This window comes from Pseudomonas sp. S3_C06 (assembly GCF_054667675.1).
On record NZ_CP162747.1, the window covers coordinates 3,689,616 to 3,920,301 of the forward strand.

At 59.1% G+C, this 230,686-nt stretch carries 205 protein-coding genes and 2 pseudogenes (2 of these 207 only partly in view); 84 read left to right on the top strand and 123 right to left on the bottom strand.

Annotation, left to right across the window (positions count from 1 at the left end):
* On the top strand, window positions 1-104 hold the 3' portion of the coding sequence (locus AB4N44_RS16480) for a cupin domain-containing protein (protein WP_064589815.1). It extends 259 nt beyond the left edge of the window; 104 of the gene's 363 nt are visible here — the last part of the coding sequence; its start codon lies beyond the left edge, outside the window; the stop codon is at window positions 102-104.
* Between the two features lie 180 nt (window positions 105-284).
* Here AB4N44_RS16480 and rpmG read toward each other — a convergent pair whose 3' ends face one another.
* The gene (rpmG, locus tag AB4N44_RS16485; RefSeq protein WP_003177274.1) at window positions 285-440 is read right to left on the bottom strand and encodes a 50S ribosomal protein L33; all 156 of its coding nucleotides are present in this window, start codon (window positions 438-440) and stop codon (window positions 285-287) included.
* A gap of 11 nt (window positions 441-451) precedes the next feature.
* A complete protein-coding gene (rpmB, locus tag AB4N44_RS16490; RefSeq protein WP_007920377.1) occupies window positions 452-685 on the bottom strand; it encodes a 50S ribosomal protein L28 in 234 nt (77 codons plus the stop codon).
* A gap of 448 nt (window positions 686-1,133) precedes the next feature.
* Between rpmB and AB4N44_RS16495 the strand changes: the two genes are divergently transcribed.
* Window positions 1,134-2,720 carry an ABC transporter substrate-binding protein gene (locus AB4N44_RS16495; RefSeq protein WP_460108412.1) on the top strand — a complete coding sequence of 529 codons (1,587 nt, stop codon included), beginning with the start codon at window positions 1,134-1,136 and terminating at the stop codon, window positions 2,718-2,720.
* Between the two features lie 133 nt (window positions 2,721-2,853).
* Here AB4N44_RS16495 and radC read toward each other — a convergent pair whose 3' ends face one another.
* Complete coding sequence (gene radC, locus AB4N44_RS16500) at window positions 2,854-3,528, bottom strand: RadC family protein (protein WP_102901456.1); 675 nt, start codon at window positions 3,526-3,528, stop codon at window positions 2,854-2,856.
* A gap of 134 nt (window positions 3,529-3,662) precedes the next feature.
* On the opposite strand from radC, the gene coaBC reads away from it, so the two are divergent.
* From coaBC to argB, 4 genes and pseudogenes are all read left to right on the top strand, one after another.
* Entirely contained in the window at window positions 3,663-4,871 is a 1,209-nt protein-coding gene (coaBC, locus tag AB4N44_RS16505; RefSeq protein WP_455806012.1) for a bifunctional phosphopantothenoylcysteine decarboxylase/phosphopantothenate--cysteine ligase CoaBC, read from the top strand.
* 5 nt (window positions 4,872-4,876) lie between these two features.
* Window positions 4,877-5,332, top strand: coding sequence for a dUTP diphosphatase (gene dut, locus AB4N44_RS16510; RefSeq protein ID WP_038359240.1), 456 nt, complete (start codon window positions 4,877-4,879; stop codon window positions 5,330-5,332).
* 319 nt (window positions 5,333-5,651) lie between these two features.
* Window positions 5,652-7,028, top strand: a pseudogene (locus AB4N44_RS16515) (phosphomannomutase/phosphoglucomutase); the annotation flags it as partial.
* Window positions 7,029-7,045: 17 nt separating this feature from the next.
* Window positions 7,046-7,951, top strand: a complete 906-nt coding sequence (gene argB, locus AB4N44_RS16520) for an acetylglutamate kinase (RefSeq protein ID WP_007954443.1) — start codon at window positions 7,046-7,048, stop codon at window positions 7,949-7,951.
* Window positions 7,952-8,118: 167 nt separating this feature from the next.
* On the opposite strand, the gene pyrE is transcribed toward argB, so the two are convergent.
* Entirely contained in the window at window positions 8,119-8,763 is a 645-nt protein-coding gene (gene pyrE, locus AB4N44_RS16525; protein WP_008078597.1) for an orotate phosphoribosyltransferase, read from the bottom strand.
* Between the two features lie 82 nt (window positions 8,764-8,845).
* On the opposite strand from pyrE, the gene AB4N44_RS16530 reads away from it, so the two are divergent.
* Window positions 8,846-9,625 carry an exodeoxyribonuclease III gene (locus tag AB4N44_RS16530; RefSeq protein WP_007920349.1) on the top strand — a complete coding sequence of 260 codons (780 nt, stop codon included), beginning with the start codon at window positions 8,846-8,848 and terminating at the stop codon, window positions 9,623-9,625.
* A 79-nt stretch (window positions 9,626-9,704) separates the two neighbouring features.
* Here AB4N44_RS16530 and gltS read toward each other — a convergent pair whose 3' ends face one another.
* From gltS to rph, 3 genes are all read right to left on the bottom strand, one after another.
* A complete protein-coding gene (gltS, locus tag AB4N44_RS16535; protein WP_127930231.1) occupies window positions 9,705-10,916 on the bottom strand; it encodes a sodium/glutamate symporter in 1,212 nt (403 codons plus the stop codon).
* A gap of 357 nt (window positions 10,917-11,273) precedes the next feature.
* On the bottom strand, window positions 11,274-11,642 hold the full coding sequence (locus AB4N44_RS16540) for a DUF4870 domain-containing protein (protein ID WP_007920344.1): 369 nt from the start codon (window positions 11,640-11,642) through the stop codon (window positions 11,274-11,276).
* A gap of 28 nt (window positions 11,643-11,670) precedes the next feature.
* Window positions 11,671-12,393, bottom strand: coding sequence for a ribonuclease PH (gene rph, locus AB4N44_RS16545; protein ID WP_016985814.1), 723 nt, complete (start codon window positions 12,391-12,393; stop codon window positions 11,671-11,673).
* Between the two features lie 268 nt (window positions 12,394-12,661).
* On the opposite strand from rph, the gene AB4N44_RS16550 reads away from it, so the two are divergent.
* The 6 genes from AB4N44_RS16550 (at window position 12,662) to AB4N44_RS16575 (ending at window position 17,965) form a co-directional block, all read left to right on the top strand.
* Window positions 12,662-13,525, top strand: coding sequence for a YicC/YloC family endoribonuclease (locus AB4N44_RS16550; RefSeq protein WP_460108408.1), 864 nt, complete (start codon window positions 12,662-12,664; stop codon window positions 13,523-13,525).
* A 12-nt stretch (window positions 13,526-13,537) separates the two neighbouring features.
* Window positions 13,538-14,158: a guanylate kinase gene (gene gmk / locus AB4N44_RS16555; RefSeq protein ID WP_007920339.1), complete on the top strand. Its 621-nt coding sequence runs from the start codon at window positions 13,538-13,540 to the stop codon at window positions 14,156-14,158.
* Between the two features lie 167 nt (window positions 14,159-14,325).
* Window positions 14,326-14,589: a DNA-directed RNA polymerase subunit omega gene (gene rpoZ, locus AB4N44_RS16560; RefSeq protein ID WP_127930233.1), complete on the top strand. Its 264-nt coding sequence runs from the start codon at window positions 14,326-14,328 to the stop codon at window positions 14,587-14,589.
* Between the two features lie 57 nt (window positions 14,590-14,646).
* Window positions 14,647-16,752 carry a bifunctional GTP diphosphokinase/guanosine-3',5'-bis pyrophosphate 3'-pyrophosphohydrolase gene (gene spoT, locus AB4N44_RS16565; protein ID WP_007920338.1) on the top strand — a complete coding sequence of 702 codons (2,106 nt, stop codon included), beginning with the start codon at window positions 14,647-14,649 and terminating at the stop codon, window positions 16,750-16,752.
* Between the two features lie 24 nt (window positions 16,753-16,776).
* Entirely contained in the window at window positions 16,777-17,157 is a 381-nt protein-coding gene (locus tag AB4N44_RS16570; RefSeq protein WP_003229509.1) for a RidA family protein, read from the top strand.
* 67 nt (window positions 17,158-17,224) lie between these two features.
* Entirely contained in the window at window positions 17,225-17,965 is a 741-nt protein-coding gene (locus AB4N44_RS16575) for a hypothetical protein (RefSeq protein WP_150749847.1), read from the top strand.
* A 139-nt stretch (window positions 17,966-18,104) separates the two neighbouring features.
* On the opposite strand, the gene AB4N44_RS16580 is transcribed toward AB4N44_RS16575, so the two are convergent.
* Complete coding sequence (locus AB4N44_RS16580) at window positions 18,105-18,962, bottom strand: SDR family oxidoreductase (protein WP_150749848.1); 858 nt, start codon at window positions 18,960-18,962, stop codon at window positions 18,105-18,107.
* A gap of 187 nt (window positions 18,963-19,149) precedes the next feature.
* Between AB4N44_RS16580 and exbB the strand changes: the two genes are divergently transcribed.
* From exbB to AB4N44_RS16610, 6 genes are all read left to right on the top strand, one after another.
* Window positions 19,150-20,103 (top strand): tonB-system energizer ExbB, encoded by a 954-nt coding sequence (exbB, locus tag AB4N44_RS16585; protein WP_460108404.1) that lies wholly within the window; start codon window positions 19,150-19,152, stop codon window positions 20,101-20,103.
* 6 nt (window positions 20,104-20,109) lie between these two features.
* The gene (gene exbD / locus AB4N44_RS16590; RefSeq protein WP_007920333.1) at window positions 20,110-20,538 is read left to right on the top strand and encodes a TonB system transport protein ExbD; all 429 of its coding nucleotides are present in this window, start codon (window positions 20,110-20,112) and stop codon (window positions 20,536-20,538) included.
* Entirely contained in the window at window positions 20,535-21,281 is a 747-nt protein-coding gene (locus tag AB4N44_RS16595) for a TonB family protein (protein WP_127930238.1), read from the top strand. The genes exbD and AB4N44_RS16595 overlap by 4 nt, the downstream gene beginning before the upstream one ends.
* 277 nt (window positions 21,282-21,558) lie before the next feature.
* The gene (locus AB4N44_RS16600) at window positions 21,559-22,488 is read left to right on the top strand and encodes a hydrogen peroxide-inducible genes activator (protein ID WP_007920331.1); all 930 of its coding nucleotides are present in this window, start codon (window positions 21,559-21,561) and stop codon (window positions 22,486-22,488) included.
* Window positions 22,489-22,497: 9 nt separating this feature from the next.
* On the top strand, window positions 22,498-24,573 hold the full coding sequence (recG, locus tag AB4N44_RS16605) for an ATP-dependent DNA helicase RecG (protein WP_150749849.1): 2,076 nt from the start codon (window positions 22,498-22,500) through the stop codon (window positions 24,571-24,573).
* Window positions 24,574-24,652: 79 nt separating this feature from the next.
* Window positions 24,653-26,053 (top strand): aminoacyl-tRNA deacylase and HDOD domain-containing protein, encoded by a 1,401-nt coding sequence (locus tag AB4N44_RS16610; RefSeq protein WP_016985804.1) that lies wholly within the window; start codon window positions 24,653-24,655, stop codon window positions 26,051-26,053.
* 150 nt (window positions 26,054-26,203) lie between these two features.
* Here AB4N44_RS16610 and AB4N44_RS16615 read toward each other — a convergent pair whose 3' ends face one another.
* Window positions 26,204-26,587: a helicase gene (locus AB4N44_RS16615; protein WP_016985803.1), complete on the bottom strand. Its 384-nt coding sequence runs from the start codon at window positions 26,585-26,587 to the stop codon at window positions 26,204-26,206.
* Between the two features lie 584 nt (window positions 26,588-27,171).
* Between AB4N44_RS16615 and AB4N44_RS16620 the strand changes: the two genes are divergently transcribed.
* Window positions 27,172-27,543: a DUF6124 family protein gene (locus AB4N44_RS16620; protein WP_038359293.1), complete on the top strand. Its 372-nt coding sequence runs from the start codon at window positions 27,172-27,174 to the stop codon at window positions 27,541-27,543.
* Window positions 27,544-27,600: 57 nt separating this feature from the next.
* Here AB4N44_RS16620 and AB4N44_RS16625 read toward each other — a convergent pair whose 3' ends face one another.
* The 36 genes and pseudogenes from AB4N44_RS16625 to AB4N44_RS16800 form a co-directional block, all read right to left on the bottom strand.
* On the bottom strand, window positions 27,601-28,032 hold the full coding sequence (locus tag AB4N44_RS16625) for a hypothetical protein (RefSeq protein ID WP_150749850.1): 432 nt from the start codon (window positions 28,030-28,032) through the stop codon (window positions 27,601-27,603).
* A 66-nt stretch (window positions 28,033-28,098) separates the two neighbouring features.
* Window positions 28,099-29,172 carry a tetratricopeptide repeat protein gene (locus AB4N44_RS16630; RefSeq protein ID WP_150775932.1) on the bottom strand — a complete coding sequence of 358 codons (1,074 nt, stop codon included), beginning with the start codon at window positions 29,170-29,172 and terminating at the stop codon, window positions 28,099-28,101.
* Between the two features lie 2 nt (window positions 29,173-29,174).
* Window positions 29,175-30,023, bottom strand: coding sequence for a tetratricopeptide repeat protein (locus AB4N44_RS16635; protein ID WP_150749851.1), 849 nt, complete (start codon window positions 30,021-30,023; stop codon window positions 29,175-29,177).
* A complete protein-coding gene (locus AB4N44_RS16640) occupies window positions 30,010-30,555 on the bottom strand; it encodes a hypothetical protein (protein ID WP_150749852.1) in 546 nt (181 codons plus the stop codon). Before AB4N44_RS16640 ends, AB4N44_RS16635 begins: the two co-directional genes overlap by 14 nt.
* Before the next feature lie 4 nt (window positions 30,556-30,559).
* On the bottom strand, window positions 30,560-31,015 hold the full coding sequence (locus AB4N44_RS16645; protein ID WP_150749967.1) for a hypothetical protein: 456 nt from the start codon (window positions 31,013-31,015) through the stop codon (window positions 30,560-30,562).
* 88 nt (window positions 31,016-31,103) lie between these two features.
* Window positions 31,104-31,832 (bottom strand): hypothetical protein, encoded by a 729-nt coding sequence (locus AB4N44_RS16650; protein ID WP_460158116.1) that lies wholly within the window; start codon window positions 31,830-31,832, stop codon window positions 31,104-31,106.
* A complete protein-coding gene (locus tag AB4N44_RS16655) occupies window positions 31,829-34,279 on the bottom strand; it encodes an alpha/beta hydrolase (protein ID WP_150749854.1) in 2,451 nt (816 codons plus the stop codon). Before AB4N44_RS16655 ends, AB4N44_RS16650 begins: the two co-directional genes overlap by 4 nt.
* A 9-nt stretch (window positions 34,280-34,288) precedes the next feature.
* Window positions 34,289-35,680 carry a TIGR01777 family oxidoreductase gene (locus AB4N44_RS16660; RefSeq protein WP_150749855.1) on the bottom strand — a complete coding sequence of 464 codons (1,392 nt, stop codon included), beginning with the start codon at window positions 35,678-35,680 and terminating at the stop codon, window positions 34,289-34,291.
* Window positions 35,681-35,747: 67 nt separating this feature from the next.
* On the bottom strand, window positions 35,748-37,115 hold the full coding sequence (locus AB4N44_RS16665; protein ID WP_150749856.1) for a lysozyme inhibitor LprI family protein: 1,368 nt from the start codon (window positions 37,113-37,115) through the stop codon (window positions 35,748-35,750).
* 20 nt (window positions 37,116-37,135) lie between these two features.
* Window positions 37,136-37,597 carry an XAC2610-related protein gene (locus tag AB4N44_RS16670; protein WP_150749857.1) on the bottom strand — a complete coding sequence of 154 codons (462 nt, stop codon included), beginning with the start codon at window positions 37,595-37,597 and terminating at the stop codon, window positions 37,136-37,138.
* Between the two features lie 129 nt (window positions 37,598-37,726).
* Window positions 37,727-38,287, bottom strand: coding sequence for a hypothetical protein (locus AB4N44_RS16675; protein WP_224790076.1), 561 nt, complete (start codon window positions 38,285-38,287; stop codon window positions 37,727-37,729).
* 4 nt (window positions 38,288-38,291) lie between these two features.
* Window positions 38,292-40,997, bottom strand: a complete 2,706-nt coding sequence (locus tag AB4N44_RS16680) for a glycoside hydrolase family 24 protein (RefSeq protein WP_122596742.1) — start codon at window positions 40,995-40,997, stop codon at window positions 38,292-38,294.
* Between the two features lie 16 nt (window positions 40,998-41,013).
* On the bottom strand, window positions 41,014-42,033 hold the full coding sequence (locus tag AB4N44_RS16685) for a tetratricopeptide repeat protein (protein ID WP_460108395.1): 1,020 nt from the start codon (window positions 42,031-42,033) through the stop codon (window positions 41,014-41,016).
* 5 nt (window positions 42,034-42,038) lie between these two features.
* A complete protein-coding gene (locus AB4N44_RS16690) occupies window positions 42,039-44,075 on the bottom strand; it encodes a type VI secretion system Vgr family protein (RefSeq protein WP_460108393.1) in 2,037 nt (678 codons plus the stop codon).
* Window positions 44,076-44,103: 28 nt separating this feature from the next.
* Window positions 44,104-45,105: a serine/threonine-protein kinase gene (locus tag AB4N44_RS16695; protein ID WP_460108391.1), complete on the bottom strand. Its 1,002-nt coding sequence runs from the start codon at window positions 45,103-45,105 to the stop codon at window positions 44,104-44,106.
* Entirely contained in the window at window positions 45,102-45,830 is a 729-nt protein-coding gene (locus tag AB4N44_RS16700) for a PP2C family protein-serine/threonine phosphatase (RefSeq protein WP_038359322.1), read from the bottom strand. The genes AB4N44_RS16695 and AB4N44_RS16700 overlap by 4 nt, the downstream gene beginning before the upstream one ends.
* On the bottom strand, window positions 45,830-49,369 hold the full coding sequence (tssM, locus tag AB4N44_RS16705; protein ID WP_460108389.1) for a type VI secretion system membrane subunit TssM: 3,540 nt from the start codon (window positions 49,367-49,369) through the stop codon (window positions 45,830-45,832). The genes AB4N44_RS16700 and tssM overlap by 1 nt, the downstream gene beginning before the upstream one ends.
* Window positions 49,370-49,382: 13 nt before the next feature.
* Window positions 49,383-50,258, bottom strand: a complete 876-nt coding sequence (gene icmH / locus AB4N44_RS16710; protein WP_016985783.1) for a type IVB secretion system protein IcmH/DotU — start codon at window positions 50,256-50,258, stop codon at window positions 49,383-49,385.
* Window positions 50,259-50,263: 5 nt separating this feature from the next.
* On the bottom strand, window positions 50,264-51,595 hold the full coding sequence (gene tssK, locus AB4N44_RS16715) for a type VI secretion system baseplate subunit TssK (RefSeq protein WP_007920300.1): 1,332 nt from the start codon (window positions 51,593-51,595) through the stop codon (window positions 50,264-50,266).
* A gap of 2 nt (window positions 51,596-51,597) precedes the next feature.
* A pseudogene (gene tssJ, locus AB4N44_RS16720) lies at window positions 51,598-52,097 on the bottom strand (type VI secretion system lipoprotein TssJ).
* A 5-nt stretch (window positions 52,098-52,102) separates the two neighbouring features.
* Window positions 52,103-53,299 (bottom strand): type VI secretion system-associated FHA domain protein TagH, encoded by a 1,197-nt coding sequence (gene tagH, locus AB4N44_RS16725; RefSeq protein ID WP_034152083.1) that lies wholly within the window; start codon window positions 53,297-53,299, stop codon window positions 52,103-52,105.
* Between the two features lie 18 nt (window positions 53,300-53,317).
* Window positions 53,318-53,458: a hypothetical protein gene (locus AB4N44_RS16730; RefSeq protein WP_007920296.1), complete on the bottom strand. Its 141-nt coding sequence runs from the start codon at window positions 53,456-53,458 to the stop codon at window positions 53,318-53,320.
* 93 nt (window positions 53,459-53,551) lie between these two features.
* Window positions 53,552-55,072 carry a sigma-54 interaction domain-containing protein gene (locus tag AB4N44_RS16735; RefSeq protein ID WP_460108387.1) on the bottom strand — a complete coding sequence of 507 codons (1,521 nt, stop codon included), beginning with the start codon at window positions 55,070-55,072 and terminating at the stop codon, window positions 53,552-53,554.
* A 10-nt stretch (window positions 55,073-55,082) separates the two neighbouring features.
* Window positions 55,083-57,740 carry a type VI secretion system ATPase TssH gene (gene tssH, locus AB4N44_RS16740; RefSeq protein WP_460108384.1) on the bottom strand — a complete coding sequence of 886 codons (2,658 nt, stop codon included), beginning with the start codon at window positions 57,738-57,740 and terminating at the stop codon, window positions 55,083-55,085.
* An 11-nt stretch (window positions 57,741-57,751) separates the two neighbouring features.
* Entirely contained in the window at window positions 57,752-58,759 is a 1,008-nt protein-coding gene (tssG, locus tag AB4N44_RS16745) for a type VI secretion system baseplate subunit TssG (RefSeq protein WP_007920288.1), read from the bottom strand.
* A complete protein-coding gene (gene tssF / locus AB4N44_RS16750) occupies window positions 58,723-60,510 on the bottom strand; it encodes a type VI secretion system baseplate subunit TssF (protein ID WP_007920286.1) in 1,788 nt (595 codons plus the stop codon). The genes tssG and tssF overlap by 37 nt, the downstream gene beginning before the upstream one ends.
* Window positions 60,511-60,568: 58 nt before the next feature.
* Window positions 60,569-60,994: a hypothetical protein gene (locus AB4N44_RS16755; RefSeq protein WP_460158117.1), complete on the bottom strand. Its 426-nt coding sequence runs from the start codon at window positions 60,992-60,994 to the stop codon at window positions 60,569-60,571.
* Window positions 60,991-61,842 carry a hypothetical protein gene (locus tag AB4N44_RS16760; RefSeq protein WP_460108381.1) on the bottom strand — a complete coding sequence of 284 codons (852 nt, stop codon included), beginning with the start codon at window positions 61,840-61,842 and terminating at the stop codon, window positions 60,991-60,993. Before AB4N44_RS16760 ends, AB4N44_RS16755 begins: the two co-directional genes overlap by 4 nt.
* A 5-nt stretch (window positions 61,843-61,847) precedes the next feature.
* Window positions 61,848-62,351, bottom strand: a complete 504-nt coding sequence (locus AB4N44_RS16765) for a PAAR domain-containing protein (protein ID WP_122604598.1) — start codon at window positions 62,349-62,351, stop codon at window positions 61,848-61,850.
* A gap of 11 nt (window positions 62,352-62,362) precedes the next feature.
* Window positions 62,363-62,770, bottom strand: a complete 408-nt coding sequence (tssE, locus tag AB4N44_RS16770) for a type VI secretion system baseplate subunit TssE (RefSeq protein ID WP_007920274.1) — start codon at window positions 62,768-62,770, stop codon at window positions 62,363-62,365.
* 9 nt (window positions 62,771-62,779) lie between these two features.
* Window positions 62,780-64,255 (bottom strand): type VI secretion system contractile sheath large subunit, encoded by a 1,476-nt coding sequence (gene tssC, locus AB4N44_RS16775; protein WP_007920272.1) that lies wholly within the window; start codon window positions 64,253-64,255, stop codon window positions 62,780-62,782.
* Window positions 64,256-64,280: 25 nt separating this feature from the next.
* Window positions 64,281-64,784 carry a type VI secretion system contractile sheath small subunit gene (tssB, locus tag AB4N44_RS16780; protein ID WP_003229587.1) on the bottom strand — a complete coding sequence of 168 codons (504 nt, stop codon included), beginning with the start codon at window positions 64,782-64,784 and terminating at the stop codon, window positions 64,281-64,283.
* A 32-nt stretch (window positions 64,785-64,816) separates the two neighbouring features.
* Window positions 64,817-66,379, bottom strand: coding sequence for a type VI secretion system protein TssA (gene tssA, locus AB4N44_RS16785; RefSeq protein WP_095049653.1), 1,563 nt, complete (start codon window positions 66,377-66,379; stop codon window positions 64,817-64,819).
* A 641-nt stretch (window positions 66,380-67,020) separates the two neighbouring features.
* Window positions 67,021-67,296: an HU family DNA-binding protein gene (locus tag AB4N44_RS16790; protein WP_003213368.1), complete on the bottom strand. Its 276-nt coding sequence runs from the start codon at window positions 67,294-67,296 to the stop codon at window positions 67,021-67,023.
* A gap of 190 nt (window positions 67,297-67,486) precedes the next feature.
* The gene (locus tag AB4N44_RS16795; protein WP_460108378.1) at window positions 67,487-68,635 is read right to left on the bottom strand and encodes an NAD(P)/FAD-dependent oxidoreductase; all 1,149 of its coding nucleotides are present in this window, start codon (window positions 68,633-68,635) and stop codon (window positions 67,487-67,489) included.
* Window positions 68,636-68,655: 20 nt separating this feature from the next.
* Window positions 68,656-68,823, bottom strand: coding sequence for a rubredoxin (locus AB4N44_RS16800; protein WP_003437744.1), 168 nt, complete (start codon window positions 68,821-68,823; stop codon window positions 68,656-68,658).
* Between the two features lie 200 nt (window positions 68,824-69,023).
* On the opposite strand from AB4N44_RS16800, the gene AB4N44_RS16805 reads away from it, so the two are divergent.
* Window positions 69,024-69,584: a chorismate--pyruvate lyase family protein gene (locus AB4N44_RS16805; protein WP_460108376.1), complete on the top strand. Its 561-nt coding sequence runs from the start codon at window positions 69,024-69,026 to the stop codon at window positions 69,582-69,584.
* A complete protein-coding gene (gene ubiA / locus AB4N44_RS16810; RefSeq protein ID WP_127930263.1) occupies window positions 69,584-70,474 on the top strand; it encodes a 4-hydroxybenzoate octaprenyltransferase in 891 nt (296 codons plus the stop codon). The genes AB4N44_RS16805 and ubiA overlap by 1 nt, the downstream gene beginning before the upstream one ends.
* A gap of 111 nt (window positions 70,475-70,585) precedes the next feature.
* On the opposite strand, the gene AB4N44_RS16815 is transcribed toward ubiA, so the two are convergent.
* Complete coding sequence (locus AB4N44_RS16815; RefSeq protein ID WP_460108373.1) at window positions 70,586-70,969, bottom strand: COG4315 family predicted lipoprotein; 384 nt, start codon at window positions 70,967-70,969, stop codon at window positions 70,586-70,588.
* Between the two features lie 151 nt (window positions 70,970-71,120).
* Between AB4N44_RS16815 and phoB the strand changes: the two genes are divergently transcribed.
* The 3 genes from phoB (at window position 71,121) to AB4N44_RS16830 (ending at window position 74,686) form a co-directional block, all read left to right on the top strand.
* A complete protein-coding gene (gene phoB / locus AB4N44_RS16820) occupies window positions 71,121-71,810 on the top strand; it encodes a phosphate regulon transcriptional regulator PhoB (protein ID WP_007896474.1) in 690 nt (229 codons plus the stop codon).
* Between the two features lie 138 nt (window positions 71,811-71,948).
* Window positions 71,949-73,235, top strand: a complete 1,287-nt coding sequence (phoR, locus tag AB4N44_RS16825) for a phosphate regulon sensor histidine kinase PhoR (protein ID WP_238786360.1) — start codon at window positions 71,949-71,951, stop codon at window positions 73,233-73,235.
* Between the two features lie 110 nt (window positions 73,236-73,345).
* Window positions 73,346-74,686, top strand: a complete 1,341-nt coding sequence (locus AB4N44_RS16830; RefSeq protein ID WP_095119766.1) for a hemolysin family protein — start codon at window positions 73,346-73,348, stop codon at window positions 74,684-74,686.
* Window positions 74,687-74,800: 114 nt separating this feature from the next.
* Here the strand turns inward: AB4N44_RS16830 and AB4N44_RS16835 are convergent, their stop codons facing one another.
* From AB4N44_RS16835 to AB4N44_RS16870, 8 genes are all read right to left on the bottom strand, one after another.
* The gene (locus AB4N44_RS16835) at window positions 74,801-75,697 is read right to left on the bottom strand and encodes a M23 family metallopeptidase (RefSeq protein ID WP_322845297.1); all 897 of its coding nucleotides are present in this window, start codon (window positions 75,695-75,697) and stop codon (window positions 74,801-74,803) included.
* A gap of 209 nt (window positions 75,698-75,906) precedes the next feature.
* Window positions 75,907-76,863 carry a response regulator gene (locus AB4N44_RS16840; protein WP_095119764.1) on the bottom strand — a complete coding sequence of 319 codons (957 nt, stop codon included), beginning with the start codon at window positions 76,861-76,863 and terminating at the stop codon, window positions 75,907-75,909.
* Between the two features lie 177 nt (window positions 76,864-77,040).
* Window positions 77,041-77,802, bottom strand: coding sequence for a phosphate signaling complex protein PhoU (gene phoU / locus AB4N44_RS16845; protein WP_016985766.1), 762 nt, complete (start codon window positions 77,800-77,802; stop codon window positions 77,041-77,043).
* A gap of 125 nt (window positions 77,803-77,927) precedes the next feature.
* Complete coding sequence (gene pstB, locus AB4N44_RS16850; protein WP_016985765.1) at window positions 77,928-78,761, bottom strand: phosphate ABC transporter ATP-binding protein PstB; 834 nt, start codon at window positions 78,759-78,761, stop codon at window positions 77,928-77,930.
* A gap of 144 nt (window positions 78,762-78,905) precedes the next feature.
* Entirely contained in the window at window positions 78,906-80,576 is a 1,671-nt protein-coding gene (pstA, locus tag AB4N44_RS16855; protein WP_007920248.1) for a phosphate ABC transporter permease PstA, read from the bottom strand.
* Window positions 80,577-80,592: 16 nt separating this feature from the next.
* On the bottom strand, window positions 80,593-82,626 hold the full coding sequence (locus tag AB4N44_RS16860) for an ABC transporter permease subunit (protein ID WP_174245149.1): 2,034 nt from the start codon (window positions 82,624-82,626) through the stop codon (window positions 80,593-80,595).
* A gap of 422 nt (window positions 82,627-83,048) precedes the next feature.
* On the bottom strand, window positions 83,049-84,047 hold the full coding sequence (locus AB4N44_RS16865; RefSeq protein WP_122660264.1) for a phosphate ABC transporter substrate-binding protein PstS: 999 nt from the start codon (window positions 84,045-84,047) through the stop codon (window positions 83,049-83,051).
* Window positions 84,048-84,287: 240 nt separating this feature from the next.
* Window positions 84,288-85,586, bottom strand: a complete 1,299-nt coding sequence (locus AB4N44_RS16870) for an MFS transporter (RefSeq protein ID WP_460108368.1) — start codon at window positions 85,584-85,586, stop codon at window positions 84,288-84,290.
* Window positions 85,587-85,963: 377 nt separating this feature from the next.
* On the opposite strand from AB4N44_RS16870, the gene AB4N44_RS16875 reads away from it, so the two are divergent.
* Together AB4N44_RS16875 and AB4N44_RS16880 are read left to right on the top strand one after the other, a co-directional pair.
* Complete coding sequence (locus tag AB4N44_RS16875) at window positions 85,964-86,368, top strand: acyl-CoA thioesterase (protein ID WP_003229628.1); 405 nt, start codon at window positions 85,964-85,966, stop codon at window positions 86,366-86,368.
* Window positions 86,369-86,426: 58 nt separating this feature from the next.
* A complete protein-coding gene (locus AB4N44_RS16880) occupies window positions 86,427-87,326 on the top strand; it encodes a D-hexose-6-phosphate mutarotase (RefSeq protein WP_127930269.1) in 900 nt (299 codons plus the stop codon).
* A gap of 126 nt (window positions 87,327-87,452) precedes the next feature.
* Here the strand turns inward: AB4N44_RS16880 and AB4N44_RS16885 are convergent, their stop codons facing one another.
* From AB4N44_RS16885 to AB4N44_RS16905, 5 genes are all read right to left on the bottom strand, one after another.
* The gene (locus AB4N44_RS16885) at window positions 87,453-87,989 is read right to left on the bottom strand and encodes a DUF3299 domain-containing protein (protein ID WP_007920225.1); all 537 of its coding nucleotides are present in this window, start codon (window positions 87,987-87,989) and stop codon (window positions 87,453-87,455) included.
* Window positions 87,990-88,082: 93 nt separating this feature from the next.
* Window positions 88,083-88,328 carry a GlsB/YeaQ/YmgE family stress response membrane protein gene (locus tag AB4N44_RS16890; RefSeq protein ID WP_095187854.1) on the bottom strand — a complete coding sequence of 82 codons (246 nt, stop codon included), beginning with the start codon at window positions 88,326-88,328 and terminating at the stop codon, window positions 88,083-88,085.
* Window positions 88,329-88,437: 109 nt separating this feature from the next.
* A complete protein-coding gene (locus tag AB4N44_RS16895) occupies window positions 88,438-89,520 on the bottom strand; it encodes a 5-(carboxyamino)imidazole ribonucleotide synthase (RefSeq protein ID WP_007920221.1) in 1,083 nt (360 codons plus the stop codon).
* Between the two features lie 10 nt (window positions 89,521-89,530).
* Window positions 89,531-90,022 carry a 5-(carboxyamino)imidazole ribonucleotide mutase gene (gene purE / locus AB4N44_RS16900; RefSeq protein WP_127930272.1) on the bottom strand — a complete coding sequence of 164 codons (492 nt, stop codon included), beginning with the start codon at window positions 90,020-90,022 and terminating at the stop codon, window positions 89,531-89,533.
* Between the two features lie 331 nt (window positions 90,023-90,353).
* Complete coding sequence (locus AB4N44_RS16905; protein WP_064116481.1) at window positions 90,354-91,262, bottom strand: LysR substrate-binding domain-containing protein; 909 nt, start codon at window positions 91,260-91,262, stop codon at window positions 90,354-90,356.
* A 180-nt stretch (window positions 91,263-91,442) separates the two neighbouring features.
* Between AB4N44_RS16905 and aspA the strand changes: the two genes are divergently transcribed.
* From aspA to AB4N44_RS16935, 6 genes are all read left to right on the top strand, one after another.
* On the top strand, window positions 91,443-92,867 hold the full coding sequence (gene aspA / locus AB4N44_RS16910) for an aspartate ammonia-lyase (RefSeq protein WP_064116482.1): 1,425 nt from the start codon (window positions 91,443-91,445) through the stop codon (window positions 92,865-92,867).
* A gap of 497 nt (window positions 92,868-93,364) precedes the next feature.
* Window positions 93,365-94,813 carry an alanine/glycine:cation symporter family protein gene (locus AB4N44_RS16915; protein ID WP_460108363.1) on the top strand — a complete coding sequence of 483 codons (1,449 nt, stop codon included), beginning with the start codon at window positions 93,365-93,367 and terminating at the stop codon, window positions 94,811-94,813.
* Between the two features lie 172 nt (window positions 94,814-94,985).
* Window positions 94,986-95,990, top strand: coding sequence for an asparaginase (locus AB4N44_RS16920; RefSeq protein ID WP_150749872.1), 1,005 nt, complete (start codon window positions 94,986-94,988; stop codon window positions 95,988-95,990).
* Between the two features lie 248 nt (window positions 95,991-96,238).
* Window positions 96,239-97,231 carry an AraC family transcriptional regulator gene (locus AB4N44_RS16925; protein WP_460108360.1) on the top strand — a complete coding sequence of 331 codons (993 nt, stop codon included), beginning with the start codon at window positions 96,239-96,241 and terminating at the stop codon, window positions 97,229-97,231.
* A gap of 204 nt (window positions 97,232-97,435) precedes the next feature.
* Window positions 97,436-98,461, top strand: coding sequence for a histone deacetylase family protein (locus AB4N44_RS16930; RefSeq protein WP_127930278.1), 1,026 nt, complete (start codon window positions 97,436-97,438; stop codon window positions 98,459-98,461).
* 153 nt (window positions 98,462-98,614) lie between these two features.
* Window positions 98,615-103,222 carry a dermonecrotic toxin domain-containing protein gene (locus tag AB4N44_RS16935; RefSeq protein WP_460108358.1) on the top strand — a complete coding sequence of 1,536 codons (4,608 nt, stop codon included), beginning with the start codon at window positions 98,615-98,617 and terminating at the stop codon, window positions 103,220-103,222.
* Here AB4N44_RS16935 and pdxR read toward each other — a convergent pair.
* Window positions 103,179-104,732: a MocR-like pyridoxine biosynthesis transcription factor PdxR gene (pdxR, locus tag AB4N44_RS16940; protein ID WP_460108355.1), complete on the bottom strand. Its 1,554-nt coding sequence runs from the start codon at window positions 104,730-104,732 to the stop codon at window positions 103,179-103,181. The genes AB4N44_RS16935 and pdxR overlap by 44 nt on opposite strands.
* 92 nt (window positions 104,733-104,824) lie before the next feature.
* Between pdxR and AB4N44_RS16945 the strand changes: the two genes are divergently transcribed.
* Genes AB4N44_RS16945 through AB4N44_RS16955 form a run of 3 tightly spaced genes read left to right on the top strand, consistent with a single transcriptional unit; the run spans window position 104,825 to window position 106,589 of the window.
* Window positions 104,825-105,448 (top strand): FMN-binding negative transcriptional regulator, encoded by a 624-nt coding sequence (locus AB4N44_RS16945; RefSeq protein WP_460108353.1) that lies wholly within the window; start codon window positions 104,825-104,827, stop codon window positions 105,446-105,448.
* A gap of 10 nt (window positions 105,449-105,458) precedes the next feature.
* Window positions 105,459-105,905 (top strand): GNAT family N-acetyltransferase, encoded by a 447-nt coding sequence (locus AB4N44_RS16950; RefSeq protein WP_455805953.1) that lies wholly within the window; start codon window positions 105,459-105,461, stop codon window positions 105,903-105,905.
* Between the two features lie 12 nt (window positions 105,906-105,917).
* Window positions 105,918-106,589 carry a GNAT family N-acetyltransferase gene (locus AB4N44_RS16955; RefSeq protein WP_150749878.1) on the top strand — a complete coding sequence of 224 codons (672 nt, stop codon included), beginning with the start codon at window positions 105,918-105,920 and terminating at the stop codon, window positions 106,587-106,589.
* 100 nt (window positions 106,590-106,689) lie between these two features.
* On the opposite strand, the gene AB4N44_RS16960 is transcribed toward AB4N44_RS16955, so the two are convergent.
* Window positions 106,690-107,589: a homocysteine S-methyltransferase family protein gene (locus tag AB4N44_RS16960; protein ID WP_460108350.1), complete on the bottom strand. Its 900-nt coding sequence runs from the start codon at window positions 107,587-107,589 to the stop codon at window positions 106,690-106,692.
* A gap of 113 nt (window positions 107,590-107,702) precedes the next feature.
* Here AB4N44_RS16960 and AB4N44_RS16965 point away from each other — a divergent pair, with 113 nt between their 5' ends.
* Both AB4N44_RS16965 and AB4N44_RS16970 read left to right on the top strand, forming a co-directional pair.
* Window positions 107,703-108,524, top strand: a complete 822-nt coding sequence (locus AB4N44_RS16965; RefSeq protein WP_150776031.1) for an ABC transporter substrate-binding protein — start codon at window positions 107,703-107,705, stop codon at window positions 108,522-108,524.
* Window positions 108,521-109,357 carry an amino acid ABC transporter permease gene (locus tag AB4N44_RS16970; RefSeq protein WP_007912085.1) on the top strand — a complete coding sequence of 279 codons (837 nt, stop codon included), beginning with the start codon at window positions 108,521-108,523 and terminating at the stop codon, window positions 109,355-109,357. The genes AB4N44_RS16965 and AB4N44_RS16970 overlap by 4 nt, the downstream gene beginning before the upstream one ends.
* Window positions 109,358-109,389: 32 nt before the next feature.
* Here AB4N44_RS16970 and AB4N44_RS16975 read toward each other — a convergent pair whose 3' ends face one another.
* A complete protein-coding gene (locus AB4N44_RS16975; RefSeq protein WP_127930287.1) occupies window positions 109,390-109,668 on the bottom strand; it encodes a helix-turn-helix domain-containing protein in 279 nt (92 codons plus the stop codon).
* Between the two features lie 262 nt (window positions 109,669-109,930).
* On the opposite strand from AB4N44_RS16975, the gene AB4N44_RS16980 reads away from it, so the two are divergent.
* Window positions 109,931-112,888, top strand: coding sequence for an autotransporter outer membrane beta-barrel domain-containing protein (locus tag AB4N44_RS16980; protein ID WP_460108346.1), 2,958 nt, complete (start codon window positions 109,931-109,933; stop codon window positions 112,886-112,888).
* Between the two features lie 199 nt (window positions 112,889-113,087).
* The gene (locus tag AB4N44_RS16985; RefSeq protein WP_460108343.1) at window positions 113,088-115,319 is read left to right on the top strand and encodes an autotransporter outer membrane beta-barrel domain-containing protein; all 2,232 of its coding nucleotides are present in this window, start codon (window positions 113,088-113,090) and stop codon (window positions 115,317-115,319) included.
* 179 nt (window positions 115,320-115,498) lie between these two features.
* Here the strand turns inward: AB4N44_RS16985 and oadA are convergent, their stop codons facing one another.
* The gene (oadA, locus tag AB4N44_RS16990; RefSeq protein WP_077575109.1) at window positions 115,499-117,307 is read right to left on the bottom strand and encodes a sodium-extruding oxaloacetate decarboxylase subunit alpha; all 1,809 of its coding nucleotides are present in this window, start codon (window positions 117,305-117,307) and stop codon (window positions 115,499-115,501) included.
* A gap of 101 nt (window positions 117,308-117,408) precedes the next feature.
* On the bottom strand, window positions 117,409-118,824 hold the full coding sequence (locus tag AB4N44_RS16995) for an acetyl-CoA carboxylase biotin carboxylase subunit (protein ID WP_025112637.1): 1,416 nt from the start codon (window positions 118,822-118,824) through the stop codon (window positions 117,409-117,411).
* Between the two features lie 190 nt (window positions 118,825-119,014).
* Between AB4N44_RS16995 and AB4N44_RS17000 the strand changes: the two genes are divergently transcribed.
* The gene (locus AB4N44_RS17000) at window positions 119,015-119,977 is read left to right on the top strand and encodes a LysR family transcriptional regulator (protein WP_016984010.1); all 963 of its coding nucleotides are present in this window, start codon (window positions 119,015-119,017) and stop codon (window positions 119,975-119,977) included.
* On the opposite strand, the gene AB4N44_RS17005 is transcribed toward AB4N44_RS17000, so the two are convergent.
* The 3 genes from AB4N44_RS17005 to AB4N44_RS17015 form a co-directional block, all read right to left on the bottom strand.
* Window positions 119,919-120,122 (bottom strand): PA3496 family putative envelope integrity protein, encoded by a 204-nt coding sequence (locus AB4N44_RS17005; protein ID WP_008078845.1) that lies wholly within the window; start codon window positions 120,120-120,122, stop codon window positions 119,919-119,921. The two genes, AB4N44_RS17000 and AB4N44_RS17005, sit on opposite strands and share 59 nt — an antisense overlap.
* Before the next feature lie 239 nt (window positions 120,123-120,361).
* A complete protein-coding gene (gene hexR / locus AB4N44_RS17010; RefSeq protein ID WP_008078846.1) occupies window positions 120,362-121,228 on the bottom strand; it encodes a transcriptional regulator HexR in 867 nt (288 codons plus the stop codon).
* 127 nt (window positions 121,229-121,355) lie between these two features.
* Window positions 121,356-124,226 (bottom strand): putative bifunctional diguanylate cyclase/phosphodiesterase, encoded by a 2,871-nt coding sequence (locus AB4N44_RS17015; RefSeq protein WP_455805959.1) that lies wholly within the window; start codon window positions 124,224-124,226, stop codon window positions 121,356-121,358.
* Window positions 124,227-124,483: 257 nt separating this feature from the next.
* On the opposite strand from AB4N44_RS17015, the gene uvrD reads away from it, so the two are divergent.
* The 3 genes from uvrD to AB4N44_RS17030 all read left to right on the top strand — a co-directional run bounded on the left by uvrD (window position 124,484) and on the right by AB4N44_RS17030 (window position 128,385).
* A complete protein-coding gene (gene uvrD / locus AB4N44_RS17020; protein ID WP_003229685.1) occupies window positions 124,484-126,667 on the top strand; it encodes a DNA helicase II in 2,184 nt (727 codons plus the stop codon).
* A 296-nt stretch (window positions 126,668-126,963) separates the two neighbouring features.
* Window positions 126,964-127,839: a Tim44 domain-containing protein gene (locus tag AB4N44_RS17025; protein WP_127930292.1), complete on the top strand. Its 876-nt coding sequence runs from the start codon at window positions 126,964-126,966 to the stop codon at window positions 127,837-127,839.
* A gap of 138 nt (window positions 127,840-127,977) precedes the next feature.
* Window positions 127,978-128,385 carry an SMI1/KNR4 family protein gene (locus AB4N44_RS17030; protein ID WP_008078852.1) on the top strand — a complete coding sequence of 136 codons (408 nt, stop codon included), beginning with the start codon at window positions 127,978-127,980 and terminating at the stop codon, window positions 128,383-128,385.
* Between the two features lie 21 nt (window positions 128,386-128,406).
* Here the strand turns inward: AB4N44_RS17030 and AB4N44_RS17035 are convergent, their stop codons facing one another.
* Window positions 128,407-130,170 (bottom strand): cation:proton antiporter, encoded by a 1,764-nt coding sequence (locus AB4N44_RS17035; RefSeq protein ID WP_460108337.1) that lies wholly within the window; start codon window positions 130,168-130,170, stop codon window positions 128,407-128,409.
* A gap of 279 nt (window positions 130,171-130,449) precedes the next feature.
* Between AB4N44_RS17035 and AB4N44_RS17040 the strand changes: the two genes are divergently transcribed.
* A complete protein-coding gene (locus AB4N44_RS17040) occupies window positions 130,450-130,932 on the top strand; it encodes an acyl-CoA thioesterase (protein ID WP_003229693.1) in 483 nt (160 codons plus the stop codon).
* Window positions 130,933-131,050: 118 nt separating this feature from the next.
* Here AB4N44_RS17040 and pdxY read toward each other — a convergent pair whose 3' ends face one another.
* A complete protein-coding gene (gene pdxY, locus AB4N44_RS17045; RefSeq protein WP_127930294.1) occupies window positions 131,051-131,923 on the bottom strand; it encodes a pyridoxal kinase PdxY in 873 nt (290 codons plus the stop codon).
* A gap of 117 nt (window positions 131,924-132,040) precedes the next feature.
* Between pdxY and AB4N44_RS17050 the strand changes: the two genes are divergently transcribed.
* Entirely contained in the window at window positions 132,041-132,454 is a 414-nt protein-coding gene (locus AB4N44_RS17050; RefSeq protein ID WP_122593228.1) for a DUF3301 domain-containing protein, read from the top strand.
* A gap of 6 nt (window positions 132,455-132,460) precedes the next feature.
* Here the strand turns inward: AB4N44_RS17050 and AB4N44_RS17055 are convergent, their stop codons facing one another.
* A complete protein-coding gene (locus AB4N44_RS17055; protein WP_150774652.1) occupies window positions 132,461-133,426 on the bottom strand; it encodes a CobW family GTP-binding protein in 966 nt (321 codons plus the stop codon).
* 29 nt (window positions 133,427-133,455) lie between these two features.
* Between AB4N44_RS17055 and AB4N44_RS17060 the strand changes: the two genes are divergently transcribed.
* Entirely contained in the window at window positions 133,456-133,812 is a 357-nt protein-coding gene (locus tag AB4N44_RS17060; protein ID WP_150749887.1) for an NADH:ubiquinone oxidoreductase, read from the top strand.
* 4 nt (window positions 133,813-133,816) lie between these two features.
* Here the strand turns inward: AB4N44_RS17060 and AB4N44_RS17065 are convergent, their stop codons facing one another.
* Window positions 133,817-134,461, bottom strand: coding sequence for a DUF1826 domain-containing protein (locus tag AB4N44_RS17065; protein WP_150774651.1), 645 nt, complete (start codon window positions 134,459-134,461; stop codon window positions 133,817-133,819).
* Entirely contained in the window at window positions 134,461-135,666 is a 1,206-nt protein-coding gene (gene zigA, locus AB4N44_RS17070) for a zinc metallochaperone GTPase ZigA (RefSeq protein WP_460108333.1), read from the bottom strand. Before zigA ends, AB4N44_RS17065 begins: the two co-directional genes overlap by 1 nt.
* A gap of 222 nt (window positions 135,667-135,888) precedes the next feature.
* Between zigA and AB4N44_RS17075 the strand changes: the two genes are divergently transcribed.
* Complete coding sequence (locus tag AB4N44_RS17075) at window positions 135,889-136,266, top strand: glutamine synthetase (protein WP_460108331.1); 378 nt, start codon at window positions 135,889-135,891, stop codon at window positions 136,264-136,266.
* Here the strand turns inward: AB4N44_RS17075 and AB4N44_RS17080 are convergent.
* Window positions 136,263-137,465, bottom strand: coding sequence for an N-acetylmuramoyl-L-alanine amidase (locus tag AB4N44_RS17080; RefSeq protein WP_460108329.1), 1,203 nt, complete (start codon window positions 137,463-137,465; stop codon window positions 136,263-136,265). The two genes, AB4N44_RS17075 and AB4N44_RS17080, sit on opposite strands and share 4 nt — an antisense overlap.
* Window positions 137,466-137,549: 84 nt before the next feature.
* Between AB4N44_RS17080 and folE2 the strand changes: the two genes are divergently transcribed.
* From folE2 to AB4N44_RS17110, 6 genes are read left to right on the top strand one after another with little or no spacing between them, the layout of a single operon-like run.
* Window positions 137,550-138,446 (top strand): GTP cyclohydrolase FolE2, encoded by an 897-nt coding sequence (gene folE2 / locus AB4N44_RS17085; protein WP_150774647.1) that lies wholly within the window; start codon window positions 137,550-137,552, stop codon window positions 138,444-138,446.
* A complete protein-coding gene (locus AB4N44_RS17090) occupies window positions 138,443-139,111 on the top strand; it encodes a metal ABC transporter ATP-binding protein (RefSeq protein ID WP_150749892.1) in 669 nt (222 codons plus the stop codon). The genes folE2 and AB4N44_RS17090 overlap by 4 nt, the downstream gene beginning before the upstream one ends.
* Window positions 139,111-139,977 (top strand): metal ABC transporter permease, encoded by an 867-nt coding sequence (locus AB4N44_RS17095; protein WP_150774645.1) that lies wholly within the window; start codon window positions 139,111-139,113, stop codon window positions 139,975-139,977. The genes AB4N44_RS17090 and AB4N44_RS17095 overlap by 1 nt, the downstream gene beginning before the upstream one ends.
* An 11-nt stretch (window positions 139,978-139,988) precedes the next feature.
* Window positions 139,989-140,864 (top strand): metal ABC transporter substrate-binding protein, encoded by an 876-nt coding sequence (locus tag AB4N44_RS17100; protein ID WP_460108326.1) that lies wholly within the window; start codon window positions 139,989-139,991, stop codon window positions 140,862-140,864.
* Window positions 140,861-141,421, top strand: coding sequence for a gamma carbonic anhydrase family protein (locus AB4N44_RS17105; protein WP_122842141.1), 561 nt, complete (start codon window positions 140,861-140,863; stop codon window positions 141,419-141,421). Before AB4N44_RS17100 ends, AB4N44_RS17105 begins: the two co-directional genes overlap by 4 nt.
* Before the next feature lie 3 nt (window positions 141,422-141,424).
* Window positions 141,425-142,756, top strand: a complete 1,332-nt coding sequence (locus tag AB4N44_RS17110) for a dihydroorotase (protein ID WP_460108324.1) — start codon at window positions 141,425-141,427, stop codon at window positions 142,754-142,756.
* 115 nt (window positions 142,757-142,871) lie between these two features.
* Here AB4N44_RS17110 and AB4N44_RS17115 read toward each other — a convergent pair whose 3' ends face one another.
* Window positions 142,872-143,390 carry a DUF3617 domain-containing protein gene (locus tag AB4N44_RS17115; protein WP_034152149.1) on the bottom strand — a complete coding sequence of 173 codons (519 nt, stop codon included), beginning with the start codon at window positions 143,388-143,390 and terminating at the stop codon, window positions 142,872-142,874.
* 131 nt (window positions 143,391-143,521) lie between these two features.
* Between AB4N44_RS17115 and cls the strand changes: the two genes are divergently transcribed.
* Window positions 143,522-144,961: a cardiolipin synthase gene (gene cls / locus AB4N44_RS17120; protein WP_127930306.1), complete on the top strand. Its 1,440-nt coding sequence runs from the start codon at window positions 143,522-143,524 to the stop codon at window positions 144,959-144,961.
* Between the two features lie 28 nt (window positions 144,962-144,989).
* Here the strand turns inward: cls and cfaB are convergent, their stop codons facing one another.
* The 8 genes from cfaB to hflK (AB4N44_RS17160) form a co-directional block, all read right to left on the bottom strand.
* Window positions 144,990-146,177: a C17 cyclopropane fatty acid synthase CfaB gene (gene cfaB / locus AB4N44_RS17125; RefSeq protein WP_316917350.1), complete on the bottom strand. Its 1,188-nt coding sequence runs from the start codon at window positions 146,175-146,177 to the stop codon at window positions 144,990-144,992.
* A gap of 85 nt (window positions 146,178-146,262) precedes the next feature.
* Complete coding sequence (locus AB4N44_RS17130) at window positions 146,263-147,051, bottom strand: HvfC/BufC family peptide modification chaperone (RefSeq protein ID WP_460108320.1); 789 nt, start codon at window positions 147,049-147,051, stop codon at window positions 146,263-146,265.
* Window positions 147,042-147,887, bottom strand: coding sequence for an MNIO family bufferin maturase (bufB, locus tag AB4N44_RS17135; protein WP_127930309.1), 846 nt, complete (start codon window positions 147,885-147,887; stop codon window positions 147,042-147,044). Before bufB ends, AB4N44_RS17130 begins: the two co-directional genes overlap by 10 nt.
* A gap of 64 nt (window positions 147,888-147,951) precedes the next feature.
* Window positions 147,952-148,203: a BufA2 family periplasmic bufferin-type metallophore gene (bufA2, locus tag AB4N44_RS17140; protein WP_150774640.1), complete on the bottom strand. Its 252-nt coding sequence runs from the start codon at window positions 148,201-148,203 to the stop codon at window positions 147,952-147,954.
* 111 nt (window positions 148,204-148,314) lie between these two features.
* Window positions 148,315-150,222, bottom strand: a complete 1,908-nt coding sequence (locus AB4N44_RS17145) for a heavy metal translocating P-type ATPase (protein ID WP_160042415.1) — start codon at window positions 150,220-150,222, stop codon at window positions 148,315-148,317.
* Window positions 150,219-151,268, bottom strand: coding sequence for a protease modulator HflK (gene hflK, locus AB4N44_RS17150; protein ID WP_460108317.1), 1,050 nt, complete (start codon window positions 151,266-151,268; stop codon window positions 150,219-150,221). Before hflK (AB4N44_RS17150) ends, AB4N44_RS17145 begins: the two co-directional genes overlap by 4 nt.
* Entirely contained in the window at window positions 151,265-152,305 is a 1,041-nt protein-coding gene (gene hflC, locus AB4N44_RS17155) for a protease modulator HflC (RefSeq protein WP_460108315.1), read from the bottom strand. Before hflC ends, hflK (AB4N44_RS17150) begins: the two co-directional genes overlap by 4 nt.
* A complete protein-coding gene (gene hflK / locus AB4N44_RS17160) occupies window positions 152,302-154,263 on the bottom strand; it encodes a protease modulator HflK (RefSeq protein WP_460108312.1) in 1,962 nt (653 codons plus the stop codon). The genes hflC and hflK (AB4N44_RS17160) overlap by 4 nt, the downstream gene beginning before the upstream one ends.
* Before the next feature lie 211 nt (window positions 154,264-154,474).
* Here hflK (AB4N44_RS17160) and lpdA point away from each other — a divergent pair, with 211 nt between their 5' ends.
* A complete protein-coding gene (lpdA, locus tag AB4N44_RS17165; protein WP_150749902.1) occupies window positions 154,475-155,875 on the top strand; it encodes a dihydrolipoyl dehydrogenase in 1,401 nt (466 codons plus the stop codon).
* A 129-nt stretch (window positions 155,876-156,004) separates the two neighbouring features.
* Here lpdA and AB4N44_RS17170 read toward each other — a convergent pair whose 3' ends face one another.
* Window positions 156,005-156,478, bottom strand: a complete 474-nt coding sequence (locus AB4N44_RS17170; protein ID WP_064116528.1) for an Lrp/AsnC family transcriptional regulator — start codon at window positions 156,476-156,478, stop codon at window positions 156,005-156,007.
* A 144-nt stretch (window positions 156,479-156,622) separates the two neighbouring features.
* Here AB4N44_RS17170 and AB4N44_RS17175 point away from each other — a divergent pair, with 144 nt between their 5' ends.
* Complete coding sequence (locus AB4N44_RS17175; protein ID WP_316917357.1) at window positions 156,623-157,252, top strand: LysE family translocator; 630 nt, start codon at window positions 156,623-156,625, stop codon at window positions 157,250-157,252.
* On the opposite strand, the gene AB4N44_RS17180 is transcribed toward AB4N44_RS17175, so the two are convergent.
* The 5 genes from AB4N44_RS17180 to AB4N44_RS17200 all read right to left on the bottom strand — a co-directional run bounded on the left by AB4N44_RS17180 (window position 157,249) and on the right by AB4N44_RS17200 (window position 164,459).
* Complete coding sequence (locus AB4N44_RS17180) at window positions 157,249-159,387, bottom strand: hypothetical protein (RefSeq protein ID WP_460108308.1); 2,139 nt, start codon at window positions 159,385-159,387, stop codon at window positions 157,249-157,251. The genes AB4N44_RS17175 and AB4N44_RS17180 overlap by 4 nt on opposite strands.
* Window positions 159,374-160,558, bottom strand: a complete 1,185-nt coding sequence (locus AB4N44_RS17185) for a DUF3142 domain-containing protein (protein ID WP_460108305.1) — start codon at window positions 160,556-160,558, stop codon at window positions 159,374-159,376. The genes AB4N44_RS17180 and AB4N44_RS17185 overlap by 14 nt, the downstream gene beginning before the upstream one ends.
* A 148-nt stretch (window positions 160,559-160,706) precedes the next feature.
* Window positions 160,707-161,531, bottom strand: coding sequence for a class I SAM-dependent methyltransferase (locus AB4N44_RS17190; protein WP_127930319.1), 825 nt, complete (start codon window positions 161,529-161,531; stop codon window positions 160,707-160,709).
* A gap of 55 nt (window positions 161,532-161,586) precedes the next feature.
* Window positions 161,587-162,888, bottom strand: a complete 1,302-nt coding sequence (locus tag AB4N44_RS17195) for a glycosyltransferase (protein ID WP_460108303.1) — start codon at window positions 162,886-162,888, stop codon at window positions 161,587-161,589.
* The gene (locus AB4N44_RS17200) at window positions 162,882-164,459 is read right to left on the bottom strand and encodes a glycosyltransferase (protein WP_238704366.1); all 1,578 of its coding nucleotides are present in this window, start codon (window positions 164,457-164,459) and stop codon (window positions 162,882-162,884) included. The genes AB4N44_RS17195 and AB4N44_RS17200 overlap by 7 nt, the downstream gene beginning before the upstream one ends.
* Before the next feature lie 429 nt (window positions 164,460-164,888).
* Between AB4N44_RS17200 and AB4N44_RS17205 the strand changes: the two genes are divergently transcribed.
* Genes AB4N44_RS17205 through AB4N44_RS17240 form a run of 8 tightly spaced genes read left to right on the top strand, consistent with a single transcriptional unit; the run spans window position 164,889 to window position 173,877 of the window.
* Window positions 164,889-165,803: a GDP-mannose 4,6-dehydratase gene (locus tag AB4N44_RS17205; RefSeq protein ID WP_150774632.1), complete on the top strand. Its 915-nt coding sequence runs from the start codon at window positions 164,889-164,891 to the stop codon at window positions 165,801-165,803.
* Window positions 165,800-166,771, top strand: coding sequence for a GDP-mannose 4,6-dehydratase (gene gmd, locus AB4N44_RS17210; protein WP_007954189.1), 972 nt, complete (start codon window positions 165,800-165,802; stop codon window positions 166,769-166,771). Before AB4N44_RS17205 ends, gmd begins: the two co-directional genes overlap by 4 nt.
* A gap of 3 nt (window positions 166,772-166,774) precedes the next feature.
* Window positions 166,775-168,217, top strand: coding sequence for a mannose-1-phosphate guanylyltransferase/mannose-6-phosphate isomerase (locus AB4N44_RS17215; protein WP_460108301.1), 1,443 nt, complete (start codon window positions 166,775-166,777; stop codon window positions 168,215-168,217).
* Window positions 168,218-169,015, top strand: a complete 798-nt coding sequence (locus AB4N44_RS17220; RefSeq protein ID WP_093429564.1) for an ABC transporter permease — start codon at window positions 168,218-168,220, stop codon at window positions 169,013-169,015.
* The gene (locus AB4N44_RS17225) at window positions 169,015-170,268 is read left to right on the top strand and encodes an ABC transporter ATP-binding protein (RefSeq protein ID WP_150749909.1); all 1,254 of its coding nucleotides are present in this window, start codon (window positions 169,015-169,017) and stop codon (window positions 170,266-170,268) included. The genes AB4N44_RS17220 and AB4N44_RS17225 overlap by 1 nt, the downstream gene beginning before the upstream one ends.
* Complete coding sequence (locus tag AB4N44_RS17230; RefSeq protein WP_127930326.1) at window positions 170,265-171,632, top strand: glycosyltransferase family 4 protein; 1,368 nt, start codon at window positions 170,265-170,267, stop codon at window positions 171,630-171,632. The genes AB4N44_RS17225 and AB4N44_RS17230 overlap by 4 nt, the downstream gene beginning before the upstream one ends.
* The gene (locus AB4N44_RS17235; RefSeq protein WP_127930327.1) at window positions 171,616-172,746 is read left to right on the top strand and encodes a glycosyltransferase family 4 protein; all 1,131 of its coding nucleotides are present in this window, start codon (window positions 171,616-171,618) and stop codon (window positions 172,744-172,746) included. The genes AB4N44_RS17230 and AB4N44_RS17235 overlap by 17 nt, the downstream gene beginning before the upstream one ends.
* Window positions 172,747-173,877: a glycosyltransferase family 4 protein gene (locus AB4N44_RS17240; protein ID WP_127930328.1), complete on the top strand. Its 1,131-nt coding sequence runs from the start codon at window positions 172,747-172,749 to the stop codon at window positions 173,875-173,877.
* A gap of 134 nt (window positions 173,878-174,011) precedes the next feature.
* Here AB4N44_RS17240 and AB4N44_RS17245 read toward each other — a convergent pair whose 3' ends face one another.
* From AB4N44_RS17245 to AB4N44_RS17255, 3 genes are all read right to left on the bottom strand, one after another.
* Window positions 174,012-176,042: a pyridoxamine 5'-phosphate oxidase family protein gene (locus AB4N44_RS17245; RefSeq protein ID WP_460111701.1), complete on the bottom strand. Its 2,031-nt coding sequence runs from the start codon at window positions 176,040-176,042 to the stop codon at window positions 174,012-174,014.
* A gap of 45 nt (window positions 176,043-176,087) precedes the next feature.
* Window positions 176,088-176,714 (bottom strand): glutathione S-transferase family protein, encoded by a 627-nt coding sequence (locus tag AB4N44_RS17250; RefSeq protein WP_150749912.1) that lies wholly within the window; start codon window positions 176,712-176,714, stop codon window positions 176,088-176,090.
* Window positions 176,715-176,828: 114 nt separating this feature from the next.
* Window positions 176,829-177,746: a LysR family transcriptional regulator gene (locus AB4N44_RS17255; protein ID WP_460108296.1), complete on the bottom strand. Its 918-nt coding sequence runs from the start codon at window positions 177,744-177,746 to the stop codon at window positions 176,829-176,831.
* Between the two features lie 350 nt (window positions 177,747-178,096).
* On the opposite strand from AB4N44_RS17255, the gene AB4N44_RS17260 reads away from it, so the two are divergent.
* Window positions 178,097-179,233 carry a DUF6161 domain-containing protein gene (locus AB4N44_RS17260; protein ID WP_460108293.1) on the top strand — a complete coding sequence of 379 codons (1,137 nt, stop codon included), beginning with the start codon at window positions 178,097-178,099 and terminating at the stop codon, window positions 179,231-179,233.
* Between the two features lie 190 nt (window positions 179,234-179,423).
* Here AB4N44_RS17260 and glmS read toward each other — a convergent pair whose 3' ends face one another.
* From glmS to rpmH, 21 genes are all read right to left on the bottom strand, one after another.
* Entirely contained in the window at window positions 179,424-181,256 is a 1,833-nt protein-coding gene (gene glmS / locus AB4N44_RS17265) for a glutamine--fructose-6-phosphate transaminase (isomerizing) (protein WP_150749914.1), read from the bottom strand.
* 2 nt (window positions 181,257-181,258) lie between these two features.
* Window positions 181,259-182,035: a DeoR/GlpR family DNA-binding transcription regulator gene (locus tag AB4N44_RS17270; protein WP_127930332.1), complete on the bottom strand. Its 777-nt coding sequence runs from the start codon at window positions 182,033-182,035 to the stop codon at window positions 181,259-181,261.
* A gap of 161 nt (window positions 182,036-182,196) precedes the next feature.
* Window positions 182,197-183,564 (bottom strand): bifunctional UDP-N-acetylglucosamine diphosphorylase/glucosamine-1-phosphate N-acetyltransferase GlmU, encoded by a 1,368-nt coding sequence (gene glmU, locus AB4N44_RS17275; RefSeq protein ID WP_460108290.1) that lies wholly within the window; start codon window positions 183,562-183,564, stop codon window positions 182,197-182,199.
* 118 nt (window positions 183,565-183,682) lie between these two features.
* Window positions 183,683-184,108, bottom strand: coding sequence for a F0F1 ATP synthase subunit epsilon (locus AB4N44_RS17280; RefSeq protein ID WP_053125284.1), 426 nt, complete (start codon window positions 184,106-184,108; stop codon window positions 183,683-183,685).
* 45 nt (window positions 184,109-184,153) lie between these two features.
* Window positions 184,154-185,533 (bottom strand): F0F1 ATP synthase subunit beta, encoded by a 1,380-nt coding sequence (gene atpD, locus AB4N44_RS17285; RefSeq protein ID WP_007911961.1) that lies wholly within the window; start codon window positions 185,531-185,533, stop codon window positions 184,154-184,156.
* A 27-nt stretch (window positions 185,534-185,560) separates the two neighbouring features.
* Window positions 185,561-186,421 carry a F0F1 ATP synthase subunit gamma gene (atpG, locus tag AB4N44_RS17290; protein WP_007911960.1) on the bottom strand — a complete coding sequence of 287 codons (861 nt, stop codon included), beginning with the start codon at window positions 186,419-186,421 and terminating at the stop codon, window positions 185,561-185,563.
* A 50-nt stretch (window positions 186,422-186,471) separates the two neighbouring features.
* Window positions 186,472-188,016, bottom strand: coding sequence for a F0F1 ATP synthase subunit alpha (gene atpA, locus AB4N44_RS17295; protein WP_016984064.1), 1,545 nt, complete (start codon window positions 188,014-188,016; stop codon window positions 186,472-186,474).
* 21 nt (window positions 188,017-188,037) lie between these two features.
* The gene (locus AB4N44_RS17300; protein ID WP_007911956.1) at window positions 188,038-188,574 is read right to left on the bottom strand and encodes a F0F1 ATP synthase subunit delta; all 537 of its coding nucleotides are present in this window, start codon (window positions 188,572-188,574) and stop codon (window positions 188,038-188,040) included.
* A gap of 12 nt (window positions 188,575-188,586) precedes the next feature.
* Window positions 188,587-189,057: a F0F1 ATP synthase subunit B gene (locus AB4N44_RS17305; RefSeq protein ID WP_003229781.1), complete on the bottom strand. Its 471-nt coding sequence runs from the start codon at window positions 189,055-189,057 to the stop codon at window positions 188,587-188,589.
* 59 nt (window positions 189,058-189,116) lie between these two features.
* Complete coding sequence (gene atpE, locus AB4N44_RS17310) at window positions 189,117-189,374, bottom strand: F0F1 ATP synthase subunit C (RefSeq protein WP_003097235.1); 258 nt, start codon at window positions 189,372-189,374, stop codon at window positions 189,117-189,119.
* Between the two features lie 133 nt (window positions 189,375-189,507).
* Complete coding sequence (atpB, locus tag AB4N44_RS17315) at window positions 189,508-190,377, bottom strand: F0F1 ATP synthase subunit A (RefSeq protein ID WP_007911917.1); 870 nt, start codon at window positions 190,375-190,377, stop codon at window positions 189,508-189,510.
* A gap of 16 nt (window positions 190,378-190,393) precedes the next feature.
* Entirely contained in the window at window positions 190,394-190,801 is a 408-nt protein-coding gene (locus AB4N44_RS17320; protein ID WP_003229783.1) for a F0F1 ATP synthase subunit I, read from the bottom strand.
* Window positions 190,802-190,949: 148 nt separating this feature from the next.
* Complete coding sequence (locus tag AB4N44_RS17325; protein ID WP_034152184.1) at window positions 190,950-191,822, bottom strand: ParB/RepB/Spo0J family partition protein; 873 nt, start codon at window positions 191,820-191,822, stop codon at window positions 190,950-190,952.
* Window positions 191,823-191,831: 9 nt separating this feature from the next.
* Window positions 191,832-192,629 carry a ParA family protein gene (locus AB4N44_RS17330; RefSeq protein WP_008084406.1) on the bottom strand — a complete coding sequence of 266 codons (798 nt, stop codon included), beginning with the start codon at window positions 192,627-192,629 and terminating at the stop codon, window positions 191,832-191,834.
* Window positions 192,630-192,647: 18 nt separating this feature from the next.
* Window positions 192,648-193,292, bottom strand: coding sequence for a 16S rRNA (guanine(527)-N(7))-methyltransferase RsmG (gene rsmG / locus AB4N44_RS17335; RefSeq protein WP_150774626.1), 645 nt, complete (start codon window positions 193,290-193,292; stop codon window positions 192,648-192,650).
* Complete coding sequence (mnmG, locus tag AB4N44_RS17340; RefSeq protein ID WP_016984066.1) at window positions 193,289-195,187, bottom strand: tRNA uridine-5-carboxymethylaminomethyl(34) synthesis enzyme MnmG; 1,899 nt, start codon at window positions 195,185-195,187, stop codon at window positions 193,289-193,291. Before mnmG ends, rsmG begins: the two co-directional genes overlap by 4 nt.
* 551 nt (window positions 195,188-195,738) lie before the next feature.
* Window positions 195,739-197,109, bottom strand: a complete 1,371-nt coding sequence (gene mnmE, locus AB4N44_RS17345; protein WP_460108287.1) for a tRNA uridine-5-carboxymethylaminomethyl(34) synthesis GTPase MnmE — start codon at window positions 197,107-197,109, stop codon at window positions 195,739-195,741.
* A gap of 81 nt (window positions 197,110-197,190) precedes the next feature.
* Entirely contained in the window at window positions 197,191-198,873 is a 1,683-nt protein-coding gene (yidC, locus tag AB4N44_RS17350) for a membrane protein insertase YidC (protein ID WP_095119693.1), read from the bottom strand.
* 2 nt (window positions 198,874-198,875) lie between these two features.
* Window positions 198,876-199,121 (bottom strand): membrane protein insertion efficiency factor YidD, encoded by a 246-nt coding sequence (gene yidD, locus AB4N44_RS17355; protein WP_010465488.1) that lies wholly within the window; start codon window positions 199,119-199,121, stop codon window positions 198,876-198,878.
* Window positions 199,114-199,515: a ribonuclease P protein component gene (gene rnpA / locus AB4N44_RS17360; RefSeq protein WP_016984072.1), complete on the bottom strand. Its 402-nt coding sequence runs from the start codon at window positions 199,513-199,515 to the stop codon at window positions 199,114-199,116. Before rnpA ends, yidD begins: the two co-directional genes overlap by 8 nt.
* 16 nt (window positions 199,516-199,531) lie before the next feature.
* Window positions 199,532-199,666 carry a 50S ribosomal protein L34 gene (gene rpmH / locus AB4N44_RS17365; RefSeq protein WP_003213577.1) on the bottom strand — a complete coding sequence of 45 codons (135 nt, stop codon included), beginning with the start codon at window positions 199,664-199,666 and terminating at the stop codon, window positions 199,532-199,534.
* 567 nt (window positions 199,667-200,233) lie between these two features.
* On the opposite strand from rpmH, the gene dnaA reads away from it, so the two are divergent.
* The 5 genes from dnaA (at window position 200,234) to dinD (ending at window position 207,484) form a co-directional block, all read left to right on the top strand.
* Complete coding sequence (dnaA, locus tag AB4N44_RS17370; protein WP_127925272.1) at window positions 200,234-201,760, top strand: chromosomal replication initiator protein DnaA; 1,527 nt, start codon at window positions 200,234-200,236, stop codon at window positions 201,758-201,760.
* A 39-nt stretch (window positions 201,761-201,799) separates the two neighbouring features.
* A complete protein-coding gene (gene dnaN, locus AB4N44_RS17375) occupies window positions 201,800-202,903 on the top strand; it encodes a DNA polymerase III subunit beta (RefSeq protein ID WP_007911887.1) in 1,104 nt (367 codons plus the stop codon).
* 14 nt (window positions 202,904-202,917) lie between these two features.
* Entirely contained in the window at window positions 202,918-204,021 is a 1,104-nt protein-coding gene (recF, locus tag AB4N44_RS17380; protein ID WP_003220208.1) for a DNA replication/repair protein RecF, read from the top strand.
* 5 nt (window positions 204,022-204,026) lie between these two features.
* Entirely contained in the window at window positions 204,027-206,444 is a 2,418-nt protein-coding gene (gene gyrB / locus AB4N44_RS17385) for a DNA topoisomerase (ATP-hydrolyzing) subunit B (RefSeq protein ID WP_007911885.1), read from the top strand.
* Window positions 206,445-206,647: 203 nt separating this feature from the next.
* On the top strand, window positions 206,648-207,484 hold the full coding sequence (gene dinD, locus AB4N44_RS17390; RefSeq protein WP_150647479.1) for a DNA damage-inducible protein D: 837 nt from the start codon (window positions 206,648-206,650) through the stop codon (window positions 207,482-207,484).
* Window positions 207,485-207,498: 14 nt separating this feature from the next.
* Here the strand turns inward: dinD and AB4N44_RS17395 are convergent, their stop codons facing one another.
* Window positions 207,499-208,218 carry a response regulator transcription factor gene (locus AB4N44_RS17395; RefSeq protein ID WP_127925274.1) on the bottom strand — a complete coding sequence of 240 codons (720 nt, stop codon included), beginning with the start codon at window positions 208,216-208,218 and terminating at the stop codon, window positions 207,499-207,501.
* 169 nt (window positions 208,219-208,387) lie between these two features.
* Here AB4N44_RS17395 and AB4N44_RS17400 point away from each other — a divergent pair, with 169 nt between their 5' ends.
* The gene (locus AB4N44_RS17400; RefSeq protein ID WP_127925275.1) at window positions 208,388-209,920 is read left to right on the top strand and encodes a sensor histidine kinase; all 1,533 of its coding nucleotides are present in this window, start codon (window positions 208,388-208,390) and stop codon (window positions 209,918-209,920) included.
* A 168-nt stretch (window positions 209,921-210,088) separates the two neighbouring features.
* Here the strand turns inward: AB4N44_RS17400 and AB4N44_RS17405 are convergent, their stop codons facing one another.
* The 4 genes from AB4N44_RS17405 to glyQ form a co-directional block, all read right to left on the bottom strand.
* A complete protein-coding gene (locus tag AB4N44_RS17405; RefSeq protein ID WP_150749920.1) occupies window positions 210,089-210,868 on the bottom strand; it encodes a lysophospholipid acyltransferase family protein in 780 nt (259 codons plus the stop codon).
* An 83-nt stretch (window positions 210,869-210,951) separates the two neighbouring features.
* Window positions 210,952-211,491: a D-glycero-beta-D-manno-heptose 1,7-bisphosphate 7-phosphatase gene (gene gmhB, locus AB4N44_RS17410; RefSeq protein ID WP_460108281.1), complete on the bottom strand. Its 540-nt coding sequence runs from the start codon at window positions 211,489-211,491 to the stop codon at window positions 210,952-210,954.
* 4 nt (window positions 211,492-211,495) lie between these two features.
* Window positions 211,496-213,550, bottom strand: coding sequence for a glycine--tRNA ligase subunit beta (gene glyS, locus AB4N44_RS17415; RefSeq protein ID WP_122596850.1), 2,055 nt, complete (start codon window positions 213,548-213,550; stop codon window positions 211,496-211,498).
* Window positions 213,547-214,500 (bottom strand): glycine--tRNA ligase subunit alpha, encoded by a 954-nt coding sequence (glyQ, locus tag AB4N44_RS17420; protein ID WP_025112261.1) that lies wholly within the window; start codon window positions 214,498-214,500, stop codon window positions 213,547-213,549. Before glyQ ends, glyS begins: the two co-directional genes overlap by 4 nt.
* Before the next feature lie 81 nt (window positions 214,501-214,581).
* On the opposite strand from glyQ, the gene AB4N44_RS17425 reads away from it, so the two are divergent.
* The 3 genes from AB4N44_RS17425 (at window position 214,582) to AB4N44_RS17435 (ending at window position 216,413) form a co-directional block, all read left to right on the top strand.
* Entirely contained in the window at window positions 214,582-215,139 is a 558-nt protein-coding gene (locus tag AB4N44_RS17425; RefSeq protein ID WP_064389686.1) for a DNA-3-methyladenine glycosylase I, read from the top strand.
* 40 nt (window positions 215,140-215,179) lie between these two features.
* Entirely contained in the window at window positions 215,180-216,067 is an 888-nt protein-coding gene (locus tag AB4N44_RS17430) for a lysophospholipid acyltransferase (RefSeq protein WP_008084359.1), read from the top strand.
* 106 nt (window positions 216,068-216,173) lie between these two features.
* Complete coding sequence (locus AB4N44_RS17435; protein ID WP_127925277.1) at window positions 216,174-216,413, top strand: PilZ domain-containing protein; 240 nt, start codon at window positions 216,174-216,176, stop codon at window positions 216,411-216,413.
* 1 nt (window position 216,414) lies between these two features.
* Here the strand turns inward: AB4N44_RS17435 and AB4N44_RS17440 are convergent, their stop codons facing one another.
* The 5 genes from AB4N44_RS17440 to def all read right to left on the bottom strand — a co-directional run bounded on the left by AB4N44_RS17440 (window position 216,415) and on the right by def (window position 221,097).
* The gene (locus tag AB4N44_RS17440) at window positions 216,415-216,729 is read right to left on the bottom strand and encodes a tetratricopeptide repeat protein (protein ID WP_127925278.1); all 315 of its coding nucleotides are present in this window, start codon (window positions 216,727-216,729) and stop codon (window positions 216,415-216,417) included.
* Between the two features lie 139 nt (window positions 216,730-216,868).
* Complete coding sequence (gene trkA / locus AB4N44_RS17445; RefSeq protein WP_034152201.1) at window positions 216,869-218,245, bottom strand: Trk system potassium transporter TrkA; 1,377 nt, start codon at window positions 218,243-218,245, stop codon at window positions 216,869-216,871.
* 22 nt (window positions 218,246-218,267) lie between these two features.
* Window positions 218,268-219,578: a 16S rRNA (cytosine(967)-C(5))-methyltransferase RsmB gene (gene rsmB / locus AB4N44_RS17450; RefSeq protein WP_127925279.1), complete on the bottom strand. Its 1,311-nt coding sequence runs from the start codon at window positions 219,576-219,578 to the stop codon at window positions 218,268-218,270.
* Window positions 219,575-220,534, bottom strand: coding sequence for a methionyl-tRNA formyltransferase (gene fmt / locus AB4N44_RS17455; RefSeq protein ID WP_150749924.1), 960 nt, complete (start codon window positions 220,532-220,534; stop codon window positions 219,575-219,577). Before fmt ends, rsmB begins: the two co-directional genes overlap by 4 nt.
* A gap of 56 nt (window positions 220,535-220,590) precedes the next feature.
* Entirely contained in the window at window positions 220,591-221,097 is a 507-nt protein-coding gene (def, locus tag AB4N44_RS17460; RefSeq protein WP_007911858.1) for a peptide deformylase, read from the bottom strand.
* 160 nt (window positions 221,098-221,257) lie between these two features.
* On the opposite strand from def, the gene AB4N44_RS17465 reads away from it, so the two are divergent.
* The 8 genes from AB4N44_RS17465 (at window position 221,258) to AB4N44_RS17500 (ending at window position 229,420) form a co-directional block, all read left to right on the top strand.
* Window positions 221,258-222,283, top strand: a complete 1,026-nt coding sequence (locus AB4N44_RS17465) for a LysM peptidoglycan-binding domain-containing protein (protein ID WP_160037636.1) — start codon at window positions 221,258-221,260, stop codon at window positions 222,281-222,283.
* An 80-nt stretch (window positions 222,284-222,363) separates the two neighbouring features.
* The gene (dprA, locus tag AB4N44_RS17470) at window positions 222,364-223,464 is read left to right on the top strand and encodes a DNA-processing protein DprA (RefSeq protein WP_150749926.1); all 1,101 of its coding nucleotides are present in this window, start codon (window positions 222,364-222,366) and stop codon (window positions 223,462-223,464) included.
* 55 nt (window positions 223,465-223,519) lie between these two features.
* Window positions 223,520-224,077, top strand: a complete 558-nt coding sequence (locus AB4N44_RS17475; protein WP_127925283.1) for an L-threonylcarbamoyladenylate synthase type 1 TsaC — start codon at window positions 223,520-223,522, stop codon at window positions 224,075-224,077.
* A gap of 269 nt (window positions 224,078-224,346) precedes the next feature.
* Window positions 224,347-225,015, top strand: coding sequence for a GNAT family N-acetyltransferase (locus tag AB4N44_RS17480; RefSeq protein WP_127925284.1), 669 nt, complete (start codon window positions 224,347-224,349; stop codon window positions 225,013-225,015).
* A complete protein-coding gene (locus AB4N44_RS17485) occupies window positions 224,993-225,727 on the top strand; it encodes an iron-containing redox enzyme family protein (protein ID WP_460108274.1) in 735 nt (244 codons plus the stop codon). The genes AB4N44_RS17480 and AB4N44_RS17485 overlap by 23 nt, the downstream gene beginning before the upstream one ends.
* Before the next feature lie 42 nt (window positions 225,728-225,769).
* Complete coding sequence (locus AB4N44_RS17490) at window positions 225,770-226,864, top strand: DUF3419 family protein (protein WP_127925286.1); 1,095 nt, start codon at window positions 225,770-225,772, stop codon at window positions 226,862-226,864.
* Window positions 226,861-228,129 carry an aminotransferase class I/II-fold pyridoxal phosphate-dependent enzyme gene (locus AB4N44_RS17495; RefSeq protein WP_460108271.1) on the top strand — a complete coding sequence of 423 codons (1,269 nt, stop codon included), beginning with the start codon at window positions 226,861-226,863 and terminating at the stop codon, window positions 228,127-228,129. Before AB4N44_RS17490 ends, AB4N44_RS17495 begins: the two co-directional genes overlap by 4 nt.
* Window positions 228,119-229,420, top strand: coding sequence for a phenylacetate--CoA ligase family protein (locus AB4N44_RS17500; protein WP_224790078.1), 1,302 nt, complete (start codon window positions 228,119-228,121; stop codon window positions 229,418-229,420). The genes AB4N44_RS17495 and AB4N44_RS17500 overlap by 11 nt, the downstream gene beginning before the upstream one ends.
* Window positions 229,421-229,475: 55 nt before the next feature.
* On the opposite strand, the gene AB4N44_RS17505 is transcribed toward AB4N44_RS17500, so the two are convergent.
* Complete coding sequence (locus AB4N44_RS17505) at window positions 229,476-230,453, bottom strand: NADPH:quinone reductase (RefSeq protein ID WP_127925288.1); 978 nt, start codon at window positions 230,451-230,453, stop codon at window positions 229,476-229,478.
* 149 nt (window positions 230,454-230,602) lie between these two features.
* On the opposite strand from AB4N44_RS17505, the gene hemF reads away from it, so the two are divergent.
* Window positions 230,603-230,686, top strand: the start of a protein-coding gene (hemF, locus tag AB4N44_RS17510; protein WP_127925289.1) for an oxygen-dependent coproporphyrinogen oxidase. 831 nt of this gene lie beyond the right edge of the window; 84 of the gene's 915 nt are visible here — the first part of the coding sequence; its start codon is at window positions 230,603-230,605; its stop codon lies off the right edge, out of view.

A 230,686-nucleotide genomic window follows, 5' to 3' on the forward strand; every position in this document is an offset into this window, starting at 1 on the left:
TGCGTGTGGGCGACCGGTTTGTGATTCCGGCGGGGTTTCGTGGCACCTGGGAAGTGCTGGAGGCTTGCCGCAAGATTTATGTGATTTTCGAACAGAAGGCTTGAGGATTTTCGCTGGCTGATCCGGACCTATCGCGAGCAGGCTCACTCCTACAGGTGACCGCATTCAAATGTAGGAGTGAGCCTGCTCGCGAAGGGGCCAGAACAGGAAACACAAAATCCGAGGCAACAAAAAAGGCCCGTATCGTGAGATACGGGCCTTTTTCGTAAGTCGGGAAAAATCAATTACTTGATTTTGCCTTCCTTGTAGATCACGTGCTTGCGAACAACCGGATCATATTTCTTGATCTCGATTTTGTCCGGGGTAGTACGCTTGTTCTTGTCGGTAGTGTAGAAGTGACCAGTACCGGCGCTCGAGATCAAACGAATCAATTCACGCATGATTAGCTCCCTTAAATCTTGCCATCGCGGCGAAGTTCGGCGAGCACGACAGTGATGCCACGCTTGTCGATGATACGCATGCCTTTGGCAGATACGCGCAGACGCACAAAACGTTTCTCTTCTTCAACCCAGAAGCGGTGATGCTGCAGGTTCGGCAGGAAACGACGACGGGTTTTGTTGTTTGCGTGGGAAATGTTATTCCCAGTCACCGGACCCTTACCGGTAACTTGACATACTCTCGACATGCCTCAGCCCTCTAAAACCACATGCCCAACCCGGCATGGGTTGGCCGCTTAATCTCTCAGTCATTTGGCGCCAGGCGCCGCGTTTCTTTAGAGGTCTTACCGGCTACACCTACAGTGAAGGAACCGGGCCCCTAGAAAAGAGCGCTGCTTTATACCAGAAAGACTTCGGAGCAACAACATTCGGTGTGCAAACAATCCACAAAAAGGCGCTTTTTCAGCCTGCGAACGCCTTGGATAAAGGCTGGCATCGATTTTTACCACTCGTCGCAGAAAACCACCCTTGCGGGTGTTTCAGACTTTTGGCCGCGCCCTGCAGCCTGAAAAACGGCCATCACTGTGCCCCGAAAATGCAAAAAGGGGATAGTCATTTGTAATCCAGACCTCTAGGGTAGGCCTTTTCCAGACTGCACTTGCAGATGGGCCTTCGATCTGTAAAAGGAAACCGACCATGCGCCTCGCTGCCCTACCCCTGTTGCTTGCCCCGCTCCTGCTGAGCCCCCTGGCCCAGGCCGCCGCGCTGAGCGTCTGCACCGAGGCCAGCCCGGAAGGGTTCGACGTGGTGCAATACAACTCGCTGACCACCACCAACGCCTCGGCGGACGTACTGATGAACCGTCTGGTGGACTTCGATACCGCCAGCGGCAAAGTCGTGCCGAGCCTGGCCGACAGCTGGGAAGTCAGCACCGATGGCCTGACTTACGTGTTCAAGCTGCACCCGCAGGTGAAGTTTCACACGACCGAATACTTCAAGCCGAGCCGCGAGCTGACCGCCGAAGACGTCAAGTTCAGCTTCGACCGCATGCTCGACCCGGCCAACCCGTGGCACAAGGTTGCTCAAAGCGGCTTCCCGCACGCACAGTCGATGCAACTGCCTGCGCTGATCAAGAAAATCGACGCACTCGATCCGCTGACCGTACGCTTCACTCTTGATCATCCGGATTCAACATTCCTGGCGACCCTGAGCATGGGCTTCGCCTCGATCTACTCCGCCGAATACGCCGACAAACTGATGAAAGCCGGCGCGACCGACAAGCTCAACAACCAGCCGATCGGCACTGGCCCGTTCGTGTTCAACCGTTTCCAGAAAGACGCAGCGATTCGTTACAAGGCCAACCCGGATTACTTCGGCGGTAAGCCTTCGGTGGACCCGTTGATTTTCGCCATTACCCCGGACGCTAACGTGCGCCTGCAAAAACTGCGGCGCAATGAATGCCAGATCGCCCTGTCACCGAAGCCACTCGACGTACAAGCCGCGCTGAAAGAACCGACGCTGAAAGTCGAAAAGACTGACGCGTTCATGACCGCTTTCGTCGGCATTAACAGCCAGCATCCGCCGCTGGACAAGCCGGAAGTGCGTCAGGCAATCAACCTCGCCTTCGACAAGGCCAACTACATCAAGGCTGTGTTTGAAGACACCGCCGAAGCCGCCAACGGCCCTTACCCGCCGAACACCTGGAGTTACGCGAAGAACCTGCCGGGTTACCCGCACGATGTCGCCAAAGCCAAGGCATTGCTGGCCAAGGCCGGGTTGAAGGACGGTTTCCAGACCACCATCTGGACGCGTCCTTCCGGCAGCCTGCTGAATCCGAACCCAAGCCTGGGCGCACAGATGTTGCAGTCAGATCTGGCGGAAATCGGCATTCAGGCGGAAATCCGCGTGATCGAGTGGGGAGAGTTGATTCGTCGCGCCAAGGCCGGCGAGCATGATCTGCTGTTCATGGGCTGGGCCGGCGATAACGGCGACCCGGACAACTTCCTCACGCCGCAGTTTTCCTGCGCGGCGGTCAAGTCGGGCACCAACTTCGCACGCTACTGCAATGCCGATCTGGACAAGCTGATCAGCGCCGGTAAGACCACCAGCGAGCAAGGCGTGCGCACCAAGCTGTATGAGCAGGCGCAGACGCAGATTCAGCAGCAGGCGCTGTGGTTGCCGCTGGCGCACCCGACGGCCTACGCACTGACGCGTAAAGACGTTCAGGGTTACTCGGTAAGCCCGTTTGGCCGTCAGGACTACTCCAAGGTCAACCTGAAATAACCTGCCCTGCACATAACCTGTAGGAGTGAGCCTGCTCGCGATGGCGTCATTTCAGTCAACCCATTCGGTGACTGGAAAATTGCTATCGCGAGCAGGCTCACTCCCACAGTGGTTTAGCGTTTGTTCCTAGGCGTTACATCCAGCCACACTCCGCCATCGACAGCGGCTCACCATCGCCGACGATAAAGTGATCGAGCACCCGCACATCAATCAGCTCCAGCGCCTTTTGCAGGCGCTTGGTCAGCAGCCGATCGGCCTGACTGGGGTCCGTATTCCCCGATGGATGGTTGTGGCACAGGATCAACGCCGCCGCGTTATTGGCCAGACATCGCTTCACAACCTCGCGCGGATGCACGCTGGTGTTGTCGATCGAGCCGCGAAACAGTATCTCGAAATTCAGGACTTGATGTTTGGAGTCAAGGAACAGGCAACCAAACACCTCATGCGGTTCGTGACGCAGCATCGCTTTCAGATAATCGCGAACGACCTGAGGGTTTTCCAGGGCTGGTTTCTGCCGTGACTTCTCAGCCAGATGTCGCCTGTTCATTTCCTGAGCCGCCTGCAGTTGCGCAAACTTCGCCGGCCCGAGTCCCAATTGTTTGCTGAATGCGTGCTGATCGGCCTCAAGCAGCAAACGCAGGCTGCCGAATTGAGTCAACAGATTACGCGCCAGGTCTACAGCGCTTATCCCGGGCAATCCGGTGCGCAGAAAAATCGCCAACAACTCAGCGTCCGAGAGGCTCGCTGCCCCATGCTCCAATAACCTTTCCCGCGGCCGTTCCGCCGCAGGCCAATCGCGAATACTCATACACATTCCCTGTCTGTGGGCGCCGCTGTTCCGTAGCGGTCGCTGTGATATCGTAGCCCATCTTTTTTGTGGTCGATTCAACCCTGGGGAGGGGGCATCGCACCGCAGTCATCAACGAAATGAAAGGCAGACCTATGCAGCGGCTGTATCGGAAACGCATCGTTCTGGGCGTCGGCGGCGGCATCGCGGCCTACAAGAGCGCTGATCTGGTTCGTCGCCTGATCGACCAGGGCGCCGAAGTGCGTGTGGTCATGACCCACGGTGGCGCCGAGTTCATCACCCCGCTGACCATGCAGGCCTTGTCTGGCCACCCTGTGCACCTCGACTTGCTCGACCCGGCCGCAGAAGCTGCGATGGGCCACATCGAGCTGGCCAAGTGGGCCGATCTGGTGCTGATCGCCCCGGCTACCGCGGACCTGATCGCCCGTCTGGCCCAAGGCATCGCCAACGATTTGCTGACCACGCTGGTACTCGCCACCGACGCCGTCGTGGCCGTCGCCCCCGCGATGAATCAGGCGATGTGGCGCGATCCGGCGACCCAGGCCAACCTGCAACTCCTTGAAAGCCGTGGCCTGAAGACCTTCGGCCCGGCCTCGGGCAGCCAGGCCTGCGGCGACGTCGGCATGGGCCGGATGATGGAAGCCACCGATCTGGCGCAATGCGCAGCGGATTGCTTCCAGCGTCAGGCACTGACCGGCAAGCATGTGGTGATCACCGCCGGCCCGACCCAGGAAAACATCGACCCGGTGCGCTACATCACCAACCACAGCTCCGGGAAAATGGGCTTTGCCCTCGCCGAAGCGGCGGTTGAAGCCGGCGCTCGCGTCACCTTGATCAGCGGCCCGGTGCACCTGCCGACACCGGATCGCGTCACCCGTATCGACGTGGTCAGTGCCCGCGACATGCTCGCGGCTTGCGAAGCCGCGATTCCGTGCGACGTGTTCATTTCCTCGGCAGCGGTGGCGGACTACCGTCCGGAAGTCGTTGCCCCGCAAAAACTCAAGAAAGATCCTACGAGCGGTGACGGCTTCGTCCTGCAAATGGTGCGTAACCCGGACATCCTGGCCACCATCGCGACCCGTCCCGACCGTCCGTTCAGTGTCGGCTTTGCCGCCGAGACCGAACACCTGCTCGACTACGCTGCACGCAAGTTGAAAGACAAGAATCTCGATTTGATCGTCGCCAATGACGTCGCCAACCCGAGCATCGGTTTCAACAGCGAAGAAAACGCCTGCAGCGTGATTGACCGTGAGCTGCACGCCACGGTTTTCGCCCAGACCAGCAAGAGCAAGATCGCTCGCCAACTGGTCACTTTTATCGCCGAACGTCTGAACCAGGTTTAATTTACATGCACGCTTTGCAAGCCAAGATCCTTGACCCACGCATCGGCACCGATTTCCCGCTGCCGCAATACGCCACCCCGGGCTCCGCCGGCCTCGACCTGCGCGCCATGCTGGATCAGGACATCGTGATCAAGCCGGGTGAAACCGTGCTGATCCCGACCGGTCTGTCGGTTTATATCGGCGACCCGAACCTCGCCGCGCTGATCCTGCCGCGCTCGGGCATGGGCCATAAGCACGGCATCGTGCTGGGCAACCTCGTGGGTTTGATCGACTCCGATTACCAAGGCCCGCTGATGGTGTCCTGCTGGAACCGTGGCCAGACCGATTTCACCATGACCGTCGGCGAACGTCTGGCGCAACTGGTGCTGGTACCGGTGGTACAGGCGCATTTCGAAATGGTTGAAGAGTTCGTTGAAACCGAACGCGGCACCGGCGGGTTTGGCCATACCGGCACCAAGTAACCGGAGTCATCTTCTGTAGGAGCTGCCGCAGGCTGCGATCTTTTGATTTTTAAGATCAAGATCAATAGATCGCAGCCTGCGGCAGCTCCTACAGGGGGAAATTTCAGGCAGATCAGCTGAAAGGTTTAACACCGAAAATCAAGGTTTTGCCGGCCGAAAGCCACGCCCGCCGAGGCATCATGGCCCTTTCATACCACGAACTCTCTGTGGAAAACGCCGTCATACCCTTCAGTTTGAGCCTGCCGTCGAACGATTCGTCGGTCTGTCCCGCCACTTTCGAGATGGAGCATTTCCGTAGATGAGCACCCCAGCCAAGATCGCCCCGAAGCTGCCTGACAGCATTTTCCGCGCCTATGACATTCGCGGCACCGTGCCGGAATTCCTCAATGCCGAAACCGCTTACTGGATCGGCCGCGCCATCGGTTCGCAGAGCCTGGCTCAAGGTGAGCCGAATGTATCCGTCGGTCGCGACGGTCGCCTGTCCGGCCCGGAGCTGGTTGCCGAGCTGATTCGCGGTATCGCCGAAAGCGGCTGCCACGTCAGCGATGTCGGTCTGGTGCCGACGCCGGCGCTGTACTACGCCGCCAACGTCCTGGCCGGCAAGTCCGGGGTGATGCTCACCGGCAGCCACAACCCGTCGAACTACAACGGTTTCAAGATCGTCATCGCCGGCGACACCCTCGCCAACGAACAGATCCAGGCCCTGCACGAGCGCCTCAAGACCAACAACCTGAGCAGCGGCGCGGGCAGCGTCACCCAGGTCGAGATCCTCGACCGCTACAACACCGAAATCGTCCAGGACATCAAACTGGCCCGCCGCCTGAAGGTCGTGGTCGACTGCGGCAACGGCGCGGCCGGCGTGATCGCCCCGCAATTGATCGAAGCGCTGAACTGCGAAGTCATCCCGCTGTTCTGCGAAGTCGACGGCAACTTCCCGAACCACCACCCGGATCCGGGCAAGCCGGAAAACCTCGTCGATCTGATCGCCAAAGTCAAAGAAACCAACGCCGACATCGGCCTGGCGTTCGACGGCGACGGCGACCGTGTCGGCGTGGTGACCAACACCGGCAGCATCGTCTACCCCGATCGCCTGCTGATGCTGTTCGCTCGCGACGTCGTGGCGCGCAACCCGGACGCGGAAATCATCTTCGACGTCAAATGCACCCGTCGTCTGGTGCCGCTGATCAAGGAATACGGTGGTCGGCCGCTAATGTGGAAGACTGGTCATTCGTTGATCAAAAAGAAAATGAAACAATCCGGCGCGCTGTTGGCCGGTGAAATGAGCGGGCACATCTTCTTCAAGGAGCGCTGGTTCGGTTTCGACGACGGTATCTACAGCGCCGCACGGCTGCTGGAGATCCTCAGCAAGGAAAAATCCACCGCGGAAGAGCTGTTTGCGACCTTTCCGAATGATATTTCTACGCCGGAAATCAATATCCATGTGACCGAAGAGAGCAAATTCAGCATCATTGATGCACTGCACGACGCACAGTGGGGCGCAGGCGCTGACCTGACCACCATCGACGGCGTGCGAGTTGACTACGCCAAAGGCTGGGGCCTGGTGCGCGCATCCAACACCACACCGGTGCTGGTGCTGCGCTTCGAGGCCGATGACGAGGCTGAACTACAGCGCATCAAAGACGTGTTCCACGCCCAATTGAAACGTGTTGCACCTGATCTCCAACTACCGTTCTGATCCACCCGGAGCCCTGAATGACCCTCGAACGCGATGCCGCCGCCAACACTGCCAAGGTCCTGTCCGAAGCGCTGCCTTACATCCGACGTTATGTCGGCAAGACCCTGGTGATCAAATACGGCGGCAACGCGATGGAAAGCGAGGAGCTGAAAACCGGCTTCGCCCGCGACATCGTCTTGATGAAAGCTGTGGGCATCAACCCGGTGGTCGTGCACGGCGGCGGCCCGCAGATCGGTGATCTGCTCAAGCGCCTGTCGATCGAAAGCCACTTCGTCGATGGCATGCGCGTCACCGACGCGGCGACCATGGACGTCGTGGAAATGGTCTTGGGCGGTCAGGTCAACAAAAGCATCGTCAACCTGATCAACCGCCACGGCGGCAGCGCCATCGGCCTGACCGGTAAAGACGCCGGGCTGATTCGTGCGAAGAAGCTCACCGTGACCCGCCAGACCCCGGAGATGACCCAGCCGGAAATCATCGACATCGGTCACGTCGGCGAAGTCGTCGGGATCAACACCGAGCTGCTTAACCTGCTGGTCAAAGGCAACTTCATCCCGGTCATCGCGCCGATTGGTGTGGGTGAGAACGGCGAGTCGTACAACATCAACGCCGATCTGGTGGCCGGTAAAGTCGCCGAGGCGCTGAAAGCCGAGAAGCTGATGCTGCTGACCAACATCGCCGGCCTGATGGACAAGTCGGGCACGGTGTTGACCGGTCTCAGCACGCAGCAGGTCGATGATCTGATCGCCGACGGCACCATCTACGGCGGCATGCTGCCGAAGATCCGTTGCGCGCTGGAAGCGGTTCAGGGCGGCGTGGGCAGCTCGCTGATCATCGACGGTCGCGTGCCGAACGCGATCCTGCTGGAAATCTTCACCGACACCGGTGTGGGCACGCTGATCAGCAATCGCAAGCGTCCTTAAGCTTTAGCGCAAACAAAAAGACCCCGCTCAGCCTGGCTGAGCGGGGTCTTTTTTTCACCGCATTCGCTGTGGGAGCGAGCCTGCTCGCGAAAGCGGTCTCTGCATCACATCAATGTTGAATGTGAAGGCCTCTTCGCGAGCAGGCTCGCTCCCACAGTGCTCTGCGGTTAAACGCCGAACTGGGCGCGATAGGCTTCCACCGCTGGCAAGTGCTGCTTGAGCTGCGGATCGTCAGCCAAGAACTCCAGCACCTGATTCAACGAAACAATGCTGATCACCGGAATGCCAAAATCACGCTCGACTTCCTGGATCGCCGACAACTCACCGTTGCCACGCTCCTGACGGTTCAGCGCGATCAGCACGCCAGCGGCCTTGGCGCCGTCCTGGGAAGCGATGATCTGCATCACTTCGCGGATTGCCGTACCCGCAGTGATTACGTCATCAATGATCAGCACGTCCCCAGTCAGCGGGGCGCCAACGAGGCTGCCGCCTTCACCGTGGGCCTTGGCTTCCTTGCGGTTGAAGCACCACGGCAGGTCACGGTCGTGATGCTCGGCCAGCGCGACGGCAGTGGTCGCCGCCAACGGAATGCCTTTGTAGGCCGGGCCAAACAGAACGTCGAAGGGAATGCCGCTTTCGGCAATGGCTGCAGCGTAGAAACGCCCCAGCTGCGCCAAGGCCGAACCCGAGTTGAACAGGCCGGCGTTGAAGAAGTAAGGACTGGTGCGCCCGGACTTCAGGGTGAACTCACCGAAGCGCAAAACGCCGCGATCGATGGCAAAACGAATGAAATCGCGCTGATACGCTTGCATGAAAAAAACCCCAAATACCACGGATTTAGCTAATTAGCTTGACGCCGTGTATCATACACGCACGCGATTTTTGGGGCCATTTATGCGGATCATCAGTGTGAACGTCAATGGTATTCAGGCTGCAGTCGAGCGTGGTTTGCTCAGTTGGCTGCAAGCACAGAATGCCGACGTCATCTGCCTGCAGGACACCCGTGCCTCCGCCTTTGAACTGGATGACCCAGCCTTCCAACTGGATGGCTACTTCCTTTATGCCTGCGATGCTGAAGTCCCTGCCCAAGGCGGCGTGGCTTTGTATTCGCGGTTGCAACCGAAGGCTGTCATCAGCGGTCTCGGTTTCGAGACGGCCGACCGCTACGGGCGCTACCTGCAAGCAGATTTCGACAAAGTCAGTATTGCCACCTTGCTGCTTCCTTCGGGGATGAACGGCGATGAGGACTTGAACCAGAAGTTCAAGCTCATGGACGACTTCGGCAAGTACCTGGACAAACAGCGGCGTAAACGTCGCGAGTACATTTATTGTGGCTCGCTGTACGTGGCGCAGCAGAAGCTCGACATCAAGAACTGGCGCGACAGCCAGCAATCCCCGGGCTTCCTGGCGCCAGAACGCGCCTGGATGGACGAGATTGTCGGCAACATGGGTTATGTCGATGCCCTGCGCGAAGTCAGCCGTGAAGGCGACCAGTACAGCTGGTGGCCGGATAACGAACAGGCCGAGATGCTCAATCTGGGCTGGCGTTTCGATTACCAGATCCTGACCCCGGGCCTGCGACGCTTCGTGCGCAGCGCACGCCTGCCACGTCAGCCACGGTTCTCGCAGCACGCGCCACTGATCGTCGACTACGACTGGACGCTGACCATCTAAGCGTCGTTTCGCAGTTAAAAAATGCCCGTATCGCAAGATACGGGCATTTTTTATGCGTCACGTCCAGGCAGGCTCGAATTCAGACAGCTGCGAAGAACGGCAAAGCCAGATACAGCTTGATGACGATGACATTAATGATGTCGATGAAGAACGCCCCGACCATCGGCACCACCAGAAACGCGATCTGCGAGGGACCGTAGCGCTGTGTCACGGCCTGCATGTTGGCAATGGCAGTCGGCGTGGCGCCCAGGCCAAAACCGCAATGCCCCGCAGCCAGCACGGCCGCGTCGTAGTTGCGCCCCATCATCCGGAACGTCACGAAAATCGCGAACAACGCCATGACCAGCGCCTGTACAGCCAGAATGATGAAAATCGGCAACGCCAGTGCGGCCAGATCCCACAACTTGAGCGACATCAGGGCAATCGCCAGAAACAGCGACAAGCTGACATTACCCAGCACCGACACTTCACGCTCGAACACCTGATACAGGCCCAGCGCCGAGAGCCCGTTGCGCAACACCACGCCTACAAACAGGACACAAACAAACGTTGGCAACTCGAATGCGGTCCCCTGCAGCAGACCGTTCAACAGATTGCCCGCCAGCAAACTGACCGCGATCAGGGCGAGTGTTTCTATAAACGAAAACGGCGTAATCGAGCGTTCTTTGTTTGGTTGCTCGAAGCCTTTTGGCAACCGCGGCGGCGCATCCTGACTCTGACAACCGGGCAGTTGCACTCGCTTGATGAGCAAGCGCGCGACTGGTCCGCCGATCAGACCACCCAGCACCAGGCCAAACGTCGCGGATGCCATCGCCAGTTCCGACGCAGACGCCAGACCGTACTTCTCGCTGAATACCGTACCCCACGCAGCACCGGTGCCATGACCGCCCGCCAGAGTGATCGAACCGGTCAGCAGCCCCATCAATGGATCAAGCCCGAGCATTTTTGCCAAGCCGATACCCATGGCATTCTGCACCACCAACAGCCCGGTGACCGCCAGGAGAAATACCCCAACTATGCGGCCGCCTTTCTTCAGGCTGGCAAAGTCTGCGCTCAGACCAATGGTGGCAAAAAAGGCAAGCATCAAAGGTGTCTGCAGGGAAGTATCGAAACGAATTTCAATATCGAACATTCGCAGCAGCAATAAAAGCAAGGCAACTACCAAGCCACCCGCGACAGGCTCGGGGATATTGTAACTGCGCATGAAACCAACACGCATAACGAGCCCGCGCCCTAGCAGAAGCACTAACGAGGCGGCCACAAGTGTTCCGTAAAAATCGAGCTGAATCATTGGGATTATTCTTGGCTATATATTCAGAGGCGAGCTGTTTACCTGCACGCGCCTCATGAACCGGCTGATTGTCTCAACACTGATTACTCGGAAATTCAAAAGCCTTCGATGGCTTGAATATATCTTAATATTTCAGGAGAAATATTATTCGGCCAACTTTAACAATCGTCGCCTTTGATTCCAAGGCCATGAATCCAAACTAAGCCAATACAGTTGTGACCAAAAGTGTATATACGGAAAGAGTATCGACCAGTCATCGCAGTCAGATTATTCCTACATATAGTAGAGACTAATTTAGTTGCATAAATAAAAATACCCTGACAGGTCAGGGCATTGATTTTAAACTTTTCGAGCTTGTTATTTGATCAGTCGCCAGGTAAACGGATATCGGTAAGGAAAACCTTCATTGGCTTTCACACCGGCGATGATCGTCAAAACCAGCGCGCCGATCGCCAGTATCCCCAGCAGGAAGAACCCGATGATCAGCACCATCAGCAGGAAGCAAATCAACGAGGCGATGGCGACGGTGATCTGAAAATTCAACGCCTCCTTGCCCTGCGCATCGATGAACGGATCTGTCTCGCGCTTCATCTGCCAAAGGATCAATGGTCCGATCAGATTGCCGAACGGAATCCAGATCCCCAGCAAGGCGGACAAGTGACAAAACATCGCCCACTGGCGAACCTCCTGGCTCGGTTTGGGCAGCAACTCTTGCTCGTCACTCATCGTGTCCTCCTTGCGGTTATGCACCTGCTCAGTCGGCCAGTGCAGCCTTTTGCAGTTCGAAGATTTCGTTCATGCCCTGCTTGGCCAGCTCCAGCATGGCGTTCAAGTCTTCCGGCTGGAACGGCGCGCCTTCGGCAGTGCCCTGTACTTCGATGAAACCACCGGTGCTGGTCATCACCACGTTGAGGTCAGTCTCGGCGGCGGAATCTTCAAGATAGTCCAGATCCAGCACGGCTTCGCCCTGATACATGCCAACCGACACGGCACCGATCATTTGCTTGAGCGGATCGCCGCCTTTGAGGCCGCCGCGCTTCTTGATCACTTTCAACGCGTCAACCAGTGCAACCATGGCACCGGTAATGGAAGCGGTACGAGTACCGCCGTCAGCCTGGATCACATCGCAGTCGACATACAGGGTGACATCACCCAGCTTGGACATGTCCAGCGCAGCGCGCAGGGAACGGCCAATCAGGCGCTGGATTTCCAGAGTGCGACCGCCCTGCTTGCCACGGCTCGCTTCACGCTGGTTACGCTCGCCAGTGGCGCGCGGCAGCATGCCGTACTCGGCGGTCAGCCAACCCTGGCCCTGGCCTTTGAGGAAGCGCGGCACGCCGTTTTCGACGCTGACGGTGCAGATGACTTTGGTATCACCGAATTCGACCAGCACCGAACCTTCGGCGTGCTTGGTGTAGTTGCGGGTAATGCGGATCGAGCGGAGCTGATCGGCAGCGCGACCACTTGGACGTTTCATAGGAGATACCTGTACTGAGGACGGAAAACTGCCGAGCATTATAGAGCGCTGCACCGCCCCTGGGCACTCGCTAAAAAATCGGGACGACGACTGAAGCCCTTGAAACACCCATTACCGACGGGCTGCAGCCCTTTGTCACACCGTGTGTTTGGGCGCATTCGCCGCACTGCGCTACAATCCTGCGCCTTTGCTGCCAGTCGGCTTAAATTCATTGATATCGAGCCTGCGGAACATCTGCTGCGCCGATCTGCATTGCGAGGTCACCGCCATGGTGCACAGCATGACCGCCTTCGCCCGCGTCGAAAAAGCCGGCGCCCAGGGCACCCTGAGCTGGGAACTGCGCTCGGTCAACAGCCGCTACCTTGAACCGCACCTGCGTTTGCCGGAGTCGTTTCGCGACCTCGAAGGCGCGGTGCGTGAAGCGCTGCGTCAAGGTCTGTCGCGAGGCAAACTGGAATGCACCCTGCGTTACACCGAAGAAAGCACCGGCAAAGCGCTGCAAGTCGATCGCGAGCGCGCCGCGCAGTTGGTCGCTGCGGCCGAGACCGTTGCCGGCCTGATCAAGAATCCTGCCGCACTGAATCCGCTTGAGGTGCTGGCCTGGCCCGGCGTACTGGTCGGCGATGCGAGCGACCCGCAGGCACTGAACGCCGACGCACTCGCCCTGTTCAATCAAGGCTTGAAAGAGTTGAAGGCCGGCCGCGAGCGCGAAGGCGCGGAGCTGGCACGCTTGATCAACGAGCGCCTGACCTCTATCGAAGAAGACGTCGTGACCCTGCGTGAACTGGTGCCGCAAATGCTCGCCACTCAGCGCCAGAAGGTCCTCGATCGCTTCACCGACATGAAGGCCGAACTGGATCCACAGCGCCTCGAACAGGAAATGGTCATGCTCGCGCAAAAGAGCGACGTGGCCGAAGAACTGGATCGCCTGAGCACCCACATCATCGAAGTGCGCCGGGTACTGAAGTCCGGTGGTGCGGCCGGACGCCGCCTCGACTTCCTGATGCAGGAACTCAACCGCGAAGCCAACACACTGGGCTCCAAGGCCTTCGATCCGCGCAGCACCCAGGCGGCCGTCAACCTCAAAGTGTTGATCGAGCAGATGCGCGAACAAGTGCAGAATATTGAGTAAGGCAACCCCGACATGACCCACAGCACCGGCACCCTGTACATCATTTCCGCGCCATCGGGCGCGGGCAAGAGCAGTCTGGTCAAGGCTTTGACCGATGCCATACCGGAAATTCGCGTTTCGGTTTCCCACACCACCCGCGCCATGCGCCCGGGTGAAGTGGACGGCGTGAACTATCACTTCGTGACCCGCGAAGAGTTCGTGAAAATGGGCGAGCACGGCGACTTCCTCGAACGCGCCGAAGTCTTCGGCAACTTCTACGGCACCTCGCAAAGCCGCCTGCAGCAGACGCTGGACGAAGGTCACGACCTGATTCTTGAAATCGACTGGCAAGGCGCCGAGCAAGTGCGCAAGCTGATGCCGCAGGCACGCTCGATCTTTATCCTGCCGCCGTCGCTTCAGGCCCTGCACCAACGCCTGACCAACCGCGGTCAGGACAGCGACGAGATCATCGACGGCCGGATGCGCGAAGCGGTCAACGAGATGAGTCACTATGTCGAGTACGACTACCTGATCATCAACGACGATTTTGCTCACGCACTGGACGATCTGAAGGCGATTTTCCGCGCCAATCAGCTGCAACAGAAACGCCAGCAAGTACGTTTCGGCAAATTGCTGGCCGAATTGCTCGGATAATCAGCACTTCCCAAAACCGCTGCAAGCGCTTTACATTGGTGCTTGCAGCGCGTTGAAGGGCTTGGTCAAAAAATCAGCGCTTCCCTAATCGCTGGTGATTTTTTAAACTGTTGAGTCCGCTCGCCCAACCGGGCAGCGCGCATATTGCATTCGCTCCGAGGAATACCATGGCCCGCGTAACCGTTGAAGACTGCCTAGAACACGTGGAAAACCGCTTTGAGCTGGTCATGCTCTCTACCAAGCGTGCCCGTCAACTGGCCACCGGCGGCAAAGAGCCACTGGTCCAGTGGGAAAACGACAAGCCGACTGTTGTCGCCCTGCGTGAAATCGCTGAAGGCCTGATGAGCTACGAGTTCATCGCCGAGCAGGAAATCGTCCAGGAAGAGCCGCTGTTCGCAGCGTTCGAGGACGAGTCCAACGAGGCCGTCTAAGCCTATGCCTGGTCGACGTAGCACGGCGCGGGATCACAGCTTACGGCAGGAATCATCATGCCGAGCATAGACGCCCTCGCCGATCGCTTATCGACCTACCTCGGCAACGACCAGGTCAACCTGGTCCGCCGAGCGTATTTCTACGCCGAACAAGCCCATGACGGTCAACGCCGTCGCAGTGGCGAGGCGTATGTCACGCATCCTCTTGCCGTGGCCAATATTCTTGCCGACATGCACATGGACCATCAGAGCCTGATGGCTGCGATGCTGCATGACGTGATCGAAGACACCGGTATCGCCAAGGAAGCGCTGCAAGCGCAGTTCGGTGAAACCGTGGCCGAACTGGTCGACGGGGTCAGCAAACTGACCCAGATGAATTTCGAGACCAAGGCCGAAGCCCAGGCCGAAAACTTCCAGAAAATGGCCATGGCCATGGCGCGCGACATTCGCGTGATCCTGGTCAAACTCGCTGACCGCCTGCACAACATGCGCACACTGGAAGTGCTGTCTGGCGAAAAACGCCGCCGGATCGCCAAGGAAACCCTCGAAATCTACGCGCCCATCGCCAACCGGCTGGGCATGCATGCGATCCGCATCGAATTCGAAGACCTCGGCTTCAAGGCGATGCACCCGATGCGCTCCGCGCGGATCTACCAGGCCGTCAAGCGCGCCCGGGGCAACCGCAAGGAAATCGTCAACAAGATTGAAGAATCCCTTGGCCATTGCCTCGCGATCGACGGCATCCAGGGTGAAGTCAGCGGGCGCCAGAAACACCTCTACGGCATCTACAAGAAAATGCGCGGCAAGCGTCGGGCCTTCAACGAGATCATGGACGTCTACGCGTTCCGGATCATCGTCGACAAGGTCGATACCTGCTACCGCGTGCTAGGCGCTGTACATAATTTGTACAAACCGCTGCCAGGGCGCTTCAAGGATTACATCGCGATCCCCAAGGCCAACGGCTATCAGTCGCTGCACACCACGCTGTTCGGCATGCACGGCGTACCGATCGAGATCCAGATCCGTACCCGCGAAATGGAAGAGATGGCCAACAACGGCATCGCTGCCCATTGGCTGTACAAGTCCAGTGGTGACGAGCAGCCGAAAGGCACTCACGCCCGCGCCCGTCAGTGGGTCAAAGGCGTGCTGGAAATGCAGCAACGCGCCGGCAACTCGCTGGAATTCATCGAGAGCGTGAAGATCGACCTGTTCCCGGACGAAGTCTACGTGTTCACGCCGAAAGGCCGGATCATGGAGCTGCCGAAAGGCTCCACGGCGGTCGACTTTGCCTACGCGGTCCACACCGATGTCGGCAACAGCTGCATTGCCTGCCGGATCAACCGTCGACTCGCACCGCTGTCCGAGCCGCTGCAAAGCGGTTCCACGGTCGAGATCGTCAGTGCTCCCGGCGCACGGCCAAACCCGGCGTGGCTCAATTTCGTGGTCACCGGCAAGGCGCGCACGCACATCCGTCATGCGCTGAAACTGCAACGCCGTTCTGAATCCATCAGCCTCGGCGAACGCCTGCTGAACAAGGTTCTCAATGGTTTCGACAGTTCGCTGGAGAAGATCCCGGCCGAACGCGTCAAAGCCATGCTCACCGAGTACCGCCTCGAACTGATCGAAGACTTGCTCGAAGACATTGGCCTGGGTAATCGCATGGCCTATGTGGTCGCCCGCCGCCTGCTTGGCGAAGGCGAACAACTGCCAAGCCCTGAAGGTCCGCTGGCGATTCGCGGCACCGAAGGTCTGGTGCTCAGCTACGCCAAGTGCTGCACGCCGATCCCGGGCGACCCGATCGTCGGGCACCTGTCGGCGGGCAAAGGCATGGTCGTGCACCTGGACAACTGCCGCAACATCAGCGAAATCAGGCACAACCCGGAAAAATGCATCCAGCTCTCGTGGGCCAAGGATGTCACCGGCGAATTCAACGTCGAACTGCGCGTCGAGCTGGAACACCAGCGCGGCCTGATCGCCCTGCTCGCCAGCAGCGTCAACGCTGCCGACGGCAATATCGAGAAAATCAGCATGGACGAACGCGATGGTCGCATCAGCGTGGTCCAGTTGGTGGTCAGCGTCCACGACCGTGTGCACCTGGCCCGCGTGATCAAGAAGCTGCGCGCTTTGACCGGGGTGATCCGCATCACCCGCATGCGTGCATAACTCAACCATTACAAGGAGTCATACATGACCAAGACCGTTATCACCAGCGACAAGGCCCCGGCCGCCATCGGCACTTACTCCCAGGCGATCAAGGCAGGTAACACTGTTTACATGTCGGGTCAGATTCCTCTGGACCCAAAAACCATGGAACTGGTTGAAGGCTTCGAAGCCCAGACCGTCCAGGTGTTCGAGAACCTCAAAGCCGTGGCCGAAGCCGCTGGCGGTTCGTTCAAGGACATCGTCAAACTGAACATCTTCCTCACCGACCTGAGCCACTTCGCCAAGGTCAACGAGATCATGGGCAAGTACTTCGACCAGCCATACCCGGCCCGCGCCGCCATCGGCGTGGCTGCCCTGCCAAAGGGTTCGCAGGTTGAAATGGATGCCATTCTGGTCATCGAGTGATGCGCACGGCGCGGCCTTCAACCGCCGCGCCGACTGCTGCAAGAAAAGGTTTTGAAAGGATTCCACCATGCGCAAAGCGCTAGCTCTCCCGCTGTTCGCCATTTTCCTCGGCGGCTGCGCCAGCAACCCTGCCGACCGTGACATCAGCGGCACCTGGATCAACCAGGTGGCGATCGATGCCGCAGCCAAGGGCGGCCCCCTGCGCGAAGCGCTTCAGGCCTATGGCCCGAACCTTGAGTGGGACGTCAACACCAAGGCCGGTCAGGCCCGCTACACCAACGGTTTTGAGAACGTCGAAGGACGGCTGCTGGGTGAAAAATCCGGCGCCTGGAAAGTCGACTTCTATGGCAGCTCCGCCAGTGAGCTGAAACGCGACGGCGGGCAACTGCAGCAAGCCGCCAGCGAGAACGAACCCGAGCAGGTGTTCGACCGTGCACAGATTCCGGTGCCGGAAGGTGCGCCGATCGGCGCCAGTTTCGAACGTGCACTGTATTCGGCCTACATGGGCGGCAGCTGGAAAATCGCCAGTGGTCAGGGCGAAGGCAGCACCGTGCAGTTCCAGGCTGATGGCCAGGTGTCCGGTTTGCCGGGCGCCGACCGTTATGCCCTGTGCTTGGCAGGTGATTGCGCGTCGATGAGCAGCACCAACGACAATATGTGGCTGCAACTCAACGGTCAGGGCAATGCCTACATCTTTGCGCGCAAGGGCAAGGAACTGGAGATTTTCCAGGCCGTGAACACCGCGCTGGCAGATGAAATGCCGCAGTACACGCCGGGTGAGCGCAAGTGGTTGCTGGAGAAGCAGTAACCCGCTCCTGAATTCGCAGATATCCCCTGTAGGAGTGAGCCTGCTCGCGATAGCGGTCTAACAGTCAGCATACGTGTTGAATGTTAGACCGCTATCGCGAGCAGGCTCACTCCTACAGTTGTTTTGGGGTGTCAGGAAGTCAGCATTTACCTTCGAGGATCGCGGCGTAGCCCTCACGGTAGCTTGGGTACGTTGGCGTCCAGCCCAACGCTTTCGCCCGGCCATTGCTGCAGCGTTTGCTACCAGTGCGCCGAACGCTGGCGTCTTCCGACCATTCGGTAACACCCAGATACTCACGCAACCAGCCCACCACCTCGGCCAATGGCGCCGGTGCATCGTCGACACCGATGTAGAAATCCTCCAGCTTCACGCCCTGCCGAGCCTTCTCCAACAGGAATGCCAGCAACCCGGCCGCGTCGTCAGCATGAATCCGGTTGCCGTACAACGGAGGTTCGACCGCCACGCGATAACCGCGACGCACTTGAGTCAGCAGCCATTCGCGGCCCGGCCCGTAGATCCCGGTCAAACGCAGAATGCTCGCAGGAATGCCACTCTTAAGCGCGACCTGCTCAGCCTCCAGCATCAATCGCCCGGAATAACCGGCAGCGATGGTCTCTGAGTTCTCATCGACCCACTCACCCTCCTGCTGCCCATACACACTGCTGCTGGAAACGAAAATCAGCCGCTCAGGCACCTGCCCATAGTCATCCAGCCAGCTCAGCACATTCTGCAAACCCTGCACATAAGCCGCGCGATAACCGGCTTCATCGTGATCGGTGGCCGCAGCGCAATACACCAGATAGTCCACCGCCCCCACCGGCCAGGTGGCCGGGCAGTCTTCGTTGAACAGGTCGCCGGCAACGCCGATCACCCCAGCAGGCAGCTTCGAAACATCCCGGCGCAGGCCATGAACTTCCCAGCCAGCCGCCAGCAATTGCTTGGCCAGACGACTGCCGACATCACCACAACCGGCAATCAAAACAGAAGGCGCGGACATCAAAAAACTCCTATCGCAAAGGCACAGACTAGCGCTGGCAAAGGACGAACGGCTAGCAATGCAAGAAAAAAAGATACTCTATTACTTTTGTTAACAAGAATTACTTGCAATAATGCACGCCACTTTTGTTCTCGGCCTTACGAGGCCTGGTAGAGCATCACCGTTTTCTATCTCAGGTCCGGCCAGCATGACACGTAATCAAACCTCCGCTTCGCCAACCAATCGACCTCGCGCCTGGAGCGCAGTGGCGGCTCTGCTGCTCAGCCTGATGCTGGCGCCGACTGCCGCTTTCGCCGACGCCCAGGCACCTGCAACGCCAGCCGCCACCGAGCAAAGCGCACCAGCCGCCGCTCCGGCTGCCCCGGCCGCTACCGATCCGGTGCAAGCGGTTGACGCTGCCGACGCTCCTGAAGTTCTCGAAGCCGACAACAGCCTGGGCATGGCCCACGACCTGTCGCCGTGGGGCATGTACCAGAACGCCGACATCATCGTGAAAATCGTGATGATCGGTCTGGCCATCGCTTCCATCATCACCTGGACCATCTGGATCGCCAAAGGCTTCGAGCTGATGGGCGCCAAGCGTCGTCTGCGTGGCGAAATCGCCGCCCTGAAGAAAGCCACCACCCTGAAAGAAGCCAGCGCCACTGCCGGCAAGGAAGGCACCCTCGCCAACCTGCTGGTGCACGACGCGCTCGAAGAGATGCGCCTATCGGTCAACAGCCGCGAGAAAGAAGGCATCAAGGAACGCGTGAGCTTCCGCCTCGAGCGTCTGGTTGCCGCCTGCGGTCGCAACATGAGCAGCGGCACCGGCGTCCTCGCCACCATCGGTTCCACCGCGCCGTTCGTGGGTCTGTTCGGCACCGTGTGGGGCATCATGAATTCCTTCATCGGCATCGCCAAAACCCAGACCACCAACCTTGCTGTCGTCGCGCCCGGCATTGCTGAAGCGCTGCTGGCCACTGCATTGGGTCTGGTTGCGGCGATTCCTGCGGTAGTGATCTACAACGTCTTCGCCCGCTCCATCGCCGGTTACAAGGCGCAGGTTTCCGACGCCTCGGCAGAAGTGCTGCTGCTGGTCAGCCGCGACCTCGACCACCAGCCTGAGCGCAGCTCGCAACCGCACATGGTGAAAGTGGGGTAATCGGCCATGGGCCTGCATTTGAAAGAAGGCGCAGACGACGATCTGGCCGAGAACCACGAAATCAACGTCACGCCGTTCATCGACGTGATGCTGGTGCTGTTGATCATCTTCATGGTGGCCGCGCCATTGGCCACCGTAGACATCAAAGTCGACCTGCCTGCCTCGACCGCCAAACCGGCGCCGCGGCCAGAGAAACCGGTGTTCCTCAGCGTCAAGGCTGACCAGCGCCTGTACATCGGCGACGATGAAGTGAAAGCCGAAACCCTTGGCGCCGTGCTCGACGCCAAGACTCAGGGCAAGAAAGACACCACCATCTTCTTCCAGGCCGACAAAGGCGTGGATTACGGCGACCTCATGAGCGTGATGGACAAGCTGCGCTCCGCCGGTTACCTGAAGGTCGGTCTGGTCGGACTTGAGACGGCAGCCAAGAAATGATCACGACGCGCCATAAGCTGACGCGTTACAGCGGTAGCCTGGCCGTGGTGCTGGGCGTTCACGCGCTGGCCATCGCGCTGGCGCTGAACTGGACCGCCCGCCCGCCCATCGAATTGCCCCCACAGGCAATGATGGTCGAGCTGGCCCCGGTTCCGGCCCCGCCACCGCCTGCTCCGCCGAAAGTCGTCACACCGCCGCAGCCACCGGCTCCGGTTGAAGAGTTGCCGATTCCGAAGCTGGCCGAAGCACCGAAAGCTGAAATCGCGGTGCAGAAACCCAAGCCGAAGCCAAAGCCGAAACCGCCGAAGCCGGTCGAGAAGAAGCTGCCGGATCCACCGAAGGAAAAACCTTCCGAGGAGAAACCGGCCGACACTCAACCGACTCAGGCACCGACGGAGAAATCCGCCCAGCCTGCGCCGGGTCCGTCGCCGGCACAGTTGGCCGCCAAGGCCAGTTGGCAGGGCACCCTGCTCGCGCATTTGGCCAAGTACAAGAAGTACCCGCAAAGTGCTCAGGCGCGGGGCAAGGAAGGCTTGAACCGTCTGCGTTTCGTGGTGGATGCCGAAGGTAATGTGTTGTCGTTTGAACTGGTGGGCCGCTCGGGCAACGCTGATCTGGACCGGGCAACCCTGGAAATGATCCGCCGCGCACAACCGCTGCCCAAGCCACCGGCCGACATGCTGAACAATGGCTCGATTGAAATTGTTGCGCCGTTTGTTTACTCGCTCGAACGCCGCCGCTAAGCAACACCGCAATACCCTGTGGGAGCGAGCCTGCTCGCGAAGAGGTCGTGTCAGTCAGCACATGCTTGTCTGACCCACCGCTTTCGCGAGCAGGCTCGCTCCCACAGTGGTTACGCGTTGAACGTTAGATCGAAATAAAGGCACCGAAAGGTGCCTTTTGCGTATCTGCCCGCGGCAAACCGACATTGCCCGGTGTCGCATTCCACACTCAGTCTGATAACGTGCGTCTATCGATTGCAGCCGGTATGCTTGGCCCGCATCTTCATGGACGCTTGCTATGACCCTCACAGAATTACGCTACATCGTTACCCTCGCCCAAGAGCAGCATTTCGGCCACGCCGCCGAACGTTGCCACGTCAGCCAGCCGACCCTGTCGGTGGGCGTGAAAAAGCTTGAAGACGAACTCGGTGTGCTGATTTTCGAGCGCAGCAAAAGTGCCGTGCGCCTGACCCCGGTCGGCGAAGGCATCGTCGCCCAGGCGCAGAAAGTCCTCGAACAAGCGCAAGGCATCCGTGAACTGGCCCAGGCCGGCAAGAACCAGCTGACCGCGCCGCTGAAAGTCGGCGCGATCTACACCGTCGGTCCTTACCTGTTCCCGCATCTGATTCCGCAACTGCACCGGGTCGCCCCGCAGATGCCGTTGTACATCGAAGAAAACTTCACCCACGTGCTGCGCGACAAACTGCGCAACGGCGAGCTCGACGCGATCATCATCGCCCTGCCGTTCAACGAAGCCGACGTGCTGACCCTGCCGCTGTACGATGAGCCGTTCTACGTGTTGATGCCGGCCCAGCACCCGTGGACGCAAAAAGAAACCATCGACGCTGGCCTGCTCAACGACAAGAGCCTGCTGCTGCTCGGCGAAGGCCACTGCTTCCGCGATCAAGTGCTGGAAGCCTGCCCTACCCTGACCAAGGGCAACGACGGCGCCAAGCACACCACCGTCGAATCCAGCTCGCTGGAAACCATCCGGCACATGGTTGCGTCCGGTCTGGGCATCTCGATCCTGCCGTTGTCGGCGGTCGACAGCCATCACTACGCCCCGGGCGTGATCGAAGTGCGGCCACTGTCGCCGCCAGTGCCGTTCCGCACCGTGGCCATTGCCTGGCGCGCGAGTTTCCCACGGCCGAAAGCCATCGAGATTCTCGCCGACTCCATTCGCCTGTGTTCGGTGGCCAAGCCAGCGGCACCGGTTACGGCCGGTTAAGCGAGCGTCATGACGGAGTTGTCGCAAGTGTCGGTGACGGCACTCAAGGGTGTCGGCGAAGCCATGGCCGAGAAATTGGCCAAGGTCGGCCTGGAGAATCTGCAGGACGTGCTGTTTCACCTGCCGCTGCGCTATCAGGATCGCACCCGCGTGGTGCCGATCGGTGCACTGCGACCGGGGCAGGACGCCGTGGTCGAAGGCACCGTCAGCGGCGCTGACGTGGTCATGGGCCGCCGGCGTAGCCTCGTCGTGCGCTTGCAGGATGGCACCGGCGGCCTAAGTCTGCGCTTCTACCATTTCAGCAACGCGCAGAAAGAAGGCCTCAAGCGCGGCACGCGGGTGCGCTGCTACGGCGAAGCCCGGCCCGGCGCGTCTGGACTGGAAATCTACCACCCGGAATACCGCGCGATCACCGGTGACGAACCGCCGCCAGTCGATGAAACCCTGACCCCGGTCTACCCGCTCACCGAAGGCCTGACCCAGGCGCGTCTGCGCCAGTTGTGTCTGCAGACGCTGACGATGCTCAAGCCAGACACCCTGCCCGACTGGCTGCCCACCGAACTTGCCCGCGACTACCAACTGGCGCCGCTGGCCGATGCGATCCGCTACCTGCACAACCCGCCCGCCGATGCCGACGTCGACGAACTCGCCCTCGGCCATCACTGGGCGCAGCATCGCCTCGCCTTCGAAGAACTGCTGACGCACCAACTTTCACAGCAACGTCTGCGCGAAAGCATGCGTTCGTTGCGCGCGCCAGCGATGCCGAAAGCGAAAAAACTGCCGCCGAAATATCTGGCCAACCTCGGCTTCAATCCGACCGGCGCGCAACAGCGGGTTGGCAATGAAATCGCCTACGACCTCAGCCAGCACGAACCGATGCTGCGGTTGATTCAGGGCGACGTCGGCGCGGGCAAAACCGTGGTCGCGGCTCTCGCTGCATTACAGGCGCTGGAGGCCGGTTACCAAGTCGCACTGATGGCGCCGACCGAGATTCTCGCCGAACAGCATTTCATCACCTTCAAGCGCTGGCTCGAACCGCTGGGCATCGACGTCGCGTGGCTGGCCGGCAAGCTCAAGGGCAAGAACCGCGTCGCCGCGCTGGAGCAGATTGCCAGCGGCACGCCAATGGTGGTCGGCACTCACGCGCTGTTTCAGGACGAAGTGCAGTTCAAGAATCTGGCCCTGGTGATCATCGACGAACAGCACCGCTTTGGCGTGCAGCAGCGTCTGGCGCTGCGGCAGAAAGGCGTCGGCGGGCGCATGTGCCCGCATCAACTGATCATGACCGCCACGCCGATTCCACGCACTCTGGCGATGAGCGCCTACGCCGACCTCGACACCTCGATCCTCGACGAACTGCCGCCCGGTCGAACCCCGGTCAACACCGTGCTGGTCACCGATACCCGCCGCGTCGAAGTCATCGAACGGGTGCGCGGCGCCTGCGCCGAAGGCCGTCAGGCCTATTGGGTCTGCACTTTGATCGAAGAGTCGGAAGAGCTGACCTGTCAGGCCGCCGAAACCACCTTCGAAGACCTCACTCTAGCCCTCGGCGAACTGAAAGTCGGGCTGATTCACGGGCGCATGAAACCCGTCGAGAAGGCCGCCGTCATGGCCGAATTCAAGGCCGGCAACCTGCAACTGCTAGTCGCCACCACGGTGATCGAAGTCGGCGTCGACGTGCCCAACGCCAGCCTGATGATCATCGAAAACCCCGAGCGCCTCGGTCTCGCGCAACTGCACCAATTGCGCGGCCGCGTTGGCCGGGGCAGCGCCGCCAGCCATTGCGTGCTGCTCTACCATCCGCCGCTGTCGCAGATCGGTCGTCAGCGCCTGGGCATCATGCGCGAGACCAACGACGGTTTCGTCATCGCCGAAAAAGACCTCGAGCTGCGCGGCCCCGGCGAAATGCTCGGCACCCGTCAGACTGGCCTGCTGCAATTCAAAGTCGCCGACCTGATGCGCGACGCCGACTTATTGCCCGCCGTCCGCGACGCCGCGCAAGCCTTGCTGGAACGCTGGCCAACCCACGTCAGCCCATTACTCGATCGCTGGTTGCGTCACGGGCAGCAATACGGCCAAGTGTGAGCACCGTCGCAGTTTCTGACAGATCGTTCCGACCAAGCTGGTTATACTCCTGCCATTGTTTCAAAAACGGATACAGACCATGACCGAAGCCGCTCTCGCCCCCGAATCCCCGCACGCGCCGTCTGTCATTCGGCTGCTGCTAGGCAAGTTGGGCATCGCCTACGAAGAAGTGCTCGACCACCACGGCCTCAATGCCTCGCGCAAGGTACAAGCCGTGTTGCTGGACGACGCCGTCGGCGCGCTGATGGTGCTGTTTCCGCAGAGCCAATTGCTGGATCTCAATCGCCTCGCCGAACTGACTGGCCGGCGTCTGACTGCCGTGTCCACCGAGCGTCTGGAAAAGATGCTCGGCAAGCACAGCCTGAGCCTGCTGCCGGGCCTGCCAGCGCTGACCAGTTCGCCGTGCCTCTACGAAGAAAGCCTGCTGCGTGAGCCGAAGTTGCTGATCAACTCCGGCGAGCCAGGCCTGCTGCTGGAAATCGCCAGCGAAGACTTCAAGACCATGCTGACCAAGGCCAGCGCCGCCAACTTCGGCGAAGCCCTGAGCAGCATCCGCCCGAACCTCGACCGCCCGGACGATGACCGCGAGGAAATCACCCAGGCCGTGCAAGCGTTCACCGCGCGGCGCATCCAGCAGCGTCTGGAAGCGACCATCGAGATTCCGCCGCTGGCCGAGACTGCGCAAAAAATCATCAAGCTGCGCGTTGACCCCAACGCCACCATCGACGACATCACTGGCGTCGTTGAAACCGACCCGGCGCTGGCCGCGCAAGTGGTGAGCTGGGCGGCGTCGCCGTACTACGCCTCGCCGGGCAAGATTCGTTCGGTGGAAGACGCGATCGTCCGCGTACTCGGCTTCGATCTGGTGATCAACCTTGCGCTGGGCCTGGCCCTCGGCAAGACCCTGAGCCTGCCCAAAGACCACCCGCAACACACCACGCCGTACTGGCAGCAATCGATCTACACCGCCGCCGTCATCGAAGGCCTGACCCGCGCCATGCCGCGCGCCCAGCGCCCGGAAGCCGGCCTGACGTATCTGGCCGGTCTGCTGCACAACTTCGGTTACCTGCTGCTGGCCCACGTGTTCCCGCCGCACTTCTCACTGATCTGCCGCCACCTAGAGGTCAACCCGCACCTGTGCCACAGCTACATCGAGCAACACCTGCTCGGTATCAGCCGCGAACAGATCGGCTCATGGCTGATGCGCTACTGGGACATGCCCGACGAACTGGCCACCGCCCTGCGCTTCCAGCACGACCCAAGCTACGACGGCGCCTACGCCGAATACCCGAACCTCGTCTGCCTGGCCGTGCGCCTGTTGCGCAGCCGCGGGATTGGCTCTGGGCCGGATGAAGACATCCCCGACGCGCTGCTTGAACGTGTGGGCCTGACCCGCGACAAAGCCAACGACGTTGTCAGCAAAGTGCTTGAGGCTGAAGTGCTGCTGCGCGAACTGGCCTCGCAGTTCAGCCAGGCCTAAACAAAACAGGCCCGCTCCCCAAGGATCACCAAAATCCCTGTGGGAGCGAGCCTGCTCGCGAAGAATCCAACTCGGTCTACCAGACCGCCCCTGATCATTCCCACGCTCCGCGTGGGAATGCATCCCGTGACGCTCCGCGTCACCAAAGGCTCAAGCCTTAGGCTTAGCCTTCCTCGGCACCAAATACTTCATCAACCCTTGAAACCACATCACCAGCGCCGGGTTGCCCTTGAGCTGGATCGACTTGTCCTGAATCCCCTGCATAAACGCCAACTGCTTGTTCTTCGCCTGCATTGTCGCAAAGCCATAACCGGCATCTTTAAACGCAATCGCAAACGCCGGCTCTGCCACCACGCCAGACTTGCTGGTGATGCGCTGATCCTTGACCACGAAATGCCGCGCCACTTTCCCGTCCAGCGTCTGCAACTGAAACACCAGATCCTTGTCACCCAACTGCTGCTGGAACGCAGGATTTGTCCGGCTGGCCTTACCCATCAACAAACCCATCATCCAAAGAAGAAAACGAAATTTCATGCGCACAGCCTCAAAAGGAAAATGAACGGCCGGGGCAGTGTAAGGGATTCGGACGATAACGCCAGTATCTGCCGCTGTTGGAAGAGGATGCTGACTATTCCCCGCACGATGACCGCCAAGTCACGATTCAGCGCTCGCCCACTGATCGTTCCCCCGCTCCGCGTGGGAATGCATCCCGAGACGCTCCGCGTCTCACCACTCACCTTTCCTACACCTGTTGAAACACATCCCTGTAGGAGCTGGCGAAGCCAGCGATCTTTTGATCTTCCGGCCCGCGAATCTATGGGAAATTTCCTGCAAAGTGCGGTGCTGTCCATGAACTAGGCGAGTTGGCTGGCTATCGATAGGCTCTGTGTGTCGCCGCAGATTGGCGATACGGACGTGCAAGTCCGGTCGGAGTACACATTGGTTATGGCAATTCGCCGAGCGTTTTCCTATGCTCGCGGATCGTTATGGCGGCTGTGTATGGGAGGCCTTCGGGTCTGCCGGGTTACTCCACCGGTCTTGCACACCTATGCACAGCTGCCACCACTTTCGAAGTGCGAGCGAAACGGTGTCGGCTCCTTAAACTGGAGTAAGACCGAATGATCAAACCAACACCCAATCCCCCAGAAAACCCAGACGTTTCGCCCTACGAAACCCTGGAATCAAAGAAATTCCACGAAGCCGCCGAACGCGCCCTCGACCACCATTTCAAACCAGCCGTCGATCCACACCCCAAGCGCGAGAACGGCCTCTTCAAACTCTCCCCCGGCACCGACGCCGAAGCCCTCATGGCCAACGCCTCCGAAGACCTCCTGTCTATCAGCGTCATCGCCTGCGACCTCGCCGACGACCTCCACGGCTCCCGACGCTCGGTTGCACTGGCCCTGAGCAGAATGGCGGACGGCGTGAGATTGATGGTGGAAGGGACGCTCGACCAGATTGAAGTGCGAAGCGTGGCGGCCAAGTCGTAGCGAAGTCTGTGGATGAAAAAAGGGGACGTTAAGTCCCCTTTCTGAATATTCCCTGCTTCACCATTGGCAACCTGTTTCAGGTTTCGAATCCACGTTGTAATCGTTTTCAAACGAATACTTCTTTGCGGATTTGTAATTCGTATACGACATCGCATCAACCCGGCCACCCTGAGTGACCATCTGATACTCACCTGTCAGCGCACCATCAACCACTTCAACCCAAGTTGTCGTGTACTGGTAGGGCCGGCCATAGACCAATTCCTCTTGTTCAGTATTGCGATGAACCAGAGTGATGGCCTTCTTCGACTTGCTGTACTTGACGCCAGCACCGCTCCACTTGGCGACAGAGTCGTAATAGGTTCTGAATTCAAAATTTATGGGTTTGCCTTCGTAGGAGCGGAAGCAAAAAACCTCGGTCGTGACCTCGCTATGCGCCGCCAGAGGAACGAAAACGAGCAACGCGGAAAACAATGCAGACGAAAATTTCAAACCGAATATTCCTTTAGCGGTTCATGGGTACAGAACACACAGTTACAGCAACTCAACGAGCTCTTGTCACGCCTCGGGCGCCACAGCGCTGCGCTCCCCCACCCTCGCCGGGATTTTCGAAGCTTTTCCCGCTTCAGACATTCGCGATGCGTATTGCTTGTACGCCGCCACCGCCCGCTCTTTATCGTTCACGGCCCAATAACTGTCAGCGAGATTCAGGTAAGCAACCGTCCTGTTTGGGTGGTTGGCAATCACTGCATTGAGCAACTCAATCGACTCAGCGTAGTAACCCGCCTCGCCGAGCAGAAAACCGAGGTCGTTGGACCAGCCGGGACGCTGCGGGTAGTAGTACTTTGCGGCGATATAGCTATCCGGGGGACAAGTGTCATGCGAGCCGCCGCCCATCAACGCGTAGCTCATCGTATCCTTGAAGGAAGAGTCATCACCCTTTCGGTAGGCTGCCAGCGCCATATCCAGCAAATCAGCCGAATCGACGGTCATCAATTTCTTTCTCACGCCCTTAATACTGCCAGTACGAGCAACCTGCAGCTTCTGCAGCGCCTCACGCCCATCGAAAGAGGCCAGGGTGATTGGGCCCAACGTCTGCACCGGCAACTCCACTACGCTGACAAGCGACCGGTCACAGGAGTCGTTGTTCGCCACTTCCAGCAGAGCTTTCAGCTCAAACTGCTTTGAACCTCTGTTGAAGGCGAACAACAGGTTGAAGTTGTAAACCGCGTTATCTTCCTCGCTGGTTACCAGCGCGATGTAATCCCCAGCCTCAACGAACGGCTGCTTTACCACAGCTTCCTCAGCCTGCGGATCAATGACAGTCATGACGCCAGGGCGACCTTTGAGTACATGGACGCTGAAGACACCCTGAAGCGCAGACGAGTACTGACTCTTGATCAGAGGCAGCGCCTTCGACGTATCGAGCAATATGTCCTCGTTACGTGCTTGTTCCGGCGCAATCAACAATCGGTTAGAAACTTCGTCCGCATCACCCGCCAGCACAAACACCTTTTGCCGTGATACATCACCCAGCAAGCTAGCCGGAATTTCTTTCAGGACTTGTGGGGCAGCGAGTGCGTATGAAGTGGTTAGCAGCCCAAGGCTCAACACGATAAAGCGGAAGAACATATTCACTGTCTCAGTCCCTGAATTTCAGATCGCTCAACGACTCGTTGCGGAATTTTCTGCGCTTTACCAGCAGCAGTCATCGCTTCGCCGTACTCGCGGTAATAACGCTGCGCTTCTTCTTGCCGATCAAGTCGCCACAGCGAATCAGCCATGTTCAGCATCAGCACCGTGCGTTTGCCGACTGCTTCAACGCCTCGATAAAACTTCAACGCCAACTCATCGTTGCCGCCCTCGGCCAAGTAGAAACCGAGGTCGTTGTAAGTCTGAACATTTTGCGCCGGGGGATGACACGCCATGTAGGATTCCGGGCTTAAAAAGCTCAGGCTCCATTCGATGGACTCTGCTCGGGACTGCGCAGGCTGGATACTCGAAGCATTTTTCAGCAGGTCCTTGGGTGACTTAGTCTCCAAGACAGGATTGAGCACCCCGCCCTCTTCGGAAACCCATTGCTTGCCTACCCATTTTCCCTCACAAAACCGCTCGTAACTCTCAGCAAGCACGCAACCGGTTTCCATCGAGATCACATCGCAATGCCCTTGTGATGTCGCTATTTCCTCACCGCCCTCACCTATGACTACGCCGTACTCCACCGCAGTCGCCAGTAGAAATTTTTTGTCAGGGCTGAGCCATTCAGGATAAGCCTGGGCACCAATGCCGGCATGAAACAACGGGAACGTTTTTCCATTCGCGGTGAACCAGGCAGTGGTAGATTCCACGACGGGTGATGTCCATTTTTTTGCCTGGAACGTCACTGTGTTTCCGGCGGCTCCCACTATTGGCGGGTCAACGGCAAAGACATTGGTAGCGCTGAACAAACCGCCGATCATCAACACCCACTTAAGGCTGGCCATAGACGATCCTTTTCACCGCTGGGCTTTCTGACATTAGCTGTCTCTTCGTAACGCCATAGGCCTTGATCAGCTCTTCCCGAGATCCCTTCGAGCCAAAAGAGCGCTGGTTATTATCGAAGCTGTATTGCTCCAATCGCCCTGCTGTCGAGTAATACCCGTGCCACTCCGCGCAGGCACCACAACCGCCATATCCGCCTATCGAAACAAGGCTGCCCTTGGCGCCATCCACGCAATCCATCGCCACAACAACATTGCTCAACATCTTCGTCTTCGCACCGTCGGAAGTGAGTTGTGAAACTTTGCTGATATCGCGTCGAAGCACCTTGCTACCGATGTTGATGGTCTGGTCGGAGCAGACCGGGATGACGTGGGTTTCCGTGTCCTGCACTGTCACGGATCGGCAGGACGAAACCAACACCACTTCAACACCGCCACACTGCATGATATCGCGCTGGGTAAAGGCGTCCGAAGGCGCGGCGAAGGCTGGCAGAGAGAGCAGCAGCGAAAGGCTGCCCGCGAGAAGACGGATCATCCACTCACTCCTCATCCATCGGCGACGATTCCACGTCGGTCATGCTCAGCAGCCGGAATTCGTTGTTCACAAACTCGTAGTAACGATCCCGGTTACCGCTTTCCAACGCATTCCCTTGGGCGTCCTCTTCACCGTCGAGCGTGACGCCGGAGACGATGATCAAGCGGCTGTCGGGCTGGTAGACCATGCCGAAGGTGCTGCCGTCGTAAGCATTCGGCAGACCGCCAACGACTTCCCCAGTCTGAGCGTCCAGCACTTCGCCGCAAATGGCGCTGCCGCCACAACCGAGCCTGTGAAGGATGTAATGGCCGGCGAAGTTGACCTTGCCTTTCAGGGCTTGCACCCGTGCTTGGTCCATCATTGGGCTGCTGTTTTCTTGCGGCACCAGCTTATGGTTGGGGCCGGTGAAAACTGGCGTGACGGTGTAATCCTTGAAGGTTGGATCGGCAGCGAATGCCATGGACGCGGCAGCCAATAACAGGCTGCCGAGAAGAACCGAAAATCCTTTCACGCTGTAACTCCATCGACGCAAGTCATTGTGGGTGTGTTCATTCGAAGGCAATGCCGCGCACCGCTTTCTTGATTTGCTCGAACCCTTCGTTGCTGATCGCCAACGGGGTGGATGAACCCGATTCCGCCGAGCCGATCAGTACGTCTTTGCCCCTCAGCAGGCAAAAAGCGATGCGGGTAATGCGCCGTCGTGATTTATCGTGGAAACCGAAGATGAAACCCGAAGAGTTCTCCCCACCCCATTGTTCGAAGGTGTAGGTGTTCGCACGACCCGCCAGAGAGTTGGGCACCCAGCCCTTATCGGTAAGGGTCGCCGGGCACCTGCGGTCGTTGTCGTCACGCAGGACTTGCACCGCAAATGCATCGTCTACCGGGGGTTTCCAATCGGTGAGAAGCGAAAAGTACTCCAAGTTTTCACACATCAAACCAAACCACGGCTGGCTCAGGTCACCGTGTTTCTCGAAGTGCCAGTCGGCACCACTCGACGTCTGCGCTTGCCACAAGCTGGGGGCGCTTGACGGTTTGGGCAGTTGTTTGGCTGCGATAAATACCGAATAGAAATCGTCGAACTTCAGCCATTGGTTCTGCAGCAGCGGCATGGAGAACCGACACGAACCCATGTCTACAACTGTCTCGGTCGGGCCTTGCGCAACCGGCGACTGGCCGGGCTCGTTACCGACCAATACAGGACCTGCGCCAGTCACATAATCCACCTGTAAAAACGCGACCAGACCAAAGATCAATTCGCGGAGGTATCGTAGTTTCACTTCGCATCCTTCGAATTGATCAATTCCAACTCACCATCCCGATACAACACCTCACACCCCACCCACGCCGGATCAACCTGCGGCATCACCGCCGACGGCTTGCGCAATTCGCGCAACAACGTCGAGCCATGCGACAGCCGCCCACCCATCCGCGCAATCACTGCCCGCGCTGTTTGGTAATGCGCGTGCCGCCCCGGATCGAGGGTGTCTTCGAGCAGGATGTCGGCGCCGAGGATGCCTTGCACCTGCCCCGGATAAATCATGAACCCGGTGGCCTGCTCGGCACCTTCGCGACCGTCCTGCCAGAAGCTGCCGTCTCGGGTGCGCACATCCGGATGCGGCGCAAACCAGTGTTCGCGGTCGGCCAGTGGCATGGCGTGGTGCAGACGGAAGAAGATGCGCATCAGGTTGTCGCGATACCACTCGCGCACTTGCAGGTAGTAACCGCGCAGGCCCGGCAGGCCGGTCGAATGCGCGAGGCGGATCAGCCCTGACCATTGCGGGAATGGTTGTAACGGCAGTTCGCTCGACACAGGTCGAGGGGTGGCCGGATCGGTTTCCCAAGGCAAGCGGTGAGGACTGTTTTCAAGGTTGTCGTACGCGGTCGGCGGGCGCCCAAGCCAGTCGCCGCCACTACTGGCCAGCGCCGTGGCGATGCACAGATTGCCTTGCACCACGAACACGTAAAACCGAGTGAACCAGTCTGCCAATTGCTGACCATCGGCAGCTTGGGCGACGAGTTCGGCCAGTTCCCGATCGAAGCGCTGCAAACCGTTTTCAAGGTTCAGCAAATGGCTGCGAGCCTTCCGTTGCATACGCAAAAACAGCGGCAACGAACGCAGCATCTTCAGCGGTTGCCACGGCAGATGCGGCGTCGCGCCGCCGACTTCACCGGCGTAGTTAGCGGCGCTGATGCCCCAGTTGGCGAGTCGGGCGAGAAACAGATCATTGTTGATGTAGGAAGCGCCGCCGAACACGGCGGTGAACGGTTCGTTGTCCTGCAACACCCGCGCATCCCAACGCGCCATGATCGCCGGAATACTCGCGGCGGCTCGGCGTTGGGCGCATTCCACCAACACGCTCGGTTGCGGCGGCAGGATCTCGGCGATATTGGCGGCGGTCAGGTGGCGGCGCCAGCCGTAATCGCTGATTGGCCGGTATTGCAGCAACCACAGTTGCGCGCCGTCCCAAGCCCATTCGACGTCGCCGGGCACGTAGTGGAACACGCGCAGAACTTCTTGCAGAAAGTGCCAGAGCAGGTCTTCGGTCAAGCCGTGGGATGGCGTGAATGTACCGCTGCGCCACGCATCGCCGAGCCGTGAAAGCGTTGCCCGAGAGGGGCTGACGTGACCGTCGGCCAGCGATTCGAGATGGCCTTCCACCCACTCAAGTTCTACCGAGAGATGGCGCACGAACGCGATGCCGGAAACGACCGGAGTGATGAAGCGTTGCACCACCACTTCCTCGACGCCTTCGGCCGTCAGTTCGGCGATGCGTTTCGGCACATTGGCGGACGGCTCGCGCAGATAGGTCGTGCTCAAACCGGCATTCGCCGAATCGGCCTGATCCTCGCCATAACTGGAGGAGCGCACCGCCCAGGTCACATCAGGTTGAGCAGCGAGAAATGCTGGCAGACGCGGATCGCTGCAATCGTTGAGCGTCAACGCCGCCGGCACCGCTTGCCGCGCCAGTTCGGCCAAGCGCAAACGCCCACCCTTGGTGTGCGCGACAAACCCGCGCTCGCCCGACTCCAGCCACTGCGCGAACTGCGCGGGCGAGTCGATCCACGGGTAATGACCCCAACCAGATTTGAGGCTGATGGTCAGATCTGCGCGGGCGAGAATCGCCGACCACGCCGCCGCTTGCTCGATGCCGAGCACGGCGTCCTGATCGCCCCAGACCAGCTCGACCGGATCGGTGATCCACTCCAGCAGTGGCAACGCGGTATCGGCGCGAATCAGATCCCAGTGCGGCACGAACGCACGGCAGCGCGCATAACCGGCGCCCATGCGCTGGTACTGCGGGGGCGTCCAGGTCTGGGTGGAAAACTTGCGCGCGAACACCGTGGGTTTGTTCGACAACAGCCAGTGAATGGTCTTACGAATCGGCAGCGGTGACATCAGCGCCGGCAATCGACGCTGCCACAAAAATGCCCCAACCGGCGCCAACAGAACACTGCGCGAAAAGTGCCCGGGCCGACGCTGCAACGCGTGCAGCACCAGCAACGCATTGACCCCGACTGCCATGATCGCGCTGCCCTTCTGCGTCATCGCCAACAAGGTCTGCGCGTAGTCCGCCAGATCCTCGCAGGGTGGCAGCGGATTGGCGCCGAAGCCCGGCAACTCCAGCGGCACCACGTCGTAGCGCTGAAAGTGCGGCAGTGCGTCGTCCCACCAATCGGCAGCGCTACCGTTGCCGGCCAGCAGGTACATCAACGGCTTGCTCATGAGCGATCCTCAGGTCAGATCGCGCAGAGCGGCGTCGAGGGTTGGATAACGGAATGTGTAGCCAGCCTCGGTCAAACGCTGCGGCACCACGCGCTGACCGTCGAAGAACAGCTGCGCCATCTCCCCCGCCATTGCACGCACTGGCGCGGCGGGAATGTGCAACCACACCGGACGCTTGAGGACCTTGCCGGCATTGGCGGCGAACGCTGCCTGAGTAACCGTTTCGGGGGCGACCATGTTGTAGGTGCCGACCAGACTTTCATCGTCGAAGGCCCGGGCGATAACCTGAAGCACATCGTCGCGATGCACCCAGCTCATGATCTGCCGACCGTCGCCCATGCGCCCGCCGAAACCCAGACGGAATGGCAGCAGCAACGGCGTCAACGCACCGCCGGGGCCGAACACCACACCGAGACGCAACACCACCTGACGCACGCCAAACTCAGTGGCCGGTTGCGCGGCGGCCTCCCAACGCGCACAGAGTTCGGCCATGAAACCGTCGCCCTTGCTGGAGTGTTCGTCGAGGCTTTCGCTGGCATCGCGCACGCCGTAGAAACCGATGGCCGAGGCTTGAATCCATAGCGCGGGTTTGTGCTTGGTGTTCTTCAGCCAGGTCATCAGCGCTTCGGTGGTGCCGACTCGGCTGGCGAGCAATTGCGCCTGACGCTTGGGAGTCCAGCGTGGGCCGGCGACGGGCGCGCCGGCGAGATTGATCACTACGTCGAAGGCTTCGTCATGACTGAGTTCGCTGAGCGAATGCACACAGCGGACGCGGCCGTTGAACAGATTGGCCGCGCTCAACGGATCGCGCGTCAGTACGCTGACCGAGTGGCCCGCGTCGAGTAATTGATTGACCAAGGCTTGACCGATGAACCCGGTACCGCCAGTGATCAGCACACGCTTGAAAGCGCCGCCGGCAAACGGGCTGGATTGGCTCGGTGCCTTTACTGAAGAAGCCTTCCGGTCATGCCGATACAGCCAGAACAACGGAGGCAACAACACCAGCAACGCAAAACCGTCGAGCCACAGGTGCGACCAGACCTGTTGTTGCGCCGAGAGCCACATGTCCTGCGGCGCCCATAACAGGATGCCGGCGCTCAACCAGCCCCACACTGCCGGGGTTTTCAAGCGATTGCCCAAGTGCACCAGCGCGAGCATGTACAGCGAATAACTCTGCAGCGTCGCGCCGAACAGCGCGAGCCACCAGACCTGTTGTTCGTGGCCGGCAATAGGTACCGCATCAGCGCCCCAGAATGCGAGTTCGAGGGTGTGCAGATAGCCGTCGAGTAAACCGGAATGCCCGGCCCAGGTCAGGGTGAGTCCGGCGAGTATGTGCACGATTGCGGCGGCGTATAGCCAGAGCACTAACGCGGGGCGAAGGGAGTTCGAGGGGGCTGGCATTCCGTGTCCTGAGCGCATTCCTTGGGGGTGGGGAGTTTAAAGGAAAAGCTTGGGGTTTCGGGGGTTGTCAGTAGCAGTAGCTGGGTTTGATTGGCGTGGTGGAATTCTTCTTTAACTCACCCAAGCGATGGATCGATCCTTTGTTTCCCTTTGCAGCGCCCATTTCATAGCAGGCCACAGCACGGGACAAATCCTTGGTCACCAGTTCCCCTCGCTCGAAAGCGGAACCTAAAGCACCCAGAGCGTGGACGCTGCCCATCGTCGCAGCCCGGATCATTGCTTCTTCAGCCAACGCTGGATGTTGGCACGAATCTGTTCCAGCCAATGTGTTGCCATCGCAGTAATAGAGCGAAAGCATCAGTGCGCCTTCGGGCGACGTAGTCGCTGCAGCTTTGATCAAAGCCTCCAATTGGTCCGTTGGCAACTGCGGCGCCATGCCCGAAAGGCTCAAACTTGCCGCACTCAAACTGGATTCCGGATCTCCGGAACGCGCTGCGCAAAGGTCATTTTCCAATGACGCCTCGAATAGCTCTCCGGTGAGACGGTACTGTTCCAGTCCTCCCAAATTACCGAAGGCGTTGGCACGTTGGCGGCAGAAATTCTCCTCAACACTCAACTTGGGCTTGCTCGCCACTACCAGATCTTTCTCACTGATCGACCAATCCTCAATCCCCTCAAGCACCCAACATGCCTGACGAGAGAAGTTGAAGATCTTGATATTGCTATTGCCCGCTCGCTTATCCACCACGTTGACGTGACTGTCGTCGACCTCTTCGATCTCGACTCCTGGTGTCTTGCCGGGTGTGATTGCGGCAATCAGCGGATAGGTGAAAGTGGCTCCACTGACACCCGAGGTCGAAGGCTCAAAGGTACTTCGATCCTTTCCCGCTACCGGTTTCAACACGAGCGACTTGACCGTCATCGCAGTGAGACGGCGTTGTGATTCGCCGTTGGCGGAAAACGCTACCAGGAAAGGCGCGAACTCCTCCGAGGGGCAAGCGTCGCTGGTAGGAGCCGTCGAAGCGTTCTTGTCGGATGCAAGAGCAGGGACGATCTTGTCCAGATACGCCGAGCGCTCGCGGCTCATTCTGGCGATACACAAGTTGCTGACCGCTACGTAAGCAGGCTTACCCGCCTCGATCTCGAACGCCTCCAACGGACAATTCGCATCACGCAATTTCAGCCACGCACGCTGCGACTCCTTGACCTTCGCCGCGTACTCCTCGCCCAACGCCGAATCTGTTCGATAGTCAGACTCAAGCCGCGTCATCAACTGCTTGTAGCTGACGTTCAATTGCGTATCGGCAGCCTTCTTCGCCGCCTCCGAGCAGGGCACCATTTCCAGACTTAAGGTGACCTGGCTGCAATCATCCTGCGCATAGACCGCTGAAACCGGCAGCAGCACGGCCAGCAGGGTAAAAACAAAACGGTTCACAGTATTCTTCCTTGAGTCATTCAGGCTTTGCGTTTGGTGAATCGGGTGATGCATTGCTTGGGGATGTTCATTTCCCAGTAAGTGCTGAGCAACGCTTTACGTTTTTTGTCGACGCGCAGGTTAACGAAGCCATCGCCGCAGTCCGGCTGCAACTCTTCGAACGTGCCGGTTTTCGCTTGATAAACGAACACTCGGTAGTAATCGTAAGTACCCATACCGTCATCAAGCTGCCAGACCGCGAAGTCCCGGGCGCCGTCGAAATTGAAATCGTCGAACTGCATGTGGAGTTCATTTTCGGCTTCAAAATCGATTGTTCGCGACTCGCTGTGCGTTTCGCTTTTAACCGCGATGTTCAGCTTGGATCCTTCGAGAACCAGCGTCGCGTCGACGCCTTTGGTTGGACTGAACGTGGTGGTTTGGGCTAACGCCGGGATCGTCCACATCAGGAAAATCAGTAATAGCGTGATATTTTTCAATTGCATAAACTCGCAATAATTCCACTTGCACCCACCGATGCTAAATTCAATTCATAGTTTTCATCTGCACACCTAATATACGTCACCACAGGGAGAGACACCTTTCAGTAGTCCTCCCCTGACACCCCCAAAGCTTCAAAGGCCGGGGTATGTTATTTTTTTTGCAAAAGAACTTTCATCCACTAAATCTTTCTTACTAACACCATACTTATTAATTAAATCGTCACGCGACCCTAACGACCCAAAAGAGCGAAACGAATTACTATAAACGTAATTCACCAACTTTCCATCTAACGAATAATAACCATGCCACTCAGGGCACGCACCACAGCCGCCGTAACCGCCGATGGAAATTAAGCTTCCCTTGCTCCCTTTAACACAAGCCATCGAAACGACCACATTAGAAAGTATCTTCACATTCGATCCGCTGCTGGTCACCTGTGATATTTTATCAACCTTCCGACGGTTCTCTTGTCCATTTATCTTGATTATCTGATCTGTACATACTGGGAGGCCACTGTGATCCTCCGACTTTGCGACGGTGTCATTTTGACAAATAGATACAAGCTCCACCTTCGATCCATCACATTCCAAGATATCTATTTTTTCAGGCAAGCTGGAATTTTGAGCAGAAGCAGCCATTGCCGAAGCACAAAGAAATGCTGCGACACCAACACGATATTTATTGAAATTCACCACATCACTCCATCAAGTCTGCAACAAAACCGACTTTCATCGGCAGATCACTTTCACCAGCCAACTCTTGACTTACCATATTATTATACTCTGCAACGACATCCTCCAGCTTCACGGTAGGCTGACCATAAGGAGACCCTGGAAGACTCGCCCACTCTTTATTACATTTTTTAATAGCTGCCTTTATATCCCCTCTCATGATCTCTGGAAGTGCATCTCGACGATATTTCAGAATAACAACGCAGTATCTATCTTGCATTGCAGGTGTAAAATCTGTAATACCGTGCTCTTCCCGCAGCTTGATGATACCTGGGTCATCCCAAACATATCTCATGACCTGATAGGCGCCGGCAGCAGTAGAAGAGATAACTTGACCGGTTTTCTTAACCGTCTTCTCCATAAGAAGACGAGGATGATCTGCAAACGTTTTTCCATAATCCTTAATAAAGGATTCTCCGCCAAACAGATGCTCATAACCTTCGAGGCCGATCGTTCCCTCACCAATCTTGAGCATTCTCAGGAAAGCCCGAATCCGCGCCTCCTCAATGGTCATAACATGAATTTTCTTCAAGTTATCGATAAATGCTATTGGGTGAAAGTGATAAATGGATTTCGGCAAAGCAATTTGCATTGCCCCTGCCATTTCGTCCCAAAAAACGAGCTTATCTATTCTTTCTTGTTCGAGTTTTAGTACAGTTGGGGATTCTAAAAGGATTTTTTTTAAGCGTGCCCACTTCGGTTCAGATGATTTTGCCTGCCATTCCGTAGGATGATAGGCAATAAGTTTGGTCCAGCGACTCCGGAGTTCTGCGTCTCGGAGCGCCGACTGCAACTCTTCAACAGTAACATTACCGTCCGCCACACCCTTGCTGTCGATTTCCGAGTAAATTTTCTTAAAGAAATCCGGCATCGCATCAACATCGAGAAAACCATCAGCACTTTCGTTATTTTCTTTGACAATGCTGAATCCTAGCCTTTCCCAATCATGCTGACTGATTACCGTAGCACTCTCTTTTTGCAAGAAACCTTCAAGCGAAGTAGTCTCCCCCTTTACTGAAAGCCCAAACCATTCTTTTCCGCTTGAATCTTTTGTAACTTTCGCCTTACTCAAAGCTACAATTATTTTTTCCCCAAGAGGTGGCTGCTTTGGAGAAAAAGAGATTTTTCCATCCGCGTCAGTTTTTTCATATAGTACTGTGCCACTTTCAAGAACGAGATGCTGATTACCGCCTGTTAACCCTTTCGGATTTTTTATAAGGCTAGCGATATCATCACTACTGAAGACTTCAAGATGGACCTGACGCTTACTTATTTTCCCGCCACCTGGCCCTGCCAACACCTCATTCAAACCCAGGTAACCAATCGGGTCGCCAGCTTTGATTGCAATATTAGTAAGAACCACGCGATCATAATTAACAGGTATAACTGGCGCCCAATCAACAAGATGATTTGACTTATCATTCTCCACACAAGCCCAAAATGTAGATGGAACCGATCCACCCTTTTTCAATCCAGTAGGAGCGCCTGAACTACTAGGTACAAAAGTGCACTCAGCCATTTTCAGCAGCTTACCTCTCACATCTAAATTCAGAACTTTTTCACTGTCAAACTCGATAACACTAGAAGTACACAAAACCATTTCTGAACTTATTGGACTACCTGCTTTTGCACCGTTAACTTGTGACTCTGGCGGATTACGCAATTGCAGGCCTTTCGCGGTGACTGTAGCTCGAACCTTACCCTGCCAATATACAGGTCTCAACCTCTCAGTTTTAGCCTCTGATGGGTATTGCGCAAAAGGCAGCAGATGCATATAAAGACTGAAAAAAGTCATTACATCTTCTGAAACCACACTACCTTTTTCAACAGGCCTACCAGGAAACTTATAATCATGCCTCACCAAGCAAAACGAACTTGAATAACGCAATTCGGTACTTGCGCCATCTTGCTCAAATACTGACTTTACGTAGTCTTCATTCAAACGATAGGCAACTACAACGCCGTCAGCAATACACCGAACAGGTTGGACGTCGGTGCATTGTGGCGCACTCAGCTCACTTACATGGATGCCACCATGCCAAAAACTATGTCCGCCCAGCAAATAGTTTCCTGATACTTCTTTTTCAAGCACCGAATAGATTTCGTCCGAGCTCTCATATTGACTCCCATCCGCCTTTCGAATTGGAAACTGAAAAGTCATTATTGGTGCAGGGCTATTCTGTTTTGGTGCAGGAACTGGTGCGGGGGACGAAGCTTCGCCTGTTCGAAACTCTTCTTTAGCCCTGAGAAACTTTGTAGGAATCGGCCAATAGAAGGCCGGATCTTTAGTGCCAAAATAAGTAAATGATGGCCCTTTCCTCGTCTGCGCGCCGAAGAACTTGCCTGCAGTACCGGTGGGATTAACGTCAACAACAATACCGGTATGAAATAACTTATCCCCACCACCCAGCGGATCTTCATTAATCCAAAGAGCGATATCACCTTTCTTGACGTCTGGCGGCACAACGGTCGTGTAGTACTTGGAATCCTCCATTACCCGCGTATCTTCATACGGGATTTTGTAGCCAGCCCCTGTTAGCAGCAAATTAACCATGTGCGAGCAGTCGATTAACTTATTACCGGCCGCATTTGTTTTTATGCCATCGCCACCCATCTTGTACACGTAGCCACGGTTTTCGTAATTACCCGTTAAATCTAATGGTTCTGTCATTTCTGCATCCTGCAAATCAATAGCAATGGCTGGTTTCTGTGGCGTCAGCGGTTTGCGATTTCAATCTGGTTAAATTACTCAGGGCGATGGCATTTCCTTTACTGGCGGCCAAGCGATAGCAATCCAGTGCTCTGGAGGCATCCTTGGTTACCAATCTTCCGGTCTCGAATGTATCACCCAGTTTATTTTGAGCATCGGAAGAGCCCATTGATGCGGCGCGAATCAATTCCCTTTCTGCTTCTTCAGGATGCTGACAAGGACCCTCGGGGTCTGTGTCGTTGCCATAACAATAGAAAGTGGACAATGCAGAAGCTCCGCTTGCCAGAGTAGCGGCGGCGGCCTTGAACAGGGCTTCGACCTTCTCTGTTTCCAATTGAGATGCCATTCCGGAAAGACTCAGACTGGCAGCACTGAGACTTGCCTGAGGATCGCCTGAAGCTGCTGCACACAGGTAGTTTTCCAATGCTGCTTCAAAGAGTTCTCCCGTCAGGGAGTATTTGTCCAGGCCACCAAGGCGTCCGTAAGTTCGCGCACGCTGATAGCAAAAGTTCTCGGCGGTACTCAGGGTCGGCGTGCTCGCTTCAACAAGGTCTTTATCATTGATCGACCAGTTCTCGACGCCTTCGAGTACCCAGCATGCCTGACGAGAAAAATTGAAAATCTTGATGTTGCTGTTACCCGCTCGCTTGTCCACAACGTTGACGTGACTGTCGTCGATTATTTCGACTTCAACCCCGTCTGTCTTGTCTGTGGCTAAAGGTGCCATCAGCGGAAACGCCAATGTGGAGCTGTTGATCTCCGCCGTTTGCGGCTCAAGAGTCCGCCCCTCTCCTTCGGGTTTCAACACCAGCGACTTCACCGTCATCGCAGTCATCCGCTGCTGAGTTTCAGCATTCGCAGAAAACGCCGGCAGAAACTGGGAAAAGTCCTCGGACGGACATTCATCCGCATAAGCGCTGCCATGAAACAGGCTCAACAGCGACGCGGTGAAAACCGTTATCGCGATGCCATTGCTCTTCTTCAAAACACGATTCATGTCGATCACTCGGAAAACACAAAAAAAGCCTTCGGTTTAACTTTCTCAGGCGGCGCATTCAACAATGCCTGATCCATCAAACTCCCCGCCTTATCCTTATCCGCCGCCCCCGGCAGCACCGGCGGTTTAATCCCGATGCCAGTCCCCGACCCAGCCGAGCCACCGGCATTGATTTTGATCACCGGCCCAACCACCGTGACCCCACCGCCATCCAGCTTGATAAAGCTCCCACCCCCAAGAATGGTCAGCTCCGTCCCGGCCTCAATAACAATCTTGTCCCCAGCCTTGAGGTGAATCTCTTTCCCCACGCTGGTCAGCTGCGCAGTCCCCAACTTCACATGCTGGTTCTGCCCAATCGTCAGGTGATCATCCAGCTTCGCTTCAACCTTGCGATCGGAAATCGTGGTGCGGTGTTCTTCAGCCTTCAGCTCGGTGTAGGTGTTCTTCACCACGGTGTCGTGACGCTCATTACCGACCCGAATCTTCTGGTCATGCTCAACGTTCTCATCCCAATCCCGCTGCGCATGAATGTAGATCTGCTCCGCACCTTTCTTGTCTTCAATGCGCAGTTCGTTGTACCCACCACCACCCGGCGAGCTGAGCGTTTTGAACACACTGCGAGTCTTGTTCGCCGGCAGTGCATACGGCACTGGGTTTTCCTTGTGGTACAGGCAGCCGGTCACCAGCGGTTGGTCGGGGTCGCCTTCGAGGAAGGTGACGAGGACTTCCATGCCGATGCGCGGGATGCTGATGGCGCCGTAGCGGTCGCCGGCCCAGGAGCTGGAGACGCGGAGCCAGCAGCTGGTTTTGTCGTCGGCGAGGCCTTCGCGGTCCCAGTGGAATTGCACTTTGATGCGGCCGTACTGGTCGCAGTGGATTTCTTCGCCTTTGGGGCCGGTGACCATGGCGGTCTGGCTGCCGAGGACGCGCGGTTTCGGGTGTTCGAGCGCCGGGCGGTAGAACACGTCCCACGGGGTGGCGAGGAAGGTGTTGCGGTAGCCTTGGTGAAAGTCGTCCTTGTTGTCGGTGGTGTCGCTGGTCACGCCTTCTTCGAGGACTTGCGGCTGTTTGCCTTCGTGGAAGATTTCGGTGAGCAGCCACAGGTCGTTCCACTCGCTGCGCGGGTGGTCGGACATCGCCATGAAGTGGCCGCTGACCAGTTTGGTCTGGTCGCCGCGACCTTCGGCCTGGCGGTAGTCGGCGCGATGGCGTTCGAGGGCGCGCTGGCTGAGGAACTTGCCACGGGCGCGGTCGATGAAACGGCCCGGGTAGTCGTAGTCTTCGAGGTCCGGTTCGGTGCTCTCGCCATCGGGCTTGTAAGCCGCTTCCATTTGCAGGCGCGGTTTTTCGAAGTCGTAGTCGCGGCGTGTGATGCGGCTGGTGCGGGTTTCCAGGCGTAGCTTGAAGCCTTTGATCACCGGTTCTTCGGCGACCATGCCGCTGCCTTGCACGTAAGCGGTCGGCTGGCCGAGATCGGGGAACACGGTCTGGTCGTCGCCGAACACCAGCAGGTGGCCTTTATCGCTGTGCTGGAAGTGGTAGTGAATGCCTTCCTCTTCGCACAGGCGCTGGACGAAGTGCAGGTCGGTTTCGTCGTATTGCACGCAATAGTCGCGATCCGGGCACGGCTGGCTCAACTGGAAGCTGTAGGCGTTGCCCTTGATGCCGTGTTCTTCGAGGATCAGCGCGATGATTCTCGGCGCTGACATCTGCTGGTAGATGCGCTGGTTGGTGCGGTGATGCAGGTATTGCAGTTGCGGCACCATCGACACTTTGTAGCGGGTCAGGCGCTTGCCGGCATCGCCTTGGGCAACGCGGTAGATCTGGCCGTGGATGCCCGAGCCTTGTGGATCGAACGCGAGAAACGCCTGTTTGTGCAGCAGTTGTTCGAGGTCCAGATCAGGGTTTTCGCTGACCAGTTCGAGGTCGAAACGAAACGGCTGGCTGATGCCTTCGGTGCCGGTGAACGACAGCACTTGCAGGTCGCCGACGTAGTCTTCGACCTTGAGGCTGAAGTGGGTTTCGTTAGCTGGGTTGAACATAAAGTGCTCCCTGTTCGAATGTCATCCGTTACGCCCGAAGTCGCAGACGTTGCAGCCAGGACGAAGTGGCGCCCAAGGCGTCACGCAATTGTTGGGCAGTGATGCTGCGTTCTGCCGGGTCGAAGCTCAGCGCGGTGCGCAGCGCTGGCCAGCCGTGTTTCGGTAAATTTGCCGGTGCTTGCAGTTCGCGTTCCAGGTGCTCGTCGCGGGCCTGGGTCGAGGGCAAGCGGCGGAACGGGTGTTTACCGCCCGCCAGTTCATAGATCACACAAGCCACGCCGTACACGTCCGCGCTGGCCGACAACGGTTGGCCCTCAAGCAGTTCGGGGGCGGCGTAGCCCGGGGTCCAGGCGTTGAAGCGTTCGCGGCTCAGGTGCGGCAGGCCGGGCATCACGCCCTCCTCTGCCTGACCGAGGCCGAAGTCGAACAGGCGCAAGCCGTCTTCGCTGAGCATGACGTTGCTCGGTTTCATGTCACCGTGCAGCACGCCGCGACCGTGGGCGTAGGCCAGCGTGTCGAGCATCGGCAGGACGATGTCGCGCAGTTCTTGCCACGGCAGGCCGAGGGGCCGCTCGCAGAGCAATTTGTCCAGGGTCAGGCCACGCATGTATTCCATGGTGATGAAGGCCCGCTGGCAGTCGGTGTCGACTTCAAAAGTGTGTGCACGCACGACGTTGTCGTGGCGCAGACGCCGGGTCAGGGCGAACTCGCTGTAGAGCAAGGCACTGGCGTCCGGCGATTCGGCAAATTCTTCGCTGAGGATTTTCAGCGCAATGTAAGGGTCGGGATCACCGAACTGTTCGTGCAGCAGATCCCGTGCCCGGTAAACGGCGCCCATGCCACCGGCCCCGAGCAGACGCTCGAGGTGGTAGCGACCGGCGAGTACATCCGGCAGTGCACCGATGCTGGCCTTGGTCGGCGCCAGCAAAGGTTCTGCTTTGTTCTCCTTGGCGAAGGCGAAGTAGGTCAGGTTGTTGGCCTGTTCTTCGCTCATCAGCAAGTCGTCGACTGAGGATTCGATTTCAGTCATTGGCGGATCACCACGGCTGTCAGGTTGTCGCGCGCGGCGCCACGCAGGGCGCCGTCGAACAAACGTTCCAGCGCCACGTGCGGCGCGCTGAGGCTGAGGGCGTTGCCGAGGGCATCGCTGCTCAGGCCCTGATACAAACCATCGCTGCAGAGCAAAAACGCATCGCCCGGATAGACCTCGAGTTCGAGGACATCCAGGGTCAGTTGTTCGGCGGCACCGACGGCTCGGGTCAAGGCCTGAGCCGCTGGGTGCGCTGCCGCTTGTTCGACGCTCATCTGTTGCTCGTCGATCAATTGTTGTTGCAGCGAATGGTCCTTGGACAGCTGATACAGCCGCTGCCCGCGCCACATGTAGCAACGGCTGTCGCCGGCCCAGATGCAGGCCGCGCGATTGCCTTCCACCAGCAGCGCGACGACGGTGCTGCCCATGATGCTGTCGTGGCGTCCGGCGGTGACCGTCAACTCCTGCCCCAAGCGCCGGTTCAGCCAGTGCAGGCACTGGCGGATGGCTTTGAGGCGTTCGTCGAAGTCCTCGTGTTGCGGCAGTTCAGCCAGGCTGGCGACGATCAACTGGCTGGCGATGTCGCCACCCTGATGACCGCCCATGCCGTCCGCGACCACCCACAGCCCCTGCTGTGGCGAGTCGAGGAAGGCATCTTCGTTGCGCGCCCGCACCTTGCCCGGGTCGGTACGCGCCGCGCTGCGCCAGGCACTGGCCACCAGCATCAGAGCTGCACCGGCATACGGAAGGTACGCAGTACGCCCATGTCGAACGGGTTCGGCGTGCGCTGGCTGGTCAGCAGGTAGTTGGCGCGCAGGCCACCTACATCGGCTTTCAGCACCAGCACGTCGCGACCGCTCAGGTACTCGGTCTGCATCAGGTCGAACAGACGGAACAGCGACCATGGGCCGGAGTTCTTCTCGATGCCGATCGGGCGCCCGGCCATTTTGTCCATGACCAGACTGGTGCGACCGTCTTCAGCATCGGTCGGCCACTTGAACGACATTGGCAGGATCGGACCGTGGCGATATTCCATGGTCTTGTCGCCGAACTTGAACTCGGAACGGCTGACCGCCGGGTCGAGGGTGTACGGCTCCAGTTTGAACTGCACGGTCGGTTCGGCCGGGTTGATCGAGAAGAAGCTCTGACGAATCGTCAGCGCCGCTGCCATCTGGTCCAGGTACATCTTCGATACCGGCAGGCTGTGACCGTCGACGCTGCGCATGCGGTAGTTGCCCGGATCGCCGCTGACGAACGGACGCATGTAGCTGTCGAAGAAACGGTCGACGGTGCCTTGAGCGCGGAAGAACTCGCGGAAGTCGCTGATCGCTACGTCGCTGGTGCTGCTGGCGCTGAACGGATAACGCTTGCTGATGGTTTTGCCATACACGCTGTACAGCTCGTTCTGATAACGGCCGTTAAGGTATTGGTAAGCATCGTTAAGCACCAGACGCCACGAGTCTTCGGCCAGCACGTTGAACCACACGCTGAGCGGACGCGGCAGACGGCTGGACGCATTGCGCAGGTTGGTCAGCGCATCACGCTGGCCGCTCATGCGGGTTTTCGCCATTTCGAACGCGGCTTGTTCCGGCGTGCTGGAACGGGCCAGACCGGCCAGTTGCAGTTGCAGGTCGTTGAGCGCGCTCAGTGCAGGCGTCAGGTCGGCCGCCGGGCCGTTGTTGTCATCGAGCAAACGATGCAGCGGTTCGAAGCGGCGTTGCAGCGACTTCTTCGCGGTGTCCGGCAGGGTCTTCGCCACGTTCAGGGCCGAAGCCTTGTCCGCTGCGGCGGCGGCAAGTTTGCCAACCTTACCCAGTTTGCCTTTCTGCCCAGCCAGCGCATCAGCAGCGTCGCCAGCTTCTTCGACAGGATCTGCAGCCGCCTGGAAGCGGGTGTTCTCACGCACTTCGGTGAGCAATGCCAGCACCGGCGAGTTGGCCGAGGTCAGGCCCGCCAGTTGCTCGGCGCCTTCGCCGGCGTCGCTGATTGGCGGCAGGGCAACTTGGCCAACGGCTTCGCTCCAGTAGTTGGCGTAGTCGCGGAAGTACAGCTGCTCCAGCTCGACCATCAAGCGACGCAAGTCCATATCGCTGATGCCCGCGCCTTCGCCCAGCACCCAGTTGTCACGCAGGATGTCGGTGACCAGCGCCGAACCCTGTACCGAGAAATACTGCTGATAACCGGTTTGCGTGTAGAAACCCGGGATCACGTATTCGGTGCCGATAAACAGCGAGCCTTGTGGACCGAGGTGTTGGCTGAAACGGTAGTCCGGCAGGTTGCGCGCCTGCTCGCGGAGCATGCGGTAAACCACGGTAGCCAGCGATTCGCTGCGCAAAACCTGACGCGCCTGAGTGACCAACTGATCGTTCAGCGGGTAGATAAACGGCTGCTTCAGCAGACGCTCCAGATGCGCGCTCAAACCGTTTTGCACAGCGGTGTTGCCGGTGTAGCGCGTCGACCAGTCAGTGGCGACCCAGTCCTTGAGCCACGCGGCATCGCGACGATCCTTCATGTTCAGCATCAGGTACGCGCGCAGGCTGTTGAGCAGGCGATCGCGGTCCTTCATGTTGGCGCGGATCTGCCCTTCGAGCATGGTCGCAACCCGTGGCAGCAGTTGCTTTTCAAGCTCGCGCTCGTAAGCCTCTTTGACCACTGGATTGACGTCTTCACCCTGATACAGACCGCCACGCTCGTGGTACGAAACGTCGCCCTTCTTCGGGAACACCTGCGTCGCGGCGTAGCTGCTGTCGAGGGTTTTCAGTACGCCCATGGCGTCATCACGCGGCGACAATGCCGTGCGTTGCTGCGTCCAGTTCTGCGCCAGATTGCGCAGGTTTTCCAGGCGCTCGTAGTTGGCCGAGAAACCGCCCGCCCAAAGCATACCGAACAGTGCCAGTGCCGCCAGTGCGCCGACGTACAGCGCACGTTGGCCCCAATGAATGCGGCTGCGTTCGCGCTTGTCCAGACCGGCCAAATCGGATTCAGGGAAAATCACCTGGCTGAACAAGTGGTGGATGAACCGTGAACGACCGCTGCGCAGGGTCGGCAGCACACCGGCGCTCATGCCGAGGCTGGCGCCGATGCCGGCGGTGGTCGCATCCATCTCTTGGGTCAGGTGCGGCGCGCTGGTCAGGTAGAAACCGCGCAGTTGCGTGGCACGCTGATAACGGTTGCCAGTGAACGCCATGTCGACGAACAGGCACAGACGCTCGCCGATCTGCCCGAGTTGATGCGGGAAGTCGAGGATGCGGCCACGGCGCTGAGTGTCGCGCTCGGAGTGCATGCGCATGATCACTTGGCTGTTGAGGCGACGCAGCAGCTCTTCGAACTCATTGCGCAGCACAGCGACGTCGGTGCCGATCTGATCCTTGCGGAAACTGGTGCCGAGCACTTGATCGCTTTCTTCGCGAGTCAGTTGATCGAAGAACTCGTCGAAGCCGAGCAGCTTGTCAGCCTTGCTCAGGACCAGATACACCGGCACGTCGACGTGCAGTTTCTGATGCACGTCTTGCAGACGGCCGCGAACTTGGCGCGCCAAAGTATCGATGTCCTGTTCACTGCCGCCGAGCAGGGTTTCCACCGGAATGGTCACCAGCACGCCGTTCAACGGACGCCCGCGACGGCGCTTGCGCAACAGCTCCAGCAACGTCGTCCAGGCACCGCCGTCGACTTCCACATCCGGTTGCGTGGTGTAACGCCCGGCGGTGTCGATCAACACACCGTGGTCGGCGAAGTACCAGTCGCAATGACGGGTGCCGAGGGTGTCGCGGGTCAGCTTGCGGTCGATCTTGTTGATCGGAAATTCCAGACCGGAAAAATCCAGCAGGCTGGTCTTGCCCGAGGCCTGCGGACCGATCAGCAGGTACCACGGCAAGTCACTGCGCCAGCGCTCGCTGCGGCCGCGATACAGGCTCGAGGTCTTCAGGGTTTTCAGCGCGTCTTTGAAGCGCGCCTTCAACTCTTTCTGCTCTTCGTCGATCAGCTCTTCGCGGCGAATGCGGTCCTGGCCGTCTTCGCTTTCTTCCTCGGCTTTCTTGCGGATACCCGAGCGCCAGCTGACGAAGACCATGGTCAGGCCCCAGATCAGGAACAGCACAGCGATGGTCAGCAAGCGAGAGGTCGAGCTCTCCCAGAACTTGTAGTCATCAACCGCCAACAACGGGCCGACGAACCACACCAGCAGCGCCACGAACAGTACCAGCAGCAAGGTCCAGACCCAGGTCTGGCGCAGGAAGGCGCCGACTTTCTTGAAAAACTTTTTCATCACACGTCCCTGTTTACGGCTGCGACTGCGGTTGCACCGCGGCCGGATCAAGCGGCTGATAAGGTTGCAGAACGGTGTCGCGCTGCTCGCCCAAGACCCAGGCGAAGCCCGAATACATCACCACCAGACAGACGAAAGTGAACAACACCACCATCCACGCCGGCACGATGCGCACCAGGTTGCGACGCTGATCGTTCAAGCCTTCCCAGTGTGGCGACAACTCGCGCGGCACGTCGCCACGCAACTGACGGATCTGCCGGTACAAGGCGTCACGGATGCCTTCAAGCTCGAGCATGCCGCGTGCCTGGACGCGGTACTTGCCCTCGAAACCGAGGGACAGACACAGGTACATCAGCTCGAGCATCGGCAAGTGCTTGACCGGGTTTTTCGACAGTCGATCGAGCAACTGGAAGAACTTCTCGCCACCGAAGGTTTCGTTGTGGAAGCTGCTCAGCAGACTCATCTGCGACCATTCGCTTTCGTTGCCCCACGGCGTGGTCACGACAGCTTCGTCGACCACGGTGCAGAGCACGTAACGCGCGGCCATCACCTGGCTGCTTTCGGCGCCGTTGTGCAGGGCGCGTACTTCAAACAGTTTCAGCCCCGCAGTCAGTCGCTCATTCAGCGCGTACAAGTCTTCGCGGGTTTCGCTGTGCTTGAGGCGCACCACTTCCGAAAGCAGCTCGGATGAGGCCGCGACCAGCGAATTGAGGCTGATGTTGAACGCTTCGGCCGGGCGCAGGCGCGCGGCGTAGATCATGCGTTCTTCCAGTTGCTCGAAACGCGGCGGCGCGGCGAAGTCGGTCAGCGGACTCGATGCCGGTCCGTGGCCTTGACGATCGAGCAGGACGGTTTTGTCGTCCTGGTTGTAATCCGTTTCCTTGATCATGTCGGTCAGTTCCTGATGGCCCAGAATTTCAGTTCAAGCTCGGCAAATTCGCCGGACACGTGGAACGCGAAACCGCCGGAGCGCTCGAGTTGTGCCAGGTCTTCGGAACTGAGTTCGAGGATGAAATAGGTTTTGTTCGAGTGGAACGCGATCTGCCGCGGGGCCACCGGCAACGGTTTGACCTTGATCCCCGGCAAGTGCAGGTTGACCAGTTGGCGGATACGCTCCACCGGGCCAACCTTGAGGTGCGCCGGCAAGCGGTGGCGCAGTTCTTCGGAGTCGCAGTTGGCACTGGCTGCCAGCACGAACGACGCCGAGCCAAGCAGTTTGTGGTCGTGCAACGGCGAGACGATGATGCCGTACTGACGCGCTTGCAGGATCAGTTCGATGGCGTGCTGTTCGAGCACCATCGACAGCACCTGACGAATCGCTTCCATCAGTTTGCGGAAGCTCCCACCCTGGTCAGCGTGGGAGTAGCGACTGTCCAGACGTGGGCGTTTGCTTTCGCCGGAGAAGGTCGCCAGATCGCCGAGCATGGTCAGCAGCGTGCGGTACAACTCTTCCGGGTGCACTTGCTCCAGGCCGAGGTAGTGGCGCAGCAGCAGCTCGGTGCGGTTGATCAGTTGCAGCATCATGAAGTCGCCGACCTCCGCACCGCCGACCTTGCCGTTGGAGCGAATCCGCTCGGCAATCGTGTCGCCACGGTGGTTGAGCATGCTGATGACTTCTTTCAGGCACGACAGCAGATAACTGGAGGCGTGGGCCTGAATGTAGGTCGGCACGAAATCCGGGTCGAGGCTGATCACGCCGTCCGGCGTGGTGTCGAGCACGTCGCAGATCTTCAGCTTCACGTAAGCCTGATCGCTCTGCTGCTCGCCGAGCAACAGTTTGAAGTCCGGGCGACCGCAGCTGACCTGGCTGGCGGAATCGTCGCCGGCGTTGGAGTCGGCCACTTCGGCGTCATACGCGGTGTAACGCGCGAGCACGTCGGATTGTTCTGGACGGCGCGACTCGATGTGGTTACCGGTGACCAGCGGCAGCGCCAGATAGATCGGCGTGTTACCAGTGTTCGGCGGCACGTCCAGCGCCAGCGGCTCGGTGTTGCCACCGAGTTCGAACAGGCTGCCGTCCGGCAGAATCCCCGAGGCTTCACTGATCACCAGTTTGCCCATGTTGAGGAACTGCAAGTCGATCTCCAGATTGAGGAAACCCCAGGTGTAGCCACCGAGCAATTGGGTGCGGGTTTTCATCTGGTGATCGTAATAACGATCGTTGTGCTGGAAGTGCTGCGGACGCAGCAGCATGCCTTCCTGCCAAATGACTTTATGGGTATTCATGATCAGTCATCCGCCTTGGCGAGCACTTGATTGGTGTTGCGGATGCCGGTCTGGTCCAGAGTCAGATCGACTTCGGTGACTTCCAGCGGAGTGATCTGAATGGTGTGGCGCCATTGGGTGTCCGGCAAGTCGCGGTAAGCGGCGAGAACGCCCACATAAAGGCTGCCCTCTTCCACCTTGAGCTTCATTTCCACGGTTTCACCCGGGCGCAGTTCGAGTTCTTCGCTGGCCACCAGATCCGGGTTGAGGGATTCCTTGGCGCGTTCGTACAGGCTGAAGAAGTCAGCGTTCTCGAAGGTCACCGGGTGCTTGAGTTCGAACAGGCGCACGACGATCGGCGACGGCCGACCATTGAGGTCCGGATTGAGCTGATCGCTGCCGGTCAGCTTCAGGTTGATCTTGGTCACTTTCGAGTACGGCGACAGCGACGAGCAACCGGCGAGCAGCACCAGCACGGTGAGCGCAGTCAGCGTCTTGAAAAAGCGGTCGAGCGGCGAGACATGCGCATCATCCTTGGTGGTCGGTGTGGAGGGTGGAGATCAGGCGGATCTGTTCTTCGTAAGCCTGGGCAAAGTCGCGGGCCAGCAGACGCTCGCTCCAGTCATCGTCCTGACGCAGCGCCTGGTGATAACGGCCGAACGCTCTCCAGCGCCCGCCCGAAGTGGCGATCAACGGCTTGTTGTCGCGCTCGAAACGCAGGGTCAGTTGCTCCGGCGAGAAGTGCTCCAGGGTGCCGCGTACGGCGGCGCGGCTGGCGGTCAGCAGGGCCACTTGATGCGCCTGCAGGTCGCGGAACGCGCGGGAGATGGCTTGCTCAGCCGGCAGATGGCCGGGCTTGCTTGGCTGCAACAGAATCTGCAGGGCTTCGCTCGGATCGACGGCGAATTTCAGCGGATTCTTGTTGGTGCCTTGCACGGTGGTCTGGGCCAGACGCAGCTCGTTTTTCAGCTCCGAACGGGTGCGCAGGCTTTGCTGCAGACCGCCGATGCTTTGGCGCAACAAGCGCGCAGCGTTCAGCGCCAGGGCTTCGCGTTCGTCGTGGCTGAGGCCTTTGACATCGACGCCCAGCGCCGCACCGAAATGATCCCAGAAACCTTCGCTTTGACGCTCAACGGCTTTCGGCGCCGGAGCGGGCTCAGGTTCGACGGGGGCTGCAATCAGCTCCGGCACCATCAGGCTTTCCATGTCGATGCGCGCGTAGTCGGCACGCTGACGGGAGTCTTCAGGCTTGGTGTTCGGCGCCAGCAATTCGTCGATTTCCGAGTACACACGCTCTTGCTGTTCGAGGGCATTGAGCGGGTCGAGATCGAGGAACGCATCATCCGGGATGATGCTGCCGGCGGCGCGTGGACGGCCGACTTCACCGTCGAAGGTCGCCGGGTCGCGCACCAGCCGCGCGCGAATTTCGAAATCACCCAGCACGTAGGTGCTGCCGTGTTCGATGCGCACCGGTTCGCCCTTGTGCAGGCGTGCGCCGCTCTCGCCGTCCTGGACACCGTTGCTGCTGGTGTCGGTGAGGAAGAACGTGCCCTCGCGGTAGCTGACAATCGCGTGGTGATTGGACAGGTGACGCTTGCGGTCAGGGATGATCCAGTCGCAGTCCTCGCCCCGCCCGATCACGCCGCCGGCCTGTTTAAAGGTCTTCTGGCACAACTCGGTGGGCACGAACTGCTTGGTGTTCAGCATTTCGAAAACCAATTCCATGTTTGATGCTCCTTGCGGTCACTTGCCGCGATTGACCGCTTGCGGATCACCCAACGGGCGATAGTCGTTGTCGTTGAATTTGTAATTACCGCTACAGCCGCCAAGGCCGCATAGAACGACGAGGGTCAGCAGGACAGCTTGCCAGTGACGAACAGACATCAGAGGGTCTCCAGGTGTAGACAAAGCACAAAGCGCCGACCCTTGCGGGCGGCGCTGAAATTGGTTTTTGCGAGGATTTCGATGACGTTTTGCCTACCCATCGAAATCTCCCAGATTGATGTTCAGACGGCCGAGCCGATATAGCAGCGTGCGTCGCGGCAGGCCCAGTTCACGGGCGGCGAGGGTCTGGTTGCCGTCGTTTTTGCGCAGGCAATCGAGCAATAAAGTGCGTTCGACCTGCTCCAGACGTTCGCGCAAATTCAGGTGGCTGTTGTCTTCCGGCATCGGCTCCATGCGCAGAGAGAAATGCTCGGCGAGCAACTCGCCGCCTTCGCACAACAGCACCGCGCGCTCGACCAAGGCCTTGAGTTCACGCACGTTGCCGGGGAAGTTGTAGCCGGACAGGTGTTCCAGCGCAGCACTCGACCAACGCACCGGATCGCGCTGCAAATACGTGCAGGTCTTCTCGGCGAAGTGCTGGGCCAGTTCAAGGATGTCGCCGTCGCGCTGACGCAGCGCCGGCAACTCGATCGGGAATTGCGCGAGGCGGTAGTACAAGTCCTCGCGGAATTTGCCTTCGCTGACCAGCATCGACAGATCGCGGTGGGTCGCGGCGATGATGCGTACGTCGATCTTGTGCGTGTCGTTGGAACCCAGCGGACGAATCTCGCCTTCCTGCAACACGCGCAGAATCTTAGCTTGCAACGACAGCGGCATGTCGCCGATCTCGTCGAGCAACAGCGTGCCGCCATTGGCCGCATCAAACAGGCCGGCGCGGTCGCGGTCGGCACCGGTGAAGGCGCCTTTGCGATAGCCGAACAACTCGCTTTCCAGCAGATTTTCCGGAACCGCCGCGCAGTTCTGCACGATGAACGCCTGGGAACGGCGTGGGCCGCAATCGTGAATCGCCCGCGCTACGACCTCCTTGCCGGTGCCGGTTTCGCCACGCAACAACACGGTGTACGGGCTGTGCAGGACTTTGCTGATCAGCGAATGGGTCTGGCGCATCGCCGCGCTTTTACCAATCAAGCCATAGCCACTGATGCTCGGCACGCTGCGCGCCACTGTTGCCGATTCCGCCAGCGGCTGACGCAGGCGTTGCAACAAATGCAATTGGCCAAGCACAAACGAGCCGAGCTGGCCGAGGGAATCAGCGAAGCCTTGCAGGTGGGTGCGACGACGGCTGGCGCACAGCAGTAAACCTTCAACAGCTTTGTGCTGATTGACCAGTGGCACGCACAACAGCGACTGCCACGGCGAGGTTGCCGCCGGCAGAAAACTGGTTTCGTGCAGGCTGCCGCTCAAGTCGTCGAGGCACACCACGCGGTTCTGGCACAGGGCAAATTGCAGCAGTTGCTCACCGTTGTAATCCGCCGGCAGGCTCGCCGCTTCACGCGGTTGCAGGGCGCCGTCGAGGCATTCGGCGTTCATCCCCAGGCACGTGTGGGTAGCGTCGAGCAGATACAGCTGCGTCAATTCGCAACCGCTCAGCTCGGCCAACCCACGCACGAAGTCACCCAGCAACGCAGCACCGTCCGCCGCCCGCGACAGACTGGCGAACTGCGCCAGCAACGCTTCGGCATAGACCAGTGGCTGCGGCACCTGAGTGAACATCACACCCACCTCAGGCGAACTCGCACGTCACGCTGGACTCGCCGTCGAGCGTGGCATGCACACGCTTGAGGCTTTCGCCGGTGGCCATGGCGTCGAGCAAACGGTCCGCCACCAGCGGCAACACGTGTTGATCGAGCAGATGGTCGATCAGGCGCGCGCCGCTGTCGCTTTGCGTGCAACGCTCGGACAGGTGATCGACGAGATTCTGGCACCAGCTGAAATCCAGCTGACGACGATTCAGGCGCTCGCCGAGACGACCGAGTTTGATCTCGATCAGCTCGCGCAATACCGGGCCGCCGACCGGGTAGTAAGGCACCACTTTCATCCGCGCCAGCAGCGCCGGTTTGAAGTGTTTGCTGAGTACCGGGCGGATGGTTTCTTCGAGGACTTCGGCGGTCGGGCGTGCGCCGTTTTCGCAGAGGTCGCTGATCTTGTCGCTACCGAGGTTCGAGGTCATCAGGATCAACGTGTTGCGGAAGTCGATCTCGCGACCTTCGCCGTCGTTGGCCACGCCTTTGTCGAAGATTTGGTAGAACAGGTTGAGCACGTCCGGGTCAGCCTTTTCGACTTCATCGAGCAGCACCACCGAGTACGGTTTCTGGCGTACGGCTTCGGTGAGCATGCCGCCCTCGCCGTAACCGACGTAGCCTGGTGGCGCGCCGATCAGGCGGGAGACGGTGTGTTTCTCCTGGAATTCGGACATGTTGATGGTGGTGATGAAACGATCACCGCCGTACAGCAAGTCAGCCAGGGCCAGCGCGGTTTCGGTTTTACCAACACCGCTCGGACCGACCAGCAGGAACACCCCGACCGGCGCGTCAGGCTTGTTCAGACCAGCAGCGGTGGCGCGCATCGAGCGATCCAGTGCGTGCACGGCTTGTTCCTGACCACGGATGCGCGTGCGCAGGTCGGTGGCGAAACTGGCGACTTTGGCGTTGTGTTCGCGGGCCAGTTGCGCCAGCGGCACGCCGGTCCAGGCGCTGATCACTTCGGCGACCAGACGCGGGCACACTTCGAAGCTGACCAGACGCTCTTTGACTTGAGCGGCGGTCAGGGCGCTGTGGGTTTCGTTGAGCTGGGCTTCCAGCGCTTCGACGCTTTGGCCTTCTTCGACTTCGGCGGCAACGGTTTCGATCACGGTGCCTTCGGCGTCTTCTTCAACGGTGACCACGGGTTCGACCGCTGCAGCTTCGCGGGCCTTGGCCAGTTGCTGACGCAGTTCCAACAGGCGCTCGGCCAGTTGCTTCTGTTCAGTCCACAGGGTTTCCAGCGCGACCATTTCAGTTTCGGCTTCGTCGAGACGCGCTTCCAGAGCATCCAGCGCTACGTGGTCGATCAGCAGACCGGCTTCGGCATCGCGGCGCAGCGCCTGACGCTGACGGCCACCCTCAGCCAGTTCGCCACGCAGGCGCTCAAGGCTTTCCGGGGCAGCGGCGAGGCTGATGCGTACGCGAGCGCAAGCGGTGTCGAGCACATCGACGGCTTTGTCCGGCAGTTGCCGACCGGCCAGATAGCGTGCGGACAGCTCAGCGGCCGAGACCACCGCGTCATCACGCAGGTAGATGCCGTGGCTCTTCTCGTAAACCTGGGCCAGACCACGGAGGATGGTCACCGCTTCGCTGACGGTCGGTTCGTGCAGTTGCACCGGCTGGAAACGACGGGCCAGCGCCGGGTCTTTCTCGAAGTATTTCTTGTACTCGGCCCAGGTGGTGGCGGCGATGGTGCGCAGTTCGCCACGGGCCAGTGCCGGCTTCAGCAGGTTGGCCGCATCGGAACCGCCGGCATTGCCGCCCGCGCCGATCAGGGTGTGAGCTTCGTCAATAAACAGAATGATCGGCTTTGGCGAGGCTTTGACTTCGTCGATCACGCCTTTGAGGCGACGCTCAAACTCACCTTTGACGCTGGCGCCAGCCTGCAGCAAGCCCATGTCCAGCGACAGCAGTTCAACGCCTTTGAGCACTTGCGGCACTTCACCGGCAGCAATGCGCGACGCCAGACCTTCGACGATGGCGGTCTTGCCGACACCTGCCTCACCAACCACGATCGGGTTGTTTTTGCGGCGACGCGCGAGGATGTCGACCATCTGGCGGATCGCGCCGTCACGGCACAGCACCGGGTCGAGTTTGCCGTCGCGGGCCTGCTGGGTCAGGTTGTGGGTGAAGCGCTGTAGCAGCGATTCGCCTTGGGCGGCCGGTTTGCCATTGGCCGCCGGTTGCTCTTTCTGCGACAGGGCAAATTCCTTCAGGCGATCGATGTTCAGCTTGGCGAGCAGCGGCTGATAACGGCTGCCGGCGTAGCGCATCGGATTGCGCAGCAGGGCAAGGATCAACGCGGCGTCTTCAACCTGGGTCTGACCCAGTTCGAGGTTGGCCACCAGCAGCGCATCTTGCAGCCACTGCACCAGTTCCGGGGCGAACACCGGGTTGCGCGAAGCGCTGTGTTCGACGCGCGATTGCAGCGCGGCGCTGAGTTCACCGGCGTCGACGTCGGCATCCTGCAGTGCGCGCGACAGCAAGCCGTTCGGACGCTCGAGCAGGCCGAGCATCAAATCTTCGACGAGGATCTTGCTGCCGCCACGGGCCACGCAACGCTCGGCGGAACGTTCCAGATCACGACGGGTTTCGGCGTCCAGCGCCTGGATGAGTTGTTGCAGGTCTACGTTGATCATGGCTCACGTCCTTAATGAATTTTGCTGCCCAGGGTCACCACGCCGTCCGCTTTTTCGCGGCCCAGCCAACTGGTCCAACCGAGGCGACAGGCGTTCTGCTCACCGATGCGCAGTTCGCGGATTTCTTCCTGGCGCAGAACCAGGCGGATGTCGTAATCGAGCGGGTCACGCAAGGTGAACCGCACCAGCGCGCAGAGCGGCTGGTAACCGAAACCGATCGGCAGGAATTCATGGAATCGCTGCCAGTCGAGTTCAGTGATGTGAATGCGGAATTTGCCGCTGCGGTCGCGCACGTGCTCGCCGAGCACAAGGTCTTCACCGAGCAGGCTGTTGGCGCGGCCCAAACGATTGCGCTGCTCTTCGAGAATTTCTACGCGGCGCTCGATGCACTGCTCGATGACCAGGTCTTCGTGCTTGAAGTAGTAACGCAGCACGGCTTCGATCAGCGCCGCCGAGTGCGCGCGCAAGCTGAGCAGACCGAGGTACGGCAGCAGGCGTTTCCAGTTGAGTTCCTTGGCCTTGCGGATCTCATCACCGCCCAGACCGATCAGGGCGAACAGCTGCGAGGAGAACGGGTCAATCGCGCCGCTCTGGAAGCTCGCGCGGTAGCGGTACTTGCGCCAGATCGGCAGCATCAGCCGTTGCAGGCGATGGTGGAACAGGTCTAGGAAATTGCGCGTCGGGTTGCCGTCTTCGCTGTCGCCCAGAGCTTGTTCGCCGTAGAACGCCGGCAACGGCGAACCGGAGCCGACCAGGCCGATCAGGTTGAAACGCATGCGCGCGCGCATCTGCCCGTGTTCTTCGAAAAACTCCACGCGATCGACGTCGCTGCGCGGAAAGCCCAGGCTCGGGTTGGCCTGAAACTCCACGTGGTCGTACAGATCGTCTTCGCTCAGGTGCGGGTGTGCCTCGCGCAGCCGGTCGATCACCAGCAGCACGGCCTGAAACAGCGAGTACTCGCGTATTACCTTGGTCAGCCCGCTTAAAGCAGGGGCTGCAGGCCCATACGTGGTGTCCATTGGTACACCTCTCCCTGTGTGCTTTTTACGCGCAGCTCATGGAATGAATTGAGACTGGCGTAAAGCGCGAAAAACTCGTTAAGAACCGAAGCGAAAACGAACAGGTCGCCTTCGCCGATATACCCTTCCGGGTCGATGGTCAGTTCGGTGCGCAAACCGCGCACCGGCAACCCACGGTGCAAGCGGTCGACGTGGTGATGCTTGATGTGCTTGAGGCCGCCGAGCAGGCGTTTGCTGACCTTCTCCGCGTGCTGGTCGTAGTAACGCGGCAAGTCGTAGGTTTCGAGAATCACCTTCAACGCATTGACGTCGGCCAGCGACAGATAGTTAAGCGACATGTTGCTGATCAGCTTCCACAGGAAGTCACGGTTCAGCGGCGGCGCGAAGCTCGACGTGGCCGGGGTGATGTTGCGGAAACTCAAGAACTCGGGCGTCTCTTCGCAGGCCATGCAGATGTCGCCAAGCTTGAGCTTGCGCGGCAGGTTCTGGTTGGTGCAGATCAACTCGATCGACAGGGTTTCATGGGCTTCGGTGTGGCGGATGCCGAAGCTCAGGTAGGTGTCGAGGCCGTCGTGCAACAGCGAAGAGCGCTGGCGAATGCTGTAGTGCGGACGGCTGTTGGGCACGTCGAAACTCGGGTCGTGCTCGAAGGATTCGAACGGCACGTACTCCTGATAACCGAGGCCGCCGGGCTTCCAGCCGGTCACGGTTTCCACCGAGAACACGCCGCAGTTTTCCAGATCGTATTCCGCTGGCAGCAACAGGTACTCGTCCTGCTTGCCATCGAGGCGAATCGGCAGTGCATCGTGGGCGAACAGGTTGGCAATCGGCGTGCAGAACAGCTTCACGTTATCCAGGGTCGGACGCATACGCATGATGCCGCTCTTGCGGATATCGAAGCGCAATTCCAGCCCGCGCATCTGCTTGAGGGTGTCTTCCGGCAGCGCGTTGATGATGTCCAGACCGTTGACGTCGACGAACAGGAATTTGTCCTGGAAGGCGAAGTATTCCTGCAGGTAGCGATAGCCGCGGAAGGTGTTCAGCGGATACGGGATCAACGCTTCTTCTTCGGCAAAGCCCACCGGTTTGACCCGATCACCGGGAATCTTGAACGCCATCGGCTTGCCGCTGACGCCATCAATCGGTTTGCCGGCACCGTCGAGCGGGATCAGTTCGATGCCCTCGAGGTTGCGCAGCAGGCTCAGGTAGAGCATCTGGCTGATATAGCGCTCACCGGCAAAGTGCAGACGCAGTTTGCTCAGTTCCAGCTCACCGAGGTGGCCGTCGGCGCTCATTTCCAGACGCAGGCTGAGCAGCGAGCCGTCGCCCTTCACCGAGTAATTCAGCGCGGCCAGATCCAGCGGCAGCACGTCAGTCGGGTAGCAAGTACGGAAGCGGCAACGCACGTCTTCGATCGGCTTGCTTTCAATCGGCGTATCACGCTCGACGCGCAACGCCGGCCCGGAACGCTTGAGCGGATCGAACTGCAAAATGCTGAACGCCGGCAGCGGACGCATGTAGTTCGGCCACAGCAATTGCATCAGCGAATGGCTGAGTTCCGGCAACTCGTCATCAAGCTTCTGGCGCAGCCGCCCAGTCAGAAACGCAAAGCCTTCGAGCAACCGCTCCACGTCCGGATCCCGCCCGGCCTGGCCCAGATACGGCGCCAACGCCGGACTACGCTCGGCGAAACGGCGACCGAGTTGGCGCAGTGCGGTGAGTTCGCTTTGGTAGTAGTGGTTAAACGACACGGGTTACCTGCCTGGTAGTGGAACTCATTTGAAAAAACAGCAGAACGGTTCATGCGGGCTAGGAACTCCCCGCGGGCAATGTCGGCAATGACGCCCGACAGTCATGCTTCAATTTCTCTTTTTGAAAAAAAAGGCGATCGATTAACCGACCAGCGAATATCGCCGCAAAAGTCAGGACACCACCCATCAATGTGTAAGCCATCGCGCGGACGGGGTAGTGAGGCAAAAAATAGTACAAGATAAGCGCAAGCATAAATGAGACACAGAGGACTTTTAATTTCAGCTTGGGGATAAAAAAAGTTATAGCGTTCATCACCACAAAATACTGAACCATTAGATCCGGCGTCATACCGATGCCGATACCTCTCGATGTCAATCCACCATACACTCCGATATATAAGTCGACACCGTAGTTATGCAGCGGAACGTACAGAGCACACACTATTAGATGCGGAATACAGCCAATTAAGCGACGAGCTTTCATTTATTCCAAGTCCCGTACTGATCCATATCGCCTTGCGAAATTGGATTTATCAATTTCGCATTTGATACTGGCACATAGGGTGCATCAGTAAGTTCAATTGTGTGCGGGATACCTTTATCGTATACCGTGTCTTTTTTCACAACCAACTTGCAGTTTTCTTTTGCCCACAATATCCCTCGTAATATGATGAAGTTATCGTAGACGTCTTTCGGTCCTCGCTCTGCTCCGGTATAGGCTTTGCCGTCGCCCCAAGTCACACCGGTTTCACCAGCCATCTTTATTGCGAGCTCTACCTGCTTTGTTTCTCGCAGATACTTTCTATAGGTGTTAACCGCAAACGGCACCTGGCCAATGCCATCAGTCCAATAGGGTTTATCCTCCATGAACACCATCAAAAACTCAGCACCGCCCACGGCACGGAATTTCCAGTCACCCGGCATTCCGGAGTGAAACGTGAAGGAAAAGCGGTCAACAATTGCAAAATCGATCAGCTCCTGCCAGGTAACATGTTTATAAGCCGTATTCGACTCTGTTCCGGCCTGCGTTGTTTCTGGATTGATCCAGATAAGTTCTCTGTAATATCTGGCTAACGGTTCGAACCACTGACCCTTTTCTGCGTACAGTTTCTCCGCGGTGATGATTCTGAATGGAGAGTCATCCTTACCCGGTTTCAAAGCGAAGAGAGGCACTCCACTTTTTCGCGTAATAATCCAGGCCAACGGAAGATCAACTGTCTTAGGCTTCGCATCCTTGCTCTCAGTTGTTTCGGCAAGAACTTTAAGTGTAGTCACCTGATCCTGAGTCACAAAGGTGTAAGCGACACCATCGATGTTGATTATGGTCTCCATACCTACTAGTCCGCCGAAATGTATATAGTTACAGGCTCTGCCGTCTTTCCAGTTGAAAAACCACCTGACATGCCTGTTGACGTTGAACCTATTTTCTCAATCCCGCTATCAGAGCGCATGGTGTAGTTTAAATTTTCAACCGTTCTTCCATCTGCGGTTTTGAATTCAAAGACACGATTGAATATTCCAGGGATGATGACCGGTAACGGCGGCACAAACGGCGCCGGCGAATGCGAATTCCCGATAATCACCGTCCCGGATCCAGCCGTAACCTTGTTGCCATGGGTACCCACCGAATCAACCGTCGCGGCAGGTTTGCCGTTGATCAACACAGTGGTCGCCAAACCACCCGACATCGCACCACCACACGCCGAGGCATCGCCTTGGCGGGCGGCCGCGAGGCCGTCGAAGAACACGTCGCCGGAACCGGCGGCGATCGGGTTGGTACCGTGGCCGGGGAGTGGGCAAGCGGTGGGGTCGGATACGCGTGCTGCGGGTTTGCCAGACATCGGGGATCTCCTTAGGTGACCTTCACTTGACCGCTGCCATCCAGGCGCGCGGAAAAACTGACCTGACGCTTGAACCCTTCAACTTCCAGCAGGCCTTCGATGCTGAAGGCGAGGCGAAGTTGATCGTGGTCACGCGGCAGGGAAATGACACGCACGTTGCTCAGGCGCGGCTCGTAGGCTTCGATGAAGTTTTCGATGGCCAGACGGGCCTGACTCAGGGAGTCGTGCAGGCTCAGGCGCATGTCATTGAGATCGGGCAACCCGTAGTCGGCCAGCGTTTGCACGCTGCCGGCCCGGGTGCTGAGCATTTTGGCCAGATGGGCAGCCACTGACGCCATGGCACAAGCCTCAAGGCTGTTGCCCTTGCGTAGTTGCGCGTCGCCGTTGAGGCGTTCGAACAGGCTGCCGTATCCGTCCATGAGTCGCTCTTACTCTTTGTCCAGCTTGCCAACCAGCGACAGGGTGAAATCGGCACCCATGTACTTGAAGTGCGGACGCACGTTCAAGCTCACGCGGTACCAGCCCGGCTCGCCTTCAACGTCGCTGACGATCACTTGCGCAGCGCGCAGCGGACGACGGCCACGGACTTCGGCGCTCGGGTTTTCCTGGTCGGCGACGTACTGACGGATCCACTTGTTCAGTTCCAGCTCGAGGTCGGTACGTTCTTTCCACGAACCGAGTTGCTCGCGCTGCAGCACTTTCAAGTAGTGAGCCAGGCGGTTGACGATCATCATGTACGGCAGTTGGGTGCCGAGCTTGTAGTTCAGCTCTGCCGCCTTGCCTTCTGCGCTGATGCCGAAGAACTTCGGCTTCTGCACCGAGCTGGCGGAGAAGAACGCCGCGTTGTCGGAGCCTTTACGCATGGTCAGGGAGATGAAGCCTTCCTCGGCCAGTTCGTATTCACGACGGTCGGAAACCAGAACTTCAGTAGGAATCTTGGTTTCGATTTCGCCCATGCTTTCGAAATGGTGCAACGGCAGGTCTTCAACCGCGCCACCGCTCTGCGGGCCGATGATGTTCGGGCACCAGCGGAATTTGGCGAAGCTGTCGGTCAGCTTGGTGCCGAACGCGTAAGCAGTGTTGCCCCACAGGTAGTGCTCGTGGCTGTTGGCAACGGTTTCCTTGTACACGAACGATTTGACCGGGTTTTCTTCCGGATCGTACGGGTTACGCAGCAGGAAACGCGGCACGGTCAGGCCAACATAACGGGAGTCTTCCGAAGTACGGAAGCTCTGCCATTTGGCGAATTGCGGGCCTTCGAAGTGGTCTTTCAGATCTTTCAGATCTGGCAAGCCGGTGAAGCTTTCCAGACCGAAGAATTTCGGGCCGGCCGCAGCGATGAACGGCGCGTGCGACATGCACGAAACGCTGGCCACGTACTGCATCAGCTTCACGTCTGGCGAGCTTGGCGACATGTAGTAGTTAGCGATGATCGCGCCCACAGGCTGACCACCGAACTGGCCGTATTCAGCAGTGTAGATGTGCTTGTACAGGCCCGACTGCATGACTTCCGGCGAATCTTCGAAATCGTCCAGCAGGTCTTCTTTGGAGACGTTGAGGATTTCGATCTTGATGTTTTCGCGGAAGTTGGTGCGGTCGACCAGCAACTGCAGACCACGCCACGACGATTCCAGTGCCTGGAAATCCGGGTGGTGCAGGATTTCGTCCATCTGACGGCTGAGCTTGGCATCGATCTCGGCGATCATGCGGTCAACCATGGCCTTCTTGACCGGCTCACCGTTGTTCTGCGGCTTGAGCAGTTCTTCGATGAACGCCGACACACCGCGCTTGGCGATGTCATAGGCTTCGTCGTCCGGAGTCAGACGGGTTTCGGCGATGATGCTGTCGAGAATGCTGTACTCGCCGTTGCCGGCGCTCTTCTCTTGTGCTGCGCTAGTGCTCATTGTGTTGGCTTCCTTGGCTGGAGTCTCAGGCGTCCGGGGCTGCGGCGTTCAGGCCCAGCTCACCGAGTACGCGACCGCGGGATTCGTCGTCGGCGAGCACGCCTTCGATCGCTTTACGGAACGCAGGTGCGTTACCCAGCGGGCCTTTGAGGGCCACCAGCGCATCGCGCAGTTCCATCAGTTTTTTCAGCTCAGGCACTTGCTCGACCAGGCTGGCCGGGTTGAAGTCCTTCATCGAATTGACGCGCAGTTGCACAGCCAGCTCGTCGGCCTCGCCATCTTCCTGCAGACGGTTCGGCACGCTCAGCGTCAGACCCAGTTCTTGCTTGGCCAACACTTCGTCGAAGGTCATCTTGTCGATGCTGATCGGCTTGCGATCTTCGATTTTGCGATCGTCCTTGCGGTGGGTGTAGTCACCGATTGCCAGCAGCTTCAGCGGCAGTTCAATCTCTTCCTGAGCACCGCCGGTGGCGGGTTTGAAGGTGACGTTGATGCGTTCCTTGGGGGCTACCGAGCCTTCTTTGGCCATGGCTTTTCTCCTTGCGGTTGTGGCCCTGGGGCCTATTCGAGTACCACTTCGAGGTCGAGGTGGCACAGCCTGCGATAAATCTCTTCCTTGCGTTCACGTACGGCATGGTTCTGCGGCAACAATTCGCAGCAGCTATGCAGTAAATGCAGCACTTCCAATGCAAGATCGGGCTCCCAGGCGTGCAGGCCTGAGTCCTGTAATGTCTGATCGAGGGTTTCCAGCTGGTTCTTGGCCAGTTCGTATTTCTTGGCCATGAAGCACAGTCGCGCGAGGGCGAACTGCCAGAAGAAGCGTTCGCGACCGCCGTGGGCCGACTGCAAGCCTTGCTTGAGCGTCTGCACGGCAGGCTTCAGGCCTTCCTTGCGCAGCAGCGGCAGGACTTCTTCGAGGGCCTTTTCCCAGGCCGGCTGGGTTTCGACGTTTTCGCTTTCGACCTTGCGCGGCGCGCTGGCGCTTTGCAGATGCGGCATGACGTTGGCGGCGATCCACGCGCGGGTGGACGGATCGGCAAACGGCGCGCCGTCATGAAAACGCAACTCGACAATGCCGGGCAGCCGTTGAATCAAAAGCGCGAAGTGGATTTCCACTTCGCGCATTGCCAACTCGGCGTTAAGGTTCTGGAGACATTCCCAGACCATCCTCTGGCCATCGAACCAGAACGGCGCCTTCGCCAGGCTCGCCTCCAGTTCCACCAGCAAGTCGGCGTATTTGCCCTGATCGAAACGGTCCTGATAGAGCTTGAGCTTTTCCAGCGGCAAGCCGCGCAGCACGGTGATCTGCTCGGCGTTGCGCTCGGGCACCGCGTCGATGGTCATCCACAGCAGCGTGCGATTCAGGCGCAGGGCGCGCAGATCGGTGGCCTTCTGCTTGAGCCACCAGGCGCACAACGGCCGAGCGCTTTCCTGCTGGGCGCGCAGAGCTTTATGGGCGTCTCGTTCGTTGTCGATCGGAGCGCCGGGGGTGAGCAACTGGCTCGCCGCCTGCTTGACCTGCGCCACCGCCGCGCCCACAACGCCGGGGGCCGGCTGGTTGTCGGCCGCGCGCTGGATCATGGTTTTCAGGCGACGGGAGATCGGCAGCAGCAGCGGCGAATCATCGCCCAGGTGCTCAGCACACGCCGCTTCGAGCCCGGACAGGTGCTCGGAGAGCTGCCGGAACATCGGCAACTGCTCTTTGATCGCAATGTTTTCGGTGATGACCTGCTCGAGACGCGGCACCAGCCAGCCGATGGCGGCGGCACGGGTGCGGGGTTTGAGCGGGTGAACGTCGGCCCAGTTGTTTTCCGATAGATGGTGCAGCAACCCGAGACCGGCCAGCAGCCCGGGGAAGGATTCGCGCTGGTACAGCGACCAGGTCAGCCAGGCGCCGACACGCAGATCCTTGGATTGGGTACGCAGCAGATTTTCGCTGTTTTCGCGAATTTTCAGCCAGTCGATCTGCCCGCTTTCGTGCATCGACGAGGCTTTGGCCAGCTCGCTTTCCAGCGCCTCGAATTCGCTCGAAAAACGAACGTCTTCGCCCGCGAAATTCTCTTTGGAAACAGAGACTTTAGCGAGTTCGAGGTAATGGGCGGAAAGTTTGCTTGAGTAGGACATCCATGGCCTTTATTAAGGATTACAGTCAGGCGCCTATTGGAGTAACCGTGGCGCGGGACAGTATCGAAGAGCAGTGATGCGACTCATCCAATTGAGATGTGCTCTTTCAAGTGGGCGCATCGTAATCACTATGATGGCCACTAGCAAGCATCTGATTAAACAACAAGACGAAGTGTTCTTTGTTTGTTGTAGGAGGTTTCCCTATATTCAGTCAGGGAATCCCCGATGCTCTGTTTATATTCGCATACCCTTACAAACCGCCGGGAAAGCTTGATTTAGAGCGATCGTTCCAGCTGCCGTCGATCACCGCAAACCGGGGCAGGCGAGAATGGCGCGGAGCATGACGGGTTTTGAAAAAATCGGATGTAGGATGATTCCGAAAGACTTCGGTGTTGTTTCAACAAATCACCGCGAGACAACCAACAACTCAGAAAGTGCCATCAATATGATGGCTTTTATATATAGAGGATTGATTTAACTGTGAGGCTGATCGATAGCCAACAAATGCAATCAATTACTCGGCCTTTATTAAGGCTGTACGCCCCAATAAATAGGCAGGCATAAAAAATGGGCACCCGACCGCAATCGGTGTGCCCATTTTTTTCTGCGGTTCTCCCCGTTATTCGAGGAGTTCGCCGCAATTAAGGATTAACGCTGTCTTTCAACGACTTGCCTGGCTTGAACGCAACGGTGTTGCTGGCCTTGATTTTGACCGGCTCGCCGGTCTGCGGGTTCTTGCCGGTGCGGGCGCCGCGGTGGCGTTGCAGGAAGGTGCCGAAGCCGACCAGCGTCACGCTGTCCTTGCGGTGCAGAGCGCCGGTGATTTCTTCGAGAACGGCGTTGAGTACGCGGTTGGCCTGTTCTTTGGTCAGATCTGCTTTTTCAGCGATTGCAGCGGCGAGTTCTGGTTTACGCATTAGTGAAGCCCCTTTGACGGTTTTTTGTTGTTATGTCCGTGCTGTTCTCGTTGGAACAGCGCCCAAGGCGCCGCAGGCTCTACTCTGCGGCAGACGGGAGTGAGAATGGCACGCGGATACCGGCGGCGCCAGTCTCCCCGCGACCTTTGTAGGGGCAAAAGCGGGGTGATTCCGACAGAACGACCGGTATTTACGCCAGCAGGGCCGGAAGCTGTTTGTTCAGGGCGAGTTTTTCCATCACCGCGGCGCCGGTCAGCGCGTAGCCGAGCAATTGGCCGTCGGCGCTGTGGCACAGGGCTTTGATGTCGGCGCCCTGCCCTTCGACGGTCCACACCCCTTCGCTGCCCCGCGGCGGTGGCGATACGACCAGCGGGCAGACCGGGGTTTTCACAGTGATCGGCATCGGCCCGTAGCTCACGGCGGTCGGGTTACCGGCGAGGGTTTGTGCCAGTGCTCGCGCACAACTCATGAGGGGCATCACATACAGCAGATTCAGCCCGTCGACCTCGGCGCAGTCGCCCAAGGCGTAGATATTGGCGTGGGAGGTTTTCAGGTGCCGGTCGACCACCACGCCGCGGTTGACCTGTACGCCGGCAGCCGCCGCCAGATCGATACGTGGGCGCAGGCCGATGGCCGAGACCACCACGTCGCAAGGAATGACCTGGCCGTCGGACAGATGCGCTTCGAGGCCGTCGGCGACTTTCTGCAATCGGGTCAGTACCGGGCCGAGATGAAATTTCGCACCGAGGCTTTCCAGCCCGGCCTGCACCGCCGCCGCAGCGGCCGGGTGCAGCAACATCGGCATGACCTGTTCGCAGGGTGCAACCAGTTGCACTTCGTAGCCACCAAGGATCAGGTCGTTGGCGAATTCGCAGCCGATCAGGCCGGCGCCCAGCAGCAAGACGCGGCTCTTACCGGCCGCTGCCGCACGGAAACGTGCGTAGTCTTCGAGATCATTGATCGGGAATACCAGATCCGCGCCATCGCCTTCGATGGGCACGCGCACGGTTTCTGCGCCCCAAGCGAGAATCAGGTCACGGTAGGCCACCGCTTCTTCACCGATCCACAGACGCTTGTGGCCAGCATCGATGCCGCTGATGCGCGTATGAGTGCGCACTTCGGCTTTCAACTGCTCGGCCATCGCGCCCGGTTCAGCCATGCTCAGGCCATCGGCGTCCTTGTTCTTGCCGAAACCGGTGGAGAGCATCGGCTTGGAGTAAGAGCGCCCGTCATCGGCGGTGATCAGCAGCAGCGGGGTTTCGCTGTCGAGTTTGCGAAACTCGCGGGCCAGGTTGTAGCCCGCAAGGCCAGTGCCAATGATGACGACAGGTGCGCTCATGCCTTACTCCTTGCTTGTGCTTAGTTGATTTCGATCATTTCGAAGTCCATCTTGCCGACGCCGCAGTCCGGGCACAGCCAGTCTTCCGGTACGTCTTGCCACAGGGTGCCCGGCGCAATGCCGTCATCCGGCCAGCCGTCGGCTTCGTTGTAGATCAAGCCACAGACGATGCATTGCCACTTTTTCATTCAGGTACTTCCTCAGGGTTCAGGCTTGGTGCCGGCGCGGACGGTCGATGGAGTTGCGCTGCCATCCGGCTCAGGGCGTTTTGTACTGATGGAGCCGGGCAGATGCAAGCCTGTTCGGCGCAATGGCGCCCCGGATCAATCAATAGCGCAGCTCGCCATGGTAAGCTCGCCGCCTCATTTGCGGCCAATAATGACTCATTGTGCAACATTCAAATGCCTGCCCGACCCCGCTCTGGCTGACCCAAAGCCGACTGACGCCCCTCCCCGATTCGTTGACCCTCGACTGGTTGTTCGACGAAGGCTCCCTCACCCGCCGACTGACCCGGTTGTCCAGCGATGGCTTCAGCGTCACGCCGTTGTTCGAAGGCTGGGACACCCTGCGCGCTGACGAATGTGCCGCGCTGGATCTGGCCGAAGGCAGTGAAGGCTGGGTGCGCGAGGTGTATTTGCGTGGCCACGGCGAGGCTTGGGTGTTTGCCCGCAGCGTCGCTTCGCGCGCCGCTTTGCAGGGCGACGGTTTGCACATGGACGAGTTGGGCAGTCGCTCGCTGGGCGAACTGCTGTTTTGCGATCAGGCGTTCCAGCGCCGCGCCCTCGAAGTTTGCCACTACCCTGAACAATGGCTGCCGCCAGCCGCGAAAGCGCCCGAGCTGTGGGGCCGTCGTTCGCGCTTTGATCGTGGCGCGCTGAGCGTCCTGGTTGCGGAAATCTTCCTGCCGAGCCTGTGGAATGCCGCCCGTGCCCATCCGGAGAACTGCTGATGTATCAGAGCCTGCTCAAGTCGCTGAATCGCTTGAACCCGCGTGCCTGGGATTTCATTCAGTTGACGCGGATGGACAAGCCGATCGGCATTTACCTGCTGCTATGGCCGACCCTATGGGCGTTGTGGATTGCCGGCAAGGGCTCGCCGTCGCTGGCCAATGTGGTGATTTTCGTCCTCGGCGTGGTGCTGACCCGCGCCGGCGGCTGCGTGATCAACGACTGGGCTGATCGCAAGGTCGACGGCCACGTCAAGCGCACCGCGCAACGGCCATTGGCTGCGGGCAGAATCAGCTCGAAAGAAGCGCTGGTGTTCTTCGCCCTGTTGATGGGCGTGAGTTTTCTGCTGGTGCTGTGCACCAACGCACCGACCATTTGGCTGTCGCTGGGCGGTTTGGCGCTGGCATTCACGTATCCGTTCATGAAGCGCTACACCTATTACCCGCAAGTGGTGCTGGGCGCGGCGTTCTCGTGGGGCATGCCGATGGCGTTCACGGCCGAGACCGGTGAGTTGCCGGCGGCAGCGTGGCTGCTGTGGATCGCCAACCTGCTGTGGACGGTGGGTTACGACACCTATTACGCGATGACCGATCGCGATGACGATTTGAAGATTGGTGTGAAGTCGACGGCGATTCTCTTCGGCGAGGCGGATCGGGTGATCATCCTGAGCTTGCAGGCGTTGTCGCTGGGGTGCCTGCTGCTGGCGGGGTCGAAATTTGAGTTGGGAATCTGGTTCCATCTTGGCTTGCTGGTGGCTGCTGGCTGTTATGCCTGGGAATTCTGGTACACCCGCGATCGTGACCGCATGCGTTGTTTCAAGGCGTTTTTGCACAACCACTGGGCCGGGTTGGCGATTTTCGTCGGGATCGTGCTGGACTACGCATTGCGCTAAACGCAAATCAATGTAGGAGTGAGCCTGCTCGCGATAGCGGTGTGTCAGAAACGAAAATGCTGACTGATACACCGCTATCGCGAGCAGGCTCACTCCTACAGGGGGCCGCGTTTACTTGGCCTTGGCGATTTTCCACGCGCCGTCCATTTTGCCGTCACCGGTCATGTCACCGGCCTTCTTGTCCATCACGAAGGTGTACAGCGGCATGCCTTGATAGGCCCATTGCATTGAGCCGTCGTCGCGTTTGATGACAGTCCAGTCACCCATCGACTTGTCACCCGCGGTCGCCGTCAACGGTGGCCAGTTCGTTGCGCATTTGTCGTTGCACATCGACTTGCCGGCGGAGTCCTTGGCAAAGGTATACAGGGTCATGCCCTTGTGGTCGGTGTACATGCCGTCCTTCTCCATCGCAGGATCCGCAGCCAACGCAAATCCAGGCAGAGTCAGGGCCGCAGCCATCAGCAGGGCTTTGAAAGAAACAGTCATTTGAGTCATGGAAACCTTCTTTTGTGGTTGTCAGGATTCGGACTTAGAGCTTAGTTGAGGATTTGCACAATCGCCGCCGGGCGAAAATACTGTCACACGACTGCAATAATTCCGTTATCTAATGCGGCGCAAGACAGTTAAATGACAAGAGGATTAAGGCATGGTTGGCAGGAGCATTCTGATCGTCGACGACGAAGCGCCCATTCGCGAAATGATCGCCGTTGCGTTGGAAATGGCCGGCTATGACTGCCTCGAGGCAGAGAACTCGCAGCAGGCCCACGCCATCATCGTCGACCGCAAGCCGGACCTGATCCTGCTCGACTGGATGCTGCCCGGCACCTCCGGTATCGAACTGGCCCGTCGCCTGAAGCGCGATGAACTGACCGGGGACATCCCGATCATCATGCTCACCGCCAAGGGCGAAGAGGACAACAAGATCCAGGGTCTGGAAGTCGGCGCCGACGACTACATCACCAAACCGTTTTCCCCGCGTGAACTGGTCGCCCGTCTCAAAGCCGTGCTGCGCCGCGCCGGTCCGACCGACGGCGAAGCGCCGATCGAAGTTGGCGGCCTGCTGCTCGACCCGATCAGCCACCGCGTGACCATCGACGGCAAACCCGCCGAGATGGGCCCGACCGAATACCGTCTGCTGCAATTCTTCATGACCCACCAGGAACGTGCCTACACCCGTGGCCAGTTGCTGGATCAGGTCTGGGGCGGCAACGTCTACGTTGAAGAACGCACCGTCGACGTGCACATCCGCCGCCTGCGCAAGGCCCTCGGCGACGCCTACGAAAATCTGGTACAAACCGTGCGCGGCACCGGCTACCGGTTTTCCACCAAAGCATAAAAAAACAGCTGCAAGCTTCTAGCTACAAGCGGCAAGTAAAAGCCGATCCGCTTTAACTTGAAGCTTGTGGCTTGAAACTCGAAGCTGCGTTAAGGACGCTCCGTGAATCAAAACTGGCATGGCACTCTGATTCGCCACATGCTGCTGCTGGTCACCGCCTGCCTGGTGATCGGCCTGATCACCGGCTATTACGGCTGGAGCCTCGCGGCGGGTCTGGGGATTTATCTGGGCTGGACGCTCAAGCAATTGCTGCGGCTGCACGAGTGGCTGCGCCAGCACCAACCCGATGAAGCACCGCCCGACGGCTATGGGCTGTGGGGCGAGGTGTTCGACAGCATCTACCACCTGCAACGCCGTGATCAACGCGTACGCGGGCGCCTGCAAGCGGTGATCGACCGGGTGCAGGAATCCACCGCCGCGCTGAAAGACGCGGTGATCATGCTCGACAGTGACGGCAACCTGGAATGGTGGAACCGCGCCGCCGAAACCCTGCTCGGCCTCAAGACCCCGCAGGACAGTGGCCAACCGGTGACCAACCTCGTGCGCCATCCGCGCTTCAAGGAATACTTCGAGCAGGACAGCTACGCCGAGCCGCTGGAAATCCCCTCGCCAACCAACGATCGCGTGCGCATTCAGCTGTACCTGACCCGCTACGGCAACAATGAACACCTGATGCTGGTGCGCGACGTCACGCGTATCCATCAGCTGGAACAGATGCGCAAAGACTTCATCGCCAACGTCTCCCACGAATTGCGCACGCCGCTGACGGTGATCTGCGGCTATCTGGAAACCCTGCTCGACAACGTCGAAGAAGTGAACCCGCGCTGGAGTCGCGCTCTGCAGCAGATGCAACAACAGGGCGGACGCATGCAGACGCTGCTCAACGATTTGTTGTTGCTGGCGAAACTCGAAGCCACCGATTACCCGTCGGATAACCAGCCGGTGCAAGTGGATACGCTACTGCAATCGATCAAAAGCGATGCGCAGCAATTGTCCGGCGCGAAGAACCAGCGCATCAGCCTCGAAGCCGATGCCAGCCTGTTGCTCAAGGGCAGCGAAGCGGAGTTGCGCAGCGCGTTTTCCAATCTGGTGTTCAACGCGGTGAAGTACACCCCCGCCGAGGGCAACATCCGCATTCGCTGGTGGGGTGACGATCAGGGCGCGCACCTGAGCGTGCAGGATTCCGGGATCGGCATCGACAGCAAACACTTGCCGCGCCTGACCGAACGCTTCTACCGCGTCGACTCCAGCCGCAACTCCAACACTGGCGGCACTGGCCTGGGTCTGGCCATCGTCAAGCACGTGTTGCTGCGCCACCGCGCACGCATGGAGATCAGCAGCGTGCCCGGTCACGGCAGCACGTTCACCTGCCATTTCGCCCCGGCTCAGGTGGCCCAGGCGCGGGCGATCAGCGCCGCTGAGTAATGTCGCACTAGGCAATCGCCAGGTCAGCCGCTACATTGGCTGACTTGTGCCTGCCTTTCAGGCGCGACTTTTCTCTCTTTTGAATCACACGGAACCCGCAAAACTCCATCATGGACCCTTCCCCTGGCTTGTCCCTCGCTACAATTTTCGCCGACTTCGGCATGATCCTTTTCGCTCTGATCCTGGTTTTGCTCAACGGCTTTTTCGTTGCGGCGGAATTCGCCATGGTCAAACTGCGCTCGACCCGGGTCGAGGCCATCGCTGAACAGAACGGCTGGCGCGGGCATATCCTGCGCACCGTGCACAGTCAGCTCGATGCGTACCTCTCGGCGTGTCAGCTCGGTATCACTCTCGCCTCGCTTGGCCTCGGCTGGGTCGGTGAGCCGGCGTTCGCACACATCCTCGAACCGCTGCTGAGCGCGGTCGGCGTGCAGTCGCCGGAGATCGTCAAAGGTGTGTCGTTCTTCACCGCGTTCTTCATCATTTCGTACCTGCACATCGTGGTCGGCGAACTGGCCCCGAAATCCTGGGCGATCCGTAAACCCGAGCTGCTGTCGCTGTGGACGGCGGTGCCGCTATACCTGTTCTACTGGGCGATGTACCCGGCGATCTACCTGCTCAACGCCAGCGCCAACGCGATTCTGCGTATCGCCGGTCAGGGCGAACCCGGCCCGCACCACGAACACCATTACAGCCGCGAAGAACTGAAACTGATCCTGCACTCCAGCCGCGGCCAGGATCCGAGCGATCAGGGTATGCGCGTATTGGCGTCGGCGGTGGAAATGGGCGAGCTGGAAGTGGTCGACTGGGCCAACTCCCGCGAAGACCTGATCACGCTGGAATTCAACGCACCGCTGAAAGAAATCCTGGCGATGTTCCGTCGCCACAAGTTCAGCCGTTATCCGGTCTACGACAGCGAGCGTCAGGAGTTCGTCGGCCTGCTGCACATCAAGGATCTGCTGCTGGAACTGGCGGCGCTGGACCACATTCCCGAGTCGTTCAACCTGGCTGAACTGACCCGCCCGCTGGAGCGCGTGTCACGGCACATGCCGCTGTCGCAGTTGCTGGAGCAGTTCCGCAAGGGCGGCTCGCACTTCGCCGTGGTCGAGGAGGCTGACGGCAATATCATCGGCTACCTGACCATGGAAGACGTGCTGGAAGTGCTGGTCGGCGACATTCAGGACGAACACCGCAAGGCTGAGCGCGGGATCCTCGCCTATCAGCCGGGCAAGCTCTTGGTGCGTGGTGACACGCCGCTGTTCAAGGTGGAACGCCTGCTGGGCATCGACCTTGATCACATCGAAGCGGAAACCCTCGCCGGGCTGGTCTACGAAACCCTGAAACGGGTGCCGGAAGAGGAAGAAGTGCTGGAAGTCGAAGGCCTGCGAATCATCATCAAGAAGATGAAAGGGCCGAAGATTGTGCTGGCGAAGGTGTTGATGCTGGATTGATGGGCTGATCCGGCACCGCGCCGATTCCTTCGCGAGCAGGCTCGCTCCCACAGTTGAAATGCATTCCAGGGTGGGAGCGAGCCTGCTCGCGAAGGCGTCAGATCAGATACCTCATCACTGTTTGCCCAACGCAAAGTTGGGCAACGCCCCCAGCGGCTGGTTGAACTGATACGGAATCGACACCAACCCTTCCCCGGTATTGCGCTGCACCACAAAGTGCAAATGCGGGCCGCTGCTGTTGCCAGTGTTGCCTGACAGCGCCAACGGACTGCCCACCGTCACCCTTTGCCCCTCGCGCACGCTCACCGAACCTTGTTTGAGGTGCAGGTACACGCCCATGGTGCCGTCGTCGTGTAGCACCCGCACGAAATTGCCGGAAGCATCATTACCGCGCCCGCTCTGGGAGTTCTCGGTCTTCACCACCACCCCGGCCCGCGCGGCAATGATCGGCGTGCCGACCGGCATGGCGATGTCCATCGCGTACTTGTTCTTCGGCCCGTAGTGGCTGTATTGGCCGTTGGCGCCCTGACTCAGGCGAAACGGCCCACCGCGCCATGGCAGCGGATAACGATAGCCCTGTGCGGTTCCAGCGGGGTCACCGAGGGAATAGTGAAATTGCGGCGTGTACACCAGCGGCTGCTTGCCGGACACCGCCGTCAGCAATGCCAACCGCGTATTGCTGCGCGCCGGCAGCACCCGGCGGATGGTTTGTGCCGGCGCGCCGCGCACATTGCTCATCCCGGTGAACGCCAGCGCCACCTCGACCGGCGCATACAGATCGTTGCGCACGAAGACCACGTCGGCACCCTTCTGCTTTTTGATGTCGAGGTACACCTGCCGCTCCAGACGCTCGACCATGCGGTCCTGAAAAACGAACACCTGCGCGCCTTTGCTCGGCCGGTCACTGTACGAGACCACGCCGTTGGCATCGGTGGATTTGTAAATGGTCATGGCCACAGCCGAGGTGGAGGCCATGAAGAGACCACAGAAAAACAGCAGGCGCGCGAGCATGGGCAAGAGTCTGTCGAAAGGAAGGCCTGGAAATGAGCCTAGCAGGTGAAGCAGACCAGGCTAGTCGACAGATGTTTCAAATTGGCCAGTCTGGAAAATGTAAGTCGTAAGTGATGGCCCCTTCGCGAGCAGGCTCGCTCCCACATTTGGAATGCATTCCAGGGTGGGAGCGAGCCTGCTCGCGATAGCGGACTGTCAGGCGACGAAGATCACGCGCCCGGAACGAAGTGCTTCTGCGCCGTGCCGCGTGCGATCAGGCGGGAGATGTAGTCGAGCTTCTGCGCGTCCTGATCGACGAAACGGAAGGTCAGTTGCAGCCAGTCGCTGTCCGGTTTCGGCTCAAACGCGACAACCGCGTGCAGGTAGCCGTTGAGGCGGGCAATCTCAGCGTTGTCGCCCTGCTCCAGATCGAGCACGGCGCTGTCGAGGATCTGCGGCAGGGTGTCGGTGCGTTTCACCACCAACAACGCTTCCTTGATGCTCAGGGCCTTGATCACGCATTGCTGAGTACCGCTTGGCAGACGCAATTGGCCTTGGCCGCGACCGCTGGCCGGTGCCGACGCGGCGGCGGGTGCCTTGACCGGAGGGCTGTTGAGCAATCCACGGGATGGCGCAGCAGCGGGCGCTGGCGCGGCAGCAACCGGTTTGGCAAACGGGTTGACCGCCGCCGCTGCCGGAGCGCCGCCGACCACGGCAGGCTTGCCGCCGGTCAAGGCGCTCAGGGAATCGTTGCCGAACGCCGAGTTCATCTTGGTCGGCGCGCTGTTCATCAGGGTGTCGAGTTTGCCGACCTTGTTCAGCGCCTGCTTGACCTTGGTCAGCAGTTGCTCGTTGGTGAACGGCTTGCTGACGTAGCCGGAAACACCGGCCTGAATCGCCTGCACGACGTTTTCCTTGTCGCCACGGCTGGTGACCATGACGAACGGCATGGTCTTGAGGTTGTCTTGCTCGCGGCACCAGGTCAGCAGCTCGAGACCGGACATTTCCGGCATTTCCCAGTCGCACAGGACCAGGTCGAAGGCTTCTCTGGCCAGCATGGCCTGAGCCTTTTTACCGTTGACGGCGTCCTCGGTGCGGATCCCCGGGAAGTAATTACGCAGGCACTTTTTCACCAGGTCACGAATGAACGAAGCATCGTCCACGACCAACACACTGATCTTGCTCATCCAACACCCCTATTAAAATCCCGGCAAGCATAACGCTGGCTGATGGCACATTGCCAAAACTCTTCAGTCACGCCGGGACTTTTCGTTCGCGGGTGCTGCTTTTTAATTCGATCTGCCTTGTGAAAAGCACAAACAAAAACGCCCGGCCAAAGGGCCGGGCGCTTTTCTCAGGCAATCTTACTTATCGTCAGCATTGCCCGGAACATTAGCGGTTTCGCCGCTTGTGCCTTCAACTTCTTCCTTCATGCGCTTGAGGCCCATGTGGCGCACGTCGGTGCCGCGCACCAGGTAAATGACCAATTCGGAGATATTGCGCGCGTGGTCGCCGATGCGTTCCAGCGAACGCAGCACCCAGATGATGCTCAAGACCCGCGAGATAGAGCGCGGGTCTTCCATCATGTAGGTCGCCAGCTCGCGCAGCGCGGTCTTGTATTCGCGGTCGATGATCTTGTCGTACTGCGCCACCGACAACGCCAGATCGGCGTCGAAACGGGCAAACGCGTCCAGCGCATCACGGACCATGTTGCGTACCTGGTCGCCGATGTGGCGAACCTCGACGTAACCGCGCGGCGCTTCGCCTTCTTCGCACAGCTGAATCGCACGACGAGCGATCTTGGTCGCCTCGTCACCGATGCGCTCAAGGTCGATCACCGACTTGGAAATGCTGATGATCAAACGCAGGTCGGACGCCGCCGGTTGACGACGGGCAAGAATGCGCAGGCATTCTTCGTCGATGTTGCGTTCCATCTGGTTGATCTGGTCGTCGATCTCGCGCACCTGCTGAGCCAGGCCGGAGTCGGCCTCGATCAGCGCGGTCACCGCGTCGTTGACCTGCTTCTCGACCAGCCCGCCCATGGCCAGGAGGTGGCTGCGCACTTCCTCAAGCTCAGCGTTGAACTGCGCGGAGATGTGGTGGGTAAGACCTTCTTTGGAAATCATGCATTCGCTCCGAAAAAGCGTTTAACCAAGAGCTGCTAGCTACAAGCTGCAAGCTGTTATGTGGTGATCCATGCCGCTTCGCTTCTAACTTGCCGCTTGAAGCTTGCCGCTCGCAGCCGCTTCAATCAGCCATAACGACCGGTGATGTAGTCTTCGGTCTGCTTCTTCGCCGGGTTGGTGAACAGGGTATCGGTGTCGCCGAATTCCACCAGTTTGCCCATGTACATGAACGCCGTGTAGTCGGACACCCGCGCGGCCTGTTGCATGTTGTGGGTCACGATGACGATGGTGAACTTGGACTTCAGCTCGTAGATCAGCTCTTCGACTTTCAGCGTCGAGATCGGGTCGAGGGCCGAGCACGGCTCGTCGAGCAGCAGCACTTCCGGCTCAACCGCGATGGTACGGGCGATGACCAGACGCTGTTGCTGACCACCGGACAGGCCGAGTGCCGATTCATGCAGACGGTCTTTGACTTCGTCCCACAGCGCCGCGCCTTTCAACGCCCACTCGACCGCTTCGTCGAGGATGCGCTTCTTGTTGATGCCCTGAATGCGCAGGCCGTAAACCACGTTTTCGTAGATGGTTTTCGGGAACGGGTTGGGCTTCTGGAACACCATGCCGACACGACGACGCAGCTCCGCAACGTCTTCGCCCTTGCGATAGATGTTGTTGCCGTAGAGGTTGATCGCGCCTTCTACGCGGCAGCCGTCAACCAGATCGTTCATGCGGTTGAAGGTGCGCAGCAGCGTGGATTTACCGCAGCCGGACGGGCCGATGAACGCGGTCACGCGCTGCTTCGGGATGTTCATGCTGACGTCGAACAGCGCTTGTTTCTCGCCGTAGTACAGGCTCAGGCCCGGCACTTCGATGGCCACGGTTTCCTGCTCGAGACTGAGGCTCTGCTTGTCGCGGCCCAGGGCAGACATGTTGATGCCGTGGGTGTGTGTTTCGTGCTGCATGGGAGGCTCCCTGTGCTAACAAATTCGGTTCGGTTTTTGTGGGAGCCAGCCTGCTGGCGATTCAGGCGCTGCGGTTTGTCTATGAAACCGCGGTGATGCCTTCGCGAGCAGGCTCGCTCCCACATAAAAATCAGTGCTGCAAAATCAGCTATCCAGTGCTTTGTATTTTTCGCGCAGGTGGTTACGGATATACACCGCCGACAGGTTCAACGTGGCGATCACCAGCACCAGCAACAGCGCCGTGGCGTACACCAGCGGACGCGCCGCCTCGACGTTCGGGCTCTGGAAGCCGACGTCATAGATGTGGAAGCCCAGGTGCATGATCTTCTGATCCAGGTGCAGGTACGGGTAGTTGCCGTCCACCGGCAGCGACGGCGCCAGTTTCACCACACCCACCAGCATCAGCGGCGCCACTTCACCCGCGGCACGGGCCACGGCGAGGATCATGCCGGTCATCATTGCCGGGCTGGCCATCGGAATGACAATCTTCCAAAGGGTTTCAGCCTTGGTCGCGCCGAGGGCCAACGAGCCTTCACGCACGGTACGCGGAATACGCGCCAGACCTTCTTCGGTCGCCACGATCACCACCGGCACCGCCAGCAGCGCCAAAGTCAGCGAGGCCCAGAGCAGACCCGGGGTACCGAAGGTCGGTGCCGGCAGTGCTTCGGGGAAGAACAAACGGTCGACCGAACCACCGAGTACATAAACGAAGAAGCCCAGACCGAACACGCCGTAAACGATCGCCGGAACGCCAGCGAGGTTGTTCACCGCGATACGGATGATCCGCGTCAGGGTGTTCTGCTTGGCGTATTCCCGCAGGTACACCGCCGCCAGCACGCCGAACGGGGTGACGATCATCGCCATGATCAACGTCATCATCACGGTGCCGAAGATCGCCGGGAAAATCCCGCCTTCGGTGTTCGCTTCACGCGGGTCGTCCGACAGGAATTCCCAGATCTTGCTGAAGTAGAAGCCGACCTTGGTGAAGGTGCTCATCGCGTTCGGCTGGTAGGCGTGAACCACTTTGCCCAGACCGATTTCGATCTCTTTGCCGTTGGCATCACGAGCGGTCAAGGCATCGCGATTGAACTGCGCATGCAGATCGGCCAGGCGCGCTTCGATGTCCTGATAACGCGCATTCAGCTCGGCACGCTCGGACTCCATGTCCGCTTGCGCGGTAGCGTCGAGCTTGCCTTCCAGTTCCAGTTTGCGACCGTGCAGACGGATGCGCTCCAGACCTGCGTTGATTGCACCGATGTCAGTCTTTTCCAGCGACTTCAGTTGTGCCGCCAGACCGTTCACACGGTTGATTCGCGCCTGCAGCTCAGGCCACGCGGCCTCGCCCTCGGCGATGACTTTGCCATCCTGTTTGACGTTGACCAGGTAGCCGTAGAAATTGCCCCACTCGCGACGCTCGATCGCCATCAGTTCTGGCGGCGTGGTCTGGTTGGTCAGCCACTCGCCGACGATCCAGGTGAAGTCGTTGCCGTTCAGATCACGGTTGCCGACCTTGATCAGCTCGCGGGTCATGAATTCCGGGCCTTCATCGGGCACCGGCAAACCGGCGCTCTTCAGACGGGCGCGAGGCACTTCTTCTTTCTGTACCACTTCACCGATGACCAGGTGATTGGCCTGGCCCGGTACGTCGTAATGGGCGTGGACCAGGTCCGCCGGCCAGAAGTGACCCAGACCGCGCACGGCAATCACGGCCAGCAGGCCAATGGTCATGATGACCGCGATGGACACCGCGCCACCGCTGATCCAGACGCCTGGGGCGCCGCTCTTGAACCATCCTTTCAGGGAGTTCTGTTTCACAGACTTCTACCTTTGCTTAAAGCGACGAGTATTTCTTGCGCAGACGCTGACGAATCAGTTCTGCCAGGGTGTTCATGACGAAGGTGAACAACAGCAGCACCAATGCCGAGAGGAACAGCACGCGGTAGTGGCTGCCGCCGACTTCCGACTCGGGCATTTCCACCGCGACGTTGGCAGCCAGGGTGCGCAGGCCTTCGAACAGGTTCATTTCCATGACCGGGGTGTTACCGGTGGCCATCAGCACGATCATGGTTTCACCGACTGCACGGCCCATGCCGATCATCAGCGCCGAGAAGATCCCCGGGCTGGCGGTCAGGATCACCACGCGAGTCATGGTCTGCCACGGCGTGGCACCGAGGGCCAGCGAGCCGAGGGTCAGGCCGCGCGGCACACTGAACACGGCGTCTTCAGCGATCGAATAGATGTTCGGGATCACCGCAAAACCCATGGCCAGACCGACCACCAGAGCGTTGCGCTGGTCGTAGGTGATGCCGAGGTCGTGGGAGATCCACATGCGCATGTCACCGCCGAAGAACCAGTTCTCCATGAACGGGCTCATGTACAGCGACAGCCAGCCCACGAACAGAATCACCGGAATCAGCAGCGCACTTTCCCAGCCATCCGGGACTTTCAGGCGGATCGATTCAGGCAGACGACTGAAGGTGAAACCGGCGACCAGGATGCCGATCGGCAACAACATCAGCAGGCTGAAGATGCCCGGCAGATGCCCTTCGACATACGGCGCGAGGAACAGGCCGGCGAAGAAACCGAGGATCACCGTCGGCATCGCTTCCATCAGCTCGATCACCGGTTTGACCTTGCGGCGCATGCCCGGGGCCATGAAGTACGCAGTGTAGATCGCAGCGGCAACGGCCAGTGGCGCCGCCAGCAGCATCGCGTAGAACGCGGCTTTCAGGGTGCCGAAGGTCAGTGGCGACAGGCTCAGTTTCGGTTCGAAATCGGTGTTGGCGGCGGTCGATTGCCAGACGTATTTAGGCTCGTCGTAGTTCTCGTACCAGACCTTGCTCCACAGCGCGCTCCACGAGACTTCCGGGTGTGGGTTGTCGAGCAGCAACGGTTGCAGCTTGCCGCCGGCTTCGACGATCACGCGGTTGGCGCGTGGCGACAGACCGAACAGGCCTTGGCCTTCGACCACCTGATCGACCAGCAAGGTGCGGTGCGCGGTGCTGTGGAACACGCCGAGCTTGCCGCTGGCATCCAGCGCGAGAAAGCCTTTGCGACGCTCTTCAGCACTGATTTCAACGATTGGCGTGGTGCCCATCTGGAAGGTGCGGATCTGCTTAAGACGCAGCTCACCATCGGTGTCACGGGCCATGAACCACTGGGCCAGACCACCTTTTGAGTCACCGACGATCAGCGAGATACCGCCGACCAGTTGCGTGGTTGCGGTGACTTCAGCGTCGGCGTTTTCCAGCAGTTTGTAGCGACCGTTGAGGCTCTTGTCGCGCAGGCTGAAGACATCGGCCTGGGCACGACCGTTGACCACGTACAGCCATTGCTGGCGCGGGTCGACGAAGATGTTTTTCACCGGCTCAGTCATCTGCGGCAGATCGATACGCTTCTGCTCGTTGGTGACTTCACCAGTCATCATGTTTTCTTCGCTGGTCAGCGACAGAACGTTGAGTTGCGAACCGGTCGAACCGACCAGCATCAGGGTCGTGTCGGAGGCGTTGAGGCTGACGTGCTCCAGCGCACCACCGGCTTCGTTAAGCGCGATCGGTGCCTCGCCGTACGGATACTCGATGGCCGGGCTGATGGTTTTCTTGCCATCGGGGTAGCTGACTTTATAGGTGTGACGGAACACCAGCGCCTGACCGTTGGACAGGCCCACGGCCACCAGCGGATGGCCTGGCTGGTCTTCACCAATCGAGGTCACGGTGGCGCCGGCAGGCACCGGCAGATCGACGCGCTTCAGCTCAGCGCCACTGTCGATATCAAAGAACAATGCCTGGCCCTTGTCGGAAACACGCATGGCCACCTGATTCTGCTCTTCGAGCGAAATCATCAGCGGCTTGCCGGCGTCCTGCATCCAGGCCGGGGTGATCGAGTCTTTCGCGGTCAGGTCGGCACCCTGGAACAGCGGCGCAACCACGTAGGCGAGGAAGAAGAAGATCAGGGTGATGGCTGCCAGCACCGCGAGACCGCCAACGAGGACGTACCAGCGGGTGAAGCGATCCTTGAGCGCGCGAATTCGGCGCTTGCGTTGCAGCTCAGGCGTATTGAAATCAATGCGCTTGGGAGGATTAGTAGTCATTTGGGAATTGGCCAGATCATTCATGCGCTCACCCTAGCGATCCTGTATGACAGAAAGATGACAATGCAGTGACGCAGCAAATCCACCGCCAGCGGGACTGGCAGAGGATCAAAAATTTGAGGTGTGTAAAAGGCCGGTCTGCGCGCAGATCCGGCCTTTCACCTGAGTCCGGTGGGGTTCACTCCGGACTCAATTTGTTACTTCTTTGCGACAGCGCCGCCTTCCTGCAGACCCAGGTCAGCCAGTGCTTTTGCAGCAACCTTGGCTGGCAGAGGGATGTAGCCGTCTTTCACTACCACTTCCTGGCCCTGTTTCGACAGCACCAGTTTCACGAACTCGGCTTCCAGCGGAGCCAGAGGCTTGTTCGGGGCTTTGTTGACGTAAACGTAGAGGAAACGCGACAGCGGGTATTTGCCGTTCAGGGCGTTTTCTTCGGTGTCTTCGATGAAGTCAGTGCTGCCTTTCTTGGCCAGCGGTACGGTTTTAACGCTGGCGGTTTTGTAACCGATGCCCGAGTAACCGATGCCGTTCAGCGAGGAGCTGATCGACTGCACAACCGACGCCGAACCTGGTTGTTCGTTGACGTTTGGTTTGTAGTCGCCTTTGCACAGGGCTTCTTCTTTGAAGTAGCCGTAGGTGCCGGATACCGAGTTACGACCGAACAGCTGAACTGGCTTGTTGGCCAGGTCGCCGGTCACGCCCAGGTCGCCCCAGGTTTTCACGTCGGCTTTGGCGCCACACAGACGGGTCGACGAGAAGATCGCGTCAACCTGCTCCATGGTCAGGTGCTGGATCGGGTTGTCTTTGTGTACGAAGACAGCCAAGGCATCCACGGCCACCGGGATAGCGGTTGGCTTGTAGCCGTACTTCTGCTCGAAGGCCGCCAGTTCGGTGTCCTTCATCTTGCGGCTCATCGGGCCCAGGTTGGAGGTGCCTTCAGTCAGCGCAGGTGGCGCAGTGGCGGAGCCAGCGGCCTGAATCTGGATGTTGACGTTCGGGTATTCTTTTTTGTAGTTCTCAGCCCAGAGGGTCATGAGGTTGGCCAGGGTATCGGAGCCGACGCTGGACAGGTTGCCCGACACACCAGTGGTCTTGGTGTAGCTCGGGATAGCAGGGTCAACAGCGGCAACCGCGTTGGCAGTCGCAACGCCAGCAGCGACAAAAGTCATTGCCGCCATCAAACGCTTCAGTTTCATGCCTTACTCCTAGCAGATAGGGTGTGTTAAGTCGGGGCCAAGTATCAGCAGGCCGTGTGAACACTCTATGGCTGAAATATGACAATTGGATGAAAGGCCAGCATGTCGCGACAGATCGTTCCCACGCTCTGCGTGGGAACGCCGCCATGGACGCTCTGCGTCCGCATTTGAGAAGTGACGCGGAGCGTCACAGGATGCATTCCCACGCGGAGCGTGGGAACGATCAGGCGGGAGGGGAAATCAGCGGCCCTTCTTCCACAGCCACGCCCCGACCAGAATCCCCAGCGTGCACAGCACCGCTACATAGTAGGCAGGCCCCATCGCACTTTCTTTCAACAACAGACTGACCACCATCGGCGTCAACCCGCCAAAAATCGCGTAAGCCACGTTATACGAGAACGACAACCCGCTGAAGCGCACCACCGGCGGGAACGCTTTAACCATCACGTACGGCACCGCACCAATGGTGCCCACCAGAAAACCGGTCAACGCGTACAGCGGGAACAGCCAGTTCGGGTGATCGGCGAGGCTGTGATAGAAGGTCCACGAACTGATCAGCAAGCCCAGGCAACCAAACACAAACACGCGCCCGGCACCAAAGCGATCCGCCAGTGCGCCGGAAATGATGCAGCCAATGCTCAGAAACACGATCGCCAGACTGTTCGATTGCAACGATTCGGTCGGCGAGAAGTGATAGACCGTTTGCAGCACGGTCGGCGTCATCAGAATGACCACGACGATCCCGGCCGACAGCAACCAGGTCAGCAGCATCGAGATCGCAATCGCGCCGCGATGATCACGCAGCACCGCACGCAGCGGCACTTCTTCAGCCAGGGCTTTGCGCAGTTGCAGTTCGGCAAATACCGGGGTCTCGTGCAGCCAACGGCGCAGGTAGACCGAGAACAGGCCGAACACACCGCCCAGCAGGAATGGAATCCGCCAGGCGTAATCGGAAACCTCTGCTGGCGTATAAATGCTGTTGATCGCCGTGGCGACCAGCGAGCCGAGCAGAATGCCGGCGGTCAGCCCGCTGGTGAGGGTGCCACAGGCGTAACCCATGTGCTTTTGCGGAACGTGTTCGGAAACGAAGACCCAAGCCCCCGGCACTTCACCGCCAATCGCCGCACCTTGAATGACCCGCATCAATAGAAGAAGGATCGGCGCCCACATGCCGATCTGCGCATACGTTGGCAGCAGGCCCATGATCAGGGTCGGCACGGCCATCATGAAAATGCTCAGGGTGAACATCTTCTTGCGCCCCAGCAGGTCGCCGAAGTGCGCCATGACGATGCCGCCCAGCGGCCGCGCGAGGTAGCCGGCGGCGAAGATGCCGAAGGTCTGCATCAGGCGCAGCCACTCGGGCATGTCGGCCGGGAAGAACAGCTTGCCGACCACGGTGGCGAAGAAGACGAAGATGATGAAATCGTAGAATTCCAGCGCTCCGCCAAGGGCGGACAGCGACAGAGTCTTGTAGTCATTGCGGGTCAACGGTCGTGCGGGTTGCTCGGGCTGCGCGAGGCTCGAAGGCGCTGTGGTCATGGCAAGGGCTTCTCTTATAGTCGGATCTGCCGCCACAACAACGCTGGCGGTGGCTTGGGCAGGTTCGGCACCATAGCAAATTGTTCGAAAAAGCACATAGAGGCGCGTAATTGACGGTCAAAATCAGAACCGGATGGTCGTCGTGGAGTCTACCGACCGATATACTCGCAACCTGCTCCGGTTTGTAAGGGGTTGCTGTGCGAAAACGTCGTTGGCCCGGCCTTTGCTCGGGATTAGCCGGTTTCGCAGAGTTTCTCCTTTAGGCGCCTGATGGAAAACGTGACGAACGTAGTATGTTCGGTGCTGAATCGTTTTTCCCGAAGACGGCTACCACCAGCAATACCAACGAAGAGTCACGGGTCAGAGGCACCCCCGGCATGATAGAGCTCGAACAAGAAGATCCGATCCCGCAAGGCGACCTGGCCCTGCAAATCACTGCACTCCCGCGCGAAACCAACGGCTTTGGCGATATTTTCGGCGGCTGGCTGGTAGCGCAGATGGATTTGGCCGGCACCGCAATGGCCAGCCGTGTCGCTGGCGGACGCGTCGCCACCGTCGCCATCGACCGCATGGCGTTCCTTGTGCCTGTGGCAGTCGGTGCGCAATTGTCCTTCTATACCCAGACCCTGGAAATCGGCCGCAGCTCGATCCAGATGATGGTCGAAGTGTGGAGCGACGATCCGCTGTCCAGCGAGTGGCGTAAAGTGACCGAAGCGGTTTTCGTCTTCGTCGCCATCGACGGCAGCGGCCGCACTCGCTCGGTTCCGCCACGCGCGCGTTAAACCTCGCGGCCGTTTTGCGGTCGATAACCGTCCCAAGTGTCTGATCGAGAGCTGCCCCATGAACACGCCCAACGTTGAAGCGGTGAAACTGGATGAACTGAACTGCTGGCGCATCCGCCACGGTCAGGCCGAAGTGCTGGTGGCCCAGCAAGGCGCGCACATCCTCAGTTATCAAATCGATGGGCAGCCGCCGATCATCTGGCTCAACGACAAGGCCGAGTTCAAGACGGGCAAAAGCATTCGCGCCGGCGTGCCGGTGTGCTGGCCGTGGTTCGGCAAGTTCGAACGCAACCCGCAGAACGTGCAGGCCATGTACACCGGCGAGCAACCGGCACCCGCGCATGGTCTGGTGCGAGCGATGGATTGGGAACTGGGCGGCATCGAATCAGAGGCTGACGGTATCAAGGTCGAGTTCAAGCTGCCCTACCCCGAAGGTGGCCTGCCGGGCTGGCCGCATCAGGTCGATCTGACCCTGACCCTGCATTTGTCCGAGCAATTGAGCTTCAGCCTGACCAGCCATAACCGTGGCAGTGACACCGTCAGCCTGAGTCAGGCGCTGCACACCTATTTCGCGGTCAGTGATGTGCGCAATGTGCACGTCGAAGGCGTGGATGGTTTGAATTACATCGAGACGCTGGATGACTGGAAAACCACCAGTCAGCAAGGCGATCTGCAATTTGCCGGTGAGACCGACCGCATCTACCTCGATGCGCCGCCACAACTGAGCATTGTCGATCCGGCCTGGGAAAGACGCATTGTGCTGACGGCCACAGGTTCACGCACGGCGGTGATCTGGAACCCTTGGATCGATCGCGCAGCAGCGTTGGCGGATATGGATAACGATGGCTGGCAGCGCATGCTGTGCATCGAGACGGCGAATGTGATGGATGACATCGTCACGCTGGCGCCGGGGGCGAGTCATACCATGGGCGTCAGCGTCGCCCGCGAACCGCTCTAACCAGCACTGCAATACAAAATGTGGGAGCGAGCCTGCTCGCGAAGGCGTTGTATCAGTCAACATTCAAATGACTGATACACCGCTTTCGCGAGCAGGCTCGCTCCCACAGTTGTTTGGTGGTGATTGTTAGAGATCGGACTCCTGCACCACCCGCACCTTGTCGGCTTCCAGCGCATACGCCGCATCGGCCAGATCATTGCTGACCTTTTCAACCTTCAGCGTGCCGGTCACCCACAGTGGCGTGTAGATATCGTCCAGTTTCAAACCTTTCGGATACCGCACCAGCACCAGTTGATTCGGTGGTGGTGGCGGCACGTGGATGCAAGCGCCGGGATACGGCACGAGGAAGAACAGCGTGCTGCGGCCCTTGGCGTCGGACTCCAGCGGCACCGGATAACCGCCGATGCGAATGTGTTTGTCGTTCATCGACGCCACGGTCTTGGTCGAATACATCACCGCCGGCAGACCTTTGGCCTGCTTCATCCCGCCCTTCTCGGTGAAGGTGCCGGTGGCTTCCGGGGAGTTGTGGTCGATTTCAGGCATGGCCTCGAGGGCCTTTTGGTCCGACTTGGGCATCAGTTCGAGCCAGTCGGTTTCCGGCAGTTCGCCGGCGTGGGCCAAACCACTGCCCAGAAAGAGAAGAGTCAACAGAAGACGGCGCATGAAAGTGCTCGGTATAGAAAGGAAGGAACAATGAATCGCCGAGCATTCTAGCCCTCCCGGCCACGTTGGCCGAGAGGGCTTTGTCGCTTTGGATCAGTTCTTTTTGATCAGACCGTAGATCACCAGCAACACGATCGCGCCGACCAGTGCGCCGATGAAACCTGCGCCCTCGCCCGCGCGATAGATGCCCAGAGCCTGGCCGCCGTAAGTGGCTGCCAGCGAACCGCCGATACCGAGCAGGATGGTCATGATCCAGCCCATGCTGTCATCGCCCGGTTTCAGGAACCGAGCCAGCAGGCCGACGATCAAGCCGATAAAGATGGTTCCGATAATTCCCATGGCATTTCCCTCTGAATAGTAGATATGCGAAGCCTAGTCAGACTTTGGCATCCTGCCATGAGAGAACGGCGGCCCCTGAATGGTTCCGCCGCTGCCACATGAAACTGTTTTACTCGGCGATCAGCGCTTCAACCTTGACGATCTGCGCCTGCAGCGTGGCCATGTCGGCGCAACGCAGGTTGGCGTGACCGACCTTGCGCCCGGCCTTGAAGGCCTTGCCGTAGTGATGCAGATGGCAGTCTTCGATGGCGATGACTTTCTCAACCGGCGGTACCACACCGATGAAGTTAAGCATCGCGCTCTCGCCGACCTTGGCCGTCGAACCCAGCGGCAGGCCGGCAACGGCGCGCAGGTGGTTTTCGAACTGGCTGCACTCGGCGCCTTCAGTGGTCCAGTGCCCGGAGTTGTGCACGCGCGGGGCGATTTCGTTGGCTTTCAGGCCACCGTCGACTTCAAAGAACTCGAACGCCATCACGCCGACGTAGTCGAGTTGCTTGAGCACACGGCTCGAGTAGTCTTCGGCCAGCGCCTGCAACGGGTGATCGGTACTGGCAACCGACAACTTGAGGATGCCGCTGTCGTGGGTGTTGTGCACCAGCGGATAGAACTTGGTTTCACCATCGCGAGCACGTACGGCGATCAGCGAGACTTCACCGGTGAACGGCACGAAGCCTTCCAGCAGGCAGGACACGCTGCCCAGCTCGGCAAAGGTGCCGACCACGTCTTCCGGTTTGCGCAGGACTTTCTGGCCCTTGCCGTCGTAACCCAGGGTGCGGGTTTTCAATACGGCCGGCAGGCCGATCGAAGCGACCGCGGCGTCCAGATCGGCTTGCGATTGAATGTCGGCGAAGGCCGGAGTCGGGATGCCCAGGTCCTTGAACATGCTCTTTTCGAACCAGCGGTCGCGAGCGATGCGCAGGGCTTCGGCGCTCGGGTAGACCGGGACGAATTGCGAGAGGAATGCCACGGTTTCGGCCGGGACGCTTTCGAATTCGAAGGTCACCAGATCGACTTCATCGGCCAATTGGCGCAGATGATCCTGATCGCCGTAATCGGCCCGCAGGTGTTCGCCCAGCGCGGCCGCACAGGCGTCCGGCGCAGGGTCGAGGAAAGCGAAGTTCATGCCCAGCGGGGTACCCGCCAGAGCCAACATGCGACCCAACTGGCCGCCACCGATTACACCGATCTTCATCTCAACAACCTCAGGCAATACGTGGGTCTGGATTGTCCAGGACGCTGTCTGTCTGCTCGGCACGGAAGGTTTTCAGCACCGTGTGGAACTGTGGATGCTTGGCACCGAGGATGCTCGCCGAGAGCAAGGCTGCGTTGATTGCGCCGGCCTTGCCGATGGCCAGAGTGGCGACCGGAATGCCCGCTGGCATCTGCACGATCGACAGCAGCGAGTCGACGCCCGAGAGCATGGCCGACTGGACCGGCACGCCCAGCACGGGCAGGTGGGTCTTGGCCGCACACATGCCTGGCAAGTGGGCTGCGCCACCGGCACCGGCGATAATCACCTCGATGCCGCGGCTTTCAGCCTCTTCGGCGTACTGGAACAGCAGATCCGGGGTGCGGTGGGCAGAGACCACTTTGACCTCGTACGGGATGCCGAGCTTTTCCAGCATATCGGCGGTGTGGCTAAGGGTGGACCAATCGGACTTGGAGCCCATGATCACGCCAACCAGTGCACTCATCGTCGCGCCTCTTCTCTCTGGAGCGCCCGCAGGCGCGTCATAAAACAACAAGCCACGCAGGTTGCGTGGCTTGATTGTACGAAAAATGGCCGGACGTGCCGGCCGAAGGCCGCGCAGTATACCGCAAAGAAAGCAATAAACAGCCCCCCGCGCGACCATCTGTCATCTGCCGCAAATGCCCGGTTTTATTGACTTGAAGGTCAGCGACAGAACACCGCAAATCCCCTGTAGGAGTGAGCCTGCTCGCGATGGCGGTGTATCAGTCACATCATCGTTGAATGTGCAGACGCTATCGCGAGCAGGCTCACTCCTACAAGGGGTCCGCGTAGGCTCAGGAAGCTTGTGCAGCGCCACCCTCGAGCTTGCGCCACAGCAGACGGACGTTGGCTTTGCGCACCAAGGCGCAGCGATACAGGCGAATCTCCAGCGGCACGTGCCACTGCGGGCCGCCACAGACCACCAGTTCGCCGCGAGCCAGCTCAGCACGCACGCTCAGCTGCGGCACCCACGCAATTCCAAGCCCCTCCAGCGCCATGCTCTTCAGGCTGTCAGCCATCGCGGTTTCGTAAATAGTGGTGAAACGCAGCTGCCGCTGACGCAACAAACCATTCACCGAGCGACCAAGAAACGCCCCGGCGCTATAGGCCAGCAACGGCACGCTCGCCTCCCCTTCCAGATCGAACAACGGCTTGCCCTCGGCATCCGCCGCACAGACCGGGAGCATTTCCGTCTGACCCAAATGCAGCGAGGGGAAGATTTCCGGGTCCATCTGCATCGCCGCATCCGGGTCGTAGAACGCCAGCATCAGATCGCAGCCACCTTCACGCAACGCATGCACCGCGTCGCCGACGTTGGTTGCGACCAAACGCGTGGCGATGTTCAGGCCTTCATTACGCAGTTGCGCGATCCAGCGCGGGAAGAAACCCAAGGCCAGCGAGTGAGCGGCAGCGACCTGCATCACCTCGCCCTGCCCGCCTTCCAGATGATGCAGATGGCGCAGCACTTCACCGAGCTGTTCGACCACCGTGCGCGCAGTGACCAGAAACAGCTGCCCCGCCGCCGTCAGTTCGATCGGCGTGCGCGAGCGGTTGACCAGAGTCAGTCCCAGCGCCGCTTCGAGGCTGCGGATCCGCCGACTGAAGGCCGGCTGGGTCACGAAGCGTCGTTCAGCGGCCTGCGAGAAGCTGCGGGTGGCGGCCAGAGCACTGAAGTCCTCGAGCCATTTGCTTTCCAGATTCATCACGTCCTCCCGGACACGCACCAAAACAGGTCACACGTCTGCCGCGCACGCGGCGTCACACGGGCATTATGCCGAATGTGCATAGGGCAGTGCTGAACAGCATTGGCCCAAAATTTCCCACAAGCCTAGCATTCGCAGCGTTCCGGCACAGACCGGGTCCATATCGAGATGATTTCTATCATGTCCTCCGCTGCATCTTTCCGCACAGAAAACGACCTGCTTGGCGCCCTCGAAGTACCGGCTCAAGCGTATTACGGCATCCAGACCCTGCGAGCGGTGAACAACTTCCGTCTCTCCGGCGTTCCGATTTCGCATTACCCGAAACTGGTTGTCGGCCTGGCAATGGTCAAACAGGCCGCTGCTGACGCCAACCGCGAGTTGGGTCACCTGAGCGAAGCCAAGCACGCTGCCATCAGCGAAGCCTGTGCCCGATTGATCCGCGGTGATTTCCACGAAGAGTTCGTGGTCGACATGATTCAAGGTGGCGCCGGTACTTCCACCAACATGAACGCCAACGAAGTGATCGCCAACATTGCGCTCGAAGCAATGGGTCATCAGAAAGGCGAGTACCAGTACCTGCACCCGAACGACGACGTGAACATGGCGCAGTCGACCAACGACGCTTACCCAACGGCGATCCGTCTGGGTCTGCTGCTCGGTCACGACACCCTGCTGGCCAGCCTCGACAGCCTGATTCAGGCGTTCGCGGCCAAGGGCAAAGAATTCGATCACGTCCTGAAAATGGGCCGTACCCAGCTGCAAGACGCCGTGCCGATGACCCTCGGCCAGGAATTCCGTGCCTTCGCCACCACCATGGGCGAAGACCTGGCCCGTCTGAAGACGCTGGCCCCGGAACTACTGACTGAAGTGAACCTCGGTGGCACTGCGATCGGTACCGGCATCAACGCCGACCCGCGTTATCAAGCGCTGGCGGTACAGCGTCTGGCCCTGATCAGCGGTCAACCGCTGGTTCCAGCCGCCGACCTGATCGAAGCGACTTCCGACATGGGCGCCTTCGTGCTGTTCTCCGGCATGCTCAAGCGCACCGCGGTCAAGCTGTCGAAGATCTGCAACGACCTGCGCCTGCTGTCCAGCGGCCCACGCACCGGCATCAACGAAATCAACCTGCCAGCGCGTCAGCCAGGCAGCTCGATCATGCCCGGCAAGGTCAACCCGGTTATTCCGGAAGCCGTTAACCAGGTGGCCTTCCAGGTCATCGGTAACGACCTGGCGCTGACCATGGCAGCCGAAGGCGGCCAGCTGCAGCTGAACGTGATGGAGCCACTGATCGCTTTCAAGATCTTCGACTCGATCCGCCTGCTGCAACGCGCCATGGACATGCTGCGCGAGCACTGCATCGTCGGCATCACCGCCAACGAAGCGCGCTGCCGTGAACTGGTCGAACACTCGATCGGTCTGGTCACCGCACTGAACCCGTACATCGGCTACAAAAACGCCACCCGCATCGCCGGTCTCGCCCTTGAAAGCGGCCGCGGCGTGCTGGAACTGGTGCGCGAAGAAGGTCTGCTCGACGAAGCCATGCTCGCCGACATCCTGCGCCCGGAAAACATGATTGCTCCACGTCTGGTTCCGCTCAAAGCCTGAACCGACGCTTTACTTGTAGCACCGCTCACCAGGTCGAGGGACTAGACACCTCTCACCTTTTGAGGGCTTGGGGATTTAGTCCCCAAGCCCTTTTTTTTAACTATTTGAAGGACAAACGTCTTCTGTAGGAGTGAGCCTGCTCGCGATGAACGATGACGCGGTGTGACATTAGAACCGCAGCGCCTGCATCGCGAGCAGGCTCACTCCTACAAAGGCCCGGCGCCGGTAACGCCGGGTGTTTCAAAGCCTCGTTTCGTCGCTTGCACCACTACCGTGCAGACGGGCGCGTCACTGATCGGTATAGTGCCGCCCCTCTTCGCGTGAGCGGTCGTCGGTAACGAGGCCATAACCCATGCGAAACCCGAACTAATAACAAACCCGCGAAATGGAACCGGACGAAACCTTCGCCTCACCCGTCGTGCCGCGCGCACACCGGTGTAACACGATGTTTCTTCCATCCAGTATTTGCTTACACAATAAACAGCGAGGAAAAATCCATGCTCGAAGTCATTAACGACTTCCTCTCAGGGAAAGTACTGATCGTGCTCATTGTCGGGCTCGGTAGCTACTTCACGATTCGCTCGCGTTTCGTTCAATTGCGTCACTTCTTCCACATGTTCGCGGTGTTCCGCGACAGCCTCAAAGGCAGCGCCGGGCAACTCAGCTCGTTCCAGGCCCTGATGCTCAGCCTTGCCGGCCGTGTCGGTGCAGGCAACATCGCCGGTGTCGGCATCGCCGTGACCCTCGGTGGTCCGGGTGCGGTGTTCTGGATGTGGGTGACCGCACTGGTCGGCATGTCCAGCAGCTTCTTTGAATGTACCCTGGCCCAAGTCTACAAGCGCGCCGATGGCGACGGCTTGTACCGTGGCGGCCCGGCCTACTACATCCAGCACGGCCTTAAGCTCAAAGGCATGGCTGTAGTGTTCTCCGTCCTGCTGCTGGTCACCTACGGCTTCGCCTTCATTGGCCTGCAGTCCTACACCGTGACCCACTCGCTGCAGAACGCCTTTGAATTCAACCCACAACACACCGGTATCGTCCTGGCGGTGCTGCTGGCCATCACCTTCATCGGTGGCATCAAGCGTATCGCCTCGGTGTCCGACCTGCTGGTGCCGATCAAGACCCTGGCCTATATCGGCGTGACCCTGTACGTGATCGGTACCCAGATCGAACACGTGCCCGCCATGCTGGAAACCATCTTCAAGAGCGCCTTCGGCCTCGACCCGGCCTTTGGCGGCCTGCTTGGCAGCGCCATCGTCATGGGCGTGAAGCGTGGCGTGTTCGCCAACGAAGCGGGTCTGGGCAGTGCGCCGAACGTCGCTGCCGTGGCCGCCGTGAAGCACCCGGGCGCTCAGGGCGTGGTTCAGGCTTTCAGCGTGTTCCTCGACACCTTCGTGATCTGCACCTGCACCGCGCTGCTGATCCTGCTGTCGGGCTTCTACACCCCGGGCTTCGAAGGTGACGGCATCGTCCTCACCCAGAACTCGCTGGCCGCTGTGGTCGGTGACTGGGGTCGCATGTTCGTCAGCGTCGCGCTGTCGCTGTTCGTCTTCACCTGCATCCTCTACAACTACTACCTGGGCGAAAACAGCCTGCAGTTCCTCACCCGCAACCGCGCCGCGCTGATGATTTTCCGCGGTCTGGTACTGGCGCTGGTGGTATGGGGTTCGATGCAGGACCTGTCGACCGTGTTCGCCTTCGCTGACATCACCATGACCTGCCTGGCCTTCGTCAACCTGATCGCCCTGGCCATGCTGTTCAAGGTCGGCATGCGCGTGATGCGCGACTACGACGAGCAGCGCCGCGCGGGCGTCAAACAGCCGGTGTTCGACTCGAGCAAATTTGCCGATCTGGACCTCGACCTGAAGGCTTGGCCGACCCATCCGTCTGCCGCTGCCGGCCAGACCGAAGCCGAGCCGCAAGGCGTGCCTGCAGCGCAACGCTGACAGGTAAATGACGGGCGCATCCCCTGCGCCCGTCAGTTATTGTGGTGCAATAACTTGTGGCAGTGAGCCTGCTCGCGATAGCTGTCTTTCAACCAACATCAATGTTGAATGATGAACCGCCATCGCGAGCAGGCTCGCTCCCACAAGGACCTCATCCTTTCGGAGAATCCCCATGAATTCGTCGACCTACCCCGCCGCCCAACACGTCATGGTGCTCTACACCGGTGGCACCATCGGCATGCAGGCCAGCGCCAATGGTCTGGCCCCGGCGTCCGGTTTCGAAGCGCGGATGCGCGACTACCTGCACAGCCAGCCTGAACTCGTCGTGCCACAGTGGCGCTTCCGCGAAATGTCGCCGCTGATCGACAGCGCCAACATGACCCCGACCTACTGGCAGCAACTGCGTGAAGCAGTGGTCGATGCTGTTGATGTGCAAGGCTGCGACAGCGTGCTGATCCTGCACGGCACCGACACACTGGCCTATAGCGCGGCGGCGATGAGTTTCCAGTTGCTCGGCCTGCACGCCCGCGTGTGCTTCACCGGCTCCATGCTGCCGGCCGGCGTTACCGACAGCGATGCCTGGGAAAACCTTGGCGGCGCACTGGTTGCCCTCGGCCAGGGCCTGGCACCGGGCGTGCACCTGTACTTCCACGGCGAACTGCTGGCGCCGACCCGTTGCGCGAAAGTGCGCAGCTTCGGCCGTCATCCGTTCAAGCGCCTGGAGCGTCAGGGCGGCGGTATCAAAGCCCCATCGATTCCAGCGTCGTTGAACTACAACCAGCCGAAGCAACTGGCCAAGGTGGCCGTGCTGCCACTGTTCCCCGGCATCAGTGCCGAAGTGCTCGACGGCCTGCTCGACAGCGGCATTCAAGGTCTGGTGCTGGAGTGCTACGGCAGCGGTACAGGGCCGAGCGACAACCCTGAGTTTCTGGCAAGCCTTGGCCGTGCGCGGGATAACGGCGTAGTCGTTGTGGCGGTTACGCAGTGCCATGAAGGTGGCGTTGAGCTGGATGTGTATGAGGCGGGCAGTCGCTTGCGCGGTGTCGGCGTGTTGTCCGGCGGTGGCATGACTCGTGAGGCGGCGTTCGGCAAGTTGCATGGGGTGCTGGGGGCAGGCCTTGAAACTCAAGAAGTGCGCCGGCTGATCGAACTGGATTTGTGTGGTGAGTTGCTCTGAGCAAGGCTCTGGATCGGCCCTCACCCTAGCCCTCTCCCGGAGGGAGAGGGAACTGACCTTAGTGTCTTGCGCTATACGCCGACCTGAAAAAAAGTGTCGATTATGGATTCGGCACAGTTTTTTCACGTCGGCGTATCTCTTCAATATCCTCCAGTCGGCCCCCTCTCCCTTTGGGAGAGGGCTGGGGTGAGGGGCTGCTGCGGCATGCAACTTGCTGTATTCCAGCCATCTCAAGGCTGGAAGATCCCATGCTCCACTCCCACCTCACCACCCTCAACGCCGTCTCGCTGATCCTCAACACCTTCAAAGCCGAAGGCCTGTCGAGCGAAGCGCTGCTGGCCGGCAGTGGCATCAGTGCGGCGGATCTCAGCCGGGCCGACACGCGCATCACCACCAATCAGGAGATGCAGGTCTGCGCCAATGCGGTCGCGCTCAAGCGCGATATCGGTCTGGAACTGGGTCGGCGCATGCACGTTTCCTGCTACGGCATCCTCGGTTACGCACTGTTGACCTGTGCCACCTTCGGTGACGCTTTACGCTTGGCGATCCGTTATCCGGCGCTGTTGGGAACACTTTTCGAACTGAGTCTGGAAGACGATGGCCAGCGTGTCTGGTTCGTCGCCGCCGATTATCGCGAGAGTCCGGCGATGGCGGTGTTCAATGCCGAATTCTGCCTGGTGTCGCTGAAAGTCATTTGTGATGACTTGCTCGGGCATCCGTTGCCATTGCTCGCCACGCGGTTCGAACACGCGGCGCCGGACTATCGCGACAGCTATGCCGAGCACTTCGACAGTCCGCTGCACTTCACCGCCAAGGACAACGCCTTCGCCTTCGACCGTCACTGGCTCAATCAACCGCTGCCACTGGCCGATCTCATCACCCATCAAGCCATGGCCGAACGGTGTCGCAAGCAGAACCTGGAATTCACTGGGCGTCAGGCGTGGTTGGGGCGGATTCGGCAGCTGCTCAGCGCGCAATTGAACGCCGCGCCGGGGCTGGAAGGTCTGGCGCAGCAGATGAAGTGCTCGCCGCGCACCTTGCGCCGGCATCTCAAAGACATGGGCAGCAGCTATCAGGAACTGCTCGATGAGCTGCGCTTCGAGCGGGCCAAGCAGATGCTGTGTGAAGATCAATTGCCGATCTATCGCATTGCCGAAACGCTCGGCTTCAGCGAGACCGCCAGCTTCCGCCATGCCTTTGTGCGCTGGAGCGGCGTGGCGCCGAGCCAATTCCGGGCCTGAAGATCAAAAGATCGCAGCCTTCGGCAACTCCTACAGGGATCGGCGTAGGAGCTGCCGAAGGCTGCGATCTTTTGATTCTAAAGGGGCAATTGCGGTCAGTGTTTTTGGCCACATCCATCCCCTTTTGGCCTTTCCTGCCGTTTTCCGATTCGTCTTGTCCCGCAACACTGAGAGCAACCGAATCAGCCCTGCGGAGAACAACAAATGCTGACGATCTACTCAGACGATCACCACCTGCACCATGGCCGCTGCGAACTCATCGATGGCCAGCTCAAGCCGTGCTTCGAGATGCCGTCGCGCGCCGACCATGTGCTGCAACGCGTGAAAAACCAGAACCTCGGCGCGGTCGAGGAACCGAAGGATTTCGGTCTGGAGCCGATCGCCCGCGTCCACAGCCGTGACTACCTCGACTTCTTCAAAGGCGCATGGGCGCGCTGGACTGAATTCAATACCGACGGCGACTTGCTGCCCTACACCTGGCCGGCGCGGACCCTGCGTGCGATCAAACCGACCAGCCTGCACGGCCAGCTCGGTTACTACAGTTTCGACGGTGGCGCGCCAATCACCGCCGGCACCTGGCAAGCGGCGTACAGCGCGGCGCAAGTGGCCCTGACCGCACAAGCGCAAATCCAGCGCGGCGCGCGCAGTGCCTTCGCGCTATGCCGGCCACCGGGACACCACGCCGCCAGCGATTTGATGGGCGGTTATTGCTACCTCAACAACGCCGCAATCGCCACGCAGGCGTTCCTCGATCAGGGCCACAAGAAGGTCGCGATCCTCGACGTCGACTATCACCACGGCAATGGCACGCAGTCGATTTTCTACGAGCGCAGCGACGTGCTGTTCACCTCGATTCACGGCCACCCGGAAGCGGAGTTTCCGTTCTTCCTCGGTTACGACGACGAGCGCGGCGAAGGTGCCGGTGAAGGTTTCAACTTCAACTATCCGCTGCCCGCCGGTTCTGGCTGGGAGGTCTGGAGTGCAGCGCTTGATCAGGCCTGCAGGGAGATCGAAAGCTATGGCGCCGACGTTATCGTCGTATCGCTCGGCGTCGACACTTTCAAGGATGACCCGATCTCGCAGTTCAAACTCGACAGCCCGGATTACCTGGCGATGGGCAAACGCATCGCCAGACTCGGCAAACCGACGCTGTTCGTCATGGAGGGCGGTTACGCGGTGGAAGAGATCGGCATCAATGCGGTGAACGTGCTGGAAGGATTCGAGCAGTAACCACGCGCTAGTCGGACACGCATAAAACCAGACCCGCCCACGCGGGTCTTTTTTTGCCGGCAATATTTATCTACCGCACGCACCCCGCAGCCTGCCTCTACCTTGCCCGGAACCGCCGCCGTTTCGGCGCGCCCATCAGAGCAGGAGTTGCCCATGCCCGAAATCCCCTCGCCCAGCGCCGTCGATATCCTGACCCAACTGGTGACCGGCCCTTCGCTGCGAGAAGTCGCCTCGAAAACGCTGCGTCCGGCGCTCAAGACGCTATATCCGGATCTGGAGATCGACCCCCAACGGGCCATGGTCGTAAGACCGACCTGGGTCATTCAGGATGATCAGGTCGTCCCCGGCCGCCACCTGATCGAATCGCTGACCGACACACTGGTGCGCCTGGGCCTCTCCGGCACTGCCGTGACGTACCTCGACGGTGAGCATTATCTGACCTCGCAGCCCGACCAGCCCGCAGCCATTCAGCTGCCGGTGAAAATCAGCGCCGTCGGCAAGCTGCTCAATGATCTGGCACCATTGCTGTTCATTGCCTACAAGGAACAGCAAGTCAATTACTGGGACGAATTCACCTACCCGGGACAACCGCGTTGGCAACAGATGTCGCAATCCTTGCGCAAGCTGTGGAACGTCGAAGCCAATCCTGACTGGGATACCGACCAGCGCACCATGGTCGAGGCGGTTTACCAGCACCCGGACAAACACCAGCGCCGGCCAACCGGCAAATACCAGGTACGCGCCTGCCTGGTCGATCTGGACCGCAACGAGGGTGACCAACAGAACCATCTGACCCTTCTCGATACCGCCGTGCTGATCGGTACCGATGGCCAGCGCACCTGGATCATCACGTACTCGGTGATCCAGGGTTTCGAGAGCTTCGAATCGCTGGATGAACTCGGCAAGGCTTTGTTGCGTCGCTACGGGAATGAAGCTGCCGGTGTCGGCCTGGAATGGCGACTGTTCGAACCGCAAGGCCATTTCTTCGACTATCAGGCCTGTACCCTGATTGCGCTGGAGGCTGATGCCCTCGGCGCGATCAATTTCTTTCAAGAGTCGGGGCCACGCCCGCCCTACCCGCACCCCGGGACTGTCGGCGATCCGCGCGAACCGACACCGCGCCTCAAACCGCATATCGAGCGTCTGCGCCCGATGCTGCCAGCCTGGCTCGACAGCGCCGCGCCGGCCGATCAAACCCGTTACAGCCGGCATCTGCTGGACCTGACCATGGTGCAGCATGCGAACAAAGGAAAAACCTTCCAGAGCGAAGTTGTCAGCCTGCAAGCGTTCACCCGCGATGCCCTGAAACAGCAGATGCTCAAGGACCATCCGAAGGCCGGCGACGTAGCGATCGATGACATTGAAATCAGCATCACCAGCCTGGTGGTCTGGGGCACGTTCGTCTTGCCGGGCAACACGCAGACCCAGACACTGTCACTCATTGAACTTGCCTTGCAGAACCTTGCCGGACAGCCAATCGGCAACAAAACCGTACGTTACAAGGACGGCAGCGAATTGCCCGACTGGATGACCGTCAGTTACGTGGAAACGCTGGTCAGCACGGTCGATATCGGCAAGACCTACCCGGCGCACTTGCAGAACCTGCTGGTCGACGACACCGAGCAAGCGACCGCGCTGCAAGGGCTCTACACCAGCCAGTTGCCCATCGAGCTGCCACTGCTGGCGTTGCAACACAAAATACAGGGCAAGGCGGGCATGACTGATCTGGGTTACCGCTATGTCGTCGCCGCACTGGCCAGCACTGACGAGGAGCGGCATGTCGATCACGAGGAAGTGGTCATTCGCCCGCTGGCATTTGTCGCCCATCGCACCCGCTCAGAGGCCGACACCGTCGATAACATGTTCATCATCGGCCCGCGCGCGGTGGAAAAAGGGCCGTGCGTGCTTTATCGGCCACTGTTCGAAATGGCGCTGATGCAGTTTCCCTCTCACGCCAACCTGACGTACGAAATCCAGCAGTCTCGCCAACTGCGTGAGTCAGTTCTGGCCTGGTTGCCGGACGATGTACGCTTCAACTACAGCCAGTTCGTCTTCACTGCCCGGCTGCCTTCGGTCTGGACGATCCCGCAATTGCTGATCAACCCCACTACCGCTCTCGACATGTCCGGTCCGGTGGCACTGGGAACCGCGGCGATCGAGCAGGATGTGCTGGCGACGCTGCACAACAGTAACGTTCAGGCGGTGATTACCCAGGCTGATCGCCAGTCGGTCTCCGATGCAGAAGCGCGCTGGGCCACGCTAAAACACGGCGGCTGGATGTTGTTCAACGCGGCATTGCCGTTCCTGGGACGCAGCGTCGGCACAGCGGCCTGGATCTGGCAGATCATGGACGACCTGCAAGAAGTCAGCGACGTCGCCAATGAGCAATCCGGCAAGATCGCCTGGACCGCTCTCACCGATATTCTTCTGGCATTGGGCATGGTGCTCGCCCATCGCGCAGCGGTCGGCGACAAGCCACAAAGCGAACCACTGACACAGGAAGAAACCGTTCAGCCCATCACCACCACCGCCGCCGTCATCAGCACTGCATTAAAGCTGCCAGATATCTCCGGCAGCGCCCTGCCCAGCGCCCATGAAATGTCGGTAAACCCTTTTGCCGCACTGAAGCGATCTCCCGTCGCGCTGACCACTTTGCTCGAGAGTTTTCAGATCGCCAAACCCAGAGGTATCGGCGATGCCGCCAGCGAGGGCACCCACAGACACCTCTATCCGCGCCAGAAACAATGGTTCGCTCCGGTGGGCAAGCGCTGGTTCGAAGTCACCATCAATGAACACGCAGACGTCCAGATCATCGACTCACGCCAAGCAACGGCGCGCCCCGGACCGCCACTGACCCGCACCGCCAATGGCCAATGGGTGGTCGATCTGCGCTTGCGCCTGCGAGGCGGCGGTCTCGACAGTGCGCTTGAGAAAGCTCAGGACTTCAGCAAAAAAACAGCGAAGCAACTGACTGCCGAAATCAGCGCTTTCGATGTAACGATGACGGCCAAACAGATTCAGCTTGACGCACACCGCGCCGCGCTCGACAACGCGCTTGCGCAGTCCAAGGCACAGCTGCGTGAGCAATATCTGACTACGCTTGAATCACAGCGCAAGGCTTACGCCACGAACATCGAACAAATCAAAGCGTTGAATCACAAGGAACCCATTCCCAATTACCGCACCGTGATGATTCAGCGACTGCAGATGCAGTTGTTTCTCGGTCAGGAGTGGCTCGAACTGCACTCCACAGAGCTTCAGGCCAGCCTGAAGACGATGCAGACAATGCTTGCCGATGAAAGCCGATTCGCCCTTCAGGCGTTTATCGACACCTTCGAAAAAATGACCGATCAGACCCAGGCCATCATCGAAAAAGTGGAGTCGGCACAGACGCGTTTTGACGAATTGACGCTGTTGGGAAAAGAGGCTGTCGAGGTTATTCAACTGTATCGCAAGATGTTGCCTAACTATGATCTCAACGACCTCAAGCTTCTACAGATCAGCCTCGGCCAGGAGATCTGCGTCAAGCCGGGTGACACGACGATTGACGCCAACGCGCGGCAGACACTGGCCACCCTCATCGAAGACGCTGCACTGAGTATCCAGAGCACGCTGAACCTGACCAGCGACGAAAGCCTCGACAACCTGCGTGACCGCACGGATGCCTTGAGCAATGTTGCCGAACAATTTACCGCCATCGATCAACGCTTTGGCGATCTGCTCATCGACTATCCCGAGCAGATCAACACCGCGCGACTGGAACATGTGCGCAGCCGGGTGAGCGCATTCAAAGCCCGCACGGACGTAAAACTGGTCGAGTTGCTGCGCTACAAACACTTGCTGGAACCGCTGCCCGGGCCTTCCCGGCCGACATCGGCATCATCATCGACGCGCCGGATCATCAAAACCAAATCCAGGGGTACATTAGTCGGCGAACGAAAAAAGAGCATCGAGAGTCCGGATACTGACCTGGTGGAAGTGCGCACCACCCTGACGGGCGTCATCGCCACCTTCCAGGAAGAGTCACCCGGTGTCTGGGTCGAACAGCGCACAGCCAAACCGAAACCGCCCAAGCCCAGTCCAAACCTGAATACCAGTATTCGTGAAGGTCAGGCCCTGATCGACGGTCTGGCCACCTTCCACCGGCGTATCGAGGCCCAACTCAAACGAGGGCCACGGATTCCTGTCGAGGTCGAAGAGGACTATCACAAACACGCTGCCGTCTTGCGCAAAGCCAACGCAGGCATCGATGAAGCGTTGACCGCCAGCAATCTGACTGCCGACCTAAAAAAACCGACCGAAGCGCTTGGCCACAAGCTTGACGAAGCCGCTAACAACCTTGAAGCAAAAGGCACCAGCACGCGTATCCGGATGGTCAAGCAACAGCCACCGACGGCGGCCGGGATCCTTTGGCTGAAGGACAAGGGGGAAGTGACGACGTCACAAACCGTGACCCGGCGCCGGCTCCGCAGTCACGCCAACGATTTTCTCGACGAATACGAAATACGCGACGTCCACACTCACAAGGTGCTGTGTTACGCACACTTCCATTACAGCAGCGCGCAAGCGCCCGTCACGCCATTCCCCACCGGCCATATGAAAACCGTTGCACAACGACATATGGGAGGAGCTTATGAGCCACGCTTGCTCAACAATCAGGCACTGATCGATATCCATCGCAGCACAATTTCCGACAAATCCGCACAGACGCTGTTTCTCATACCTGCCACGCCTGTCGTAACCGAATCAACGCCGAGTTGATCGCCGCTTCAGGTACGGCAGCAAACCCCAGCACCAACCCGGCGCGCTGATCCATGGGCGTGGTGGAATCAGGCAGCCAGTAGCTGCTCAAACCGTTGATCTCGACATCGACGCGAGCCGCTTGCGCAATCAACTGCTGCTCGCGCTCGAGGTTGTCTACGGCCACGGTCAAGTGCAATCCGGCCGAGACGGCAGGCAGATCGCCGACACCGGCAATGGTGCTCGGCCAACCCTTGAGCAATGTATTGCGGCGGCTCAGAGCAGCCCGCCGCATGCGTCGGATATGTCGCTGGAAATGCCCGGCGGCCATGAATTCGGCCATCACGGCTTGTGTACTCACCTCGGAATGCCGGACATCCACAGCCCGCCGTTGTGAAAATGCATCCACCAGCCCCGGCGGCAGTACCAGATACCCAAGCCGCAGCGCCGGGAACGCGACCTTGCCGAAAGTGCCGACATACAGCACGCGTCCCTGTCGATCGAGTGCCGCCAACGGTGCCAGTGGTGCACCGGTGTAGCGGTACTCGCCATCGTAGTCATCCTCGACGATCCAGCCTTGGCAACGCTCGGCCCAGGCGAGCAGTTCAAGACGTCGCGCCAGGCTCATCACCACGCCGGTCGGGTACTGATGAGAGGGCGTGACATAAGCCACGCGACAATCCCCAGTGGCCGACAGCGCAGCGCAATCCATACCCTCGTCATCCACGGCAATACCGTGCAAACGAGCGCCTGCCACGGCGAACGCATGACCGGCCGCACGGTAGCCCGGATTTTCGATCGCCACACCGTCGCCCGGCTCCACCAGCAACTGTGCACAAAGGCTAATGCCCTGCTGTGCGCCGCTGGTGATCAGAATTTGCTCAGGTGAACACTGCATGCCACGCGAACTACGCAGATACGCCGCGATCATGGCGCGCAAACGCGCATCGCCGGACGGATCGCCGTAACACAGTTGCTCCAGATTCGGTTTGCGCCAGAAAGCCGCATTCAGCTTGGCCCATACCTCGAACGGGAACAGATCAAAGGCCGGAACACCGACCCGAAAGGCTCGCGGTGGACCGCTCGGCGGCCGGGGCAAATGGTTCTTTTCGATACGCGAAAAGGTCCCGCTGTGGATAACTTTACTGGATGGAATCACAGGTGAATCCAGCCAATTTGTGGATAAGGCTGTGGGTAAGCCTGTTGAAAACCCTGTGGATACTTTTGTGGATAATTTTTTCGGCGAGGCTGCTACCGGCATCAATTGCGCGACATAAGTGCCATCGCCGACCCGCCCCTCGATAAACCCTTCGGCATACAGTTGATCGTAGGCGCGCACCACACTGTTGCGGGAAATACCCAACGCCGCCGCCAGATCGCGACTCGCCGGTAACCGCGTGCCGCTCGCCAGCCGCCCGTCCAGTACCCGCAGGCGCAAAGCCTGATAGAGCTGCCGACTCAAACCCTGACGGCGATCAAGCTCGATACCTGCAGGGTTGAATGGCATGGACAACGTCGGCGAATCGGGCATGGCAATGGACCTATGAAATTGGTCATCAATGGCTCTTACAACAGACCAATAGCCTGCCTACGATGCACGCATTCGCCAAGGAAAATCTGTCCATGTACACGCCACGCGCCTTTGCCATCGAAGACCTGACACAACTGCACGAGCTGATTCTCGCCACCCGCCTCGCCATTCTGGTGACTCACGGCGAAAGTGGCCTGCAAGCCAGCCATGTGCCGGTGCTGCTGCATTGCGAACAAGGTGAGTACGGCACGCTGTACGGGCACCTGGCCCGCGCCAATCCACAATGGAAAGACCTGCGCGACGGCGCCGAAGCCATGCTGATTTTTGCTGGCGCCGATGCCTACGTCAGCCCGGGCTTTTACCCGAGCAAGGCCGAACACGGCAAAGTCGTGCCGACCTGGAACTACATCGCCGTGCATGCCTATGGCCACGCCGAAACCTTCAGCGACGGCGGGCGCCTGCTCGACATTGTCAGCACCCTCACCGACCGCCATGAAGCCGGCCGCGCACAACCGTGGTCAGTTGCCGATGCGCCCGCCGATTACATCGACGGCATGCTCAAGGCCATCGTCGGTTTCGCCATGCCCATCGACCGTCTCGAAGGCAAGCGCAAGCTCAGCCAGAACCGCAGCGCCGAAGACATTGCCGGCGTGCGCGAAGGCCTGGTCGCCAGCCCCGAGACCAACGATCAAACCCTCGCCCGATTGATGCGCTAAGGAAATCACCATGAGTCAGATCGACATTCGCCCGGTCAGCGCCGCCGACCACGCCGCGTGGCTGCCGCTGTGGCAGGCCTACCTGCGGTTCTACAACACCGAACTGCCGGAAGCTGTGACGGCAAGCACCTGGCAGCGTTTTCTCGATCCGAGCGAACCCACTCACGCGGCATTGGCCTGGGCCGACGGTAAAGCCGTGGGCATGGTGCATTACATCTATCACCGCTCGAACTGGAGCATCGAAAACGCCTGCTACCTTCAAGACCTGCTGGTGATCCCCGAGACCCGTGGCACCGGCGTCGGCCGCCTGTTGATCGAACATGTCTACGCCACCGCCAAGGCTGACGGCTGCGGCAAAGTACACTGGCTGACCCACGAAACCAACGCCACTGCGATCCAGCTCTACGAGCGCATCGCCGAGCGCCCGGGCTTCATCCAGTTTCGCAAAGCCATTTAAGGAGACGCACGCATGACCGCTTCACTCGCTGACTGGAAAGGCGTCCCCGCCCCCACCGCCACGCTGCTCGAAGGCCGTTTCATTCGCCTGGAAAGACTCGACCCGGCGCGTCACGGTGACGAACTGTTCGCCGCCCTCGAAGGCCCGGGTGCTGACCCTAAACTCTGGGACTATTTGCCCTATGGCCCGTTCCCGGAACGCAATGCGTTCAACGCTTGGCTGAACAACCACGCGGCCGCCAGCGACCCGTATTTCTTCAGCGTCGTTGATCGCGCGACCAATCAGGTGCAAGGCATCCTCAGCCTGATGTCGATCGTCCCGGCCCAAGGCCGCATCGAAATCGGCCACGTCACTTTCGGCGCACCAATGCAACGCTCGCCGAGAAGCACCGAAGCGGTGTACCTGTTGGCCAAGCATTCCTTCGACCTCGGCTACCGCCGCCTCGAATGGAAATGCAACAACGGCAACGCCCGCTCCAAGTACGCCGCCGAGCGCCTGGGTTTCAGCTTTGAGGGGGTGTTCCGTCAGCACATGGTGGTCAAGGGGCAGAACCGCGACACCGCGTGGTATTCGATTCTGGATGGCGAGTGGCCGGCGATTGCGGCAGGGTTCGAGCAGTGGCTGTCGGATGAAAATCAGACGCCCGACGGGCAGGTAAAAGGCTTGGTTGAGTGCCGATCGTGATTACCTGAAAAGCAAAAGATCGCAGCCTGCGGCAGCTCCTACAGGGTGAACGTCAATCCCATGTAGGAGCTGCCGCAGGCTGCGATCTTTTGATCTGCGGTTACACCAGTTTCTGCGCAAGCACCGCGATGTGTTCCGGCCCGATCCCGCAGCAACCGCCCAAATGGCTGGCACCGCGCTGCTGCCAGTCAATCGCCCAATGCAGGTAACCCGGCGGATCCAGATCCTCGCGCAGCGGATCGAGTCCGTCGTTGGCCGTAGCTTCTTTTGGCTGCGGCGGAAACGCATTGGCGTAAGCACCAATGTTTATCTTCACCCCCAAACGTTCGAAAGTTTCACGCGCCGCATCAATCGCGGTGCCGATCACTTCCGGCTGACTGCAATTGAACAGCAACGTCTGCACGCCCAACTCAGCCGCCACCGCAGCCGCTTCGGCGACCGGCTCGCCAGAGCGCAGGCGCGGCACTTCATCGGTGTCTTCGTCCGTCAAGGTGAACGACAACCAGAACGGTTTGCCATCCTTCGGCAACCCGGCGTGAATGGCTCGCGCCTCGATGATCGAACTCTGGGTTTCCGCCAGCCACAGATCAACGTGCGGTGCCAGGCCATTGACCAAGGGCGCCAGCAACTCGGTCACTCGTGCGGCCTCGAACAGATCCGGACGATAAGAGCCGAACAGCGGCGGCAATGAGCCGGCCACCCGCACGGATTTTCCCGAGGCCTGCACCGCACGCCGCGCCAGCTCACCGGCCAACGCGGCCAGCGCCTGCCCTTCGGCGGCGAAACGTTCTTCGCCAATATGGAACGGCACCACGGCATAACTGTTGGTGGTAATCACATTGGCGCCACTGGCGATATAAGCGGCATGTACCCCCTCAACCGCTTGCGGCGCCTCGCTCAACGCCAGCGCCGACCACTCCGGCTGGCGAAATGGCGCCCCGGCGCGCTGCAACTCACGGCCCATGCCGCCATCGAGAATAATCGTGCTGCCTGCGCCCATATGCTTTTCACTCATATGCTTATGAAAATAACTCACTATCAGAGTCGTTCTTATAACTATTTAATACGCACCATTCCGTTAAAAACAACCTCTTTTTTACCCAGGGATCGACTGTGAAATTTCAACCGCTACTGGCCCTGGGCCTGACGATTCTGGCCGCCTCCACGCAAGCCTTTGGTGGCACGACGCTGGACCGTATCGAGCAAAAGAAAGAACTGGTCGGCGTGCTGATGGAAAGCTATCCACCGTTCTCGTTTCTCAATGACCAGAATCAACTGGATGGCTTCGACGTTGATGTCGCCAAAGCAGTGGCTGACAAGTTAGGCGTCAAGCTGCGACTCGAAACGCCGTCCTGGGACGTCATTGCGGCCGGCCGCTGGAGCGGGCGCTACGATATCTGCATCTGCTCGATGACACCGAGCAAGGCCCGCGCCGAAGTGTTCGATTTCCCGGTCGAGTACTACGCTTCGCCGGCAGTGATCGTGGTCAACGCCAAGGATGAGCGGATTCACAATGCCAAGGATCTGAGTGGCAAAAAAGTCGGCCTCACCAGCGCGTCCAGTTACGAAAGTTATCTGAACAAGAACCTGGTCATTGAAGGTGCCGAGGACACGCAGTTGCAGTACCCGTTCGAAGACGTGCAGATCGCGCCGTACGATACCGACAACGTCGCCTTCCAGGATTTGGGCCTGGGTGCCGGCGTGCGCCTGGATGCAATCCTCACCAACCTCGTTACCGCGCAGCCACGCCTGAATGAAGACAAACGCTTCAAACTGGCCGGCGCGCCGCTGTACTCGGAGCCGAACTCGGTGGCCATCGAAAAGGGTGACGCGCAATGGGACGCCAAGGTGCGTGAAGTCTTCGCGCAACTGAAACAGGACGGCACCCTGAGCAAGCTGTCGCAAAAATGGATCGGCGCTGATATCAGCCAATGACTTCTTTCCCGACACCGCCACAGCCACCGCAACCAGTGGCTGAATCACGCCTGCAACGGATGTTCGGGTTTCGTACGCGGCTGTACCTGACCTGGGCAACGCTGTTCTGCCTGTTCGCCGGGTTCTTCCTGAGCTTCGACCTGAAGTTCTCGATCATCCTCGACAAACTGCCCAATCTGGTCGGCCTGCACCTGGCGCCCAACGGCTTTTTGCAGGGCGCGGCGCTGACGCTTTTCCTCTGTGTGTGCTCGATTGTCGCCTCGTCCCTGCTGGGCTTCATCACCGCATTGGCACGCCTGTCGAAAAGCGCCGTGGCGTTCGGCATCGCCAGTTTTTACACCTCGTTCTTTCGCGGTACGCCACTGCTCATCCAGATCTTGCTGATCTATTTGGGCTTGCCGCAACTGGGCATCGTGCCCGGCGCCATCGTCGCGGGCATCATTGCCCTGTCACTGAACTACGGCGCCTATCTCAGCGAAATCTTTCGCGCCGGCATCCTCGGAGTCGACCACGGCCAACGCGAAGCTTCGCTGGCATTGGGGATGCGCGAGACAGTGATTTTCTGGCGCATCACCCTGCCGCAAGCCATGCGCACGATCATCCCGCCCACGACGAACCAGTTCATCTCGATGCTCAAGGACTCGTCGCTGATTTCGGTGATGGGCGTCTGGGAAGTGATGTTTCTCGCCCAGTCATACGGGCGCTCAAGCTACCGCTACATCGAAATGCTGACGACGGCGGCGATCATTTACTGGCTGATGTCGATTGGCCTGGAATTGATTCAGGCGCGCATGGAGCGGCATTACGGCAAGGCTTACGTGCGGCGGAGCTAGGGCGATCGGCACATTGCGGGCTGCGTCGGGTTTTAATTGATTTCTCGGCGAAGCCGCACGACGCCCATTTTCATCCCGAACAATCGGAATATTGAGTCCAACGACCTTAACGTTTGATTACCCTCAGCGTGCTCTATGTGTATCAACGTGCGGACCGAAATTTTGCACATCTTAGCGAATTGGATTTGATGCAGCCCTGTCACCTCCACTCGTAAACGGCGGACAGCTTCGCTGATTTCCAATGTCCCGTCGGCCAGCGCCTCTTGAATGCTTTCGATGAGCGCCATGCGTTCGAGAACTGTCATTACCATTTTCCTCTCCAATCTTCGAGCGCCGCATAAGGCTCAATAAACATTAATGGCGCGGGGATTCATTGATGTGATTGCTTCGGCGTTTGAATCAAACTTACTGCACCTAATGAGAGGAGCAGGCAAAAAAACTGCAACAAAATGCAGAAATTAATATGTTTCAGCGCCGAAGATGCAAAACAATGCAGATCAACCACCGACATCATTCTGTAAAAACCCTTCGCTATACAGGACGCCCCGCTTATAACAAGAAGGCCGTCCGACCATGCCGTTCCCGCCCCAGCGTCTGTCCCTTGCCATTGCCCTGTTGATCGCTGCTACATCGGCAAACGCTAAAACCGTGCAGATCGACACCGCCACCACTGCAGCGCAAACGCTGGGTGGTAGCGACACGTTGACGATTTCGGCGCCGGGCAGCATCACCAGCAGCGGCAAGGCCGTGAGCCTGAAAGACAAGACCAGCGGTGCGGGTGTGGTGATCGATAACGCCGGCAAAATCGTTTCCACCGGCGGCCGGGCCATCGACAGCAGCGGCGACCTGACCCAGGCGCGCAACTACACGATCAACAACCGCAGCGGCGGGCAGATTCTCGGCGCCAACGACGCTTTGCGCATCGACAGTAACTTTATCAGCGGCAGCCTGTTGATCGACAACAGCGGCATCATTCGTTCGACCACCGGCCAGGGGCTGGACCTCGATGCGCTGCGCAGTGACGCCGTGAAGACCACCATTATCAACCGCGTCGGCGGGCTGATTCGCGGCGACGCCAGTGACGGCATGAAGACCGGCGCCAACGCGAGCATTACCAACTACGGCGAGATTTCCACCGGCGATTCGCACAATGCCGACGAGAAGTTCGACGGCATTGATATCGACTCCGCCAGCGGTGTCAGTGTGACCAATTACGGAGTGATTTCCGCTGGCCGTCATGGCATCACCACCGACCTCGGCGCGACACTGGTCAACTACGGGCAGATCACCGGCCGCAACGGCTCCGGCTTCGGTTCCGACGGCGATGGCACGGTGATCAACCACGGCACCATTACTGGCGCGTACTCAGGCTTGCAAGCGAACGGTGACGGCGACGGCGTGGACATCGACAAGATCGCCCACATCGAAAACTACGGGACCATTCAGGGCGTCGGTGCGGGCGGTGTCGACAAGGGCGGTTTCGCTAACGGCAGCGAAGGTATCGCGCTGGGTGGCGGTTACATTCTCAACGCCAGCAACGCTTTGATCAGCGGCGCCGACAGCGCCATTCTGGTCGACGATGGCAGCGGCGGCTCGGGGCTGGCGGCGACCACTCTGGAAAACTTCGGCACCATTCAAGGCCTCAACGGTTTCGGCGTGAAGCTCGTCGGCGAGTTCGCCGACAGCGTCATCAACGGCGGCACGATCAGTGGCAGCAACGGCCTGGCACTGGATCTGGGTGGCGGCAATGACAGCCTGGCCTTGCGCAACGGCAGTCGCTTTGTCGGCCTGGTGGATGGCGGCAGCGGTTATGACCGGGTGGTGATGGATGACGCGGCCGGTGGCAGCTTCGGCGCCAGTCGCAACTTCGAATGGCTGGAGGTCAAGCAAGGCGCCTGGACGCTGACCGGCCATGATGATTTCAGCGATGGCGGCGCAGTGCGCGACGGCGCCACACTGGTCAACCAAGGCAGCATCGCCGGCAACCTGACCGTCGACGCCGGCGGTGTGTATGCCGGTGGCGGTTCGGTGGGCAACCTCAACGTCAACGGCACGTTGCGCACCGACACCCGCCTCGGTCGCGCAACCATCGTTCGCGATTTGAACATGGCCAGCACAGCCACCCTCGCTTACGGCGTCAACGCCGATGGCAGCAGCGCACCGGTACAGGTCGGCGGCATCGCCAACCTCAATGGCGCAACGCTCGCGGTGAATCCCGGCAGCGGCACGTATCCATGGCAGAGCCATTACACCGTGCTGCAAGCGGCGCAGGTCAACGGCACCTTCGGCAAGGTCAGCAGCGACTATGCGTTCCTCACGCCCACCCTCGCCTACACACCCACCCAGGTCGATCTGACCTACACCCGCAATGACGTGGCTTTCAACGAGTTCGCCGCGACCGGCAACGGTACAAACGCCGCCAACAGCCTGGCCTCAATCGGTAAAAACAGCGCGCTGTACAACGCCTTGCTCAACACCAGCCAAAGCAGCGCTGGCGCGGCGATCGAGCAGTTGGCCGGTACGAGCAACGCCAACCTGACCAGCGCCACCCTCGGCGCCAGCAGTCAGGTCGGCAGCAGCATGCTCTCGGCCATGCAGCAAATGGGCGGCAACCCGGGACTGATGGTCGGTCTCGATCAGCGTGACACCCCCGTGCTGGCGGCCAATGGCGTGCCGTCCGAAGCACGCAATCTGAATGACCCGAACGCTCGCGGCCGGCTCTGGCTGCAAGGCATCGGCGGCTACGGCAAACTCGATGGCGAGCACGGCAATAGTGGTCTGGAGCAACGCACCAAGGGCAGCGTGCTGGGCGCCGACTGGTCACTGAACCCGGCGTGGCGTCTGGGCGTACTGGGCGGCTATTCGAAAACCGATCTGGATGCGACCGGCGTCGACGGCAACGTCGAGAGCTGGCACGCCGGTGTCTATGCGCTGCATCAAAACGGCCCGATCGCCGTGCGCCTCGGCGCGGCGTACAGCGGCCATCAAGGTGAAAGCAAACGCACCATCGCCTTCAATGGTTTCAGCGACCGCCCGAAAGGCGATTACGACGCCGACAGCCAGCAAGCCTTCGCCGAACTCGGCTATGCCATGGGCAGCGGCCGCCTCAGCGCCGAGCCGTTCGCCAGCCTCGGTTATCAGCGCTACCACCGCGACCGCTACCAGGAAAAAGGTGGCGCCGCCGCGCTGCAAGTCGACAGCCAGACCCAAGACAACTTCAGCAGCACCTTCGGCCTGCGCCTGGCGCACTTGAGCAGCCTCGACAACGGCATGAGCGTGACACCGCGCATGGCCGCTGGCTGGAAACACACATACGGCGATGTCGGCAGCTCGACACGTCAGGCATTTGTGACCGGCGGCACGGCGTTCAGTGTCGATGGCAGCTCGCTGGATCGCGACAGCCTGGTACTCGAAGCCGGGCTGGATGTGGGGATTTCCGCGCGGCATACGCTGGGTGTGGGATACAGCGGTGAGATCGGCAGCAACAGTCGCAATCACGGCTTGATCGGGCAGTGGCAGATGAGTTTTTGAGGGTTGAACAGCCGGCGGGGTCTTGATTGGTTGTAGGAAAAGGAGGCGCTGCGGCCGAGTAAAAAACCTGGTTGCGGATCTCGCGGTCATTTTCTACAAAACGATGCGATGTCGCCTGCAAGCCTGCGGGAAGCAGCCGACATCGGATTTTTCGGTGCATCAATAGAGTTTGGTCTCCCATCAACAGAGATCAAACTGAATGTCTGTTCAACACAAATTCGCACCGAAATATTTGGCTCTAGCCGTTGCGCTGGCACTTGGCGGTTTACAGCTTGCTAACGCTCAGCAGCAGCCTGACGTAGCCGAGTCACTCCCCGACATAAACGTGCCGGAGCTGCCAGAAATCGGCTCATATCAGGAGGCTCTCGAAAGTATTCAGCGTTTTATTGGCGATAAAAACACTGTTCCCATCGTGCTCGATACACCCGAAAGTACTTTCCAAGGTGCAGCAGTCAACGATTTGATCGTTCTCAATGACGGCGCCTCCGTCAGTGGGCGGTTAGATGGCGGCGAGGGGAAAAACGTATTGGTAGTGAATGCCTCTAACGGCGGCACGCTAAAAGACACCCGTAATCTCAATGGATTGCATCTCGTCCAGGGAGACTGGACGATAAGCAGCAAGGGAGACTTCAAGGAAGGCGTGTTGGTAGAGCCCAGCGGTACGCTGACAAACCTAGGCGCCATAGAGGGAGGCGCGATTAGCGCCGGCAAGCTTTTCAACAGGGGAAGTATCAAGGGCAACGTACAAGTAGAGAAAGGCGGCAGTTTTGCGGGCAAGGGTACGGTAGGAAATCTGCACGTGAATGGCCTGCTCACGGTCAATGAATTGCACGGCAGTCCGCGGGTGAAAGGCAACCTGAGCTTTTCCCCAAACGCCGAACTGGCTTATGAGGTCAGTCCTGTCGGCAGTCAGACGATCAAGGTCGATGGTGCAGCCAAGCTTGACGATGCCACCCTGAAAATTGTCGCTACTTCGGGGGAGTACCCATCAAGCCGCCAGTACAAAATCATCGAAGCTGGCAGCGTAGAAGGTAAATTCGGCACGATTGTGAACGACCTGGCCTTCATGACAGCCACACCTCAATACAACAAAAAATCCGTCGCACTGACTTACGCCCGTAACGGTGAGCCGCTTGCGAGCGTCGCCACAACTACCAACGGTCGTGCAGTTGCCGACAGCATTGTCGAACCACAAGCGCCTGCGCCATTCGCAACGCCAACGCCAACGCCATTGACGGCATCCGCACCAGTTCCAGTTCCAGTTCCAGTTCCGACGTCAGCATCGACTCTCGTTGCAGAGTCCGCCCCATCGCCAGTGCAGGACGAACCTCTGACTGCACAAGTTAACGAGACCGCCGAACAGCCCGCTCCTGCGCCACTTAAACCCACAAACGCAGCAGTCGCCGCGCTCCTGACCAGCGACAAAACCACCGCCCCCGTCGCCATCGAACAACTCGCCGCCGGCAGCAATGCCAATCTCGCCAAAGCCACGCTGAGCAGCATCACTCCGGTGAGCGCGAGCATGCTCTCGGCCATGCAGCAACTGAATAGCCGTTACGGTTCGGCCTACGGTTCCGGCAACTCACCGCGTCAGGCCGCCGGCGGCGCGGATTCCGGGCGGGTGTGGATTCAGGCGCTCGGCCATGGCGGCAAGGTTGACCGCGAGTTCGACAGCACCCTGAAACACGCAACCCAAGGTCTGGTCATGGGCGCCGACTGGCGGCTCGATGAACAATGGCACATCGGCCTGGTCGGCGGTAAATCGCAGACCAGACTCGACGCCCGGCAATACGATGGCGACCTCGACAGCTGGCATCTCGGGGTCTACGCCGTGCGTCAGGATGGACCGTTCTCACTGCGTCTCGGGGCGACCTATGCCAGTCATGATGGCGACAGCAAACGTCGTGTGGCTTTTAACGGGTTCAGTGATCGCCTCAAGGGCAATTACGACGCCAACACTCAGCAAGCCTTTGCCGAACTGGCGGTCAATGTTGGCCGGCACAACGCGACGCTCGAACCGTTCGCCAGCCTCGGTTATCAGCGCTACCAGCGCGACAGCTACAGCGAAAAAGGTGGGGATGCGGCGCTGAAAGTCTTCGGGCAAACCCGCGACAACCTCAGCAGCACCTTCGGTCTGCGTACGGCGAAAATCACTCGACTGGATAACGGCATGACGCTGACGCCGCGATTCAGTGCCGGCTGGAAGCACACCTTTGGCGAGATTGAAAACAACACCCGCCAGCAACTGGTCAAGGGTGGCAAACGCTTTGAAATTGTCGGTGCCGCGCTGGATCGAAACAGCCTGTCCTTGGATGCAGGCCTCGATCTCGGACTGTCTGCCAATCACACGGTCGGTGTTGGTCTCACCGGTGAAGTGGCCACTGACAGCCGGACTCACGGCGTGATGGGCCAATGGCGCATGGCGTTCTAACTGACACAACACTCTTTGTAGGAGCTGCCGAAGGCTGCGATCTTTTGATCTTGTTTAATGAACTGCAAACAACATCGAAAGATCGCAGCCTTCGGCAGCTCCTACAGGGTTAAAAAACGCAAAAAAAAGGGGAGCACATGCCCCCCCGAGGTTTAAAGCGTTGGATCGCGGCCGTTATCTCAGCCTTCGATCTCGATCAGGATTTCGCCCGGATTGACCCGATCACCCTTGGCCACATGAATGGCGGTGACCTTGCCGGCAATCGCGGCCTGGACTTCGGTTTCCATCTTCATCGCTTCGGTGATCAGCACCGCCTGGCCCGCCTTGACGGTGTCGCCCTCCTTGACCAGCACATCGACGATGTTGCCTGGCATGGTGGTGCTGACGTGACCCGGGGCCGACGCTTGTTTGCGCTTGCTGCTGCCACCGCCGACGAATTCGTTGAGCGGTTCGAACACCACTTCTTCCGGCATGCCGTCGATGGACAGGTAGAAGTGACGCTTGCCTTCAGCCTTGACGCCGACACCAGTGATGTCGACGCGGTAGGTTTCGCCGTGAACGTCGATGACGAACTCGGTCGGCACGCCTTCGCCGCCAGCCTTGGTCACACCGCCCGCTTCCGGAATCGGCAGCAGCACTTCCGGCGTCAGGGTGCCAGCGGCACGCTCTTCGAGGAATTTGCGGCCGATGTCCGGGAACATGGCGAAGGTCAGTACGTCTTCTTCCGACTTGGCCAATGCGCCGATGTCCGCGCGCAGCTTGGTCATTTCCGGCTTGAGCAGATCGGCCGGACGCACGTCGATGACTTCTTCACTGCCGATCGCCTGACGACGCAGCTTCTCGTTGACCACGCCCGGCGCTTTGCCGTAGCCGCCCTGCAGGTAGAGCTTCACTTCGTTGGTGATGGTCTTGTAGCGCTCGCCGGCCAAAACGTTGAAGAACGCTTGGGTGCCGACGATCTGCGAAGTCGGGGTCACCAGTGGCGGGAAGCCGAGGTCTTCACGCACACGCGGAATTTCCGCGAGTACTTCGGCCATACGGTTGAGTGCGCCCTGCTCTTTCAACTGGTTGGCGAGGTTGGAGATCATCCCGCCCGGCACCTGGTTGACTTGCACGCGGGTGTCGACGGCGGTGAATTCGCTTTCGAACTGGTGGTACTTCTTACGGACGGCGTAGAAGTACAGGCCGATCTCTTGCAGCAGCTCGAGGTTCAGGCCGGTGTCGTACTCGGTGCCCTTGAGTGCAGCGACCATCGATTCGGTACCTGGGTGGCTGGTGCCCGAAGCGAAGCTGGAGATCGCGGTGTCGATGTGATCGGCGCCGTTTTCGATCGCCTTGAGCTGGCACATGGTCGCCAGACCGGCGGTGTCGTGGGAATGAATGAACACCGGCAGCGACTGCTCGGCTTTCAACGCACGCACCAGCTCACCGGTGGCGTATGGGGTCAGCAAACCGGCCATGTCCTTGATCGCCACCGAGTCGCAACCCATGGCTTCCATCTGCTTGGCTTGTGCCACGAACGCATCGATGGTGTGCACAGGACTGGTGGTGTAAGCGATGGTGCCCTGGGCATGTTTGCCGGCAGCCTTCACCGCTTCGATGGCCACGCGCAGGTTACGCACGTCGTTCATTGCATCGAAGATGCGGAAAACGTCGATGCCATTCACCGCAGCCTTGGCGACGAAGGCTTTGACTACGTCGTCGCTGTAGTGGCGGTAGCCGAGCAGGTTCTGCCCGCGCAGGAGCATTTGCAGGCGGGTGTTAGGCAGTGCCGCGCGCAGTTGGCGCAGACGCTCCCACGGGTCTTCTTTCAGAAAGCGTACGCAGGCGTCGAACGTCGCGCCGCCCCAGCATTCCAGCGACCAGTAGCCGACTTTGTCGAGCTTGTCGCAGATTGGCAGCATGTCTTCGGTGCGCATGCGGGTGGCGAGCAGCGATTGGTGAGCGTCGCGCAGGATGGTATCGGTTACGAAGATCTTCTTAGTCATTGGTATCTCCTCATAGCGGCAAGCTCAAAGCTACCAGTTGCAAGAAAAAGCCAATCTGCTTTTACTTGCCGCTTGCAGCTAAAAGCTCGCAGCTGTTTCATTCATAGGCCTGCGTGGGCGGCGATGGCGGCGGCGATGGCCAGGGCCAGCTCTTCGGGTTTGCGCTTGATCGAGTAGTTGGTCAGTTCCGGGTGGCTTTCAACGAAGCTGGTATTGAACTGGCCGCTACGGAATTCCGGGTTGCGCAGGATTTCCTGGTAGTACGCGGCGGTGGTCTTCACGCCCTGCAGACGCATGTCGTCCAGCGCACGCAGGCCACGGTCCATCGCCTCTTCCCAAGTCAGTGCCCAGACCACCAGCTTCAGGCACATCGAGTCGTAGAACGGCGGAATGGTGTAGCCGGTGTAGATCGCTGTGTCGGTGCGCACACCCGGTCCGCCGGGGGCGTAATAACGGGTGATCTTGCCGAAGCTCGGCAGGAAGTTGTTTTTCGGATCTTCGGCGTTGATGCGGAACTGCAACGCGAAACCACGGTGCTGAATGTCTTCCTGCTTCACCGACAACGGCAGGCCGGAGGCGATGCGAATCTGTTCGCGGACGATGTCGATCCCGGTGATTTCTTCGGTGATGGTGTGCTCCACCTGCACCCGGGTGTTCATCTCCATGAAGTACACCTCGCCCTCGGCGAGCAGAAACTCCACGGTGCCGGCGTTCTCGTAACCGACAGCCTTGGCCGCACGCACCGACAGGTCGCCGATGTAGGCGCGCTGTTCCGGGGTCAGTTGCGGGCTCGGGGCGATTTCGATGAGCTTCTGGTTGCGCCGCTGGATCGAGCAGTCACGCTCGAACAGGTGCACGACATTGCCAAAGCTGTCGCCAAGGATCTGCGCTTCGATGTGCTTCGGATTGACGATGCATTTTTCCAGGAACACTTCGGCAGAACCGAACGCCTTGGTCGCTTCGGAAATCACCCGAGGGAAATTCTGTTCAAGTTCTTCGCGGCTGTTGCAGCGACGGATACCGCGACCACCACCACCGGAAGTGGCTTTGAGCATCACCGGGTAACCGATACGGTCGCCCTCGGCCAAGGCCTCTTCGATGTCGGCCACGTTGCCTTCGGTGCCCGGCGTCACCGGTACGCCCGCCTTGATCATGCTGCGGCGCGCTTCGGTCTTGTCGCCCATGCGGCGGATGACTTCTGCCGACGGGCCAATGAATTTGATCCCGCGCTCGGCGCAGATATCAGCCAGCTCGGCGTTTTCCGAGAGGAAACCGTAACCGGGATGCAGTGCATCGCAACCGGTTTCGACGGCGAGGTTCACCAGCTTGCGCGGGTTCAGGTAACCGGCCAGTGGCTCGGCACCGATGCTATGGGCCTCGTCCGCACGCTTCACATGAAGTGCATGGCGGTCGGCGTCGGAGAAAATCGCAACCGAGCGAATGCCCATTTCGGCGCAGGCTCGCACGATTCGTACGGCAATCTCACCACGGTTGGCGATCAGGATCTTTGTTATCACTTGGAGGTTCCCTTGAGCCGGTGGCACCACGACCTGCTAGACCCAGGTCGACGCGTGACCAAATGTTTCAATTTAGTCGCAGGTCCACACTAGCGCTCATGAGGGATTAACAAAAATGAATAAAAATTGGGTCAGGCATAAGTAAAGACTTATAGTTAAACGACAAGCCCGCCGCCAGAGCCATTGATAAATGCGTAAGTCCTTGATGCGTATGACATTACGTCAGTTGCAGATCTTCAACGAGGTGTGCGACTTACGCTCCTACAGCCGCGCAGCCGAGGAAATGTCTCTCACGCAACCGGCCGTCAGCCTACAGATTCGTCAGCTCGAAGAGCTGATCGGGCAGCCATTATTCGATTATGTCGGCAAAAAACTCTACATGACCGAGGCTGCCGAAGCACTCCAGCGCGCCAGTCGGGACATCTTCGGACGCCTGGAAAACCTCGATATGCAGCTGTCGGACATGCAGGGTTCACTGCAAGGTCAGCTGAAACTGGCAGTGGAATCCAGCGCCAAATACTTCGTGCCGCATCTGTTTGCCGCGTTCAAGCGCCAGCACCCGGAAGTGAATCTGCAACTGACCGTGGTCAACCGTGGCCAGGTGATCCGCAGGCTTTCGGATAACCGCGATGATCTGGTGATCATGTCGATGGTGCCGCAGGACATGGGGCTTGAGTTTTTGCCGTTCCTCAACAATCCGATTGTTGCCGTGGCGCGTCCGGATCATCCGTTGGCGCACATGGGCCCGCTGCGTTTGCAGGATCTTGAGCCTTACACGCTGCTGATCCGCGAGCCCGGCTCGGGGACGCGACTGGCCTGCGAGGAGTATTTCAAAGAGAAACGCGTGCACTTCACCCAGACCCAGGAAGTGGCCTCGGCCGAAGCGCAGCGTGAATGTGTGCAGGCGGGTTTGGGCCTGGCGCTGTTGACGCGCCACGCCCTGAACCTGGAGCTGGCGACCGGTGGGCTCGTCGAGCTGCCGGTCGAGGAATTGCCGCTGCTGCGTAGCTGGTGCCTGGTGCAAGCGAAAGCCAAACGCTTGTCACCGGTGGCGCACGCCTTCCTTGCGTTTATCCGTAGCGAGCGCGTGCAGATCAGCGCGCTGGTTGAGCGCTTCGACGGGAAGCTGCGGGTGCTGCCTGCCAGTGAGTGATCTCGGGAAAGTCGCCGATTTCGGCTTGAAGCTGACGGAGTTCGAAGCGATCTTCGATAGCGCGGCGAAATTCCATGCGACGCTGGTCTTCCTGCTGACGACGGGTTTTCGCGGCGCTGTTGCGTTCTTCGTAGGGCTGAGCCATTTCGAGTCTCCCAAGGCGATGACGGGAGTTTCACGATAGGCGGCGGGGATGACGGTTTGGCTGCGCGAGGATGACAGTGCGATGAAACTTGCGAAGGGTTGTGGTGTTTTTGAGGACGCTATCGCGAGCAGGCTCGCTCCCACATTTGATCTCGGTATGACACAGAATTTGTGTACCTCGGAGATCCCCTGTGGGAGCGAGCCTGCTCGCGAATGAGGTTGGAACGAACTTAGATGGCTTCAGTCATCCAGCGCTTTGGCGGCTTTCGGCGACAAGCGCAAGCTACGCAGACTGCGCTTCACGCTCTTGAGGTGATTGACCAGGCTCGGCCCGCGCGCCATGGCCACGCCCATCGCCAACACATCGATTACCACCAGGTGCGCAATGCGCGAAGTCAGCGGCGTATAGATTTCCGTGTCTTCGTGCACATCGATCGCCAGATTGACCGTCGACAATTCGGCTAGGGGCGTCTGACTCGGGCACAAGGTAATCAGCGAAGCGCCGCTCTCGCGCACCAGATTGGCAGTGATCAGCAGATCCTTGGAACGCCCGGACTGGGAAATACAGATCGCCACATCGGTCGGTTTCAGGGTCACCGCCGACATCGCCTGCATGTGCGGATCGGAATACGCCGCCGCGGTCAGCAGCAAACGGAAGAACTTGTGCTGCGCATCCGCCGCCACTGCACCCGAGGCGCCGAAGCCATAGAACTCGACCCGCTGCGCCTGCGACATCAACGTCACCGCGCGCTGCAGCTCAATCGGATCGAGTTTCTCGCGAACCTCCATCAAGGTGTGCAACGTGGTGTCGAAAATCTTCAGGCTGTAATCGGCGACCGAGTCGTCTTCATGGATCGCAAACTGGCCGAAGCTGGCACCGGCCGCGAGGCTTTGCGCTAACTTCAGTTTGAGATCCTGAAAACCGGAGCAGCCGATGGCGCGACAGAAGCGCACGATGGTCGGCTCGCTGATGCCGACGCTGTGGGCCAGGTCGGCCATGGAACTGTGCATCACCGCCGCAGGGTCAAGCAGCACGTGGTCGGCGACCTTGAGCTCCGACTTGCGTAACAGGTGACGTGACTGGGCGATGTGTTGCAGCAGATTCAAGGGGCTAGACTCTTCTTATGGGCAAGGATGTAGCATGCTTGTAGTTATACTACATGAATTGGCTTTTTGCCTGCTCAATGCGTAACTCCATGTCCCCATATCAGGCGCGATGAGGTGCATGTAGCCCTTAAAGCGGTTTTTCCTGATCGCGCAAAAGCCCGGCCAGACTGTCAGCCTCCACGGGCCGGCTGATCAGATAACCCTGAACTTCATCACAACGCTCGGCGCGTAAAAATTCCAGCTGCTCTTGCCGCTCGACGCCTTCGGCGACCACCTTCAGCGACAAGCCATGCGCCATGGCAATGATTGCGCGGGTGATCGCCGCGTCTTCACTGCCCTCACCCAACCCGCGAATGAAGGCCTGATCGATCTTCACGTAATCCACCGGAATGCGCTTGAGGTAACTCAGCGACGAATAGCCGGTGCCGAAGTCATCGATGGCCAGTTTCACCCCCAGATCACGCAACTGCTGGAAGGTCGCGATGATATGTTCGACGCTATCGAGCAACTGGCTTTCGGTCAGCTCCAGCTCGAGGTAGTGCGGCGCCAGCCCGGTTTCCTCGAGCACCTGGCGCACCAGACTGACCAGCTTGCCCTGCCGCAATTGATGCACCGACAGGTTCACCGAAACACGGATCGGCGCAAGGCCCTGACGCTGCCATTCGCAGGCCTGCCAGCACGCCTGACGCAGGACGAATTCGCCGATCGGGCCGATCAGACCGGTCTCCTCGGCCAGCCCGATGAAGTCCCCCGGCGGTACTCGGCCCATGGTCGGATGATCCCAGCGCACCAGCGCTTCCGCCGCATTCAAGCGCCCTGTTTCCAGACACAGTTTGGGCTGATAGAACACTTTCAGTTGCTTGTCTTCAATGGCCTTGCGCAGCTGGTTTTCCAGTTGCAAGCGCTCAAGGGTGCTGGCCTGAAGGCTGTCGGTGTAAAACTGGAAGTTGTTGCCGCCCAAGTGCTTGGCGTGTTGCATGGCCATGTTCGATTGACTGACCAACGCAGAAATCTCCCGGGCATTGTCCGGCAGCATGCTGATGCCCATCGAGGCGCTGACCACCAGTTCATGCCCTTCGACCGTCAGAGGCAGGCGCAATTTGCTCGACAGGCGCGTGGCGACCCGGGCCAGACTCGACAGGTTGCCATAGGCATCGAACAGCACTGCAAACTCATCACCGGACAAGCGGGCGATGGTGTCGGCTTCTGGCAAGGCGTTGACCAAGCGGCGCGCCATTTTCTGCAGTAACTGGTCGGCAATCTCATGGCCAAGACTGTCGTTAAGCAATTTGAAACGATCAAGATTGATGTGCAGCAGCGCCAGACTGCGCCGGCCCTGACGGGAGCGCTGATGCGCTTCATGCAGGCGTTCGCGGAACAGTGAGCGGTTGGCCAACCCAGTCAGTTCGTCGTAATGGGTCAGGTAACGCATGCGCTCTTCGGATTCGCGTCGCGCTGAAAGATCGGCGAAGAAGCCGACGATATGGCTGACATTTCCCCGACCATCGCGCACCGCATTCAGTTGCAGCCACTGCGGGTACAACTCGCCGTTCTTGCGCGTCTCCACCAGTTCGCCCTGCCAACTGCCATGCTGCTCGAGTGCATGACGGATCGCCACGTAATGGCGGCGGGCGTCGCGGCTGCATGGCAGCTCGACGACGTTGCGCCCGAGCATGTCCTCGATGTCGTAACCGGTGACCCGGCTGAACGCCTGATTGATCGCAATCAGCGCGTAGTTCGGATCGAGAATGACGATGCCCTCACTGGCCGCCTCAAACACCGTCGCTGCCAGGCGTTGCTGCTCTTCGAGGCTTTTACTGGCACTGATGTCGCGGCGGGTGCCGACCATGCGGATGACTCGGCCGCTGTCGCTGCGCTCGACCGCGCGGCCACGGTCCTCAATCCACACCCAATGGCCATCGCTGTGACGCACGCGGTATTCGATCTGGTAGTCCTCGGTGCGCCCCTTCAAATGCTCGATCAACGCGTATTTCAACGTCGGCACATCGTCGGGATGCAGACGCGGCTTGAGGTCGCGCAGGAGCGCCGTGACGTATTCCGGAGCGAGGCCGAACAGTTCCTGAATCTGCGTGTGGTGGACTTCGTCGGTTTGCAGGTTCCAGTCCCACAGACCCAACTCACTGGCTTTCAGCGCCAGTGCCAGCCGTGCCTCGCTTTTGCTCAAGGCCTGATTGGCCGCGTCCAGCTCGCGGCTGCGCTGGGCGACGCGGTTTTCGAGTTCTACCTGGGCTTCGCGCAATTTGCCCTCGGCGCAGCGGCGCTGATCGATTTCCCTGGCCAGTTCCTGATTGAGCTGCTCGCTGCGCGATTGCGTCTGTTGCAGGTGTTCGATCAAGTGCTGATTCTGAAAGCGCCGCAGCAAGCCGCGATCGATCAGGCGATTGACCTGCCACGCGACCACACTCAGCGAGCCAAGCAGAATCAGCCCGAGCCAGCCCCAGCCACGCGCCTGCTCGTCGCCGCCCCAGAACAGATAGCCGATCGCCGGCAACAGACAGGGCAAGGTAAACGACAGGAACGCCGGCAGGCTCACCGCGTAGGCAACGCTGGCCGACAGAGTCGCGGCGCCGATCAGGCCGAACACCCAGGCTTGTTGCATGAAATTATCGGCGGGCACCAGCGCAATTCCGGCGCCGGCCAGAGTCAGGCCGGTCATGGTCGAACCCAGCAGAAACATCCGCCGCCAGATCGGTTGTGCCTGCCGGTCAGGGATTGCCGAGTCGAATGCTGCGACCTGAATCACCCGCAACGCCACCAGCGACAGCAACCACACCAGCCAGACGCTGACCACAAAGTAGCGCTGCGGGCTCCAGAGCAAAGCGGCGCAGACCAGACCATTGATCAACATGAACAGGGTGGGCAATAACGAGCCCTGATACAGCAGGCGCGTGCGCTCGACCGCCATTTCGACGGCATAGTGCTTGCGGATAACCCGGGGTTCCACGGAGGGGCCCGACAGTTCGGCGCTGAGGGTCATGGGCAACGTTCTTGTTCTTATAAGGAGGGCGTGCGCCCGAAACGTGGACGGAGCATACACAAGCCGATCCCGTTGCCAAACTGCCCCAGATCATAATTTCAGTGAAACTTTTCCGTCCTTTGCCACCGGCCAAACCCTTGGAGCGCGGCGGGCCGATGCCTGTAGGCAGTGACCGACCGGTCGTCATCGACAGGAGTTTCATCGGCTAATGCAAAGCTCGGTTTGCCCGGGCCTGCGGCGCGCCCTAGAATGCCCCGATGCGCGATGATCTCTCCCTTCTGCTGAATTCCCTCAACGATGCCCAACGCCAGGCCGTAGCAGCCCCCGTTGGCCGTCAGTTGGTCCTGGCCGGCGCCGGTTCCGGTAAAACCCGAGTGCTGGTGCACCGTATCGCCTGGTTGATCCAGGTCGAAAACGCCTCGCCCCACTCCATCCTGTCGGTGACCTTCACCAACAAGGCCGCTGCCGAGATGCGTCATCGCATCGAGCAGTTGCTGGGGATCAACCCGGCCGGCATGTGGGTCGGCACCTTCCACGGCCTCGCGCACCGCTTGCTGCGGGCGCACTGGCAGGAAGCGGGCCTGAGCCAGACCTTCCAGATTCTCGACAGCGACGACCAGCAACGGCTGGTCAAGCGGGTGATCCGCGAGCTGGGTCTGGACGAACAACGCTGGCCGGCCCGTCAGGCACAGTGGTTCATCAACGGCCAGAAAGACGAAGGTCTGCGTCCGCAACACATTCAGGCCAGCGGCGATCTGTATCTGGCGACCATGCGCGGCATTTACGAAGCCTACGAGGCGGCGTGCCAGCGTGCCGGCGTCATCGACTTCTCCGAACTGCTGCTGCGCGCACTCGACTTGTGGCGCGATCATCCGGGCCTGTTGGCGCACTACCAGAAGCGCTTCCGCCACATTCTGGTGGACGAGTTCCAGGATACCAACGCCGTGCAGTACGCCTGGTTGCGCCTGCTCGGCAAGGGCGGCGACAGCCTGATGGTGGTCGGCGACGACGACCAGTCGATTTACGGCTGGCGCGGCGCGAAGATCGAGAACATTCATCAGTACTCCTCTGACTTCCCGGATTCGGTGACCATTCGTCTGGAGCAGAACTACCGCTCCACCGCCGGTATCCTCAAGGCTGCCAACGCCTTGATCGCCAATAACACCGGTCGTCTCGGCAAAGAGCTGTGGACCGACGGCGGTGATGGCGAAGCGATCAATCTGTACGCCGCGTTCAACGAACACGACGAAGCGCGCTACGTTGTCGAAACCATCGAAAGCGCGCTGAAAACCGGCCTGGCGCGCAGCGATATCGCGATTTTGTACCGCTCCAACGCCCAATCACGCGTTCTGGAAGAAGCTTTGCTGCGCGAACGTATTCCTTACCGCATCTACGGCGGCCAGCGCTTCTTCGAACGTGCGGAAATCAAGAACGCCATGGCTTACCTGCGGTTGCTCGAAGGCCGCGGCAACGATGCAGCGCTGGAACGGGTGATCAACGTGCCCGCCCGTGGCATCGGCGAAAAGACCGTCGAAGCCATCCGTGATCACGCGCGCCACAGCGATGTGTCGATGTGGGAAGCGATGCGCCAACTGGTCGCCAACAAAGGCCTGACCGGTCGTGCGGCCGGTGCCCTGGGTGCGTTTATCGAACTGATCGAAAACCTCGCCGCCAAGTGCATGGAAATGCCGCTGCACCTGATGACGCAAACCGTCATCGAGCAATCCGGCCTGATTGCTTATCACGAAGCGGAAAAAGGCGAGAAAGGCCAGGCCCGGGTAGAAAACCTTGAGGAACTGGTCAGCGCCGCGCGCAACTTCGAGAACACTGAAGAAGACGAAGAACTGACGCCACTGGCGGCGTTCCTCGGCCATGCTTCGCTGGAGGCCGGCGACACCCAGGCCGACGAGCATGAAGACAGCATTCAGCTGATGACCCTGCACAGCGCCAAAGGCCTGGAATTCCCTTACGTGTTCCTCGTGGGCATGGAAGAAGGCCTGTTCCCCCACAAGATGAGCCTGGAAGAACCAGGACGTCTTGAGGAAGAACGCCGCCTGGCCTACGTCGGCATTACCCGGGCGATGCAGAATCTGGTAATGACCTATGCGGAAACCCGACGTCTGTACGGCAGCGAAACCTACAACAAGGTCTCGCGTTTCGTACGTGAAGTGCCGAAAGGCCTGATTCAGGAAGTGCGCTTGTCGAACAGCGTCAGCCGTCCGTTCGGCGGCAATCAGTCGATGAGCGGCAGCAATCTGTTCAGCGGCAGCGAGATTCCGGAAACGGGTTTCAGCCTCGGTCAGGCGGTACGCCATTCGATCTTTGGCGACGGTGTGATCCTCAACTTTGAGGGCGCCGGTGCGCAGGCGCGGGTGCAGGTGAACTTCAGCGAAGGCAGCAAGTGGCTGATGCTCGGCTACGCCAAGCTGGAAGCGATCTGACGCCGGTTTTGCTTTTCTGTGAGAGCGAGCCTGCTCGCGAATGAAGTCATCGCGGTTGATCTGATAGACCGCGATGGGGCTTTCTCAAGCTGGCTCGCTCCCACAGGGTTCGGGGTTCTGACCAACAATCCCGCTGAACCTATCTCCTTTTCCTACAGACAAAAGTACATAGGCTGATTGCCTCGCGAAGCTGAACGCGACCTGTCAGGCAAAAGCCCGAAACACTCTCTCGCTAGCCAGTAACACTTCAGCTGTGCAACATGGCGCGCGTGTCTCCACAAACGGGAATTCCCTTTATGAAACGTTTTCTTAGCATCGCCATGGCGTTGTGCATCGGCCTGACGATGAGCCTCGACGCCAACGCCAAGCGCTTTGGTGGTGGCAAAAGCGCCGGCGCTGCGCCGACGCACCAGACCAGCCAGATGGCTCCTTCTTCTCCAGGTGTCGGCGGCGCTGCTGCGACCGCTGGTGCTGCCGGTGCCGCAGGCGCTGCCGCCAAGGCCGGTGGTGCTTCGAAATGGCTCGGCCCTCTGGCCGGTATCGCCGCTGGTGGCCTGCTCGCTTCCATGTTCATGGGCGGCGGCTTCCAGGGCATGCAGATCTTCGACATCCTGATCATGGCTGTGATCGCATTCGTGATCTTCCGCTTCATTGCCGCACGTCGACGCAAGCAGCAGGAGCAATTCGCTCCGGCCGGCGCGCCGATGCAGCGTGAAGCGTTCGAGCAGAAGCCTGCTGCCATGGGTTCGATTTTCGGCGGTTCGGCTGCGCCTGCTGCCGCTCGTCCGGTGATCAACGCGCCAGCCTGGTTCAACGAGCAGAACTTCCTTGAAGCTGCACGCAGCCATTTCCAGTCGCTGCAGCAGCACTGGGACGCCAACGAAATGGACAAGATCGCCGAGTTCGTGACCCCGCAAATGCTCGAGTTCCTCAAGCGTGAGCGTGCGGATCTGGGCGATGCGTTCCAGTCGACCTACATCGACAACCTCCAGGTACAACTGGATGGCGTGGATGACCGTGCCGACAAGACCATCGCCACCCTGACCTTCAGCGGTGTGTCGAAGTCTTCGCGCTTCGATCAGGGCGAAGTGTTCAGCGAAAGCTGGAACATGGAACGTCCGCAGGGCGAGAACCAGCCTTGGCTGGTTGCCGGTATCCGCCAGAACGGCTGATCCCTCACTACGCTTAACTTGCGGTAATAAAAACCCCAGCCTCGGCTGGGGTTTTCTATTTCGCGGTTGCATCTATAGCGAGCTACTGTATAAACCGGCCCATATAAACCGCGCCATTCAAGCAAGAGGATCCCGGACGTGGAAGAAATCATCGAACAACTGCGTGAAGCCAACGAACCCGTGCCGGTTCCTTTGGAATTGCCTGACGAAGACCAACTGGTGGAAGTCGAAGAAGAACTGTTCATCAATATTCCGTTCGTCTTCAAAGAATTTTTGCTGACCGTCAGCGACGTGGTTTACGGCAGCCTCGAGCCGGTGACTGTCACCGACCCGCAATCGCACACCTATTTGCCGGATGTCGCGGCCAATGCGTGGGACATCGGCGTACCACGTGACCTGATCCCGATCTGCCAGGACGGTGAGAACTACTACTGCGTCGAAGAAGACGGCACCGTGGTGCTATGGTCCGGCGAAGAAGAGCTGATCACCGAAGAGTCCTGGGAATCGGTGTGGCACTGGGCGCGGGACGTCTGGCTGGAAAGCTGATCGACCCAACGCCCCGGATGATCAGTGCCCCGACGACTCCTTGTGGTTGTCGAGGGTTTCCAGCAGCGCCACCTGCATCCGCGTGTGCACACGGATGAACCAGCGCCAGAGCAGCGCCGCCACGGCGGCAGCGACCACGGCGATCAGCATCAGCAACTTGTTGGTCGGCAAGATACTGGCCGACAAGGCTGCCAACAGCAGGAAAATCACCAGCAGCGAGAGAATCGGGATCACTTCGGAGATCACCCGGCGCACTCGCTGCGTGTGCCGCCCGGCCATCTCTGGCTTCACGCCCATTTCCGCCAGCAGCATCGACAGTGCCTTGAGCTTGCGATAGGCCGCGATCAAGAACGGCAGCGAGACCAGCAGCGCCCCACCCCAGATCAACGCCTTCTGCCAACTCGGGTCGGCAACCCAGCCCTGCAGCCAGGTCGAGAGGCGCTCGGCGAAGAATGCTCCGCTAAAGAAGATCGCAATCACCAGCGCCAGATTGACCCCGACCTGCAGCAAGATCTTGCGGATAATCGAAGCCAGCATCGCACCCTCACCTTGCGGCTGAATGCTGCGTAACCATTCGCCGTACATGCCCAGCACTCGGCCAAGAGGCTTCGGCACCGCCGCCGACAGCTTGATCGACAGCGGATCCGCCGCACGGATCAGATACGGCGTCAGCAGCGTGGTAATCACCGACACCGCCACGGCGACCGGATAAAGGAAGTTGCTGGTGACCTGCAAGGTCATGCCCAGCGCGGCGATAATGAAGGAAAATTCGCCAATCTGTGACAGCCCCATCCCCACGCGCAGTGAGGTACGTCCGTCATTACCAGCGATAAACGCACCAAGGCCGCAGGACAACATCTTGCCCAGCACCACAGCGACGGTAATCACCGCGATCGGCCACGCGTATTCGAGAAGTATCATCGGGTCGAGCATCAGGCCAATGGCAACGAAGAAGATCGCACTGAACAGATCACGAACCGGCTCGATCAGGCGTTCGATTTTAAGCAACTGCCGCGACTCGGCCATGATCGCGCCGATCAGGAAGGCGCCGAGCACCATGCTGTACTCAAGCTTGACCACCAGCAGACAGAAGCCGAAACACAGGCCCAGCACGGTGATCAGGAGCATTTCGTTGCTTTCGAATTTGGCCACATAAGCCAGCAGGCGCGGCACCAGCAGGATGCCAATGACCAGCGCGACGATCATGAACAACGAGAGTTTGCCGACAGTGGAGAACACCTCACCGGAGCTGACCGTACCGCTGACGGCGATGCTTGATAGCAGCGCGATGATGCCGATGCCGAGGATGTCTTCGACGATCAGCACGCCGAAGATCAACTGCGCAAAGCGCTCGTTTTTCATCTTCAGATCATTGAGTGCCTTGACGATGATGGTGGTCGAGGAGATTGCCAGAATAGCGCCGAGGAACAGCGAGTCCATGGTGTTCCAGTCGAACCAGCGGCCGATTTCATAGCCGATCCAGATCATCAGGACAATTTCGAGGAACGCCGCAATAAACGCCGTGGCACCCACCTTGAACAGCTTGCGCAGGCTGAACTCCAGTCCCAGGCAGAACATCAGGAAAATCACCCCCAGCTCGGCGAGGGTCTTGATGGTTTCTTCGTCGTGGATCAGGCCGAACGGCGGCGTGTGCGGGCCGATGATGAAACCGGCGACGATGTAGCCGAGCACCACCGGTTGCTTGAAACGGTGGAACAACACGGTCACCACACCCGCGACCAACATGATCACTGCCAGATCCTGAATAAAACTGATGGCATGCATGGCGTGGGCTCCTTGAATGACGAGGCTCGCAGTCAGACGTCAGAAAACTCTGAGCGAGCGAAGTAAAAATCCGCTTTTCGTGTGGGAATTGCCCTTGAGAGGGGCTTTTGCAGGTTAACACCGCGACTTCCGCCTGGAAGGCGGTGCAATATATGGAAACAGATCGATTCCGGCGTGACGGCGGCCAGTCGCCCGGCGTCCCGATAACGGTGCTTTCGAAAAGCGACCAGGCACCCGTAGAGGTGCTTCCAGAAATCAGCCTTGATCCGTGAGAACGTTATGGAACCCGGAAACGCCCAGCTGTCGATGACGGTACTGATGACCCCCGACATGGCCAACTTCTCTGGCAATGTCCACGGCGGCACCCTGCTCAAATACCTCGACGAAGTGGCCTACGCCTGCGCGAGCCGTTACGCCGGCCGCTATGTGGTGACGCTGTCGGTGGATCAGGTGATTTTCCGCGAACCGATTCATGTCGGCGAACTGGTGACCTTCCTCGCCTCGGTCAACTACACCGGCAACACATCGATGGAAGTCGGTATCAAAGTCGTCACCGAAAACATTCGCGAGCGTTCGGTGCGCCACACCAACAGCTGCTTCTTCACCATGGTGGCGGTGGATGACCAGCGCAAGCCGGCCGCCGTGCCGCCGCTGCAACCGCAGAACAGTGAAGACAAGCGTCGTTATATGCAGGCGCAGCAACGTCGGCAGATTCGTCAGGAGCTGGAGAAGCGCTATCAGGAGATCAAGGGCGACGCCTGATCTTTGTAGCGCTCAGACCGCGTTCGCGAGCAGGTCGAATCGTCGCACCGTCGCTCCCACAGATGAATGCATTTCAAATGTGGGAGCGAGCCTGCTCGCGAATGGGGGCAGCAGGGTCTTAAAGACTGATTGCAGTAGCCTCGAACTTCACCCGCGGATGTGCAATCCGATCCTGCGCCCGCACCAGCTGCAGCTCGTAACTGGCGCACGCCTGAGTCTCCAGCAGCACCTCATGCACCGCCGCCGCCGTGAATTCGAACGCCGCCACCAGACTGTCGCCCAACAGCACCCGCGCCAGAAACAGGCCGGACGTCAGGTCACCCACGCCCACCGGCTGACGGGGAAACGCCAGTAACGGACGACGCAGATGCCAGCTGCCTTCAGCCGTTACCAGCAGCATCTCGAAGCCATCCGCCGGTTTGCCCGGATAATCCAGATGCTTGACCAATACCGCTTTCGGTCCGCGCGCCAGTAGCGACCGCGCCATCGCCAGACAATCGAATAGCGACTGCGGCTTGCGCCCGGAAAAGCTGTCCAGTTCCAACTGGTTCGGACACATGATGTCCGCCATGGCCGCCGCCTCTTCCAGCAGGAAGTCGCTAACCTCGGTCGGTACGCTGCAGCCCTTCTCCGGGTGGCCCATCACCGGATCACACAGGTAAAGCGCCTTCGGGTTGACTGCCTTGATGCGCTCGACGCCGCTGAGAATCGCTCGTCCCTGCGCCGCGCTGCCGAGATAACCGGACAGCACCGCATCGCAGTTGCCCAGCTCGCCAATCGCGGCGATGCCTTCGACCAGTTCGGGAATCTGCTGCGGCGCCAGCACTTCGCCGGCCCATTGGCCGTACTGGGTGTGGTTGGAAAACTGCACGGTATTGAGCGGCCAGACATTGACCCCGACCCGCTGCATCGGAAAAACCGCGGCGCTGTTGCCGGCGTGGCCGAACACGACGTGGGACTGAATGGCGAGCAGATGAGGCGTACGTTTCATTCGGGTCATTCCGTAAAACGATTGAAATTCAAGCCGCGCAGTATGCGACGAAACGCAGCCTGTACGACAGACCGGCGACGCAGTTAAGCTGACGCTATCTTTTGGAGTTCGATGTTGATGCTGACCCTGGAAAACATCTTTGTGCTGATGCTGTTTGCCGCTGCCGGCGCATGGCTGTGGCACAACCACGGCTTGCGCGAACGCGCACTGGAGCGGGTCAAACAGCATTGCCTGAACGTACGGGTCGAATTGCTCGATGGCAACGTCGCGCTGAAGAAGATCGGTTTCATCAAGGACGCCAACGGTCGCCGACGACTGGCGCGGGTGTACAACTTCGAATTCACCGTGACCGGCGAAACCCGGCATAACGGCACCATCACCCAGTTTGGTGCGCACAGTGCGCAGATCGAACTCGCGCCCTACCCGGCACCGTTCGACGATACGCCGCCAGTGGTCGAAGTGCAGAGGCCACGGGCAGAAGTCATCGAGCTGAGTCAGTGGCGGCAGGAACACACGAAGTGGAAGCCTTGAGCTGAATCACTGGGTTCGGCATCGCGCCAGACCTGCCTGCAATTGATCAATATTTTGCGGATCGACGAAGATCAGTTCGATTCGCGAATCTTTACGCCATTCGCTGGCCTGCCAAATCAGCTTGGTATTATCCAGAGCATTCGCAGACACCCAGCCCTCCGTGCTGTGGATAACCAGTTTCGCTCTTTTCCAATTAAGGCCAGTTAGCCAGTCGGCAATGCGTTGCTTGTCGAACGTCTGGCCCGGATGCCAACGCCAACCAATGCTCCAACCACCCTCCTGCGCCTGACTCAGGCAAATCGGCACCGTCGGAGCGCTCCAGACGGCCGGCATTTGTCCCAATCCTCGGGGCACCGCCAGGTTATCCACTCCTTTCAACGCATGCGCAGCCAAGCCCGGCAGTTCACTCAGAGGCAACTGCGCCTGTTGCGTCCAGATCCGTCTGACTGAAGGCAACTGACTGATAATTTTCTGCCTCGCCGTTTCATCAAGGTTTTCAGCCTTGTTCAACAGCAGCAAGCCCGCACTGGGCAACGCTTCCTGCTGTGCCGCCGGCAATGCTTTGCCAGCCTCGAGCGCCTGCGCATCCAGCACCAGCACACATGGCTGCAGCGCCAGCACGCCTGACCATGGCGCCTCATTCAATTGCTTGAGCAACTGCGCCGGATGCCCCAGCCCGGACGGTTCGATAAACAGTCGATCAGGCTTGGCTTTGCGCAGCAAACGCCCAAGGCCGATCTGAAACGGCGCGCCATTGACGCAACACAGGCACCCCCCGGCCACTTCGCCCAGTGCGATACCATCGGCGTCGTTGGTCAGCAGCGCGGCATCGAGGCCGATCTGGCCGAACTCGTTGATCAGCACCGCCCAGCGCTCGCCAGCCGGCCGCTGAGCCATCAGTTGACGAATCAGGCTGGTCTTGCCGGCGCCCAAAGGGCCAGCAATGACATGGGTAGGAATGTTCTGCAACATGGCGGGAAGCTTTCTTGGGAGATGCAAAGATGCGTTGGATGGGATGGTCGTTGCTGTTGACGCTGCTGTCGAGCGAAGCGTGGGCTCAGGCCTGCGTAGTGCACAGTCAGGGCGAGCGACTCGACGTCAAAGTCTGCCAGCAAAACCGCAATATTCCTGAAAAACTGTTCAACGACGGCTTCTGCCAGCCAACCCTGGCCGGGCAAAAAGTCGAGGTGCAATACGTCGATCAATGCCCGAACGGCGCGTTTGGCGTGTGCAGCAACGCGCAAGTCGCCAATATGCCTTATCGCCAGGACATCCACTATTACGGGGTCGCCACCGATGCGGCGTATTTGAAACCGTATTGCGAAGGCCAGAGCCAAGGCTCGTGGCTCAAGCCTTGAGGCGTCAACCGAGCCAGTCGAGGGTCAGTATCAGACGACGCTCGCCTGCGGCCGGTTGCGGCGAACGGTGAATCAGACCGAAACCTTCATTACCGTGCCATTTCTCGCCTTTCAGTAAGGCGACGTCGCCGCTCTTGAGTTGCTGTATTTGCGCTTGGGGTTCGGCGTTGGCCTGCCCCAATTGACTGCGATCCATCGCGCCTTCCTTGAGCCATTGACTGCCGACGCCGGCGTAGGTCGTGATCAGCCGCACCGGCACATGATCAACGTGGAAGCGCGGGCACATGGCTTTATCGAGCACCCGCAGGCGCAGTCCGATGCGCTTGGCTCCCAGCAAACAGGCGAAGGCGCTGACCAGCCATTTCAGGTCGGCGATGAAGCCTTCATAGCCTTCCAGATCACGGAAACCTGAAGCCAAACCGGTCAGGTCAGGCTCAGCGTCCTCGTGCGGCAGCTCCAGGCATAGCGATTGGCCCAACGGTTCGTTGAGCGACAGAAGCAATTGAGCGAAATCGCTGATGTGCAACGGCAATTGTCGCTGCCAGACGGCAAGGTTGGTGTCGTCATCCAGAATTCGCGTCAGCGTCTTTGGAGTCGGTCCTTGGTGCTGATAACGCGTGCGGTTTTGCAGCAGTTTGAGCGCGAGCATCAGGCAGCCTCTTCATGCCAAGGGCCAAACGGATCCGCCAGCAATCGCCAGCCCTCTACGCCGAGGGCCATTTCTTCATCAGTGAGCAGGCAGTCATCCAGTTCCTCTGAAAGCTGTAGGAAATCGATGTTCTGACCGATGAACACCAGTTCCTGCCGGCAGTCTCCTACGCTCGGCGTCCAGTTTTCCATGATCGCGGCGGTGCTTTGCTGATCTTGTGGCCATTGGTTCTTCGGCACAAAACGCCACCAGCGTCCGGCAAAACCGTGGCGCATCAGGCCGCCAGCCTGCGACCAGCTACCAGCGTCTGTGGGTTTGCTCGCGAGCCAGAAGAACCCTTTGGAACGCAGCAGCTTGCCGTTCAGCCACGGACGGTCGATGAAGCTGAAAAAGCGTTGCGGGTGAAAGGGTCGGCGCGCGCGATAGGCGGTGGAGGCGATGCCGTACTCGTCGGTTTCCGGCACGTGCTCACCGCGCAACTCCTGCAGCCAGCCCGGTGCCTGCGCGGCTTTCTCGAAATCGAAGCGACCGGTGTTGAGGATCTTCTCCAGAGGCACCTCACCCATGACCATCGGGATGATTTCGGCTTGCGCATTGAGGCGTTTGAGAATGGCGATCAATTCCTCACGCTCGGCCTGGCTGATCAGGTCGATCTTGCTGATCAACAGCACGTCGGCGAACTCGATCTGCTCGATCAACAGGTCGGTGATGGAGCGCTCGTCCTCCTCGCCGAGAATTTCGCCACGGGAGGCGAGGCTTTCAGCCGCCTGGTAGTCCGGGAGGAAATTCACCCCGTCGACGACAGTGACCATGGTGTCGAGACGGGCGATGTCGGAGAGGCATTGTCCGTGTTCATCACGAAAAGTGAAGGTTTCTGCGACCGGCAGCGGCTCGGAGATGCCGGTGGATTCGATGAGCAGATAATCGAAGCGACCTTCACGGGCGAGCTTGCTGACTTCTTCGAGCAAGTCTTCGCGTAACGTACAGCAGATACAACCGTTGCTCATTTCGACGATTTTTTCTTCTGCACGGTTAAGGCTGACATCACGCTGGACTTCGCTGCCATCAATGTTGATCTCGCTCATATCATTGACGATGACAGCGACGCGAAGACCATTTCGATTACGTAGTACGTAATTCAAAAGTGTACTTTTTCCGGCGCCTAAAAATCCGGAAAGTACGGTGACGGGCAATTCGGCTGACATTGGATAATCCTCTTATGAAGGCAGCCGATTGGCGCTTTTGCCAGCGCTTGGCGTTTTGGCGCTTCATGCGAGGGCTTCGCTGAAGGTAAACGCTTGAAATCGGCCCGCTCAGGCTCAGTAGTTGTTTATGTTATAGTATAACACTCCAAATAAACCAGCCCTGCCCTTGTCCTGAGCGATAAACAGCAGGAAGCTGAGCCCATCCCACACCCGGAATTGCTAATGAAAACTGCGCTGAAATGCTCGTTGTTGAGCCTTGGATTAATGGTGGCGGGCAATACGTGGGCGCAGTTTCCGGCGCTGGCAAACTGCACCCGCAGCGCCAACCTGCTTGCCTGCGTCGATGCCGAGGGCAATACGTATAGCGTCAACACTGTCGGCAGCACGCTTTATCTGCGCGGGTTTGAAAAGGCTGGGCAGCGTTATTGGGCGCAAACCAACAGCCGCTTCGGCCAATTGACGTTCTTCACCGGGATTGCCTCTGACGGTGAGGCCTGGGTTGGTTACACCCGACGCGTCGGCTGGACGACTATCAATCGCTTCTCCAGCTCGGGCGGCAGCAGCGCGAAATTCACTTGCAGTCGAATTGTGGGCTGCTAGACCTGCGCCTTTAGCTGCTCCTGTCGCCAGGCAAGATAGCTGTCGATCGGTGGGTTTTTCTCAAAATAACGCTGCAAACCCTCAAACAAACCATCCGCGACAGCCTGTTGATGCCGCGCGGTTACCAGCCGCTGACTGTCGTGAGCGTTGGAAATGAAGCCGGTTTCTACCAGAATTGACGGCACATCCGGCGACTTCAACACGGCGAATCCGGCCTGTTCCACACGCTTCTGATGCAGAGTGGTGATGCCCGCCAGACTGCCCAGCACCGTGTTGCCCAGTTGCAGACTGGCGGCAATGGTCGCATTCATCGACATGTCGAGAATCACCCCGGCAAGCATTGGATCTTTGTCTTTGAGGTTGAGCAAACTGGTAGCGCCGAGCAGGTCAGCGCCGTTCTCACGCTGCGCCATAAAACGCGCCGTCGCCGATGTCGCGCCACCTTCAGACAGGCAATACACAGACGCTCCAGAAGCTGTCAGCCTTGGCGCTGCATCGGCATGCACCGAGATAAACATGTCTGCCTTGTGCTGACGGGCGATCTCTACGCGTTTACGCAAGGGCACAAAGAAGTCGTCATTGCGCACCAGTTTCACGTCGAATCCTTTCTCTTTTTTCAGGCGTTTGGCGAGTAGCTGAGCAATGGAAAGCACCACATCTTTTTCCCGCTCACCCTTCGCGCCGACCGCACCGGGATCCTTCCCACCGTGTCCTGGATCGACGACTACGATGATGTCGCGCTTGGGGTGAGCGCTGATTCTGGGTGTTTCACGTGGAACCATTGGGATCTCTGGCGCTGCTTTCGCACTGACTAAATCCAGAACCAGCCGATGACTCTGGCCATCCTGGGGCGCCAAAAGAAAGCTGTTAAGCAGCACTGGATTGCTCAGGTCGAGAACAATCCGCGTGTCTCCCTGACCAAAAGGCCCGGATCGAATCGAGCGGATCACCGTGCCATTCAGAGCCAACTGACTGAAATCGCCGCTCAGATCTGCGCCGGACACATCGATTATCAGCCGTTCTGGAGCGCTGAGCGTGAAGGTTTTGTATCGCACCGGGCCACTTAAATCGAAGACCAATCGCAGCTTTTCCTCAGAACGCCAAAGCCGTGCGTTGCGAATTTGCGTGGCCGAAACACTGAACGGAAGGGCGAAGGCCGCGCTGGCGAGAATCAGATTGAGCAAATGGCGTCTGTGCATATGAAAGCCTGTTCATGAAAAAAGCATCGTGATCTGTATTGTTATAATGTAACATTCATTTCAATCAACACGATGGTTCCGAACATGAATTCGCTGACACTTCCGGATATCGCTGCGCAATCCGCTCGCCAAGCCTTGCCCCTCGAATGGGTGGGCATGCACGGCATCGCGTTACCTGTTTTATTGGAAGGCCAACGCGTGAGCGCAAAGGCTGATGCGGGGGTGAGTCTGGATGACGGCGAAGCTCGCGGGATTCACATGTCGCGACTCTATCTGGCCCTGGAAGCGCTCGAACAGGAGAGTCTTTCCCCTGCTCTGCTGCACCAGGTACTCAAACGTTTTCTGGATAGCCACGAAGGTTTATCCCACTGTGCCTACCTGAATATCCGCACCGATCTACTGCTGAAAAGACCAGCACTAATCAGTCCACTGGCCGGATGGAAATCCTATCCCGCGACGATTTCAGCCAGTCTGAAAAACAAGATGTTCCACGTGGAACTCAACATCGAAGTGCCCTACTCCTCGACTTGCCCGTGTTCCGCGGCATTGGCCCGGCAATTAATTCAGCAACAATTCGTCGACGACTTCGCCAACAAACCCCTTCAGCATGCAGACGTTCTCGCTTGGCTTGGCTCGACTCAAGGCATCGTCGCCACGCCTCACAGCCAACGCAGCACTGCACAATTGCATCTGCACCTCGACGAGTTCATCGACGAATTACCGCTTAGCGTGATCATCAATGACGCCGAAGCGGCCCTCGGCACCGCCGTACAAACCGCAGTAAAACGCGCGGACGAGCAAGCCTTCGCCTTGGCGAATGGGCAGAATCTGATGTTCTGCGAAGACGCCGTGCGCCGATTGAATCTCGCACTTCGCCGCACACCCGGCGTTAACCAGTTCCATCTGCGAGTGATCCACGCCGAAAGCCTGCACGCCCACGACGCCGTCGCCGAAAGCCACTGGCAGCGTGAGCAAGCATGATCCGCTGCCAATCCCTGAGTTGGGGCGCTCCCGGTCAACCGCTGACCACGCCCCTGAATCTAGAACTCGAAAGCGGCAGCCTAACGGCAATCATCGGCGCCAACGGCTGCGGCAAAAGCAGCCTCTTGAAGGTCATCGCCGGGCTGCAAAAACCACTGGCAGGCAAAGCCTCCCTGAGTGTTCCACGTCAAAGCGGATTGTCATTCCTCCCCCAGCAACAACATCTCGACCGCCAGTTCCCCATCAACCTCGAAGAACTGATCGCCGCCGGTTTCTGGGGACGTCGACTCTCAACCCAACTGCGCGCACAACGCCTGAAAGATGCACTGGAAAACTGGCACCTGAGCGGACTCGAACACCGCCCGCTCATGGCCCTCTCCGGCGGCGAACTACAACGTGCCCTGCTCGCCCGCCTGAGTTTGACCGACGCTCCGGTTCTGCTCCTCGACGAACCCCATGCCGCCCTCGATGAGCTCGGCCAACAATTGCTCTGGCAGCACATCCACACCTGGCATAACGAAGGTCGAACAATCGTCGTGGTCTGCCATGACCTCTGCGCCGTGCGCCAACACATCCCGCAAACCTTGCTGATCAAAAACCGCGAATGCGTGTACGGCGCCAGCGTCGAACTGATCCGGCAAACCCCTCACACGCAGGTGGCCTGATGGTCACCGTCACCCACTTGTGGCAACCGTTCAATGAGTTCCTGTTCATGCGACGTGCCCTCCTTGGCGGACTGGTCTTGGCATGCAGCACGGCACCACTCGGCGTGTTTTTGATCCTGCGACGGATGAGCCTGATCGGTGACGCCGTCGCCCACGGCATCCTTCCTGGCGCCGCATTAGGATTCTGGTTTGCCGGACTGAGTCTGCCTGCGCTCACACTCGGCGGCCTCGGCGCGGGTCTGAGCATGGCCGGACTCGCGGCGTGGATCACCCGCCGAACCGGTCTACGCGAAGACGCCAGCCTCGCCGCGATCTACCCAATATCCCTCGCCAGCGGTGTGCTGATTCTGGGCATCGCCGGCAAACGTCTCGACCTGCTTCACCTGCTGTTTGGCTCGGCATTGGCCGTCGACGGCCCGACCCTCACCGGCATGTTATGGGTTTCGGGATTCAGCCTGATCGCCATGGCACTGATCTACAAACCGCTGCTGCTCGACACCCTCGACCCGCTGTTCCTGAGAACCGTCAGCCGCCTCGGCCCACTCGCCCACGGCGTATTCCTGACCCTGGTGGTGCTCAATCTGGTGATCGGCTTCCAGGCCATCGGCGCGCTGATGGTGGTCGGGTTGATGATGCTCCCCGCCGCTGCCTCGCGGTTCTGGAGCCGTCGACTGCCGATCCTGATTGGCATCGCCGCCATCATCGGTTGCCTCTCGGTGTGGTTTGGCTTGTTGCTTTCGTTCTACTACTCGCTGCCAAGCGGACCGGCCATCGTGCTGGTCGCCGGCGTCGGTTATCTGCTGTCGGTGGTGTTCGGGCCGGTTCACGGTCTGCTGCGCCGCCCGCCTTTGCTTACATCCCAATGAGGTGTTTCCCGATGCGCGTTCTACTCGTGTTGTTCAGCCTGATGCTGTCGATGTCATTGTCGGCGGCGGAAAAATTACCGGTGGTGACCAGCTTCAGCATTCTCGGCGACATGGTGCATCAGGTCGGCGGCGAGCATATTCAGATCACCAACATGGTCGGCCCGGACGCCGACGCGCACACCTACGAGCCGACACCGGACGATGCCAAAGCATTACTCGGCGCCAGGCTGATCATCAAAAACGGCCTCGGTTTCGAGCCATGGCTGGATCGACTGGTGAGCAGCACCGAGACCAAAGCCACCGTCATCAGTGCCAGTCATGGCGTGATTCCGCGCTCACTGGACGAGGATGGCGAAACCGTTCCCGACCCGCACGCCTGGCATAATCTGGCGAACACCGAACTGTACATTGCCAACATCACCAAGGCGCTGATCGCTGCCGACCCGGCGAACAGGGCCGACTACGAACGCAACAGCCAGGCCTATCTGAAGCAGATCTACGCCCTGCTCGCCGAAGCAAAAACCAAGCTCGGTTCGCTGCCGCCGGGCAATCGCAAGATCGTCACCAGCCACGATGCATTCGGTTATCTCGGTCAGGCCTACGGCATCGACTTTATGGCGCCGCAAGGTTTGTCCACCGAGCGTGAACCCTCGGCCGCCGAAGTCGCTGCGCTGATCACCCAGATTCGTCAGGCCAAAGTCAAAGCGGTGTTCATGGAAAACATCAAAGATGCGCGTCTGCTCAAGCAGATCGCTGATGAAAGCGGCGCGCACATCGGCGGCACCTTGTACTCCGACGCCCTCGCCGCCAGTGGCCCGGCCAGCACTTTCACCGGCCTGTTCGAATACAACCTCAACACCCTTTACGACGCACTGAGCCGACCATGATCCGCAAGAATCCTTCAGGCGATTTGCCGCAAATCGCCGAGTCGGCTTACGTCGACAAAACCGCGATCATCTGCGGCAAAGTGGTGATTGGCGAAAACGTTTTCGTCGGCCCCTACGCGGTGATCCGCGCCGACGAAGTGGACGCCTCGGGCGAGATGGAGCCGATCACCATCGGCGCCAATTCGAACATTCAGGACGGCGTGGTGATCCACTCAAAATCCGGTGCGGCGGTGACCATCGGCGAATTCAGCTCGATCGCCCACCGCTCAATCGTGCATGGCCCGTGCGTGGTCGGCGACCGCGTGTTCATCGGTTTCAACAGCGTGCTGTTCAACTGTGTTGTAGGTAACGGTTGCGTGGTGCGGCACAACTCGGTGGTCGATGGTCGCGATTTACCGGACGCCTTCTATGTGCCCTCCACCACCCGCATCGGCCCGAACACCGACCTCTCGTTATTCCCGCCAGTGAGTGTCAGCGCCTCGGAGTTTTCCGAAGACGTGGCGCGCACCAACGTCGATCTGGTGCGCGGCTACAAAGCCTTGCAGAACGAGTTCTGAGCCATGAGCAGCGTGCTGATTCGCAACGCAAGGCTGGTCAACGAAGGGCGTGAGTTCGACGCAGATCTGTTGGTCAGCAATGGACGCATCGTCAAGATTGCGCGCAGCATCGAAGGTGAAAACGCCAAAGTGGAAATCGACGCGAACGGTCAATGGCTGCTTCCCGGAATGATTGATGACCAGGTGCATTTCCGTGAACCAGGTGCGCCAGCCAAGGGCAGCCTTCACACCGAGTCGCGTGCGGCGGTTGCCGGTGGCATCACCAGCTTCATGGACATGCCCAACACCAACCCGGCCACCCTTACCCTCGAAGCGCTGGCGGATAAAAAGCGTCGGGCGGCGATCAACTCGGTGGCCAATTACGGCTTTCACTTTGGCGTGAGCCGGGACAACCTCGACACGGTAGCCGCGCTCAATCCCTGTGAAGTGGCCGGGGTGAAAGTGTTTATGGGCGCCTCGACCGGCAACATGCTGGTCGATGATCCGCAGATCCTTGAGCGACTGTTCGCCGAGGTGCCGACCATCCTGCTGGCGCACTGCGAACACACGCCAAGCATCGATGCCAACGCGGCCAATCTGCGTGAGTTGTTCGGCGATCGTATTCCGCCCGCCGCCCACCCGCTTATTCGCAATGCCGAGGCCTGTTATCGATCCTCATCACTGGCGGTGGAACTGGCAAAACGTCACGGCACCCGCCTACATGTTTTGCACCTGACCACCGCGCGTGAACTGGCGTTGTTCGAGGACGAACCGTTGGCGCAGAAACGCATCAGCGCTGAAGTCTGTCTGCACCATTTATTGTTCGATGATCGCGACTATCCAAAGCTCGGCAACCTGATCAAGTGCAACCCGGCGATCAAGAGTCAAAGCGAACGTGATGCTTTGCGTGAAGCTTTGAACAGCAATCGGTTGGACGTCATTGGCAGCGATCATGCGCCGCATACCTGGGAAGAAAAGCAACGGCCTTACGCGCAGGCGCCGTCGGGATTGCCATTGGTGCAGCATGCGTTGCCGGCGCTGATGGAGCTGGTGGCGGACGGGGTTTTGCCGGTCACGACGTTAGTGGCGAAGACCAGCCATCGCGTCGCGGATCTGTTTGCGATTCCGGATCGTGGGTATTTGCGTGAAGGGTATTGGGCGGATCTGGTGTTGGTTGAAGCGCAGGCGTTGGAGGTCGATCGGCAGCCGATTTTGTCGCAGTGTGGATGGACGCCGTTTGCCGGGCGCAGCTTTCGGCATCGGGTGAGCACGACGATCGTGTCGGGACAGATTGCGTGGCGGGAGGGTCGGGTGAATGAGGGGTGTCGGGGGTTGGCGCTACGATTTATGCGCTGATTCAAAAAAACCAGTAGGAGCTGACGAGTGAAACGAAGCTGCGATCTTTTGATCTTGTTTTTGACAATCAAGATCAAAAGATCGCAGCGTGCCGCAGCTCCTACAGGAGATACATTTAGGCGCGGGGTTTAACCGCGCCGCAGTCTTGGCCTAGCCAAACTGCACGCGTCTCCAGACTGCCCTTCTGGTTGATCCCGATCGCATTGAACGTGCCGTTGGCCACGGTGGTGAACTCGCGATCACTGAGGAACGTCGCCACGCCGGTACCCTGCGCTTTCGGGCAACTGAAGCGGAACTTCCACTGGTTACCGGTGCGATCGGTGATCTGCTGTTTACAGCCCGATTGCGGGTCGGCCAACGGAATATCGTTGGTCGCCACCTGCTCTGGCGTCAGGCAGGCGCGGATGCCTTTGCCGCCAATATTGATCCCGTTCTTCTCCAGCGCTGCGCGCTGTTGCGGGGTCATCTGCCCTTGCAGTTGACCGAGGATCGATTGCACATCCATCGGCTGATCATCGACCTTGACGTTGCTCGATGTCATTTCCCACAGCCCCGGCTGCAGCATCTGCGCCTGCGCAACCACCGGCAATGCCAAACCCAGGCCCAGCGCCAAACCCAGCAGACGAACGTTCATCGAAAAACTCCTGATCAGTAGTGGCCGTTAGACGTCGGCCGATTGCTTCGGTTCATGCACCAATTAAATAGCGACAATCGCGACAGAACATGGTCTGTTAAGCATTGAATCTTCCGGAGCAAGGCTGCCCCATGGATTATTTTGGACCGCACATTTTCGGTTATCTGATCGCCCTGATACACACCCTCGGCTTGATCGCCGCGATTCACGCGGTGCTCACCGTGCGCACAGCTCAAGGCTCGATCGCCTGGGCATTGTCGCTGATCTTCATTCCCTACCTCACGCTTATTCCGTACCTGGTGTTCGGCCGCAGCACCTTTGATGGTTACATCAAGGCGCGGCGCCAGGCCAACGAACAAATGCGTCAGGCCATCTCCGAACTGAACTGGCGCCCTTGGGTGGAAGAAGCCCTCACCGCGCGCGCGTCCAATGCCTACGCCTCGTTACGGGCGATGCCCAAACTGGGGCGCATGCCATGCCTGGCGAACAATGAAGTGCAATTGCTGGTGAACGGTACGGCGACGTTCGAGGCGATTTTCCACGCCATCGATCAAGCGAAAGAAGCGGTGCTGATCCAGTTTTTCATCATTCACGATGATCGACTCGGCCAACGTTTGAGTGATCTGCTGCTGAAGAAAGCTGCGGAAGGCGTAACGATTCATCTGCTTTACGACCGCATCGGCAGCCACGCCCTGCCCCACAGCTATGTGCAGACGCTGCGCGATGCGGGCGTCGAGGTAAAAGCCTTCGCCACGCGCAGCGGCTGGCTCAACCGCTTTCAGGTCAACTTCCGTAACCACCGCAAGATTGTCGTGGTCGATGGCGTGGTCGGCTTTGTCGGCGGGCATAACGTCGGCGATGAATACATGGGTGAAAAACCACCGCTGGCACCGTGGCGCGATACCCATGTGAAGGTGCGCGGCCCGGTGGTCGCGTGCATGCAGGAATCCTTTGCCGAAGACTGGTTCTGGGCCGCCCGCACCCTGCCGCCGCTGATCCTGCCGGATGAATACCCGGAAGACGGCGTACTCTGCCAACTGCTCGCCAGCGGCCCGGCCGATGCGTACGAAACCTGCTCGCTGTTCTTCGTCGAAGCGATACATGCGGCGACGGAAAGAGTGTGGATCACCAGCCCGTATTTCATCCCCGATGAAGCCGTCTTCGCAGCGTTACGATTGGCAGTATTACGCGGTGTTGATGTACGTCTGCTGCTGCCCTCGCGCCCCGATCACCGCATCGTCTACGCCGCTTCCAGCCTTTATGCCTTTGAAGCGGTGCGCGCCGGTGTCCGAGTGTTCCGCTACCGTCCCGGGTTTCTGCATCAGAAAGTGGTGTTGATCGACAGCGAAATCAGCGCGATCGGCAGTGCCAATCTGGATAACCGCTCGTTCCGGTTGAATTTCGAAGTGATGTTGCTGACAGTCGACAGTGAGTTCTCCGCCGCCGTGGAACACATGCTCATCGATGACTTCGCGCTGGCCGACGAAGTCGCCAAAGAAGAAAGCCGGGAGCTCCACCGCCTGCAACAAGTCGGCATGCGGATCGCCCGGCTTATTTCACCGATCCTTTGAAACCCTCTCCCAAAAAAAGGGAACAGGCTCAGGGGTTGTAGATATCGTCACGGGTCCATGGCAGTTCATGGCTGCCATCCGGATGCGCTTTCACCGCGAGGATCTGGTGCAGATTGATCCAGCCACGGGCAAACGCGTAAGCACAGCCGGCCAGATATAGTCGCCAGATGCGCAACGCTTGATCCGGCACCAGTTTGCCCGCCGCCTCAAGGTTGTCCTCCAGCCGCTCGCTCCAATGATCCAGCGTGCGCGCGTAGTGCAGGCGCAGGCTTTCGACGTCGACAATTTCCAGGCCCGCCTCGCTGATCTCCGCCGAGATCATCGACAGGTGCGGCAACTCACCGTTGGGGAACACGTACTTTTCAATGAAATCCCCGGCACCGCGTCCTACCGGACGGCCATCGGTGTGCTTGGCGGTGATGCCGTGGTTCATCACCAGACCGCCCTCCTTGACCGCACCGAACAGGGTTTTGCAGTACTCGGCGAGATTGGCGTGGCCGACGTGTTCGAACATGCCGACACTGACCACTTTGTCGAAACGACCGTCCTGGGGCAGATCGCGATAGTCGAGCAATTGCAGTTCGATCTGCTCTTCCAGGCCTTCAGCCTTGACCCGCTCACGCGCCAGTTCCAGTTGTTCCTTGCTCAGCGTGATACCAAACACCTTGGCGCCGAATTCCCGCGCGGCGTAACGCGCGAGGCCGCCCCAACCGCAACCCACATCAAGCAAATAGTCACCTGGCTGCACACGCAGCTTGCGGCACAGATGTCGGAATTTGGCTTGTTGCGCCTGCTCAAGGCTTTCGCTGCCCGTTTCGAAATACGCGCAGGAGTACGCCATGTCGCTGTCCAGCCAGAGCTGGTAGAACGCATTGGACAGGTCGTAGTGGTAGGAAATGGCTTTGGCGTCGGTTTCCTTGTCGTGCACCGAACGCACTGGCTGACTGTCGTCATCTTCACCGAGCAAAGCGTTGCTCAATTCGTCGCAGACCCGGATGACTTCGCTGATCGAGCCCTCCAGTTCAAGTTTGCCTTCGACGAATGCCGCTCCAAGCGCATCCAGGCTTGGATGGGTGAACTGAGTGACCATCTGCGGGTCCTTGACCACGATGGTAACGCTGGGCGCCGGCCCCAGATTGAACTCATGGCCGTCCCAGAGCCGCAGTCGAAGCGGTAGCTGCAGATTCTGTAAGGCCGGTGGAAGTTGCGCGAGCATGGAAAATCCCCCTTGTTTCAGACCGTCAGATCTGAGGGTAGACCATCCCGGAAAAATAGCAGGCTATCGATTTGATTAGCCTTGGCTATCGTTGCAGACGCTCCAGCAAACCGTCTTTAACCCACTGTTTCAACCAGGTAACGGCTTGAAGTGGCGCGCCCTCACCATAAATGACTGCTAATTGTGTGCACAGTTCGGAGAAATTCCAGCCACCGGCGAGCAGGCCATTGAGGGCCGTGGCTTCGGCAGGATCGAGGCTGCGATAGTGACAGATCAGTTCGCAGCGCCAGATCAGACAGGCCTGTGGGATTTCGAGCACCGTGCTGTCAGGAAAGTCGGATTCTTCCTTCACCGAACGCCATAGCGAGAGACTGTTGAAGCGGCATTCCAGCCACTGCAGCGAAGGCGTTGGCTTCACCCGCAGCTCAGGCCATTCCTCTGGGGCCAGCGTCGCCATTGATTGCAGCGTCAACGGCTGACCCGCCGGCGCATCGAACGCCAGTGTAAACGCCCATTCAAGCGAGGCCAGTTCGGCCAGTGGCGCGCTTTGTTCCGGCACCAGATGCTCACGGATAAAGGCTTCGAAGCCTTTGCCCAGCCAGCGCAAGCTGTAATGCCCCGGCGGGGAATGGCGGATGTAAGAACTGGCGAGCCGATCGAATTCGTCGTCACCCATCCAGTGCAAGATCGCCACGAAGTCATTGCGCAAGACTTCCAGCAGACGCGCTTTGTAAGCGTTGTGATAGATCGCCAGTCCCGTGCCGACATCCAGTGTCGGGCCACCAATCAGGCTTTTGCCCAAGACCGGATTCGCCGTAGCGTCGTCGTCGAGCAGAAACGACTCGAACGCCAGTTGCCAGTCTTTCAGGCGCATTGCTGCCTCCCGGCCAAGACCTTGTCACCCAGTTCACGTGCCTTGTGCAATTCACCGAGCAGTTCTTCGAAAGGCGGAAAATGGTCGTCGCGTTCCAGCAATGTGGCCACCGGGCCGAAGTGTTCAAGTGTGCGTTGATAGAGCGCCCAGACCGGATCGCTCACCGGATGGTCGTGGGTGTCGATCACGTAATCACCGTAGTCGCTGTGCCCCGCCAGATGCAGTTGACGGACTTTGTCGACGGGCAGGCTGCGAATGAACGCCCACGGATCAAAGCCGTGGTTGCGTGAGCTGACATAGACATTGTTCACATCCAGCAGCAACTCGCAGCCAGTTATCCGGCTCAGCACTGCGAGAAACTCCCACTCGCTGAAATCATCCGCGGCAGCACGAACGTAACTGGAGACATTCTCCAGTACCAGCGGACGCTGCAGAATGTCCTGCACCTGCCTTACCCGGCCGGCAATGTAATCCAGACTTTCTTCGGTATAAGGCAGCGGCAGCAGATCATGCAACTGATGGGCATTGCCGCGACTCCAGCACAGATGATCGGAGATCCATGCAGGTCGGACCCGATCGGCCAGTTGCTTGAGTTGTTTGAGATAGTCCGGATCAAGGGCATGCGGCCCGCCGATGGACAGGGATACACCATGCATCACCAGCGGATAGCGCTCGGCGATGGCATCGAGGTAATACAGAGCCTTGCCGCCCTGCACCATGAAATTTTCCGAGACCACTTCGAACCAGTCGACATCCGGCGACTGCTCGAGGATCTGCTGGTAGTAAGCGCTACGCAGTCCGAGGCCGTAACCCAGGAAAGGCACAGAAGCTGACATAAGCGGACTCCTGATAAAAGTGGCCGCAGTGGCGCAAACCACTGCGGCGACACTAACCGGTCAGTTATTCGCCGACCTTGCCACCGGCTTTTTCGCAAGCCGCCTGAGTCATCGCCTTGAAGCCCTGACCTTTGCACGAACCCAAGCCTTTGCACGCGTGATCTTTGGTCTTGCAGTCGTTCTGGCCCTTGCAGCCATTCACGCCATAACAGTGAACGTTGGCATCAGCAGCCATCGCGTTAGTGGCAACACCGGCAAACAGGGTCGCGGCGGCCAAAGCGAGAGCGGCACCAGCAGCAGCGGTCTTGATAGTCATTTTTCTTATCCTCGGTAATCGTCAGGGGTGTCGGCTGGAAGGTTTGTTCAGTCCCGACATAGCACTAGAGAGAGCGCCCCCGAAGGCGTTACAGAAGATCAAAAATAATTTTCAAGGCTCTTCCTTGAGCTTCAATAACGGCTCCTGAAAGCGCAGCAACCGCCCGGCATTGCCCAGTACCAGCAGCGTGCTGAGGTTGTGCAGCAGCGCGGCGATCATCGCCCCGGCAGCGCCGAGCCAGCCGAATGCGGCGAACACGACGATGGCGAGCGTCCAGCCCAGACCAATGATCACGTTGACCTGCAACGTCCTGCGGCACTGACGGCTGAGGCGCACGCAGGTGCCCAGTCGGCGCAGGTCGCTGCCGATCAAAACGATGTCTGCCGAGGCCAGCGCAATGTCCGCACCTCCCGCGCCCATCGCCACACCAACCACGCCCGCCTTGAGCGCGAGCGAATCATTGATGCCGTCACCGACCACCATCGGCCGGAAGCCGTTGTCGATTTCCTTGAGCACACGATTGAGTTTGTCTTCGGGCAACGCCTGGGCTTCGACCTCATGCAACCCGACATCCTTGGCCAGCGACTGAGCCACGCTCTGGCGATCGCCAGTGAGCAACAGCTGTCGACCCAGACCCAGTTCACGCAATTCACTGAGGGCAAAGCGGGCCTCCGGTTTGACGCTGTCCGCCAGCAGCAGCCAGGCAAGGAACTCACCGTTGAGTGCCAGCCCGGCGATGGGGCCGTCATGATCGGGAATAGTTGTCGTAATAATGCCGAGTTGCGCGAACAACTCCGGGCGGCCAAGCGCCGCTTCGCCCTGCCCGGTCATGGCCACGACCCCGAGTCCCTGGCGCTCATGGATATCACTCAACGGTAAGCATTGGTCTTGAGTGACCAGCCCTGCGAGCGCACGACTGACCGGGTGGCTGCTCGCCGCCCCGAGACTGGCGGCGAGTGCCATGATCGCGGACGACTCTGCGCGCGGGTTGTCGATCGACTGCAAGCGCAAGGTGCCGTAAGTCAGCGTCCCGGTCTTGTCGACCACCAGTGAAGTGAGATCAGCCAGCTCTTCAAGAAACGCCGAGCTGCGAATCAGAATGCCGTGGCGTGCCGCCACTGCCACACCGGCAATCGCCGTCGCCGGGGCAGACAACACCAACGCGCAGGGACACGCCGCTACCAACACGGCGAGCATTGCCTGCGCATCATTGGTGATGAACCAGGTCACCGCCGCCAGCAGCAATACCAGCACCATGTAGCTGCCAGCGTAGCGTTCGAGCAAACGCGTGATCGGCGGTTTCGAGCGCTCGGCGTTCTGCATCAGAGCGATGACCTTGCCGAGCGTCGACTCATCGCCGGTTCGCGTCACTTCGATGCGCAACAGGCCGTCGAGGTTGATCGCGCCGCCAAATACGCTCATGCCGACGCCCGCCTCGACCGGCACTGATTCTCCGGTAATCGAAGCGGTGTCGAGGCTGGCTTGGCCAGACAACACCCGACCATCTGCCGGCACTCGATCACCGGCTCGCACTTCAACGGTGTCGCCTGCCTTCAATGTGCCGTTGTCCACTTCGATGATCGAGCCATCCGTCAGTACCTTACGCGCATGGCTGCGGGTCAGTTGACCGAGGGCATGAATTGCTTCCTGCGAACCGATGACGCTGCGTTCCTCCAGCACATGGCCGAAGATCATGATGATCGGCAGCAACGCCGCCGTCAGCAGATCACCGGTTGCCCACGCGCCGAGCATGGCCAGAGCAATCAGTTGATCTGTGATGCCATGCAGACTCGGATAACGCAGGCTGTACCACGCCGAACGCATGACCGGCACGGCGACCAATAAAGAAGCGAAACCCAACAGCAACTGGCTGACACCGGTTTGCTCCGGCACCAGCCAACGCCAGATCAAGCCCAGCCCCAGCAAGCCCAGTGCAAGCATGGCCAAGGTCAGTTGTCGGGCAGCGCGGCGTTGTTCGGCCGAGGACAACAGACTTGGTGCGGCGATGGTCGCGGTCATTTACTGGCTCCCTGAATGATCAGGCGGGAATCGTCTTTCGGGTTGACCGTGGTTACCGATCCGGCCTGACCGAGAATCTTCGGCATGCGCTCGCGATAAAGGCGCAGGAGCATTTGCGGGTCGGTGCTGCTGGCCAGACTCGATACCGTGGCGGTGTCGGCCGAGGCTTTGGCCTGGCGCTCACCGGCCTGCGCGTGAGCAACTTGCAGCGTGCGGTCGGCTTGTTGGTTGGCGGTCTGCGTGAGTTTCTCGGCGTCGGTGCGTGCGTTGGCCACGGCTTTGTCGGCTTGCTGACTGGCGGTCAACACCGCATTGAAAGCACTGACCGCCGGATCGGGCAGACTCGATTGCACATCGACCCGCGCCACCTCGATACCGATGCCCTGCCCGCTCACCTTCAACTCGGCCAAGCGTTTGTTGATGCCTTGCACCAGATCACCGCGCAGCCGTTCACGGCGTTCGGCCGCTTGATTATCGGCGCCGATCAACTCTGGGCGAGCCACCAGAATGGTGTCCAGATCCCGCGCGGCAGTCAGTGCCACAGCGCTGCGGGTGACCAATCGATCCAACGCCGGCAGCACATGATCAGCCTGCAAGACAAAGTCATAAGGATCGGTGACTTTGTAAAACACCCGCACATCCAGTTGCACCACCCCCGCATCACCGGTCAATAAATAACCAGAACCGGCCAGGGCATCGCTGATGGGTGCAGCGAACGATGCGACCCGATCGGCCTTGAGCGCCTCATCGCTGCGCAGCAGATTCTCGACGCGACATTCAATAACCCGATCGGCTGCCGGCAACAGAATCACCTGTTCGAAAGGCTGTGGCCAGGCCAACAAAAGGCCGGCGTTGTGGATGCGATCCAGCGCGCCGAAGTGTAGAACCACCGCTCGATTCTGCGGATCGATTTGCCGCACATTGGAAAACGCCCAAGCCAACGCGGCCAGTACCGTCACCGCATACAAAGCAAAAAACGCCAAACGCCCAGCCTGAATCCACGGACTGTTCAGCGCATGTGTTCCACGTGGAACTTGTTCATTCATGGCTGCAATCCGGATTTGCTGTCGAGTGTCGGCGGGCCGTCGACCAGCACGCGGAATGGCGCAGCATCGGTGCGCAGAATCAGTTTGGTGTCCGGCGTGACGATAGTGCCAAGGGTGTCCAGCGAACGAAGCAAGTTATACAGCTGCGGTGAACTGGCGTACGCACGGCCATAGATCTGTGCGGCTTCGACGCGAGATTGTGCTTCGATTTCTGCCGCTTTCACCGTGGCGTCAGCCTGCACAATTCGCGCATCGCGCTCGGCAGCGGAACGAATTTGCGCGGCTTCGCGCTTGCCAATCGCCGTACGCTCGGTGGCAATTGTTTCACGCTCGGCGCGCATGCGATCGACCGTGGCGGTGAGCGTCACCGACGGCAAGGTCAAACGCTCAATGCCGACCTGCACGACACGCACGCCATAGGTCGCGAGCAATTGCTGATCGATCTGCTGACGCAACTGAGCTTCGAAGTCGGCGATGCGCACCTGACTGGCATCGGTGTTGACCAGATTCGCCAGATCGAAACTGCTGGCGGTGGTTTCCAGTGCCGAGCCGACAAAGGTACGAATCTGCCGCGCAGCCTCATCCGGCTGGTTCTGCACTGCGCGCATGAATCGCTGCACGTTGTCCGGATCGCCCTGCACCTGCCACGCCACGTAGGCCTGGACGATGATGCGCAAACCGTCACGCGTGCCGACATCCTGCAAGCCGCTGGACGTCGTCCGTAGCCGCAGATCCACCGGGATCGCCGCTTCGAACGGCGCCGGCCAGCGCCAGCTCAAACCCGGATCGAGCAACACCCGCGATGGATTACCGAAACGGGTGATGACCGTGGCTTCACCGGAGCGCACTTGCACCAGGCTCGCGGCGGCGATGGCGAACGCCACCAGCAACACGGCCCAGCCCATGCGCCGCCACGGAAACGGCCCCGCCTCTTCCGGCGCACCGTGGTGATGGTGATGATGCCCATGATGATGTCCGCCGTGGCCGTGATCGTGGCCGCTGTGATCATGCGGTTGGTGCGTGTGCGACTGGCTCAATGGGTGACTCCTGGTTGAGCGGTGGTGCGCGCGGGCGTCGGGTCAGCCGGCAACGTGAAGGTACGCAGGTCGATGGTCGGCGCATTGCTGCTGCCACCGAGGCGATGATCGAGTACCAGCAATTTGGCTTTGCTCAGGCCCTGACTGAGCTGGCCGAGGTATTGCTCGAGCACGAAGGCCTGACCGGCACTGGCGTAGGCTTTTTGCTCGGCAGTGAATTTCAGATCCGCCGCTTGCGCCGTGGCACTGGTTTCCCGCGCATTGGCGCTGGCCTGATCGCGAGCAAGGCTGGCCTGCAACTGCGCCTGATTACTCGCTTCAGCAGCGGCGCCACGTTCGCGGGAGATCAACGCTTGCGCGCCGATCTGTGCGGCTTGCACGCTGTGATAGGCATTGGCGGCACCGGCCGGCGGGTGAATGGCTTCGACGACCGTGGCGAGAATCTCCACGCCACTGTTGAGTTGTTGCAAATCGCGTTGCACCGCACGACCGATCTCTTCGCCCAGCCCTACCCGATCTTCGCCGAGCAAACCGTCTAACGTGCGCGAGGCAAAATCGTGCACCAGAATCCGGCTGGCGGTGCTGCGGATCAGTGTCGGCACGTCGGCGCTGTTGTAGGTCGCCGCCACTGCTGCCTGATCAGTCAGGCCAATGCGATAGACGAAACGCACGTCCATGTTGACGATCTGAAAGCTCTGCTGATCGCCACGGCTGCTGGCAATGACTTGCGATTTGTCATTGACGTGACTGGCGTCCCACAAACGATTGGCTGTGAATGGCGCCGGACCTTCAGCAGGATCGGCTCGCACCGGCACCGGATTCTCGCCGACGCTGGTTGCCAATTCGTGCACCACGCCGTTTTCAACGATCAGCACGCGCCCCAGCGGCCACGGCAAACCTGTATGCAATCCCGGGCCGAACACCTGCACCGGTTTGCCGAAACGCTCATAAATGCCGCGGCCTTGCAGGGGGATTTCATGAATGCCGGTGAGCAACCACCCCACGGCAGCAACCAACGCCAGCACCGGCAGAAACGCCCGGCGCATGTAACTGAACGCCCAGATCTGCCGCAGATCGATGCCAAAACGGTTGTGCAATTCATGCTGCAACGCGAGCAATGGCTGTGGCGGCCAGCGCAGCATGCCGGCGACGAAACTGCGCGCCATTAGCGTCGGTTCGAGCTGTTCTCGGCGCGGACTGAAAATCGAAAGAACAGCGCGCAATAACAGCTCAATCGCGACCAATCCCGGCAATATCCCCAGCAGAACGGCGACGCGAACCGGCCAAATGGCGTTCTCGCTGGCGAACAGTAAGCACAGCGCCCCAAGCACCAGCGTGATGATTGCCACACGCGTCAGTTGTGCCAGTGAGCCCGCGTCCGGCCATTGCGCGGGATTTTCCTGTGCGAATTGTCGCTCCAGCACCAGCAAGCCGAACGCCAATAACAACGCCAGCGCCGCGCCGACTGTGGCGGATAAACCGACGGCCGCGGCGGGCAAAGCGAGGTTCCACACCTGGTCGATGCTTAACACCACCAGCAGCGCCAGACCGCCCAACCACAGGGTCGCCGCACCGATCTGGCCGAGCAGATGCAAACTGCACTGGCTCAGGCGCTCCAATAATCGCTCGTACCAACCTTGCGGCGCAGATTCTTCGTCCACGGCTACCGGCGTCACCGCGACAGGATTGATCGCCTGCGCTCGCCATTGCGTGACCCACCAAGCCGATTGCATCCCGGCAACCAACACCAGCAACGCCGCACTCTGATTGATCAGCAACGGCAACCACAACGACTGCGGAGCAAACAGGCCGACAAAAAACGCCAGCAACCACCCCGCTCCGGCCAATCCGCCAAGGCTGATCGCCCAACGTCGCAAGTGCCGGCTCTGCACGGCCGCCTGCTGAAAGCGCGGCAGTCCGGTCACTTGCGTGCCATCCACCTCCAGATCGACTTGCATATCACCCCAAATTCAATGGTCCGCTGTTCATATCGTTACGATATAACGAAAAGCGTGAAATATTCGTACACAATTACCCTTATTCAAAGATGCCCAACCTGTCGCTTGCCTGAAGCCTTGACCGAAAAGCCTCGAAACGCACATATTACGTTCATAATTTTTATCCGGAACTACTTTTAGCGATCCGCATCCATCAATCAGGAGCAAGCGCATGAGCAACTATGACGTAGTGATTCTGGGCGGCGGCCCCGGTGGTTATAACGCGGCGATCCGCGCCGGCCAGCTGGGCCTCAAGGCTGCTTGCGTGGAAGGTCGCGCGACCCTCGGCGGCACCTGTCTGAACGTCGGTTGCATGCCCTCCAAGGCCCTGTTGCATGCCTCGGAGCTGTATGACGCGGCGATGGGGGCGGAATTCGCCAACCTTGGCATCGAGGTCAAACCGACGCTGAACCTCGCGCAAATGATGAAACAGAAAGACGAAAGCGTGGCCGGCCTGACCAAAGGCATCGAATTTCTGTTTCGCAAAAACAAGGTCGACTGGATCAAAGGCTGGGGCCACATCGACGGTCCCGGCAAGGTCACGGTGACTGGCGATCAGGGCAACAAAATCGAACTGACCGCCAAGGACATCATCATCGCCACAGGTTCCGAGCCCACTCCCCTGCCAGGCGTCGAAATCGATAACAAACGCATCCTCGACTCAACGGGCGCGCTGTCGCTAAGTGAAGTGCCCAAGCATCTGGTGGTGATCGGTGCCGGCGTCATTGGCCTGGAATTGGGCTCGGTGTGGCGACGGCTGGGTGCGCAGGTCACCGTGGTCGAATACCTCGACCGCATTTGCCCCGGCGTCGATGGCGAGGCCGGGAAAACCCTGCAACGCTCGCTGAGCAAACAGGGCCTCGCCTTCAAGCTGAGCTCGAAAGTCACCAGCGCCACGTCTTCCGCCACCGGTGTACAGCTCAGCGTCGAGCCTGCGGCGGGTGGCAGCGCTGAACTGCTCGAGGCCGATTACGTGCTGGTGGCGATCGGTCGTCGTCCGTACACCCAAGGCCTGGGTCTGGAAAACGTCGGCCTGAGCACCGACAAACGCGGCATGCTCGCCAACAAACAGCATCGCACCGAAGCCGCTGGCATTTGGGTGATCGGCGACGTGACCTCAGGCCCGATGCTGGCGCACAAGGCTGAAGACGAGGCGATGGCCTGCGTCGAGCAGATCCACGGCAAGGCCGGCGAAGTCAATTACGACCTGATCCCCAACGTGATCTACACCCGACCGGAGCTGGCCAGCGTCGGCAAGACCGAAGAGCAACTGAAGGCTGAAGGGCGCGCCTACAAGGTCGGCAAGTTTCCGTTCACCGCCAACAGCCGGGCGAAAATCAACCATGAGACCGAGGGCTTTGCCAAAGTCATTGCCGACGAGCGCACGGACGAAGTACTCGGCGTACATCTCGTGGGACCGAGCGTCAGTGAAATGATTGGCGAGTTTTGTGTGGCGATGGAGTTCAGTGCTTCGGCCGAGGACATTGCGTTGACCTGCCATCCGCATCCAACAAGATCAGAGGCATTGCGCCAGGCGGCGATGAATGTCGAGGGAATGGCGACGCAGATGTAGGGTTCTGAAATCTTTATTGACCGGACTCCCGCTTTCGCGAGCAGGCTCGCTCCCACATTCGACCGCAGTCCTCCAGAAGGAGCGCGGTCACTGTGGGAGCGAGCCTGCTCGCGAAGGGTGCGACTCGGTCTACAGCGGAAGATGCCCCAAGGGCAAAGCCCCCGGCGTCTTCACCGTATGAATCGCAAAGTTGCTGCGAATATCGCTCACCCCGGGCAACTTCAACAGACAGCCGCTGAGAAAGCGGTCATACGCGCGCAAGTCCGGCACCACCACTTGCAGCAGAAAATCCGACTCTCCTGACACCAGAAACGCAGAAATCACTTCCGGCAATGCGGTGACAGCTTTGTAGAAGGCCTCGGCCTGCTCGTCGTTATGACGCTCGACCTTGACCCCGACAAACACCGTCAACCCCAGCCCGACCTCATCGCGATCGAGATTGGCCTGATAGCCACGGATCACCCCGGCCTCTTCCAGCATCCGCACCCGGCGTAGACACGGCGAGGCCGACAGGCCGATTTCGTCCGCCAGCTCGACATTGCTCAGGCGTCCATTGCGTTGCAGGGCCGCGAGAATCTTGCGATCAAAGGCGTCGAGTTTCATGTTTGGCAGATCCTGATAGTCGTTACGGTGAAAACCAGCAGGTTATGCTAAAGCAGCAGGCTTTTGAAGCGGACTACGCAAGCACCTGCCCCACCTTTCGGCCCTAGACTTGGCTCACCGAATCGACAACGAAAGGGGTGTAGCGTGGCGAGTCTCTGGCTGTTTTTCCTGGCATTGGCGGTGGTCTATCTGTTGCCCGGCCCGGACATGATCCTGCTGCTGCAAACCGGTGCCCGCCAGGGGCGCGGTGCGGCGCTGGCCACTGCCATCGGCCTGGGCGTTGCCCGTGGTTGTCACGTGGCCTTGGCGGCGTTGGGGCTGGCGGCGCTGTTCAAAGCCGCGCCGTGGACATTCGAGGCGGTGCGATTGGCGGGGGCGGCGTATCTGTTGTGGATCGGCATTCAATGCCTGCGCAGCACCCTGCTGCCGAACCTGACGACTGGCGAGGTGACCAACACCCACGGGCAATGGCGCGAAGCGATCCGTCGCGGTTTGCTGACCAATTTGCTCAACCCGAAAGCATTGCTGTTCTGCTCAGTGCTGTTACCGCAGTTCATCGTCACTGACGGTGCTCCGGTGCTGAACCAATTCGCCGTGCTCGGCATGTTGCTGGTCGGCATCGGTCTATTGTTCGACAGCGCTTACGCCCTCACCGGCGCCGCGCTGGGCCGTTGGCTGCAACACAGTCCAACGGCCCAACGCGTACAACAATGGCTGTTCGGCAGCCTGCTGATCGGTTTCGCCGTGCGCCTGACCTTCGTCCAGCAGGCTTAGCCTTTGCGGGCCTTGCGCTGGCGACGACTGATCAACAGCAACGCAGCGCCCGCGACCAGCACAACCGCGCCGATCTGCACCGGCCACTTGTACGGCCGCAACGACGAGCGCACAGCATCGGTTACCTGAGTGACGTAACGCTTGTCGGCGTTTTCGAAATCCGGGTACGGGCACTGATTGCCGAAGTCCACCGCCCACGGTACGAACGGGCCTTCCTTGATATAGCGCTGATACAGCGCGCTCTGATCTTCCAGGCTGCTGTTCCAGCCTGCGGCGTTGCACAACACAGCGGCAAATGCCTGACTGGTGTGCGGCAGGTTGTCGGCGGCGCGACCGGCCAATGCGGTGGCGACAAACCGATAGTGATAACGCTGATCCGGTTGCGCGGTGCTGGCCTGCTGACGTTTGATTTCCGCTTCGGACACCAGCGGGCCGACTTTCAACTCAACACTTTCCAGGCTGTAGTTGCCACCGAACGTGGCGTAGTCCGGCGCCATCTCGTAACCGAGAATATCCATGCCCCATTCACGCGCCGTCCACGCGGCGTTATACAACGCACTGGCGCGTTTGGTCGGCCACCACGCGGCATCAGCCTTCAGCCGTTGTTCGCCGTAGAGGCGAGCCTTGTTTTGCAGGTCGGGATTGTCGAAATAAGCCACCGCGTCGGCGTAATGCCCTTCACGCAACAGGCGCCGACCGAGCAGATTGCGCAGGCTGGCGGCGACCGGCAACGGCACGTAGTTGTCGCGCTCCTGCTGGGTCAATGCGGGCGGCGCCGGGACGTTGTCGTCGACGTATTTTTTCAGTTCTTCGACCGTCAGCACGCGTTCGGCCACGGTCGCAGCGTCGAACCAATAGGTGCTGTTGCTGCGATACAACTGCACGAAGGCTTGCAGGTATTCGCCGCGCTGCAAGGCGAGAATCGCGCTTTCGCCCTCGACCCGGCACTTCGGCTGAACGGCTTCATACGCCCAGTCCGGCGTGCGCCGGTAACCCCAGTCTTCACTCTGCGGGAAGGCCTGCGCGGCTTTCGAATAGGCGGCGGCCGCGGCATTTTTATCGCCGTCACGCACCGCCAGTTTCGCCCGTAGCCACCACGCCAATCCACCGTCGCCGGCGTTCTCGAGAAAAGCCTTGGCCCCAGCGTAATCACCCTGTTGATAACTCATCGCCGCCAGACGATCCGCGTTTTCCAGACTGCCACGGGTGCTGTTTTGCAGCAGCTTGACCAGTTTCTTCTCGTTCGGCGGCTCGTCGCCGAACGACCAGCCCTGGCGGCTGACCAGCGAGGCCGTCACCAATTGCTGCACGGATTTGTGCTGGAGCAACTCAGCCAGTTCGGCCTCGGGCAACTCCGCCAGTTCGTTCATCAATTGCTTGAGCGAGGTGTAACCCACCGCTGAGCCATGCAGATTCTGCGCTTCATACAATTCAATCGCGCCGTTCCAGTCGCCGGCGGCGCGCACAACACGCGCCTCTTCGCCAAGACTGGCAACACCCAGTTCCAGCGGATCGCTGAAACCATCGATGCTCAGTTGCCGGGCCTGCCGGAACGCATCACGCGATCGCTCCAGCGCGACGACTTTATCCCCGGCCTCGCTGCTCATGGCGAACAATGTACGCCCGAGAGAATACGCCGCCCACGTACTGCGCAACGGACGCTGATCCGCCGGCAGCGCCAGCAGCTTGTTGAAATAATCGACGGCGAGTTGATGCTCGCCCGTGGCAAATGCCACCGCGCCGGCCACGTACAAACGGATTTCCGCCGGCAGGCTGGCGCCCTGCACCTCGACCTGACGTGCATCGGTCAGCTCGCGCAATTGCTTGACCAGTACTTGCTGCTCGGCACTCAGGCCAGCCTGCTCGGCTTTTCCGCGCGCCTCGGCGGCCGCGTTTTCCTCGCCGTACAGGTCGTTGGGATTGTGCGTTGCAGCGGTGACGTTCTTCAGCCCGGCAATGGTTTTGCCGAGGCGACTGAGTTCGAAGTTGAAGTTGCCCTCAGGCAGATCCGCGAGAGTCTGCCCGCGATTGTCGAGCAGGCGCATGGGGAAATCCGGCCCGCAGGCGAACGCCGAACCCAGCGGCAGGCAGAGGCTCAGGCAGAGCAGATGGCGGGGCCAGTTACGGGTCAACATGCGAACCTCCTTGATCAATATTTGCGCAACGCGCCCAACCGATGACGCGTTGTCCACCCGCCGGCAATCGGCCGTCGCGCAGGCGGGTGAAGGTAAGCAGATCCGGGCTTTGTTGCAACGAGTAACCGGCGAGCGCATCGGCGCCTTCACAGTTTTGCGCCTTCAGCGTGATTTGCACCGGCCAGGCACTGTCGAGATTGCCCGGGTTGTCGAGTTTGATGTCGTACAGACCGCTGTGTTCGCTGAACGTCACGCCGAGCCGACTGACGAGTTGATCGCCACGGGCGACCGCGCGCAGGGTGGTCAGGCTCCAGGCGCGGCGATCATTGGCCAGCGGCAGACGAAACCAGATCAGACCGGCCAGATGCGCGGGCGGGCTCTCGCGCAAGGCCTTGCCGAGTTGGCTCAACTGCTGCGGATCGGCGAGCAGCTCCCGGCGCTCACCGACCCGCTCTATTTGCACTTCGCTCTCCACCACCGGCGCCCCGCCGTCATCCGGCAACAGCGCGACACCGTAAGCCGGCAGCGCGAGATAAAAAGGTTTATCGGTGATTCGCGCCCAGGCCTTGGCCCACTTCAACGCCTGATCAGGATCGAACAATCCCCGACGCGGATCGCTGACGGCGTGGACTTGCAGCACACTGCTGTCGACGGTGTGCAGGAGCGCGGGCAACTGCGCACTGTCGAGCCAGGCTGGCAGTGCGGTGATGCTCAGCGGGATATCTTTCGGCAATGCCGAGCGCAGGTGTTTGAGGAATTCAGCGTAGACCGGCAAGCGTGCGTTACCGGCGTCGTGATCGATCTCGACGCCGCTCAGCGTCAGGCCTTGCGCCTGCCACTCGGCGAGTACCTGAAGAATCTGCGTGGTGACTTGATCCTGATCCAGCGACTTGAGCTGGCCGTCGAGACGAATCACCGCGATCAACGGGCGGCCATCGGCTTTCAATAACGGCGCATCGATCCGGGCGCGACTCCATCCTGCGTTTGGAAAGGCCTGCAGCGCGAGGACGCGCAGTGTCGAGAAGTCATCGTGGCTGCCACGCAGCGCCAGCGCATGGGCCGGCGTCCATTGGCGTTGCCAGATGTAGAGTTGTTGGTCGAGGGCTGGCGCATCGCGCTGCTCGCAACCCGACAGCAACACGCCCAAAAACAGACCGACAATAAACCGCATACCTTCCAACCCCAGACCACACAAGGCTGCAAGGTTACACAAAACCTTGTGGGAGCGAGCCTGCTCGCGAAGGCATTGTGTCATTCAACCACGATGTCGACTGACACGGCCTCTTCGCGAGCAGGCTCGCTCCCACAAAGGAAAGTGCTCAGGGTTTACGGGCAATGATGACCTGGCTCTTCGCGACAACGGCATCCAGCGCCTGTTTGATCTGCGCCCCACGCGGCGAGTCGAGCACCGCTTGCCAGGTGTCGGCCCAGTGATTGAGCAGCGGATGATCCGGGTGGCTGAATTCGACCTTGGCCTCCCAGAACAGCAGCATCCACATCGACCAGTAAAATCCGTACTGGCTGTGGCTGATGATCTCCAGCCCTGCCTCGCTGACCATCGCCTTGAATTGCTCTTCGCTGATGATGCGAATGTGGTTGGGCTTCTGGAAATACTCGGCGGCGGCGATGTCTTTTTGCAGGTCTTCGGAACTTGGGTGCGGCACGCTCAACAGGTACAGCGCGCCCGGCTTGCCGACACGTACCAGTTCAGCGAGAAACTGCGCCGGGTCGTCGACATGCTCGATGACTTCGGTGGAAACCACGCGCGTCGCCGTGGCGTCGGCGATCGGCAATGGGTTGCAGTCGGTGACGTGGCATTCAACGTCCCGTGCTGGCGTGTCACTCAGGCGCTGGCGGGTCGCTTCGACTTTGCCTGCGTCGATGTCGGCGATGATGATTTTCGCTCCGCGCATGCCGCAAAAATGCACGTTGCCGCCATCGCCGCAGCCGACGTCGAGCAGCGTGTCATCGGCAGTCACCGGGAAGCCTTTGAACAACTCGCCGGTTTCCTGATTGAACCAGCCACTGAGCATCGCATCGTGCAGGCCGAGCATGTACGGATCGGTCTTCCCGGCAGCTGCGACTGGCAGCTCCGGGGCCGGTGCAGGCGTGCCCGCCGTGAGTTTCTTCAAAAGGCTCAGCATGAGGTGGCTCCAGGAGATGGGACGACGGTTCGGGACGTGCCGAGGTGTTTGCTGTTCATGCTTCACGGACTTCCATGGCAGCCAGGCGTTGCTCGAACAACTGCGCAAGGAACACCTGCAGGCGCTGTTCAGCCACGGCCTGACTGCAGAAACCTTGCAGGCTGTTGACCGCTTGCGCCGACATCTGTGCATAACGTGCTGGCTGGTTTTTCGCCACCTCGTAACTGGCTTTATAGGCCTCGCACAACGACGCCCAGTTGGTCACGTAACGCAGCGTGCGGAAGGCCCGGCGCGGGTCGTGCGGCCAAGCGGTGAGTTCATCGGTGGACTCGATCAGGAAGGCGTTGTCGGCGCTCAGGTAATCGATCATCGCCGTGGTGCGCGGCGCCACCGCCGGTTTGCCGCAGGACATGAACTCCATCAGCGGCAAGCACTGACCTTCACCATATGAGGTGTTGACCACGTAACGGGTGGCCTGCACCAGCCGCTCGTAATCAGGGTCGGCGAGGTAGCCGTAGATCAGCACGATGCGGCAGCGATAGGACTGGTTTTTGTACAAGTGATGCAGGATATCGCCGAGCGCTTCTTCGGCGTCGTGATGAGTCAGTTTGAGCACCAGCGTGGCATCTTCGACGTCGCGAAAACTCACGCAAAAAGCGCTGAGCATGTCTTCCCAGTTCTTGCGTCCGTCACCGGGATTGAACACTGACGTGTACACCACCCCGTCCAGCAACAACGCCTGCTCGGTAATCGGCGCGGCAAAATCAATCCCTTCGCCATTGCGCAAATGCGCCGGGCCGAACGCATTCAGATCGAGGGTTCGACTGTCCGCCACCAGGCCTTTGATGGTCAGGCGCAGCGGCTCAGTCGCTACTTGCCCCTGCAATTGCGCGCCGCGTGCGGCAAAGCGATCCCACACCGGCGCCGGTACCGCGACGATCGGATAATTCTGCGTCATCGCCTCGCGTACGGCGTTGACCGTGTAACTGGAATGGGTGATCGCCGCGCCACAGGCTGCCAGCACGGTGCGCCAGTCGTTGCGCGGTTCACCGGCAAACGGCTCGTTGGGAATGGTGCTGAATTCCCAGGCAAATACCGGCAACGTCGGACACGCCAAATGCACCGGAGTGCGGTGCGGCGGCGAGAACGACAGAAACACACAGGGCTCGCCACGGCTCAGGCATTCCCGGTACAGCGTATCGACTTCGGCTTGGGGATCGAGCACTTCCACCACCCGCCCGAGCCGTTCGAGCACCGGACGATATTCCTTGAGCACGAAGTAATAGCTGTACTCCGAACGCCCGAGATTCTGCGCAATGGTGTGCTGGTTGGTTTCCGAATGAATGATGATCAGCATGAGGCGTTATCCGTCACGGGCGTGGCATCGGCAGACATGGGCGTCAGCGCGAAAAAGTCCGCCATGCGTTTTTGCACCGGCGCGAACGCGCAGTAATCGTGCATGCGCTCGACGGCAGCCACCGACATCCGCTGATAGTCCTGTGGCCGGGCCTTGGCCATCTGATAGCTGTTTTCGTAGGCGCTCTTCAGCGAGCCCCAGTCCGGGCGGTAACGCAACGTGCGGTAGATGATCCGCGTGTCCTGCGGCCAGATCGTCAGCTCTTCGCTGGACTTGACCACGAACGCCACTGCGTCATCGATGTAATCTTCCATCGCCGTGTGATCGGGAGCGATCACCGGCTTGCCGCTGGACATGAACTCCATCAGCGGCAGGCACAGCCCTTCGCAGCGCGAGGCATTCACATAGAAACTCGCCGCCTGATAGAGCCTGGCGTACTGCGCGTCGTCGAGGTAACCGTGCATCACCACCACCCGACAAGCGAACGGCGTGAGCTGCGCGAGCAAGGTCATCAACTCGCTGTAGTAGGAGGCCAGATCGTTCTGGGTAATCTTCAACACCAGCGTCGCGTCGGACGTTTCACGAAACGCCCAACAGAACGCGGTAATCAGTTGGTGCCAGTTCTTGCGACCATCCTTGGGGTTGAACACCGTGACGTAAACCACGCCATCGACCGTGGTCTCGACCACTGAGGTAGTGTCCGGCAAATCCAGTGGCACGGGTTCCACAACAGGCACCGGCAGCGCGCCACACACCGCCGGCAGGCGTTGTTCGAGCCAGCCGTGCAGCGTGTCCGGCACCAGGTCGCGAATGCCTTCCCAGTACCAGTTGTAGAGAAATTTCACCCGTGGCACCGGCTCGACCTGCTCGTGCCCGAGATTCAGCGCCCACAGCCGCAGGTAATGCCGGGCAATGACGAAGCGGCGTTTGAGGGTCAGCGGTGGCGGGCGCGCGGCTTCGATTGCAGCGGCCAGCGCGGCTTCCTCTTCCGGCGTTATCGGCGTCGGGATCAGTGCGTCGGCGCAGAGGCCGAGAGTGCGAGTATCGAAAATGCAGCCCTTGATCGCCAGCGATGTGCCCGGATTCACCGGTGTACTCAGCGTCTGCTGACGAATCGTTGCGAAGTTTTCCCACAGCGGTGTTGGCAATACCAACACCGGAAAGTTTTCGCCCATGGCACGACGAATTGCCCGGGCGGTGTGGCTCGACAGCGTGATAACGCGGCCCTGACGGGCAAGCATCTGCGTCCAGTCCTGACGCGGGTCGTTGTCCCACTGCTCATCAGGAATCGAATCGAACTCCCAGGCCACCACGCACATCGTCGGGCATTCCAGGTCGACCGGGGTTTTCTGCGGCGGGGTGAACGACAGGAACAGGCTGTCTTCGCCGGCGACGAGCAACTGTCGATAGAGCGTATCGACATCGGCGGGAGAGGCCACCACGTGCACGCGTCCAAGACTTTCCAGCACCGGGCGATAGGCCTTGAGTACAAAGTAATAGCTGTATTCGGGGCGCCCGAGACTCTGGCTGATGGAACTGTCGTTGACGTCCGAGTAAAGAATGAAATTCATGGCATCCCACGATGAAGGCGCCATCCCGGTACCTTCATGCTATGACGGCCGTGCGCTGGATCGAGTCGGCATGGCCGGCCCTCGTCCTTCGTCATCGGGTACGTCTTCGTTCTTGTTTTAGTGGTCGGTTTCACCCTGCGTCGCGGTTCCCGAATCAAAGCCCGGGATTTGGCGACGAGGGGCATTCTAAACACATCCGTCGAGGATTCGTGAACCGCCCGGCGAGAATAAATCCGCTACGCTGACGAGAACTGACCAGTCACGGTATGGCCAGTTGAAATTGCTCGGCAATTGGCACAGATTGGCAGCAAATAACTACAACAACGTTTTCGCCTGTCGTCTTAGCGGTTTTTTTTCCGACCGGTCTGACAGCCCCTTCTCTAGAGCCTGTAGGAAGTGCCGCGAAAACCAAGACCAAGGGGTCGCTGTTTGAAAAAGCGTCTGTTCGTCACGGGTCTCAGTGGATTCGTTGGACAACATATTCAGTCACGTTTGGCCTCGCCTGACTCTGCGTGGGAACTGCTGCCTGCAGCTTCACGTTACGACCTGACGGCTCCAGACAACCTTGTCGACCTGTGGCCGCAAATGCCTGACGCGGTCATTCATCTGGCCGGCCAGACGTTCGTCCCCGAAGCTTTCCGCGACCCGGCACGTACCCTCGACATCAATCTGCTCGGCACCCTCAATCTGTTGCAGGCTCTCAAGACCCGTGGTTTTCAGGGCACGTTCCTGTACGTCAGCTCCGGCGACGTTTACGGCCAGGTCAGCGAAAGCGATCTGCCGATCACCGAACAACAAGCGCCCTGCCCGCGCAATCCGTATGCGGTGAGCAAACTCTCGGCCGAGTTTCTCAGCCTGCAATGGGGTTTGAGTGAGGACTGGCCGGTGCTCGTCGCGCGGCCGTTCAACCACATCGGCACAGGACAGAAAGAAAGTTTCGTCATCGCCAGTGCCGCCCGCCAGATCAATCGCATCAAACAGGGCCTGCAAGCCCCGCAACTGGAAGTCGGCGACATCGACGTCACGCGGGATTTCCTCGATGTCGGCGATGTGATTTCGGCCTATTTCGCGCTGCTGGAGAAAGGTGTACCAGGACAGGTTTACAACATCTGCTCAGGGCGCGAGCAGAGCATCCGCAGTCTGATTGAACAACTGGCCGATCTGGCCGAAGTGCCAGTGCAACTGGTTCAAGATCCGGCTCGCATGCGCCGCGCCGACCAGCGCCGCGTTTGCGGCAGTCACACCAAGCTGACCCGGACCACCGGATGGACGCCTGAAATCACTACACAACAATCCCTGCGGGCGATCCTGTCCGACTGGGAGAAGCGAGTAAAACAAGAATGACTAAAAGTGCACTGATCACAGGGATTACTGGCCAGGACGGCGCCTATCTGGCCAGACTGTTGCTCGACAAGGGCTACAAGGTTCATGGCCTGGTGGCACGACGCAGCAGCGATTCGCGCTGGCGCCTGCGCGAGATGGGTGTCGAAGCCGACATCGTTTATCTCGATGGCGACATGGCCGATGCCTGCTCGGTGCAGCGTGCGGTCATCAAGTCGGCGCCGGACGAGGTGTATAACCTCGCCGCGCAAAGCTTTGTCGCCGCCTCGTGGGATCAACCGGTGACCACCGGCATCGTTGACGGCCTGGGCGTTACCCATCTGCTCGAAGCGATCCGTCAATTCAGCCCGCACACCCGCTTCTATCAGGCTTCGACCAGTGAGATGTTCGGCCTTATCCAGGCTGAGCAGCAGGACGAAAACACACCGTTCTACCCACGCAGCCCTTACGGCGTGGCCAAGCTGTACGGCCACTGGATCACCGTCAACTACCGCGAAAGTTTCAACCTGCACGCCAGCAGCGGCATTCTTTTCAACCATGAATCGCCACTGCGCGGCATCGAGTTCGTGACCCGCAAGGTCACCGACGCCGCTGCACGCATCAAGCAGGGCAAACAGCAGGAGCTGGCCCTGGGCAACATTGACGCCAAGCGTGACTGGGGTTTTGCCGGTGATTACGTCGAAGCCATGTGGCTGATGCTGCAACAAGACAAGCCTGACGATTTTGTGGTCGCCACCGGCGTCACCACCACCGTACGGGAAATGTGCCGCATCGCCTTCGATCACGTCGGCCTCAACTACCGCGATTACGTGAAGATCGACCCGGCCTTCTTCCGCCCGGCCGAAGTCGAAGTGCTGCTCGGCAATCCGGCCAAGGCTCAGCGCGTACTGGGCTGGAAGCCGAAAACCGACCTGGATACCTTGATCCGCATGATGATGGATGCGGACATGAAACGCGTCGCCAAGGAGTAGGCCATGCTGATCCCCGTGATTCTGTCCGGCGGTGCCGGCACCCGTTTGTGGCCGGTGTCCCGCGAGGGCCATCCCAAGCCGTTCATGACCCTGCCCGACGGCCAGTCGCTGCTCGGCAAGACCTATCAGCGCGCGGCGGCTTTGCTCGACGGCTGGGGCGACATCGTCACGGTGACCAATCGCGAGTACTACTTCCAGAGCAAGGATCACTATTGCGCCGCCCACGTATCGCGTCATCGCGGGCACTTCCTGCTCGAGCCGAGCGGGCGCAACACCGCGCCGGCCATCGCTGCAGCGGCGTTGTCGCTGCAAGCGTTGCACGGTGACGACGCGATCATGGTGGTGATGCCCGCCGACCATTTGATCGTCAATCAGGACGCACTGAAAACCGCGGTCGAGCACGCCGTCCATCTGGCCAGGGACGGTTATCTGGTGACCTTCGGCGTGATCCCGACCGCACCGGAAACCGGCTTCGGCTACATCGAGACCGGGGCGCCGCTGGACGCCAAAGGCGCGGCGAAAGTGCAGCGCTTCGTCGAGAAGCCCGACCTGCAAACTGCCACGCATTATCTGGAGAGCGGCAACTTCCTGTGGAATTCGGGAATGTTCTGCTTCACCACCGCGACCTTGATTGCTGAACTGCAATTGCACGCGCCCGAGTTGCTGGAGCAGACCCGCGCCTGCATGGACGTCAGCGCGCCGATTGAAACGGTCGGCTGCCTGCAACAGGAACTGTCGCCGGCACTGTTCGCGGAAATCACTGACATCTCGATCGACTACGCGCTGATGGAGCGCTCGGAAAAAGTCGTCGTGGTTCCCGCCGGATTCGACTGGAGCGACATTGGTTCGTGGGGTGCCGTCGCGGCATTGGTCCCGGCCGATGCCGACAACAACCGCGCCAGCGGCGAAGCCATCTTCATCGACAGCCACAACAACTTCGTGCAGAGCGAAGGCCGACTGATAGCGACGGTGGGTGTGGATAACCTGATCGTGGTCGACACCGCCGACGCGGTGCTGGTGGCCCACGCCGACCGTGCGCAGGACGTGCGGCGCGTGGCCAAGCAGCTCAAGGACAAATCCCACGAAGCCTATCGGCTGCATCGTACCGTCAGTCGACCGTGGGGCACCTACACCGTTCTGGAGGAAGGCCCGCGCTTCAAGATCAAGCGCATCGTGGTCAAACCCGGTGGCAAGCTGTCCCTGCAAATGCACCATCACCGCAACGAACACTGGGTGGTTGTCGAAGGCATGGCCAAGGTCACCAACAACGGCTCCGGCACGACGCTGGTGGCCAAGAACGAATCAACCTTTATCGCCGCCGGCCACAAGCATCGTCTGGAAAACCCTGGGGTGATCGATCTGGTGATCATCGAAGTGCAAAGCGGCGAATACCTGGGAGAGGACGACATCGTCCGCTTCGAAGACCAATACGGCAGGACGGTTTAAATGCTGCTTTCCCTGTACCGCTCGTTGCATGGCTACCGGGGTTTCATCCTCGGCAGCGTGCAGCGAGAGTTTCAAGCGCGATACCGCAATTCGCTGTTCGGCGCCTTGTGGCCGATTTTCAATCCGCTGTCGATGATCATTGTTTACACCGTGATCTTTTCCCACATCATGCGCGCCCGTTTGCCGGGTGTGGATGACAGCATGGCCTACAGTGTCTACCTCTGCGCCGGGTTGCTGGCGTGGGGGCTGTTTTCCGAAATCACCTTGCGCAGCCAGAACATGTTTCTGGAAAACGCCAACCTGCTGAAGAAAATCAGCTTCCCGCGGATCTGCCTGCCGGTCATCGTCCTGTGCAATGCCGGGATCAACTTCGCGATCATCATCAGTCTGTTTCTCGGCTTTCTGCTGATCACCGGGCGCTGGCCGGGCATGGCGCTGCTGGCGCTGATTCCATTGATCGCCCTGCAAATGATGTTCTGCGCCGGGTTGGGCATGGTGCTCGGCGTATTGAACGTGTTCTTCCGCGATGTCGGCCAGCTCTTCGGCATCTGCCTGCAATTCTGGTTCTGGCTGACGCCGATCGTTTACCCGATCACGATCCTGCCGGAATGGGTGCAGCGCCTGTTGCAACTCAATCCGCTGACCAACCTGTTCAGCAGTTATCAGAACCTGTTTCTCTACGGACAGTGGCCGGTCTGGAGCTCGCTGCTGCCGATCTTCGTCACGGGGGTGCTGTTTTGTCTGATCGGTCTACGGCTGTTTCGCCAGCGCGTTGGCGAAATGGTGGATGAACTCTGATGGGGCATATTCGCGTCACCGGCCTGAGCAAGGCCTACAAACAATATCCCAACCGCTGGAGCCGACTGGCTGAGTGGCTGATTCCGTTTTCGCCGATCCGCCACCACCAGCACTGGGTGCTGCAGGACGTCGAATTCGAAATCGCCCCCGGTGAAGCGGTGGGCATCGTCGGTGCCAACGGCGCGGGCAAAAGCACTTTGCTGAAAATGATCACCGGCACCACCCAACCCACCACCGGCAAGATCGAACTGCAAGGCCGCGTGGCCGCGCTGCTGGAGCTGGGCATGGGTTTCCACCCGGATTTCACCGGTCGCCAGAACGCAATCATGGCCGGTCAGTTGCTGGGCATGCAGCTCGAAGAAATCGAAGCACTGATGCCCGACATCGAGCATTTCGCCGAGATCGGCGACGCCATCGACCATCCGGTGCGAACCTATTCCAGCGGCATGCAGATGCGCTTGGCGTTCAGCGTTGCCACGGCGCGGCGCCCGGACATCCTTATCGTCGACGAGGCACTGTCGGTGGGCGACGCCTACTTCCAGCACAAAAGCTTCGAACGCATCCGCAGCTTCCGCAAATCCGGCACCACGCTGCTGATCGTGTCCCACGACCGCTCGGCGATTCAGTCGATCTGCGACTCGGCCATCCTGCTCAAGGACGGCCGCATGGCCATGTACGGCAAACCGGAACCGGTGCTCGACTACTACAACGCGCTGATGGCCGAACGCGAAGGCCAGATCGTCCGTCAGGAAATGCTCGCTGGCGGCGAAGTGCAAACGATATCAGGCACCGGCGAAGCGGCGATTCTCGGCGTGCGCCTGCTCGATGAAAACGATCGCAGCATCGACGCCGCCGAAGTCGGCCAACCGGTGGTGCTCGAAGTTCAGGTCGAGGTGCGCAAGGACATCGAACGGCTGGTGCTGGGCTTTATCCTCAAGGATCGGCTGGGTCAGATGATGTACGGCATCAACACCCATCGCCTCGACAAGGCATTGACCGACCTGCACGCCGGCGAACGCTTCACCTACCGCTTCTCGTTCATCATGGGTTTGGGCAAAGGCAATTATTCAGTGTCGCTGAGCCTGTCGCGTCTGGACTCGCACCTCGATCGCAATTTCGAATGGCGCGACTACGGGTTGGTATTCCACGTGATCAACAACCGTCAGGAAGATTTCGTCGGCTGCTCATGGCTCGGCGCCAAGACCACCATCACTCGCGACACCGAGGCCCGGCACGCAGAGCGTGCGCCATGACCCGCTTGCTGGTCGAATGCACCCATGTGTTCAAACACCCGGCCATCAATTCGGGTATTCAGCGTGTGGTGCGCAACGTCATCAAGCAACTGCCTGCCAGCGCCGCAGGTGTGGAGTGCATGCCGGTGGTGGTACTCAATGGCGAACTCTATCGCGTGTTGCAACTGGCACCGTTCGATACGCCTTTTTTCAACACGCTTGAAACCTTCGGCGGACGACTGGAACGCCTCGCTCATCGCTTCTGGCAGTGGCATCAGCGACGTGATGCGCAACTCAACTCAAAACTGGCGCGACGGGTTTTATATGTCGGCTATCGACTGACGATCTTCGCAGCCTTCGGCCTGCCGATCCGCCTGATCCGGCGGATCAATCGCAGGCAACTGCTCAAACGTTGCTCACCGCTGCAACACCAGCCGGGCGATCAACTGGTGCTACTGGATTCGTCATGGCACTCGGATCTTTTCGCCCACGTCGAACGGCTCAAACGTGACGGCGTCGGTATGATCGCGGTGATCTACGACCTGATCCCGCTGACTCACCCACAGTTTTACGACACACGTCTGGTCGAGGTTTTCAGTGAGTGGTTCGACTGGATCACCCGCACAGCGGATGGCTACATGGCGATTTCCGCCACGGTGCGCGATCAGGTGCGTGAAGAGTTGCGCCAGCGAATCGGTGTCGAGCAAACCCATCAACGCTGGTTCGATTTCTTTCATTTGGGTTCCGAACTGGATCTGCACAACGACGTGGCAATGGTCGAACCGCGCCTGAAGCAACTGTTCACTACCTCTGAGCCGGTCTACCTGATGGTCAGCACCATCGAGCCGCGCAAAAACCACGCCTATCTGCTTGATGCCTTCGAGCACGCCTGGGCCGCTGGCTCAACCGCACGGCTGTGCATCGCCGGGCGGGTCGGCTGGAAATGCGACGCCCTGCTCGCCCGGGTGCGCAATCATCCCGAGTTGAACCAGCGCCTGTTCATGTTCAACGACCTCAGCGACACCAGCCTGGAACACGCTTACGCCCACGCCAGTGCGTTGGTGTTCCCTTCGTTCGTCGAAGGGTTTGGCTTGCCGCTGGTGGAGGCCATGCAGCGTGGATTGCCGGCGATGGGCAGTGATATTGCGGTGTTCCGCGAAATTGGCGGCGAGTTCATGGCCTACTTCGATCTGCAGGATCCGCAAAGCCTCGCCCGGTTGATTATCGGATTTCAGCGCAACGGCCAGTTCCCCGCAGCTCGCGATGTTGCCGATTGGCAGTGGATCGGCTGGCGGGAAGCGAGCCTGCAACTGGTCGAACGCAGTGCGCGTAACGTTCTGGGAGCGCCAACGGCGCCAGCGAGTCAGCATGCGCATTGCTCTTAACGCGCGCATTCTGCAGGCACCGCGCACCGGCATCGGCCAATACGTCGCTGAACTGGTCAACGCCTTGCGCAATGAACCCGACGTGGACGTGACGTTGTTCCACGGCTGGGGCTGGAGTTCGGCACTGCCGGAAGCGGCCATGCCCGGTTACTCACGATTGACGCCACTGCTGCGGCAAATCCCCGGCGCCTATCAGGCGCGCCGCTGGCTGGAGCAGAAACGCTTCGATCAGGGCCGCGCGCAAGGTATCGACCTCTATCACGAGCCGAGCCTGTGGCCACTGGCCTTCGATGGCCCGACGGTGATCACCCTGCACGACCTGACTCACCTGCATTTCCCTGAGACCCAGCCACCGGCACGGCTCAAGGAGATCGAGCGCCGACTGGCCGCCGGTGTCCAACAGGCGCAGGTGATTCTCACCGATTCACAGGCGATTGCCGACGAAGCCCAGGATTATTTCGGCCTGCCAGCCGAACGTTTTGTGGTGGCCCCGCTGGGGGTTGCCGAGCGCTTTCATCCGCGCGAGGCCAGCGCCATTGACGCGGTGCTCAAGGCGCATGCGGTGGAGTCGCGGGAGTATTTCCTTTGTGTCGGCACGCTGGAGCCGCGCAAGAACCTTGGCCTCGCCCTGCGCGCCCATGCCCTGTTACCGGAGGCGGTGCGTCAGCGTTTTCCATTGCTGATTGTCGGCATGGCCGGGTGGCAGCGCGAACAGTTCAGCGAACCGTTGCGCCAGGCGCTGGCCAGCGGGCATGTGTGCCTGCTCGGTTATCTGCTCGATGAACAGGTCGCCCAATTGCTGGCCGGCGCCCGGGCGCTGATTTTTCCATCACTGTATGAAGGTTTCGGTCTGCCGGTACTGGAGGCCATGGCCAGTGGCACACCGGTGGTGCTCACGCGTTCTTCGGCGATGCCGGAAGTCGCCGGTGCAGCGGGCAACTATATTGAAGCTGACGATGCAGAAGGCCTGCGTGATGCGCTGAGCCGACTGATCGACGATCAAGCGCATTGGCAGGCATGCCGAGAAGCCGGGTTGCAGCAGTCACGGCTTTTTTCCTGGAAGCGTTGTGCACAGGCCACGGCCGGTGCCTACCGCCAGGCCATGGGAGGTTGAATGCGAGTTCTTCATTTTTTCAAGACGTACCTGCCTGACTCGGTCGGCGGCATTGAGCAAGTGATTTTCCAGCTCTGCGAAAGCGGCGCCCAGCACGGTATCGACGGCCAGGTGCTGACGCTCAGTGCTGACCCGACACCGCCCGTGGTGCAATTGGGCCAGCACGAAGTGCACCGGGCCAAACTCGACATCCAGTTCGCCTCCACCGGTTTTTCCTGGAGCGTGTTCAAACAGTTTCGCGAACTGGCGGCCGAAGCTGACGTGGTCAATTACCACTTCCCGTGGCCGTTCATGGACCTGGTGCATTTCGCCAGCGCGATGAACAAGCCGAGCGTGGTGACCTATCACTCGGACATCATTCGCCAGAAGCACCTGCTCAAACTCTACCGACCGTTGATGAATCGTTTTCTCGCCAGCGCCGACCGCATCGTTGCCGCGTCACCCAACTATCTGCACACCAGCGATGTGTTACAGCAGTTCCAGGACAAGACCCGGGTAATTCCTTACGGTTTGAACAAGTCGGGTTATCCACAGCCGGAAACCGAGCGCATGAACCGTTGGCGCCAACAGCTTGGGGATAAGTTTTTTCTGTTTGTCGGCGTGATGCGTTATTACAAGGGCCTGCACATTCTGCTTGAGGCCCTGAAAGACGTGGACTATCCCGTGGTCATTGTCGGTGCCGGGCCACTGGAGCTGGAGCTGCACGCGCAGGCGCAGGCGCTGGGCCTGCGCAACATTCACTTCCTCGGACGTCTGGGTGACGAAGACAAGGTCGCGCTGCTGCAACTGAGCTACGCGATTGTTTTCCCGTCACACCTGCGTTCGGAAGCATTCGGCATTTCCTTGCTGGAAGGCGCGATGTACGGCAAGCCGATGATCTCCAGTGAGATCGGCACTGGCACCAGTTACATCAATATCCACAACGAGACGGGATTGGTCGTGCCGCCGAGTCATCCACAGGCGTTTCGCGAGGCGATGCGCACGCTGTGGGAGGATCCGGTGCGTGCTGCAGCGATGGGGGTCAAAGCTGAAGCGCGTTATCGGCAGTTATTCACAGCCGACGACATGGGCCGTAAATGGACGGCGTTGTATCAGGAATTGCTGGAAGAAAAGAACCTGTCCTACGCCTGATTTCAGGCTGAAACATATACCCAAATGTGCGAGCGAGCCTGCTCGCGATGGCGGTGGATCAGCGACAATGATGTCGACTGACCTGACGCTTTCGCGAGCAGGCTCGCTCCCACAGGGTGTTGTGGTGTTTTCAGTTACAGGTCAAGGATCAGCGGTTGCGGGCTTTGTGCCGGGACCGCGCAGCAGATCAGCACGTGACCCGCTTCCGGAACGTCTGCCGGCACCTGTGGATAATTCACTGCACCGCTGACCAGCCGGGTCTTGCAGGTACCGCAAGAACCTCCCCGGCAACTGAATTCCGGACGTAACCCGCGACTTTCCGCCAGTTCCAGCAAACTCCCGCCATCCGGCTGCCAACGCGCCTCTTTCGCCGAACGCTCGAACACCACCGGCACCGATGTGGTCGCAGCAGGCGGTTGTTCGATGACGATCGCGTCCGGATCAGCCTGACGTTTCAGCGTCGACGGGCCGAAGGTTTCCGCATGAATCTGCGCATCGCGCACGTCCAGTTCGCGCAGGGTGTCGTACAAGCCTTGAGTAAAACCGCCGGGGCCGCAGAGGACAAAGTCGAGCTGATCGAAATCATCGGCATCCAGCACGTTTCTCAGCACTTGCGCGTCGATACGCCCCGACAGATCGAAATCCTCACCTTCGTGCAGTTCAGCTTCCGGCTGGCTGAGCAAACGCAGAACTCGTACCGAATCGCCTGCCGTTTCGAGCAACCGATCCAGCTCCTGGCGAAACGGTTGATCGGCCAAGCTGCGTGAACTCTGCAACAACAGCGTCGGACGAATCCTTCGCGTCCGTAGGCCTTGGTACACCACCTCGCGCAGCATCGACAGCAAAGGCGTGACTCCTACACCGGCCGCCAACAACACCAAAGGGCGGTGCTCCAACGGCTTCACGGTGAAATGCCCCTGCGGCGCCCGCGCTTCCAGCACATCGCCGACATTAATTTGCTCATGCAGATGCGATGAAATCAGGCCCTCGCGCTTGACGCTGATCCGATAGAAACCATCGGATGGCGCACTCGAAAGGCTGTAGGTGCGAATGTGCACCTCGCCATCAACGGTGAAACGCAGCGGCAGATGCTGACCGGCAAGAAACACCGGCAAACCGGCACCGTCGGCGGGCTCCAGATAGATCGAGCGAATGTGCTGACTCTCCGCTTCGATCTTCGTCACCCGCAGTGGCCGCCATTGATTGCCCAGCGCCTGCGCCTGTAAACGTGCGTCCGCCTCGGCCCAGTTACCGGTCAACAGACTGGTCGGCGACATGCCGTCGAAGCGCCAGCGCAAGGCCAATGCCGCCGGGCGCCGCACCAGTTTTTCCACATCAAATGTCCACAGGCGTTCAGCACCTTGAAACACCTCAATCTGCGGGCCTTCAAGAATGATCTCGGTACGCCCGCTGAGTTGCAGCACGTCGCCTGTGGAAAAGTCGATGAACAGCAGACCAGCCTTGGGGTTGAGCAGCAAATTGCCGAGGGTGTTGAAGTGCAGATTGCCGGCGAAATCGGGGATGGTCAGACGATTGCCCTCCACCCGCACGAACCCGGCCTGGCCGCCACGATGAGAAACATCCACTGCCCGCTGGCCGTCGACATCCACATAACTGGCGACGAAAAAAGTATCGGCGCCTTCGATCAGCGCGATGGCCGCATCATCGAGGCCGTTCAGATGCTCAGCCGGACGCGTCTGCGGATCCGTCAACGGCACACGCTGAAACTGGCGCAGTTGAATGTACTGCGGGCAGTTGCCGAAGGCTTGATCCACGCTCACATCAAAACCATGAGCGCTCAGATTGCCGACATGACCATTGAGGCGATTACGCCGGCGGGTGTGCAACTCGATGCCGAGCAAGCCGATCGGTTCGCCATTGCGCAGTTGCGCCGGGTCATCGGCAGCAGGCTGGCTGGCGAAATGCAGATGCCCGGGATCCGGCGAATGGGCAAACCCCGGCGCGCCTTCGAGCACACTGGCCCACGGGCGCCCATCTGCATCAACTGCGCCGTACAACATGAAGGGTAATTGCTGATAGAACTCACGGTGCTGGTCCGGCATCCAGGTGCGAATCACCTTACGCCCGAAGGCTTCCATGCGTTCGGCAACCCCGACTTTCGCTTGCAACTGTTGCTCGCCAGCGTGCCACGGTGAACGTTCCATCATGACCTCTCCCCTGCACCCTCGGCACAGCGTGGATTGTGAGAATCAGACTGCGGTTTGCAGACCGGCAACCGTGCGTGGCATGCCGACGAAACCGGGCAAGGCTTCAACCCGGGCCAGCCAGGCGCGGACGTTGGCGTAATCATCCAGCGACACATTGCCTTCCGGTGCGTGGGCGATGTAACTGTAGGCCGACACGTCGGCAATGGTCGGTTCGTCGCCGGCCAGATACGCCGTTTTACCCAACTCGGCTTCCATTACCTTGAGCAGGTTGTGCGCACGGGTAATCGCCTCATCAGCATTCAGCTGTGCGCCAAACACCGTGACCAGTCGCGCCGCAGCGGGTCCGAATGCAATCGGCCCGGCGGCCGCCGACAGCCAGCGCTGCACCCGTGCCGCACCCACCGGGTCAGCGGGCAGCCAACGACCATTGCCGTATTTCTGCGCCAGATACACCAGAATTGCGTTGGAATCGGCCAGCACCACGCCGTCGTCATCGATTGCCGGCACCTGCCCGAAGCTGTTGATGGCCAGATACGCCGGCTGCTTATGCTCACCTTTGGCCAGATCGACGAAGATCAGCTCGGTCGGCAATTGCAGCAGGGACAACATCAGCTCGACACGGTGGGCGTGGCCGGAACGTGGAAAGTTGTAGAGTTTGATCGCTTGCATGGTCGACTCCGCTGAACAGGGGCGCCGCTGCGGGGATGAGCGCGCCGATGGAGGTCATCTTGCGCTGATCACGAAAACAACAGAATCACCAGCAAACGCAATCGATTATTTCACTTAGTGCAATAACGCTGCATTTTTCAACGCTGGATGTTCGCGCAAAGCCTCTGCCGTGAAATCGACAAAACTGCGGATCCGCGCTGGAGCCTTGCGCCCCCCCTGATACACGACATGAATCGGCAGCGGCGGCAGTTCGAATTCCGCGAGGACGATTTCCAGTGTGCCGGCGGCAACCTGGCTCGCCACTTGATAGGACAACACTCGAGTCAAACCCAAGCCCATGCAAGTCGCTGTAATCGCAGCCTGATTGGCGGTAACGATAAGACGCGGCTCAGGACGCACGCTGAGCGGTTCGCCCCCGACGAGAAACGGCCAACTGCGTTGCTGACCAATCGCTGAAGTCGCCACCACCGGCGCTCCCGCCAGAGCGTGGGGATTAACCGGTCGACCATACTTGGCAAAATAGGCTGGCGAGCCGCAGATGACCCGACGCACCTCACCCACCCGAATCGCATGCTGACTGCTGTCCGGCAGATCACCGATGCGCACCGCCACATCGATGCCCTCCTCGACCATATTGACGATCCGATCAACCAGCACGGCGTTAATCGTGACATCCGGATATTGCGCGAGATAACTCGCCATCACCGGCGTCACAAACAAATCACCGAACAACACCGGCGCCGTCACCGTCAGTTGTCCACGCGGCTCGGCATGACTGCCCGCCGCCGAATCCTCGGCTTCCTGCACTTCGGCGAGAATCCGGCGACAGTCTTCCAGATAACGCTGCCCCGCTTCGCTCAAATGCACACTGCGCGTGGTGCGAATCAGCAACTGCGTACCGATCCGCAACTCCAGCGCCGCCACCGCCCGCGTCACGCTCGCCGCAGAGAGACCCAGACGCCGCGCGGCCGCAGAGAAGCCTTGCTCTTGCGCGACAGTGGTGAAGATGTGCATTTCCTGGAAGCGGTCCATGGTGCCTCTCGAGTCAGATACAAAAATCGCAGCCGAAGCTGCGATTTTTTGGGTGTGAAGACTTTCAGGATTAAAAAGCCTCGCGAACAATTGTATCTGAGACCAGCGGAAATTCGCTAAATCAAAAGGTACAAGACAAACGGACTCATTAAAAATTCATAACCGTAGTCAGAGAATCTACCCTATGCAGTCACGCATTACATTTCTACCCATAACTATTGCAAGTATCTAAGACAAACGGCACTATTTCTGGTGGTCGATAGCACATAGCCACACAACTAAAAACGTAACGTCCCTAGCTGAAGTCTAAAGACTCTGGGTTTAAACAGCATTCAAGGAAAGAAAAAAGTATGGCAACCACTCAACAGAAAAAATTTTCAGACGATCAATCCCCTGCATATGATCTTATCAGTAAATCAAAACTGAATGAAATTCAAAATTTAAGTATCGATGACCTGAGAGACTGGGGAAATCTTGAATGGAAATACTGGAATGAAATCAATAGCTCCTTACAACAACAGAAAAGTAACAATGGCTCCTCAAGAAATCACTTATCAATTGTGCAGCAGGCTTCCCAATATACAAATAAAGTTGCTGAGCTAAAAAATTCGATCACAACTGATACATTATATTCAAGCGATGGCGATCTTTTAAACGACTCCGTCCCTTTGCTAAAATCTATTTTTTCTTTTGATCTGCCTCAGCATGACGATCCGTTAGCTGACGAGTTTAAAAACTCTTGCCACGCAGGAGAAGCAACTTCGGCGGTCTATACCTATCGCATGCTAACGAAAAATTTGGACAGACAATATCTAAGAGGATATGACGAGGGCGCTTCAAAAAACTTGAAATCCCTAATTAAAGGGATCGACGATAAAACGACTCAGACTTTATCTGATCTGAAAGAGAAGGAAAATGAAATCAATAACAGCATCAATCACGCGGAGGAAACCATTCAGAAAATTGTAGCCGCTGCTACATCTGCAATTTCTCTTTCAGAACCGGTAAAATTCTGGGAAGACCGCAGAGGTATTCATAAGACTAACGCTGAAAAGTACGGTAGATACGCATCAATATCGGCTGCAACCTTTGCTATTACTTTGGCAATCATAGTGATTTATGAGTATTTGTCGGGCACTGCGCATAACTGGCTAGGGTATGAGTTCACCCTACCTAAATCATTATCAGGAATTGCCACAATACTGTTGATATCAACTGCTGGTATTTGGTCAACTCGGATATTTGTAAAATTAATGATGGCAAACCTCACTCTAGAAACCGAGTCCATTGAACGTGCCACGATGATCAAAACTTTCGTCGCTATGAAGGCTGCGGAAACATCCATTGCTAAAGAAGCAGAGCTGCTCTTCTATACAACATTGTTCCGTCCATCCAATAATGTGATAAGTGAAGAGTCGACAGCTCCAGAGTTTGGAAAGATACTGGACGCAATCCTGAAAGTTAAGACTGACAAGCCCGGCGGCTGAAATAAACTATTTTAATTTATTACCCCACGAATTCACACCGTTGGGTTCTTTATTATTAGACATGGGGCGCGCACTGTTTTGCTAACTTGTTAGAAGAGTAGAGTGCAAGACAGTTATTGAATCGTTTGGAGCCCCGAAAGGCTCCAAAAAGGGAATAATTTTTTCTGAAGCACGATCTACTGTGGATAACTTATTCCACTGTCACCGACTTCGCCAAATTACGCGGCTGATCGACGTCCGTGCCCTTGAGCACCGCAACGTAGTACGACAGCAGCTGCAGCGGAACCGTGTAGAGGATCGGCGAGAGGATGTCGTGGATATGTGGCATCTGCACCACATGGGTGCCTTCGCCGTTGGTCATCCCGGCTTTCTCGTCGGCGAACACGATCAGTTCGCCACCACGGGCGCGGACTTCCTGCAGGTTGGATTTGAGCTTTTCCAGCAGTTCGTTGTTCGGCGCCACGGTGACCACGGGCATGTCGTTATCCACAAGTGCCAGAGGGCCGTGCTTCAGCTCGCCGGCCGGGTAGGCTTCGGCGTGAATATAAGAGATTTCCTTGAGTTTCAGCGCACCTTCCATTGCCACCGGGAATTGCGCGCCACGACCGAGGAACAGAGTGTGGTTCTTCTCGGCGAACAGCTCGGCGATCTTTTCCACGGTGCTGTCCATGGCCAGCGCTTCGCCGAGACGGGTTGGCAGGCGACGCAGTTCTTCGACCAGACGCGCTTCAACGCCATTGGCCAACGTGCCGCGCACCTGACCCAGCGACAGGGTCAGCAACAACAGACCGACCAGTTGCGTGGTGAAGGCTTTGGTCGAGGCGACACCGATTTCGCGGCCGGCCTGGGTTAGCAGGGTCAGGTCGGATTCGCGCACCAGCGAGCTGATGCCGACGTTGCAGATCGCCAGGCTGGCGAGGAAGCCCAGCTCCTTGGCATTGCGCAGCGCAGCGAGGGTGTCGGCGGTTTCGCCGGACTGCGAGATGGTCACGAACAAGGTGTCCGGCTGCACCACCACTTTGCGATAGCGGAATTCGCTGGCGACTTCGACCTGGCACGGAATGCCGGCCAGTTCTTCCAGCCAGTAACGCGCGACCATACCCGCGTGATAGCTGGTGCCGCAGGCGACGATCTGTACGTTACGCACTTTGGCGAACAATTCGGCCGCTTGTGGGCCGAATGCTTGCACCAGCACCTGATCATTGCTCAGGCGACCTTCGAGGGTGCGCTGCACAACGGCTGGTTGCTCGTGGATTTCCTTGAGCATGTAGTGGCGGTATTCACCTTTGTCGGCGGCTTCGGCACCGTCGCTGTACTGCACGGTCTGGCGCTCGACGACGTTGCCGTTGATGTCCCAGATCTGCACGTTATCGCGGCGAATTTCGGCGATATCGCCTTCTTCCAGGTACATGAAGCGGTCAGTGACCTGACGCAGCGCCAACTGATCGGAGGCGAGGAAGTTCTCGCCCAGACCCAGCCCAATCACCAACGGACTGCCACTGCGCGCGGCAACCAGACGATCCGGCTGCTTGGCATTGATCACTGCCAGACCATAAGCACCGTGCAATTCCTTGACCGTCGCCTTGAGAGCGACGCTCAGGTCAGGCTGATCCTTGAGCTTGTGATTGAGCAGATGGGCGATAACTTCGGTATCGGTGTCCGAAGTAAACACGTAACCCAGCGCTTTCAGTTGATCACGCAGGGCTTCGTGGTTTTCGATGATGCCGTTGTGCACCACCGCGATGTCGCCGGAGAAATGCGGGTGGGCGTTGCGTTCGCACGGTGCGCCGTGAGTTGCCCAGCGGGTGTGGGCAATGCCCAGACGGCCGACCAACGGGTGTTCGGCCAGCGCCGCTTCGAGTTCGCTGACTTTACCCGGGCGACGCATGCGCTCGAGGGTTTCGTCGTTGGTGAAGACCGCGACACCGGCGCTGTCGTAGCCGCGGTATTCAAGGCGCTTGAGACCTTCGAGCAGGATGGCGGTGATATTACGTTCAGCAACTGCGCCGACAATTCCACACATGCTTATTTCTCCTGACTGACAGCCGCGCAAATCACGGTGATACCGCGGGCCTGAATCTGATCGCGTGCCTCGCTAGGCAGGCGATCATCGGTAATTAGGGTATGGACGCTGCTCCATGGCAGCTCCAGATTGGGAATCTTGCGACCGATCTTGTCGGCCTCGACCATGACGATGACTTCCCGCGCCACTTCAGCCATGACCCGGCTCAAACCGAGCAGCTCATTGAAGGTGGTGGTGCCACGCACCAGATCGATGCCATCGGCGCCGATGAATAACTGGTCGAAGTCGTAAGAGCGTAGTACTTGCTCGGCAACCTGGCCCTGAAAGGATTCCGAATGCGGATCCCAGGTGCCACCGGTCATCAACAGCACCGGTTCGTGCTCAAGTTCGCTCAAGGCGTTGGCGACGTGCAGGGAGTTGGTCATCACCACCAGGCCTGGCTGTTGGCCAAGTTCCGGGATCATTGCAGCGGTGGTACTGCCGCTGTCGATGATGATCCGCGCGTGTTCGCGGATGCGTTTCACCGCCGCGCGGGCAATCGCCTGTTTGTATTTGGAAACGCTCTGCGCAGTTTCCGCGACCAGTTCCTGCGGCATGGTGATCGCCCCACCGTAGCGGCGCAGCAACAGACCATGAGTTTCCAGCGCGGCGAGATCCTTGCGAATCGTAACTTCGGAGGTTTCGAAGCGCTTGGCCAGTTCATCCACACTGACTTCGCCCTGCTCGTTGAGCAAGGCGAGGATGTTGTGGCGGCGTTGCGGCGTGTTGCGTTTCGACATGGCGACTTAAGTTTCGATTCGAAAGATATCGGAAGCAATCAAAACCTATCGGCTCTAAATCGTCAAGCTGTCGTCCAAAAAAAATCGCAACCCTCAACAGTCCCCATAGGAGCTGCCGAAGGCTGCGATTTTCTGATCTTCAAAAAGCCGCTGTGGATAACTCAGCTCTTCTTGATCTTCTCCGGCCGCTTCCAGCCGTCGATATTCCTCTGCCGCGCTCGGCCCACGGCCAACTGTGCGTTATCCACATTCTGCGTAATGGTCGACCCGGCCGCCGTGGTTGCACCGTCGGAGATATCCACAGGCGCGACCAGCGAATTATTGGAACCGATGAACACGTCAGCACCCAGCACGGTTTTCCACTTGTTGGCGCCATCGTAGTTGCAGGTAATGGTGCCGGCGCCAATGTTGGTACGCGCACCGATTTCGGCATCGCCCAGATAAGTCAGATGACCTGCCTTGGCGCCTTCGCCCATGTGGGCGTTTTTCAATTCAACAAAGTTACCCACATGCGCACGCGCTTCGAGCACGGTGCCTGGACGCAGACGCGCAAATGGTCCGGCATCGCTGCCCTCGCCCAGAACGGCACCTTCAATGTGCGAGTTGGCCTTGATCACCACACCTTTGCGCAGGGTGCTGTCCTTGATCACACAGTTCGGGCCGATCACCACGTCGTCTTCGATGACAACGTTACCTTCGAGGATCACGTTGATGTCGATCAGGACGTCGCGACCCACGGTGACTTCGCCTCGCACGTCGAAACGCGCCGGGTCACGCAGGGTGACGCCTTGGGCCATCAACCGACGGCCAGCGCGCAACTGGTAGTGGCGCTCCAGCTCGGACAGTTGCTTGCGATCGTTGGCGCCCTGCACCTCCATCGGATCGTGCGGTTGTTCGGTGGCGACAACCAGGCCATCACTCACCGCCATTTCGATCACGTCGGTCAGGTAGTACTCGCCTTGGGCATTGTTGTTCGACAGGCGACTCATCCAGTCGGCCAGACGATTGGCCGGGACAGCGAGGATACCGGTATTACCTTCAGTAATTGCGCGTTGCGCTTCGCTGGCATCTTTGTGTTCAACGATGGCTGCGACCTTGCCGTCGGCATCGCGCACGATACGGCCGTAACCGGTCGGATCGTCCAGTTCCACGGTGAGCAAACCCATCTGCCCAGGCACGACGTGCTTGAGCAGACGCTGCAGGGTTTCGACTTCGATCAACGGCACGTCACCGTAGAGGATCAGCACGGTATCGGCAGTAATGAACGGCACCGCTTGAGCGGTGGCGTGACCGGTACCGAGTTGCTTGTCCTGCAGGACGAAATTCAGATCATCAGCGGCCAGACGTTCCCGCACCACATCCGCGCCATGGCCGATCACGACATGGATGCGCTGTGGATCAAGTTGCCGAGCACTGTGGATAACATGCCCCAGCATGGAATTGCCGGCAATCGGATGCAGTACTTTCGGCAGTGCCGAACGCATACGGGTGCCTTGACCGGCCGCGAGGATAACGATTTCAAGAGACATGACTGGCTACCAATCCTGGGTGGTCAGCAACTGCGACCGGGTTTCGGGAATTCGGAAAAGAAAAAAGGGTAGCCGAGGCTACCCTTTTTTATCAATCGCACAACAAGCGGATGACGGATTAACCGCCAAACTTCTTGCGGATCTGCTGGACGGTGCGCAGCTGAGCTGCAGCCTCGGCCAGACGTGCTGACGCAGCGCTGTAGTCGAAATCAGCGCCCTTTTCATGCAGAGCATGCTCGGCAGCCTTGAGAGCAGCTTGAGCTTGAGCTTCATCCAGGTCGGCGGCACGTTGCACGGTATCGGCAAGCACTTTGACCATGTTCGGCTGAACCTCGAGGAAACCACCGGAGATGTAGAACACCTCGGCTTCCCCGCCTTGCTTGATCAGGCGGATCGGACCTGGCTTCAGATTAGTGATCAGCGGCGCGTGACCCAGAGCGATACCAAGATCACCCAGTGCACCGTGCGCAATCACCATCTCGACCAGGCCGGAAAAGATTTCCCCTTCCGCGCTGACGATATCGCAATGGACTGTCATAGCCATCTGATTGCCTCAACCTAAATTAGCGCCCGTTGCCGGGCGCCGGGATTACAGTTTCTTGGCTTTCTCGATCGCTTCTTCGATGCCGCCAACCATGTAGAACGCTTGTTCTGGCAGGTGGTCGTAGTCACCGTTGAGGATGCCTTTGAAGCCAGCAATGGTGTCTTTCAGGGAAACGTATTTACCCGAAGCACCGGTGAAGACTTCAGCCACGAAGAACGGCTGCGACAAGAAGCGCTGGATCTTACGAGCACGGTTTACCAACTGCTTGTCGGCTTCCGACAGCTCGTCCATACCCAGGATCGCGATGATGTCCTTCAGCTCTTTGTAACGTTGCAGAACGTACTGAACGCCGCGAGCGGTGTCGTAGTGGTCCTGGCCGATTACGTTCGGGTCCAGCTGGCGCGAAGTCGAATCCAGTGGATCTACTGCCGGGTAGATACCCAGGGAAGCGATGTCACGGGACAGAACGACGGTGGCGTCCAAGTGGGCGAAGGTGGTCGCTGGCGACGGGTCGGTCAAGTCATCCGCAGGTACGTATACCGCTTGGATCGAAGTGATCGAACCTTCCTTGGTCGAAGTGATACGTTCTTGCAGAACGCCCATCTCTTCAGCCAGGGTCGGCTGGTAACCTACTGCCGAAGGCATACGGCCCAGCAGTGCGGATACTTCAGTACCGGCCAGGGTGTAACGATAGATGTTGTCGACGAACAGCAGAACGTCGTTACCTTCGTCACGGAACTTCTCGGCCATGGTCAGGCCGGTCAGTGCTACGCGCAGACGGTTACCCGGCGGCTCGTTCATCTGACCGTAAACCAGTGCCACTTTGTCCAGAACGTTGGAGTCCTTCATCTCGTGGTAGAAGTCGTTACCCTCACGAGTACGCTCACCCACACCGGCGAACACGGAATAACCGCTGTGCTCGATGGCGATGTTACGGATCAGTTCCATCATGTTTACGGTTTTGCCTACACCGGCACCACCGAACAGACCGACTTTACCGCCTTTGGCGAACGGGCAAACCAGGTCGATAACCTTGATGCCGGTTTCCAGCAGGTCGTTGCCGCCTGCCTGTTCAGCGAACGAAGGCGCTGGACGGTGAATGCCCCAACGCTCTTCGGTGTCGATCGGGCCAGCTTCGTCGATCGGGTTACCGAGGACGTCCATGATCCGGCCCAGGGTCGCTTTACCGACCGGTACGGAGATGGCTGCGCCAGAGTCGGTAACTTCCAGACCGCGCTTCAAGCCCTCGGTGGAACCCATCGCAATGGTACGAACCACGCCGTCGCCCAGCTGCTGCTGAACTTCCAGAGTGGTTTCAGCCGCGCTCACTACTTTCAGCGCGTTGTAGATGCTCGGTACGCTGTCGCGTGGAAATTCCACGTCGATAACGGCGCCGATGATTTGAACGATACGTCCGCTACTCATAGCTGGATCCTCTGAATATTTGAACCGTTAAACCGCGGCAGCGCCGCCGACGATTTCCGAGATCTCTTGGGTGATCGCAGCCTGACGCGCCTTGTTGTAGATCAGCTGCAAATCGCTGATCAAATCACCGGCGTTGTCGGTAGCGTTCTTCATCGCGATCATCCGCGCAGCTTGTTCAGCCGCGTTGTTCTCGACCACCGCCTGGTAGACCTGCGACTCAACGTAGCGGACCATCAAGCCGTCAAGCAGCTCTTTGGCATCCGGTTCGTAGAGATAGTCCCAGTGGTGCTTGAGATCCTGATCCGGGGTAGCCACCAATGGAATCAACTGCTCCACGGTAGGCTGTTGCGTCATGGTGTTGATGAACTTGTTGGACACCACGGACAGGCGGTCAATACGGCCGTCCAGGTAGGCATCCAGCATCACCTTGACGCTGCCGATCAGATCATTGATCGACGGCTCTTCACCCAGGTGGCTGATAGCTGCAACGACGTTACCGCCGAAGTTGCGGAAAAAGGCCGCACCCTTGCTACCAACGACACACAGATCAATCTCGACGCCGTTTTCGCGGTTTACCGCCATGTCCTTGACCAGGGCCTTGAACAGGTTGGTATTCAAGCCGCCGCACAGACCACGGTCACTGCTCACCACAACATAACCAACGCGCTTGATTTCGCGGTCGATCATGAACGGGTGGCGGTATTCCGGGTTGGCGTTGGCCAGATGCCCAATAACCTGGCGGATACGCTCCGCATAAGGACGGCTAGCAGCCATGCGCATTTGTGCCTTGCGCATTTTGCTGACCGCCACTTTTTCCATGGCGCTGGTAATCTTTTGCGTGCTTTTGATGCTCGCAATCTTACTGCGAATCTCTTTTGCGCCTGCCATGTAACACCTATCAGGTTAGCAAGCGGGAGCCTCGCGGCTCCCGCTGCGGCTTACCAGGTTTGGGTGGCCTTGAACTTCTCGATACCGGCTTTCATGCCAGCGTCGATTTCGTCATTGAAGTCACCTTTAACGTTGATCTTGGCCATCAAATCGGCGTGATCGCGGTTGAAGAAAGCAATCAGCGCTTGTTCGAAGCTGCCGATCTTGGCGATTTCAATGTCAGTCAGGAACCCACGCTCAGCGGCATACAGCGACAGCGCCATGTCAGCGATCGACATTGGTGCGTATTGCTTCTGCTTCATCAGCTCGGTAACGCGCTGACCATGCTCAAGTTGCTTACGGGTCGCTTCGTCCAGGTCAGAAGCGAACTGGGCGAATGCCGCCAGTTCACGGTACTGAGCCAGAGCGGTACGGATACCACCGGACAGCTTCTTGATGATCTTGGTCTGAGCGGCACCACCCACACGGGATACCGAAACACCGGCGTTCACTGCAGGACGGATGCCCGAGTTGAACATGGCCGATTCCAGGAAGATCTGACCGTCGGTGATGGAAATCACGTTGGTCGGAACGAACGCGGAAACGTCGCCAGCCTGGGTTTCGATGATCGGCAGTGCGGTCAGCGAACCGGTTTTGCCGGTCACTGCGCCGTTGGTGAACTTCTCTACGTATTCTTCCGAAACGCGGGATGCGCGCTCCAGCAGACGGGAGTGGAGATAGAACACGTCGCCTGGGTAAGCTTCACGGCCTGGTGGACGGCGCAGCAGCAGGGAAATCTGGCGGTAAGCCACTGCTTGCTTGGACAGATCGTCATAAACGATCAGCGCGTCTTCACCGCGGTCGCGGAAGAATTCACCCATGGTGCAACCGGAGTACGGTGCCAGGAACTGCAGCGCAGGAGATTCCGAAGCACTGGCAGCCACGATGATCGTGTTGGCCAGGGCGCCGTTTTCTTCCAGCTTGCGAACCACGTTGGCGATGGTCGATTGCTTCTGACCAATGGCTACGTAGACGCAGAAAATGCCGCTGTCTTTCTGGTTGATGATCGCGTCGATCGCCAGAGCGGTTTTACCGATCTGACGGTCACCGATGATCAGCTCACGCTGGCCACGGCCGACAGGGATCATGGCATCGACAGCCTTGTAGCCAGTCTGTACAGGCTGGTCTACCGACTTACGCCAGATCACGCCCGGTGCAACTTTCTCGACCGCGTCGGTCTCGGTGTTGCCCAGTGGACCTTTGCCGTCAACAGGGTTACCCAGTGCGTCGACTACGCGACCCAGCAGTTCCTTACCAACCGGAACTTCGAGGATGCGGCCGGTGCACTTGGCGCTCATGCCTTCAGCCAGAGACTGGTAAGCGCCCAGTACAACGGCACCTACGGAGTCTTGCTCCAGGTTGAGGGCCATACCGTAGACGCCGCCCGGAAACTCGATCATCTCGCCGTACATGACGTCGGCCAGACCGTGAATCCGCACGATGCCGTCAGATACGCTGACGACAGTGCCTTCGTTACGGGCTTGGGAGGTCACATCGAGCTTGTCGATGCGGCCCTTGATAATTTCACTTATTTCGGAAGGATTGAGTTGCTGCATTGCTCTGCTGCCCCTTCAAACTCAAGATTTCAATGCTTCGGCAAGTTTCGCGATTTTGCCGCGAATCGAGCCATCGATAACCAGGTCGCCGGCGCGGATGACGACACCACCTATAAGGGCAGCATCCTCCGCAACTTGCAGGCGCACTTCCCGGTTGAGTCGTGCACTGAGAACCTTGGCGAGTTTGTCTTGCTGTTCTTGGTTCAATGCAAAAGCACTGGTCACTTCAACGTCTACCGACTTCTCTTGTTCGGCCTTGTACAGGTCGAAAAGAGCGGCAATCTCCGGCAGAAGCGGGAGACGGTCGTTTTCGGCAACGACATTGATGAAGTTCTGTGCCTTGGCATCAAACTTGTCGCCGCACACGTCAATAAACGTGGCGGCCTTTTCTGCGCTCGTCAGTCGCGGGGCCTTGAGCACGCGCTGCATGGTGTCATCTTGTGACACCGCTGCAGCCAGGCCGAGCATGGCTGACCAATTGGCCAGTTGCTGGTGGGCCTGAGCGTGCTCGAAGGCCGCCTTAGCGTAAGGTCGGGCCAACGTGGTCAGTTCTGCCATGATCGCCCTCGCTTAGATTTCAGCAGCCAGTTGGTTAACCAGCTCTGCGTGCGCGTTTTGATCGATTGTGGCACCCAGGATCTTCTCGGCGCCGCCGACAGCCAGCAAACCCACTTGGGCGCGCAGCTTGTCTTTGACACTGTTCAGTTCCTGTTCGATCTCGGCTTGAGCCTGAACCTTCACACGGTCAGCGTCGACACGGGCCTTTTCAACGGCCTCTTCGACAATCTGGTTACCGCGTTTCTTGGCTTGCTCGATGATTTCAGCTGCCTGAGCTTTCGCTTCGCGCAGTTGCTGACCCGCTTTTTCTTGGGCCAACTCCAGGTCGCGAGCTGCACGGCTGGCAGCGTCCAGACCATCAGCGATCTTCTTTTGACGTTCGTGCAGAGCAGCGATGACCGGAGGCCATACATACTTCATGCAGAACAGTACAAAAATCAGGAACGCAACGGACTGGCCAATCAGGGTCGCATTAATGTTCACGCCAACACCTCGCAGTTACGTTGTCCATCACATCAAATTACTCGGAAAAATCCGGGTAATTAGCCAGCGATCTGACCAACGAACGGGTTCGCAAAGGTGAAGAACAGAGCGATACCAACACCGATCATGGTTACGGCGTCGAGCAGACCGGCAACGATGAACATTTTAACTTGCAGCATTGGAACCATTTCTGGCTGACGCGCTGCGCCTTCCAGGAACTTGCCGCCCAGCAGGCCGAAACCAATTGCGGTACCCAGTGCGCCCAGGCCGATCAACAGTGCAACAGCGATAGCGGTTAGACCAACTACAGTTTCCATCTTTCCTCCCGACTTTTACGTCGTATGGTTTAGGTTTTTTAGATTAAAGCGGTAAAACAAATCGTTTCAGGTGCCCTGTGAAGAGCCCCTTCCCGTTTGACCGGGAAGGACATCAGACTAGTCGAGACTGGTCTTAATGGTTTTCTTCGTGCGCCATCGACAGGTAGACGATGGTCAGCATCATGAAGATGAACGCCTGCAGCGTGATGATCAGGATGTGGAACACAGCCCACGCCCACTGCAGAACAACGCCCAGGCCGCTCAGCCAGAGCAGGCCGCTGCCGAACATCACAGCGATCAGAATGAACACCAGCTCGCCGGCATACATGTTGCCGAACAGACGCAGAGCCAGAGAGATCGGTTTGGCGATCAGGGTCACGAATTCCAGCAGGAAGTTCACCGGGATCAGCAGGGCTTGAACGAAGATGTTCTTGCTGCCGAACGGGTGCAGGGTCAGTTCGCCGATGAAGCCGCCGAAGCCCTTGACCTTGATGCTGTAGAAAATGATCAGTGCGAAAACCGAGAACGCCATGCCCAGGGTCGCGTTCGGGTCGGTGGTCGACACGGCACGGAACGGGATGTGGTGGTCGCCGGAGATCAGGATGGCCAGCTGAGGAATCCAGTCGACCGGTACCAGGTCGACGGCGTTCATCAGGAACACCCAGACGAAGATGGTCAGTGCCAGCGGTGCAATCACCGGGCTACGGCCATGGAAGCTGTCTTTCACGCTGCCATCGACGAATTCGACCAATACTTCAACGAAGTTCTGCAAAGCACCCGGCTGACCCGAAGTCGCTTTCTTTGCCGCCATGCGGAAAAGAAGTACGAAGATCAGACCCAACGCGACCGACCAGCCGAGAGTATCGACGTGGAAAGCCCAGAAGCCCATTTCTTTGGCCTCTGCTGCGGTATGGGCAAAGCCCCAGCCGCCGTTAGGTAGCTGACCGAAGGTCAGGTTCTGCAAGTGGTGCTGGATATAGCCCGAAGCGGTTGTTTCTGCCATGGTTGCCTCAAACGCCCTAAGGTCTCGAAAGTCTTGTTCTCATCAGCAGGGGAGCGAACCAGCTGACCGACTGAGTCAGCACGAACGCGCCGAATACAGCTATCGGCGCCAGTGGCTTCACACCTGCAAACACCAGTGCAAAGAGCACTGCCGTCAAAATCAGTTTGCCTGCCTCGCCGGCATAAAAAGACCGGACGATGGACTGGGCTGCTCGGGCGCCGGAAAACCGAAATGCCTTGTGAGCGAAATAAACATTGGGCAGCAAGGCTATCAGGCCTCCGCAAAGTCCCGAGTATCCGGCAACGACTCCGTGCCATTGCCAGAGCGCCAAAGCGGCAATGAGCAAAATGACAAATTGAGCCATCAACACCGGAAAAACCGCCAGGCGATGGAACGGCAGGCGGTTTGGCTTGCGGGTTTCCATCACGTTTGCTCTCCAATGGTCGGCTGCCAGAATTCAATAACTTGGCATAATTTGTGCCGACAAAATGCGCGCAGAGTATAGGGGCGGTTCTGCCCCTATTCAACTGTCAGGTAGTGATTTCCGACTGCGCGCTACATGAGGAAATGTTTCAGCGGATGTGTGCGAGCACACCTTGAAGCTCATCGAGCGAGTTATAACCGATCACCAACTGACCCTTTCCCTTCTTCCCGTGGCGAATCTGCACCGCAGAGCCTAGGCGCTCGGCCAGACGCTGTTCGAGACGGGCGATATCCGGGTCGGGTTTGGTCGCTTCCACAGGCTCCGGTTTGCCACTCAACCACTGGCGAACCAGTGCCTCAGTTTGGCGCACGGTGAGACCGCGTGCGACAACATGTCGCGCCCCTTCAACCTGTTGATTGTCCGGCAGACCGAGCAAAGCACGGGCATGACCCATTTCCAGGTCGCCGTGAGACAACATCGTCTTGATGACTTCCGGCAGTGCAATAAGGCGCAACAGGTTAGCCACAGTGACGCGGGACTTACCCACAGCCTCGGCAACTTGTTGCTGAGTGAGCTGGAATTCCTGCTGCAAACGCTGCAGGGCCACCGCTTCTTCGATCGGGTTGAGGTCTTCGCGCTGGATGTTCTCGATCAGCGCAATGGCGATTGCGGTTTCATCCGGCACATCCCGGACCATCGCCGGAATGGTTTCCTGCCCGGCTTGCTGACTCGCGCGCCAGCGACGTTCACCAGCGATGATCTCGAAGCGGCCACCGCCAATCGGGCGCACCACGATCGGCTGCATCACGCCTTGCGCCTTGATCGACGCTGCCAGTTCTTCCAGCGCCTGCGGATCCATGTCGCGGCGCGGCTGGTATTTACCGCGCTGCAGCAGATCCAACGGCAAGTGCTGCAGTTCGCGGGTGTCAGCTTGCGCCGCTTGTTCTTCCAGCGCGCTGACGGTCGGACCACTCAGCAGTGCATCCAGTCCACGTCCGAGACCTCGTTTCTTGACGGCCATGGGGATTCCTTAAGTTGCCTGAGCGGCGGCGATGCGTGAATTTTTGCGCTGACGGCGAACCATCTCGCCGGCCAGGGCCAGATAAGCCAGGGCGCCACGCGATTGCTTGTCGTAGGCCAGCGCCGGCATGCCGTAGCTCGGCGCTTCGGCCAGGCGGATGTTGCGCGGAATCACCGTGTCGTACAGCTGATCGCCGAAGTGTTCCTTGAGCTGCGCCGAAACGTCGTTCATCAGACTCAGGCGCGGGTCATACATGGTCCGCAGCAAACCTTCGACTTTCAGGTTCGGATTCAGCAGTTCAGCGATTCGTTTGATGTTATCCACAAGGTCGCTCAAGCCTTCGAGCGCAAAGTACTCGCACTGCATGGGGATAATTACCCCATCGGCGGCCACCAAAGCGTTCAGCGTAAGCATCGACAGCGACGGCGGGCAGTCGATCAGAATGTAATCGTAGTTTTCGCGGATTGGCGCCAGCGCGCTGCGCAGACGGCTTTCCTTCATCTGCATTTCCAGCAGCACGACTTCGGCCGCCGTCAGATCGCGGTTGGCCGGCAGCAGTTGATAACCGCCGTGCTCGGAATAGTGCATGGCCTGGGCCAGATCGCACTCGCCGATCAGCAGGTCATAGACCGAATTTTCCAGGCCGTGTTTATCCACACCGCTACCCATGGTGGCGTTGCCCTGTGGATCGAGATCGATCAACAGCACCCGGCGCTTGGTTGCGACCAGGGATGCTGCGAGGTTGATGCAGGTGGTGGTCTTGCCCACACCACCCTTTTGGTTCGCTATCGCGAATACCTTAGCCATTCTTGCTTGTGTTCCCAATCATGCCGTGCGGCGCAGTATCAGCAGATGGCGTTGGCCTTGGCAACCGGGTACGGCCAGGGCGTGTTCGCTATCGAGTTTGAAGTCTGCCGGCAATGCTACCAGCTCATCGGCCGGATGAACGCCCTTCATTGCCAGCCAGCGTGTATCGGCATCGCCGAGGTGGCGAGTCCAGTTGGTGAAGTTTTCCATGCTGCTGAACGCCCGGGAAATGATCCCGTTGAACGGCTGCGCAGGCTGGAACGCTTCGACACGACTGTGGATAACTTGCAGGTTATCCAGTTTGAGTTCGAGTTTGACCTGGGTCAGGAAGCGGGTTTTCTTGCCGTTGCTGTCCAGGCAGGTCACTTGCGCGTCCGGATACAGGATCGCCAACGGGATCCCCGGCATGCCGCCGCCGCTGCCGACGTCGAGCCAGCGACCGTTTTCGATGAACGACATCACGCTCAGACTATCGAGCAAGTGCCGCGAGACCATTTCGTCCGGATCACGCACGGCGGTCAGGTTGTAGGCCTGGTTCCATTTGATCAACAGGGCCAGATAACCCAGCAGCAATTCGTGCTGGGCTTCAGTGAGATTGACACCGAGCTCGCGGGCTCCTGTGGATAACTCTTCGGCGTGTTGCGAAGTGACCTTAGAACTCAAGCGCTTTGCTCCAACTGACGGCCCGCGCCTCGTTTTTTCAAATGAATCATCAACAGCGAAATCGCTGCCGGGGTCACGCCCGGGATCCGCGAAGCCTGGCCCAGCGTCTCTGGTCGAGTCGCGCCGAGCTTGCTCTGGATCTCCTTGGAGAGACCGGAAATGTTGGTGTAATCGATATCCACAGGCAATTTCGTGTCTTCACTGGCGCGCAGACGGGCGATTTCGTCCTGTTGACGGTCGATGTAACCGGCGTATTTGGTCTTGATTTCAACCTGCTCGGCGACTTGTGGATCTTCGGCGCCGTTGCCGGTCACTTCGACCAGACCAGCGTAGTCGATTTCCGGACGACTCAAGAGATTGAGCAAATTGTATTCATGGGTCAGCGGCGTGCCGAATTTCTCGGCAATCGCATCGCCCTGCTGCGTATTCGGGCGAACCCAAGTGCTTTTCAGGCGCTGCTCTTCGAGTTCGATGCTTTCGCGTTTCTTGCAGAAGGCTGCCCAACGCGCGTCATCGACCAGGCCGAGTTCGCGACCTTTTTCGGTCAGACGCAGGTCAGCGTTGTCCTCGCGCAGAATCAGGCGGTACTCGGCACGGGAAGTGAACATGCGGTACGGCTCTTGGGTGCCGAGGGTGATCAGGTCGTCGACCAACACACCGATGTACGCTTCATCGCGACGCGGGCACCAGGCTTCTTTGCCCTTGGCACGCAGTGCGGCGTTGGCACCCGCGAGCAAACCTTGGGCGCCGGCTTCTTCGTAGCCGGTGGTGCCGTTGATTTGTCCGGCAAAGAACAGACCGCCGATGACTTTGGTCTCGAGGCTGTACTTCAGGTCGCGCGGATCGAAGTAGTCGTACTCGATCGCATAACCCGGACGCACGATGTGTGCGTTTTCCATGCCACGGATCGATTGCACGATCTGCAATTGCACGTCGAACGGCAAGCTTGTGGATATCCCGTTCGGGTACAGCTCATGGGTGGTCAAACCTTCCGGTTCGATAAACACCTGATGGCTTTCCTTGTCGGCAAAGCGGTGGATCTTGTCTTCGATCGATGGGCAATAGCGCGGGCCAATGCCTTCGATTTCACCGGCAGCCGAATACATCGGCGAACGATCGAGGTTCGCGGCAATGATTTCGTGGGTGCGGGCGTTGGTGTGAGTAATCCAGCAACTGACCTGGCGTGGATGCTGTTCTTTGTTGCCCATGAACGACATCACCGGAATCGGCGTATCGCCCGGTTGCTCGGTCATCACCGAGAAATCCACAGACTTGCCGTCGATACGCGGCGGTGTACCGGTTTTCAGGCGACCGACACGCAATGGCAGTTCACGCAGACGGTGAGCCAGTGCAATCGATGGCGGATCACCGGCACGGCCGCCGGAAAAATTCTGCAAACCGATGTGGATAAGTCCGCCAAGGAACGTACCGGTGGTCAACACCACGGAATCGGCGAAGAACCGCAAACCCATTTGCGTGACCACGCCACGGACTTGTTCCTGCTCGACGATCAAGTCGTCAGCGGCTTGTTGAAATATCCACAGGTTCGGCTGGTTTTCGAGGATTTCGCGGACAGCGGCTTTGTACAGAATCCGGTCGGCTTGCGCACGAGTCGCCCGTACGGCTGGGCCTTTGCGGCTGTTCAACACGCGAAACTGGATGCCGCCCAAATCGGTGGCCGTTGCCATCGCGCCGCCGAGGGCATCGATTTCCTTGACCAGATGGCTTTTGCCAATGCCACCGATGGCCGGGTTGCAACTCATGGCACCGAGGGTTTCCACGTTATGCGTCAGCAACAGGGTTTTTGCCCCCATACGTGCTGAGGCCAGTGCTGCCTCGGTACCGGCATGACCGCCGCCGATGACGATCACTTCAAAACGGGAAGGGAAATCCACCACGCACCTCGTGCCTGCTTAAGTAGGTAATTCAGGAATAGTTTGAGATCAGGTTTTTGGACCTGGTCGACAAGTATAGGGACTTCGCCCTTCCTAAAGAACCCTTTGCACAAAATTTAACCAGCTGTGGAGAACTCGAGGTTAAAAGAATAAAAAAGAGAGAAATTTATAAAACCTTTGTTTTTATGTTTATTTCTACTGAGGCCATTATCTGTGGATAGATCGCTACAGGCCTTTATATTCAATGTGTACAGAGATTCAAAACCCTGTGACCATGTGCCAATGAGGGCCTTGGATAACCGGTTTAAGCCTGTGGATTAAAGGGGTGGTTATCCACAGAGGGGTTTATATCCAGTTTTGAGGCCCTGTTATCAACCGGGCTCAGTGGCAGTTATTCACAGGGATTAATTCACAGAAATGCGGTGAATGAAGAAATAACGGGCACGAGAAATCCGCTCAGGGAGATGAAATCTGCCCGGCACTGGAGAAAGATTTGAGAAATAAGAGGCGCAGACAGGTCGCGAATGGACCTGTCTGTGGAAAGCGGGGGGTTATTTACCGATACAGAAGCTGGAAAAGATCCGTCCCAGCAGATCATCAGAGCTGAATGCCCCGGTGATTTCCCCTAGAGAGTGCTGAGCCTGACGCAGGTCTTCGGCCAGCAACTCGCCGGCGCCGGCCAGAGTCAGTTGTGCACGACCGTGTTCAAGGGCTGCACTGGCATGGCGCAATGCTTCCAGATGGCGACGACGAGCACTGAAGCTGCTTTCCGAAGTCTGCTCGTAGCCCATACAGGCCTTGAGGTGATCGCGCAGCAGTTCCAGGCCATTGCCTGCAGATTTGGCGCTCAGGCTGATCGTCACGTGGCCATCTTCACTGACTTCCAGGGAAACGGATTCACCCGTCAGGTCTGCTTTGTTACGGATCAACGTAACTTTGGCCGGATCCGGTCGGGTTTCAAGGAATTCTGGCCACAGGGCAAACGGATCCAGCGCTTCCGGAGCGGTCGCATCGACCACCAGCAGGACGCGATCCGCTTCGCCGATGGCTTTCAGTGCGCGCTCAACGCCAATCTTTTCCACCTGATCGTCGGTATCACGCAGACCAGCAGTATCGACAATGTGCAACGGCATGCCGTCGATGTGAATATGTTCACGCAGAATATCGCGGGTGGTGCCGGCAATCTCGGTGACGATCGCCGCTTCCCGACCGGCTAACGCATTCAACAGGCTGGACTTGCCGGCATTCGGACGACCGGCAATCACCACGGTCATGCCATCGCGCAACAAAGCGCCCTGCCCGGCTTCACGCAGTACTGTGGATAATTCATCGCGCACCTTGTCCAGCATGCTCAGCACATGGCCATCGGCGAGGAAGTCGATTTCCTCTTCGGGGAAGTCGATGGCCGCTTCTACGTAAATGCGCAGACCTATCAGTTGTTCGGTCAAGTTATGCACACGCTGGGAAAACGCGCCTTGCAAAGAACGCAGGGCATTGCGCGCCGCCTGTGCAGAACTCGCCTCGATCAAATCGGCTATCGCTTCGGCCTGGGCCAGGTCGAGTTTGTCATTGAGGAAGGCACGTTCACTGAATTCACCCGGACGGGCCAGACGGCAACCCAATTCCAGGCAACGCTTGAGCAACATATCCAGCACGATCGGGCCTCCATGGCCCTGCAGTTCCAGCACGTCTTCGCCGGTGAACGAGTTCGGACCCGGGAAATACAGCGCCAGACCTTCATCGAGCACTTGCTGGTCGTCACTGAAAAACGGCCCGTAATGGGCGTAACGCGGTTTCAGTTCGCGGCCGCTGATGGCTTTGGCTGCAACGCTGGCCAGCGGCCCGGAAATACGGACGATGCCCACACCGCCGCGACCTTGAGCAGTGGCGACAGCGGCGATGGTTTCACGAGGTGTGCTCATAAACCGGAATCCAGACAAAAGTGGCAGATAGCAAAACGCCCCACTAGGGGGCGTTTTGAGTGGTGTTATCCACAGTGCAAGTTACGCCTCGGCTTTTTTCGTCGCCGCTTCGATCTTACGCGTGATGTACCACTGTTGTGCAATCGACAGGCAGTTGTTCACAACCCAGTACAGCACCAGACCAGCAGGGAACCACAGGAAGAAGAAGGTGAAGATGATTGGCATCATTTTCATGACCTTCGCCTGCATCGGATCCGGAGGAGTCGGGTTCAGCTGCTGCTGGATGAACATGGTTGCGCCCATGATGATCGGCAGAATGAAGAACGGATCCTTGATCGACAGGTCAGTGATCCACAGCATGAACGGCGCCTGCCGCATTTCCACGCTTTCCAGCAGAACCCAGTACAGCGAAAGGAAAACCGGCATCTGCACGAGGATCGGCAAGCAGCCGCCCAGCGGGTTGATCTTCTCTTTCTTGTACAGCTCCATCATGGCTTGCGACATTTTCTGCCGGTCATCGCCATGTTGCTCTTTCAGAGCAGCCAGTTTCGGTGCAACGGCACGCATACGCGCCATCGATTTGTAGCTGGCAGCCGACAGAGGGAAGAAAATACCTTTGATCAGCATGGTCAGGAAGATGATCGACCAGCCCCAGTTACCGACAATGGCGTGGATGTGTTGCAGCAGCCAGAAAATTGGCTGGGCAATGAACCACAGAATGCCGTAGTCGACGGTCAGTTCCAGACCTGGGGACAACTCTTTCAATACAGCCTGGCTTTTCGGACCGGCGTACAGCACAGCGCTGGTTTCAACTTTGGCACCCGGAGCAGCGGTCAGTGTTGGACCGGTGTAACCGATGATGTAGTTGCCTTTGCTGTCTTTACGGGTCTGGACGATGTTGTTTTCGCCCTTGGCCGGAATCCACGCAGTCACGAAGTAGTGTTGCAGCCAGGCTACCCAACCACCGGTGACGGTTTCTTTCAGCTGTGCCTTGTCCATGTCCTTCATGGACACTTTCTTGTACGGCTCCGAACTTGTCCACAGGGCGGCGCCCAGGTAAGTCGCGGTGCCAGTAGCGGTTGTGGACGAAGGATCAGCGCTTGCATCGCGCTTCAACTGCGCGAACATCGCGCCATTCCAGGGCTGAGCGCTCTGGTTATCCACAATGTAGGAAACGGCTACGTCATACAGGCCGCGTTTCAGGGTGAAACGCTTGATGTAGTTGACGCCGTCCTTGCTGAACTTCAGGTCGACGACCAGTTGGTCCTGACCGTCAGCCAGTTGATAAGTCTTCTTCTCCGAGGAGTAGACCGGACGACCGGCCGGATTTGCATCCGGGCCATTGGTGCCGATCAGACCGCTTTGGGCCAGATAAACACGTTCGCCGCCGTTATCGAACAGCTGGAACGGAACATCAGGACGATCCTGACGACGTGGATACAAAGGCAAGGTCAGTTGAGCAACATCGCCACCTTGTGGATCGATCGCGAGATCGAGCACGTCGGTTTTGATCTGGATCAGATCCTTGCTGGCGGCTACCGGAGTTTCGGCAGGTGCGCTGGTATCGCTAGCGGCGCGCGGAATATCGTCACTGGCGGCAGCATTATTGCCAGTGGCGGTGTCCGGCAAACCGGATGTAGTCGTACTGGAAGCAACATTCTGAGTCGGCAGGGCAGCCTGGCCATAGTCCTGGTTCCATTTAAGAACCATAACGTAGGACACGATTGCCAGGGCGACGATCAGGATCGTGCGTTTGATATCCATGATTACTCGGCCATCGAAGAAGAACGGGAGGTAGGGATAGGTGGAACCGGGTCATAACCACCGGGATTCCACGGATGACAGCGACCTAAACGACGAAAGGTCAGCCAGCCACCGCGCAGAAGGCCATGATTTTCGATGGCTTCATACGCGTAGCAGGAACAACTGGGGTAGAAACGACAGTGGCTGGCCATCAAAGGACTAATGGCATAGCGATAAAACTGGATCGGAACGAGGGCCAGTTTACGCATCGGTACTGTCTACCCCTACAGTTTCGGTTTTGACTTCTGGAACTGGCTTGCTGCGTGCCAGACGCTTCCAGAGCTTGCCGAAATGCTGAATCAATTCGGGGTTTTCTACATCGCCCAGACCTTTGCGCGCGACGATAACGATATCCCAGCCGACCAGTGAATCCTGGTGTAGACGGAACGATTCGCGCATCAAACGTTTGAGGCGATTGCGCTCAACGGAGAGCTTTACGCTCTTTTTCCCGATAACCAGCCCGAGACGGGGGTGATCAAGATCGTTGTTGCGTGCAAGGAGCAGGAGATTTTTCCCCGGAACCTTGCCGGTAGGGGAGTCAAAGACTGCCTTGAAATGCCGGGGGGTAAGCAGACGCTTTTCCCGACTGAAGTCCTGACTCACCTCCAGTACCGGATTATCAAACTGCCAGACGCGCACGACCTTTGGCGCGACGACGCGACAGGACTGCGCGGCCGTTCTTGGTAGCCATGCGAGCACGGAAACCGTGGGTACGAGCGCGTTTGATAGTGCTTGGTTGGAAAGTACGTTTCATTGTCGTGTTACCTGGTTCGTCCACAACGGGCCGGAATGGCCCCCGTTTTAAGAGACCGGGGATTCTAGAGAAAGCAAGCCTTCAGGTCAATTTCCAACCAACGTTTCCTTATAAATAGATCTCGAGGTGTTCTTTGCCTGATCACCTGCTCGCCATACATAAAAATAAAGAAGGGAATTATTTAAAGCTTTTCTGTAAAGCTTATAAAAGCTAGGCAAGCCTTCTTCTGTGGATAAGTGACACCGGCCCATGTTTTACCTGATGTACAGAGAATGACAACTACAGTGGAAAACCGTGTTCAGCCTGTGCTGCGCCATCGGATAACCTGTGCGTGGAATGGGCTGTTATCCACAGGCAGGTTATCCACCGAGTTCAACCCCTACTTGTCCAGTGCCCTTAGAGGCGGTTATCCACAGAGCTTATTCACACACCGTTGGTCGCCTTTTTCCGATTTAACGCATTGATAAATCATGGTCACCGCGCAACCTGCATGTGGATAAGTGGACGGCTCGCCGCTACAATGGCCGCTTGTTTTTGCCTCACCGGCTTTCAACTTAGGGGATATCCGTGTCAGTGGAACTTTGGCAGCAGTGCGTGGAGCTTTTGCGCGAGGAGCTGCCTGCCCAACAATTCAACACCTGGATCCGTCCACTACAGGTCGAAGCCGAAGGCGACGAGTTGCGCGTCTACGCACCGAACCGCTTTGTGCTGGACTGGGTCAACGAAAAGTACCTGGGCCGCGTCCTTGAACTGCTGGATGAGCATGGCAACGGCATGGCGCCGGCGCTTTCCTTATTAATAGGCAGCAAACGCAGTTCGGCACCGCGTGCGGCACCGAATGCACCGCTGGCTGCCGCGCAGGTTTCCCAGGCCCAGGCAAATGCCGCGTCTGTGAGCGCGCCGGCACCTACGCAAGCGCCAGCACCGGCGGCCAAGCGCTCGACACAAAAAAGCCCCGAAGTCAGTGACGAGCCGTCTCGCGACAGTTTCGACCCGATGTCCGGTGCGGCCTCGCAGCAGGCCCCGGTTCGCGCCGAACAGCGCACCGTGCAGGTCGAAGGTGCGCTCAAGCACACCAGTTACCTGAACCGCACCTTCACCTTCGAAAACTTCGTCGAAGGTAAATCCAACCAGCTCGCTCGCGCAGCAGCCTGGCAAGTGGCGGACAACCCAAAGCACGGCTACAACCCGCTGTTCCTTTATGGTGGCGTCGGCCTGGGTAAAACCCACTTGATGCACGCGGTGGGTAACCACCTATTAAAGAAGAACCCGAATGCCAAGGTCGTGTACCTGCATTCCGAGCGTTTCGTCGCCGACATGGTCAAGGCGCTGCAACTGAACGCGATCAACGAGTTCAAGCGTTTCTACCGTTCGGTGGACGCTTTGCTGATCGACGACATTCAGTTCTTCGCCCGTAAAGAACGTTCCCAGGAAGAGTTTTTCCACACCTTCAACGCCCTGCTTGAAGGTGGCCAGCAGGTAATTCTCACCAGTGACCGCTACCCGAAAGAAATCGAAGGCCTTGAAGAGCGCCTCAAATCCCGCTTCGGTTGGGGCCTGACGGTAGCCGTCGAGCCGCCGGAACTGGAAACCCGCGTCGCGATCTTGATGAAGAAGGCCGACCAGGCCAAAGTCGAGTTGCCGCATGACGCTGCGTTCTTCATCGCCCAGCGCATTCGCTCCAACGTCCGTGAGCTGGAAGGCGCGCTGAAACGCGTGATCGCCCACTCGCACTTCATGGGCCGCGACATCACCATCGAGCTGATTCGCGAATCCCTGAAAGACCTGTTGGCGTTGCAGGACAAACTGGTCTCTGTGGATAACATTCAGCGCACTGTCGCCGAGTACTACAAGATCAAGATTTCCGACTTGTTGTCCAAGCGCCGTTCGCGCTCGGTCGCTCGTCCGCGTCAGGTAGCCATGGCGTTGTCCAAGGAACTGACCAACCACAGCCTGCCGGAAATCGGCGATGTGTTTGGCGGCCGCGATCACACCACCGTGTTGCACGCTTGCCGCAAGATCAACGAACTTAAGGAATCCGACGCGGACATCCGCGAGGACTACAAGAACCTGCTGCGTACACTGACCACTTGATGAACACCAGCGCAGCTTAATAAGGCAAGGGACTAGACCATGCATTTCACCATTCAACGCGAAGCCCTGTTGAAACCCCTGCAACTGGTCGCAGGCGTCGTCGAGCGTCGACAGACCTTGCCGGTACTGTCCAACGTGCTGCTGGTTGTCGAAGGCCAGCAACTGTCGCTGACCGGTACCGACCTGGAAGTCGAGCTGGTCGGTCGTGTGCAACTTGAAGAGCCGGCAGAAACAGGTTCCATCACCGTGCCTGCGCGCAAGCTGATGGATATCTGCAAAAGCCTGCCCAACGATGCGCTGATCGACATCAAGGTCGACGAGCAGAAGCTGGTAGTAAAAGCCGGCCGTAGCCGTTTCACCCTGTCGACCTTGCCGGCCAACGATTTCCCGACCGTTGAAGAAGGCCCGGGCTCGCTGACCTGCAGCCTCGAGCAAAGCAAACTGCGTCGTTTGATCGAACGCACCAGCTTCGCCATGGCTCAGCAGGACGTGCGTTATTACCTCAACGGTATGCTGCTGGAAGTGTCCGAAGGCATCATCCGCGCCGTGGCCACCGACGGTCACCGTCTGGCCATGTGCTCGATGAAAGCCGATATCGGCCAGCCTGATCGCCACCAGGTGATCGTGCCGCGCAAAGGTATTCTTGAACTGGCACGCCTGCTCACCGAGCCGGACGGTAACGTCAGCATCGTTCTGGGTCAGCACCACATCCGCGCGACCACCGGCGAATTCACCTTCACCTCGAAACTGGTCGACGGCAAGTTCCCGGATTACGAGCGCGTTCTGCCGAAGGGCGGCGACAAACTGGTACTGGGCGATCGCCAGGCGCTGCGTGAAGCGTTCAGCCGTACCGCGATTCTGTCCAACGAGAAGTACCGTGGTATCCGTCTGCAACTGGCCAGCGGTCAGTTGAAGATCCAGGCCAACAACCCGGAGCAGGAAGAAGCGGAAGAAGAAGTGGGTGTTGAATACAACGGCGGTTCGCTGGAAATCGGCTTCAACGTGAGCTACTTGCTCGACGTGCTGGGCGTGATGACCACCGAGCAGGTTCGCCTGATCCTGTCCGACTCCAACAGCAGTGCGCTGGTGCAGGAGTCCGACAACGACGATTCGGCTTACGTTGTCATGCCGATGCGTCTGTAATCAGCTGACTCTGGATGTCCTTAAGTCGTGTTTCGGTCACCGCGGTGCGCAATCTGCACCCGGTGACCTTCTCCCCCTCCCCCCGCATCAACATCCTTTACGGCGCCAACGGCAGCGGCAAAACCAGTGTTCTGGAAGCCATTCATCTGCTGGGGCTTGCCCGTTCGTTTCGTAGCACGCGGCTGTTGCCGGTCATCCAGTATGAGCAGCTCGCCTGTACCGTGTTCGGTCAGGTCGAATTGGCCGAGGGTGGCCACAGTGCGCTGGGGATATCGCGTGATCGTCAGGGCGAGTTTCAGATCCGTATCGACGGACAGAATGCCCGCAGCGCCGCGCAACTGGCGGAGATCCTGCCACTGCAGTTGATCAACCCCGACAGCTTCCGCCTGCTTGAAGGTGCGCCGAAGATTCGCCGGCAGTTTCTCGACTGGGGCGTGTTCCACGTCGAACCACGGTTCATGGCCACCTGGCAGCGCTTGCAGAAGGCCCTGCGCCAGAGAAACTCTTGGCTGCGGCATGGTACACTTGACGCCGTTTCGCAAGCGGTTTGGGACAGGGAACTGTGTCAGGCCAGCGCTGAAATCGATGAATACCGCCGCGCTTACATCAAAGCCTTGAAACCAGTCTTTGAACAAACCTTGAGCGAACTGGTTGAGCTCGAAGGTTTGACGCTCAGCTATTACCGAGGCTGGGACAAAGACCGGGAATTGAGCGCCGTACTGGCTGGATCCGTGCAACGGGACCAGCAAATGGGTCATACCCAGGCCGGACCGCAACGGGCTGATTTGCGTCTTAGATTGGGCGCACACAACGCCGCGGATATTTTGTCCCGGGGTCAGCAGAAGTTGGTGGTCTGTGCATTGCGGATTGCCCAGGGGCATCTGGTCAGCCAGGCCCGCCGCGGTCAGTGTATTTATCTGGTGGATGACTTGCCGTCCGAGCTGGACGAGAGCCACCGTCGCGCACTATGCCGCTTGCTGGAAGACTTACGCTGCCAGGTGTTCATCACCTGTGTAGATCACGAATTATTGAGGGAAGGCTGGCAGACGGAAACGCCAGTCGCTCTGTTCCACGTGGAACAGGGCCGTATCACCCAGACCCACGACCATCGGGAGTGAAGGCATTGAGCGAAGAAAATACGTACGACTCAACGAGCATTAAAGTGCTGAAAGGCCTGGATGCCGTACGCAAACGTCCCGGTATGTACATTGGTGACACCGACGATGGCAGCGGTCTGCACCACATGGTGTTCGAGGTGGTCGACAACTCGATCGACGAAGCCCTCGCCGGCCACTGCGACGACATCAGCATCATTATCCACCCGGATGAGTCCATCACCGTTAAAGACAACGGTCGTGGCATCCCGGTAGACGTGCACAAAGAGGAAGGCGTTTCCGCCGCCGAGGTCATCATGACCGTCCTCCACGCTGGCGGTAAGTTCGACGACAACTCCTACAAAGTATCCGGCGGTCTGCACGGTGTGGGTGTGTCGGTAGTGAACGCACTGTCCGAAGAACTGGTTCTGACTGTTCGCCGCAGCGGCAAGATCTGGGAACAGACCTACGTCCACGGCGTACCTCAGGCACCGATGGCCATCGTTGGCGACAGCGAAACCACCGGTACCCAGATCCACTTCAAGGCTTCCAGCGAAACCTTCAAGAACATTCACTTCAGCTGGGACATCCTCGCCAAGCGCATTCGTGAACTGTCCTTCCTCAACTCCGGTGTCGGCATCGTCCTCAAGGATGAGCGCAGCGGCAAGGAAGAGCTGTTCAAGTACGAAGGCGGTTTGCGTGCGTTCGTTGAATATCTGAACACCAACAAGACTGCGGTCAACCAGGTGTTCCACTTCAACATCCAGCGTGAAGACGGCATCGGCGTGGAAATCGCCCTTCAGTGGAACGACAGCTTCAACGAGAACCTGTTGTGCTTCACCAACAACATTCCGCAGCGCGACGGCGGTACTCACCTGGTGGGCTTCCGTTCGGCACTGACGCGTAACCTGAACAACTACATCGAGCAGGAAGGTCTGGCGAAGAAGCACAAAGTCGCTACCACCGGTGACGATGCCCGTGAAGGCCTGACCGCGATCATCTCGGTGAAAGTGCCGGATCCGAAGTTCAGCTCGCAGACCAAAGACAAGCTGGTCTCCTCCGAAGTGAAGACGGCGGTCGAGCAGGAGATGGGCAAGTACTTCTCCGACTTCCTTCTGGAAAACCCGAACGAAGCCAAGCTGGTCGTCGGCAAGATGATCGACGCGGCGCGTGCCCGTGAAGCGGCACGCAAGGCCCGTGAGATGACCCGCCGCAAAGGCGCGCTGGACATCGCCGGCCTGCCGGGCAAACTCGCTGACTGCCAGGAAAAAGACCCGGCACTCTCCGAACTGTACCTCGTGGAAGGTGACTCCGCGGGCGGCTCTGCCAAGCAGGGACGTAACCGCAAGACCCAGGCGATCCTGCCGTTGAAGGGCAAGATCCTCAACGTCGAGAAAGCACGTTTCGACAAGATGATCTCTTCTCAGGAAGTGGGCACCTTGATCACCGCGCTGGGCTGCGGCATTGGTCGCGACGAGTACAACATCGACAAGCTGCGTTATCACAACATCATCATCATGACCGATGCTGACGTCGACGGTTCGCACATCCGTACCCTGCTGCTGACCTTCTTCTTCCGTCAGTTGCCGGAGTTGATCGAGCGCGGCTATATCTATATCGCCCAGCCGCCGCTGTACAAGGTCAAGAAAGGCAAGCAAGAGCAATACATCAAAGACGACGACGCCATGGAAGAGTACATGACGCAGTCGGCCCTGGAGGATGCGAGCCTGCACCTGAACGAAGAAGCCCCGGGCATTTCCGGTGAAGCGCTCGAGCGTCTGGTGAACGACTTCCGCATGGTGATGAAGACCCTCAAGCGTCTGTCGCGCCTGTACCCGCAGGAACTGACCGAGCACTTCATTTACCTGCCGGCCGTGAGCCTGGAAAAGCTCGGCGACCACGCAGCAATGCAAGAGTGGCTTGCCCAGTACGAAGCGCGTCTGCGCACCGTGGAAAAATCCGGTCTGGTCTACAAGGCCAGCCTGCGTGAAGATCGTGAACGTGGCGTGTGGCTGCCAGAGGTCGAACTGATCTCCCACGGCCTGTCGAACTACGTCACCTTCAACCGCGACTTCTTCGGCAGCAACGACTACAAAACCGTCGTCACCCTCGGCGCTCAACTGAGCACCCTGCTCGACGAAGGCGCTTACATCCAGCGTGGCGAGCGCAAGAAAGCGGTCACCGAGTTCAAGGAAGCCTTGGACTGGCTGATGGCTGAAAGTACCAAGCGCCACACCATTCAGCGATACAAAGGTCTGGGCGAAATGAACCCGGATCAGCTGTGGGAAACCACCATGGACCCAAGCGTGCGCCGCATGCTGAAAGTCACCATCGAAGACGCCATTGGCGCAGACCAGATCTTCAACACCCTGATGGGTGATGCGGTCGAACCTCGCCGTGACTTCATCGAGAGCAATGCGTTGGCGGTTTCGAACCTGGATTTCTAACGAATTCTGTTCGGACTTGAAGTAAAAAATAAACCCCGGTGAGTTTTGGCTCATCGGGGTTTATACGTTTCAAGCATCCCTCCATGCATACAAGTCTGCGTCATGATTTGTATGTACATGTTTTCCGGATTGATAACTCCTCGCGTCAGTGCAACGCTCTGTATGGCTACTTTCGACTTATTCATTCAGCAGAGGATTTACCGTTGAGCGAACAGCATCAGACGTTTGAAGGCCTCAAATACCGAACCGACAGTGGAGTGGAGTATTGGTCTGCCCGAGACCTTGCTCCGCTGCTGGAATACAGAACGTGGCGTAACTTCGAGAACGTTATCGCCAAGGCTATACAAGCTTGTGAACACGGTGATCATTCGGTATCCGACCATTTTGTTGAAGCCAGCAAAATGGTCTCCTTGGGGTCTGGTTCTCTGCGAGAACTGAAGGATATCCACCTCTCCCGCTATGCCTGCTATCTGGTTGTCCAGAACGGAGATCCATCCAAGCCCGTCATCGCCGCAGGGCAAACCTACTTTGCGATTCAGACCCGACGTCAGGAGCTGACAGACGATTCCGAATTTCAGAGTCTAAGGGACGATCAGAAGCGTTTGCTGCTGCGCAATGAGTTACGCGAGCACAACAAACTTCTGGTTGAAACGGCACAGCAGGCAGGCGTTGAGACAGAATTGGATTTCGCCGTTTTCCAGAATCATGGATATCAAGGGCTCTACGGAGGACTTGATCAGAAAGCGATCCACCAGCGCAAAGGCCTCAAAAAAAGCCAAAAAATTCTTGATCACATGGGCTCGACTGAACTGGCCGCCAATTTATTTCGGGCGACTCAGGCTGAAGATAAATTACGTCGCGACAGTGTTCAGGGCAAGCAACAAGCTAACGACGTTCACCTGCAGGTTGGTCGAAAAGTCAGAGAGACCATTTCCGAACTTGGCGGCACCATGCCCGAGGATCTTCCAATGCCGGCTACCAGCATCAAGCAGTTGGAATCTGCGATCAAAAAATTGAAGGGTCGAGCCGGAGAAGAGTGAAACAGCCAGAAACATTAGTGCGAGTTCGACACCACACTCTCCAACCGATACCCATACCCATAAATCGTCAACAACTGCCACCCTCGATCCGCCGTCAGCCCGAGCTTGTTCCGCAGGCGATAAATATGCGTATCCAGCGGCCGCGACGACGCCATCTCCTCATGCGGCCAAAACCGTTCATACAGATAATCCCGCGACAACGGTCGACCCAGATTGCTGAACAGACACCGCGCCAGCCGGTACTCGCGCTCGGTCATGACAATCGGCTTTCCCTCGCGGGTAACGGTCAATTCAGCGTCATCAAACGTCAGATCATTAAAGCTCAGCACTTCCGTCGCCGCCGCACGTTGCTGGCTGTGCCGCCGCAATACCGCAGCCACCCGCGCCTTCAGTTCATTTGGCCGAAAGGGCTTGCTCACATAATCATCCGCCCCTGCATTCAACGCCTGAACGATATCGCTCTCGCCATCACGGCTGGTGAGCATGATCGCTGCCGGTGGCGCTTCCATGTGTTCGCGGGTCCAGCGCAGCAGGGCCAGGCCGGTGAGGTCGGGCAGTTGCCAGTCGAGGATCAGCAGGTCGAAGGTTTCCCGGCGCAGTTGGCGCAGCAGGTCTTCACCGCGTTCGAAGCTGTGCAGTGACCACGGCTGTTCGCCGGCATCGGCCATTTGCTGCAGGGTTTGCTCGACCCGGCGCAGTTCGGCGGGTTCGTCGTCCAGAATCGCAACGCGCATTCGCGGTCATTCCTTGTTGCTTGGGCAGTTGGCGGACAACCATAGTCGCTCGGCCCTCGCAGTGAAAGTAAGCAGCCCGCCGTTGGTCGACGTCCGCTATGATTCTTCGGGTCTACGTCTCAGACCTGTGGCCCATGAAACCATTCACCCTGCCCTGGCGTTTTTCCAAATGAACACTAATCGCCGGCGTGAAAGCCGTGAGCCCAGCCAGGTGCAGCGCCTGTTCCGACAGCTGGTGCGCGAGTGGTTGTGGATAAGTCTAGTGCTGTTGCCGCTGACTGCGCTGTTGTCGTATCGCGCGCAGATCAACCTGCACGGTGCGGCTCCCGTCATGGGAGCCATGCTTTCGGTGGGCCTGGTCGCGTGCGTACTTGGTTTGCTGTTGTGGCGTCCGCGCTGGGCATTGTGGATAACGCTGGTTGGTATGGCCGGCGTGCTGCTGACCAGCGCCGGGCTGGCGGAGATGCGTCGCTGGTGGTCGCCGACGCCGGCGGTGTTGGGCATGTTGTTCGGCTATCTGATCTGGAATTGGCGGCGCCTGAGTGTGGTGCTGACTTATTTCGGCTGGGAGCTGACGCGGCTGGATGGAGAGCCGAAGGTTTTCCCCGAACGCCGTCGTACGCAATTCACCGGCGCCGATCGTTTGCAAGGGCAGATCATGGCCCTCGAGCAAGCCATGAGCCGCACCCGCGATACTCGACGCTTCATCGCAGACGGTTTGGAATACTTGCCGGTCGCCACACTGATCAGCGATCCCAAGGGGCAGATCCTGCTGGGCAATCGCAAGGCCCGCGCGTTGTTCGATACTGCATTAGTGGGCGACGACGTCCGCGATCAACTCGCCCGCCTCGGCTATCCGGAATTATCCACAGAGCCACGTCCAGCGTTATCCGCCCTGCCGCTGCTGGAATTCCGTGACCACAAGGAACGCAGCCTGCGCTTGGAACGTGCCGCCCTGCTGCCGGTGGACGGTGACACGCCGATCGGCTGGCTGCTGAGCCTCACCGACCTTAGCGCGGAACGCGCGGCGGAAGAACAACGCAGCGTATTGCTGCGCTTTCTATCCCACGACCTGCGCGCGCCACACTCGGCGATCCTCGCTTTGCTGGATGTGCATCGCCATCAGGCCGGGGCTGATGCGCCGTTGTTCGAACAAATCGAACGTCAGGTGCGCCGCGCGCTGGATCTGACCGACGGTTTTGTTCTGTTGGCGCGAGCCGAGTCTGAGACTTACCAATTTCAACCGACGTTGTTCGCGATGCTGGTGCTCGACGTGCTGGATCAAGCGTTGCCCATTGCCCAGCAGAAACGCATCGAGTTGCTGCATGACATGGATGAAGAGTCGCAGGAACGTCTGATCAATGCCGATCAAGGCTTGCTGACCCGCGCGCTGTTCAACCTGCTGGAAAACGCGATCAAGTACAGCCCGGCCGACACCACGATCACCCTGCGGGTCCGTTGCCGTGAGGAATGGTTGCACTGTGAATTGATTGATCAAGGCAAAGGCATCGCCGCCGATGAATTGCCGGATCTGTTCAGTCAGTACCGCCGTTTTTCCTCCGCCCAAGGCATCGATGGCGTGGGGCTGGGCCTGTCGATGGTCAAAGCGGTGGTTGATCACCATGGCGGTAAAATCGAATGCCGCAGCGTGGTCGATCAAGGCACCACGTTCCTACTGGAGTTACCGCTGATTCACGAATGATCAGCCACAAAAAAACCGGCTATATCAGCCGGTTTTTTTACATCCGAAAAAAACTTATGCACCTTTTACGGTGTTTTATGAGCTTGAGAAATATATAAGTAAATCAATCGCTTACTATCAATATTCAAGCGTTTTCAACAAAACCGTACACAGGTTATCCACAAAATCTCAGACAGCTACCTGATCGCTTGCAGCCGGTGCTTGCGGGGCTGGTGGCAGCGAGCCCATTTCGCGCTGAGTCTTCTCGTTCCAGGCTTGCACGCGGTCGTTCAGCTCGGCGATGGCGCGCGGGCCTGTACCTTCGGCATACATCGGCTCGCCGATGACTACGGTGATCACCCCGGACTTCTTGCCCCAACCGATTTTCGGCCAGAACTTGCCGGCATTGTGTGCAATCGGCAGCACAGGAAGTGCCGCATTCACCGCCAACGCGCTACCACTGCGAGAGAACTTGCCGACAGTGCCAAACGGTACACGTGTGCCTTCCGGAAAGATCAGCACCCAAACGTTGTCCTTCAGCAGTTCATCACCCTTGGCCGCGACTTGCTTCAGCGCCGCTTTCGGGTTGTCGCGGTCAATCGCGATCGGTCGCAGCATGGCCATGGCCCAGCCGAAAAACGGCACGTAGAGCAGTTCGCGCTTGAGCACCTGGCTCAACGGCGAGAAATAAGCAGAGAGAAAGAATGTCTCCCAAGTGCTCTGGTGGTTCGACTGAATCACGCAGGGCCGGTCAGGCACGTTTTCCGCGCCTTTGATTTCGTAACGGATACCGAGAAACACCTTGGTCAACCACAAGGCGCAACGGCACCAGTACACGTTGATAAAACGATAGCGCGCCTTGAACGGCAGAAACGGCGCGATAAAAAAACTCAAGCTGCACCACAACAGGGAAGTGGTGCCCAGCAGCAGGTAAAAGAGAAAAATTCTGATGGCCCGCAGTATCGACATAGTGACGTTTACCGTTACGGGGCAATGCCCGAGTGTTCAAGCGCACTCCCGATCAATCCCTGGTCAGGAACTTCAGAAGTACTCTAGTTGTGGATAAGTTCTGCGGCAATCGCCGCCAGATCGTCAAAAATCAGAGTGCCAACCGGCAGGGTTTTGCCCTGAGTCTTTGCGCCTTTTCCGGTCTTTACCAAAACTGGCTGTGAATCGACGGCTTTGGCGGCCTCCAGGTCACCAAGGCTGTCGCCGACGAACCAGACATTGGCCAACTCGACGTTGTAATGCGCCGCGATGGTTTTCAACATCCCGGGTTTCGGCTTGCGGCAATCGCAGCCTTCGTCCGGCCCGTGCGGGCAATACACGATCAGCCCGACTTCACCGCCCTGCTCCGCCACCAGCTCGCGCAACCGCGCGTGCATGGCATCCAGGGTGGCGAGGTAGTAATAGCCGCGAGCAATGCCCGACTGGTTGGTGGCCACCGCCACCGTCCAGCCGGCCTTGCTCAACTGCGCAATCGCCTCGATCGAGCCGGGCAACGGAATCCACTCCGCCACTGACTTGATGTAAGCGTCGGAGTCGTAATTGATCACTCCGTCCCGATCGAGAATCAGCAGTTTCAACAGCAATCCCTCAACCCAGCAGCGAAATGTCGGCAACACCGAGGAACAGGCCACGCAGACGCGCCAGCAGCGCGTAACGGTTGGCCCGCACATTGGCGTCGTCGGCATTGACCATCACCGCGTCGAAGAACGCATCCACCGGTTCACGCAATGCCGCCAGGCGTGCCAGCGATTCGTTGTACTGACGCGCCGCGGCCATTGGCTGTACGGCCTGATCCGCTTGTTGAATCGCCGAGTACAGCGAGAACTCGTTGGCGTTGTCGAAATACTTGGCTTGCACCTCGGTCGGTACCGCGCCTTCGAGTTTGCTCAACAGGTTCGACACACGCTTGTTCACCGCCGCCAGCGCTGCCGCTTCCGGCAGTTTGCGGAAGGCCTGCACCGCTTGCACACGCTGATCGAAGTCCAGCGCCGAACCCGGCTTCAGGGCACGTACCGACAGGTAAGTGGCGACTTCAACGCCTTCGTCTTCGTAACGTGCACGCAGACGGTCGAAGATGAATTCCAGCACGGACTCGTTGAGGCCGGCAGCCTTGACCTTGGCACCGAACGCGGCCACGGCGAAAGCCACGGCGTCGTTCAGATCCAGATCGAGTTTTTTCTCGATGAGGATACGTAGCACGCCGAGTGCCGCACGGCGCAGGGCATACGGGTCTTTGCTGCCGGTTGGCAGCATGCCGATACCGAAGATACCGACCAGGGTGTCGAGCTTGTCAGCGATCGCGACGGCCGCACCGGTCAGGGTGGCCGGCAGTTCTGCACCGGCACCGCGTGGCATGTACTGCTCGTTCAGCGCCAGTGCGACATCTTCTGGCTCGCCATCATTGAGGGCGTAGTAGTAACCGGCGACACCTTGCATCTCCGGGAACTCGCCGACCATCTCGGTGGCCAGGTCGCACTTCGACAGCAGGCCAGCGCGGGCAGCCCACGAAGCGTTGCCGCCGATGCGAGCGGCGATGTACGCAGCCAGTTTCGATACGCGCTCGGCCTTGTCGTAGACGCTGCCGAGTTTTTCCTGGAACACCACGTTCTTCAGGCGATCATTGAAGGCTTCGAGTTTCTGCTTCTTGTCCTGCTTGAAGAAGAACTCGGCGTCGGTCAGGCGTGGTCGAACCACTTTCTCGTTACCGGCGATGATCTGCTGCGGGTCTTTGCTTTCGATGTTGGCCACAGTGATGAAACGTGGCAGCAACTTGCCGTCGGCATCCAGCAGGCAGAAGTACTTCTGGTTGTCCTGCATGGTGGTGATCAGCGCTTCTTGCGGCACGTCGAGGAAGCGTTCCTCGAACGAACACACCAGCGGCACCGGCCATTCAACCAGTGCGGTCACTTCGTCGAGCAGCGCCGGCGGAACGATTGCCGTGCCTTCCTGACGGGTCGCCAGCTCTTCGGTGCGCTTGCTGATGATCTCGCGACGCTCGTTGGCGTCGGCCAATACATAAGCGGCACGCAGGTCGGCGAGGTAGCTCGACGGCGAACCGATGCGCACGCTTTGCGGGTGATGGAAACGGTGACCACGGGAATCACGGCCAGCCTTTTGCGCGAGGATGGTGCAGTCGATGACCTGGTCACCGAGCAGCATCACCAGCCATTGGGTCGGACGCACGAACTCTTCCTTGCGCGCTCCCCAACGCATGCGTTTCGGAATCGGCAGGTCGTTCAGCGAATCTTCGACGATGGTCGGCAGCAGGCTCGCGGTCGGCTTGCCGGCGATGCTCTGGCTGTAGCGCAGTTTCGGGCCGCTCTGGTCGATTTCGCTCAGATCAACGCCGCACTTCTTGGCAAAGCCCAATGCTGCCTGAGTCGGGTTGCCATCAGCGTCGAACGCCGCCTGACGTGGCGGGCCGTCGAGGTTGATGCTGCGATCCGGCTGCTGGGTAGCCAGCGCGGTGATCAGCACAGCCAGACGACGCGGCGCGGCGTAGACGGTTTTAGTCTCGTAGCTCAGGCCAGCGGCTTGCAGGCCCTTGTCGATACCGGCGAGGAACGCCTCAGCCAAAGTGTTCAGGGCTTTCGGTGGCAGTTCTTCGGTGCCCAGTTCAACCAGAAAATCTTGCGCACTCATTGTGCTGCCTCCAGCTTGGCCAGTACTTCGTCACGCAGGTCCGGGGTCGCCATCGGGAAGCCCAGCTTGGCGCGTGCCAGCAGGTAGGCTTGCGCAACGGAACGCGCCAGGGTGCGTACGCGCAGAATGTATTGCTGACGCGCGGTCACCGAGATCGCCCGGCGCGCATCCAGCAGGTTGAAGGTGTGCGAGGCCTTCAACACCATTTCGTAGCTCGGCAACGGCAGCGGCTGGTCGAGTTCGATCAGGCGCTTGGCTTCGCTTTCATAGAAGTCGAACAGTTCGAACAGTTTGTCGACGTTGGCGTGTTCGAAGTTGTAAGTGGACTGCTCCACTTCGTTCTGGTGGAACACGTCGCCGTAGGTGACTTTGCCCATCGGGCCGTCAGCCCAGACCAGGTCGTAGACCGAATCCACGCCTTGCAGGTACATGGCCAGACGCTCGAGACCGTAAGTGATCTCGCCGGTCACCGGGTAGCACTCGATGCCGCCCGCCTGCTGGAAGTAAGTGAACTGGGTCACTTCCATGCCGTTCAGCCAGACTTCCCAGCCCAGACCCCAGGCGCCGAGGGTCGGCGATTCCCAGTTGTCTTCGACGAAGCGAATGTCGTGAACCAATGGGTCCAGACCGACATGCTTGAGCGAGCCCAGGTACAGTTCCTGGAAGTTGTCCGGGTTCGGCTTCAGGACGACCTGGAACTGATAGTAATGCTGCAGACGGTTCGGGTTTTCACCGTAACGGCCGTCAGTCGGACGGCGGCTTGGCTGCACGTAAGCGGCGTTCCAGGTTTCCGGGCCGATGGCGCGGAGGAAGGTCGCGGTGTGGAAAGTGCCGGCGCCTACTTCCATATCGTAGGGCTGAAGTACCACGCAACCTTGCTCGGCCCAGTATTGCTGGAGCGCGAGGATCAAGTCTTGGAAGGTACGCACGGCTGGCGTAGGCTGGCTCACGAAATTCACCTGTTTCTTGGGCTGCGATTTAAAGAGCGAGAGTATACCCGATTCATTGCTGCGCACGCCCCCTGGAGCCTTATGCCACGCTGCTTTTGGTGTACCGAAGATCCGCTGTACATGGCTTATCACGACCAGGAGTGGGGCACGCCGCTACGCGATGCGCAGGGTTTGTTCGAGTTGCTTTTGCTCGAAGGGTTCCAGGCCGGGCTGTCCTGGATCACCGTGCTGCGCAAACGTGAGCGTTATCGCGAGGTGTTGTTCGGCTTCGACGTGCAGCGTGTGGCGCAGATGAGCGACGCTGAAATCGACGAGTTGATGCTCGATCCGGGGATCATCCGCAACCGCCTCAAACTCAATGCCGCCCGCCGTAATGCCCAGGCCTGGCTGGCGCTGGAGGATCCGGTGGGGTTCCTCTGGTCGTTTGTTAACGACCAACCGATCATCAATCATTTCAAGGATCGCAGCGAAGTCCCGGCGATCACCCCCGAAGCGCTGGCGATGAGCAAAGGCCTGAAAAAGGCCGGGTTCACGTTCGTCGGCCCGACCATTTGCTATGCGCTGATGCAGGCCTCGGGGATGGTCATGGACCACACCCAGGACTGCGACCGCTACGCGCAGCTCGTCAACGGCGGTTAGAATGGCCGCCTCGCGCACCGCACAAAATCAGGAGTGACCTGTGGAAAAGTTTAAAGGCGCCTTGCTGGTAGGCGCTCTGCGGCTGTTTGCCCTGCTGCCATGGCGGGCCGTGCAGGCCGTGGGTTCGGCGATCGGCTGGATCATGTGGAAAACCCCCAACCGCTCCCGCGACGTGGTGCGGATCAACCTTGCGAAATGTTTTCCACAGATGGACCCGGCCGAGCGTGAGCGTCTGGTCGGTCAGAGTCTTAAAGACATCGGCAAGTCGTTGACCGAAAGCGCCTGCGCGTGGATCTGGCCGGCGCAGCGCTCGATCGATCTGGTGCGCGAAGTCGAAGGCCTCGATGTGCTGAAAGACGCCTTGGCCTCGGGCAAAGGCGTGGTCGGCATCACCAGCCACCTCGGTAACTGGGAAGTGCTCAACCACTTCTATTGCAGCCAGTGCAAACCGATTATTTTCTACCGTCCGCCGAAGCTCAAGGCTGTGGATGAATTATTGCGTAAACAGCGCGTGCAACTGGGCAACAAGGTCGCCGCTTCGACCAAGGAAGGCATCCTCAGCGTCATCAAGGAAGTGCGCAAAGGTGGTGCAGTGGGCATTCCCGCTGACCCGGAACCGGCCGAATCCGCCGGGATCTTCGTACCATTCTTCGCCACGCAAGCGCTGACCAGCAAATTCGTGCCGAACATGCTCGCCGGTGGCAAAGCCGTTGGCGTGTTCCTGCATGCGCTGCGCCTGCCCGACGGTTCCGGCTACAAAGTGATCCTCGAAGCCGCGCCCGAAGCCATGTACAGCACCGATACCGCCGAATCCTGCGCCGCCATGAGCAAAGTGGTCGAGCGCTACGTAGCCGCTTATCCAAGCCAGTACATGTGGAGCATGAAGCGCTTCAAGAAACGTCCGCCGGGCGAAGAACGCTGGTACTGACGAAAGTGGCACACTCTGTGGATAACCTGTAGGAGCTGCCGAAGGCTGCGATCTTTTGATCTTGCTTGAGGTTATCCACAACCCGTTCATTCAAGGGCGCGTAAAGATGTCCGAACAACGCAAATCCTTCCGCATCAAGATTACCCACGACAGCTTTGGCGAATGCCTCGGGCAGACGCGCAACCTGTCGCCTACCGGGGTGTTTGTGCAGCATCCGGTTTTGGCTTCTTTGCCCAAAGGCGCGGTGGTTTACGGCCAGGTGCAGGATTTACCCACAGGCGCGCCACGGGTGCGGATGGAGGTGGTGACGGTAGATGCCGACGGTATCGGTCTTCGCTACCTTTGACTCATTGCGCCTGACGATCGAGCTTCTTCAGAAACACCGTCATTTCCTTCTCGGCCTGCTTGTCGCCGTGGGCGCGGGCCGCTTCCAGACCTTGTTCCCACGCCTGACGTGCGGCGGCGCTATCGCCCAGCGCCAGCTGCGCCTTGCCCAACAGCTTCCAGGCTGCCGAATACTTCGGATCAAAACCGACACAGCGCTGGAAATGCTCGGCAGCCTTGGCGTTTTCGCCCAGATCCAGATAACCCTTGCCCAGGCCGAAGCGCAGCAATGAGTTATCCACACCCTTGGCGAGCATTTTTTCCAGGGATTCGAGCATTTTTGCACCCTCGTTAATGTGATCGTTCCCACGCTCCGCGTGGGAATGTAGCCCGGGACGCTCTGCGTCCCAATAGCGGGACGCAGAGCGTCCATTGAGGCATTCCCACGCGGAGCGTGGGAACGATCAATAATCCGGATCAGAAGAAGCTCAACCCCACATGAAACAGCTTCTCCACATCGCGAATATGCTTTTTATCCACAAGGAACAGAATCACGTGGTCGCCCGCTTCGATCACCGTGTCATCGTGGGCGATGATCACTTGTTCATTGCGGATCACCGCACCAATCGTAGTGCCCGGTGGCAGACCTATCTTCTCGATCGGCTTGCCAATCACCTTGCTCGACTTCGCATCACCGTGAGCAATCGCCTCGATCGCTTCGGCGGCACCGCGACGCAATGAGTGCACGCTAACGATATCGCCACGGCGCACGTGGGCCAGCAGGGTGCCGATGGTCGCCAGTTGCGGGCTGATGGCGATGTCGATATCGCCGCCCTGGATCAGGTCGACATAGGCCGGATTGTTGATGATCGTCATGACCTTCTTCGCCCCCAGCCGTTTCGCCAGCAGCGACGACATGATGTTGGCTTCGTCATCGTTGGTCAGGGCGAGGAAAATGTCGGCGTCGGCGATGTTCTCTTCCAGCAGCAGATCACGGTCGGAGGCGCTGCCCTGCAACACCACGGTGCTGTCGAGGGTGTCGGAGAGATAGCGGCAGCGCGCCGGGCTCATCTCGATGATCTTCACCTGATAACGACTTTCGATGGCTTCCGCCAGACGCTCGCCGATCTGCCCGCCGCCCGCAATGACGATGCGTTTGTAGGTTTCGTCGAGACGGCGCATTTCGCTCATCACTGCGCGAATATTCTCACGGGCAGCGATGAAGAAGACTTCGTCATCGGCCTCGATCACCGTATCGCCCTGCGGCAGGATTGGCCGGTCACGGCGGAAAATCGCGGCGACGCGGGTTTCGACATTCGGCATGTGCTCGCGCAACTGACGCAATTGCTGACCCACCAGCGGCCCGCCGTAATAGGCACGCACCGCCACCAGTTGCGCCGCGCCTTCAGCGAAGTCGATCACCTGCAAGGCGCCCGGATGCTGGATCAGGCGCTTGATGTAGTTGGTCACCACTTGCTCGGGGCTGATCAGCACGTCGACCGGAATCGCTTCGTTCTGGAACAGCTGTTCCTCGCGATTCAGATAAGACGCTTCGCGCACCCGGGCGATCTTGGTCGGGGTGTGAAACAACGTGTGGGCAACCTGACAGGCGACCATGTTGGTCTCGTCGCTGTTGGTCACCGCCACCAGCATGTCGGCGTCGTCGGCGCCGGCCTGACGCAGCACCGACGGCAGCGAGCCACGGCCCTGTATGGTGCGGATGTCGAGACGGTCGCCGAGGTCGCGCAGGCGCTCGCCGTCGGTGTCGACCACCGTAATGTCGTTGGCCTCGCTGGCCAAATGCTCGGCCAGCGAACCGCCGACCTGTCCCGCACCGAGGATGATGATTTTCATCCAGTCACTCCGTTGAATCCGTTTAGCCGCGCGCGGCAGCGATCTTGATCAGCTTGGCGTAGTAGAACCCGTCATGCCCGCCCTGCTGGGCCAGCAATTGGCGACCATGGGGCTGCTTGATCCCGGCGCTGGTGGCCAGATCCAGTTCGCGGGCACCCGGCGTACGCTCGAGGAACGCGGCGATGACTTCGGTGTTCTCGGTCGGCAGCGTCGAGCAGGTGGCGTACAGCAGGATGCCGCCGACTTCGAGGGTTTTCCACATCGCATCGAGCAGCTCGCCTTGCAGTTGCGAGAGGGCGACGATGTCGTCCGGCTGACGGGTCAGCTTGATGTCCGGATGACGGCGGATCACCCCAGTGGCCGAGCACGGGGCATCGAGCAGGATGCGCTGGAACGGTTTGCCATCCCACCACTTCTCGATATCGCGACCGTCAGCGGCGATCAGTTCAGCGTTCAAGCCGAGGCGCTCAAGGTTTTCTTTAACGCGCACCAGCCGTTTGGCTTCCAGATCCACCGCTACCACGCCGGCCAGCGCCGGTTCGGCTTCGAGGATGTGGCAGGTCTTGCCACCGGGCGCGCAGCAGGCGTCGAGCACACGTTGACCCGGCGCCAGATCGAGCAGGTCGGCAGCCAGTTGAGCGGCCTCGTCCTGCACACTGATCCAGCCTTCGGCGAAACCCGGCAGGCTGCGTACGTCGGCAGCGGCCTCGAGAATGATGCCGTCGCGACTGTAAACACACGGCGTCGCGGCAATTCCGGCTTCAGTCAGCAAGCCGAGGTAAGCGTCACGGCTGTGATGACGGCGGTTGACCCGCAGGATCATTGGCGGATGCGCGTTGTTCGCCTCGCAGATGGCTTCCCACTGTTCCGGCCAGAAGGCTTTCAGGGATTTCTGCAGCCAGCGCGGGTGAGCGGTGCGCACCACCGGATCACGTTCCAGTTCGGCGAAAATCGTTTCGCTTTCGCGTTGGGCATTGCGCAGCACGGCGTTGAGCAGGCCTTTGGCCCATGGCTTTTTCAGCTTGTCGGCGCAACCGACGGTTTCGCCGATGGCGGCGTGGGCCGGCACGCGGGTGTAGAGCAATTGGTAGAGACCGACCAGCAGCAGCGCTTCAACATCGGCGTCGGCAGCCTTGAACGGTTTCTGCAGCAGTTTCTCGGCCAATGCCGAAAGACGTGGCTGCCAGCGCGCGGTGCCGAAGGCCAGATCCTGAGTGAAACCGCGATCGCGATCCTCGACCTTGTCCAGTTGCGTCGGCAGTGAGCTGTTCAGCGAGGCCTTGCCGCTGAGCACGGCGGCGAGTGCCTTGGCGGCGGCCAGACGCGGATTCATTGCGCGTCCACCGCTGCGCCGAGCACGGTGCCAACCGCGAACTTCTCACGACGGCTGTTGAACAGGTCGCTGAAGTTCAGCGCTTTGCCGCCGGGCAGTTGCAGGCGGGTCAGGCACAGGGCTTGTTCGCCGCAGGCGACGACCAGACCGTCCTTGCTGGCGCTGAGGATTTCACCCGGGGCGCCTTTGCCGTCGGCGAGCGTCGCCGCCAGCACTTTCAGCGCTTCACCGTTAAGGGTGCTGTGGGTGATCGGCCATGGATTGAAGGCGCGTACCAGTCGCTCCAACTCAACCGCCGGACGGCTCCAGTCGATGCGTGCTTCGTCTTTGTTCAGCTTGTGCGCGTAGGTGGCGAGTTCGTCGTTCTGCACTTCGCCTTCCAGCGTGCCTGCGGCGAGACCGGCAATCGCTTGCACCACGGCCGGCGGGCCCATTTCGGCGAGGCGGTCATGCAGGCTACCGCCAGTGTCTTCAGCGCTGATCGGCGTGACGACCTTGAGCAGCATCGGTCCGGTGTCGAGGCCGGCCTCCATGCGCATCACCGTGACGCCGCTCTCGGCATCACCGTGTTCCACAGCGCGTTGAATCGGCGCCGCACCGCGCCAGCGTGGCAGCAAGGACGCGTGACTGTTGATGCAGCCCAGACGCGGAATATCCAGCACCACTTGCGGCAGGATCAGGCCGTAGGCGACCACCACCATCAAGTCCGGTTTCAGCGCAGCCAGTTCAGCCTGGGCGTCGGCGTTACGCAAAGTCGGTGGCTGCAACACCTGGATATTATTTTCCAGGGCCAGCTGTTTGACCGGGCTCGGCATCAGTTTTTGCCCGCGACCGGCCGGACGATCCGGTTGGGTGTAGACCGCAACGATCTCGTAAGGGCTGTTCAGCAGGGCCTTGAGGTGTTCGGCGGCGAATTCCGGGGTGCCGGCAAAAACGATGCGCAGTGGCTCAGTCATGAAGGGAGTCTCATAAAAGAAAAAGGCTTGCCGCAGCAAGCCTTTGAAGAGGGGCATCAAGCGTTCTGGCGGTGCTGCTTTTCCAGTTTCTTCTTGATCCGGTCGCGTTTGAGCGTGGAAAGGTAATCGACGAACAATTTGCCGTTGAGGTGGTCGCATTCGTGCTGGATGCACACGGCGAGCAGGCCTTCGGCGATCAGCTCATAAGGCTTGCCGTCGCGGTCCAGCGCCTTGATCCTGACCTTTTGCGGGCGATCGACGTTTTCGTAGAAACCCGGTACCGAGAGGCAGCCTTCCTGGTATTGGTCCATTTCTTCGGTCAGCGATTCGAACTCGGGGTTGATGAACACCCGCGGCTCGGTGCGGTCTTCGGAAAGGTCCATCACGACGATACGTTTGTGCACGTTGACCTGGGTCGCGGCAAGGCCGATGCCCGGCGCTTCATACATTGTTTCAAACATGTCATCGACCAACTGACGCACTTCGTCGTCCACTACAGCCACAGGCTTGGCGATAGTGCGCAGACGCGGGTCCGGGAATTCGAGGATGTTTAAAATGGCCATAGGCTTTGATTGCTGCACACGTTGAGTAAAGTCGGGCGATGGCCTGGCAGGTCCGAAGATGCAGGCTACCGTTGTGAAGCGTAGCTTGTGCATTTTGCACAAGCGAGCCACGGGGGCTCTGACGGTTCACGCGAATGCACATGATAAAGGGATTCACCGCATGAGGAAAACACTACTCGCCCTGCTGCTGTTGGCTTCGGCCGGCGTGGCGCAAGGGCAAGTGCAACTCAGGGATGGTTTTCCACAGCAATACACGGTGGTTTCGGGGGACACGCTCTGGGACATTTCCGGCAAATACCTGCGCGAGCCCTGGCAGTGGCCACAACTGTGGCGGGCCAATCCGCAAATCGAAAACCCCAACCTGATCTATCCCGGCGACACGCTGACCCTCAGTTATGTCGATGGCCAGCCACGTCTGACCCTCAATCGCGGCGAGTCGCGCGGCACCATCAAACTGTCGCCAAGAATCCGCACCAGTCCGGTGGCCGAAGCGATTCCAAGTATTCCACTCAAGTCCATCAACAGCTTTCTGCTGAGTAACCGCATCGTCGACAAGGTCGAAGATTTCGACAAGGCGCCGTACATTGTCGCCGGCGATGCCGAACGCGTGCTCAGCGGCACCGGTGACCGTATCTTCGCACGTGGCCATTTCGACCCCAATCAGCCGGTTTACGGGATCTTCCGTCAGGGCAAGGTCTACACCGATCCTGAGACCAAAGAGTTTCTCGGGATCAACGCCGATGACATTGGCGGCGGTGAAATCGTCGCCACCGAAGGCGACGTCGCCACCCTCGCCCTGCAACGCACCACCCAGGAAGTGCGCCTCGGCGATCGTTTGTTCAGTGGCGAAGAACGCTCGATCAATTCGACCTTCATGCCCAGCGCGCCCACCAGCAGCATCAACGGCGTGATCATCGACGTGCCGCGCGGCGTCACCCAGATCGGCGTGATGGACGTGGTCACGTTGAACAAGGGCAAGCGCGACGGTCTGGCCGAAGGCAATGTGCTGGCGGTGATGAAGACCGGGGAAACCGTGCGCGACCGTGTCACCGGTCAACCGCTAAAGATCCCCGACGAACGCGCCGGGTTGCTGATGGTGTTTCGCACCTACGACAAACTCAGCTACGGCCTCGTTCTCAACGCATCGCGCTCGCTGGCGGTGCTCGACAAGGTACGAAATCCGTAAGCAAGCTTCACAAGTTACCAACAGAGTTATCCACAGCTTGTTCCGAATGGTTCGGGGCTTATAACGATCAAGGATGATCCATGATGATGTCTGCCTCCACGCCGGTTTCCCCGGCGGAACTGGAAGCGCGCCTGCGCCTCCACCGCTTGCCGGATGTCGGCCCGAAGCGCTTTGCCAAATTGCTTGAAGCCTTCGGCTCGGCCTCCAAAGCCATCAGCGCTCCGGCCAGTGCGTGGCGTTCGTTGGGTTTGCCGGCGACGTGCGCCGAAGCGCGGCGCTGTCCAGACGTTCGCGACGGTGCCAGCCATGCAATGCGCTGGCTAGAGCGGCCAGAGCATCATTTGCTGATGTGGGATCAAGCCGATTACCCGGCGCTGCTGGCGCAGATTCCTGATCCGCCGCCAATGTTGTTCGTTGCCGGTGATCCGCTGATTCTTGAGAAACCGCAACTGGCGATGGTGGGTAGCCGTCGCGCGTCGCGTCCGGGAATGGACACCGCCGCAGCGTTTTCTCGCAGCCTCGCCGGGGCCGGTTTTGTCATCACCAGCGGGTTGGCGTTGGGTATCGATGCCGCTGCGCATCAGGCCGCTCTGGATGTTGGCGGGCTGACCGTGGGCGTACTCGGCACGGGGCTGGAAAACTTTTATCCACAGCGCAATCGACGCTTGGCTGATGCGATGATTGCGTCCGGTAGCGCGGTGCTTTCGGAGTTTCCCCTGGACGCCGGGCCGACCGCGAGCAACTTCCCGCGCCGCAATCGCATCATCAGCGGTTTGTCTCTCGGCGTGCTGGTGGTCGAGGCCAGCGTTGCCAGCGGATCATTGATAACGGCAAGGCTGGCGGCGGAACAGGGGCGCGAGGTTTATGCAATTCCCGGCTCCATCCACCACCCCGGCGCGCGGGGTTGTCATCAGTTGATTCGTGATGGCGCGGTATTGGTGGAAACCATCGAACACATCCTCGAAGCACTGCGCGGCTGGCAGCATTTGCCGTTGTCCACAGACGCTCCGAAAGTCGATCATCCGTTACTCGCCTTGCTCCATGCCGCGCCGCATACCAGCGAGGGATTGGCTGACAGCAGCGGCTGGGCTTTACCCAAAGTCCTGGCCGCTCTGACCGAACTGGAAATGGATGGCCGTGCGGTGTGCGAAAACGGTCGCTGGTTGGCCAGGACGCGCTAGGTTTTACAAGGAAGATCGGTAAACTGCGCGAAACCTGTTTGCGGAGAGTTTTTTCATGGTTAACAGTTGGCGTGTGCAACAAGCCGCACGAGAGATTCGCGCCGGGGCGGTGATTGCCTATCCAACCGAAGCCGTCTGGGGGCTGGGTTGCGACCCGTGGAACGAAGAGGCAGTGGATCGGTTGCTGGCGATCAAGAATCGTTCGGTGGTCAAAGGGCTGATCCTGGTCGCCGACAACATTCGCCAGTTCGATTTCCTGTTCGAAGACTTCCCGCAAGAATGGATCGACCGCATGGCCAGCACCTGGCCAGGGCCGAACACCTGGCTGGTGCCGCATCAGGGCTTGTTGCCGGAATGGGTCACCGGCGTGCACGACACCGTGGCACTGCGGGTCAGCGATCACCCGCAAGTGCGCGATCTGTGCTCGATGGTCGGGCCATTGATTTCGACCTCTGCCAACCCGCAGGGTCGCCCGGCAGCGCGCACGCGTTTACGGGTTGAGCAATATTTCCGTGGTCAGGTCGATCTGGTGCTGGGTGGCAGTCTCGGCGGGCGGAAAAACCCTAGCGTCATTCGCGATCTGGCGACGGGTAAGGTCATTCGTCCCGACTGACCTGTTTTTCTGCCTTCTGCTCTTGAACTCCTCGACTGTTTAGGCGAGGAGTTTTTTTCTGTCTGCGATTTATCCTTGGTCAATCTCCATAACTTAAACAATCTGTTGTTTATGTTGTACTGCTGCGTGTCAGATAAATCGATAAGTTAGAAGTTTCAGTAACTTTTCCCACGTCATTATCAGAAGTCGCGCAGTGGCGATATTTCTAAAAGCATCCATTATTTCAATGCGCTCAGAAACTTCGATAAGTTAACGTCTGCGGAGAAGGAATGGATACTACGAACTTGCAACTCAAGGATTATCTGCAGGGGCTTCAAGAGACATTAACCAGGCAGCATGCCGATTATCGTATTGTTATTCTCGATGCGGGGTCAGATGCCAGCGAGTTTGAACGATTCATCGGTCGGCAGTTTCGTCTGCGATTAAAGCATTACATGCTGACGTCCAGAGCCCGGGCACTTGAAACAAGGCTGGCGATTTCATCGCGCAGTACGCATTTTCTGTTGTATCAGCGCGATCAACTGACGGCGGTTTTGCGAGTGACCCCTTCGCCGTTCGAATGGGCTTCGCTGGCGCACCAGTATGTTTCTCCGACCGTGGCGCTGGCGCGCCATGTCGAGTTCAGTCGCTTGATCACGCATTCCCAACAGCACCGGCCGGTGCCGACCAACGCGTTGCTTGCAGCCGCCACCGAATGGGCGATCGATCGTGGCTATCAAGGTGTGACGGCCTTGTGTCGATCGCCACAACGGCGACTGTTCCAGCGCTTTGGCCTGACCCCGATCACTTCCAACTCACTGCATATCGAACACCGCGCACGCGGAGATTACTGGCTGCTGTCTGCGCAGTGGCGGCAAATCCTCACAGCGCTGCAACAACCTTTCCCCATGAACGGCACCTACCCGGAGAATCGCGATGAATGCGTCCGTCAGTTTTGAACAACAGCTGATTCTGCTCGATCAGCGCATCGAAAAAGCGTGGGCCGATATTCTGGATAACTCCCGGCTGGTCAAGGCTATCCGCGAGGGCAGTGTTTCCAGAGCGTTATATGCGATCTACATGATCGAAACCTTTCATTACACCACACACAATGCCCGGAATCAGGGGTTGGTCGGTGTGCGACATGCCGATAATCCTGTTTATGCGAAGTTCTGTTTTGAACATGCAGCACAAGAAGTCGGTCATGAAAAAATGGCCCTGCACGATGTCATGAGTCTGGGATTGAAAAATGAAGTATTTGATATGCCACAGGCACTTCCAGCGACGGAAGTATTGATCGCTTATTTGTACTGGATTTCTTTTACCGGTAATCCGTTACAACGGCTGGGATACAGTTACTGGGCGGAAAACGCTTATCACTTTATTACTCCGCTGATCGACAAGCTGAGTGAAACGCTGGCGCTGAAACCCGCTCAACTGACGTTCTTCATTGCTCATTCGGACATCGATGTCGAGCACTTCAATGAGATCAAACTCATCCTGCAGCGAACCTGCAAGCGTCAGGCTGACTGGGATGCCATTGCCACCGTGATGGAAACCAGTCTGCGCCTGACCGGCAACATGCTCGAAGCCGTTTATGAGCAGTATGAAGCCTGGCAAAACGGCCTCGCGCCCCGTTACGAATTCCTCCATGCCCTGGATAAATCATGACGCCTTCACGTTTATTTTCACGTTGGTCAGGCGGAGGTCAGGATGGCTGATTATTTCGAACGGCTGAACTACGCGTTGGGGGATGAAGACACGGCGCTCGAGTACGCCATTCTGCCCGAGGATGCCAGGCACGTGTTGGGTGTTGCCGGCTGCGGCGGTCGGCTTCTACCGTTGCTGGCCCGCCACCCGGCCCGCATGACTTGCGCTGATATCAGTGGGCCGCAGCTGGCCTTTACCCGCTTGCGTTTAGCTTTGCTTGAGCAGACCGATCGCCAGTCGTTCATGGATTTCATGGGCTACCGGCCAGAAACGTCGGTGACACGGCGCAAATCCATATTTCGCCTTCTGGATCTGCCTCCGCTTGATCGCCGCTGGCTGGCGGACTTGCTTCATTCCCGTCATTGGCAGGCACCGATTTACCAAGGGGCCTTCGAGCAGACTCTGCAGCGGTTGGCGAAGGTCAATGGATTGTTCACCGGCAAGGCGGGGCGAGCGATTTTCCAGTTTCGTGATCTGGGAGAGCAATCGGCTTATTACCAAAGCCGGTTTCCCCTCAAGCGCTGGAAGGCTGTGATCGCCTTGTTGGGCAACGCAGCGGTGCTCAATTCGCTGTTGTACAAAGGGGCGTTTCCCCGCAACAACCTGGGTATCAGTTCCCGCGAGGTGTATCTGGATATCTTCCATACCTTGTTTACCACCCAGGTCGTGCGCGAAAGCTTTTTCCTGCAGATGCTGTTTTTCGGTGAGCTGCGCTATCCGCAGGGCTTTCCACTGGAGTGCGATCCGCAGGTTTTTCAACAGGCACACAAGGCGCTGCAGCAATGCCAGCTGACCGTGGTGCAGGGCGATATTTTCGACTGTGCTTCCAGGTGCAGGGATGTCGACTTTGTCTCGTTTTCCGACGTGCCTTCATTCCTGCCGGCGGAGGTTGGCATCGATGTTCTGCAGCGGCTCCGACCCGCTCTGGGCGAGGACGCACTGACGGTTATTCGTGGCCATTTGCATGTGATCAGGCCCGATTGCGAAGGCTTCTGCGACGTTACCGCGCAGTTTCAGGACGCGATCGCACGAGAAAAAACTCAACTCTGGCGAGTACAGGTCTACCGCCAGACATCATCTGTGCAGGTATCTCGATGAATACACCTCATCCGACCGTCAATTGGGTCAAAAACCGGGTCCGTCAGGCACGTGACGATCAGCAGCAATTGTTCGACGCCGGGCTCAATGGCCTGAACCTGGTGCAGCGCGATGGCAAGGTCATAGAGTTGAGCAGTGGCGAGCAGTTGACCGAATTTCTCTCGTGCTCCTATCTGGGACTCGAGAGCGATCCCCGTCTGGTTCAAGGCGCAGTACAAGCCGTCGAGTCTTTCGGTGTGCAGTTTGCTGCCGCCCGCACCCGAGCGCTGCTACCGCCGATGCGCGAACTCGATGAGCAGTTGAACCACATATTCCAGGGGCATACGGTGACATTCAACTCGGTGGGCAGCGCCCATCTGGGGTGTCTGCCGCTGTTGGGCTCCGGTGAATTGCCGTCGTATCCCTTGCGCCGTGGCCCAGGCTGGATCGTTGACCGCGCGGCCCATGCTTCGATGCAAGTACTGCAAGGCATTCTGTGGCAGTTCGGTCCCGTCCAGCGCTGCGATTGCAGTGATCTTCAGCAAGTCGAGGACGCTTGTTCTGCAGCCGTCGCTGCCGGCAACACACCCATTATGCTGACTGACAGCATCGGTTCGATGCGCGGGCTTTATCCCGTTAACAGGCTGCTGCAACTGGCTGAGCGCTTTGAGGGTTATCTGTATGCGGATGACGCTCACGGCACTTCGATCCATGGCCAGGTCGGTGGCGGTTATGCACTTGATGTCGCTGCTGAGCCGTTGCGTGATCGTTTGATCCTGCTGTCGTCATTGTCCAAAGCCTTCGGTGCTACCGGCGGTGCAATTACGGTGCTGACGTCGGCCGATGCCGAGCTGATTCGGCGCAATGCGTCGACGTATACGTTCGGGGGGCCACTGTCCATGGGCGGTGTCGGTGCGGCAGTCGCCTCGGCAAGCATTCACCTTTCTGCACAGTTGGGGGCGTTGCAGGCGGCGTTATGGAGAAATGTCGAAGCTATAGATGGTCTGCTCGGGCCGGTACTGGGCAACCATCAGATTGCTTCACCCATACGTTTCGTCCGGGTCGGTGCCGAACGAGACGCCATCAGCCTGGCGTTGCACCTGCGTCGGCACGCTATCGCGGTCACCACGGCCTTGTTTCCGGTGGTGGCCAAAGGTGAAGCAATCCTGCGACTGGCCATCAGCGCCAATCACAGCGAGGTTCAGTTGGAGCATCTGGCCAGTGCTGTCAACGAAGGATTCGCTGAGTTGGGCATTCGTCAGGGAGAGCCGCATCATGTGCAGTGACCTGATGCAACGGAGCAGTGCAAAGACCGTTCAGGCTGCAGCCGCCGAGGCCTTCGTGCGTAAATTGGCCTATGCGCGGTCGCTGCCGTGGTTCTGCACGCTATGTCCGCAGATTCAACACATACAGACCGCAGAGGATCTGCATCGGCTGCCAATCCTCGCCGTGGAGGACGATCAGGGCGGGTTGCTGTTTACCCACCTCAGCGAAGCGTCACATCGCGCACCGGGCGGTGGGCTGACCCTGACTTCAGGTGGCAGCACCGGCAATCGCAAGCACATCACCCATTCCTGGGCATTCAACGAAAGCATCGTACCCTTGGGTGCGCGAATGTTTGCTGCGACCGGTGAACTGCCCCGTGTCGTCATCAATTGCCTGACGCCTGGTGAAATGCAGGGAGCCTTTCAATACGCGGCGGCCATCGTCCAGCACATTGGCGCACGCTTGCTGCCTGCAGGCGCGTTGATGGGCATGCAGCGCATAGCCGGGTTGATTCATTCACAAGCAGCCGATGCACTGATCTGCACGCCTTCTTTCGCCGAGGCGCTGTTCAATCATGCCGATGTCGATGGGGTGCAACTGCGCAGTTTGAGATGGCTCTACTACATTGGCGAACCTTGCCGTCAGCCGCTACGCGAGCAACTGGCCCGAGACTGGCCGGCCCTGAGCATTCGATCATTGGGTTATAGCTCGACAGAGACCGGCCCGATCGGTTTCCAGTGCGCGCACCTCGAGCATGGTTTTTACCATTTGCATGCAGACGCCATGTTGCTTGAGGTGGTCGATCCCTTCAGCCTGCAAGCAGTGGTGGACGGTGAAACCGGCGAGTTTCTGCTGACCCCTCTGCTGCCCGATCAGGTGCCTCTGCTACGGTATCGCATTGGCGATCGTGGGCGAGTTTTGGACAGGCAATCCGGTTGTGCCTGTGGCAGCGCTTTGCCAATACTGGAACTGCAGGGTCGAATCGAAGCTTCGATCAAGCTGGGCGGTGCGATCATCACTCAGCGACAGGTCCTGAGTGTGCTCGCAGAAACGTTGCCCGAACTGCACGCTTCGGATGTGCAGGTGCAGATTGATCGACAGGCCGACGGTGCGCACCTGCGGCTGCTTATCGCTAAGGATCGATTACCCGCCGCTGCTGAACGTGTCATCGAACAGGCTTTGCACAACGAGGCGCAAGCGAGCGCATTGCTCAGATTGCCCGGTGTGTTGGGCATGCAGGTACAGCGTCTGCCCCGTGGTGACTTCGCAACCACCCTGGCAGGCAAGACGCCGTTCTTTGTCGAGAGGTGACGTCCCGGGCCAGCCTCGTGAGGCTCGCCCGGGTGCTTTGTTTGATGGCTGCGTTTCAGGGTTGCAGAACGGTGGAGCCGGTAGTGCGCCGCGCCGACAGCTCGGTTTGCGCCTTCGCCGCGTCAGCCAGTGGATATCGCTGGCTGACGTCCACTTTCAATTTGCCGCTGATGATCATTTCGAACAATTCATCGGCCATCCGCTGCAGATTCTCGGCATTGTTGGCATAAGTCGCCAGCGTCGGCCGGGTCACGTATAGCGAGCCTTTGGCGGCCAGAATGCCCAGATTGACCCCGTCCACCGCACCGGAAGCATTGCCGAAGCTCACGACCAGACCGCGCGGCGATACGCTGTCGAGCGAGGTCAGCCAAGTGTCCTTGCCCACGCCGTCGTAGACCACCGGGACTTTTTTACCGCCGGTCAACTCCAGCACGCGTTGTGCAACGTTTTCGTGGCTGTAATCAATGGTTGCCCAAGCGCCATTGGCCTTGGCCAGTTCGGCTTTTTCCTTGGAACTGACGGTGCCGATCAGCTTCACGCCCAACGCCTTGGCCCACTGACAGGCCAGCGACCCGACGCCACCGGCCGCCGCGTGAAACAGAATGGTTTCGCCACCCTTGAGTTCGTAGGTCTGGCGCAACAGGTATTGCACGGTCAGGCCCTTGAGCATGACCCCCGCTGCCGTTTCGAAACTGATTTCTTCCGGCAGGTGCACCAGATTGTCCTGGGGCAGTACATGCAATTCGCTGTAAGCCCCCAATGGGCCGCTGCCGTACGCCACGCGATCACCGACCTTGAAGCGGGTGACGTCGCTGCCCACTGCATCAACGATGCCTGCACCCTCAGCTCCCAGGCCGGATGGCAAGGCGGGTGGCGCATACAGCCCGCTACGGAAATAGGTGTCGATGAAGTTCAGGCCGATCGCCTTGTTGGCCACGCGCACCTGATTCGGGCCGGGCGCGGCGGGTTCGTAGTCAACATACTCGAGCACTTCGGGACCGCCGTGGGCGCGGAACTGGATACGCTTTGCCATCTGCCTGCTCTCCTTGGGTCTTTCGTGAGCCCCCTATCCAACTCTCATGCTTGATCTTCGTCAACTGCGGCGCGCCGTTGTGCGGTGGTATGCTACGCGCCCATTTGCGTCGCCCGTCCGCGGGGCGCCGCCCGATTCAAGGTGAAGCCATGACGACCCGCACCGACGCCGTAAAGGCCTATCTGCTCGACCTGCAAGACCGTATCTGCGCCGCCCTCGAAAGCGAAGACGGC

What these genes read in the sequence shown, in the direction of transcription:
- rpmG (WP_003177274.1), bottom strand. Translation starts at nt 440, where the DNA reads ATGCGTGAATTGATTCGTTTGATCTCGAGCGCCGGTACTGGTCACTTC.
- rpmB (WP_007920377.1), bottom strand. Translation starts at nt 685, where the DNA reads ATGTCGAGAGTATGTCAAGTTACCGGTAAGGGTCCGGTGACTGGGAAT.
- AB4N44_RS16495 (WP_460108412.1), top strand. Translation starts at nt 1,134, where the DNA reads ATGCGCCTCGCTGCCCTACCCCTGTTGCTTGCCCCGCTCCTGCTGAGC.
- radC (WP_102901456.1), bottom strand. Translation starts at nt 3,528, where the DNA reads ATGAGTATTCGCGATTGGCCTGCGGCGGAACGGCCGCGGGAAAGGTTA.
- coaBC (WP_455806012.1), top strand. Translation starts at nt 3,663, where the DNA reads ATGCAGCGGCTGTATCGGAAACGCATCGTTCTGGGCGTCGGCGGCGGC.
- dut (WP_038359240.1), top strand. Translation starts at nt 4,877, where the DNA reads ATGCACGCTTTGCAAGCCAAGATCCTTGACCCACGCATCGGCACCGAT.
- argB (WP_007954443.1), top strand. Translation starts at nt 7,046, where the DNA reads ATGACCCTCGAACGCGATGCCGCCGCCAACACTGCCAAGGTCCTGTCC.
- pyrE (WP_008078597.1), bottom strand. Translation starts at nt 8,763, where the DNA reads ATGCAAGCGTATCAGCGCGATTTCATTCGTTTTGCCATCGATCGCGGC.
- AB4N44_RS16530 (WP_007920349.1), top strand. Translation starts at nt 8,846, where the DNA reads ATGCGGATCATCAGTGTGAACGTCAATGGTATTCAGGCTGCAGTCGAG.
- gltS (WP_127930231.1), bottom strand. Translation starts at nt 10,916, where the DNA reads ATGATTCAGCTCGATTTTTACGGAACACTTGTGGCCGCCTCGTTAGTG.
- AB4N44_RS16540 (WP_007920344.1), bottom strand. Translation starts at nt 11,642, where the DNA reads ATGAGTGACGAGCAAGAGTTGCTGCCCAAACCGAGCCAGGAGGTTCGC.
- rph (WP_016985814.1), bottom strand. Translation starts at nt 12,393, where the DNA reads ATGAAACGTCCAAGTGGTCGCGCTGCCGATCAGCTCCGCTCGATCCGC.
- AB4N44_RS16550 (WP_460108408.1), top strand. Translation starts at nt 12,662, where the DNA reads ATGGTGCACAGCATGACCGCCTTCGCCCGCGTCGAAAAAGCCGGCGCC.
- gmk (WP_007920339.1), top strand. Translation starts at nt 13,538, where the DNA reads ATGACCCACAGCACCGGCACCCTGTACATCATTTCCGCGCCATCGGGC.
- rpoZ (WP_127930233.1), top strand. Translation starts at nt 14,326, where the DNA reads ATGGCCCGCGTAACCGTTGAAGACTGCCTAGAACACGTGGAAAACCGC.
- spoT (WP_007920338.1), top strand. Translation starts at nt 14,647, where the DNA reads ATGCCGAGCATAGACGCCCTCGCCGATCGCTTATCGACCTACCTCGGC.
- AB4N44_RS16570 (WP_003229509.1), top strand. Translation starts at nt 16,777, where the DNA reads ATGACCAAGACCGTTATCACCAGCGACAAGGCCCCGGCCGCCATCGGC.
- AB4N44_RS16575 (WP_150749847.1), top strand. Translation starts at nt 17,225, where the DNA reads ATGCGCAAAGCGCTAGCTCTCCCGCTGTTCGCCATTTTCCTCGGCGGC.
- AB4N44_RS16580 (WP_150749848.1), bottom strand. Translation starts at nt 18,962, where the DNA reads ATGTCCGCGCCTTCTGTTTTGATTGCCGGTTGTGGTGATGTCGGCAGT.
- exbB (WP_460108404.1), top strand. Translation starts at nt 19,150, where the DNA reads ATGACACGTAATCAAACCTCCGCTTCGCCAACCAATCGACCTCGCGCC.
- exbD (WP_007920333.1), top strand. Translation starts at nt 20,110, where the DNA reads ATGGGCCTGCATTTGAAAGAAGGCGCAGACGACGATCTGGCCGAGAAC.
- AB4N44_RS16595 (WP_127930238.1), top strand. Translation starts at nt 20,535, where the DNA reads ATGATCACGACGCGCCATAAGCTGACGCGTTACAGCGGTAGCCTGGCC.
- AB4N44_RS16600 (WP_007920331.1), top strand. Translation starts at nt 21,559, where the DNA reads ATGACCCTCACAGAATTACGCTACATCGTTACCCTCGCCCAAGAGCAG.
- recG (WP_150749849.1), top strand. Translation starts at nt 22,498, where the DNA reads ATGACGGAGTTGTCGCAAGTGTCGGTGACGGCACTCAAGGGTGTCGGC.
- AB4N44_RS16610 (WP_016985804.1), top strand. Translation starts at nt 24,653, where the DNA reads ATGACCGAAGCCGCTCTCGCCCCCGAATCCCCGCACGCGCCGTCTGTC.
- AB4N44_RS16615 (WP_016985803.1), bottom strand. Translation starts at nt 26,587, where the DNA reads ATGAAATTTCGTTTTCTTCTTTGGATGATGGGTTTGTTGATGGGTAAG.
- AB4N44_RS16620 (WP_038359293.1), top strand. Translation starts at nt 27,172, where the DNA reads ATGATCAAACCAACACCCAATCCCCCAGAAAACCCAGACGTTTCGCCC.
- AB4N44_RS16630 (WP_150775932.1), bottom strand. Translation starts at nt 29,172, where the DNA reads ATGTTCTTCCGCTTTATCGTGTTGAGCCTTGGGCTGCTAACCACTTCA.
- AB4N44_RS16635 (WP_150749851.1), bottom strand. Translation starts at nt 30,023, where the DNA reads ATGGCCAGCCTTAAGTGGGTGTTGATGATCGGCGGTTTGTTCAGCGCT.
- AB4N44_RS16640 (WP_150749852.1), bottom strand. Translation starts at nt 30,555, where the DNA reads ATGATCCGTCTTCTCGCGGGCAGCCTTTCGCTGCTGCTCTCTCTGCCA.
- AB4N44_RS16645 (WP_150749967.1), bottom strand. Translation starts at nt 31,015, where the DNA reads ATGGCATTCGCTGCCGATCCAACCTTCAAGGATTACACCGTCACGCCA.
- AB4N44_RS16655 (WP_150749854.1), bottom strand. Translation starts at nt 34,279, where the DNA reads ATGAGCAAGCCGTTGATGTACCTGCTGGCCGGCAACGGTAGCGCTGCC.
- AB4N44_RS16660 (WP_150749855.1), bottom strand. Translation starts at nt 35,680, where the DNA reads ATGCCAGCCCCCTCGAACTCCCTTCGCCCCGCGTTAGTGCTCTGGCTA.
- AB4N44_RS16670 (WP_150749857.1), bottom strand. Translation starts at nt 37,597, where the DNA reads ATGCAATTGAAAAATATCACGCTATTACTGATTTTCCTGATGTGGACG.
- AB4N44_RS16680 (WP_122596742.1), bottom strand. Translation starts at nt 40,997, where the DNA reads ATGACAGAACCATTAGATTTAACGGGTAATTACGAAAACCGTGGCTAC.
- AB4N44_RS16685 (WP_460108395.1), bottom strand. Translation starts at nt 42,033, where the DNA reads ATGAATCGTGTTTTGAAGAAGAGCAATGGCATCGCGATAACGGTTTTC.
- AB4N44_RS16690 (WP_460108393.1), bottom strand. Translation starts at nt 44,075, where the DNA reads ATGTTCAACCCAGCTAACGAAACCCACTTCAGCCTCAAGGTCGAAGAC.
- AB4N44_RS16695 (WP_460108391.1), bottom strand. Translation starts at nt 45,105, where the DNA reads ATGACTGAAATCGAATCCTCAGTCGACGACTTGCTGATGAGCGAAGAA.
- AB4N44_RS16700 (WP_038359322.1), bottom strand. Translation starts at nt 45,830, where the DNA reads ATGCTGGTGGCCAGTGCCTGGCGCAGCGCGGCGCGTACCGACCCGGGC.
- tssM (WP_460108389.1), bottom strand. Translation starts at nt 49,369, where the DNA reads ATGAAAAAGTTTTTCAAGAAAGTCGGCGCCTTCCTGCGCCAGACCTGG.
- icmH (WP_016985783.1), bottom strand. Translation starts at nt 50,258, where the DNA reads ATGATCAAGGAAACGGATTACAACCAGGACGACAAAACCGTCCTGCTC.
- tssK (WP_007920300.1), bottom strand. Translation starts at nt 51,595, where the DNA reads ATGAATACCCATAAAGTCATTTGGCAGGAAGGCATGCTGCTGCGTCCG.
- tagH (WP_034152083.1), bottom strand. Translation starts at nt 53,299, where the DNA reads ATGGAATTGGTTTTCGAAATGCTGAACACCAAGCAGTTCGTGCCCACC.
- AB4N44_RS16730 (WP_007920296.1), bottom strand. Translation starts at nt 53,458, where the DNA reads ATGTCTGTTCGTCACTGGCAAGCTGTCCTGCTGACCCTCGTCGTTCTA.
- AB4N44_RS16735 (WP_460108387.1), bottom strand. Translation starts at nt 55,072, where the DNA reads ATGTTCACTCAGGTGCCGCAGCCACTGGTCTATGCCGAAGCGTTGCTG.
- tssH (WP_460108384.1), bottom strand. Translation starts at nt 57,740, where the DNA reads ATGATCAACGTAGACCTGCAACAACTCATCCAGGCGCTGGACGCCGAA.
- tssG (WP_007920288.1), bottom strand. Translation starts at nt 58,759, where the DNA reads ATGGACACCACGTATGGGCCTGCAGCCCCTGCTTTAAGCGGGCTGACC.
- AB4N44_RS16755 (WP_460158117.1), bottom strand. Translation starts at nt 60,994, where the DNA reads ATGAAAGCTCGTCGCTTAATTGGCTGTATTCCGCATCTAATAGTGTGT.
- AB4N44_RS16760 (WP_460108381.1), bottom strand. Translation starts at nt 61,842, where the DNA reads ATGGAGACCATAATCAACATCGATGGTGTCGCTTACACCTTTGTGACT.
- AB4N44_RS16765 (WP_122604598.1), bottom strand. Translation starts at nt 62,351, where the DNA reads ATGTCTGGCAAACCCGCAGCACGCGTATCCGACCCCACCGCTTGCCCA.
- tssE (WP_007920274.1), bottom strand. Translation starts at nt 62,770, where the DNA reads ATGGACGGATACGGCAGCCTGTTCGAACGCCTCAACGGCGACGCGCAA.
- tssC (WP_007920272.1), bottom strand. Translation starts at nt 64,255, where the DNA reads ATGAGCACTAGCGCAGCACAAGAGAAGAGCGCCGGCAACGGCGAGTAC.
- tssB (WP_003229587.1), bottom strand. Translation starts at nt 64,784, where the DNA reads ATGGCCAAAGAAGGCTCGGTAGCCCCCAAGGAACGCATCAACGTCACC.
- tssA (WP_095049653.1), bottom strand. Translation starts at nt 66,379, where the DNA reads ATGTCCTACTCAAGCAAACTTTCCGCCCATTACCTCGAACTCGCTAAA.
- AB4N44_RS16790 (WP_003213368.1), bottom strand. Translation starts at nt 67,296, where the DNA reads ATGCGTAAACCAGAACTCGCCGCTGCAATCGCTGAAAAAGCAGATCTG.
- AB4N44_RS16795 (WP_460108378.1), bottom strand. Translation starts at nt 68,635, where the DNA reads ATGAGCGCACCTGTCGTCATCATTGGCACTGGCCTTGCGGGCTACAAC.
- AB4N44_RS16800 (WP_003437744.1), bottom strand. Translation starts at nt 68,823, where the DNA reads ATGAAAAAGTGGCAATGCATCGTCTGTGGCTTGATCTACAACGAAGCC.
- ubiA (WP_127930263.1), top strand. Translation starts at nt 69,584, where the DNA reads ATGTATCAGAGCCTGCTCAAGTCGCTGAATCGCTTGAACCCGCGTGCC.
- AB4N44_RS16815 (WP_460108373.1), bottom strand. Translation starts at nt 70,969, where the DNA reads ATGACTCAAATGACTGTTTCTTTCAAAGCCCTGCTGATGGCTGCGGCC.
- phoB (WP_007896474.1), top strand. Translation starts at nt 71,121, where the DNA reads ATGGTTGGCAGGAGCATTCTGATCGTCGACGACGAAGCGCCCATTCGC.
- phoR (WP_238786360.1), top strand. Translation starts at nt 71,949, where the DNA reads ATGCTGCTGCTGGTCACCGCCTGCCTGGTGATCGGCCTGATCACCGGC.
- AB4N44_RS16830 (WP_095119766.1), top strand. Translation starts at nt 73,346, where the DNA reads ATGGACCCTTCCCCTGGCTTGTCCCTCGCTACAATTTTCGCCGACTTC.
- AB4N44_RS16835 (WP_322845297.1), bottom strand. Translation starts at nt 75,697, where the DNA reads ATGCTCGCGCGCCTGCTGTTTTTCTGTGGTCTCTTCATGGCCTCCACC.
- AB4N44_RS16840 (WP_095119764.1), bottom strand. Translation starts at nt 76,863, where the DNA reads ATGAGCAAGATCAGTGTGTTGGTCGTGGACGATGCTTCGTTCATTCGT.
- phoU (WP_016985766.1), bottom strand. Translation starts at nt 77,802, where the DNA reads ATGATTTCCAAAGAAGGTCTTACCCACCACATCTCCGCGCAGTTCAAC.
- pstB (WP_016985765.1), bottom strand. Translation starts at nt 78,761, where the DNA reads ATGCAGCACGAAACACACACCCACGGCATCAACATGTCTGCCCTGGGC.
- AB4N44_RS16860 (WP_174245149.1), bottom strand. Translation starts at nt 82,626, where the DNA reads ATGCAGGACGCCGGCAAGCCGCTGATGATTTCGCTCGAAGAGCAGAAT.
- AB4N44_RS16865 (WP_122660264.1), bottom strand. Translation starts at nt 84,047, where the DNA reads ATGAAACTGAAGCGTTTGATGGCGGCAATGACTTTTGTCGCTGCTGGC.
- AB4N44_RS16870 (WP_460108368.1), bottom strand. Translation starts at nt 85,586, where the DNA reads ATGACCACAGCGCCTTCGAGCCTCGCGCAGCCCGAGCAACCCGCACGA.
- AB4N44_RS16875 (WP_003229628.1), top strand. Translation starts at nt 85,964, where the DNA reads ATGATAGAGCTCGAACAAGAAGATCCGATCCCGCAAGGCGACCTGGCC.
- AB4N44_RS16880 (WP_127930269.1), top strand. Translation starts at nt 86,427, where the DNA reads ATGAACACGCCCAACGTTGAAGCGGTGAAACTGGATGAACTGAACTGC.
- AB4N44_RS16885 (WP_007920225.1), bottom strand. Translation starts at nt 87,989, where the DNA reads ATGCGCCGTCTTCTGTTGACTCTTCTCTTTCTGGGCAGTGGTTTGGCC.
- AB4N44_RS16890 (WP_095187854.1), bottom strand. Translation starts at nt 88,328, where the DNA reads ATGGGAATTATCGGAACCATCTTTATCGGCTTGATCGTCGGCCTGCTG.
- AB4N44_RS16895 (WP_007920221.1), bottom strand. Translation starts at nt 89,520, where the DNA reads ATGAAGATCGGTGTAATCGGTGGCGGCCAGTTGGGTCGCATGTTGGCT.
- purE (WP_127930272.1), bottom strand. Translation starts at nt 90,022, where the DNA reads ATGAGTGCACTGGTTGGCGTGATCATGGGCTCCAAGTCCGATTGGTCC.
- AB4N44_RS16905 (WP_064116481.1), bottom strand. Translation starts at nt 91,262, where the DNA reads ATGAATCTGGAAAGCAAATGGCTCGAGGACTTCAGTGCTCTGGCCGCC.
- aspA (WP_064116482.1), top strand. Translation starts at nt 91,443, where the DNA reads ATGTCCTCCGCTGCATCTTTCCGCACAGAAAACGACCTGCTTGGCGCC.
- AB4N44_RS16915 (WP_460108363.1), top strand. Translation starts at nt 93,365, where the DNA reads ATGCTCGAAGTCATTAACGACTTCCTCTCAGGGAAAGTACTGATCGTG.
- AB4N44_RS16920 (WP_150749872.1), top strand. Translation starts at nt 94,986, where the DNA reads ATGAATTCGTCGACCTACCCCGCCGCCCAACACGTCATGGTGCTCTAC.
- AB4N44_RS16925 (WP_460108360.1), top strand. Translation starts at nt 96,239, where the DNA reads ATGCTCCACTCCCACCTCACCACCCTCAACGCCGTCTCGCTGATCCTC.
- AB4N44_RS16930 (WP_127930278.1), top strand. Translation starts at nt 97,436, where the DNA reads ATGCTGACGATCTACTCAGACGATCACCACCTGCACCATGGCCGCTGC.
- AB4N44_RS16935 (WP_460108358.1), top strand. Translation starts at nt 98,615, where the DNA reads ATGCCCGAAATCCCCTCGCCCAGCGCCGTCGATATCCTGACCCAACTG.
- pdxR (WP_460108355.1), bottom strand. Translation starts at nt 104,732, where the DNA reads ATGCCCGATTCGCCGACGTTGTCCATGCCATTCAACCCTGCAGGTATC.
- AB4N44_RS16945 (WP_460108353.1), top strand. Translation starts at nt 104,825, where the DNA reads ATGTACACGCCACGCGCCTTTGCCATCGAAGACCTGACACAACTGCAC.
- AB4N44_RS16950 (WP_455805953.1), top strand. Translation starts at nt 105,459, where the DNA reads ATGAGTCAGATCGACATTCGCCCGGTCAGCGCCGCCGACCACGCCGCG.
- AB4N44_RS16955 (WP_150749878.1), top strand. Translation starts at nt 105,918, where the DNA reads ATGACCGCTTCACTCGCTGACTGGAAAGGCGTCCCCGCCCCCACCGCC.
- AB4N44_RS16960 (WP_460108350.1), bottom strand. Translation starts at nt 107,589, where the DNA reads ATGGGCGCAGGCAGCACGATTATTCTCGATGGCGGCATGGGCCGTGAG.
- AB4N44_RS16970 (WP_007912085.1), top strand. Translation starts at nt 108,521, where the DNA reads ATGACTTCTTTCCCGACACCGCCACAGCCACCGCAACCAGTGGCTGAA.
- AB4N44_RS16975 (WP_127930287.1), bottom strand. Translation starts at nt 109,668, where the DNA reads ATGGTAATGACAGTTCTCGAACGCATGGCGCTCATCGAAAGCATTCAA.
- AB4N44_RS16980 (WP_460108346.1), top strand. Translation starts at nt 109,931, where the DNA reads ATGCCGTTCCCGCCCCAGCGTCTGTCCCTTGCCATTGCCCTGTTGATC.
- AB4N44_RS16985 (WP_460108343.1), top strand. Translation starts at nt 113,088, where the DNA reads ATGTCTGTTCAACACAAATTCGCACCGAAATATTTGGCTCTAGCCGTT.
- oadA (WP_077575109.1), bottom strand. Translation starts at nt 117,307, where the DNA reads ATGACTAAGAAGATCTTCGTAACCGATACCATCCTGCGCGACGCTCAC.
- AB4N44_RS17000 (WP_016984010.1), top strand. Translation starts at nt 119,015, where the DNA reads ATGCGTAAGTCCTTGATGCGTATGACATTACGTCAGTTGCAGATCTTC.
- AB4N44_RS17005 (WP_008078845.1), bottom strand. Translation starts at nt 120,122, where the DNA reads ATGGCTCAGCCCTACGAAGAACGCAACAGCGCCGCGAAAACCCGTCGT.
- AB4N44_RS17015 (WP_455805959.1), bottom strand. Translation starts at nt 124,226, where the DNA reads ATGACCCTCAGCGCCGAACTGTCGGGCCCCTCCGTGGAACCCCGGGTT.
- uvrD (WP_003229685.1), top strand. Translation starts at nt 124,484, where the DNA reads ATGCGCGATGATCTCTCCCTTCTGCTGAATTCCCTCAACGATGCCCAA.
- AB4N44_RS17025 (WP_127930292.1), top strand. Translation starts at nt 126,964, where the DNA reads ATGAAACGTTTTCTTAGCATCGCCATGGCGTTGTGCATCGGCCTGACG.
- AB4N44_RS17035 (WP_460108337.1), bottom strand. Translation starts at nt 130,170, where the DNA reads ATGCATGCCATCAGTTTTATTCAGGATCTGGCAGTGATCATGTTGGTC.
- AB4N44_RS17040 (WP_003229693.1), top strand. Translation starts at nt 130,450, where the DNA reads ATGGAACCCGGAAACGCCCAGCTGTCGATGACGGTACTGATGACCCCC.
- pdxY (WP_127930294.1), bottom strand. Translation starts at nt 131,923, where the DNA reads ATGAAACGTACGCCTCATCTGCTCGCCATTCAGTCCCACGTCGTGTTC.
- AB4N44_RS17050 (WP_122593228.1), top strand. Translation starts at nt 132,041, where the DNA reads ATGCTGACCCTGGAAAACATCTTTGTGCTGATGCTGTTTGCCGCTGCC.
- AB4N44_RS17055 (WP_150774652.1), bottom strand. Translation starts at nt 133,426, where the DNA reads ATGTTGCAGAACATTCCTACCCATGTCATTGCTGGCCCTTTGGGCGCC.
- AB4N44_RS17060 (WP_150749887.1), top strand. Translation starts at nt 133,456, where the DNA reads ATGCGTTGGATGGGATGGTCGTTGCTGTTGACGCTGCTGTCGAGCGAA.
- AB4N44_RS17065 (WP_150774651.1), bottom strand. Translation starts at nt 134,461, where the DNA reads ATGCTCGCGCTCAAACTGCTGCAAAACCGCACGCGTTATCAGCACCAA.
- zigA (WP_460108333.1), bottom strand. Translation starts at nt 135,666, where the DNA reads ATGTCAGCCGAATTGCCCGTCACCGTACTTTCCGGATTTTTAGGCGCC.
- AB4N44_RS17075 (WP_460108331.1), top strand. Translation starts at nt 135,889, where the DNA reads ATGAAAACTGCGCTGAAATGCTCGTTGTTGAGCCTTGGATTAATGGTG.
- AB4N44_RS17080 (WP_460108329.1), bottom strand. Translation starts at nt 137,465, where the DNA reads ATGCACAGACGCCATTTGCTCAATCTGATTCTCGCCAGCGCGGCCTTC.
- folE2 (WP_150774647.1), top strand. Translation starts at nt 137,550, where the DNA reads ATGAATTCGCTGACACTTCCGGATATCGCTGCGCAATCCGCTCGCCAA.
- AB4N44_RS17090 (WP_150749892.1), top strand. Translation starts at nt 138,443, where the DNA reads ATGATCCGCTGCCAATCCCTGAGTTGGGGCGCTCCCGGTCAACCGCTG.
- AB4N44_RS17095 (WP_150774645.1), top strand. Translation starts at nt 139,111, where the DNA reads ATGGTCACCGTCACCCACTTGTGGCAACCGTTCAATGAGTTCCTGTTC.
- AB4N44_RS17100 (WP_460108326.1), top strand. Translation starts at nt 139,989, where the DNA reads ATGCGCGTTCTACTCGTGTTGTTCAGCCTGATGCTGTCGATGTCATTG.
- AB4N44_RS17105 (WP_122842141.1), top strand. Translation starts at nt 140,861, where the DNA reads ATGATCCGCAAGAATCCTTCAGGCGATTTGCCGCAAATCGCCGAGTCG.
- AB4N44_RS17110 (WP_460108324.1), top strand. Translation starts at nt 141,425, where the DNA reads ATGAGCAGCGTGCTGATTCGCAACGCAAGGCTGGTCAACGAAGGGCGT.
- AB4N44_RS17115 (WP_034152149.1), bottom strand. Translation starts at nt 143,390, where the DNA reads ATGAACGTTCGTCTGCTGGGTTTGGCGCTGGGCCTGGGTTTGGCATTG.
- cls (WP_127930306.1), top strand. Translation starts at nt 143,522, where the DNA reads ATGGATTATTTTGGACCGCACATTTTCGGTTATCTGATCGCCCTGATA.
- cfaB (WP_316917350.1), bottom strand. Translation starts at nt 146,177, where the DNA reads ATGCTCGCGCAACTTCCACCGGCCTTACAGAATCTGCAGCTACCGCTT.
- AB4N44_RS17130 (WP_460108320.1), bottom strand. Translation starts at nt 147,051, where the DNA reads ATGCGCCTGAAAGACTGGCAACTGGCGTTCGAGTCGTTTCTGCTCGAC.
- bufB (WP_127930309.1), bottom strand. Translation starts at nt 147,887, where the DNA reads ATGTCAGCTTCTGTGCCTTTCCTGGGTTACGGCCTCGGACTGCGTAGC.
- bufA2 (WP_150774640.1), bottom strand. Translation starts at nt 148,203, where the DNA reads ATGACTATCAAGACCGCTGCTGCTGGTGCCGCTCTCGCTTTGGCCGCC.
- AB4N44_RS17145 (WP_160042415.1), bottom strand. Translation starts at nt 150,222, where the DNA reads ATGACCGCGACCATCGCCGCACCAAGTCTGTTGTCCTCGGCCGAACAA.
- hflK (WP_460108317.1), bottom strand. Translation starts at nt 151,268, where the DNA reads ATGAATGAACAAGTTCCACGTGGAACACATGCGCTGAACAGTCCGTGG.
- hflK (WP_460108312.1), bottom strand. Translation starts at nt 154,263, where the DNA reads ATGCAAGTCGATCTGGAGGTGGATGGCACGCAAGTGACCGGACTGCCG.
- lpdA (WP_150749902.1), top strand. Translation starts at nt 154,475, where the DNA reads ATGAGCAACTATGACGTAGTGATTCTGGGCGGCGGCCCCGGTGGTTAT.
- AB4N44_RS17170 (WP_064116528.1), bottom strand. Translation starts at nt 156,478, where the DNA reads ATGAAACTCGACGCCTTTGATCGCAAGATTCTCGCGGCCCTGCAACGC.
- AB4N44_RS17180 (WP_460108308.1), bottom strand. Translation starts at nt 159,387, where the DNA reads ATGTTGACCCGTAACTGGCCCCGCCATCTGCTCTGCCTGAGCCTCTGC.
- AB4N44_RS17185 (WP_460108305.1), bottom strand. Translation starts at nt 160,558, where the DNA reads ATGCGGTTTATTGTCGGTCTGTTTTTGGGCGTGTTGCTGTCGGGTTGC.
- AB4N44_RS17190 (WP_127930319.1), bottom strand. Translation starts at nt 161,531, where the DNA reads ATGCTGAGCCTTTTGAAGAAACTCACGGCGGGCACGCCTGCACCGGCC.
- AB4N44_RS17195 (WP_460108303.1), bottom strand. Translation starts at nt 162,888, where the DNA reads ATGCTGATCATCATTCATTCGGAAACCAACCAGCACACCATTGCGCAG.
- AB4N44_RS17200 (WP_238704366.1), bottom strand. Translation starts at nt 164,459, where the DNA reads ATGAATTTCATTCTTTACTCGGACGTCAACGACAGTTCCATCAGCCAG.
- gmd (WP_007954189.1), top strand. Translation starts at nt 165,800, where the DNA reads ATGACTAAAAGTGCACTGATCACAGGGATTACTGGCCAGGACGGCGCC.
- AB4N44_RS17215 (WP_460108301.1), top strand. Translation starts at nt 166,775, where the DNA reads ATGCTGATCCCCGTGATTCTGTCCGGCGGTGCCGGCACCCGTTTGTGG.
- AB4N44_RS17220 (WP_093429564.1), top strand. Translation starts at nt 168,218, where the DNA reads ATGCTGCTTTCCCTGTACCGCTCGTTGCATGGCTACCGGGGTTTCATC.
- AB4N44_RS17225 (WP_150749909.1), top strand. Translation starts at nt 169,015, where the DNA reads ATGGGGCATATTCGCGTCACCGGCCTGAGCAAGGCCTACAAACAATAT.
- AB4N44_RS17230 (WP_127930326.1), top strand. Translation starts at nt 170,265, where the DNA reads ATGACCCGCTTGCTGGTCGAATGCACCCATGTGTTCAAACACCCGGCC.
- AB4N44_RS17235 (WP_127930327.1), top strand. Translation starts at nt 171,616, where the DNA reads ATGCGCATTGCTCTTAACGCGCGCATTCTGCAGGCACCGCGCACCGGC.
- AB4N44_RS17240 (WP_127930328.1), top strand. Translation starts at nt 172,747, where the DNA reads ATGCGAGTTCTTCATTTTTTCAAGACGTACCTGCCTGACTCGGTCGGC.
- AB4N44_RS17245 (WP_460111701.1), bottom strand. Translation starts at nt 176,042, where the DNA reads ATGGAACGTTCACCGTGGCACGCTGGCGAGCAACAGTTGCAAGCGAAA.
- AB4N44_RS17250 (WP_150749912.1), bottom strand. Translation starts at nt 176,714, where the DNA reads ATGCAAGCGATCAAACTCTACAACTTTCCACGTTCCGGCCACGCCCAC.
- AB4N44_RS17255 (WP_460108296.1), bottom strand. Translation starts at nt 177,746, where the DNA reads ATGGACCGCTTCCAGGAAATGCACATCTTCACCACTGTCGCGCAAGAG.
- AB4N44_RS17260 (WP_460108293.1), top strand. Translation starts at nt 178,097, where the DNA reads ATGGCAACCACTCAACAGAAAAAATTTTCAGACGATCAATCCCCTGCA.
- glmS (WP_150749914.1), bottom strand. Translation starts at nt 181,256, where the DNA reads ATGTGTGGAATTGTCGGCGCAGTTGCTGAACGTAATATCACCGCCATC.
- AB4N44_RS17270 (WP_127930332.1), bottom strand. Translation starts at nt 182,035, where the DNA reads ATGTCGAAACGCAACACGCCGCAACGCCGCCACAACATCCTCGCCTTG.
- glmU (WP_460108290.1), bottom strand. Translation starts at nt 183,564, where the DNA reads ATGTCTCTTGAAATCGTTATCCTCGCGGCCGGTCAAGGCACCCGTATG.
- AB4N44_RS17280 (WP_053125284.1), bottom strand. Translation starts at nt 184,108, where the DNA reads ATGGCTATGACAGTCCATTGCGATATCGTCAGCGCGGAAGGGGAAATC.
- atpD (WP_007911961.1), bottom strand. Translation starts at nt 185,533, where the DNA reads ATGAGTAGCGGACGTATCGTTCAAATCATCGGCGCCGTTATCGACGTG.
- atpG (WP_007911960.1), bottom strand. Translation starts at nt 186,421, where the DNA reads ATGGCAGGCGCAAAAGAGATTCGCAGTAAGATTGCGAGCATCAAAAGC.
- atpA (WP_016984064.1), bottom strand. Translation starts at nt 188,016, where the DNA reads ATGCAGCAACTCAATCCTTCCGAAATAAGTGAAATTATCAAGGGCCGC.
- AB4N44_RS17300 (WP_007911956.1), bottom strand. Translation starts at nt 188,574, where the DNA reads ATGGCAGAACTGACCACGTTGGCCCGACCTTACGCTAAGGCGGCCTTC.
- atpE (WP_003097235.1), bottom strand. Translation starts at nt 189,374, where the DNA reads ATGGAAACTGTAGTTGGTCTAACCGCTATCGCTGTTGCACTGTTGATC.
- atpB (WP_007911917.1), bottom strand. Translation starts at nt 190,377, where the DNA reads ATGGCAGAAACAACCGCTTCGGGCTATATCCAGCACCACTTGCAGAAC.
- AB4N44_RS17320 (WP_003229783.1), bottom strand. Translation starts at nt 190,801, where the DNA reads ATGGAAACCCGCAAGCCAAACCGCCTGCCGTTCCATCGCCTGGCGGTT.
- AB4N44_RS17325 (WP_034152184.1), bottom strand. Translation starts at nt 191,822, where the DNA reads ATGGCCGTCAAGAAACGAGGTCTCGGACGTGGACTGGATGCACTGCTG.
- AB4N44_RS17330 (WP_008084406.1), bottom strand. Translation starts at nt 192,629, where the DNA reads ATGGCTAAGGTATTCGCGATAGCGAACCAAAAGGGTGGTGTGGGCAAG.
- mnmE (WP_460108287.1), bottom strand. Translation starts at nt 197,109, where the DNA reads ATGAGCACACCTCGTGAAACCATCGCCGCTGTCGCCACTGCTCAAGGT.
- yidC (WP_095119693.1), bottom strand. Translation starts at nt 198,873, where the DNA reads ATGGATATCAAACGCACGATCCTGATCGTCGCCCTGGCAATCGTGTCC.
- yidD (WP_010465488.1), bottom strand. Translation starts at nt 199,121, where the DNA reads ATGCGTAAACTGGCCCTCGTTCCGATCCAGTTTTATCGCTATGCCATT.
- rpmH (WP_003213577.1), bottom strand. Translation starts at nt 199,666, where the DNA reads ATGAAACGTACTTTCCAACCAAGCACTATCAAACGCGCTCGTACCCAC.
- dnaN (WP_007911887.1), top strand. Translation starts at nt 201,800, where the DNA reads ATGCATTTCACCATTCAACGCGAAGCCCTGTTGAAACCCCTGCAACTG.
- recF (WP_003220208.1), top strand. Translation starts at nt 202,918, where the DNA reads ATGTCCTTAAGTCGTGTTTCGGTCACCGCGGTGCGCAATCTGCACCCG.
- AB4N44_RS17395 (WP_127925274.1), bottom strand. Translation starts at nt 208,218, where the DNA reads ATGCGCGTTGCGATTCTGGACGACGAACCCGCCGAACTGCGCCGGGTC.
- AB4N44_RS17400 (WP_127925275.1), top strand. Translation starts at nt 208,388, where the DNA reads ATGAACACTAATCGCCGGCGTGAAAGCCGTGAGCCCAGCCAGGTGCAG.
- AB4N44_RS17405 (WP_150749920.1), bottom strand. Translation starts at nt 210,868, where the DNA reads ATGTCGATACTGCGGGCCATCAGAATTTTTCTCTTTTACCTGCTGCTG.
- glyS (WP_122596850.1), bottom strand. Translation starts at nt 213,550, where the DNA reads ATGAGTGCGCAAGATTTTCTGGTTGAACTGGGCACCGAAGAACTGCCA.
- AB4N44_RS17425 (WP_064389686.1), top strand. Translation starts at nt 214,582, where the DNA reads ATGCCACGCTGCTTTTGGTGTACCGAAGATCCGCTGTACATGGCTTAT.
- AB4N44_RS17435 (WP_127925277.1), top strand. Translation starts at nt 216,174, where the DNA reads ATGTCCGAACAACGCAAATCCTTCCGCATCAAGATTACCCACGACAGC.
- AB4N44_RS17440 (WP_127925278.1), bottom strand. Translation starts at nt 216,729, where the DNA reads ATGCTCGAATCCCTGGAAAAAATGCTCGCCAAGGGTGTGGATAACTCA.
- trkA (WP_034152201.1), bottom strand. Translation starts at nt 218,245, where the DNA reads ATGAAAATCATCATCCTCGGTGCGGGACAGGTCGGCGGTTCGCTGGCC.
- rsmB (WP_127925279.1), bottom strand. Translation starts at nt 219,578, where the DNA reads ATGAATCCGCGTCTGGCCGCCGCCAAGGCACTCGCCGCCGTGCTCAGC.
- fmt (WP_150749924.1), bottom strand. Translation starts at nt 220,534, where the DNA reads ATGACTGAGCCACTGCGCATCGTTTTTGCCGGCACCCCGGAATTCGCC.
- def (WP_007911858.1), bottom strand. Translation starts at nt 221,097, where the DNA reads ATGGCCATTTTAAACATCCTCGAATTCCCGGACCCGCGTCTGCGCACT.
- AB4N44_RS17465 (WP_160037636.1), top strand. Translation starts at nt 221,258, where the DNA reads ATGAGGAAAACACTACTCGCCCTGCTGCTGTTGGCTTCGGCCGGCGTG.
- dprA (WP_150749926.1), top strand. Translation starts at nt 222,364, where the DNA reads ATGATGATGTCTGCCTCCACGCCGGTTTCCCCGGCGGAACTGGAAGCG.
- AB4N44_RS17475 (WP_127925283.1), top strand. Translation starts at nt 223,520, where the DNA reads ATGGTTAACAGTTGGCGTGTGCAACAAGCCGCACGAGAGATTCGCGCC.
- AB4N44_RS17480 (WP_127925284.1), top strand. Translation starts at nt 224,347, where the DNA reads ATGGATACTACGAACTTGCAACTCAAGGATTATCTGCAGGGGCTTCAA.
- AB4N44_RS17485 (WP_460108274.1), top strand. Translation starts at nt 224,993, where the DNA reads ATGAATGCGTCCGTCAGTTTTGAACAACAGCTGATTCTGCTCGATCAG.
- AB4N44_RS17490 (WP_127925286.1), top strand. Translation starts at nt 225,770, where the DNA reads ATGGCTGATTATTTCGAACGGCTGAACTACGCGTTGGGGGATGAAGAC.
- AB4N44_RS17495 (WP_460108271.1), top strand. Translation starts at nt 226,861, where the DNA reads ATGAATACACCTCATCCGACCGTCAATTGGGTCAAAAACCGGGTCCGT.
- AB4N44_RS17500 (WP_224790078.1), top strand. Translation starts at nt 228,119, where the DNA reads ATGTGCAGTGACCTGATGCAACGGAGCAGTGCAAAGACCGTTCAGGCT.
- AB4N44_RS17505 (WP_127925288.1), bottom strand. Translation starts at nt 230,453, where the DNA reads ATGGCAAAGCGTATCCAGTTCCGCGCCCACGGCGGTCCCGAAGTGCTC.